The sequence below is a fragment of the Paracidovorax sp. genome (genome assembly GCF_057642795.1).
Genome location: NZ_JBXYZY010000037.1, coordinates 1 through 224,778 on the forward strand (window position 1 = coordinate 1; position 224,778 = coordinate 224,778).

Consider the following 224,778-nt stretch of genomic DNA (forward strand, 5'->3'; position numbering starts at 1 on the left):
CGATCGCATCAGCAATCAACCCCGTCCAGCGAAGCCTTGAATTCTACACCGATTTTTCAACCAGTCGCAACTCAAAACCAACCTTTTTTTCTCAACACCTCCAAAGCTCTTCAAGAGACATCGGCTGCGCCAAGCCCGCTAGTGTACACAAGAATCGGGGCCTGGCGTTGTTTCCTGCAATCTTTTTCCAACAACCTGCTTAGTGGATCTTCAGACCCGCCACTTCTCCAGAAGCTTCTCAGGCGTCAGGCTGTCATAGCCTTCGAAGGGTTGGTGGATCCAGGGGTTGGTCGGGAGAAACTCGACCGAGTAGTCCGGCACGAAGGTGGACAGGCCCTTGGTCCAGATCACTGCACTGCGCAACTCACTAATAGGAGAGTAGTTGCTCTTGAGCATCGAGATCACTGCGTTCAAGGTGTGACCCGAGTCCGCCAAATCATCGACTAGAAGCACGCGCCCAGCGATCTCGCCCTTGGGCGTGGTGATGAAGCGGGCGATATCGAGATGCCCACGCACCGTACCGGCTTCAGCGCGGTAAGAACTGGTGGACATGATGGCCAGGGGCTTGTCGAAGATGCGGCTCAGGATGTCACCCGGGCGCAGACCTCCTCTGGCCAGACACAGAATGGTGTCGAACTCCCAACCAGACTGATGCACCTTCAGGGCCAGCTTCTCGATAAGGCTGTGGTACTCGTCATAGCTCACATAGAGATGCTTGCCGTCTTCCGTCAACATGAAAACTCCTAAATTCATAGCACCTGGCGCCCGCACATAGGGCGCCAGGCGTCAAAAACATCAGCCAACCTGGTAGGGGTTGTGCATGAGGATGGTGTGATCCCGATCGGGACTGGTGGAAATCATGGCGATGGGCACGCCCGTGACTTCCTCGATGCGCTCGAGATACTTCCGTGCATTGACGGGGAGTTCGTCATAGCGCGTCACGCCCACGGTGGAATCGGTCCAGCCGGGCATGCTTTGATAGATGGGCACGCAGCGTGCGATCTCTTCAGCGCCCATGGGCAGCAGATCGACCTTGGCGCCATCGAGTTCATAGCCAACGCACAGCTTCAGCTCTTCCAGGCCGTCCAGTACATCCAGCTTGGTGATGCACAACCCGGTCAGGCCGTTCACCTGCGCGCTGCGTTTGAGCAAAGCGGCATCGAACCAGCCGCAGCGGCGGCTGCGGCCGGTGGTGACGCCCTTCTCGGCACCCACCGTGCTCATGTGATAGCCCGGCGTACCCTTCTTTTCCCACTCCAGCTCGGTAGGGAACGGGCCACCGCCCACGCGGGTGCAGTAGGCCTTGGTGATGCCCAGCACGTAGTGAAGCAGACTGGGGCCTACGCCAGCGCCTGCAGCGGCGTTGCCCGCCACGCAGTTGCTGGACGTGACATAGGGGTAGGTGCCGTGATCGACATCCAGCAGCGTGCCCTGGGCTCCTTCGAACAGCAGGTTATCGCCAGCCAGATGCGCCTCGTTCAGTTCACGCGACACGTCGGCCATCATCGGCTTGAGCAGTTCCGCGTGCTTCATCGCTTCGGAATAGACAGCGTCGAACTGCACCTCACCGTTGTGCAGGTAAGGGCGCAGCGCCTCCGGGAACACGAATTCACCCGAGCGCAGGAACGAGGTCAGCACATGGTTGTGCAGTTCCAGGAGTTCGCGCAGCTTGCCAGCGAAACGCTCCGGATACTTCAGGTCCTGCACGCGCAGCGCGCGGCGGGCAATCTTGTCTTCATATGCAGGGCCGATGCCGCGGCCGGTGGTCCCGATCTTTTCCACACCGCCATGCTCGCGCGCAGCTTCACGTGCCACGTCCAGTGCCGCATGGAAGGGCAGGATCAGCGGGCAGGCTTCGCTCACTCGCAGCCGGGAGCGCACATCCACGCCGGCACGCTCCAGCCCCTCGATTTCCTCGAAGAGCTTGGCCGCCGACAGCACGACTCCATTGCCGATGTAGCACTTGACCCCAGGGCGCATGATGCCGCTGGGGATCAGGTGCAAGGCGGTCTTGACGCCATTGATGACGAGCGTGTGGCCTGCGTTATGGCCCCCCTGGAAACGGACGACGCCCTGAGCACTCTCGGTGAGCCAATCCACCAGCTTGCCCTTGCCTTCGTCACCCCACTGGGTTCCGACCACGACGACGTTACGACCCTTGCTTGCTTTCATTTCAAACCCGATTCCATTGTTCAAATGCTTCAGATAGGACGAACGGTCCACTGCCCGTTCACGTGCGACAGCTCTCTGTCACAGAGGAATTCATCCACTTCGCTTTCGTGCCCCGGCAGGACACAGACGACCGTCTCACCCTGGCGACGAAGCGCAGAGATCATCGACTCGACTTCAGCGCCCTCTCCCCACGGCGCACGGACGGCGGCCCGGAGCGCTCGAGGCGAAACCACGCTCACCAGTTGTTTGATGTCCAGGCTGAAGCCCGCCGCCGGGCGGTTGCGCCCGAAGGCCGCACCCACCTCGTCGTAGCGGCCACCGCGCACCAGTGCGTCGCTGGCTCCCGGCGCATACATGGCGAAGCGTGCTCCGCTGTAATAGGCATAGCCGCGCAGATCAGCCAGATCCACCGTGACCTGGGCCGAGGAGAGGCGCGACGCGATAGTGCGCAACCCGGCCAGCACCGGCTTGATGCCGGGGAAATCACTCAGCAAGCGCTCGGCCTCGTCCAACACATCAATGCCACCGTACAACCGCAGCAGCGTCTGCAGGCCGTCGCGCGAGGCTGCAGGCAACTGCTTGGTCAAATCAGCCAGCTCGCTGGAATCCTTGACGGCCAGCGCGTTCTGGATGCGCGCGAGGTCGAAATCTTCCTTGGGCACGTGCTGCAAAAGGCTGCGCACGATCCGCACATCGGCAAGGTCGACGCTCACGTTCTCGACGTTGGCCACGGCCAGGCATTCCAGCGCCAGAAGCACGCTCTCTATGTCAGCCTCCAGCCCGGCATGGCCGTAGATTTCCGCGCCGAACTGAAGCGGCTCGCGCGTAGCATGCGGTTTGTCGGGACGGGTGTGCAGTACCGGGCCGCAGTAGCACAGCCGGCTGACCCCCTTGCGATTAAGGAGGTGAGCGTCAATACGCGCAGCCTGCTGCGTGGTGTCGGCACGCAAGCCCATGGAGCGGCCAGAGAGCTGGTCCACCAGTTTGAATGTCTGCAGATCAAGCGCTTCGCCTGCGCCCGTCAACAAGGACTCCAAATGCTCCAGCAGAGGAGGCATGACCAACTCATAGCCGTAGCTACAAGCCGTATCGAGCAACCCTCGGCGCAGTTCTTCGATATGCCGCGCCTCGGAAGGCAGCACATCAGCAATGTGATCCGGCAGGACCCAAGCAGACATGAGAAATGGGGGAGCTGTTAAAAACGCGATTCTACCGGGTACGGCTCGCAAAGGCCTCCCCGACGAGCGCTGGACACCCTCAAAGCGAAACAGCCGGGGACGTGAACGGGTCCGGCATCGCGCAACAAGGCCCGCACGGCCGGGGGGGGCCGTCGACCAGAACACCACCAATGGAGGGCTTACGAGCTGCGTGCCAGCGCAGTGGCAGAGCACGCAAGCCGGCCTCGCAGTCCGCCCACCGGAGGGGGCTCGTGCGGCGAGGCCAGCCGGCCGGCCGGCCGGCCGGCCGGCCGATTTCAGTTTCGCGGTGCCGCCGATGGCGTGCCGCGATAGGCCTTGAAGAATTCGGACGAAGACGGATCGACAATCACCACATCGCTCTTCTTGTTGAAGCTAGATTTGTACGCTTCGAGACTGCGATAGAACTGAGCGAACTGCGGATCGCGGCCAAAGGCGTCGGCATACACACGCGATGCTTCAGCGTCCCCCGCACCCTTGACCTTCTGCGCGTCGCGGTACGCATTGGCGATCGCGATCTCGCGCTGCCGGTCTGCGTCAGCGCGAATCTTTTCACCTTCTGCGGCGCCCGTGGATCGCAGTTCATTGGCCACCCGCTTGCGCTCGGCCTCCATCCGTCGATAGACGGACTCCGTGATAGCTTCAACGTAGTCGATGCGGGTGATGCGCACATCGACGACATCCACCCCCCAGGGCTTGCTGCCCCGCACCGTGTCGAGCACTTCGCGCTTGACTTCCGCCATCAGCTCTTCACGCTTGCCGGAGAGCAGATCCTTGACCGTCCGGCGGTTTACCTCCTCCTGAAAGGCATTGCGCACCACGCGGTTCAGCTGGATCGCACCGGCGTTCTCGTCCAGTCCCACATTGCGGATGTACTCCTGCGGGTCCGAAATGCGCCAACGCACGTACCAGTCGATGACGACGCGCTGCTTTTCGGCCGTAAGCATCGACTCGGTGTCGGTGCTATCCAAGGTCAGCAGCCGCTTGTCGATGTAACGCACATTCTGGAACGGCGGTGGCAGCTTGAAGTTCAGGCCCGGCTCGGTGATGACCTCCTTAATCTGGCCCAGTGCGTAGACCACGCCGAATTGACGTTGGTCGACGACGAAAAGCATGGAGCTCAGCAAGGCCAACGCCAGCAGCAATGTGGAAGCGATAAATCCGACTCTATTCACAACTCACTCCTAGCGGGCATCGCGCTCACGCGTGCGGCTGGTGTCACGCACGCGGGCATCATTCTGGAAGGCAGCCGACGACGGCGGCGTCGCGGGAGCGCTGGAACTGGTCGCAGGCGGCGCCTCGACGGCGCCACCGCTTCCGGTAGTGCCCGACACGTTCTGGGAAACGCTTTGCATGATCTTGTCCAGCGGAAGGTACAGGAGATTGGAGCCCTGGCGCGAATCCACCAAAACTTTGGTCACGTTGCTGTACATCTGCTGCATGGATTCGAGATACATGCGGTCGCGGGTCACCTGAGGGGCCTTCTGGTACTCCGTCAGCACCGAGCTGAAACGCTGCGCGTCGCCCTGCGCCTGCGCGACGATCCGGGCCTTGTAAGCAGCGGCCTCCTCATTCAGACGGGACGCAGCACCCACAGCGCGCGGGATCACGTCATTGGCATAGGCCTGGGCCTCGTTCTTGGCGCGCTCGCGCTCCTGCCCCGCTTTCAGCACATCGTCGAAGGCCGCTTGCACCTGCTCGGGAGGACGGACCCCGCCCTGCTGCAGGTTGATGCCCACCACTTCGACACCGATCTTGTAGCGATCCAGAATGGTCTGCATGAGCGTGCGCACGCGGGGGGCGATCTGATCGCGCTCGTCCGCCAGCGCTGCGTCCATGCGCATCTTGCCGACGACTTCACGCACAGCGGTTTCAGCGACTTGCACCACCGTGTCGGCAGGATTGCGGCTTTCGAACAACCAAGCGCGTGCATCGCTCAGCCGGTACTGGACCGCGAACTTGATTTCGACGATGTTCTCGTCTTCGGTCAGCATGGCGGACTCGCGCAGACCCGTGCTCTTGATCACGCTGTCACGTCCCACGTCGACGGAGCGAATCTGCGTGACGAACACCAGCTCGTGGCGCTGAATCGGGTACGGCAGGCGCCAGTTGAAGCCGGCGCCCACGGTGCCCTTGTACTTGCCGAACTGCGTGATGACCGCCTGCTGGCCTTCCTGGACGATGAAGAAGCCCGTGCCGAGCCAGATCAGTACGGCAACCCCTGCGATCAGGGCGACACCCACCCCTGCATTCTTCATGTCCGGCTGGAACCCGCCGCTACCGCCCCCGGTCGGGCCACGGCCACCACCATTCTTGCCGCCGAAGAGGCCGCCTAGCTTGCGATTCAGATCCCGCCAGAGTTCGTCAAGATCCGGTGGCTGTCCCGCATTGCCCGGGTCTTTAGCGCGCTGCCCTTGGGGACGCTGCGCTGGAGGGGGATCGGAATCCGGGCGACCGGCATCTTCGCTCTTGTCGTCGCCACGCCCCCAGCGGGGGTCGTTTAAGTTGAACATTCCCCGGATACGCTGGGGCAACAGGGCCCAACGGGGAGCGCGTCGATGCAGATTCATGCGGAAAGTCTCTGTTTCTCTAAGGACTGGAGCCGATCGGGCATTGTGCCCAATCAGCCATCGCTGCCCGTCAATTCAGCAGTATCGCCAGGGGTCATGCCGTCCGCTCGGGCCGCAATGCACGTCGCAGCCAGTTGCGTCCGCAACTGCGCCAGGCCTTCACCGGTGCGCGCGCTCACGAAGATGCGAGGAACCGGCATGCCGTCCAACTCGTAGCTATCCTGCCGCTGGCTCGCCTGGGCCTCGGGCGCCAGGGCGTCCACCTTGTTGAAAACCAGCAGTTGGGGAACATCCGATGCGCCGATTTCCGCGAGCACCTTCTGGACCTGCGCGATCTGTTCCGGAAAGCCGGGATTAGCGGCATCGACGACATGCAGCAGCAGATCCGCATCAACGGCTTCCTGCAGCGTGGCCTGAAAAGCATCCACCAGACCATGCGGCAGATCGCGAATGAAACCGACGGTATCGGAAAGGGATACCGACTGTTCGGCCTCTGCCAAATAAAGCTGCCGGGTCGTGGTGTCCAACGTGGCGAACAACTGATCGGCCGCATAGGCGCGAGCCTTCACCAGGGCGTTGAACAGGGTGGACTTTCCCGCATTGGTGTAACCCACCAATGAGATATTGAAGGTATCGCGCCGCTCACGCTGGCGACGCTGCGTGGAACGCTGGCGCTTGACCTTCTCGAGACGCTCACGCGTGCGTTTTATCGCCTCATTGATCATGCGGCGATCCAGTTCGATCTGCGTTTCACCCGGGCCGCCCCGGGTCCCGATACCACCGCGCTGCCGCTCAAGGTGGGACCATCGGCGCACAAGCCGCGTACTCAGGTAACGCAGCTTCGCCAACTCCACCTGCAGCTTGCCTTCATGGCTGCGAGCGCGTTGCGCAAATATCTCCAGGATGAGCAATGTACGGTCGTTGACCGGCATCTCGAGCTGGCGCTCGAGATTGCGCTGTTGTGCCGGGCTGAGCGCCTGATCGAACAGCACCTCTTTCGCACCGTGCAGCTGCGCGAGCATACGTATCTCGTCAGCCTTGCCACTACCGACGAATAAGGCCGCATCGGGCGCCTTGCGCTTGCAGGTCAACCGGGCCACGGGATCGAGGCCGGCCGTCTGCGCTAGCAGACCCAACTCTTCCAGTTCCCCGTCGAAATGGGGCAGCCCGAAATCAACGCCCACAAGAACTACGGGCGTGGCAGAAACCTCAGGAGTATCGGGAGAACTCAAGACAAGGCGGAGCTAGAAGGCAAGAAAGAGATAAGCCAATAGGACGAATTTGCCAACATCAGGCAGCAGCGTCGCTCTCGCTGGCTTCTGCCGTATTGAAGTTCACGGCGCGCCCCGGAACGATCGTGGAAATCGCGTGCTTGTAAACCATCTGCGTCACGGTATTGCGAAGCAGCACCACGTACTGATCGAACGACTCGATCTGCCCCTGGAGCTTGATCCCATTGACCAGATAGATGGACACCGGCACATGCTCACGACGCAGTGCGTTCAGAAACGGGTCTTGCAAGAGTTGGCCTTTATTGCTCACGATATTCTCCGTGTTCAACGAATGTTGTTGTAAAACTGCACCATACCACAGCCCTGCGGCCCGCCTGGCCGCAAAGCCTTAGGTTCCGATGGACTGCCGATCAGGCATCGTCCTTGTCCGCAAACGGATTGTGAGATGTCTTCATCTCGATGCGCAGAGGAGTTCCGACGAGATTGAATTCCTTCCGGAACCGCCCCTCAAGGAACCGCTTGTACGCATCCGTGACGTGCTCCAGCGAGTTGCCGTGGATGACGATCACTGGCGGATTCATGCCGCCCTGATGCGCGTAACGCAGCTTGGGGCGAAACATCCCCGAACGCTTGGGGCTCTGGAACTGCACAGCCTCCAGCAGCAGTCGGGTCAACACGGGCGTGGACATCTTGCAGGTGGCGGCCTTGTGGGCCTGCGCGATGGACGACCAGAGTGGCCCCAGGCCCTGCCGCTTTTTCGCGGAAATGAAGTGCAGCGAAGCGAACTTCAGGAACGAGAGGCGCGTCTCGATGGAGCGCTCGAGCATCTGCCGGCCGTAGTCATCGACCGCATCCCACTTGTTCACCGCCAAAACGACGGCTCGGCCGCTTTCCAGCACGTAGCCCGCGATGTGGGCATCCTGGTCGGTCACCCCCTGCGTTGCATCGAGCAGAAGCAACACCACGTTCGCCGATTCGATTGCCTGCAAAGTCTTGACGACAGAGAATTTCTCGATGGCCTCGAACACCCGGCCCTTGCGACGCAGTCCTGCGGTATCGATCAGCTCGAACTTCTGGCCTTGGCGCTCGAACGGCACCGAGATCGCATCGCGCGTGGTACCGGGCATATCGAAGGCGACGAGTCGCTCTTCGCCCAGCCAGGTATTGATCAGCGTGGACTTGCCCACATTGGGGCGGCCCGCCACGGCCAGGCGGATCACGCCAGCATCCGCTTCATCGGCGTCTTCGTCAGGATCGGGCAGGTGCAGCGGCGCGAGGGCGAGCTCCACCAGACTGCGAATGCCCTGGCCGTGCGCCGCGGAAACGGGGTGAACCTCGCCCAGGCCCAGTTCGTAGAACTCCGCCAGTTGCGCACCTTCGAGCATGCCTTCGGCCTTATTGCCGACGAGCACGCACGGTTTGCCCAGCTTGCGCAGGTAATTCGCGATGTCGTGATCCTGCGCCGACAAACCGGCGCGGGCATCGACCACAAACACGACGACGTCGGCCTCAGCCACGGCCTGCTGGGTCTGCTTGGCCATCTCGCGGTAGATACCGGCAGAGGCATCTGGCTCGAAGCCCCCGGTATCGATCACGATGTACTCGTGCTTGCCCTGCTTGCCATTGCCGTAATGCCGATCTCGGGTCAGGCCGGCGAAATCGGCGACGATCGCATCCCGCGACTTGGTGAGCCGATTGAACAGCGTGGATTTGCCCACATTGGGCCGCCCGACGAGGGCGATGACTGGCTTCATTCTTATGCTTGTTATTGAGGGCGGAAGCCGTAGATGCCACCGTTGCGGGTGACGACGACCAGGGTGTCGGCCGACGCGACGGGCCCGACAGACACGCCCGATCCATCGGTGGCCAGGCGGTTCAGAGCGGCCCCGTCTTCGCGAGACAGCAAATGCACCAAGCCGGAGTCGTCACCAATAACGACGGAGCGGCCGAGCACTAGGGGAGCGGACAACTTGCGGTATTGCAGACGCTCGGAAGTCCATGCCTTCGCGCCATCCTGGCGCTTCCATGCGATGACCGTGCCGTTGCTTTCAGTGCCGAAGACCAGTTGATCGTCTCCGTCCACGCCTTCGGCACCGTTGGCCGTCTGAGTCCAGAGCGTGCTGCCACGTAGCGCATTCACGCAGCCGACCGCGGCCTGGAAGGCGCGCGCACAGATCACGTCGCCCACCCGGCTCGTACGGCCGATGACCTCCACGAGGCGCTCGACATCGTTGGTGCCACGCGAGCTGGCCACCGGGGCCTCCCAGCGGACGGTGCCGTTGTCGGGGTTGAAGCCCACCAACCGTCCTCCGAGCCCCGCAACCAGGGTGTCACCCACCGCGATCAGCACGCCATGCTGGCGCAGGACGAGAGGATCGCCAGAACGCTGCTGACTCCAGAGCCGCTGGCCGGTCGCCGCATCGAACGCGGCAACGGAACGATTGGCCTCCAGAACGAAAACACGATTGCCCGCAACGAGAGGTGGCGTATAAGACTGCGCCTGCAGGGTCTGACGCCATAGTTCTCGCGCGTTCGCCAGCACGACGACGTCGTTCTTCTGCGTGACTACGGCCGTCCACTTGCCATCGCTACCCACGCCGGCGGACAGGGGCTCCCCCAGAGATACGCGCCAGATGTCGCCGCCCGTGCGCGCATCGATCGCCGCCACGGTTCCGTCGGCAGATGCCACAGTCACCGCATTGCCGTTGACGTGCACCTCGAGCGGCAGGCCAGCCGTCGGACCGATCTTGGCTGTCCACGCCTGGCGCACACCCAGAATCGGCACGTTGGGCCCCAGGTCTAAAGGCTTGGGCTTGGAAGAGCCACCCCACAGAGAGCAGCCGGTCAACAGCACAGCACCGGCCAACAGGAAGCCACCGACCAAAGGCCGCTTCATCGCCATCAGACGACCCATCATTGAACACCTCCGGATGACGTGGCGACTGCCACGGACTGCTGCGGCACCGATGCCCCGAGGGCATTCAGCTTCACCTCCACCAAGCGACGGTAATCCACACGATCTTCGAAGGCCTTGTAGGCACGCTGATACTCGGCCGTGGCATCAGCCTTCTTGCCCTGCAGTGCCAGTACGTCGCCCTTGCGATCGGCAAACGCCGCATCAAAACCTGCCGGCACCGAGCCGGACAGCTGCTTCATGGCTTCGTCGTAAGCCTTCTCGTCGATCAGCACCCCCGCCAGCCGCAGGCGGGCCAGGGCCTTGTAGCCCTCGTCGGATGCGTTTTGTGCCAACCAGGTCAACTCAGTCTTGGCGGAATCCAGCTTTCCGGCATCGACGAGCGCCTTGGCAGAGAGAAGCCCAGCCTGTGCGGCCTGGACCGTACCGCCATAGCGCGACTTCATGTCCGAAAAGACCTGCTCGATGCGGGCCGTATCGGCGGAGGCCACGGCCGAATCCATGGCGTCGGCGAGAGCCGCAGCCTGGGATGCCTGGCGGTTCTGCCAGTACTGATAGCCGTTCCAGGTGGCGATCGCACCGAACACCACGATCAGCACGCTGCTAATGAGGGTGCCCCAGGTGTTCCAGAAGTGCTTGATCTGGTCCAGCTGCTCTTGTTCTTCGAGGTCGAAATGGTTTGCCATGATGTGGTGTGTTCAGCGGATCGATTGTAGGGTGCCGGCCCATTCGGCCAGGCTGGACAGGGGGCGCTCGACCTGCGCGCCACTGCCATCGCGCAGCGACTTGACGAGGACAGCGCCGCGCGCCAGCTCATCGCCAGCGAACACCAGGGCATAGGGGCTGCCGCTCGCGTCCGCCTTCTTGAACTGGGACTTCAGACTCGCCATGCCCTCGGCCGCGGAAGGCTGCATCTGCACCCTCACGCCCAGCGCCCGCAGCTGCTGCAGAGTGGCCATCGCTGCAGGCATCGAGTCAACATCCTGCACGACCGCGTACACATCGGGAACTAGCTCACGGGGCGCGGTGCCCTGCTCTTTCAGCAATTCGAGCACGCGCTCCACTCCCAAGGCCCAGCCCACGGCCGGCGCGGGCTTGCCCCCCACCTGCTCGATCAGATAGTCGTAACGGCCGCCGCCGCAGATGGTGCCCTGCGAGCCCAGCCGGTCAGTGATGAACTCGAACACCGTGAGGTTGTAGTAGTCCATGCCGCGCACCAGGCGCGGATTGATGCGCCAAGCCACGCCGTTCGCATCCAGGATCGCCTTGACACGGTCCAGGTGAAGCAGTGAGTCGTCGCCGAGGAAGTCGATGAGCTTGGGTGCGGCCTCCACCAAGGCCTGCATCGCAGGGTTCTTGGTATCGAGAATGCGCAGAGGGTTGGTGTGCAGCCGCCGGCGCGCCTCCTCGTCCAGCTGGTCGGCATGCGCTTCCAGATAGGCGATCAGGGCGGCGCGGTGCGCTCTGCGCTCGTCGGGCTGACCCAGGCTGTTGAGTTCGAGCCGGACATCGGTGAGGCCCAGTTCCTTCCACAGGGCATCGGCCAGCAGAATGAGTTCCGCGTCCACCTCGGCGCCCGGAAAGCCCAGGGCTTCAGCGCCGATCTGGTGGAACTGGCGATAGCGTCCCCGCTGCGGTCGCTCGTGCCGGAACATCGGCCCCATGTAGTAGAGACGCTTGCCGCCTTCGTACAGCATGGAATGCTCCACCACCGCGCGCACCACGCCGGCAGTGGATTCGGGGCGCAGGGTCAATTGCTCGCCGTTGAGGCGGTCTTCGAAGGAATACATCTCCTTTTCGACGATGTCGGTCACCTCACCCAGCCCACGCACGAAGAGCGCCGTGGGCTCCACAATGGGCGTGCGAAGGTTGCGGTAGGCATAGCGCTCCATCAGGTTGCGCACCTTCTCTTCTAGCCATTCCCAGCGCGCGGATTCCGGCGGCAGGATGTCGTTCATGCCCTTGACCGCCACCAACTTCTGAGGCTTGGGCAATGCGGCTTCCTTGTTGTTCTCTTTGTTGTTGCTCACGGTATTTCTCGTTGAATGATTCGAACGGCTCGGGCCGGGCCTACCCCGCCTGAGCGGCGAAGGCGTGGTGCCGGCCAGCGCGTCAGGCGACGGACTCGGGCTGGCGTCCGCCGAATCGCTTGGCGATGTAGTCCTCGACCAGCTGATGGAACTCTTGCGCGATGTTGTCGCCGCGCAGCGTCAGAGCCTTTTCGCCGTCGATGAACACGGGAGCGGCAGGCGCTTCGCCTGTGCCGGGCAGGCTGATGCCAATGTCGGCATGCTTGCTCTCACCGGGGCCGTTGACGATACAGCCCATGACCGCGACCTTGAGCTTCTCGACGCCCGGGTAACGTACGCGCCACACCGGCATCTGCGAACGCAGGTGATCATCGATCTGCTTGGCCAGCTCCTGGAAGGTGGTACTGGTGGTGCGGCCGCAGCCGGGGCAGGCCGTCACGCTCGGCACATAGGCCCGCATGCCCAATGCCTGCAGCAGCTCGGAAGCCACCACCACCTCCTGCGTGCGGGCTTCGCCCGGCTGGGGCGTGAGCGACACACGGATGGTGTCGCCGATGCCCTCTTGCAGCAGCACGGACAGCGCCGCGGCCGAAGCCACCGTACCCTTGGTGCCCATGCCGGCCTCGGTCAGGCCCAGGTGCAGGGCGTAGTCGCTGCGCCGCGCTAGTTCGCGATAAACGGAGATCAGGTCCTGCACGCCGCTGACCTTGCACGAGAGGATGATCTGATTGCCGTCCAGACCCATGGCTTCGGCACGGCGGGCCGATTCGACGGCCGAGGTGATAAGAGCCTCGTACATTACCTGCCGTGCATCCCAGGGCACGGCGCGGCGACTGTTTTCGTCCATAAGTTGGGCCAGCAGTTCCTGGTCGAGGCTGCCCCAGTTGACGCCGATGCGCACGGCCTTGTCCCAGCGCATCGCGGCTTCGATCATCTGGCCGAACTGGCGGTCGCGCTTGTCGCCCTTGCCCACATTGCCGGGATTGATGCGGTATTTGGAGAGAGCTTGCGCGCAGTCGGGGTAGTCCGTCAGCAGGCGATGGCCGTTGTAATGGAAGTCACCGACCAGAGGTACGGTTTCACCCATGCGGTCAAGCTGCTCTCGGATGTAAGGCACCGCGGCGGCGGCCTCGGGCGTGTTGACCGTAATGCGCACGAACTCGGAACCCGCCTGGGCCAGTTCCTTGACCTGGATGGCGGTGCCGATGGCATCGACCGTGTCGGTGTTCGTCATGGACTGCACGCGCACAGGCGCATCGCCGCCGACGGTCACCACACGAGAGCCCCAGACGACGCGCGCCTGGCGTGTGCGCCGGGGCAGCGGAGATGCGATGGCGATGGGAGCGGCGGTTGTTTCGTGGTTCACTTATTTCACCTCGAACCGCGCGACGTTCTCGCGCGCAATGCTGGTCAGGTCCATGGGCTTGCCACGCACCGTCACGGTAGTGGCGTCGGCCTTGCCGATCACCACAGCCCATGGCGGCGAGCCCGGCGCCACCAGCTTGTCGCCAGCGGTCAATGTCTTTTGCGTGGTACCGCCCCCCGAAAGGCTGCGCACCTGCACCCAGGAGGTCCCGCTTGCAGTGATCACCAATGGGCCATCGTCAGCAGGCACCGTCGGCACGGACGAGAGCTGGCTGGATGCGGCCAGAGGCGACGAACCGGCGATAGGGGCGGCAGCCGCTACAGCCGGCACGGAAGCCGCGGTTGTGGTCGGGGTGGGCGTCGGGGCTGGGGCCGGCGCGACGACCGCAGTCTGAGGCAAAGGCGCAACCACGGCCGCCACGGAGCTGGAAGCGGCCTCGGCCGGCGCCGCAGCGGGGAGCTCCGAGACGGCACTCGCCTGCGTCGAGGCCGGCTTGCCCGCCGATGCGGACTGCTCCACCGCGCGCGGCACGAAGACCATGGCGAGGGCGGCCAGCAGCAAGACCAGCACCACGCCGATGACGGAACGGGAGATGGCGGAGCCACCGGCACCCAATGCGCGCGCGCTGCCGTCCTTGAAAGAGGCATTGATGCCGTGATCCACGGACAACCTAGGCGCCGAGCTCGTCGGCAACAGGGCCAGAACCGGGGCCGCATCCACCTTCAGCGTACGGCAAACGCTGGACGCGAGGGCCCGCAGGAACACCACGTCGGTGAACGTGTCGTAGCGGTCCTCCTCCAGCGCTTCCAGCTTGTGCGCCGGCACCTTGAGCGCCACCGCCAGCGCAGCCACATGCACGCCTGCAGCCTGCCTCGCTTGGCGCAGCAGCGCTCCGGCGGTGATGCCGCCCGCTACGGGCTGAGCGCCCAAGGAATTCATGTTTTCTGCTTCCACCATCTCACTCATCGAACGTGCCTCGCTCATATGCCAGCAACTCACGGGAATCGGGGAATCGCCTGCGCAGCTGATCGCCTAACTGGCGCATCGCCATCGGCTCCTTCAAAGCGCGCTCCACCTTGATGCCCAGCCAGAGCGACTCCGCGGTGGAGAACTCGCCATTGTTCACTCGCCGTACATAGAACTGGGCCTGCTTGATATCGCCCCTTCGGAACTTCAAGGCGGCGAGGTAGTAGCCTATGACCGGGTTGCCGGCATCCATTTCGTAGGCCTTGGAAAGCGCCTGCTCGGCACGCACCAGATCTCCGGCACGCTCCAGGCAGACGCCCTGCGACATCAGCGTGCGGCTGCGCGATGGGTATGTGGGGACGGCCAGCGCGCGTTCGAACCACTGTTCGGCATCGGCATAGCGTTGGCGCTGGCATTGAAGCCAGCCGTAGTTGTGCATGATGTCCGGGTCACCCGGCTTCAGGGATTGGGCACGCCGCAGGCTGTCTTCGGCCTGATCGAGGTTGCCCAGCCGCATGTACACCAAGGCCATCAAGTGTTGGGCGTCGGCAAAGGTCGGGTCGATGGCGACGGACTGCTTGACCTCGTCGAGCGCCACGGTGGTTTGGCCGCGCTGCAGATAACTGGCAGCCAGTTCGAGTCGGATGCGCGCGCGGCGGCGGGTTTCGGACTCGTCGGATGGCGTGACGATGGGATCGGATGCCGAGGAAGCGGACGCGGAAGCTGCCCCTGGTGCGTTGGCGCACCCGGCGAGCAGGTACGCGCAGACCAGATAGATGCCCGTTGCGGCACCCCAGCGGCGCCACAGCGCCCACGAAAACGTCATGCCCGCCCCCTTGATGTGAGATGCATTCCGACTAAGACACCGGCTTGAGCGCGATCACGCGCTGCTTGGCCATGCGCTCGGACGCGCGGGTGCGATCCTTGACGTCCCCGGCGAGCTGGCCGCACGCTGCATCGATGTCGTCCCCACGCGTCTTGCGCACGGTCGTGACGATACCCGCATCGCTCAGCAACTTGGCAAAAGCCGACACTTGCTGAGGGGGAGAGCGCAGCAGACCGGAAGCGGGAAAGGGGTTGAAGGGGATCAGGTTGAACTTGCACCACACGCCCTTGCCGGCATGCTGGCGCACCAGTTCGATCAGTTGCAGCGCATGCTCGGGCTGATCGTTCACCCCGTCGAGCATGCAGTATTCGAAAGTGATGAAGTCGCGCGGCGCGTGCTCCAGATAGCGGTTGCAGGTTTCCAGCAGCTCGCTGATCGGGTATTTGCGGTTCAGCGGGACCAGGTTGTCGCGCAGCGCATCGTTGGGGGCATGCAGCGATACCGCGAGGGCCACCGGGCAATCCTGGGCCAGGCGATCCATCATCGGAACGACGCCCGAGGTGGACACGGTCACGCGCCGGCGCGACAGGCCGTAGCCGTGATCGTCCAGCATCGCCCGCAGAGCGGGCACCAGGGCGCCGTAGTTCTGCAGGGGCTCGCCCATGCCCATCATCACGACATTGGAGATCACGCGCTCGGACGTACCCATGCGCGCTCGCAGCGCGTGCTCGGCGAACCAGAGCTGGGCGACGATCTCGCCGGTCGTCAGATTGCGGCTGAAACCTTGATGGCCGGTGGAACAGAACCGGCAGCCCACGGCGCAACCCGCCTGCGAAGAAACGCACAGGGTGCCACGGTCATCTTCAGGAATGAATACGGATTCGACGGCGTTGCCGTCGCCCACGTCGAAGAGCCACTTGACGGTGCCGTCAGCGGACACATGTTCGCTGATGACCGGCAGGCCCGTCACAACGGCCACGCCCTTGAGCTTTTCGCGCAGCGACTTCGCGAGGTCGCTCATCGCGTCGAACTCGCTGGCGCCGCGCTGATGGATCCAGCGAAAGAGCTGGGTGGCGCGGAAACGCTTCTCACCCAGCCGCTCGCAGAAAGCAGCCAGGCCGTCGAGGTCGAAATCGAGAAGGTTCGTGCTCATGGCGTGATCCAGGCTGATGGCCGCCGGAGCGCGCCATGCATCGCCGCCTGCCGGGGCCGAAGCGCAGGGGCTCCAGGCCTTGCCGGCGGCGTTGCCGCTTCAGCGGGAATAAACGTTCAGGCCGGGGAAGAAGAACGCGACTTCGACGGCGGCCGTTTCAGGAGCGTCGGAGCCGTGGACGGCGTTGGCGTCGATGCTGTCGGCGAAGTCAGCGCGGATGGTGCCGGCGTCGGCCTTCTTGGGGTCCGTGGCGCCCATAAGTTCACGGTTCTTCAGGATGGCGTTTTCGCCTTCCAGAGCCTGGATCATCACCGGGCCGGAGATCATGAATTCCACCAGGTCGTTGAAGAACGGGCGTTCCTTGTGAACCGCGTAGAACTGCTCGGCTTCGCGGCGCGAGAGGTGAGCCATGCGGGCGGCCACAACCTTCAGGCCGGCGGCTTCGAAGCGAGCGTAGATCTGGCCGATGACGTTCTTAGCAACGGCGTCGGGCTTGATGATGGAGAGGGTGCGTTCGATGGCCATGGTCTTGTTCCTGCTTGGAATGAAAATATTGCGTTCTTTGTTTGCCCCGAGGGGCAAAGCCCTTGATTCTAGCCCGTGGGCATGACCCTACCGGGTTCCCCGGCGAGGAGCCGCCCCAGTGCGCTTGCGGTCCTGGCGCTGGCGCTGCAGGCTGTCGCCGCCGATGTAGCCCACGGAGGTCTTCATCGGATCAGGCTGACCCGCGCCACCCTTGGGCGAAGCGCCACCGGCGCCCTTGCCCCGGGCGCCACCAACGGCACCGCGCTTGGGCGCGGCGGCCCGGCCACTTGCGCCGCCAGCGGAATTGCGCGACTGTGGGCCGCGCGCAGCGGCGGCACGCTCGCGCCGCACGGGCGCCTCGGCCGCGGCTTCGCCGCCAGCGGCACGTGGGCGGCCGGCACCGGCGCCGGCCGCATTCACCAGAGCACGGATATCGCGCTCGTCGAGCTCCATCCACGCGCCGCGCTTGAGGCCGCGCGGCAGCATCATCGCGCCGTAGCGAATGCGAATGAGCCGGCTGACTGCATGACCCACGGCTTCCAGCATGCGGCGCACTTCGCGGTTGCGCCCTTCCGAGATGGTCACGCGGTACCAGCAGTTGGAGCCTTCGCCGCCGCCATCTTCGATGGAGCCGAACGACGCCACGCCATCTTCCAGCTGAACGCCGTCGAGCAGGCGCTGCTTTTCCTCGTTGCTCAGGGCGCCCAGCACGCGCACGGCGTATTCGCGCTCCAGCCCGAAACGGGGGTGCATCAGCTGATTGGCCAGCTCGCCCGAGCTGGTCAGCAGCAGCAGGCCTTCGGTGTTGAGGTCGAGCCGCCCCACCGACTGCCACTTGCCCTGCATCAGGCGGGGCAGCTTGCGGAACACGGTGGGCCGGTTCTGCGGATCGTCATGGGTGACCACTTCGCCCACAGGCTTGTGATAGGCGATGACGCGTGGCGGCGGCGGGTCGATCCGGTAGCGGATGGGCTTGCCGTTGACCTTGACCTGGTCGCCGTGCTGCACGCGCTGGCCGACGTGCGCAGGCTCGTTGTTGACCGAGATGCGCCCTTCCAGAATGAGCTGCTCCATCTCCAGGCGCGAGCCCAGGCCGGCTTGGGCCAGCACCTTGTGCAGCTTGGGCGTTTCGACCTGGGGCTGCAGCACCCGCTTAGGCGTGGACAGATCGGCGCTGGCGTCGTCTTCGTCCAGCTGGCCCGACACCACGTCGGCAAAGCCGTAGCCCTGGTGCGGGGCCGCCGTCTTGCGTGCCGGGGCGCGTGCACCGGCTGTCTTGCGAGCGGGCGCGCGGCGCTTCGCGCCGGATGCGTCGTCCGGCGCGCCGGCCGGTTCGTCTTGTTGAGCGTCGTCGTTCATATCGGTTTTCCTGTTGCGTCCACGTCCGGGGACGTTGCCCCGCCGGCGTGATCCGGCGTTGTTTCTTCCATCGCGGCCTGCGGGGCCTGCGCCACTTCGGCGCGATCGTCCTGCTCGGCCGGATCGACCTGCTCGTCCGCAGGCGGCGGCTCCGGCGATTCCACCAGCCCCAGCGCATCGAACATGCTGGTCTGCACCGCGGAATCGTCCAGCACTGGCAGCTGGTCCAAAGACTGCAGCCCCAGGTCATCGAGGAACTGGCGGGTGGTGGCGAAAAGCGCGGGCCGGCCTACGGTTTCCCGGTGGCCGATCACCTCGACCCAGCCCCGGTCCTCCAACTGCTTGATGATCAGGCTGTTGACCGTCACGCCCCGCACGTCCTCGATGTCGCCCCGCGTCACCGGCTGGCGGTAGGCGATGATCGCCAGCGTCTCCAGCGCCGCACGGGTGTAGCGCGGCGGCTTTTCGGGGTGCAGCCGGTCCAGGTACTGGCGCATCTCGGGCCGGCTCTGGAAGCGCCAGCCGGATGCGACCTGCACCAGCTCGACACCGCGCTGCGTCCAGTCCTGCTGCAGCTCCATCAGAAGCGCCTTCAGCGTGTCGGCGCCCAAGGCGTCGTCGAACAAGCTGCGCAACTCGCGCACCGTCACGGGCTGGGGCGCACAGATCAGGGCGGTTTCAAGAACCCTTTTCGCATCCACCGTATTCATGATTTTCAGCAGTCCCGGAGAGATAGCGCAACGCGTCGCGGCATCACGCCAACGATAAGCACAACGGGGATCAAGAGAGGAGCGCTACGCAGCGATGGGCAACAAGCCATGCCGGAGCGGAAGTGGTGTCGGCACCAAGGGGCGCGGACTTAGGGCGGATTGTAGCGTAGCCCCCAGAAATCGAGCGCCGCGTGCATATCGGCCGGCAAGGGCGCATGCCATTGCATGGGTACACCCGTGACCGGATGGGTGAAAGCCAGCCGGAAGGCATGCAGCGCCTGACGCTGCAGACCCGCCCCCGGCGCGCCGCCATAAAGCGCATCGGCTACCAGCGGGTGATTCAGGGACGCCATGTGGACGCGGATCTGGTGCGTGCGGCCAGTGTGGAGCGTGCACCGCACGAGGCTAGCTTCGGCATTGCCGCCCAGCAGATCGATATCGGTCTGCGCGGGCTTGCCGGCCTGCGTGGCCAGATCGACCACCGCCATACGCAACCGGTTGCGCGGATCGCGGCCAATGGCGGCGCTTACACGGCGGTGCGGCGCATGGCGCCACGCGCCCCAGGCCAGGGCCAGATACTGCCGCGAGACCTCGCGCGCAGCGATCATGCGCACCAGCGCATCCATGGTGGCCCGGTCGCGCGCCACCACCATCAGGCCGCTGGTGTCCTTATCCAGACGGTGGACGATGCCCGCACGGGGCACCAGGCTGGCCTTGGGGTCCCGCCCCAGCAGGCCATTGAGCAGCGTGCCACTCCAGTTGCCCGGTGCGGGGTGTACCACCAGCCCTGCCGGCTTGTGGATGACCAGCAGGTGCTCATCTTCATGCACCACGTCGAGCGCCATGACCTCAGGCTTGAACGCCTGGCTTTGCTCGGTGGGATGGATCTCGACGGTGATGCGGTCGCCCGCCTTCACTTTGGCGGCCGGCTTGGAAGCCGTCTGCCCGTTGAGCTGCACGCAGCCTTGCGACAGCAATTGCTGCAAATAGCTGCGGGACAGCTCAGGCACCAGCTCGGCCAGCGCCTTGTCCAGGCGCGCGCCGTGGTGGGCGGCGCCTGCGGTCAGCTGCCGGGTCTCGCCGCCCGCCTCGTCGCCGGGCTCCTGCGCGTCCAGGCCGGTCAGCTCGGCGTCGTCGCCGGCTGCGGGCGCGTGGTTCGGTCCGCTCAACGCGAAGGCAGGTAGCGCTGCGGGTCCACCGGCTTGCCCTGGCGGCGGATCTCGAAATGCAGCTTGACGCGGTCGGCGTCGGTGCTGCCCATTTCGGCGATCTTCTGGCCGCGACGCACGTTCTGGTCTTCCTTGACCAGTAGCGTCTGGTTATGCGCGTAGGCCGTGAGGTAGGTGTTGTTGTGCTTGAGGATGATCAGGTTGCCGTAGCCGCGCAGACCTGCGCCGGCATAGACCACGCGCCCATCGGCCGCAGCCAGCACCGGGTCGCCCGCCTTGCCGCCGATGTCGTAGCCCTTGTTGCGGGCTTCGTCGAAGCCGGCCAGCAGGGGGCCGGACGAAGGCCAGATGAAGGGCATGTCGTCTTCCCCGCCGGTCGCAGCGTGTGACGGCGCAGAAGCAGCGGGTGCAGCCGCCTGGGCGGAGGACGCCGCGGGCTTGGCCGCGCTGGCGGCTGGCAATGGAGCCAAAGCCGACGAGGCCACGGGGCGAGTCACCACGCCCGACTCGGCGGACGCTACGGCCGTGGTGGGCGGCACCACGCGCAGCACCTGGCCGACCTCGATCAGGTTGGCGTTGTCCAGGCCGTTCCAGCGGGCAATGTCCTTCCAGGTCTGGCCGTGCTCCAGGCCGATGCGGATGAGGGTGTCACCGGGCTTGACGGTGTAGTAGCCGGGCTTGCCGGCATTCTCGGCACCAGGCAATGGCTTGACCGCCGGGGCGACGGTGGAGCTCGACGAAGCGGCCATGCCGGTGGCCGTGCCGCGGTCCTCGACTGGAGCCCTGTTGACACTGGTTCCACAACCCGCCAGCAGCACGCCGGCCAAAAGGGCAGGAACACAAGCAACAAGACCACGCGATACCAACATAAGCAATCCCTTCAGACAATCCCCGATTTTAGGGGGACAAAATTGACGGCCTCCAGAACGCTCTGCTGAAAGCCATGTGGGGTTCTGTCGATGACCAGCAGCACCTGCTGCCCGTTCGCCGCGACGGTGGGCGCCACCAGACGGCCACCGGGGGCCAATTGGTCGCACCACTGCTGCGGCACGGAGTCACCGCCCGCAGCGGAGATGATGGCGGCGTAAGGCGCCCCCTTGGCATAGCCCAGCATGCCATCTCCCAGCAGGAGGTGCACGTTGGCCAGCTTCATGGGGCGCAGGTTGTCACGCGCCTTCTCATGCAACGCGCGCAGGCGCTCCACGGTGTACACCTCGCGGGCCAGCCGGGCCAGCACCGCGGCCTGGTAGCCGCAGCCGGTGCCGATCTCCAGCACCCGCCCCAGGCTGCCACCGCGCGCACTCTCGGCACGCATCAGCAGTTCGACCATGCGCGCGACGACGCTGGGCTTGGAGATGGTCTGGCCCAGTCCGATGGGCAGGCTGGTGTCTTCATAGGCCTGGTTGACCAGAGCGCTGTCCACGAACCTATGGCGCTCCACCGCGCCCAGGGCTGCGAGCACGGCCTGGGACTGGATGCCCGATGCCGCCAGCCGCTGCACCATGCGGGCGCGGACGGCGGCGGAATCAAGGCCCAGTCCTTGCGGAGCGAGTGGTGGCGGTGGCGCAACGCGCTGCGGCAGACCGGCCGAGCGCGATTGCGGTACGGGCGCCTGCGGCCCGCCACCATCCAGCCGCGCGGGGAAACCGGGCCTGCGCTGCTGTGTCATGACGCGCCCTGCCCGGCCGGTGCCTGACCTGCGAACTCGTCCGGCACCAGTCGCGCGGCCGTCTGAGCCCAGTAGCCGAGGCCGTCGTGGTCGGTCAGGTCCACCTTCAGGGGCGTCATGGCGACGTGGCCCAGCGCGGTGGCGTGGAAGTCGGTGCCCTCGGCATCGTCCTTGGCTGGACCGGCGCCGCCGATCCAGTACATCAGCTCGCCGCGCGGGCTCTGCTGCTCGATCACGCGCTCGGCCGCATGACGGCGGCCCAGCCGGCAGAGCTTGATGGGCCGCAGCGCCTCGAAAGGCAGATTGGGAATATTCACGTTAAGCAGCCAGGGCGCCTCGCCCACCAGGCTCTGCCGCTCCATCTGCTCGACGATCTCGCGGGCCTTGCGGGCGGCTGATTCGATCTCGCCCCAGCCTTTGTCCACCTGCGAAAAGGCGATCGCCGGAATGCCGAAAAGGTAGCCCTCCATGGCAGCACCCACCGTACCCGAATAGATGGTGTCGTCGCCCATGTTGGCGCCGTTGTTGATGCCCGAGACCACCAGATCGGGCCGATAGCCCAGCAAGCCGGTGAGCGCGATATGGACGCAGTCGGCCGGCGTGCCGTTCACGTAGCGAAAGCCGTTGGCCGCGCGGTGCACGTAGAGGGGCGAGTGCAATGTGAGCGCGTTGGACTTGGCACTGTTGTTGTGCTCGGGGGCGACCACCTCGACATCGGCGATGGACTGCAGAGCGTCGTGCAGCGCGACGATGCCGGGGGCCTGGTAACCGTCGTCGTTGGAAATGAGTATCTTCATTGTTCAGTCTGGCGGAATGCGCCGGATTGTAGGTGGCGACTTGTGCGCCCTGCCAGCGGGCGGGCCCGAGCCGGCGCCGTCGCTCCAGAGACAAGGCCGCCGCAGGCCCGGCGCCTATGATGCGCCGCATCGATGACCGGAGACCTTCCATGCACGCTTGGCTTTGCACCGAACCCACTGGCGTTGACGCGCTGACCTGGACCGAACAACCCACGCCGTCACCCCGGGCTGGCGAGGTCCTCATCGAGATCAAGGCCGCCAGCCTGAACTTTCCCGATCTGCTGATTGTGCAGAACAAGTATCAGATGAAGCCGCCGCTGCCTTTCGTTCCCGGCTCCGAATACGCAGGCGTGGTCCAGGCTGTGGGCGAAGGCGTGACCCACCTGCATCCCGGCCAAAGCGTGGCCTGCCTGAGCGGCACCGGCGGATTCGCCACCCATGTGCTCGCCCCCGCGGCCCTGTGCATGCCGCTGCCGGACGGCTTTTCACACGTGGATGCGGCCGCCTTCATCATGATCTACGCCACCTCGCACCATGCGCTGATCGACCGCGCACAGCTCCAGGCCGGCGAGACGGTGCTGGTGCTGGGCGCAGCTGGCGGGGTGGGCACGGCAGCCATCCAGATCGCCAAGGCCCGCGGCGCGCGCGTCATCGCGGCGGCATCGACCGACGAGAAATGCTCCCTGTGCCTTTCGATCGGAGCCGATGCGGTCATCAACTACGCCCAGGAAAACCTGCGCGAGGCGCTCAAGGCGCTGACCGACGGGCGCGGGCCCGACGTGATCTATGACCCCGTGGGCGGCGAATATGCAGAGCCAGCCTTCCGCTCCATTGCCTGGCGCGGGCGCTATCTGGTGGTGGGCTTCGCTTCCGGGCCGATCCCCTCGCTGCCGCTGAATCTGCCGCTGCTCAAAGGGGCATCGCTGGTGGGCGTGTTCTGGGGAGACTTCGCCAAGCGCGAGCCGAAGGCCAACGCCGCCATGATGCAGGAGCTGGCAACCTGGTACGCCGAGGGCAAGGTCAAGCCGGTCATCGACCGCACCATGCCGATGTCGCAGCTGAAGGCGGCCTATGAGCACATGGGGTCGCGCGGAGTCATGGGCAAGCTGGTAATGGTGAACTGAGCGCCCCTTGGACGAACCTGTCGCTGCGCGAGCGGATGTGCGAGCGCCCGGTCCGTCTATTCAAGGCGGCGTGGCTCTGTCAAACTAGGAGTCCACTCCGACAGAAAACGCTCAAACGCGGCGCAGCCGATGGCAGAACGCAACCCTTCCGAACTCGCCCGCGAAACGCTCAAGCTGCTGGCCGCCCGTCGACTCCCACCCACCCCCGACAACTACCAGGCGCTCTACGACGAAATCGCCGGCACCCGCAGCGCGGTCGCTTTTCCTGAGGCGCAGCTGCGCCAGATCATGCGGGTGCTGCCCGGGCAGACGCCCGCCCAGAAGCGGCTGCTCGGTCTTTTCGATAGCGCGGTGTCTGCGGGTGACTGGTCGGCGCTGCAAGGCGTGCTGGTCGGCTATGCCAACCTGGGCCTGACGAACACGGCAGCCACCATGGCTGCAGCCGACAAGGCTGCCCCCTTCCCAGAAGCCCTGACCCACCTGCCGCCCGAGCTGGCGGAGCAGCTGGTGCGGCTGATCGAAACCCTCATGCCCGCGCTGGGCGAAGACGACGCCCGGGTGCATGAGCTGGCCGCGCAGCTGATTAACTTTCTGCGCCAGCCTTCGCCGTCCGTCTCCACCCTGCAGCTGATGCTCAACAACTTCAGCTACCGGCTCTCTTTCACGACCGAAGACCAGGCCGCCATCCGCAGCAATCTGTTGGCGCTGCTGCGCATGCTGTTCGAGAACATCGCCGCGCTGACGCTGGACGACCAGTGGCTGCACGGGCAGGTCGAGGCGCTGATCGCAGCCTCGACCCCGCCGCTGACGCTGCGCCGCCTGGACGACGTGCAGCGCCGGCTCAAGGACGTGATCTTCAAGCAGTCCCAGGCCAAGGACCGCCTGCTGGAGGCACAGGACCAGATGAAGGAGCTGCTGGCTGCCTTCATCGAGCGGCTGGCCTACATGGACGAATCCAGCAGCGCCTACCACGCCACGCTGGAAGGCTGCGCGGAACGCATCGGACAGGCCACGCAGTTGCAGCAGATCACGCCGCTGCTGCAGGAAGTGATGGCCGCCACGCGCGCCATTGCCCTGGAAAGCCGGGTGACGCGCGACGAGCTGCACGATCTGCGCCAACGCTCCGAGGCTGGCCACGCCCAGATCACCAAGCTGCAGCAGGCGCTGCACGAAGCCAGCGCCCAGGCGCGGCACGACCCGCTGACCGGCTCGCTCAACCGCAAAGGGCTGGACGAGGTGATGGAGCGCGAGATCGCCCGCGCGCGGCGCAACGAGTCCCCTCTGTGCGTGGCGCTGCTGGACCTGGACAACTTCAAGGCCATCAACGACCGGCTAGGGCATGCGAGCGGCGACCAGGCGCTGATTCACCTGGCGGCAGTGGCCCGCGAAGTGATGCGCCCGCAGGACATGCTGGCGCGCTACGGAGGCGAGGAGTTCGTGCTGGTGCTGCCCGACACCGCTCTGCCTCAGGGCGTGGAAGCCATGACGCGGCTGCAGCGCGAGCTGACCACTCGCTTTTTCATGCAGGGTCAGGACAAGGTACTCATCACCTTCAGCGCCGGAGTGGCGCAGATATCGAACGGCGAAAGCAGCGCCGACGCCATCCGCCGTGCGGACCAGGGCATGTATCTGGCCAAGCGGTCGGGCAAAAACCGGGTCATGCCCGCCTGAACTGCGCCCCCGCATCTGCACACCGGAAACACGCCACTCTTGCCTACAATGCCCCCTTCCTCGGAGCCGACGACAAGGTTTTTCCATGAACGCCACGGTTGACGAAGTCCACCGCGCCCTCGAGGCCTACCGCGCCCTGCTCGAGGCCACCGGCCCCGCGGGCCTGCATTTCCTGAACGCGCGGGTGCCGCACCGCTACACGGCCGTGTACCGGATCGAGAACGCCGTGCTGCACAACACCTACCTCTTCGACAAGCAGGGCATGGTCCGGCCCGACTATCTGGCCCAGGTGCCGCTCGAAGACAGCTTCTGCCAGTTCGTGATGCGCGATGGCCTCTTTTCCTCCACCGACACGGCCAGCGACCGACGAGTGGACGGGCACAAGTACCAGGGCGTGCTCGGCTCCTACCATGGCCTACCCCTCATGGACAACCACGGGCAGCTCTATGGCACGCTATGCCACTTCGACGTGGAACGCCACCCTTTGCCGGACGAGGAATTTGCACTCCTGCAGAAGGTCGCTCGACTGCTGCCGGCCTATCTGAACAAGCGCACGACCGTCTGAAGACGGCGCGCGCCGCCTCACCCGCCGAGCCCCCTGGCGCGGCACCCTCCGCAAACTTGACGACAATGCGACCCCCGTAACGGGCCTGCGCGCCCGCCCGGCCGCAGGGCCGGGACCGCATGTGACGAGCATTTGATTTGAAATACATGGAAAAGCCCGACGTCTCAGCCCATACGCCCATGATGCAGCAGTATCTGGGCTTGAAAGCCCAGCACCCCGATACGCTGGTCTTCTACCGCATGGGCGACTTCTACGAGCTGTTCTACGAAGACGCCGAAAAGGCCGCGCGGCTGTTGGACATCACGCTCACGCAGCGCGGCCAGTCCGGCGGGCAGCCGGTGGTGATGGCCGGCGTGCCCTTTCACGCCCTTGAAAGCTACCTGGGCCGGCTCATCCGCATGGGTGAATCGGTGGCCATCTGCGAGCAGGTGGGCGAAGTGGGCGCCACCAAGGGCCCGGTGGAGCGCAAAGTGGTGCGCGTGGTCACGCCCGGCACGCTCACCGACAGCGAACTGCTCTCCGACAAGACCGAATCTATGCTGCTGGCCGTCCAGCAAGGCGCACGGGCGCGCTGCGGCCTGGCCTGGATGTCGGTGACCCAGGGCATCGTCCATCTGGCCGAATGCGCGCACGACGAAGTCGGTGCCTGGCTGGCGCGCGTCTCGCCCAGCGAGGTGATCTACAGCGCCGGCACCACCGAGCGTTTCGAGCAGCAGATGCAGGCGCTGCGCCAGAACGGCACGCTCGCCTGCCCCTTGAGCCTGCGGCCGGACTGGCAGTTCGACGCCGCGCTGGGCGAGCGCAAACTGCTCGAATACCTCCAGGCCTCCAGCCTCGCGGCCTGGAACGCCGAAGCGCTGCCCCATGCCCACGCGGCGGCAGCGGCGCTGCTCTCGTATGCCGAACACACCCAGGGCCGCGCCCTGACGCACGTGCAGAGCGTGCGGGTGCAGCAGAGCGACGAACTCATCGCCCTGCCCCTGGCCACGCGGCGCAACCTGGAGCTGGTGCGCACGCTGCGCGGCGAAGAAGCCCCCACCCTTTTTTCGCTGCTGGACACCTGCATGACCGGCATGGGCAGCCGCCTGCTGAAAAGCTGGCTGCTCGAGCCCCGCCGCGACCGCACCGACGCCCGCCAGCGCCTGGCCGCCACCGCCGCACTGCGCGGCACGGGCGCGGGCGCAAGCCCCTGGCAAGTGCTGCGCGCCGAGCTGCGCGGCGTGAGCGACGTAGAGCGCATCACCGCCCGCATCGCGCTGCGCCAGGTGCGCCCGCGCGAGCTGGTGGGCCTCTGCAAGACGCTACAAAAAGCGGAGCTACTCGCCCAGACCAATCAAGCGCCCGACCCATTTTTGACCCGAATTTTCGATGAACTGCAGCCCCCGGTGGACTGCAGCACGCTGCTGCGCACGGCCATCGACGAGGAGCCCTCGGCCCTGGTGCGCGACGGCGGCGTGATCGCGGCCGGCTTCGATGCCGAGCTGGACGAGCTGCGCGGCATCCAGACGCACTGCGACGACTTCCTGCTGGACCTGGAAACCCGCGAGCGCGCCCGCACCGGCATTCCCAACCTGCGCGTGCAGTTCAACAAGGTGCATGGCTTCTACATCGAGGTCACCAGCAGCCACACCAGCCGCGTGCCCGAGGACTACCGCCGCCGCCAGACGCTGAAGAACGCCGAGCGCTTCATCACGCCCGAGCTGAAGGCCTTCGAGGACAAGGCCCTGTCGGCCCAGGAACGCGGCCTGGCGCGCGAGAAATGGCTCTACGAACAGGTGCTGGACCAACTGCAGCCGCACGTGCCGGCCCTCACCCGTCTGGCACGGGCCCTGGCCACGCTGGACGTGCTGTGCACGCTGGCCGAGCGCTCGCTCACGCTGAACTGGTGCGCTCCGCAGTTCGTGGCCGAGCCCTGCATCGACATCGAGGCCGGCCGCCACCCGGTGGTGGAAGCGCGCCTGGCAGAAACGTCGTCAGGCGCCTTCATCCCCAACCACACGCGGCTGAACGCCAACACGCGCATGCAAGTCATCACCGGCCCGAACATGGGCGGTAAATCGACCTACATGCGGCAGGTGGCGCTGATCGTGCTGCTGGCCAGCATGGGCAGCCACGTGCCGGCCACTGCCTGCCGGCTCGGGCCGATCGACGCCATCCACACCCGCATCGGCGCGGCCGACGACCTGGCCAACGCGCAATCCACCTTCATGCTGGAGATGACCGAGGCCGCGCAGATCCTGCATGCCGCCACGCCGCACAGCCTGGTGCTGATGGACGAGATCGGCCGCGGCACGAGCACCTTCGACGGCCTGGCGCTGGCCAGCGGCATCGCCACCCACCTGCACGACCGAACGCGCGCCTTCACGCTGTTCGCCACGCACTATTTCGAGCTGACCGAACTGTCGGCCCGCCACCAGCATGCGATGAACGTCCACGTGGGTGCGACCGAAACGGGCTCGTCCATCGCCTTCCTGCACGAGATCCAGCCCGGCCCGGCCAGCCGCAGCTACGGCATCCACGTCGCCAAGCTGGCAGGCGTTCCGGGGCCGGTGCTGAACCATGCGCGCCATACGCTGGCCGCACTGGAGGAGCGCGCGGGCGAGGGCCAGGCGCAGGTGGATCTTTTCGCTCCGCCGCCCGAAGACCCTGGCGCGGGCGTGAGCGCGGTCGAGGCGGCACTGGAAGCCATCCAGCCCGACGCACTGAGCCCGCGCGAGGCGCTGGATGCGCTCTATCAGCTCAAACGGCTGGCGCAAGGCGCGGTGTAGGAACCCGCTCGCGATCTCCCGAGGGGCCTGAAGCCCTTCATTTCCCAGGCCCTTCCGCTATCGAATAGATAGCACATCGGGACTGCTCAGGCCCAGTGCCGCAAGCTCGGGCGATACGCCCTGCCACGCCACATCGCAGCCGGGCCGCTGGCGTTCGGCCGGCGTGGCGCCAGAGCGCAGGGCCCAGCGCGTGCCCGCGATCACGCTGTCGATCACCGGCACCCTGACCTGGTCCTGCACGGCCGCGGCCATGCCGGCCAGGCCCGCACCGCCCAGGATGACGGCCTGCACGTCCAGCTGGCTGGCAGCCTCACGGCAAGCCTGCGCCAGCAGGGCGCGGGCGGCTGCGGGGTCCGCGGCCAGCTCGGCACCGGTCGGCGCCACGGTGCGTATGCCCGCCAGGGCCTGTGTGTGGCCCAGCGCCTGGGCCAGGCGCTGCAGCATCGGCCCCCAGCGCTCGCCGCCGGTGACGATGGCGAAGCGGCCATGGCGCGAAGCCTCGATGAACGAGGCCTCGGCCAGCCCCGTGACCGGCACCGGGCAGCTCTCGCGCAGCGCCAGCAGGCCCGGGTCGCCGAAGCAGCCGATCAGCACCGCATCGGGCGCCGGACTGCCGCCCTGCGCCAGCGCAGCGGCCCAGGCGTCGAGCGCGGCATGCGAAGCCACCGCGTAGCTGGCCTCGCAGGCGATGTAGGGCGCGCCGAAGCGCGCGGTGGCGGTGCGCACCGCCACCTGCAAGCCGGCGGCCGACTGCACATGGCTCTGCAGCAGCGCGCTGACGCTGGCGGAGGTGTTCGGGTTGACGACGAGCAGGTGGCGCATGGCGGGGGGTGCGGGCGGGGGGGGCGGGCGGGCTCAGGCCGCCGGCCTGAGCAGGCTGGCCAGGTCCGGTGCATTGGGAGGCGGCGGGGCCACTTCGAGCTGCGCTTCCAAGCGCTGCAGGTGATCGAGCATGCGGCGTGCGGCCTCGGGCGCATCGCGCAGGCGGATGGCGTCCAGCAGCGCCCGGTGTTCACGGCAGCCGCAGGCCGTGGCGTCGGCGCGCGCGCGGGTATGGCTGGGGCTGTAGGTCATGAGGACGAGCGAAGTGCGCGACACCAGTTCCCTCAGGATGCGGCCCAGCGTCGCGTGCCGTGCCGCCTGCGCGATATGCAGGTGGAAGTCGCCCGACAGCCGGATGGCCCGGCGCATGTCGCCGGCCGCGCGCGCGGCCTCTTCATCCTCGATGCAGGTGCGCAGCCGTGCCACCTCGGCCTCGCCGGCCGCGGCGATGAACAGGGCCACCAGGCGGGGCTCGATCAGGCGGCGCGCCTCGAACACTTCGCGGGCCTCCTGCACGGTGGGCTCGGCGATGACGGCGCCCCGATGAGGCGTGAGGGTGACCACCTGCTCGCTGGCCAGCCGCACCAGCACCGGCCGCACCCGGGTGCGCGACACGCCAAACGCGGCAGCCAGCTTGTCCTCCACCAGCTTGGTGCCCGGAGCCAGCCGGTGATCGAGGATGGCGGAGACCAGGCGCTCGTACATGTCGCCCTCGCTCGGCAAGGCGGCGGCCCGGGGACGCGCAGGCCGCAAGGCCCGGGTGGCTGCGCCATCGGTCATGCGGCCCGGCCCTTGCGCCTGCGGCCGAGCGCCCATGCCCAGGCCAGCGCGCAACCCATCACCAGGAAGGACACCAGCGTGGTCACCGTGCCCAGGGCGTAGATGGCCGGCGTGGTCACCGTGGTGGTCAGGCCCTGCAGCTCCAACGGCAGCGTATTGACATCGCCGATGGCCTGCGAGGTGCGGGCGATCTCGTCCCAGCTCAGCGTGAAGCCGAACATGCCTATGCCCACCACCGAGGGCCCGATGAGCGGCAGCACCACATGCCTGAAGCCCTGCCACGGCGTGGCGCCCAGGTCGCGCGCGGCCTCTTCATAGGCCGGATTGAAGCGGTTGAACACCGCGAACATGATGAGCAGGCCGAAGGGCAGCGTCCAGGTCAGGTGCGCGCCCAGCGCCGAGGTGAACAGGCCCAGCGAGGTGCCATAGCCCTCCTGCGCACTGTCCATGCCCAGCGCGCCCAATACGGCCTTGATGGCGGAGTCCAGCAACCGGAACTCCAGCCCGATGCCCAGCGACACGATGATCGACGGCATGATCAGGCTGGCCACCACCACGAAGAACAGCAGGTTCCCGCCCCGCAGCTTCTTTCGGAAGGCCAGCCCCGCCAGCACCGACAGCACCACGGTGCATGCCATCACCGCCAGCCCCAGGCCCAGCGAGCGCGACAGCGCCGCGCCGATGTCCACCACGCCCAGCCCTTCGGCCAGCTTGCGGAACCAGTGCAGCGACACGCCGCGCATGGGAAAGGTGAGCCCGCCTTCCGGCCCCTGGAAGCTCAGCACAAGGATGACGAGCATGGGTCCGTACATGAAGAGCACGAACAGGGCGAAGACGATGGCCAGCAGCCAGAAGCCGAGCGGACGGGGTTCGCGGGGACGCATCTCAGAGCTCCTTGCGGATGTCGACCAGCCGGGTCAGGGCCCAGATGATCATCAGCACGATGGCCAGCAGGATCACCGCATTGGCCGCCGCCAGCGGAAACTGCAGGTACGAGGTCTGCACCTGGATGATCTTGCCCACCGAGGCGATCTGCTGGCCGCCCATGACGCCGATGGTGACGAAGTCACCCATCACGATGGTGATGACGAAGATCGAGCCGATCAGGATGCCGGTGCGCGACAGGGGAACGATCACGTTCCACAGCGTCTGCCAGCCCGACGCGCCGGAGTCGCTCGCCGCCTCCAGCAGGCTGCGGTCGATGCGCATCATGCTGTTGAAGATCGGCACGATCATGAACATGGTGTAGAGATGCACGAAGGCCAACACCACGGAAAAATCGGAAAAGAGCAACCATTCGATGGGCTGGTCCACCAGGTGCAGTTCCATGAGCGTCTGGTTCACCAGCCCGTTGCGCCCCAGCAGCGGCACCCACGAAATCATGCGGATGACGTTGGAGGTCCAGAACGGCACGGTGCACAGCACGAAGAGCAGCGTCTGCATGCCGGCCGAGCGCACATGGAAGGCGAGAAAATACGCCACCGCGAAGCCCAGCACCAGCGTGATGCACCACACCAGCACGCTGAACTTGATGGTGGAGTAGTAGGTGCGCAGCGTGGTGCAGGGGTCCGACAGGCTGGCGCAGCCGTCGAAGATCGCCGCATAGTTCTTGAGCGTGAAGCCGGGCAGCAACTCGTATTCGTTGAAGTCCCAGAAGCTGACCATGGCGATCAGCGCCAGCGGAATCAGGAAGAACAGCACGAACACAGCCGTGAACGGGGCCGCCTGCCACCAGGCTGCGATGCTGCGGCCCGGCAGCGCCGCTGCGGTGGCAGTGGCAGGGGCGCCGGCGAGTTGAGAGGTCGAAGGTGTGCGCATGGCGTGCGGAGGTGTTCGGGATGGCGTCCGGAAGGCCGGGCGGCGTGGTGCGCCGCCCGGGGGGCATCGATCAAGCCGCCACGAACTCATTCCATTTCTGGACCATGTAGTTGTTCTCGTCCATCACCGCGTTCCAGCAGGCGATGGCACCCATGCGCGCTTCGTAGCTGCCACCGTCGCGCACCGCGCCGGCCTTGGCCAGCACCTCGCCGTTGGGGCTCTTGATGTCCTGGGCGGCGGGCTTGCCCTCCATCCAGTACGCCCATTCGTAGGGCTCCATCTTGGCCTTGGCCGTATCCAGCACGGCGCTGTAGTAGCCCTGGCGGTTGAGGTAGGCGCCGGCCCAGCCGTCGAGGAACCAGTTGATGAATTCGTAGGCTCCGTCGAGCTTGCGGCCCGACAGCGTGGCCGGCAGTCCGAAGCCCGCGGCCCAGGCGCGGTAGCCTTCCTTGAGCGGCTGGAAGTTGCAGGCCACGCCCTTGGTCCGCACGGCCGTGACGGCAGGGCTCCACATCGACTGGATGACGACCTCGCCGGAAGCCATCAGGTTGACCGATTCGTTGAAGTCCTTCCACAGCGCGCGGAACTGACCGGCGCGCTTGGCCTCGATCAGCGTCTTGATGGTGAGGTCGATCTCCTTCTTGGTCATGTTGCCCTTGTCGGGATACTTGTACAGGCCCATGGCCTCGACCACCATCGCCGCATCCATGATGCCGATGGAGGGAATGTTCAGAATCGCCGCCTTGCCCTTGAACTCGGGGTTCAGCAGTTCGGCCCAGGAGTTGATGGGGCGCTTGATGAGGTCGGGCCGGATCCCCAGCGTGTCGGCGTTGTAGACCGTGGGAATCAGGCTCATGAACTGCGTGGGGCTCTTGGCGAAGACCTTGCTTTTCTCGCCTTCGAGGTAGATCACCTTCTTGGGCGCCGTGCCCTGGTCGCCCACGGCCTTGCCGCCCACTTCGCCCTTGGTGAAGAGCGGCGTGATCTTGTCCGCGTTCTTGATGCGCTTGCTGTCGATGCCCTTGAGGTTGCCCGTGGGCACGATCTTCTTGAGCGAGAAGTACTCGGTGTCGATCAGATCGAAGCTGTTGGGCGCCGTCACCGCGCGCTTGGTCACGTCGTCGGTGGTCACGGCCACGTACTGGATCTCGATGCCGGTGTCGGCCTTGAACTTCTCGGCGATCGCCTTGTCCTGGTTCACCGCCGTGCCCAGATAGCGCAGCACGATCTTCTCCTGCGCATGGACGGCGGGGAAGACCCCCGCGGCCAGGATGCCCGCCGTGCCCTTGAGCAGGGAACGGCGCTGCATGCCGGAGACGTTGTGGGCGGCGGATTCTGCAAGCACATCGGACATGGTGAAAACTCCTTGATAAAAAGAGAGAGGACAGGAGGAGGCAGGGCTTCTTGCGAAGGCGAAGGGGACGGAGAAAAAGGGAAGACGATGGGGGAGCCAGCGGTTTTCAGGCCGCAGCCGCCTGCAGCGGATGCGCCCTGGATGGCTGCCAGTGCAGGAGCACGGGCTGGCCCACCGCGCAGGGCCGCGCCAGGTGGACCGCCTCGGGCACCATCACCGAATACTCCGCCGTGGCGTGGGCGGACAAGGCCGCGCCCGCGCGCTGCAGGCCTAGCAGCACATAAGGGCCCTGGTATTCCACGTCGGTGACGACGGCGGGCATGTGCATGGCGCCCTCGGGCGGTGCAGCCCCGTCGGGCAGCACGCCCAGGTGGTCGGTCCGCACGCCCACCTTGCCTTGCGGCGTCTCGATCACGTTGTGGCCGCCCATGAAGCGCGCCACGAACTCGCTGGCCGGGCGGTTGTAGACGTCGTAGGGCGTGCCCACCTGCTCGATCACGCCGCTGTTCATCACCACCATGGTGTCGGCCAGCGCCATGGCCTCCTCCTGGGAATGGGTGACGTGGATGAAGGTGAGGCCCAGTTCCTTCTGCCAGCGGCGCAGCTCGGCACGCATCTGGACGCGCAGGAAGGGGTCGAGCGCGGACAGCGGCTCGTCGAGCAGCAGCACCCGCGGCTGCGTGATGAGCGCACGGGCCAGCGCCACGCGCTGCTGCTGCCCGCCCGACAGCTCGGCCGGCTTGCGCTCCACCAGGTGGCCCATGGCCACGCGTTCGAGCAGCGCGGCGGCCCGGGCGCGGCGCTCAGCCTGGCCCACGCCTTTCATCTTCAGGCTGAAGGCGACATTGTCGAGCGCCGAGAGGTGCGGAAACAGCGCGAAGCTCTGGAACATCATGGCCGTACCGCGCGCCGCGGCGGGCAGCTGAGTGATGTTGCGGTTGTCCAGCAGCACGTCCCCGCTGGTGACCGTTTCATGCCCCGCGATCATGCGCAGCGTGGTGCTCTTGCCGCAGCCCGACGGGCCCAGCAGGCAGCAGTAGCTGCCGCTTGCGATCCGCAGATCGATGTTGTCCACCGCGGGCTTGCCCTGCGCATACCGCTTGGTCAGCGCAACGACTTCGATGGCGGCAGGAACCGGATGGAGGGATTTCGATTGCATGACCCACGGCCACGCAAACGGCGTGCCATGTTTGCATGCAATAGCCGGCACTTTTTGTACACAAAATGCACCGATTCCGTGCACACCCGCCACCGCGCCACGCACCATGAGGCGCCCACCTCCCGGCGCGCCCTCCCGGCGATACGCCCGGCCCAAGCGGAGAAGGAAGGCGGATCCGATCCGGCCCGCGCCGCAGCCCTGCAAAGGCGCCGCCGGAAGACACGCCCTACACTTGGGCCCTTTGCTCACGACCGCATTCAGCCCATGACGTACTGCGTCGCCATCAAACTCAACGCCGGACTGGTCTTCCTCTCCGACTCCCGCACCAATGCTGGCCTCGACCAGATCAGCTCCTTCCGCAAGATGATGATCTACGAGAAGACGGGCGACCGCTTCATGGTGCTGCTGTCGGCAGGCAACCTGAGCATCTCGCAGTCGGTGCGCGAGATCCTGCAGACCGAGCAGATCGCCAGCCGTGAGGAAGGCGGCGAGCCCATCACCATGTGGAACGCCACCAGCATGTTCGAGGTCGCGCGCGTGCTGGGCTCGGCCGTGCGCCGGGTCCACGAGCGCGACGGCGCCGCGCTCAAGCGATCGGGCGTGGACTTCAACGTGTCGCTGGTCCTGGGCGGGCAGATCCGGGGCGAGGGCATGCGCCTCTTCCAGGTCTATTCGGCCGGCAACTTCATCGAGGCCACCTCCGAAACGCCCTACTTCCAGGTGGGCGAATCCAAGTACGGCAAGCCCGTGCTCGACCGCGTGCTCACACCGGAGACCCCGCTGGCCGAAGCCGCCAAGTGCGCACTGGTGTCGATGGACAGCACGCTCAAGTCCAACCTGTCAGTGGGCCTGCCGCTCGATCTGGTGGTCTATGAGGCCGGCAGCTTCTCCGCCGACAAGATCGTCTGCATCGACGAGCACAACCCCTACTTCCGCATGCTGCACGACAGCTGGGGCCAGAAGCTGCGCCAGGTGTTCGACAGCATCGAGGACCCGGCCTGGAACGGCGGTGCGACCGAGGTGCCGATCCGCGTGGACAACGCCCGCAACAAGCCGCTGCGCAAGATCACCAATCCGCGCGACAAGCTGGTCTGAAACAACCCAGCCAGGGCATCCGCCCAACCCCAAGGCCGAAATCCATGCCCCGCATCGTCTTCTCCCACGCCAACAGCTTTCCGGCCAGCACCTACCGCGTGATGTTCGCCGAGCTGCAGCGGCGCGGCTTCGATGTCGCCGCCGTGCCGCAGTTCGGCCACGACGAGCGCTACCCCGTCACCAACAATTGGCCCCACCTGGTGCAGCAGCTGGCGGATTTCGCCCAGGCCCAGCAGCAGGCGAGCGGCGAGCCGGCCTTCCTGGTCGGCCACTCGCTGGGCGGTTTTCTCAGCGTGATGACGGCGGCACGCCATCCGCAGCTGGCGCGCGGCGTACTGCTGCTGGATTCGCCCCTGCTGAGCGGCTGGCGTGCCAGCGCCCTCGACGTGGCCAAGCGCACGCAACTGGTGGGCGCAGTCTCGCCCGGCAAAGTCAGCCGGGCGCGGCGCAACCATTGGACCAACACCGAAGAGGCACTGGAGCACTTCAGCCGCAAGAAAGCCTTCATGCACTGGGACCGGCAGGTGCTGCGCGACTACGTCACCCATGGCCTGCGCGACCACGAAGGCCAGCGCGTGCTGGCCTTCGACCGCGACGTGGAGACGGCCATCTACAACACGCTGCCCCACGACTTCGGGCGCATGCTGCGCCAGCATCCGCTGCGCTGCCCTGCCGCCTTCATCGGCGGGCTGGCATCGCAGGAGCTGCGCCAGGTGGGCATGGTGATGACCCAGCGCATCACCCAGGGACGCATCACCCTGGTGGACGGCAGCCACCTTTTCCCCATGGAAAAGCCCATCGCCACGGCTGCGGCCATCGAAGCCGCACTGCTGAATCTGGCCCACGCGCAAGGCAGCGACGGCTGAAACACCATCGCGGGGCGGCGACACGACTCTAAAAGTCACGCGCAAGCACTGCCCAAGAGTCCTTCGAGGACTTGGTCATCCCCTACACTGCAACCGCTTTGCAGGAAGGGGGATTACGCCCCCTGTCTTTATCCGTTGCCCTCTTTTTCCACGGCGCGTCATGAACAGCATGCCCGAACCCCGAGCCCCCAGGTCCGAAGCGATTGCACCTCACTGGCGGGCCGACCCGCTGGCAGACGACACCATTGCGCGCATCCTCGGGCTCTGGCCACAAGACGCGCTGCCGGGCGCGCAAGCGCTGCAGTGGCAGCGCATCGCCGCCGTCAACAAGGCCTTCGCCACCTGGACCGACAACGCCGCGATGGCTGAATGGCAAGCGCCGGACTCGGTGCCGCAGGATATCGCCGAGGCCCTGCAGGACTTCATCCGCGCAGCGCGAGATCTGCCGCCCTGGGCCGACCCGGCGCTCATCGGGCGCGCCGAACGGGCATTCATGGACCACGGCGTGCTTTCCTGCACGCTGCTGTTCTGCGCGAGCCTGCCCGAGTGCTACATCATTCCCGACCTGGCGAGCGTGCTGCATGCCACGGGCCAGCTCGAATACAACACCGAGCACCGCATCCGCAGCACCGCAGCGATGATCTTCCCCGTGATGATGCACGGCGGGCTGACGCGTCCACAGGGCTCAGGCGTCGCCCAGGTGCTCAAGGTCCGGCTGATCCACGCCACCATCCGCTACCTGATCCTGCGCGAAGAGCCGCAACCGGGCCGTGCCCACGTGCGCAATGTCGCGCCGCTGGAGCGCCCGGCCCAGCCCACCATCTATCAGGTCCTGGCCGCACTGGGCTGGAATACGGAGCGTGACGGGCTGCCCTGCAACCAGTCCGAACTGGCCTATACCCTACTCACCTTCGGCTATGTCTTCCTGCGGGGCATGCGGCGGCTGGGTATCGGCCTCTCCGAGGCCGACGAGCAAGCGTATCTGCACACCTGGAACGTGGTGGGCCACGTGCTGGGCATCGAAGGCGCACTGATGATCCACACCATGGACCAGGGCAAGGACTTGCTGCAACGCATGCAGACCGAAGGCCAGGCCCATCTGACCCCGCCGGATGTGAGGCCGGCCCTGGCGGGAGCGCTCATGTCCGCCATGGAACAGGTCATTCCCTGGCGCATTGCCCGCCCCTTCCCCCGGCTGATGACGCGCTATCTCTGCGACCGCGTGAACTTTGCGCAGCTGGGGCTCGATGACCAGCAGCCGCCCTTGCTGTCGTGGCTGGTGTTCTGGTTCCTGATGGGTACCGCACGGCTGGTGGATGCTGCAGCGCGGTGCTTCCTCCCACGTTTCTCGATCACCCGCATGCTGATGCGGGTGATGGGCTACCACCTGCTGGTGAAGCTGCTCATGAGTCAGACACGGCCGCTGCAGCTGCCCGAGGGACTGCTCGCTCAAATGAAGCGGACGGTAGCCAGTTGGAGCGACGACCCGAAAGCGCCCCGGTGGCTCAACCGGCTCGAAGACCGATTGACGATCACCGGGACCTGGAGCCCTGTACCCAGCCCCTCAGCCACCACGGCCAGTTGCGGGCCGCGGCCGGCGCACTGAGAGCGAGACAAGACTCTCCATGCCGGCATCCTCGCTTCCTGCCGTCGCACTGCCTGCCCCAGCACACCCCTGCGGCACAGGCAAGTGGACACGTTACATCTGCGCCCACGGTCGGTGGCTGTGGCTGCTGCTGGCTTGTTTTTGGGCTGGTCTGAGTGGGGCTGCGCCGGCGCGGGCGCAGCCGGTGCTGTGGCTGCAGACCGGTACGCCACCGACAAAGGCCTGGCCTTACGTGCATGTGCTTTCCGATCCGAGCCTCAAGCTCGGCATCGAGGAGGTGATGGGCCGGCCCGATGCGTTCGAGATACCCGACGTCAAACCCGGCTCCCTGGGCGTGCGTACCGATGCGGTCTGGCTGCGCGTGGAACTGCAGGCGCTGGGAAACCACCCCGTGGCTGCCGCGGTGAGCATCGACTACGCGCTGCTCAACGAGGTGGACGTGTATCTGGTCCACCGGGGCAATGTCGTGCAGCGCGCAGCAATCGGCAACATGCAGCCCATAGCCGCACGGCCACTGCTGTGGCGCACCCCGGCCATGAACCTGCCGGTCGCGCCCGGGGAGCGCTACGAGCTCTACATCCGAGTGCGCACCGGCGGTGGGATGATCGTGCCGCTCTTCATCGGCGAAAAGCGGCTCATCGCCCCGCGCATGCTGGGCGAACAGATGGTGCAGGGCATGTTCGCGGGGCTCGCCATCTGCCTGCTGGTGTACAGCCTGTGGCAATGGATCTCGTTGCGCCAGCGACTCTTTCTCTACTACGCGCTGCTGGTGCTGGGCAGCGGTGGCTTTTCCGTCCAGTTCTTCGGCATCGGCGGACAGTTTCTCTGGGGCGACAACCTCTGGATGGAGAAGCACATCGGCAGCCTGTGCGGCTTCCTCGGCGCCCTGGCCTCGTTCCTCTTCATGGGGCATGTGCTGGATGCCAGCCAGCCCACCCGGCGCTTCATTCGGATCATGCAGGGTTGCGCCCTGCTCACCGGCGTGCTGGGCCTGGCCTTCGCGCTCGACCTGATGTCGGTGCGCGTGGCCATGACGGTGCTGGGCCTGATCGGCCCCATGCCCTCCGTCCTCAGCGTGCCGCTGGCCCTGCGCCAGGCGCGGCGCGGCGACCCGCTGGGCCACACGCTGATGTATGCCTGGGCGGCTTATCTGCTCGCCGCCGTCACGCTGGGCCTGTTGGTGCATGGCAAGCTGCCCGCCGACGTCTGGACGCTGCACGCCTTCTAGGCCGGCGCCGTGCTGGACATGCTGCTCTTCATGCGCATGCTGGGTCTGCGCACCGCCGCCCTGCGATTGGAGGCCCAGCGGGCCAGCCGCGAGCGCGATGCCATGCAATCGCTGGCCCACACCGATCCGCTGACAGGCCTGCCCAACCGCCGTGGGCTGGACAAGGCCCTGGAGTCGGCCCTGCCCCGCTCGCGGCCAGGTGGCCTGCTGGCGCTCTACATGCTCGACCTGGACGACTTCAAGCCGGTGAACGACCGCTTCGGCCACGACGTGGGCGACCACCTGCTGGTGGCGGTCACCGCGCGGCTGCGCGAGCACCTGCGCAACTCGGACACCGTGGCGCGCGTGGGCGGCGACGAATTCGTGGTCATGGCCTGCGACCTGCACACCCCTGACCAGGCGCACGAGCTGGGCTGCACGCTGCTGGAGGCGTTCCGCACCCCGTTCCGCGTGGGCGCCTACGACCTGCGCGTGGGCCTGACCATCGGCTACGCGCTGGCCCCCACCGACGCCGCCGACGCGGCCACGCTCATCAAGCTGGCGGACGCAGCCATGTACAGCGGCAAGCACGGTGGGCGCTTCTGCCTGCGTCGCAATACCGGCGTGCCGACCCCCAGCGCAGCCTGAGCGCGCGCAGGGAAGGCCGTTGCAAGAAAAAAGGGTGCCCGGGCCGGCAGCCGGGGCACCCTGCATGGGCATTCCGCGACCGTGCGGGCAACCCGCACAGCGCGTTTCAGGACGGCAGAATCACTCCGCCCACGCCACCAGCCCCGACCAGGCCGTGACCAAGACGATCACGCCAAACACGATGCGGTAGTACGCGAAAGGCACGAAGCTGTGCGTGCTGATGTAGCGCAGCAGCCAGCGCACACAGATCAGGGCGCTCACGAAAGAGAACACCAGGCCCGTGGCGAAGAGCGGCAGGTCGGCCCAGGCCAGCAAGTGGCGTTCCTTGATGAGGCTGTACACGCCCGCGCCGATCAGCGTGGGGATGGCCAGGAAGAACGAGAAATCGGTCGCGGCCTTGCGCGACAGGCCCAGCAACATGCCACCGATGATGGTGGCGCCGCTGCGGCTGGTGCCGGGCACCATGGCCAGGCACTGCACCAGGCCCACCTTGAGCGCATCCATCACCGTCATGTCGTCCACCGACTCCACACGCACCGCGGTCGCCGTGCGCTTTTCGGCCCAGAGGATGATGAAGCCGCCAATGATGAAGGTGCTGGCGACCACGGTGGGCGTGAAAAGGTGCGCCTTGATGGCCTTGCCGAACAAGAGCGCCAGCACCACGGCGGGCAGGAAGCCCACGAACACGTTGAGCGCGAAGCGCTGCGCATTGCGCTGGGTGGGCAGGGCCACCAAGGTTTCGCGGATCTTCTGCCAATAGACCATGATGACGGCGAAGATGGCGCCGGTCTGGATGGCGATGTCGAAGACCTTGGCCTTCTCGTCGTCGAAACCCAGCAGCGCACCGGCCAGGATGAGGTGGCCCGTGGAGGAAACGGGCAGAAACTCGGTCAGGCCTTCGACCACGCCCATGATGGCGGCCTTGAGCAGCAAAAGAATGTCCACGGGAATTCGTCGTAAGTTGGAGGGAGTCGGGATTATGTGTCCTCGCCACCGCTCGCCAACGCGCACATCCGACCACCTGCACCCGCAAAGCTGCCGCTCGCACCCTGCGTCGGCCGCTTCGTCGCCAGGCGCTGGCACCTTTGCGGACTCTGGCCGACAGTCGCGCCATCGCCACACATCGCCAGGGAAACACACCATGCTGCTGGATCTGATCGTTCACCGACCGCAGGCCATCGCCGGGCTGCTGCGCGGCACCCTGAAGGGCGTGTGGCTGCTGCTGGCTGCGCTGGCGGCGCTAGGCCTGTCGCAATGCCGGCCGCGCAGTGCCGGCCTGGCCCGCACGGTGGCGCTGCCGCTGGCCATGGCGGCCCTGGGCGCCTGGGGCGTGCTGGCCGCCGCCCGGACGGCCGGCCTCGCGTGGGAACCGCTGACACTGTGGCTGGCTGCCGCACTGGCTACCGGCGCCCTGCTGTGGTGGCTCGCGCCGCAGGCCCCGGCCGGCACCCGCTACGACGCGCCTACGCGCCGCTTTCACCTGCCGGGCAGCCCCGTGCCGCTGCTCCTGATCCTGGCGGTGTTCTGCATCAAATACGCCGTGGGGATCGAGACAGCGCTGGACCCGGCGCACGCCGCCCGCTCCGGCTTCGCGCTGTCGGTGGCCGCCGTCTATGGGGTGGCGACCGGCTGCTTCCTGGCCCGCGTGGCGCGCCTGCTGCACCTGGCACGGCCCGCGCGATCTGCCGTGCCCGCCTGACCCTGGACCCCTCGCCCCATGAGCCGCCGCGTCGCCCCTGACCTCCTCCGCCACGGCCTGCTGGTCGCAGCCTTCTGCGTCGCCATCGCGGCGTCGCTCACCCTGGCGGGCAACGGCCGGCTGGACGACAACCTCGCGTATGCGCTGGGAATCGGCCTCTTCAGCTGGATCAGCATCGACCTGGGCCGGCTCTGGTTCTCGCGCCATCAAGAGGCTCCCTGGCCGCAGGGCTGGCACGGAGTCCAGGGCTGGTTGGTGGTGGCGGCCGGCTCGGCGTTCGGCTACGGCACCGGCATGGCGCTGGGCCACTGGTATAGCGGCCTGCCACTGCAGTTGCCGAGCTTCGCCTCACCCTTCGCGCTCAGTTCGCCCCTGGTCATCACCGTCGTCGCCAGCGTGGTGATCTCGTTCTTCTTCTACAGCCAGGGCAAATCGCGCTTTCTCACCGCCAGCGTGGCGCAGGCCCAGCGCGATGCAGCCGAGGCGCAGCTTGCGCTGCTGCAGTCGCAGCTCGAGCCGCACATGCTGTTCAACACGCTGGCCAACCTGCGCGTGCTGGTGGCGTGCGACCCCGAGCGGGCCCAGGCCATGCTGGACCACCTCATCGACTACCTGCGCGCCACGCTGGGCGCATCGCGCGCCACCCGGCACCCGCTGGCCGACGAGTTCGCACGCATCAACGACTACCTGGCGCTGATGGCCGTGCGCATGGGCCCCCGCCTGGCATTCACGCTGGATTTGCCCGCCGATCTGCAGGCCGCTCCGGTGCCGCCCCTGCTGCTGCAGCCACTGGTGGAGAACGCCATCCGCCACGGGCTGGAGCCTACGCTGGCCGGCGGCCACATCACCGTGCGGGCGCGGCGCCTGCCCGCCACGCCGGCCCAGCCCGAACGCCTGGAGCTGACGGTGGAAGACGATGGCGCCGGCCTGCCCCCGGGCAGCATGCCCACCGCAGCGCCGCAGGGCGCGAGCCGCTTCGGGCTGGTGCAGGTACGCGAGCGGCTCGCCGTATTGCACGGCGCGCAGGCCACTCTTGAATTGATAGCACCACGCCCAGGCATCACCTGCGCCCGAGCCGTATTTCCGTTGGATTCCACATCCGCATCGAGATCGACACCGCCATGCCCGCCCCCCGCGCCCTGATCGCCGAAGACGAACCCCTGCTGGCCGAGGCGCTGCGCCGCGAGTTGGCCCATGCCTGGCCCGAGCTGCAGCTGGCCGCCACCGTGGGCGACGGCCACTCCGCCGTGCGCGAGGCGCTGGCGCTGCGGCCCGAGGTGCTGTTCTTCGACATCCGCATGCCCGGCCTGGACGGGCTGGAGGCCGCGCACGAGCTGGCCGATGCCTGGCCGCAGGGCGCAGGAGCGCCGCCCGTTCCCGCGCTGGTCTTCATTACGGCCTACGACCAGTACGCGGTCCAGGCCTTCGAGGCGCAGGCGATCGACTATGTACTCAAGCCCGTGCAGCCGCAGCGGCTGGCGCGGACGGTGCAGCGGCTGCAGGAGCTGTTGGCGCGGCGCGCGGCGACGGCCGCTGCCGCCGCCAGCGCCGCAGGGCCCGATGCGGCGCTGCAGGCCATGCTGGAGCAGCTGCGTGCCCTCGTCGCCCTGCCGCTGGCCGCCGGGGTGGCGCAGCCGGACCCGGCCCCCCCGCTGCAGATGCTGCAGGCCGGCCTGGGCGCCCAGATCCACTTGGTGCCGGTGCAGGACGTGGTGTATCTGGAGGCCGCCGACAAGTACGTGCGGGTGCTGACGGCGCAGCACGAATACCTGGTGCGCACGCCGCTCAAGGAACTGGCCGCACAGCTCGACGCGCAGCAGTTCTGGCAGATCCACCGCGGCACCGTGGTGCGCGCCACGGCCATGGTCAGCGCCATGCGCGACGAGGCGGGCCGGCTGCACCTGCAGCTGCGCGAGCGGCCCGAACGGCTGGCGGTGAGCCGGCTCTACGCCCACCGCTTCAAGGCGATGTAGGCGAGGCCGGCCCTGAAGGGCTTCAGACCGGGTAGGTGCCCGGGATCAGGATGTTCCGGTCCACATTCTGGATGTTGATGTGTCCGCAGAAAGCCATGGTCACGTCCAGCTCCTTGTGGATGAGCTGCAATGCGCGGGTCACGCCGGCTTCGCCGTAGGCGCCCAGGCCATAGACCATGGCGCGGCCGATCATGGTGCCGCGCGCGCCCAGGGCCCACGCCTTGAGCACGTCCTGGCCGGAGCGGATTCCGCCGTCCATCCACACCTCGATCTGCGACCCCACCTCGGCCACGATGGCGGGCAGCGCGGCGATCGACGAAGGTGCGCCGTCCAGCTGACGGCCGCCGTGGTTGCTGACCACGATGGCGTCGGCGCCAGCGGCCACGGCCAGGTGCGCGTCCTCGGCATCCATGATGCCCTTCAGGATCAGCTTGCCGCCCCACTGTTCCTTGACCCAGGCGACGTCGGCCCACGACAGGCGCGGGTCGAACTGCTCGTTGGTCCAGGCCGAGAGCGAACGCATGTCGGTCACGCCCTTGACGTGGCCCACCAGGTTCCGGAAGGTGTGGCGGCGCGTGCCGGCCATGCCCAGGCACCAGTGCGGCTTGGTCATCAGGTTGACGATGTTCTTGAGCGTGGGGCGCGGTGGCGCCGACAGGCCGTTCTTGATGTCTTTGTGCCGCTGGCCGATCACCTGCAGGTCGAGCGTGAGCACCAGCGCGCTGCACTTGGCGGCGCGGGCGCGCTGGATCATGCGGGCCATGGCGTCGCGGTCGCGCATCATGTAGAGCTGGAACCAGAAGGGCGCGCTGGTGTGCTCGGCGATGTCCTCGATCGAGCAGATGCTCATGGTGGACAGCGTGAACGGAATGCCGAACTTCTCGGCAGCGCGCGCGGCGTGGATCTCGCCGTCGGCATGCTGCATGCCCGTGAGGCCCACCGGCGCGATGGCCACCGGCATGCGGGCCGGCGTGCCGACCATGCTCACGGCGGTGCTGCGGCCGTCCATGTTCACCGCCACGCGCTGGCGCAGCTTGATGCGCTGGAAGTCCTCGGAGTTGGCGCGGTAGGTGCCTTCGGTCCAGGAGCCCGAGTCGGCATAGTCGTAGAACATGCGCGGCACGCGGCGCTCGGCCACGGTGCGCAGGTCTTCGATGGTGGTGATTTTGGAAAGGTCAGGCACGGGAAAAATCTCCGAAAAGAGGCGGGCAATCGATGGACGATCGTAGCCCGCACCCGTGCGGCGGTGCGTGAAGGCTTTTGCCCGGCGCGTGAAATTTCTGCAGCCGGCACCGTGGGGCGGCCCTGCCGCAGCCTCAGCGGCGGCGCGCCAGCGCCACGCCCGCGATGGCCAATACGAAGCCCAGCAGCTGCACGGGCGAGAGCCTCTCGCCGAAGATCAGCCACGCCTGCAGGGCCGACAAGGGCGGCACACCCAGCAGCAGCGCGGTGGTGCGCGTGGCTTCGCCGCGGCGCATGAGCCAGATCAGCAGCGTGGCGCCGCCGATGGACAGCACCAGCACCGAATAGGCCAGATAGCCCCAGAGCAGCGGTGCATGGTCCCAGCGCGGCTCGCCCAGCCACAGCGCCATGGGCAGCAACGCCAGCACGGCGCCCAGATTCTGCAGCGCGCCGGCACTGCGCAGATCGCCCGCAGCCCAGGGCGACTTCTGCACCATCGAGCCGAGCGTGAGTGCCAGGATGCCGCCCGCGCCCACCAGCACCACGGGCAGCGAGAGGCCTGCCGCGCTGGTGTCCTGCAGGCGCGGCAGCAGCACCAGCGTCACCCCGCTGAAGCCCAGCGCCAGCCCCCACCAGGTGGCGCGCGACAGGCGCTTGCCCAGCACCGCGACAGCGATCAGCGCCGTGAGCAGCGGCTGCAGCGAACCGATGAGCGCCATGACGCCGGCCGGCAGCCCTTGTGCCATGGCCCACCAGCTGGGGCCCACGTAGAGCCCGTTCATCAGCGCACCGGCCAGCAGCTGCATGCCGATGCGCTTGGGGCCGCGCGGCCACGCCACGCGTGCCCACAGCGCCACGGCGATGAACACCAGCGCCACGCAGCCAAAGCGCATCGACAGGAACCAGAACGGATCGGCATGCGGTGCCACGCCGCGCCCCACCAGGAAACCGGTGGACCAGATGAACACGAAGAGCAGGGGGGCGGCGGTATGCATGAACAGAAAAGCGGCGCGGCGCGAAGCAAGGCGCAGGGGCGAGGATGAGACGGGGCTGCGGCAGCGCGTGCGGGCCAGCCCCGCCAGCGGGGCATGGAGTGTAGGCTGCGCGGCGGCAGCTCGGCGTCTCAGCGACGACTCTCCCGCACGCCTGCCCCGCGCACCTCGATCTGCACCTGGTCGAGCACCGCTCCGCGCGCGTCGAGCAGCTCCACCCGGTGCCTGCCCGGCCACGGCAGCCAGCCCCACTGCGTGCCCCGCCCCTGCACCTTGCCGTCGATGCGCCAGCGCAGCGGGCCGGCGCCGGCACCCACGTCGTTCGCTGCGAAGCGCAGGCGCTGGTGGTCCGGCGGAATGTCGGGGTCGAGCGCGATGATGGTGCCCGGCGCCGGCGCCAGGATGCGCGGGCGCGGCGCCTGCGGCTCCCCGCCATCGCCGCCGGCCGCTGCAGCCCCGGGAGCGCGGCCTTGCGTGCCGGAAGCGGCTGCAGCGCGCACGGCTGGTTCGCCTTCCGCTATTGAATCAATAGCAAACTGGCTTTGCTGGGTGCCCGCCAGAAACCATTCCTGCCGGGCACTTTCCAGCGGTGTGCCGCCTGCGCCCGGCTGTGGTCGGTAGCGCACTGCCGCCTGCACCAGGCCCGCGGGCGGCTGGGGCGCGCGGCTGGGCGAGGCACGGTGCAGCCAGCCCATCACCTCGGCCCAGATGGGCGCGGCGCCGCTGGTGCCGCTCACCTCGTGCATGGGCGCGCCGCTGGCGTTGCCCACCCACACGCCCACGGTGTAGCGCTGCGACCAGCCGATGGCCCAGTTGTCGCGCATGTCCTTGCTGGTGCCGGTCTTGACCGCCGTCCAGAAGCGCGTGCCCAGCACGCTGTCGGTGCCGAAGGTGCGGGTGCGGGCGTTGGCGTCGGAGAGGATGTCGCCCACGATGAAGGCGGCGCGCGCATCCAGCGCCTGCACGGGTGCCGGCGCGGCCGGCTCGCCGGGCACGCGCGGCAGCCAGCGCACCGGGCTGTAGCGCCCGCCCTGGGCCAGGGCGCGGTAGGCATTGGCCAGCTGCAGCAGCGGCACCTCGGCACTGCCCAGCGCCAGGCTGTAGCCGTAGTAGCCGCCCGATTCGCGCAGCGGCAGGCCCAGCGCCCGCAGCTGGGCGAAGAAGGCATCGGGCGTGACCATGACCAGCGTGCGCACGGCCGGCACGTTCAGGGAGGCGGCCAGCGCCGTGCGTGCCGACACCCAGCCCTTGAAGCGCCGGTCGTAGTTCTGCGGAATGTAGAGGCCGCCCGCCGTGGGGATGTGGGCCGGCGCGTCATCGACCAGCGATGCGGCCGTGAGCCGCCGCTCGGCAATGGCCTCACCATAGAGAAAGGGCTTGAGCGTGGAGCCGGGCTGGCGCAGCGCGAGCACACCGTCCACCTCGCCCGCGCGGCTGAGCGTGCCCGACGAGCCCACCCAGGCCAGCACCTCGCCGCTGGCGTTGTCCAGCACGACGATGGCGCCGTCCTCCACATTGCGGCCGCGCAGCTCGCGCAGGTGCTGCGTGAGCGACTGCAGGGCCATGCGCTGCAGCGGCGCGCTGAGCGTGGTGGCCACGCGTTCGGGGGGCGGGCTGGCGGCATCGCCCTGGCCGCGCAGCGCCTGACGGGCGAAATGCGGCGCGATGCCTTCGCTCGCATCGAAGGCGCGGCGCTGCAGCGCGGCGGTGGCGAAGAGGTCCAGCGCATCGCATTCGGCGGCAGCGCCGCCCTGGTCGCCATCCTTGCCGCGGCCCTCGCTCGGCTGCATGGCCTGCAGCACGCCGCAGGCACGCTGCGCCACCAGTGCGGCTCGGGCATTGGGCGCGCGCACCAGCGCGGCGGCTACCGCCGCCTCGCGCAGGTCGAGGCCGTGCGGCGCCTTGCCAAAGAGCGTGCGAGAAAGCGCGTCGATGCCGACGATTTCGCCGCGGAATGGCACCAGGTTCAGGTAGGCCTCCAGGATCTGGTCCTTGCGCCAGCGCCGGTCCAGCACCTGGGCCGCCACGGCCTGGCCGAGCTTCTGCGCCGCGCTGCGCCCGCCCGGTCCCTGGCGCCAGTCGCCGTCCAGCAGGCCGGCCAGCTGCATGGTGATGGTGCTGGCGCCGCGCGTGCGCTGGTTCCAGAGGTTGCCCCAGGCGGCGGCGGAAACGGCCGCCCAGTCCACTCCGCTGTGTTCGTAGAAGCGCTTGTCCTCGCTCAGCACCAGGGCCGTGCGCAGCGCGGGCGACACGTCCGCGAGCGGCACCCACTGTCCGCGCCGCACGGTGGCGTCGGTACGCACGCGCTGCAGCACCTCGCCCTCGCGCGAGAGCACCAGGGTGTCGGAGGAACGGAAGTCCGCGCGCACCTCGGCAGGCGTGGGCAGCGCCAGCGCGGACGGAGGGCCGAATGCCAGCAGCGCCACGGCCAGAGCGCCGATCCCGCTGCACCGCATTGCAGCGTGCCGCACCAGGCCATAGGAACGATGGAGCAGTTCGGAGCAGTTCATGGGGTTTGCAGGCTATCACCCCCGGAACCCGCCACCGCTGATGCGTTGGCGCGTCGGGGCCATAGCGGTCCGGCGAAACCGCCCACCGGCCGGGGCGCGGCTCGCCGTCCTGCGCGCTGCGGCCTGCAGCCGCGCCGGCAGCAAAGGAATGCGGCAGTCCGCAGGCGTGTCAGCGCGTGGAAGCCTCCACCTTCATGCGGGCGTTGGGGGTCTCGCCGAACATCTCTGGGGCGTACATCGCCTCGACACGGCTGGGCGGCAGGGCAAAGTCGCCCACGTTGTTGAGCCGCACGGTGTACTGCACGCTGGCCGTGCCCTTGGGCAGGTACTCGTAGTAGCTGCGGAAGGCCTCGAAGCTGCGTTCCTCGAAGGCCGTCCACGCGCCGCCCGAGCGCTTCTCGCCCTGCGTGGAGATCTCGGAATCACGGCCCAGCCCGCTGCCCAGGATGGTCGCGCCGCCCGGGACGGGATCGGTCAGCGCCACCCAGGTCATGTCGGCGCTGGAGGTGACCTCCAGCGTCACGCGCAGCACGTCGCCGCGCGTGTACTTGCCGGGTACGGCCTGCTCGACCGGGGTGATGGTCTTCTTGAGCGTGTAGCCCGCCGAGAACGGCGCCTTGAGCGCGATGGCGGCCACCGACTGCACCGTGAGCCAGGGCTTGCCCGTGCCCTGCTGCGTGACGGTGAGCGGCTGCTTGCCGGCCTTGTCGGGCCAGGGCAGGAACATGCCGTTGTTCTTCAGGTTGCCGGGCGCTGCGGGCGCGCCGAACCAGGTGGTCTGGTGGGCCGCGCCGGCATCGCCTGCGGCCTGCTGGCGCTCCACCTTGGCCCAGTCCACGCTGGCGGTGGCCGCGCCCAGCGCAGCGCGGGTGCTGCCAGCCACGGGCACGGCTTCGAACCGGGCGCTGAACTTCTCCAGCGCCAGGCCGCCCCAAAGATTGGCGGTGGTGGTGTGCCAGGCGCCGTTCTGCTGGCGGGCGATGAAGCCGTTCGCCAGCCGGCCCATGTCGTCCTTCCAGGCCGGGTCGTCCATCACGGCCAGCATCAGGCGGGCGGTGTTGACGTCGCCGTTCTGCATCAGCCACCACCAGTAGTCGTCCTGCTCGGTGGTGAAGAGCACCTTGGTGCCCTGGTAGGAGAGCCGGCCCTTGAGCACCTGCGTGGCCTCGGCCAGGCGCTGCTCGCGCTGGGGCACGTCCTGCACGCGCTTCAGGATGTTCAGCCAGTCGATCACCGCATGAGTGGGCCACTGGTTGGGCGCGATAGCGATGCTGCCCAGCATGCGGCCGCTGGCGCGGCCGTAGCGCGAAAGCGCCTCGATGGCGGCGAGCTTGCGCACGTCCAGGTCCTTGCGCGGGCTCCAGAAGTCGCGCTGGATGCGGCCTTCGACGAAGGCCGTGAGGCCGCGCTCCATGGCGGCGAGCGATTCATCGGGCAGCTTGAACTCGGGGTGCAGCGCGGCGGCCTCGTGCGTGGCGGCCAGCAGGTAGGCGGTGAGTGTGTCGCTGCCCCGGTCGGCACTGCCAGCCTGCGACGGGAAGTAGCTGGCAAGGCCGTCCGCATCGAGGTAGGAGGGCAGCTGCGCGGCCACGGTCTGCCAGAGCTTGCCGTCGCGCAGGCCCACGGCCTTGCTGGTCTTTTGCTCCAGGCAGACGAAGGGGTAATTGGCGAACCAGTCGCGCACGCCGGGCAGGCCTTCGGCCAGCGTCGGCACCAGCGACAGCTTCAGGCCGCCGCGCTTGGCGCCGGTGGCGGGCAACGCGTCGGCGGGCGGGGCCACGTCCATGGATAAGCTGCCGTCCAGTTGCACCAGGGTGGCCTGCTGCACCGTGAGCGGCACGGCCGGGATGATGCGCTGGCTGGCCTTGAGCGCGTCGCGGGCGCTGCCCAGGGTGTCACGCGCGTCGATGTCCCAGATCAGCGCCTGGGCCCGCGTCTGGCCCAGCTGCGCGGGCGCGGTGACGTTCCAGGCCACTTCGCGCGATTCGCCGGCCGGGATGTCCACGGTCTGCGGCTCCAGGCTCAGCAGCGTGGCGCGCGGCGTCACCTGCACCTTCATGGCCTTCTGCGTGGTGTTGCGCAGCGTGACCTGGGCGCGGAACTGGTCGTCCTCGCGCACCAGCGGCGGCAGGCCGCTGATGATCTGAAGGTCCTGCGTGGCGCGGATGCTGGCGGTGCCGGTGCCGAAGAGGCCCGTGCCGGCGTCGGCGACGGCGACGATCCTGAAGGTGGTGAGCGCGTCGTTGAGCGGCACCGTGAGCTTGGCCTGGCCGTTGGCGTCGAGCTGCACGGCGGGCTTCCAGAGCAGCAGCGTGTCCAGCAGCTCGCGCGTCTGCGCGCGGCCCCCGCCGCCGCCGGCGGGCACGGCCTTCTTGCCGTAGTGGCGGCGGCCGATGATCTCCATCTGCGCGGTGGAGGTCTCCACACCCCAGGGCCGGCGCTGCAGCATGGCGTCCAGCAGGTTCCAGCTGGTGTTGGGCATGAGTTCCAGCAGGGCCTGATCGACGGCGGCCACGGCCACCTCGGCGTTGGCCGCGGGCTTGCCGCCCGGCAAGGTGGCGGTGATGGTGACCTGTGCCTGGCCGCGCACGGCGTAGCTTGTCCGGTCGGTGGCGACCTTCACGTCGATGCGGTGGGCCTGCGCGCCGACCTTGATCTCGGCCATGCCCAGCCGGTAGGCGGGCTTGGACAGATCGACCATGGACGTGGGCGCCACGTATTCCTTGCCCTCGTACCAGAAGGCGTTCCACCATTCGCGCGGCGCCTTGAAGCCCCAGGTGAAGAAGCTGTACCAGGGCACCTCGCGCAGCCGCCCGCGCAGGGCCAGCACGCTGACATAGACGTTGGGGCCCCAGCCCTCTTCGACCTTGATCTGCACCGTCGGGTCCTGTCCATTGAGCTGCACCACGCGGGTGCTCAGGATGCCTTCGCGCTCCACCGCCACCAGCGCCGTGGCGTGGCGGAAGGGCATGCGCACCTGCAGGCGGGCGGTCTCGCCGGGCTGGTAGCTCTTCTTTTCGGGCAGCACGTCGATGCGGTCGTGGTCCTCGCCGCCGAACCACAGCTCGCCCTGCTTGGTGACCCAGACGGACGATGCCGCCTGCGCCTCGTTGCCGTCCTTGTCGCGCGCGGTGGCCACCAGCTCGACCTCGCCGGCCTCGTCCAGACGGGCTTCGCACAGCAGCAGGCCACGGCTGTCGGTCTGGCCCGAGCAGACCGTGCCCAGGTCCTTGGTCTCGGTCTTGTTGTCGTAGCTGTAGAAGCCGCCCACCATGCGCTTGCGGCTGCTGGTGGTGATGCGGGCGATGGCCTTGACGGTCATGGGCACGCCTTCGCGGGCGCGGCCGTCGATGCCCAGGGCCAGCGCCTGGAAGCGGATCTTCTGCGCGGCCGACACCCAGCCTTCGGTCTTGATGCCGGCCACCACGCCGGCGGGCCAGAGGGTCTGCACGCTGCGCAGGGTCTGCACCTCGCCGTTGGGGTCGGCGTAGGTGGCCTCCAGCACCATCTCCTGCGGCTGGCGGGCCTGGGGCACGTCGTCGATGGTGAGTTTGCCCGCGCCGTTGCGGTCCAGCGTGAGCGCGCGCTTGTCGGCGATCACGCGCGTGTCCTCGCTCGCGGCGGCCTCTTGCTCGCCGCCGCCTTCCCCGGCGGTGCTGCCGGCCGCGGCCTCCTGGGCCGGGCGCGGCGGGGTGAAACTGAAGGCATCGTAGTCGGGGTACTGCAGCGACTTGCCGCGCACCATGGCCGACACGCGCACCGGCAGGTTGGCCGCGCCACCGCCCGCAACGTAGTTGATCTGCACCTCGGTGGGCACCGAGCGCGCGCGCACCAGCGGCTTCTTGTCGATGGGCGCAATGCGGCCTTCGAGCACCGGCAGGCGGAATTCCTCCACCCGGAATTCGCCCGAGGTGAAGCTGCGGCCGTTCTCCCCGCCACCGCGCAGCTCGACGCTGTAGACGCCCAGCTTGGCGGCGGGCGGCACAGCGAAGGTGTTCTCGGCGCTCAGGCCGCCGGTGGCCGTCTTGCGCCAGGCGAGCGGCTGGGTGTATTGCTGGCCGCTGCCCACGTGGGTGATGACCAGCGTGGCAGGCTCGCTCTTCGGCAGGCCGAAGCCCTGGCGGGTCTCGCTGCGCAGCAGGTGCTTCATCGACACCGTCTCGCCGGCGCGCACCAGGGTGCGGTCGAAGAGAGTGTGCGCCACCTCGTCGGGCTGCGGGCTGCTGCTGGTGGGCACGTTGAAGCGCCAGGGCTCGATGCCGCGCTGCCAGTCGCTCCAGGTGAAGGCCATGTCAGGCACGCCGTCGGCCCCCTGGGCGCGGGCGCTGACGAAGTAGGCCTGGCTCCAGTCACCCCGGTCCTGGCAGGTCGGCGCCTGCGGCGAGAGGCCTTCGAAATGCGCCACGCCGTCGGCTTGGGTGGTGGCCGTAGCCAGCACGCGCCCGTCGCAGCCCGACACGCGCACCTGCGCGCCGGGCACGACCTGGCCCTTGTCCAGCGTGGTCACCCAGGCGGCGGCGTTCTCGCGCCCGAGCTTGAAATGCACGGCCAGGTTGGTCACCAGGGCCGAGGTGCGCACGTACATCGTGCGGCTCGCGCCGTAGCGCTCATCGAGCAGCGACTGGCCCAGCAGGGGCGAGGCGATCTCCACCACATGGAAGCCAGGCGTGAGCGGAATGCCCACCACCTCGAAGGGGCGGGGGTCGCCGTTCGCGGGCCGGGGCAGGTCCAGCGCCTTCACGCCGGGCAGGCCGCCCAGCAGCGACAGCATGCGGGTCTGCACCTCGCCGCGGCCCTGCTCCGGCAGCGCGGGGGGCAGCGCGCCCTTGACGTCGCGGCGCGCCTGGTCGCGGGCGATGCTGGGGCCGTCGTAGCGGCGCAGCTTGCGCATCCAGGCGATGATGTCCGCGTCGTTGTCGGCCCGCAGCGTGCTCACCTGGCCCTTGGCCGGCTCCTGGCCGGGCTGAAGGCCCTGCACGCGCAGCGCGGCCTCCACGTTGCGCAGCGTGACGGGCAGCAGCGCCGGGCCCTGCGGGCCTTCGGCGAAGCGCTCGACGATGCCGAAGGGCGAGGCCGCGAACTTGGCCAGCGGCGGCATGGCGCCCACAGCCACCGGCAGCGGGAAGCTCGCCGCATTGGCCAGCGTGCGGCCCGAGGCGTCCTTGAAATCCGCCGGAAGCTGCAGCGTGTACTTGCCGCCGGCCGCGAAAGGCGGCGCGAACGAAAGCTGCGTGACCACCGAATCGGCATCGCCTTCCTGCTCGATGCGGGGCTTGAGCGTCTCGCTGCCGGACTTGAGGCGAATGCCCTCGGCCAGCTTGCGCGGCACGGGCGCGTTGAACGACAGGCGCAGCGGGCGGATGGGCAGGCAGGCGGCCTGGGCGTTCTCGCGCTCGCAGGCGAAGTCGGCCGCGAAGGGCTCGCGCACCTTGTAGGTGTAGCGTTTTTCCCCCGTGCTGGCCACGCCGCTGGGCGTGGCCACCCCCGCCCCATACACCAGCTGCACCTGCGAGCCCGAGCTGAGCCGCCGGTTGCAGGCCAGCGTGGCATAGCGCAGCGGCTCCTTGGCGGCGGCTTTTTCCAGGCCCTGCGACTGCAGCAGCGCCTGGCGATCGCGGCCTTCGATGGCACGCACCGGAATGCGTTCGCCCACGCCGTCGGCCACGCACCAGACATGGGCCAGCAGGCTGGCCTGCGTGGCCGGGCCACTCAGCCGCAGCAGGAAGAACTGCTCTTCGTCGATCGGCTGGTAGGTGCCCGGCTGCACGCTCTGCACGAACGGCCCTCCGCTATTGAATTGGTAGCTTCTCGCCCCCGTCAATGGCGCGCCAGCGGCCGATTTGAAGCCCGACATCGGGCTGACCGTGCAGCGCACGCCGGGCGGCAGGTCGCCGGCGAAGTCATAGACCCACTCGCGGTCGCTGGTCCAGCGGGCCGTGCCCTGGCGGGCCGCGCCCTCGCTGCAATCCACGGTGAGGGGCGCAGGCGCCTTCGGGTCGCCGAAGGCCACGGCCGGGCCGTCGAACTTGGCCACCACCTGCCGCACGCGGGCTACCTCGCCCTGCGGCGACAGGCTGGCCACCGTGAGCGCCTGCGCCCCGCCGGCCAGCGCGGTCAGGAACAGGGCCATCCGCAGGCGGCGCAGGGGGTATGGGGAGGCGGTCTGGGCTGTCGTCATGGTCGGTCGGCGGTGGACTGGGGCAAGGCGAAGGGCGCCACGAAGGCAGGAGTGCCGCGAGCGTAGCCCATGGCGCGCCTGCGGCACACCCTCCGATCGGGGCAGTTGTCAACGACCTACAACGGGCCTGCGGCGGCCGTGCCACCATGGCGCACCGCCGGCCATGCACCCCGCACTCCGCACCCGGCCCTCACAGCCCATGCCGCCACCTCCGCCCGCCTCCGCCCCCTCCCAGCGCCGCTGGGAGATCGACGCCGTGCGCGGCCTGATGCTGGTGCTGATGACGGTCACCCACCTGCCCACGCGCATCTCGCTGCCGCAGGGCCAACCCTTCGGATACGTCTCGGCGGCCGAAGGCTTCGTGCTGCTGTCGGCCTACATGGCCGGCCTGGTCTATGGGCGCGTGGCCTTCCGCAAGGGCGTGCCGCAGATGCGCCGTGCCTTCTGGCGCCGGGCGCTCACGATCTACGGCTGCCAGGCGGCGGCGCTGCTCTTTCTCTTCACCGTGATCACCGTCATCGGCATCGACGAGCCGGCCATCAAGGGCCTGCTGGCCTTCTACTTCGCCCGGCCGGTGGATGCGCTCGTGGGCGGGCTGCTGCTGGTGCACGAGCCGCCGCTGCTGGACATCCTTCCGCTCTACGTGCTGTTCATGCTGCTCAGCCCCTGGGTATTGGCCTTCGCGCTGCGGCGCGGCTGGGTGCCGGTCATGGCCGTGAGCGTGCTGCTCTGGGTGCTGGCGCAGTTCGGCTTCGCGCAATGGTCCTACGGGCATTTCGCGCACGTGCTGCCGGTGTCGGTGCCGTTCACCGAAACCGGCTCCTTCGTCATGGGCGCCTGGCAGTTCCTCTGGGTGATGGGCCTCTGGATGGGCGCGAGCCGCAACGACCCGCAGGCGCCGCCCTTCGCATTCCCGCGCTGGACACTCTGGGCGGCGGGCGCCATCGCCCTCACCGGCTTCGTCTGGCGGCACGCCGTGGGACAGACGCCCTTTCCGCACATGCCGCAATGGAACGTGCTGCAGGACAAATGGCTGCTGGCGCCGCTGCGGCTGATCGACCTTTTCGCGCTTACGGTGCTGGCGATCCGCTTCGGGCCGCCGCTGCTCGCGCGCCTGCCCCGCATGCGCTGGCTGGAGACGCTGGGCTCGGCGTCGCTCGCCGTGTTCTGCGCGCACCTGGTCGTGGTGCTGCTCGTGCTGGGCCTGTTCGGCGCCCACTACGAGCGCCCCTGGCCGCTGGACATCGCCCTGCTCGCGGCCTGCTTCGGCACCCTTTACGCTGTGGCGCGCATCACGCTCTGGCTGGACCGGCAGCCCGGCGACGACGGCGATGCCCTGGCGCCGCCCGTGCCCTATGCGGAAAAGCCGCCGCCTCTGACCCACGACGACATGGCGCTGCCGCTGCAGAGCGAAACGTTGGCCCCCACCGCCAAGCCCCTGTGAGGGTGCGCTCGGGTGGCTAGCGCCCGCGGCCGGCCTGCGCCACCGGCGTGAGGGCCGGAGCGGGAGCAACTGCTGCGGCCTGCTGCACGGCGTCGCCCGCAGGGCGACCCGCCTTCAGGTGCGGTGCGATCACCGCCTGCCACAGGTCGTAGCCGGCTTCGTTCATGTGCAGGCGATCGGGCCCATACAGTTCGGCGCGCGGCTGGCCATCGGCGCCCAGCATGGGCGTGAAGATGTCGATGTAGTCGCTGTTGGGCACGCCCCGCACATAGCCGGCCAGCAGGGCATTGGCCTCGCGAACCTGCGGCAGCAGCGCGCTGCGCAGCGGGCTGGGCTTGATCGAGACATAGCTGATGCGGGTGTCAGGCAGCGCGTTGCGCACGGCGGCCACGAAGGCGCGGAAGCTCTCCAGCACCTGGTCCGGGCTGCGGCCTTCGGCCAGGTCGTTGTCGCCCGCGTACACAACCACGTGGCGCGGGCGGTACTGCACCACCAGCCGTCGCGCCAGGCCGTTGCAGTCGGCCATGGTGGAGCCGCCGAAACCCCGGTTGATGACCACGGGCTGATCGCGGAAGTCCTGGCGCAGGTCGGTCCACAGGCGGATGGTGGAGCTGCCCACGAACAGCACGCCGCCGGGCTCGGGCGCCCGCTCGCGGTCGGCGGCGGCGAAGGCGTCCAGGCTGGACTGCCAGCGCGCATAGGCGGGCGGCAACGATTCCTGTGCCACGCCAGCGGGCGCAGCCGGTGCGGCGGCCACGGCCATGCCGGCCAGCGCCCCCAGACTGAGGGCGACGGCGCAGCGGGCGCAAAAGGGGCGGACGAGGAACATGGGCGTTTTCCCGGTGGCAGGCGGCGTGGAAGGCAGTGCGAGGAATGCGAGGCCGGAAGATTCCCGCGCAGATACACTTTTTACAACTCCCGCCGCACTCCTGCGAGCGCGTTACCGCCGGTGCTGCCCGCAGCGGGGCCTGTGCGGCAGCCCCGCGACCCGGATCAGCCCAGCCGTGCGCGGTGGCGCGCCAGCTGCGCGCGCACCTGGGCCGGCGCGGTGCCGCCCAGGGTGTTGCGGGCATTGAGCGAGCCGCGCAGGCTCAGCGCGTCGAACACGTCCTTCTCGATCGCCGGGTGGAAGCCCTGCAGCACCGCCAGCGGCAGCTCCGAGAGATCCACGCCGTGGGAGGTGGCCGCCTTCACGGCGTGGGCCACAGTCTCGTGCGCGTCGCGGAAGGGCAGGCCCTTCTTGACGAGGTAATCGGCCAGGTCGGTGGCGGTGGCATAGCCCTTCTTGGCCGCCTGCTCCATGGCTTCGGGGTTGACGGTGATGCCGCCTTCCTTGCGGCCGGTGGCCGGGTCCAGCTGGCCGCCCACCATCTCGGCGAAGATGCGCAGCGTGTCCTTGAGCGTATCGACGGTGTCGAACAGCGGCTCCTTGTCTTCCTGGTTGTCCTTGTTGTAGGCCAGGGGCTGGCCCTTCATCAGCGTGATGAGGCCCATGAGGTGGCCGACCACGCGGCCGGTCTTGCCGCGTGCCAGCTCGGGCACGTCGGGGTTCTTCTTCTGCGGCATGATCGACGAGCCGGTGGTGAAGCGGTCGGCGATCCTGATGAAGCCGAAGTTCTGGCTCATCCAGATGATGAGTTCTTCGCTCAGGCGGCTCACGTGCACCATGCACAGGCTCGCGGCGGCGGTGAATTCGATGGCGAAGTCGCGGTCGCTCACGGCGTCCAGGCTGTTCTGGCAGACGCCGTCCATGCCCAGCGTGCGGGCCACGCGCTCGCGGTCCAGCGGATAGGTGGTGCCGGCGAGAGCCGCGCTGCCCAGCGGCAGCACGTTCACGCGGCGGCGCACGTCGTGCATGCGCTCGGCATCGCGGGCGAACATCTCCACATAGGCCAGCATGTGGTGGGCGAAGCTCACCGGCTGGGCCACCTGCAGGTGGGTGAAGCCGGGCAGGATCACGTCCACGTTGCGCTCGGCCACATCAACCAGCGAGCCCTGCAGTTCCTTGAGCAGATCGGAGATCAGGTCGATTTCGCCGCGCAGCCAGAGGCGCACGTCGGTGGCCACTTGGTCGTTGCGGCTGCGGCCCGTGTGCAGGCGCTTGCCGGCGTCGCCCACCAGCTGGGTCAGGCGGGCCTCGATGTTCAGGTGGACGTCTTCGAGGTCGAGCTTCCATTCGAAGGCGCCGGATTCGATCTCCTGCGTGATCTGCGCCATGCCGCGCTCGATGGATGCGTGGTCTTGAGCGCTGATGATGCCCTGCGCGGCCAGCATGCCGGCGTGGGCCAGGCTGCCGGCGATGTCGGCCTGCCAGAGGCGCTTGTCGAAGAACACGCTCGACGTGTAGCGCTTGACCAGGTCGCTCATGGGCTCGGAGAACAGCGCCGACCAGGCCTGGGCCTTGGTGTCGAGCTGGTTGTGGGACGGGGCGGACGCTGGTTGATTGGCAGACATGTGAGGACGCGATCTTCGAGGGGGCTGTGCAGGCAGCGCAGGCGGCGGGCGGCATCGCCCCCCGAGCGCAGGCAGGAAGCGAAGATTCTATCGACCTGGGCGGCGCCACGCCCGTGCATGCGCCTGCATGGGCGTGCGTGGGCGTTGTGACTGCTGTGCAGGCCCGCCCGGCATGACCATAATCCGAGCAGGCGGCGCGAACCCCACCCGCCGAAACATTACCTGCCGCCCCTTGCCGACCCAGCCGACCCGCACCACTGCCCCCCCGCCCCTGCCTGCGGCGCTGGTCTTTGACGCCTGCAACGTAGGCGTGGTGCTGCGCGCCGTGCTGTTTGTGCAGGCCGTGGTGGCAACGGCCTCGATGTTCGGCGCCGACTCACCCCTGCAGTGGCTGCAGGGCATGGCCCTGCTGACCGGCGCCTGCCTGCCCGGCACGCTGGTCTGGCTGGTGGCCGCCTGCCTGCTCAAGCACCCGCTGCAGCGGCTGCCCGCCTCCGGCCAGTACGCGGCCGGAGTGCTGCTGGGCATGGCGGCCGGGCTGTATGCCTGCGCCATGCTACACCTGGCCGGCGGCACCAGCGCCCCCTGGCTGGCCAGCGCCGTGTCCGGCGGACTGCTGGCAGCCCTGCTGGTCGCCGCCCTGGTGCTGCGCGCACGCGGCCTCGCACCCGCCGACACGCAGGCGCGGCTGGCCGAGCTGCAGTCGCGCATACGCCCGCATTTCCTGTTCAACACGCTCAACAGCGCCATCGCCCTGGTGCGCGCCGAGCCCGCCAAGGCCGAGGCCCTGCTGGAAGACCTCAGCGAGCTGTTCCGCTATGCGCTGGCCGAGCCGCACAGCACGACCACGCTGGCCGAGGAGATCGAGCTGGCCCAGCGCTACCTGGCCATCGAGCAGGTGCGCTTTGGCGAACGGCTGCAGGTGCGCTGGCAACTGGACCCTGCCGCCCACGGCGCACTGCTGCCGCCGCTGCTGCTGCAGCCGCTGGTGGAAAACGCCATACGCCATGGCGTGGAGCCCAGTGCACGCGGCGGCAAGCTGCAGGTGCGCACCGAGCGCCGTGGCGATCTGGTGGAGGTGCGCATCACCAACACCCTGCCCTCCGAGATCGACTCCGCAAGCGCAGCTGCCACGCGCGGCAACGGCATTGCGATGGCCAATGTGCGCGCGCGGCTGTCGCTGCTGCACGACCTGCAGGCCCACCTCACGGCGCGCAAGCTCAACGGGCATTTCGTGGTGCGCATCAGCCTGCCGCTGGCACCGCCTGCCAGCCAACCCACGAAGGCTATATCGGAGAAGAAGCACCATGCACATCCTCATCGTTGACGACGAAGCCCTGGCCCGCGCGCGGCTGCGCACCCTGCTGGCCGACGTGCAGGCATGCACGGGCAGCGACCCGCACCAGGTCAGCGAGGCGGCGGACGCCCGCCAGGCCATGGCCGTGCTGCAGGCGCCGGGCCCGCGCCCCGTGGAGCTGGCACTGCTGGACATCCACATGCCCGGCCAGGACGGCCTAGCCCTGGCCCATATGCTGCGCCGCCTGCCGCTGCCGCCTGCCGTGGTCTTCGTCACCGCCCATGCCGGCCACGCGGTCGAGGCCTTCGACCTGGATGCTGCCGACTACCTGACCAAGCCCGTACGTCGCGAACGCCTGCAGCAGGCCCTGGCCAAGGCCGCGCGCACGGCCGCGCACCAGACGGCCGAACGCGACGGCGGCCCCGTGCTGCTGATACAGGACCGGGGCGCCACCGTGCGCCTGCCCCTGTCCGAAGTGCTCTACCTCAAGGCCGAACAGAAATACGTGACCGTGCGTACCGTGGGCCGCAGCTACATCCTCGACGGTGCGCTGGCCGAACTGGAGGCCCGCCACGCCGACCACCTGCTGCGCGTGCACCGCAACGCCCTCGTGGCACGCAGCGCCCTACGCAGCCTGGAGCGCCATGACGACCCCACCGAAGGCGAAGGCTGGGCCCTGCGCCTGCACGGCATCCCCGAACTGCTCATGGTCTCGCGCCGCCAGCTCCCCCAGGTCCGCGCCGCCATCCGCGACGAAGGACAGCCCGACTGACGATGAAAGGCTGAGGACAGCGCTCTGCGCCCGAAAGCGCGCCCTCAAAACAAGTGCTGTCCACCTCAGAGACACCGAGGAAGGGCCGTCCCCCACCGAGGGTGCAGTCCCCCTCCGTGAGGCGAGAAGGAGGAAGCCGCTAAGCGGCTCAGGGGGTCAAGCCATCTTTCTAGACAGATCCCACATCGCATCCACCAGCAGATCGATGTCCCGCGCGTCATGCCACAGGTGCGTGGATACGCGCACGCCGTAGTGGTCTGCCGCCGCGCCGATCACGGGGAAGTTGGAGTTGCGGATCACGAAGCCCTGCGGATAGTCGCGGAGCATGCGCGCCACGAAGGTCGAGGACTTGGTCCCGTTCATCACGTCGTCCTTGTTCTGGAACGGGTTGAAGCACGTCAGCGCCGACAGCAGCTTGGGATCGTCCTTGGGCGAGTACAGCGCGTCCACGCCCCAGCGCTCGACGATCTTTTCCTTGAGGTAAGACGACAGCGTCAGGTCATAGGTCTCGATGTTCTTGCGGCCGATGCCGTCCCATTGCGTGCAGGCCTGGACCAGCGCCTGGAACATGGGCGTGTGCACGCTGCCGCAGGCGGTCACCGAGGCCGCGATGTCGTAGGTTTCCTTGGCCGTGGTCGTGCGCTCCAGCGCCGGGTAGCTGCTGGTATGCACGGGATACCACTTGGGCAGCGGCAGCGGGTTGGAGGCGCGGATCTTGTTGCGGATGATCAGGATGCCCGTGGAGCCCGGGCCGCACTGCCATTTGTGACCGGCGCCCGACATGAAGTCCATGCCCAGCTCCGCATAGTTGTAGGCCATCATGCCCGGCAGGTGGGCGCCGTCCACGATGCTGATCAGGCCATGGGCCTTGACCACCCCCATGAGGTCGGCGATGGGCAGCATGGTGCCGGTCTTGTAGGTCGGCGAGGACCACATCATGGCGCGCACGCGCTTGCCCTGGGCCTTGAGCGCTCGGATGCGCTCGTCGAACAGGCTCACATAGGTGGCGGCGGTCTGGTTGTTGCCCACGGGCAGCGCAATGCGCGAGACCTCGATGCCGTAGCGGTCCTGGGCGATCTTCAGGGGCGTGTCGCCGCCGCCATGCTCGTGGTTGGTGGTGACCACCACGTCGCCGCGCTGCCAGTCGATGCCCAGGATGGCATGGCACATGCCCGAGGAGGTGTTGGCCGAGAAGGCCAGCTCGTCGGCATCCACGCCGAAGCCCGGCGCCACCTGCCGGCGCAGGTCCAGCAGGTTGCTGTAGCCATTGCCCGAGTCGGCCGCCTTCTCGCGGTTTTTCGTGTCGAACACGTCCAGCACCAGCTTGGGCATGGAGCCGGCCGTGCCGATGTTCATGTAGGTCTTTTCGGGCTTGAGGATGAACATGTTCTGCACTTCCGTCCAGAAGGCCTCGTCGCGCATGAGCTGCGCACGCAGCGCCTCGGCCGTGGTCTGGGCATTGCTGCTGCCGCAGGCCGCCAGCAGCGGGCCCAGCGTGGCGGCACCCGTGCCATAGCTCAGCATGCGCAGGAAGTCGCGGCGCTTGGAAGTCCAGCGGGCCGGATGGCCGGGTTCGCTGCCGGCGGAGGACAGCGCAGCGCCGGGGTCGGCGATGTCGGTGCGGGGGACATTCATGGGAAGGCTCCTGGCGTTCAGCGGCGGCCGACGATGGCCGAGATTTCGATCTTCACGTCGCGCGGCAGGCGTGCGACCTCCACCGTGGCGCGTGCCGGCGCGGCGGTCTTGAAGTACTCGGCATAGACCTTGTTCATGGCGGCGAACTCGTTGAGGTCCTTCATGAATACCGAGGTCGACAGCACATCCTCATACGACAGCCCCTGGGACCTGAGCTGGGAGCCGATGTGCTCGAGCACGGTGCGGGTCTGCTCCTCGATGGTCGTGCCTTGGATGGCCGTGCCCTGGGCATTGAGCGGCAGCATGCCCGAGAAGTAGATGGTGCCGCCATGCGCCACCATCTGCGAGTAGGGACCGATGGCCGGCGGGACCTGCGTGGTGGACAGCACCTCGCGCTTGTTCGCGGCCGCGCAGCCCGCCAGCGTCGCTACCGCCGCCGCCACACCGCATGCCAGCGCCATGCGCCGCAGGTTCGATCGAATATCCATGGTATTGCCTTTCTGAAACAAGAATACAAACTGCCCCTTGCCGTGCCACACATTACTGCAACGGCGCCCCGGAAACACCTCGCCACCATTTAATTGGGCCATCAAAGGCGACATGAATCATTGACAAAAAAATGATTCGAATCAGTGATTTCACGGAGAAATTCTAGACAGGGATGTGGAGCATTCGATAATGAATTTCCCCCTACGCACCACTACGCAGGACCGCTTGCGCAGTGGTACGCAGCAGGATAAACCTCTTCTGAAAAAATGGCTTGGCACGGAACCTGCCTAACCATAGCCAGGCATGTCAGACAGATGAGGGGCAGCGCACCACAATACGGCAAAACCATTATTCAAGACCCAAAAATGGGGACGACTCACCAAGAAAATGCATATCAAACCCCATATGTCAATGGGGTATTATTTCGTGCGCGAATATATTATCCATAGCATTTCCCTTGGGATATTCAAATTCCTTTTCCCGCGCGAGTCCATATGCAGCGCACACAGGCCATTGGCAGATACGCCGCCCGCCATTCAAGGTCCGCTGCCGGGCCCCGGCGCCATGCACGCAAGCCCTGTTGACAAGGTCCGTGCACTGGGTGGAAAAGATCGTCGGTGCACCCCACACAGGCTCCCATGCAACTTCCGCTGAAACTTGCGCTTCTGTCGATTGCCGCCATCGCGCTGGCCCTGGGCCTGGTCGCGGTGACCGTGCAACACCAGACACTGGAGCTGGCCCGCCAGGAACGAGAGCTGGTGGAGACCGCCTACCTGCACAGCAAGGAGACCGAGTTGCGGCACTACGTGCAGCTGGCGACCACGGCGCTGGCGCGCATCCAGTCCAGCGGCGAGGAGCCATCCGTGCAGCGGCGCCAGGCACTGGATACGCTGGCGCGCATGCAGTTCGGCGAGGACGGCTACTTCTTTGTCTACGACGAACACGGCAACGTGCTGCTGGATGCGCGGCAGATGGGGCTGTCGGGCGTGGACCTGTGCGATCCCAACAGCCCGGGCGGCGCAGGACCCGCCAGGATCATCCTGGATGCCGCGCGCAGCGGCGGCGGCCTGGTGCGCTACCAGTGGCAAAGGCCGTCCTCGCTGCGTACCGAGGCCAAGCTCGCCTACGTGACCACGGTCCCCGAATGGGGCTGGTCGCTGGGCACGGGCCTGTACCTGGACGATGTGGAGCAGGCGCTGCGCCAAATCGACGAAAGCGCCCAGGCCAATATCGCAGCCACGCGATGGCGCATCTTCGGCATTGCGGCGCTGTGCATCGTGCTCATCGGTGTGGCGGGGCTAGCGTTCAATCTCAGCGACCACCGCGTGTCCAGCACCAAGCTGCAGCGCCTGGCCCAGCGCGTGGTGCATTCGCAGGAGGAAGAACGCACGCGCGTGGCGCGCGACCTGCATGACGGCGTGGTCCAGGTGCTGGTCTCGTCCAAGTTCCTGCTGGAGACGGCCCAGGCCCAGCTCAGGCGCCTGACCGCACAGGACCCGGCCCCAGCCCAGCGCATGGTGGACCAGGGGCTGGAACAGCTCAACCACGCGCTGGTGGAGATACGCCGCGTCTCCCACGGCCTGCGCCCCGCCCTGCTGGACGACCTGGGCCTGGCCCCGGCCCTGGCACTGATGAGCCAGCAGATGCAGGCCGAGGACGGCCTGCGCATGCAGTTCGGCTGCCGGGGCGAGACCCGCTTTCTGCCGCCCAGCCACGCCACGGCCCTGTTCCGCGTGGCACAGGAGGCCGTGACGAATGCGCAAAACCATGCGCAGGCCACGCGCATCGACGTCAGCCTGCACTTTCAGCGCCGCCGCGTGGTGCTGCAGGTCAGCGACGACGGCCAGGGCTTCGACATGCGCCGCGTGCAGCGCGACCGCCAGGGCGGCATCGGCCTGCGCAACATGCGCGAGCGCATCGAGGGCCTAGGCGGTCATCTGAGCATTAGCTCGGGCGCCCGGGGCACCCGGCTGGTCGCCGTGCTCTACCGCAGCGGCGGCATGCCGCTGTCTCCCTCACCGGAATTCGAACTCCCACAAGCCGCTGCATGAACCCCATGATCCGCATCCTCCTGGTGGACGACCACCCTCTTGTGTGCGACGGCGTTTCCATGCGCCTGCAGGCCACCGACCATATCCGTGTCGTGGGCGAGGCCGCCAGCGCGCACCAGGCCGTGCCGCTGGCGCGCGAGCTGTCGCCCGACCTGGTGGTGACCGACATCCGCATGCCGGGCGCCAGCGGCATCGACCTGGCCGCACTGTTCCGCGATCAATTCCCGCTGGTGCGCGTGCTGGTGCTGTCCATGCACGAGGACCCCGAGTACGTGCGGCGCGCCGTGGCACTGGGCGCACGCGGCTATGTGCTCAAGGATGCGCCTGCGCAGCAGCTCATCGAGGCCATCGATCGGGTCTACGCGGGCGGCCTGTACTTCAGCCCCGGCCTGCAGCCCGTGGTCGAGGACGACGGCGCCGGTGCCAGCCCCCGGCGCGCCCTTACGCCGCGCGAGGCCAGCGTGCTGCAGTGGATCTCGGAGGGTCGCTCCAACAAGGAAATCGCCACGCTCATGGGCACCTCGGTGCGCACCGTGGAAACCCACCGGCTGCACCTGCGCCGCAAGCTGCGCATCGACGGCCATGCAGCCTTCATCAAGTACGCCGTGGACTATGCCGACCTGCTGGGCAGCACGCCCGTGCAGGCCGGTGCGGGATAGGCTGAAACGCCGCCCGCTCAGTGCGCGTGGGCCGCGCGGCTGACCACGGTGACCAGCACGATGCCCAGCATCAGCCAGCCCACCTGGGCCACGGTCTCGCGCGCGCTCAGGCGCTTTTGCAGCTGGGGAATCAGGTCGGCCAGCGCCACGTAGATGAAGCTGCTGGAGGCCACGGCCAGGAAGTACGGCAGCAGCTCCTGCAGCTGGCCGACCAGCAAATAGCCGCCAAAGCCCCCCAGCGTGGTCACGGCCCCGGCCATGGACACCTTGACCAGGGCCACGCGCCGGTTGGAGCTGGACTGGCGCAGCACCACGATGTCGCCCATGTGGTGCGGCACCTCGTGGGCCAGCACCGACACCGCCGCGATCAGCCCCAGGCGCGTGTCGGCCATGAAGGCGGAGGCGATCAGCACGCCATCGCCGAAGCAGTGCACGCTGTCGCCGGTCAGCACCGCCCAGCCGCCGTGGCGGTGGCCATGATGGTGGTCATGAGAATGGTCATGGGCGTGGCCCTGGTGATCGTCATGCTCGTGGTGATCGCGCTCATGGGCCGGCGGCGCGCCATGCTCATGCCCGTGGTGCCACAGCTCGGCCTTGGAAAGCAGGAAAAAGAACACCAGACCCACCAGCAGTGTGACGAACAGGTCGTGCGCGCCGGCCTCGCTCTCGAAGGCTTCGGGCAAGAGGTGCATGAAGGCCGTGGCCAGCAGCGCGCCCGCCGCCAGGCTCAACAGCCGCTGCGGCATCATGCCCGGCGAGCGGTTGCCTCCCAACCCCATCAACAACGCGGCCACCCAGACGCTGCCAATACCGGCGGCCAGGGTGGCCAGAATGATTGCTACCAATGTCATAGCGATTTGTGCTTCAACCGTATGCCCTTGCAGGCGAAACCCCCGAATTCTCGCAGACAGACAGGCCCCATCGCGGCCGTGGCCTGCGATCCCATGAAGGAAGCAGGCCACGGTGTCGGGTGCCCTCGGTTTCAGCCTACAGAAGCTGTCAAGCCCCCCAAGCGCGAATAAAGTTGAAAGCTAGTCAGCAATACCTTAAAAACTGGCGCGTCCTCACGCCAGGGACACCGAGGAAGGGCCGCCCCGCACCGAGGGTGTCGTATCCCTCCCGCGAAGCGAGAGAGGGGGAAGCGGCGCAGCCGCTCAGGGGGTCACCCCATGCTTGTTGAACCAGGCCAGCATTTTTTGCCAACCGTCGCGCGCAGCCTGCTCGCGATAGCTGGGCCGGTAGTCGGCATGGAAGGCATGAGGAGCCTCGCGGTACACCACGAACTCCGAAGCCTTCGCCGCTGCGGAACCGTCCCGCAGTGCGTTTTGCATCTTAGCAATCGTGTCAAGCGGTATGCCGCTGTCCTGTCCGCCATAAAGGCCCAGCACAGGCGCCTTGAGGCTGGACGCGACATCCACCGGGTGCCGGGGCGTGAGCGCGCCCGGCTGCCCCACCAGCCGTCCGTACCACGCCACGCCCGCCTTGACCGGGCCCTGCGCGGCATACAGCCAGACGATGCGCCCGCCCCAGCAAAAGCCCGTGATGGCCACTTTCTTCAGGTGGCCTCCGTGGCGGCCGGCCCACTGGACGGTGGCGTCCAGGTCGGCCATCACCTGCGCGTCGGGCACCTTGGAGACCAGCTCGCTCTGCAGCTTGGCGATCTCGGTGTACTTCGACGGATCGCCCTGGCGGGCATAGAGCTCCGGCGCAATGGCCAGATAACCCGCGCGAGCCAGGCGCCGGCAGGTGTCTGCGATGTACTCATGCACGCCGAAGATCTCCTGGATCACCAGCACCACCGGCAGGCCGGTCTTGCCGGCCGGCGCCGCGCGGTAGGCCGGCACCTTGAAGCCGTCCACCTCGATCTCGACCTTGCCGGCCAGCAGCCCCTCCGCCGGCGTCTGGATGGCCGTCTGGGCCATCACCGGCATGGCCGCTGCCGCATAGCCCACGCCGAAGCCCGCGCCCAGCGCCACCCGCAAGGCGGTGCGGCGGCTGGCGCCGGCCTCGGTGGATTGGCCGGGCAAAAGCGCGTCGAAATCCTTCTTCAGATCGTCCTGCTGCATGAAATCGCTCCTGGTGCGGTGTAAACGGCTAGCGGCTGCATGCGGGCTGGGCACTGCCGCAAGCGCCATGTCATGGGAAAGGCAACGGGGCCCTGCGCGCCCGAAGCCGGCCGGGCGTCAACGCCGCGCTCCAGTCTAGGGCCTGCCGCACAGCAACGCTTGCCGGACAAAACCCCCTTTGTTTCGGCCTGCGCCTACTTTCCGCCGCGCAGATGCCGATTAACCTCTTCAGACGCTTGCAGCGGCCGGAAGCGCCCACCCCGCCCCCGCACTGCGGCAAGGCGCTCGTCCAGGAAAGGCTCCCCCCGCATGTTGAACATTCTTCTCACCGGTTCGACCGGATTCGTCGGCCGCCATGTGGCGCGCCGGCTGCGTGACGACGGCCACCGCGTGGTGGCGGGTCTCTCGCCCCAGCGCCATGCCATCGGGGCGGACCAGTGCGCCATGGACTTCGCCCAAGACCTCTCCCCCGGCGACTGGCTTGCGCGCCTCAAAGGCATCGACGCGGTGGTGAACACCGTGGGCGTGCTGCGCGACAGCCCGCGCCGGCCTATCGACGCACTGCATCGCGACACGCCCCGCGCCCTGTTCGACGCCTGCCTGCAGGCGGGAGTGCGCCGAGTGGTACAGATCTCCGCCTTGGGGGTGGACGCTAGCGACACGCGCTACGCACGCACCAAGCGTGCCGCCGACGAACATCTGCTGCGCCTCAGCGCACGCATTCCGCCGGCCGGCGGCACGGCGCTCTCGGCCTGCGTGGTGCGGCCCAGCGTCGTGTTCGGCCGGGGGGGCGCCAGCAGCGCCCTCTTCATGAACCTCGCCCGCCTGCCAGTGGTGCTGTTGCCCAGGCCGGTGCTCAAGGCCCGCGTACAGCCCGTGGCGGTGCAGGACCTGGCCGATGCCGTAGCGGCGCTGCTGGGCCGCGAAGCGGGCCGCCAGGGGGTGATCGAATGCGCCGGCCCCGAATCGTTGCCGATGGGCGACCTCATCGCCAGCTTGCGCGCGCAATGCGGTCGCAGCGCTGCCCACGTGCTGCCGCTGCCCGAACCCTTGACGCGCCTGAGTGCCCGGCTGGGCGACCTGGTGCCTGCATCGCCCTGGTGCAGCGAGAGCCTGGCCATGCTGGGCAGCGACAACACCGCCGATGCCGCCACGCTTCATGCGCTCCTGGGCCGCCCGGGCGTGCATTACCGCGATCTGGTGGCACGGGCCTGGAACAACGCCTGAGTCGAGAGCCGGGCACGGCCGCCCGGACCGAGCCTGCAGCCCGTCAAGCCTGGGGGCGATGGTCCCGGTACGCCTCGCGCGCCAGCGCGTCGGCCAGCACCTGCGCCGCATCCAGCAACCCTGCGCCCGCGGCCGCCTCGTCGAGCGCCAGGGGAATCTCGGTGCAGCCCATCACGATCACATCGGCTTCGGCCGCATCGCGCAGCGCCTGCGCCACCTCGCTGAAGCACCGGCGCGCCAGCGCCATGTCCCCCGCTTTGACGCCGTCGTAGATGCCCTGCATGAGGCGCTCGCGCCCGGCTGCGTCCGGCTCCAGACAGTGGATGCCTGCCTGCTCCAGCGCCACCCGGTAGAGGCCGCTGCGGTAGGTGCCCTGCGTCGCCAGCAGGCCCACGCGCTGGCGGCCCTGTGCGCGCAGCAAGGCTGCCACCTCCCGCGGCATGTGCAGCAGGGTGAGTTGCGGAAACCGCTCCTGCAGCAGGCCGTGCCAGGCGTGGGCGGTGTTGCAGGCCATGGCCACGGCCTGCACGCCCAGCGCGGCCAGGCGGCCCGTGGCCTGCAGCAGGGCTTCGCCCGGCTGGTGCGCGCCGGGCCGAGGGTCATCCAGCGCCGCCGTGCGGTCAGGCACGGGCAGTTGGGCCAGCCAGTGCTCCGGATAGGCCTGGTCGCAGACAGCCATGCCGAGCGCCTGCATACGTTTGCCGCAGGCTTCGACAAAGAGCCGCACGAAATCTGCGCCGGCCGCCGGCCCCATTCCGCCTAGCATGCCCACCATGCGCGGGCGTTCCGGCAGCCCGGCCCGCGGCTGCACGGGCGCCTGCGTCATACGGCCGGCTTGTCGCTCTGCGCGGTGAGGTTGTCGCGCAGCTCCTTGGACATCGGCAGGCCCAGGGACTGACCCTTCGGCGCGATGGGCGAGAGGAACCACTTGTTGTAGAGCTTCTCGAACGCGCCGGACTTCATCATGTCGCCGATCACACCGTTGACCAGCGCCTGGAACTGCGGGTCGTCCTTGCGCATCATGCAGCCGTAGGGTTCGACCTGCAGCGCATCGCCCACCACGTCCCATTCCGCCGGATTGGTCGCATTGGCCTTCAGGCCGAAGAGCAGGATGTCGTCCATGGCGAAGGCCTGGGCGCGGCCCGAGTCCACCAGCAGCATGGAATCGTTGTGATCCTTGCCCAGCACCAGGTCCATGTCGAGGTTGTTGTCGCGGTTGTACTTGCGGATCACCTGCGCGTTCGTGGTGCCGGTGGTGCTGGCCACGGTCTTCTTCGCCAGGTCGGCGTAGTTCTTGATGCCCGAGGCCTTTTTCACGAGCAGGCGCGTGCCGGTGTAGAAATAGTTGATGGCGAACTGCACGTCCTTGCCCCGCGCGCTGTTGTTGGTCGTGGAGCCGCACTCCAGGTCCACTGTGCCATTGGTCACCAGCGGGATGCGGTTCTGCGAGGTGACGGCCTGCAGCTCGACCTTGATGTCAGGCCGGTTCAGCTTCTTCTTCACGGCCTGCACTACCGCGTTGGAGATGTCCACTGCAAACCCGATGGGCTCGCCGGCGCCGGCCAGATAGCTGAAGGGCACCGACGATTCGCGGTACGCCAGCGTGATCTTTCCGCTGTCCGCGATCTTCTTGAGGGTGTCGGCCTGCGCGGCAGCGCCGGCGAGCAACCCGCAGGCCAACAGGGCGGCGGAGCAGAGGGTGGTCTTCATGGGTGATTCCTTGTCGAAGGGGATGAGCAGGTGGAGAGGAAAAGGCCGGCACGGCCCCCGCACAATCCGGCGGAACACGCACTGTAGGAAGGCGGCGACGCCTTGAACAATGCCTTCCGCGCGCCAGGCCATGCCTGAAAGTTATGGTGGGGAGCAGGCCATCCCCTCACCAAAGCAAGAGCCGCGCCCGCGCAACCCAAGCGGACCGCTTCGATCCGGTGCATAACCTGCCGGCATGGCCTGCCCTCCGATCGGCATTGTTCAAGCGGTGCGTGCGCTCCTACAGTGCCCACCGATGGAACGAATGGAAATCGGAATGGGCATGCATGCATGTGTGATGGGCGCCGGCATCGTGGGTCTGACCACGGCCTACGCGCTGGAGCGGCGGGGCTGGCAGGTCACGGTGATCGACCAGGGGCCCGTGGGCGGCGGCGCCAGCGGCGGCAACGGTGCGCAGCTGAGCTACAGCTACGTGCAGCCCCTCGCCGACGCCACGGTCTGGGGCCAGCTGCCCAAGCTGCTGCTCTCCCCGGATTCGCCGCTCAAGCTGCGCCCGCAATGGAGCCTGCGCCAATGGCGCTGGGGTGCAGCCTTTCTCGCGGCCTGCAATGCGGAGACTTCCCGGCGCACTACCGGCACGCTGCTGGCAATGGCGGCGCGCAGCCGGCAGGCCTTCGAGCAGTTGCGCGAGCGCGAGGGTCTGGACTGCGACTTCACTCGCACTGGCAAGCTGGTGGTGTACCGCACCCGCGAAGCACTGGCCGCCGGCGAGCGGCAGATGGCACTGCAACGCGCCTGGGGCTGCGAGCAGGAGTCGGTCTCCGCCGCCCGCTGCGTGGAGCTGGAACCCGCCCTGGCCCACGATGCGCAGCACATCGCGGGCGCCATCTACACGCCCGGCGAATGCGCGGCCGACTGCCAGAAAGTCTGTGACGACCTGCATGCGCTGCTGGCCGCACGCGGCGTGCGCTTCCTGTTAGGCGCGCAGGTGACGGGCTTCACGCGCATGGCGGACGGCACCCTCTCCGCCGTGCGCGTGAAGCCCGCCACGGGGGAGAAAGAGACCTCGGTGACCGCCGATCATTTCGTGATGGCCCTGGGCAGCGCGAGCGCGGAATGGGCGGCGCGACTCGGCCTGTACGTGCCGGTCTACCCGCTCAAGGGCTACAGCATCACGGTGGATGCGCCACCGGGCGCGGCCTGGGCGCCTCGCGTGAACGTGACCGACGCGGCCCGCAAGGTGGTCTTCGCCCGGCTGGGCGACCGCCTGCGCGTGGCCGGCATGGCCGAGCTGGTGGGCGACGACCGGAGCATTCCCGCAGACCGCATCGAGCGCCTGCGCGCCACCTTGGCAGCCGTTCTGGGCCGGGAGCTCGACCGCGACGCGCTCCAGCTCCACCCCTGGACCGGCATGCGCCCCGCCACGCCGACAGGCCTGCCCATCGTGGGCCGGCAGCCGGGCGGGCCAGGCAACCTGTGGCTGAACACCGGGCACGGCGCGCTGGGCTTCACCCTGTCGTTCGGCACGGCCGAGCAGCTGGCGCAGGCGATGGGGCAGTAACACCCGGCTCGCCCCGCACATGGGAGCGGGTGCGAATCAGTCGCTCACCGTCTCCAGAATCGCGTCGCGCATGCAGCGCACCATCGCATCGGCCAGCAGCGAAGCCGGCCGGTTCGGCATGCGCAGCGCCTTTACGGGCACCGCGATGCGCGGTTGCAGCTCCAGCACGTCCACCCGGGTCCGATCGGCGGAGGCCGCGGTGCAGGCATCCACCAGCGCCACGCCCAGGCCATGGTGTGCCAGCGCCAGCGCCGCATGGTAGGTCTGCACCGTGATCGTGGACTGCAGCCCGACCTCCGCCTCACGGCAGGCGTGGTTCAGCAGCGTGCCCAGCGGGTCGTTGAGCCCCAGCCGCACCACCGGCACCTGCGCCAGATCGGCCAGCTGCACCGCCCCCGCGGCCACCAGCGCCGCGTCGAGCAAGCCATGCGGCGCAGCGCAGACCATGTGGCCTTCGGCCAGGGTCTCTTGCTCCAGCGACGGGTGGGACAGCGCCGAGAACACGAAACCGACATCGGCCTCCTGCAGCACCAGGGCGGAAACGATCTGCGGCGAATGCAGCGACTCGATGGTCACGCGCACACCAGGATGCAGCGCGCGGAAAGCCCGCAGAGCGCGGGGCATCACTTCATGGCTCAGCGCCAGCACGCTGAGGATGTGCAGCTCGCCCTCGCGCTGCTGGCCGCGCAGGCTGCCCGCCAGGCGCTGCACCTCGTCGAGCTGGTTGAAGAGCCGCTCGATGTGTGGATAGAGCGTCTGCGCCTCGCGTGTGGGCACCAGCCGGCCCTTGTGGCGGAGGAAGAGCGCGAAGCCCAGCTGCAGTTCCGCGTGCGACAGGATGCGGCTGACCGCCGGCTGCGTGACGTTGATGAGGCGCGCCGCAGCGCTCACGCTGCCGGTGAGCATCACGGCGTTGAAGACTTCGATATGGCGCAGGCGCATGGAGGGGGCGATGCCGGCAGGCGGCGGAGACCGGATGCCCGATGGTATGCGCGGCGCGGCCATGGCAGGCACGGCAAGCCGCGCCCGACCTGGTCGCTCAATCCAGCTGGATGTTCAGGCTCTTGATGAGCGACTGCATCCGGCGAGCCTCCGACTGGATCACGCGGTCGAACTGCTCGGGTGTACCGGCCACCACTTCGGAGCCGATCTCCTGCCACTTGGCCTTGAAGGCCGGGTCCGCGAAGATGGCGTTCAGTTCCGCGTTGAGGCGGTTGATGACGGGCCGAGGCGTGCCGGCCGCCACCGAGATACCGTGCCAGGCGTAGTAGTCAAATTCGGGATAGCCCAGTTCGCTGATCGCGGGCACATCCGGCAGCAGCGGCGTGCGCGCTTTGGTGGTGACGGCCAGCGGCCGCAGCTTGCCCGACTTGATGTGCGGCAGCGAGCTGCCCAGGATGTCGAACATGCTGGTGATCTGCCCGCCCATCAGATCGACCAGCGCGGGGCCTGCGCCCTTGTAGGGCACGTGCGAGATGTCGATCTTGGCCTGGGCCTTGAACAGCTCCGCGCCCAGGTGCTGGGGCGAGCCGTTGCTGGCAGAGCCGAAAGTAGCGCGATTGGCCGGATCCTTGGCAAAGGCCACGTACTCCTGGAAGCTGCGGATGGGACTCTTCTCCGACACCTCCAGCACCAGCGGAAAGCGCGAGATCTGGATCACCGGCGCCAAGTCCTTGAGCGGGTCGAAGCCCAGCTTGGCATAGAGGAACTGGTTGGCCGCCAGGTTGCCGCTGGCCGCCAGCAGCAGCGTGTAGCCGTCGGGCTTGCCCTTGGCGACCTGGCCCGTGCCGATATTGCCGCCCGCGCCCGCCTTGTTGTCCACGATGACCGGCACCTTGAGCCGCTGGGCCAGCGGCGTGGCGATGAGCCGCGCCATCAGGTCGGTGGGCCCGCCGGGCGGATAGGGCACGACGAAGGTGATCGCCCGGCTGGGCCAGACATCGGACTGCGCCTGCACGGCAGCGGGCAGTGCCAGCGCCAGAGCGGCGGCGGCGAGGAAGGTGCGGGTGGTCATCATGGTGCTTGTCTCCTTTGTGGTTCGTTCTTTTAGGGCGTGCCCCGTGCATGCGCCAGGGCCCGCCTGTATCGGCGTCAGTGCGCGCGGGGGGCCGAATCGTGGTGCGCGTCGTCGCTGTGAATCTGCAGCGCTTCGAGAAAGCGCGAGACCATGTTGTAGGCCGCCACGGTGGCCGTGATCTCGACCACCTGCGGCGACTCGTAGAGCGCGGCGACGGCGGCGAAAACGGTATCGGGCACCTGCACCTGGCGCGTCATGGCATCGGTATAGGCCAGCACGGCGCGCTGGTCGGCACTGAAGAGTCCGCAGGCCTGCCAGTCGGCCAGCGCGTCGAGCTGGGCCTGGGTGATGCCTTCGCGCAGCGCGATGGGCGCATGCTGGTCGGCCTCGTAGGGCGCGTTGTTCAGCTGGGCCACGCGCATGATGATGAGCTCGCGCAGCGATCCGGGCAGCGAGCTCTTGTGGCGCACGGCCGTGAGGTAGTTCAGCCAGCCTTCGGCGAAGGGCGGGCTGTGCAGCAGCATCTGATAGAGGTGCAGGACGCTGCCGCGCTCGGCGGCGATGCGCTCGGCCAGGGGGCGCACGCCATCGGCGGTGCAGTCGGCATAGGGAATTCGGGCCACAGGGTTCACTCCAGTTGCATGGGACGCCTTGCCCTGGCGGGGCGGACAGGCGCCGTCGGTTCGTTGAGTCATCCTAGGCTGCTGCGATATATTTTTGAAATTCTTTGCATCTATCAATTTATCGAGCCAGAGAATGAATGTCTCACCCAAGCAGCTGCGCATGTTCCTGGCGCTGTCGGAATCGCTGAACTTCAGCAAGACGGCCGAAAAGCTCTTCATCACCCAGCCCTCGCTCAGCAAGGCGATCCAGGACCTGGAAGCCGAGCTGGGGCTTCCGCTCTTCGAGCGCACCACGCGCAGCGTGCGGCTGACGCCGGGCGGCGCGCGCATGGCGGTGCTGGCGCGCTCGGTGGTGGGCGAGCTGGATGCGGGCCTGCAGCGCATGCAGTCCTCCGCCGAGCGCGAGGCGCAGCAGCTCGCCATCGCCGCCTGGCCGTCGCTGGCCTATGCGGTCCTGCCCGAGGTCTGCGCCGCGCTGGAGCGGCAGTTCCGCTCCCCGCAGCTGAAGGTGCACGACTGCGCCAACAGCGCCTGCATCCAGCGCCTGCTGGACCATCAGGCCGACTTCGCGCTGGCCTCAGTCGCGCCATCGCACCCCGACCTGCATTACGAAGAGCTGCTGCGCGACCGCTTCGTGCTGCTGTCCAGCGGCAAGTGGCGCCGGCAGGTGGCAGCGCGCATCCGGCTCGAAGAGCTGCTGGCCCTGCCCCTCATCACGCTGACCGATGCCAGCACCGCCATGCGCTACATGAGCGCGGCCTACCTGCAGCGCGGCATCGAATACCGCCCGCGCATGCAGGTGGACCAGGTCGCCACCGTGGCGGGCCTGGTAAAGAAGGAAGTGGGCGTGGCCGTGCTGCCCTATCTGGGCGTGCTGCCCATCCTGGGCGGCATGCGCGGGGTGCAGATCTCGGAAATCACCGACGGCCCGCTGCGCTCGGTGGGCGTCGTCACGCGCCGGCTGGGCCAGCCCAGCGCGATCGCCGCCGCCGCCATGCAGGAGGTGGCGGCCGTGAGCCACGCCCTGATGGCCCAGCACCCCGAATGGCTGCTGCCGCCCTCGCCCAGGCGCAAAAAGGCCGACTGAAAGCCGGTCAGGCGACCGTGTCCGGTGCGCTGGCCGCCAGCTTGTCCTGCGTGCGGGTGTCGAAATCGCTGGCGTCGTGCCGCTCCAGCAGCTGGCTGGCGAGGTCGCCCCGCACCCGGTTGACCATACGCCCGCGCTGCACGGCGGGGCGCCGGCCCACCTGCTCGGCCCAGCGCAGCACATGGGTGTATTCCTGCACCTGCAGGAATTCGCCCGCGTCGTAGGCCTCGCCCTTGACCATCAGGCCATACCAGGGCCAGATCGCCATGTCGGCCACCGTGTACTCGTCGCCCGCCACGTACTCCGTCACGGCCAGGCGCTGGTTCAGCACATCCAGCTGGCGCTTGGCCTCCATCGCGTAGCGGTCGATGGCGTATTCGATCTTGACCGGCGCGTAGGCATAGAAGTGCCCGAAGCCGCCCCCCAGGAAGGGCGCGCTGCCCATCTGCCAGAACAGCCACGACAGGCACTCCGCACGCGCCGCGCCATCCTTGGGCAGGAAGGCGCCGAACTTCTCGGCCAGGTACATCAGGATGGCGCCGGACTCGAACACCCGCACAGGGTGGGCCGGGTCGGTGCGGTCCTGCAGCGCAGGAATCTTGGAGTTGGGGTTGATGCCCACGAACCCGCTGCTGAACTGGTCCCCATCGCCGATGCGGATCAGCCAGGCGTCGTACTCCGCCCCGCTGTGGCCCAGCGCCAGCAGCTCTTCCAGCATCACCGTCACCTTCACGCCATTGGGCGTGCCCATCGAGTAGAGCTGCAGCGGGTGCTTGCCCACCGGCAGCTCTTTATCGTGCGTGGCCCCGGCGACGGGCCGGTTGATGCTGGCGAACTGGCCGCCGTTTTCCTTGTGCCATTGCCAGATGGCGGGAGGGGTGTAGGGGGTGGAATCGGGCATGCGGTTTCTCGGCTAACAAAGGGGAATGCTGGCTCGCCAGCAGGTGCCGAATCAGTTTAGCGAGGCAACGCCATCGCCGCTGAGCGGGGTGCTTTCTGCGCGGCGAGCCAGCCCCCCGGAGGGGGCCTCGGGGCAGGCAGCCCCCTGGCTCAATGCGCCTTGTCCCAGTTGGGGCCGACGCCCACCTCGGCCAGCAGCGGCACCTTCAGCGCGGCCACCTCGGCCATGATGCGAGGCACTTCGGTGTGCACCCAGTTCTCGTGCTCGGCGGGCAGCTCGAACACCAGTTCATCGTGCACCTGCATGATCATCAGCACGTCGGGGCGCTGCGCGTCCAGCACGCGCTGCACCTCGACCATGGCCTTCTTGATCAGGTCGGCCGCCGTGCCCTGCATGGGCGCGTTGATGGCGGCGCGCTCGGCGGCGCTGCGGCGCGGGCCGTTGGGTGAATTGATCTCGGGCAGGTAGAGGCGCCGGCCGAAGACGGTTTCCACATAGCCCTGGGCCTTGGCGGCGGCCTTGGTGTCGTCCATGTACTGCTTCACGCCGGGGTAGCGCTGGAAGTAGCGGTCGATGTAGGCGGCGGCGGACTTGGTCTCGATGCCGAGGTTCTTGGCCAGGCCGAAGCTGCTCATGCCGTAGATCAGGCCGAAGTTGATGACCTTGGCATAGCGGCGCTGCTGGCTGCTCACCTGATCGACCTCGACGCCGAACACCTCGGCCGCCGTGGCGCGGTGCACGTCCAGCCCCTGGGTGAAGGCGTTCAGCAGCGACTCGTCGCCCGAGAGGTGGGCCATGATGCGCAGCTCGATCTGGCTGTAGTCGGCGCTGGCGATCAGGCGTCCCGGCGGCGCGACGAAGGCTTCGCGCACGCGGCGGCCTTCGGCCGTGCGGATCGGGATGTTCTGCAGGTTGGGGTCGTTGCTGGACAGCCGCCCCGTCACCGCCACGGCCTGCGCGTAGTGCGTATGCACGCGCCCGGTGCGCGGGTTGGCGAGCTGGCTGAGCTTGTCGGTGTAGGTGCCCTTCAACTTGGAGAGGCTGCGGTGCTCCAGGATCTTGGCGGGCAGCGGGTAGTCCTCGGCCAGCTTCTCCAGCACCTCTTCGTCGGTGCTGCGCGCGCCGGTGGCGGTCTTCTTGATCACAGGCAGGCCGAGCTTGTCGAAGAAGATCTCGCCCAGCTGCTTGGGGCTGCCCAGATTGAAGGGCTGGCCCGCGATCTCGTAGGCCTCCTGCTCCAGCTGCACGATGCGCTGGCCGAGCTCGTGGCTCTGCCCGGCGAGCGTGGGGGCGTCGATCAGCACGCCATTGCGCTCGATGCGGAACAGCGCCTCGCTGCTGGCCATCTCCAGCGCGTAGATGTCGAGCAGGCCGGCCTGGCCCTGCAGCAGCGGCCAGAGCACACGGTGCACGTCCAGCGTCTGGTCGGAGTCTTCGCAGGAATAGGCGGCGGCCTTGTCCACCGCCACCTGGGCGAACGGGATCTGGTGCACGCCCTTGCCGCACAGGTCTTCGTAGCTGATGCCGCTGCGGCCCAGGTGGCGTTCGGCCAGACTGGCCAGGCCGTGGGGCTTGTGCACTTCGAGCACGTAGCTCTGCAGCATGGTGTCGTGCGCATAGCCGCGCACGTCGATGCCGTGGTTGGCGAACACGTGCCGGTCGTATTTGACATGCTGGCCCAGCTTGGGGCGCGAGGCGTCCTCCAGCCAGGGCTTGAGGCGCGCCAGCACTTCGTCGATGGGCAACTGCTCGGGCGCATCGGGGCCTTCGTGGCGCAGCGGGATGTAGGCGGCAGCGCCCGGCTCCACGCTGAAGCTGATGCCGACGATCTCGGCACGCAACTCGTCGAGCGAGGTGGTTTCGGTGTCCAGCGCCACCAGCTCGGCCGCCTGGACGATGGCGAACCAGCGGTCGAAGGCCTCCCAGGTCAGCACGGTCTCGTAGGCCACCTCGCGGCCCTGCGCGGCTTCGGCCACGGCCGTGGCCTCTGGCGAGGCGAACAGGTCGCCGCTGGCGCCCCGTTCGGTGGTGGCGCCGGCGGCGGCCGCAGGAGCGGCGGCTTCCAGCGCGCGCGCCAGACCCTTGAAGCCGTATTGCTCGTAAAAACCGCGCAGTGCGCCCATATCTTCTGCGCCCATAGCTATCGAATCAATAGCAGGCAGTCCTTCGACATGGCCGATCAGGTCGCAGTCGGTCTTGATGGTCACCAGCTCGCGGCCCTTGGGCAGCCAGTCCAGCGCGCCGCGCAGGTTCTGCCCGGCCACGCCCTTGATCTCGTCGGCGCGGGCGATGAGCGCATCGAGCGAGCCGTATTCATTGAGCCACTTGGCGGCCGTCTTGGGGCCCACCTTGGGCACGCCGGGCACGTTGTCCACCGCGTCGCCCACCAGGGTCTGGTAATCGACCATCAGCGAGGGCGGTACGCCGAATTCGGACGTCACGCCCGCCACGTCGCGGCGCTTGCCGCTCATGGTGTCGATGATGGTGATGTGCTCGTTCACCAGTTGCGACAGGTCCTTGTCGCCGCTGGAGACGATCACCTCGAAGCCCTGGCGCGCCGCGCAGGAGGCCAGGGTACCGATCACGTCGTCAGCCTCCACGCCCGGCACGCACACCACGGGCCAGCCCAGCAGGCGCACGACTTCGTGGATGGGTTCGATCTGCGCACGCAGGTCGTCGGGCATGGGCGCACGATGCGCCTTGTATTCAGGGTAGAGCGCGTCGCGGAAAGTCGGGCCGCTGGCGTCGAACACGCACGCGGCGTAGCCGGCCGGCACCTCGCGCTTCAAGGCCTGCAGCATGTTGATCATCCCGCGGATGGCACCCGTGGCGGGGCTCGACGGGTCGCCGGGTACGGCCCGCAGGTCGGGCATGGCGTGGAAGGCGCGGTAGAGATAGCTGGAGCCGTCCACCAGCACCAGGGTCTTGGATTTGCTCATGGACGGATTGTGCCCGCCACGGCCCGACCCGCGCCGGGCGCAAGGCCTACAATCCGGCGATGCGCGCCGCTCACACCTCCCTGCTCCTGCTGGCCCTCGCCAGCGCCTCGGCCCTGGCTCAGTCCCAGGCTCCAGCCCCTGCGGCTGCTCCCGCCAAGGGCGGCGCCGTCCAGCGCGAACCGGTGGACGAGCGCGACCAGGCCGGCAACCGCTACAACCAGCGCGCCGAGCGCATCGTGGTGGAAGATGAAGGCAGCCGCGTGAACGAACTGCGCATCGGCGGCCAGACGCGCAGCATCACCGTGCAGCCCAAGACCGGCTCCATGCCCGAATACGAAGTGCAGCCGTCCGACGGCGCCCGCTCCAGCCCCGGCGGACGCAACGGCTCCGAGACCATCACCGGCCCGCGCGTCTGGAATCTCGGCAAGTTCTGATCAGCGCCGCAGCTCTGGCCACGCCAGAGCAGGCACACCCGAGCGGGGCCCGTTGGCCCCGCTTTTTAGCTTCTTCCCCGCCCCTTTTTTTCCTGTTGTTGTCCTGACCGATGGCCGTCTTCACCGAAGTCTCCCTCCCCGAGGCCAGCGATCTGCTGCGCCGCCTGAACCTGGGCTCGCTCATCGAGTTGCGCGGCATCGAGGGCGGGATCGAGAACACCAACTACTTCGCCACCACTGACCAGGGCGAATACGTGCTGACGCTGTTCGAGCGCCTGTCGGCCGAGCAGCTGCCCTTCTACCTGCACCTGATGAAGCATCTGGCGCATGCCGGCATTCCGGTGCCCGATCCTCAGGCGGATGCGGATGGCGACATCCTGCATCGCGTGGCCGGCAAGCCGGCCGCCGTGGTCAACAAGCTGCGCGGCAAGAGCCAGCTGGCGCCCCTGGCCGTGCACTGCGCGGCCCTGGGCACCATGCTGGCGCGCATGCATCTGGCCGGGCGCGACTATGACCGCCGCCAGCCCAACCTGCGCGGGCTGCCCTGGTGGAACGAGACGGTGCCGGTCGTGCTGCCCCACCTGGATGCGGCCCAGGCCGCGCTGCTGCAGGCCGAACTGGCCTACCAGAACCACATCGCCGCATCGTCGGCCTACACCGCCCTGCCCCGGGGCCCGGTGCATGCCGACCTGTTCCGCGACAACGCCATGTTCGAGGGCGAGACGCTCACCGGCTGCTTCGACTTCTACTTCGCGGGCGTCGATACCTTCCTGTTCGATCTGGCCGTGTGCCTGAACGACTGGTGCATCGACCTCGCCACGGGTACGCACCAGCCCGAACGCGCAGCGGCCCTGCTCTGCGCCTACCAGGCCGTGCGCCCGCTCACGGCCGAGGAACGCACGCTGCTGCCCGCCATGCTGCGTGCCGGGGCCCTGCGCTTCTGGATCTCCCGGCTCTGGGACTTCTACCTGCCGCGCGAAGCGGCCATGCTCAAACCCCACGACCCGACGCACTTCGAACGGGTGCTGCGCGAGCGGGTGGCGCACCCCGTGCTCGCCAGCGCGTTCTGAGTCACTGGCACCCCAGGCCCTGCGGCGCAGGGCCGGTGCGGCGTCCACGCAACGCATTGGCCGCCCGGAAGCGCCTGAAACCCCTTACGGGCTCGGAGATGCAAGGCTTTGCGACCTCCGTCCGCGCAGGGGCCTGACAATGGCGAAAACGTGTCCGCTCGCCGGCGCGCAGCCTTTTCCAGAACCCCTTTCCTGACTCTTTTTCAAGCAACAGCCCGGGCCTCGCGGCCCCGGCCCTGCTCGCGATCCACGCACACCGCCACGCCATGAAATTGCACATCGTCCCCGCCCGCGCCGGCCTGGAATGGGTCCGCCTCGGCATCCGCGTCTTCTGGCGCCAACCCATGGCGCTGGCCTCGCTGTTCTTCGTGACCATGGCCGCCATGTCGATCGCCACCCTGGTGCCGCTGATCGGACCCGCCTTGGCGCTGGCGCTGCTGCCGGCAGCCACGTTGGCCATGATGGTGGCCGCGGGCGACGCCACGCAGGGGCGCTACCCCACGCCCGCGCTGCTGCTGGTGGCCTTCCGCACCGGCCGCCAGCGCCTGCGCTCCATGCTCACGCTCGGTGCTCTCTACGCCATCGGCTTCCTGGCGGTGATGGCGCTCTCCGCGCTGCTGGACGACGGGCAGTTCGCCCGCGTCTATCTGGGTGGCGAGCCCATGACGCGTGAAATCGCCGAGCAACCCCAGTTCCAGGCGGCCATGTGGTTGGCGCTCATCCTCTACATCCCACTGTCGCTGCTGTTCTGGCATGCGCCCGGGCTCGTGCACTGGCACGGCGTGCCGCCCGTCAAGGCGCTGTTCTTCAGCATCGTGGCCTGCACGCGCAACTTCTGGGCCTTCACGGTCTATGGCCTGGCCTGGACGGGCGTCTTCCTGGGTGCTGGCATCGCCGCCAGCGTGGTTGCGGCCCTGCTGGCGGTAATGGGCCTGGGGGCGGGGATCATGGCGGGCATCATGGTGGGTACCGCCATGCTGCTGGCGGCCATGTTCTTCACCTCGGTGGTGTTCTCGTTCCGCGATTGCTTCGAGCCGCCCGAGCGCATGCCGCCGACCGCTAGCGACGCCTATTCCCCAACCACTTCAGTGGATTGATTCATCGCCCCGCCATATTTCAGCGCGGGGCGAGTCACCGCCCTGTCATCGTTCGTTCCTAGTATTCGCGGCGGATCAGCCCAGGAATAGCCTGGAGCCCCATCCCGTCCCGCCGCGCGAGGCCAGCCCGGATCGTTCCCACGCTCCTGCGCCGAGGCACTCGCGCCACCGCCCCACTGGAATAACGATGCACAACACTACCTCCATGCCTTCGCGCCGCAAGGCCCTGCAATTTCTGGCCGGCATGCCCATGCTGCCCCTGGGCGCCGGAGCCACCACCCTGAGCCTGCTGAGCGCCTGTGGTGGCGGCAACGACAACGACACCGGCACGGCCGGCGCGGGCGGCACTGGCGGCACCGCCACCACTGCCAGCTACGTCTCGTCCAGCTTCAGCTCGATGGCAGCGCCTTCGCTGTCGTCGCCCGCCGCCATGTCCACCACCACGGTGGGTTCCACCCTGAGCGTGAAGTTCAGCGACAACTCCACCCAGAGCTACCAGCTGGCCTACCAGCCTTTCTTCATCACCGGTGACCAGGTGCCCAGCACCGCCGGCGGCACCATCCTGGCTGGCGGCTATTTCGACATCAACAACAAGCCCATCATCGACGCCTCGGTGCCCGGCAAGGAACGCCCCTTCTTCTCCGATTGCCCGGACGGCACCTCGCTGCTGAAGCTGGACAAGGCCACCGTGACCGGCGTCAAGGGCAACACCGTGTTCGCCGTGGTGCAGTTCGAATACACCACCCGCAACCAGGCTCAGGCATCCATGTACGGCCAGCTGCCCTCGCCCATCGCCGTGCTGACGCTGGACCAGGACCCCGCCACCGGCAAGCTGAGCCTGGTCAAGTACCACAACGTGGACACCTCGGGCGTGAAGGGCCTCTGGATCACCTGCGGCGCCAGCCTCTCGCCCTGGAACACGCACCTGTCCAGCGAAGAGTACGAACCCGATGCCACCCTGGCCACCAACGCGCAGCTGCAGAGCTTCAGCAAGAACCTGTTCGGCGACGCCACGAAGGCCAACCCCTACGACTACGGCCACATGCCGGAAGTGACCGTGAACCCCGACGGCACCGGCAGCATCAAGAAGCACTACTGCATGGGCCGCATCTCGCATGAGCTGGTGCAGGTCATGCCCGACAACCGCACCGCGCTGATGGGTGACGACGCGACCAACGGCGGCCTGTTCATGTTCGTGGCCGACAAGGAAAAAGACCTGTCCGCCGGCACCCTGTACGTAGGCAAGTGGACGCAGACCTCCGGCACCGGCCCCGGCGCCGGCAACATCAGCTGGATCAACCTGGGCCATGCCACCAGCGCCGAGATCAAGGCTCTGGTGGACGGCGGCATCAAGGCCTCCGACATCATGGACGTGAAGACCAGCGACCCGGCCGACACCAGCTACACGCAGATTTTCTTCAACGGCAAGAAGAACTGGGTCAAGCTCAAGCCCGGCATGGAAAAGGCCGCGGCCTTCCTGGAAACCCACCGCTATGCCGCGCTCAAGGGCGCCTCGATGGGCTTCACCAAGATGGAAGGCACCACCGTCAACGTCAAGGACAAGAAGGCCTATTCCGCCATGTCCTACGTGCAGAGCAGCATGCTCAAGGGCAACGCCGCCAACCAGGGCGACATCCAGGTCGAAGGCCCGAAGGCGGGTGCGGTGTATGAACACGCCCTGATGGGCGGCCAGAAGGACACGTCCGGTTCCGCCATCAACAGCGAATGGGTGTCGGTCAGCATGCAGGCCCCCGCAGCGCTGATCGGCGAGGATCTCCCCAAGGCCGACGCACTGGGCAACCTGGCCAACGCCGACAAGATCGCCAACCCCGACAACATCAAGTTCGCGGAAAAGCTGCGCACCCTCTTCATCGGCGAAGACAGCGGCATGCACGTGAACAACTTCCTGTGGGCCTACAACGTCGATACCAAGCAGCTCAGCCGCGTGTTGTCGGTGCCCGCCGGCGCCGAATCCACCGGACTGCAGGCAGTGGACGAAATCAACGGCTGGACTTACGTGATGAGCAACTTCCAGCATCCCGGCGACTGGGAAAGCCCGCTGCACGACCTGGTCAAGCCGACGCTGGACCCGCTGGTGCGCGCCAACTACAAGGACCGCTTCGGTGCCTCGGTGGGTTATCTGACCGCCGTGCAGACGCAGATGTCGCTCAACAAGCCCAAGAACGGCTGACGCGCCAGCCCGCGCCGGCAGCTCGCTGCGGCCGGCCGGGCCATCCCCCTTCAAAAAAACGAGGCGCCAAGCCTCGTTTTTTCATGGTGCCGTGGCCGAGCCATAGAGCGGCGCGAGCCACGCAGCGCTCTGGACTACCGCAGGTTCCGCAGGTCGGCAAAGAGATGCAGAGCGGCGTACTGCAGCAGCATGATGGTCTTGGCGTCCCGTATCGTTCCGGCCTCGACCATCGCCAGCGCTTCGGCAATGCCGATTTCCAGCACCGCGATGTCTTCGCCCTCCGATTCGATGCCGCCACCTTCGGATCGCCGGTCGCCGGGTTCGTATGCACCGACAAAGCAGTGCAGGCGCTCCGTGACCGAGCCGGGGCTCATGAAAGCGTCGAAAACCTGGCGCACATCGCGCACGCGGAAGCCGGTTTCCTCTTCCACCTCCGCGCGGATGCGGACCTCGGGTTGGGCATCGTCAAGCAGCCCCGCAGGTGTTTCGATGAGCAAGTCGTCGTGGCCGTTGACGAAAGCCGGGTAGCGCAGCTGCCGGGTAAGGATCACGGTGCGGCGCTGCAGGTCGTACAGAAGGATCGTGGCCCCGTCGCCCCGGTCATAGGTCTCGCGCGATTGCCGTTGCCAGCGCCCATCGCTGCGCTGGAACGAGAAGGTGGTTTTCTTCAGGACGTACCAGTCGTCCGAAAGGGTCGTGACGTCTTCGATGCGGATACGGTGGGCAATGCTCAACGGGATCTCCAGGAACGGTTTCAGCGATGGCGGCCGATGCCGCCGCCAACGGCGGGCCGGCGGGTGGCCAGAGGCGGCGAGAGCCCGGACTCACCGGGCCCGCGCGACCGGCACCTCCCGCTCAATCCACCACCGTCAGCTTGGCCACGGAGAGCGCCAGCCACTTGGTGCCGTGGCGCGGGAAATTGACCTGGGCGCGGGCATCGTCACCGGAGCCTTCGAGCGCCAGGACCTTGCCTTCACCGAACTTGGTGTGGAACACGGCCAGGCCCACGCGCAGGCCGTGGGCGGGGGGCGTCTTCTGCACCGGCACAGGCGGGCTGGCGAAGGTCTCGGACTTGAAGCCAAAACCGCCGCCAGCGCTTGATCTGTAAGCACCTCCCGCTCCGCTATTAGGAGCATAGGTGCCGAAGCCCTGCTGCTTGGGCGTGATCCATTTCAGCGCGCCTTCCGGCAGTTCGTCGAAGAAGCGGCTCTTGATGTTGTAGCGCGTCTGACCGTGCAGCAGCCGGGTCTGCGAATGGCTCAGGTAGAGGCGCTTGCGCGCGCGGGTGATGGCCACGTACATCAGGCGGCGCTCTTCCTCCAGGCCCTCGCGGTCGTTCATGGAATTCTCGTGCGGGAAGAGGCCCTCTTCCATGCCGCCGATGAAGACGCCGTCGAACTCCAGCCCCTTGCTCGCATGCACCGTCATGAGCTGCACCGCGTCCTGCCCGGCCTGGGCCTGGTTGTCGCCGGCCTCCAGCGCGGCGTGGGTCAGGAAGGCAGCCAGCGGCGACAGGGTTTCGCCGGTGTCGGCATCGACGATGCCGGCCACCGGCGGCAGGGGCTCGTCGGTCTGCGGCAGGGCCGCATCCAGCCCCTGGCTGGCAGGGCTCTGCGTGAGGCCGGGCGCGGCGCGGCCGCCGTGCTCGTCCACCGGCAGGGCCACGGCGTCGCGGCCAAAGCCTTCCTGGGTGACGAAGCTCTCGGCAGCGTTGACGAGTTCGTCCAGGTTCTCCAGGCGGTCGGCGCCCTCCTTTTCGTTGCGGTAATGCTCCACCAGGCCGCTGGCTTCCAGCATCTGGCCGATGATGCCGCGCAGGTTCTGGCCCTGCGTCTGCTCGCGCATCACGTCAACCAGCGCGACGAAGGCGCCCAGGTTGGCGCCCGCCTTGCCGGGCACGGCGCTCACCGCGTCGTGCAGCGAGCAGCCGGCCTGCCGGGACGCGTCCTGTAGCACCTCGATCGTGCGCGCGCCGATGCCGCGCGGCGGGAAGTTCACCACGCGCAGGAAGCTTGTGTCGTCGTGCGGGTTCTCCAAAAGGCGCAGATACGCCAGCGCGTGCTTGATCTCGGCGCGCTCGAAGAAGCGCAGGCCACCATAGACGCGGTAAGGCACCGAGGCGTTGAAGAGCGCCGATTCGATCACCCGGCTCTGCGCATTGCTCCGGTAGAGCACGGCGATTTCCTTGCGCTCGAAGCCTTCGCTCCTCACCAGTTGCTTGATCTCGTCGACCATCCACTGCGCCTCGGCGAGGTCGGTGGTGGACTCGTACACGCGCACCGGCTCGCCGGGGCCTTGCGTGGTGCGCAGGTTCTTGCCCAGCCGCTTGCTGTTGTGGCTGATGAGGGCGTTGGCGGAGTCGAGGATGTTGCTGTAGCTGCGGTAGTTCTGCTCCAGCTTGATCTGGCGCTCGACGCCGAACTCGCGCACGAAGTCGGCCATGTTGCCCACGCGTGCACCGCGAAAGGCGTAGATGCTCTGGTCGTCGTCGCCCACGGCGATCACGCTGCCGTAGGTCTGCAGGCGCCCGCCCACCTGATCGCCAGCCAGTTGCTTGAGCCACGCGTACTGCAGCTTGTTGGTGTCCTGGAATTCGTCCACCAGGATGTGCGCGAAGCGCCGCTGGTAGTGCTGGCGCACCGGGTCGTTGTCGCGCAGCAGCTCGAAGCTGCGCAGCATCAGCTCGCCGAAATCGACCACACCTTCGCGCTGGCACTGCTCTTCGTAGAGCTGGTAGAGCTCCACTTTCTTGCGACTGTCGGCATCGCGCGCGTCCACATCGCCGGGGCGCAGGCCCTCTTCCTTGCAGCCGCTGATGAAGTAGGCCATCTGCTTGGGCGGAAAGCGCTCCTCGTCGATGTTGAACTGCTTGCACAGGCGCTTGACGGCCGAGAGCTGGTCCTGCGTGTCCAGGATCTGGAACGACTGCGGCAGCCCCGCCAGCTTGTAATGCGCCCGCAGCAGGCGGTTGCACAGGCCGTGGAAGGTGCCGATCCACATGCCGCGCACGCTCACCGGCAGCATGGCGCCCAGGCGGGCGACCATTTCCTTGGCCGCCTTGTTGGTGAAGGTGACGGCCAGGATGCCGCCGGGCGTGGCGTAGCCGTTTTGCAGCAGCCACGCGATGCGCGTGGTCAGCACGCGGGTCTTGCCCGATCCGGCTCCCGCGAGGATGAGCGCATGGCCCGCCGGCAACGTGACGGCGGCGAGTTGCTCGTCGTTCAGGTTTTGCAGCAGGGGCGAGGTCGCGGGATCGACGCGCGGCGCGGGGCCCGGCTCGCCAGCGCCGAAAGGCGCATCGTGCGCGCCGGAAAACAGGTCTTGAGAAGGCATCCCGCCATTGTAGGAACCCCGCTGCGCCCGCCGCCCGCAAGGGTCAAGCTCTATGCTTTCGATAGCAGAGGACGCAGCCCCCATGCGCGCCGCAGGGCCCTGGAGCCAAACACTCCGGCATCAGCCCAGCAAGCCGTCGAGCGCGTCGGATTCAAACTGCTGCCACAGCGCGTCGCGCCGCTCCAGCGCCTCCTGCACCGCGCCATGGCGCAGTTGGGCCACGGCGGACACCAGCGCGTTGCACAAAAAGAAGGCCGCGGTGTACGAATCGAACGGCGACGCATTGGCCGTGCGCGCCACCAGGGCGTGCTGCGCATGCCCCACGATGGGTGCGACCAGGCTGTCGGTGAGAGCCACCACCGTGGCGCCCTGAGCGCGGAAATGCTGCGCCGCCCGCAGGCTGCCGGCCGAATAGCGGCGGATGGTGAAGACCAGCAGCACGTCCTGTGGCTGCACCCACAGCAGCCGGTCCACCACGAACGAGGCGCCCGCGCCCAGGTCCTGCACGCCGGGGCGGCACAGGTGCAGGTGCGTGGCCAGGTGGCTGGCCACGGGCGCGCTGTTCTTCTCGGCCAGCACGAAAACGCGCCCCTCGGCGCGGCCCAGCAGGCGGGCGATCGCCTCGAAGGCGGGCATGTCGAGCCCGCTGCGCGTAGCGGCGAGGTTGTGCTGATCGTGCAGCAGCGCATCGTCCACGCATTCAGCGAGGCTGCGGCTGACGCCCAGCGTGGCCGGCGCGCGCTGCGCTGCGGTCTGCAGGCGCGAGGTGACTTCGGAGCGCGCCTCGCGCCGCACCTCGGCCAGGCTGTCGTAGCCCAGCTTGGCGAACATCCGCACCACCGTAGAGGCGCTGGTGCCCGTGCGCGCGGCGATGGCGCTGGCGGAATCCAGCAGCCCGTCGGGATAGTGCCGCAGCAGATCGTCGGCCAGCGCTCGCTCGCTGGCAGTCAGGGAGGCGGCGTGGGCGGCGAGCCGTTCGGGCAGGATCATCGTGGACAGGAAGGGAGGAGGCCAAACACGAGCGGGCGCCCGGATGCGCCGATTGTGCATGCCGGCCAGGGCCGGCAGTCTGCACGCATTGCAACAGGTGTTGCAACGAAATATGATGGCTGAAATTTTCATTTCAATCTTCATTCTTCACGCCACGGCCATGCACAGCACCTCTTTCCCCCTTGCGGACGCCGCTGCTTCCGCCCAGCCCCTGCTCGATTGGCTCGCCTCACAGGAACAGGCCATGGCGGAGCTGCTGGAACAAGTCGTGAACATCGACAGCGGCAGCGGCCACGAAGCGGGCGTGCGCCAGGTCGCGGCCCTGCTGCGCGGCCGCCTGGAGGCCGCCGGCATCACCGTGCACACCCTGCCCCAGCCGGGCTGGGGCGAGTGCATCCTGGCCAAGGTGCCGGGCCGCGACGCAGCCGCCTCGGGCCACTACCAGCTCATGGGCCACATGGACACCGTCTTCCCCCTGGGCACGGCGGCGCAGCGGCCCTGGCGCGTGGAAGCCGGCAAGGCCTACGGCCCGGGCGTGGCCGACATGAAGTCCGGCCTGGTGATGAACGTCTTCGTGGCCGAGGCGCTGGCGCGCTTCAAGGCCAACACCACGCCCGTGCATCTGCTCTTCACCTGCGACGAGGAAGTGGGTTCGCCCACCTGCCGCACCGTGATCCGCGAGCATGTGCAGGGCGCCCGCGCGGTGCTCAACGCCGAACCCGGCCGCATCAGCGGCAACGTGGTCAACGAGCGCAAGGGCTCCTACCACCTGCACTTCGAGGTGCAGGGCGTTGCGGCGCATGCGGGCGTCAATCCCACGCAGGGCGCGAGCGCCATCGACGCGCTGGCCCGCAAGATCCTGGCGCTGCATGCGCTCAACGGCTGCGAGCCCGGCATCACCGTGAACGTGGGCGTGGTGCAGGGCGGCATGGCCTCCAACGTGGTGGCCCCGCTCGCCACCGCGCACGTCGATCTGCGCTACACCGCCGAGAACGACCTGCAGGCCGTGCTGGCGCGCATCCAGGCCGTGATCGAGGAAGAATCCCTGCCGCGCACCCGCGGCCGCATCCTCGCCCAGACCGGCACGCTGCCCATGGCCCGCACGCCCGATGCGCTGTTGCAGACCTACCAGCGCTGCGCGGCGCAGGTCGGCTTCGCTGTCGATGGCGAGCCCACCGGCGGGGCGGCAGACAGTGGCATCACCTCGCAGATGGGCATTCCATCCCTGTGCGCCCTGGGGCCCGTGGGTGGCTACGCGCACAGTGAGCGCGAATTCTGCGATCTGACCACCTTCGTGCCGCGCGCCCAGGCGCTGGCGCTCACGCTGCTGGCGCTGGGCTGATCCGATCGCGCCCGCCCCACTTCACTGTCCCGTTTCCGTTTTTCGCTTTCGTTTCCTTGTTCGTTGACTTTCTGCAGATGCCCCCCATGAACCGCATGTCCTCTTTCGCCTCCCGCCGCCAGATCCTCGCCACCGGCCTGGGCCTGGCCGGCGCCGCCGCCCTGCCCGCCTTCGCTACGAGCGCAGCCAAGTACCCGAGCCGGCCGATCACCCTGGTCGTGCCCTTCCCGCCCGGCGGCTCCGTGGACATGATGGCCCGTCAGTACACCGAATCGCTGGGCCGCCTCCTGGGCGTGCCCATGGTGGTGGACAACAAGCCTGGCGCGGGCGGCTCCATCGGCACGCAGCTGGTCGCGCGCGCTCCGGCCGACGGCTACACGCTGGTCGTGTCCTCGCAAAGCAGCCACCTGGCCAACCCGCTGGTGCAGCCCAAGCTGGGCTATGACCCCATCAAGGACTTCGAGAACATCGCCATCCTGGGCCGCCAGCCCAACGTGCTGGTGGTGCATCCCAGCGTGCCTGCCAAAACATTCGCCGAGTTCGTTGCCTACCTCAAGGCCAACCCCGGCCAGGTCAACTTCGCCACGGCCGGCGCCGGCAGCATGGGCCAGATCAACGCCGAGGCCTTCCTGCTGGCCGTGGGCGCCAAGGGTGTTCACATCCCCTACCGCGGAGGCTCGCCGTACGTGACGGCCATCCTGGGCGGCGAAGTGCAGTTCGCGCTGGACAACCTGGTGGTGTTCCTGCAGCACATTCAGGCCGGCAAGCTGCGCGCCCTGGCCGTGGCTTCGGACACGCGCGTCGCGCAGCTGCCCGACGTGCCCACGTTCGCCGAACTGGGCCTGCCCGCGCTCAACCAGACCTCCTGGACCGGCATCGCCGCGCCCGCAGGCACGCCCGCCGAGGTGGTCAAGACCCTGCACCGGGCCATCCGCAAGGCGGCGACCGAGCCGGCCATGATCGAGAGCCTCAAGGCGCGCGGCGTGATCCCACCCGAAGAAATGTCGCCCGCAGGCTTCGAAAAGATGATGTCCGACCGCCTCGCCTCCTACGGCGAAGTGGTGCGCAAAGCCAACATCAAGCCCGAGTAAGCAGGCCGGGGTACAGCGGCCCTCCGGCGGGCACGCAGCACGGGCCAGGAGCTTGTGGGAACATGGCGAGGCCCCACCAGCCCCGAGCCCCTTGCCCACTGCCCCGCCCGCCATGCCCACACCCCACATCTCCGCTGCAGCCTTCGCCATCGCCCTCATTGGGGGGGCGCCGCTGCTGGCGCATTCGCAATCGCTCTGCTCCAGCGACGGGCAGGCCCAGCCCGTCGCCTTGGTCGAACGCTTCATCAACGCCGACTGCGGCGATTGCTGGACCCAGCCCCCGGCCGTGGAGCCCGCAGCCTCGGCCGTGGTGCTGGACTGGATCGTGCCCGGCAGCCAGTTGGGCGACGACGCCCCGCTGGCGGCAGCGGCCGTGCGCGAATCGCTGGAACGGCTAGAGCAGCTGCGCCGCCCAGTGCCGCAGGCCACGGACACCTCTGTCAGCGACATCGCCCCCGCCGCTACGGCAGCCGCCCCTGGCCGCCTCCGCGTGATGCTCGGCCCCGCTGTGAACGACTACCGGGCCGCCGGGATCAGCCTGCCGCGCGGCAAGGCACAGCAATCCGCCTACCGCTACACCCTGCTGCTGGCCGAGACGCTGCCAGCCGGCACCGAAGGCTCGCCGGTCGCCCGCCACCTTGTTCGCAACGTGCTGCAGGACACCTGGAGGCAGGGCACCTCGCTGCCGAAAAGCGCGCGCGACCTGCTCTGGAAGGAAACCCGCCCCATGCGCATTCCCGACGGTGCCAACCCTGACCGCATGAACGTGGTCGGCTGGCTCGAAGATGCCAGCGGGCGCATCGTGGCGGCCGCCCGTTCGCGCTGCGCCGCACCCTGACGCGGTCATGGCGCCCCGCGGGCAGGGTTTGCACCGCAGGGGTAGAATCAATCACCGGGCCCAAGTTTTTTGGCGTCCGGTTTTTTATGGTGCCTGCGCACAGCAGGGCTCGGCGACGCCGCACGGCGCGCCCTCCAGACCGGTCTCCAAGCCAAGCGCCCCATCGCGCAGGAAATTCTTTCTGCGCGACCTTTCACAGGAGCTTGGAATCTCATGGAAATCTTCGACTACGACAACGTTCTTCTACTGCCGCGCAAGTGCCGCGTGGAAAGCCGGTCCGAGTGCGACGCCAGCGTCACGTTGGGTCCACGCAGCTTCCGCCTGCCCGTGGTGCCAGCCAACATGAAGACCGTGGTGGACGAAAAGATCTGCCGCTGGCTGGCCGACAACGGGTACTTCTACGTCATGCACCGTTTCGATCTGGACAACGTGCAGTTCGTGCGCGACATGCACGCGGCAGGCACGTTCGCCTCCATCTCGCTGGGTGTGAAGCAGCCCGACTACGCCACCGTGGACACCCTGGCCGCCGAGGGCCTGGTGCCCGAATACGTCACCATCGACATCGCCCACGGCCATGCCGACAGCGTGAAGAACATGATCGGCTATCTGAAGGAGAAGCTGCCCGGCTCCTTCGTCATCGCCGGCAACGTCGCCACGCCCGAAGCCGTGATCGACCTGGAGAACTGGGGTGCGGACGCCACCAAAGTCGGGGTGGGCCCGGGCAAGGTGTGCATCACCAAGCTCAAGACTGGCTTCGGCACGGGCGGCTGGCAGCTCTCGGCGCTCAAGTGGTGCGCGCGTGTTGCCACCAAGCCCATCATCGCCGACGGTGGCATCCGCAGCCACGGCGACATCGCCAAGAGCGTCCGCTTCGGCGCCACCATGGTCATGATCGGCTCGCTCTTCGCCGGGCACGAGGAATCGCCCGGCAAGACCGTGGAAGTCGATGGCGAACGCTTCAAGGAGTACTACGGCTCGGCCAGCGACTTCAACAAGGGCGAATACAAGCACGTCGAAGGCAAGCGCATCCTCGAACCCATCAAGGGCACCCTGTCCAGTACTCTGATCGAGATGGAGCAGGACGTGCAGAGCTCCATCAGCTACGCGGGCGGCACGAAGCTGATGGACGTACGCAAGGTCAACTACGTGATCCTGGGCGGTGACAACGCGGGGGAACACCTGCTGATGTGAAGTACCGAGCGAGCCAGCGGGCCCTCTTTTTTTAAAATTTTTTTGCGGCACTTGCGCCAATCAAAAAAATTCGTGCATAATTCGAGGCTCTGCAGCAACGCAGACACGAATTAAAAAGTGGGTTCTTAGCTCAGTTGGTAGAGCAGCGGACTCTTAATCCGTAGGTCGAGTGTTCGAGTCACTCAGGACCCACCACTTACAAGCCGCAAGGCAAAAAAAGCCGAAGTTACCTCAGTGACTTCGGCTTTTTTCATTGGCGACGGTATGAGGCGTTTCATGTGATGCGTCTCGCATCCAGGTTGCAGACGCATGCAGGCTAGGCTTGCAGCGCGTACGGGCCGCAGGGTGACGCGCTGGATGCTGCGCCCGACGGCACGACAGCGCACCGCCGTCCGGACGGCTTGATATGTCCAAATCGCGATCGGCCGCGAGCCTCCCCGACAGCGATCAGCTCCAGCCCTTCCTCACTCCTCGCGCAAGGTCATCGACCGACTAGCCCGGCGCCTCGGCGGGACGGGCGGCGCACGCTCGATGCGTGCACCCTGCGCCAGCACGCTCGGCGCCCCAATGCCCCAAGAGCCAGATCCATCCGCAAACGGGCTGCGTACAAGGAACAGCCTTGCGCCACATCGCCCCGATGCCCCCCCCCCGCGGACCTGTCTGCCACCGAGCGACGCACGCAAGAACCCGGCAGGCAGGATGCCAGCCTCATTGAATGCGAGGGGCGTACCGCCGCTCGAATCCTGCCCAGCTGCAATCAAAAATATGATGAGAAATACCCAATACCCATGATCAATTCATCAGGCGATTCCATTCCGGCGCGCGTTGTCAGAAACCGATTTTTGCTGTCGAACACTGCCGTCACGGCCTTTTCCGGCATCGCACGGCGGCTGCACGCTGTATCGTTCTTGTTGATCGTCGCACTCGGTGCCGTGGCGCTGATGGCCTGGATGCAACTGAATCGCGTAGGAGAGCTGGGCGACGCGACAGGCAGAACCCGCGTTCCCCAGCTCACCCGGATCGCGAGTACGGAACTGAGCATCACCCAGATCTCCCTGCAGATCCGCCATGCCATGCTGGTGCGCACGCCCGAGGACCTGCAGATGACCTTGGCCGATATCGATACCAAGTACAAACGCATCGCGGAGAACGACGCGGCGTTCCTGGCGCAGGTGAACGACGCGGCGGCGCGGCAAGAGTTCGTGAATGTCTGGCAGAAACTACAGCAAGAGTTCAAGCCCATAGCGGACCGCAACCTCCAGTTGATCCTCCAAGGCCGCAAGGACGAAGCCTTCGACGTGCTGGTGAACGAAACCATCCCCATGCGAAACCGTCTGCTGGCCTGGCTGGCAAAAGAGCGCCAGCACCAGTCAGACCTGTTGCATTCAGAGCTGGCCGACATTCGCCAGGAAGCCATCAAGACCCGCACGCAGCTCGCACTGCTGGTGGTGGCGATTGCCCTGGGCTTGGTCGTTTTCTCCTGGTACATCGCTCGGGTGCTGCAGCATCGGGTCGCGCAGTCCCGCGCAGTGGCTGAACGGGTGCGCGACGGCGACCTCACCGTACCTGTGATCGACACGGCCCAAGACGAATTCAGTCCGCTGCTGAGCGCCCTCGCGGAAATGCAGCATGCACTCACGCAGGTGGTGTCTAGCGTGCGGCAAGGCTCGGAGAGCGTGGCTACGGCATCCGCAGAGATCGCACAGGGCAACCACGACCTGTCGGCACGCACCGAACACCAGGCCAGCGCGCTCGAAGAAACCGCTGCCTCCATGGATCAGCTGGGCGCCACGGTGCGCCAGAACGCCGACCACGCACAGCAGGCCAGTCAGTTGGCTCATGCAGCCTCCGAAGTGGCTGCGCGTGGAGGCACGGTCGTACGCCAGGTCGTGAACACCATGCGCGGCATCGACCAAAGCAGCGGCAAGATTGCAGAGATCATCGGCGTGATCGACGGCATCGCCTTCCAGACCAATATCCTGGCGCTGAACGCTGCAGTGGAAGCCGCTCGCGCTGGCGAACAGGGACGGGGATTTGCCGTAGTGGCGAGCGAGGTGCGCAACCTGGCGCAGCGCAGCGCCGGAGCGGCCAAGGAGATCAAGGAACTCATCACCGACAGCGTGGCCCAGGTGCGGAGCGGCTCGGCGCTGGCGGATCAGGCCGGGGCGACCATGACGGAGGTGGTGGACTCCATTCGCCGCGTAAACGATGTGGTGTCGGAGATCAGCACGGCCAGCCGCGAGCAGAGCGCGGGGGTCAGCCAGGTGGGAGAAGCCGTGACACAGATGGACCAGGTCACGCAACAAAACGCCGCACTGGTGGAGGAAAGCGCGGCAGCAGCCAATTCGTTGCGCCAGCAGGCGGAGAGCCTGGTAGCGGCGGTCGCCGTGTTCCGGCTGGGGGCGCCAACGCGCACCATGCCCGCGGGCCAGGCGCAAGAGAGGACGCTGCAGCACTCGTCGCGCAACGCAATGAGCTTGCTACCGCGCTGATCACCGTCGTCGCGCCTCATCTAATCGGCGCCCTGCCTTGGCATCGGCGATGCAAAGCGAGGGCGCGTGACGGGATCTCGAAGGCCAGGACCGCCCCTCTGCAGCCGGGTTCGACCTACAGGCAAACCACTGCCTCCACGCTAGCTTCGATGTTCCACCTCCACTTCATCGCCGCAAGGCCAGGAAAGCACATCATGAACGCAGCCAACACCGCAGCCGCACCCGACCGCATCGCAGCGAACGACCCGAAGTCGGTGGCCCACTGGGCCAGGAAGCTGGGCGTCAGCGAACAGCAGATCCAGGACGCCGTGGCCGCAGCGGGCGACCAGGCGTCCGACGTGGAGCTGCACCTGAAGGGTACGCGCAGCACCACGAACGACGACCGCATCGAACAGGCAGGCGCAGGAAACGCCTGACGGAATCGGAGCCGGCCGGGACACTTTCGCGCCCCGCGGTCGCCATAATGGTTGCCAAGCGACCTTCCCGCACCTTCCAGCGCCGAAGCCTCGCCCCCCCCCCCGCATGCCGCGAGGCTTGTTGCCGTAGACATTCCTGGCTGAAGGCAGGGCTGCGGCGCCAGCGAGCAGCTTCCATCCACCTCAGCCCATGCCACACCTCTTCTCCCGCATCACCCTCGGCACAGCCCTGATCGCCTGTTGCATTGGCGCCGCACAAGCCCAGCAAGTCACCGTGCAAGACGCCTGGGTCCGCGCGACGGTGCCACACCAAAAGGCGACGGGCGCATTCATGCGGCTGAAGTCCGGCAAGGACATGCGGCTGATGTCCGTCAGCACGCCCGCAGCGCCGATCGCCGAAGTACACGCAATGAAGATGGTGAACAACGTGATGAAGATGCGCGCCGTGCCGAGCCTGGACGTGCCCGCCGGCAAGATCGTAGAGCTGCAGCCGGGCGGCTACCATCTGATGCTGATGGACTTGCCGGCCCAGGTAAAGGCGGGCGATACCGTTGCGCTGATCCTGGTGTTCCAGGACAACGACGGCCAGCGCGAGACCGTACAGGTGCACGCCCAGGCGCGCGGCATGGCGACCACAGCGGCTCCTGCCGGCGGCGGCTCCGCCGGGCACGGCGAGCACGGCGGCATGCACCAGCATTGAGTCCTAGATCCATCGACATCCACCGCCGCCCCGCCACCTACCCCGTCACTCTGCGCCCATGAACCCACAAGCCCATGAACTCTGGCGCGCACCGCGCTGGGCGCTGGCCGCCCTGCTGGCCCTGCTCGGCATGCTGGGGCCGTTCTCGATCGACACCTACATCCCGGCGTTCTCCGGCATCGCCGCGGCCGTGGGCGCCACGCCGGTGGAGATGCAGCAGACGCTGTCGGCCTACCTGTTCGGCTTCGCCTTCATGACGCTGTTCCACGGCGCGCTGTCGGACAGCTTCGGCCGCCGGCCCGTGGTGCTCTGGGGCATCGCCGTGTTCACGCTCGCGTCGGCGGGCTGCGCGCTCTCGCAGAACATCGGCCAGCTGGTACTTTTCCGGGCGCTGCAGGGGCTGTCTGCAGGCGCCGGCATCGTGGTGTCACGCGCCGTGATCCGCGACATGTTCCCGCCGGCGCAGGCCCAGCAGGTGATGAGCCAAGTCACGATCTATTTCGGGGTCGCGCCGGCCATCGCACCCATCGTGGGCGGGTGGCTGTTCGTGCATTTGGGATGGCACAGCGTCTTCTGGTTTTTGACCGGCGTGGGCCTGCTGCTGTGGATCGCCAACTTCCGCCTGCTGCCCGAAACGCTGCATGCCAGCCAGCGCCAGCCCTTCAATGCACGGCACCTGCTGCAGGGCTATTGGCAACTGGGTTCGAGCCCACGCTTTCTGCTGCTGGCGCTGGCAAGCGGGGTGCCGTTCAACGGCATGTTCCTCTATGTGCTGGCGGCGCCCGCCTTCCTGGGCGACCACCTGCATCTGGCTCCCACGCATTTCTTCTGGTTCTTCGTCCTGACCATCTCCGGGATCATGGGCGGCGCCTGGCTCAGTGGCCGGCTGGCGGGCCGCATTCCGCCCAAGCGGCAGATACGGCACGGCTTCCTGATCATGTTCGCCATGGCGGCGCTCAACCTGACGGCCAATGCCCTGTTCACGGCACACGTGGCGTGGGCGCTGCTACCGATCGCCGCGTTCGCCTTCGGCTGGGCGCTGATGGTGCCAGTCGTCACGCTGCTGGTGCTCGACCTCTACCCGGAGCGGCGCGGCATGGCCTCATCGCTGCAGGCCTTCGTCGGCTCCACCGCCAACGGGGTGGTGGCCGGCGTGGTTGCGCCACTGGTGATGCATTCCACTCTGCTGCTGGCCTGCGCATCGGCGGGCATGACCTGCGTCGGACTGGTGGCCTGGGTGTACCTGCATCACCGTTGGCCTGACATCGGCCGCGTAGCCACCGCCGCCTGACGCGCCGCAGCCGCCCCAGCCCGACGACGAGCGACAGACGGCACCGCTTTCTTGCAGACCCGGCGCGACCAAAAGACCGCAGCCATACCCGTCAGCCTCGCCGGCGCTGCAGGCCGTTATCGGCGTAATACTGGGTTTTCTCCGCGTACATTGCCTCATCGGCACGATTGACCGCGCCCTCGATCTGGTCGCCCGACGCGGCGATCGCCACACCGATCGACAGACTCAGTACCGAACCTGGGTAAAACTGGTTGTTGAGATCCAGCAAGGACTGGATGCGATCGACCGCGGCCTGGGCACCGCGCTCGTCCACGCCCGGCAGCAGCAGCGAGAACTCATCACCACCGATGCGCGCCGCGCACGCCGGCGGATCCACGGCCTTACCCAACACCTCGCCCACGCGCCGCAGCATCGCGTCACCCGCCGCGTGGCCCGACTCGTCGTTAATGAACTTGAGCCCGTTCATGTCGATCACCACCACGCCCACCGGAAAGGGCCCTTTGCGCGTGAGCCGGTTCAGCTCTTCCACGTAGTAAGCGCGGTTGCGCAGCTGCGTGAGCACATCGTGCTTGCCCAGGTATTCCAGATAGGCCTCGGCCTTCTTGCGGGCGGTGATATCCACCAATGAGATCAGCACCATGGACCAGTCGTCCTGCCGTTCCTCCAGGATGGAGAACTGCATGTGAATGTGGACGGCCTCGCCGGAAAGGCTGTAGTTCACCACCTCGCGCTGCTGAAACAGCCGGCCTTCCCAAAGATCGAGCAACTGCTCAGCGAAGGACTCATGCATCTCACCGCGGAAGACTTTGACGATCTGCTTGAGCAAGGTGTCCTTGCTGTCCGCGCCGAACATCTGCAGCGTCTGCTCGTTCACGTCGATGACCCGGATTTCCTGAATGCAGCGATCCACGAATTCGGGGTGCACCTTCAGGAAGGTCTTGAAGTCACGGATGCCCTGGCGGCGAACATCATCGAGCAGGCGCTTGACCGCGCTGAAATCCTCGACCCAGAGCGATACAGGGGAATGCTCGAACAGCCCGCGCGCATATTCCTCGCTGCGCTGCAGGCGGGTACGGCTCTCGATCTGCTGGGTGTTGTCTTCCAGCGAAATGAGGACGCGGTCCCAACGGTCTTCATGGCCTGGCAGGATGCGGCCGCGAATGTGGACGTCGAGCCGGCGGCCATCGAGTGCGTAATTGACAGTCTGGTTCGAGAAATCCAGCGCACCGGACCACAGCTGGCGCAGCTCCGCGATGGCTTGCTGGTGCATGTCGCCCCGGAAGATGCTGTCGAGCGAAGCCAGCAGCGTCGCCTGGTCGGGCGCGGCGAACAACTCCAGCGTCCGCTGGTTCACCCGCAGCACTTTGATCGCGGCGCCATACGCCTGCATGCGGGACGGGTCCGCGCGCACATAGGCCTCGACATCGACCACGCCCTCGCTGCGCCAGGTGTCCAGCAAGGTCTTCAGTGCACTGAAATCCTCCAGCCAGAGCGACACGGGCGCGATGTCGAACATATGCTCGAAATCGTTTTCCGACGGGGAAGAAAGAGACATCCTGGGCCCTCCATGGTCATGACGCAGGCATGACAGCCGCGCTACGGCCCGCCCAGATCGAATTATCGACCGCCCCCGACCATGCGCCGCGAAGCTCGCGCCAAAGAAAAAGCCAGCCTCAAGGGCTGGCTTTTTCTTTCACTTACCGCACGGGTCAGCGTGCGCCTGTGGATCAGGCGTTAGCGGGCCGGACGAGCCGGGCGCTTGCGTGCGTCGTGCGGCACGAACGGCTTGCCACCGCCCGTGCCGGGCTTTGCAAATGCCGGCTTGCGTGCCGCAAAGTCGCCGCCACGGCCTGCGCCGTCAGGACGGCCGCCACCGAAGCCACCGCGAGGCTGGTCGCCGAAGCCAGGCTTGCGGCCGTAGCCTTCGCCATCGCGGCGGGGAGCGCCGCCGCCAAAGCCACGCTGGTCGTCACCCCGCGGAGCGAAATGGCCGCCACCTTGGTAGCCACCACCATCACGAGCAGCCGGAGCGCCGCGGCCGAAACGGTCGCCGCCGCGATCACGGTCGCCAAAGCCCCCGCCGAAGCCGCCACGGCCACCACCCGAAGGACGGCGATCGCCGCCACGGAAGCCGCCGCCTTCACGGCTGCCACGGCCACCGAATTCGGGGCGGGCCTGCGGCGCACGCTGCTGCGGCTCCAGGCCAGGAATGACTTCTGCCTTGAACTGCTGCTTGCTATAGCCTTCGATATCGAAGATCTTGCGGCGGTCGCGGAACTCCGCGAACGTCACGGCCAGGCCTTGGCGGCCTGCACGGCCGGTACGGCCGATACGGTGGGTGTAGTCCTCGGCCTTCATGGGCAGGCCGTAATTGAACACGTGCGTGATGGTCGGCACGTCGATACCACGAGCAGCCACGTCGGTAGCCACCAGCACCTGCACCTGGCCGCTGCGCAGCGCCATCAGGCGGCGGTTGCGCAGGCCCTGGCTCAGGGCGCCGTGCAGCGCCACAGCCGAGAAGCCTTCTTGCTGCAGGTCGTTAGCCAGGCCGTCGCACTCCACCTGGGTGCTGGCGAACACGATGGCCTGGTTGATGGAGGTGTCACGCAGCCAGTGGTCCAGCAGCTTGCGCTTGTGCTGAGCGTTGTCAGCCCAGAACAGGGTCTGCTTGATGTTGGCGTGCTTTTCCTGCGGGCTGTCGATCTGCACCTTCTGCACGTGCGAACCGCCATCGTGCATCACGCGCATGGCCAGCTGCTGGATGCGCGGCGCGAACGTGGCGCTGAACATCATGGTCTGCTGACGCTGGCTGGTCATCTGGTTGATGTCGGCCAGGTCGTCGGCGAAGCCCAGGTCCAGCATACGGTCGGCTTCATCGACCACCAGGAACTTCACCTGGTCGAGCTTGATCTGCATGGAGCGTTGCAGGTCCAGCAGACGGCCCGGCGTGGCGACCACGAGGTTGGCGTTCTGCAGCTTGGCAATTTGCAGTTGGTAGGGAATGCCACCCACCACGTTGGCCACGCGCAGGCCGCGGCAGTGCTTGACCAGTTCGATGGCGTCGTGCGCCACCTGCTGGGCCAGTTCACGCGTCGGGCACAGGATCAGCGCACCGGGCACGGCGGCCTTGAAGTTGCGGGCGTTGGTGGGGTCCTTGCGCTTGGCGCGCTTAGGAGCCGGTTCGCCACGGGCTGCGGCTTCAGCGACGGCACGGTCGAATTCGGCGCGGGCAGCGGCTTCGGCAGCGGCCTGCTCGCCGATCAGCGTGTGCAGCACGGGCAGCAGGAATGCTGCGGTCTTGCCGCTGCCGGTCTGGCTGGAGACCATCAGGTCGATGAAGCGGGCAGAAGCATCGCTCGGGCTCATCGCCAGAGGAATGGCTCGAGCCTGCACTTGCGTGGGCTGGGTGTAGCCCAGGTCGGCCACGGCCTGCACCAGTTCGGCAGCCAGGCCCAGCTGGACGAAGCCATTGGGTTCGGCCGTCACTTCGACGTCGTCGGCCTGCACGGCCACGGATTCAACAGCCAGGACTGCGTCTGCAGCGGCAATGGAGGTATCTGCAGGCGCGAATTCGCCCTGCACTTGGAGAGTGTCAGTCATATTTTTTCTCACACGAAGACAGCCGCAGGCGTGGCCTGCGGAGGCTTCGTCAATGGTTAAAAAACATCAACCATCAAACGAAACCAGAGCTGCGGGGAGCAGCGCGGGTGGGCATTTGTGCGAAGTTCCGCTGAAACGTGGATTTCAAGCGGCTTGCAGGCCCGGTGTGTGAAGGGAGATGCGCAATCTGCGTGAGCCGCAAAGGGCTAATGTGTCACGCAAGCCGGCGATTATGGCATGCCTGGGGTTTTCCCGCAATGCCTCTTTTGCGCCCTGCCCCATCTTTGTGCAGGGCAGCGAGCGCAGGAGCCTCACACCGCCAGCAGATGCGTGCGGTAGTGCGCCATCTCGTCGATGGACTCATGCACGTCGGCGAGCGCGGTATGCCGCTGCGCCTTCTTGAAGGACGAACACGCCTCGGGCTTCCAGCGCTTGGCCAGTTCCTTGAGCGTGCTCACGTCGATGTTGCGGTAGTGGAAGAAGGCTTCGAGCCGGGGCATGTAGCGCACCAGGAAGCGCCGGTCCTGGCCGATGCTGTTGCCGCACATGGGCGCCGAGCCCTTGGGCACGTAGCGCGCCAGGAACTCGATGATCTGCTGCTCGGCCTCGGCCTCGGTGATAGCCGAAGCCCGCACCTTGTCGATCAGGCCGCTGCGGCCGTGCGTGCCCTTGTTCCAGGCGTCCATGCCGTTCAGCAGTTCATCGGACTGGTGGATGGCGAACACCGGGCCCTCCACGCGGGGCTCCAGGTTCGGGCCGGTCACCACGACGGCGATCTCCAGCAGGCGGTCGGTTTCGGGGTTCAGGCCCGTCATTTCGCAATCGAGCCAGACCAGGTTCTGGTCGGACTTGGGCAAGGCAGGCACAGGGGTGGCAGCGGTTTCAGACATGGGGCAATTGTCGCCGATGGGTGCCACGCTCCGCACCGACGCAGGCATTCCCACTCGGGCATCTGGCGCCGTGGCAAAGCCCTACACTCCAACGCTCATGCCCCACTCTGCCTCCAATCCTCCCTTCTGGACGCCGTCGGTGCTGCTGACGCTGGCGTTCGCCGCCCTGCTGCTGGCCGGTCTCGCGCTGCGCTTCTGGCTGGCCACGCGCCAGGTCCGCCACGTGGCGCGCCACCGCAGCGCCGTCCCGGCCGCATTCGCTGGCCGCATCCCGCTGGCGGCCCATCAGAAAGCAGCTGACTACACCATCGCCAAGACCCGCTTCGGCCTGCTGGAGATGGCGATCTCGGCCGCCGTGACGCTGGGCTGGACCCTGCTGGGCGGCCTGGACCTGCTCAACCGGGCCCTGCTCGATTGGCTAGGCGGCGGAATGCTGCAGCAACTGGCGCTGCTGGGCACCTTCGCGGTGATCGGCGGGCTGATCGACCTGCCGACCACGATCTACACGACCTTCGTGATCGAGCAGCGTTTCGGCTTCAACAAGATGACGCCGCGCCTGTGGCTGGGCGACCTGCTCAAGTCCACGCTGATGGGCGCCATCGTGGGGCTGCCCATCGCCGCGCTCATCCTGTGGCTGATGAGTTCGGCGGGCCCAGCGTGGTGGCTCTGGGCCTGGGCCGTCTGGATGGGCTTCAACCTGCTGCTGATGGTGATCTACCCGCTCTTCATCGCGCCGCTCTTCAACAAGTTCCAGCCGCTGCAGGACGAATCGCTCAAGGCCCGCGTGACGGCGCTGATGCAGCGCTGCGGCTTCGCCGCCAAGGGCCTGTTCGTGATGGACGGCAGCCGCCGCAGCGCCCATGCCAACGCCTACTTCACCGGCTTTGGCGCGGCCAAGCGCGTGGTGTTCTACGACACGCTGCTGCGCCAGTTGAGCCCCGGCGAAGTCGAAGCCGTGCTGGCCCACGAGCTGGGCCACTTCAAGCACCGACACATCGTCAAGCGCATCGTGAGCCTGTTCGCGCTCAGCTTGGCGGGTTTCGCGCTGCTGGGCTGGCTGAGCACGCAGTTCTGGTTCTATACGGGCCTGGGCGTGGTGCCCAACCTGATGCTGCCGGGCCTGGCGCCCGCCGCGCCCAACGACGCGCTGGCGCTGCTACTCTTCCTGCTCGCCGCGCCCGTCTTCACGGTGTTCATCTCGCCGCTCTTTGCGCAGATCTCGCGCCGCCACGAATTCGAGGCGGACGCCTATGCCATGGCGCAGGCCAGCGGCAGCGACCTGGCCGCCGCGCTGCTCAAGCTCTACGAAGACAACGCCTCCACGCTCACGCCCGACCCGGTGTACGTGAAGTTCTACTACTCGCATCCGCCGGCCAGCGAACGCCTGGCCCGCATGCCCATCCCGAGCCCGATGCCATCATGAGCACTCCATCCATGTTCCCCCGCAAAGACTGGTCTCAGGAGCCCCGCCGGGCGCTGACGGCCACCGAAGTGGTCACCCGGCTGGCCGAGCTGAACGGCTGGGCACTGAGCGGTGACGGCGCGGCCGTGGCCATCGAGAAGACCTACCGCTTCGCCAACTACCACGAGACCATGGCCTTCGTGAACGCGGTGGCCTTCATCGCCCACGCGCAGGACCACCACCCCGACCTGTCGGTGCACTACAACCGCTGCGTGGTGCGCCTGAACACGCACGACGTGAGCGGCATCTCGGCCACCGACATCGACTGCGCGGCGCGTTTCGACGCCCTGCTGGCCGCATGATGCATTCCGCCCACTTGCCGCTGCGCAGCCATGGCTGAGCGCAGCGCCCTGTACGAAGGCCTGGTGGTGGCCAGCCACGGCCGCCACTGCCTGGTCGAATCGCCCGACGGCGCCCGCCGCATCTGCCACCCGCGCGGCAAGAAGAGCCAGGCCGTGGTGGGCGACCGCGTGCTCTGGCAAGCGCCACCGCCCGGCCAGGGCGAAGAAGGCACGATCGAGCGCGTGCAGGAACGCCGTAACCTCTTCTACCGGCAGGACGAGATCCGCACCAAGTCGTTCGCGGCCAACCTCGACCAAGTGCTGATCCTGATCGCAGCCGAACCGGTGTTCTCCGAAAGCCAGCTGGCGCGCGCGCTGATCGCGGCCGAGGCCGAGCGCATCCAGCCGCTGATCGCGCTTAACAAGAGCGACCTGGTCGAGCCCTTCGCCCGGGCCTGGGAGCGCCTGCTGCCCTACCGCCACATGGGTGGCGACGGCAGTGATGGCGGCCACACCGCCAGCCACCACTACCGCGTGCTGCCGCTCTCGCTCTCGGAATCGGCCGAGGTGGACCGCCAGGCGCTGCTGGAGCTCCTGCGCGGCAAGACCACACTGGTGCTCGGCCCCTCGGGGTCGGGCAAGAGCACGCTCATCAACCTGCTGGTGCCGGGCGCGACGGTGCTGACCGGCGAGATCTCGCAGGCGCTCAACTCCGGCAAGCACACCACCACGAGCACGACGCTTTACTGGGTGGACCCGCAGGAGCGCACCACCGCGCTCATCGACTCGCCGGGCTTTCAGGAATTCGGGCTGCACCATATCGGCCCGGCCGACCTGCCGCGCCTGATGCCCGACATCGGCCTGCATGCGGAGCACTGCCGCTTCTACAACTGCACCCACCTGCACGAGCCGGGCTGCGCGGTGATGGAACACGTGGACGGCCTGCAGGGCGAATCACGCACCGGGCCAGGCGCCATCAGCGCCAGCCGCTACCAGATCTACGCCAACCTGTTTGCGGAACTGAGCGAGACGCGGCGCTGGTGAGTTCTGGCCCGGATCAGGGCCAAAACGGGCTGCAGCGCTTGAAGAACAAGCGCCAGCAGCTATAAAAACAATAGCAATCAGCCCAGCAGGCGCGCGAAGGTCAGCAGCGCCAGCAGCAGCATCCACACCACCACCGAGCGCCAGACCAGGCCCACCACGCTACGCAGATGCCCGATCTCGGGCGTGCGGCCGGGCGTGCTGTCGCTGTCGGCATCGGCCTCTACGGCGTCGATCACCGCCGGGTCGATCGCGGCGACCTGCGGGTCGATGCGCGTGCGCAGGGCCTCGCCGCCCAGCCGCACGTTGATGGCGCCAGCCGTGGCCGCCAGCACCACGCCGTCGTTGTCGTTAGGGAAGCGCTGTGCGTGGAAACGCCAGCCGTCGATGGCCTCCTCGAAGCTGCCCACCACGGCGAAGCTCAGGGCCGTGAGGCGCGCGGGCAACCAGTCGATCGCCGTCCAGGCCCGGTCGGCAGCATGCAGCAGCGCCGCGCTGGGCGGGTGGTCGGAGATGCGCAGGCCTTGCTCCTTCCAGTGCCGCGCCACGAATTCGGCCATGCGGTAGAGCACCGCGCCGGCGGGCCCCAGGCCCAGCGCCGCCAGCAGCGAGAAGCAGGCCAGCACACCGAAGACATGGCGGTGCGCGGCGATCACCGAATACTCGATGACATGACGCACGATCTCGCTGCGTGGCAGGTCGCGCGCGTCGACCTGCTGCCACGCGGCCAGTTCCGCCCGCGCCCGGTTCTCGTCGCCCTCTTCCAGCGCGTCGCGAATGCCGGTGAAGTGGTGGCTGAACTGGCGAAAGCCCAGCGTGAGGTAGAGCACCGCCACGTTCCAGACCATGGCCACCGGCCAGCCGATCCAGTGCAGCAGCAGCCCATGCACCAGCAGCGCGAGGAAGGTAGGCACCAGCACCGCGAGGCTCAAGGCGGCCCAGCCCTGCGCGGAGCTACCAGCGTCGAAATTGCGGCGCACCGACAGCGCCCAGGCGCGCACCCCTGCATGGGCGGGATGGGTGCGTGCCAGCGGGCGGGCCTGCTCGATGAGCAAGGCGAACAAGATGGCGAAGAAACTCATGGAGGCCAATGATAGCGAGGCCCCTTTTCCGCGCTGCCTCCGGCCCGCCTGCGCCGCCACGGCAGGCGCAGCCCGGGTACCAGGGCCGCGTCAGGCCATGAGGAAGCGGTAGAAATTGCGCAGCATGCCGGCCGTGGCGCCCCAGATGTAGCGCTCCTTCGCGCCATCGGCATAGGGCATCGCGAACCATTCGCGCTCCAACCCCTGCCAGGCCATGCGCTGGCGGCGGTGGTTCGCGGGGTCCAGCAAAAAGTCGAGGGGCACCTCGAACACGTCAGCCACCTCGTACGGGTTGGGCCGCAGCACGCAGTCGGGCTGCACCAGGGCGACCACCGGCGTGATGATGAAGGCGCTGCCCGTCACATAGGTGGGCAGGGAGCCGAGTACCTCGACGAATCGGGTGTCGAGCCCGACCTCCTCCCAGGCCTCGCGCAAAGCCGTGGCTGCGGGGTCGGCATCTTCGGGATCGGTCCGCCCGCCGGGAAAGGCCACCTGACCGGAATGCTGCGACAAATGCGCCGTGCGCTCGGTGAGCAGCACCGTGGGCCGCTCGCGCAGCACGATGGGCATCAGCACCGCCGCCTGCGAGGGCGTGCGGTCGGAGAAGGCCCGCTCCAGCGCCACCTCGGGCTCCCACTGCGGCGCGTGCGCGAAACGCTGTCGCAGCGCCTCGGGCGTCTGCACAGCGCGCGGCACGGCCGGCAGATGAGCGTCCACGCCGGAGATGGGAACCGTGCGCGGGTCGAACGCCGGCAGACGGGCTGCGGGCGGGATGACGGAAGAGACCGGCACCACAGGCGGCTGCGTGGTGGACGCAAGGGGCGCGACGGGGGCACCAGCGGCGGGCGCCGGAACGGGAGGCACGGCGGAAGGCGGCAAGGTCATGCGGCGAGCACCCAAGAAAAAGCCGCTACGGCTTGCGCGGTAGCGGCGGGAGGCCAGAATTCTGGCGCAGGCCTGGACGGGAGATGCCAGGCCTGGAGGCGCATCAAGCGGCTGCTGCGGCCTTGTTGACGCGCGAGGGCAGCTTTTCCTTGATACGTGCCGACTTGCCGCTGCGGTCACGCAGGTAGTACAGCTTGGCACGGCGCACATCGCCGCGGCGCTTGACTTCAATGCTGGCGATCAGCGGGCTGTAGGTCTGGAACGTACGTTCCACGCCTTCGCCGCTGGAGATCTTGCGCACGGTGAAGCCGCTGTTGAGGCCACGGTTGCGCTTGGCGATCACCACGCCTTCGTAGGCCTGAACGCGCTTACGGGTACCTTCCACCACGTTCACGTTGACGATCACGGTGTCGCCAGGTGCGAATTCGGGGATGGTCTTGTTCAAGCGGGCGATTTCTTCCTGCTCGAGGGTCTGGATCAGATTCATGGTTACTTCCTACCGATCATGTCCGCGCCAGAAATTGGCATGGGCGCCCGGATTGGCGCCTCACATGCTGCACACGGCATGTGTTAGCAGCGGCCGGCCAGAGGATCGAAGAGCCCAAGATTATAGCAACTCGCCCAGCCGGGAGACAACCGCTTCGTCGGCGCGACTCAACAGGCCCTGCGCGCGGGCCGCTTCGATCAGGTCCGGACGGTGGCGCGCGGTGAGCGCCAGACGCTGGTCGCGGCGCCAGCGCTCAATCTGCGCATGGTGGCCCGAGAGCAGCGGCGCGGGCACAGCGCGGCCGGCCCACTCCTCGGGGCGGGTGTAGTGGGGGCAATCCAGCAGGCCGTCGAGCGCGGGGTTGAAGCTGTCGAGTTGGTGGCTGCCCTCGTCGTTCAGCACGCCAGGCTGCAGGCGGGCCACGGCGTCGATCAGGGCCATGGCCGGAATCTCGCCGCCCGAGAGCACGAAGTCGCCCAGGCTCAGCTGCACATCGACATGCGCGTCGATGAAGCGCTGGTCGATGCCCTCATAGCGCCCGCAGAGCAGGATCGCGCCCGGCCCCGCGGCCCAGCCGGCCACGCCGGCATGGTTGAGCGCCTGGCCGATGGGCGAGAACAGCACCACGGGCACGCTCGCGCCTTCGGGCGCGGCCAATGCGCGATCGGCGCGGATGGCGTTCAGGCAGCGCTCCAGCGGCTCGGCCATCATGACCATGCCCGGGCCGCCGCCGAAGGGGCGGTCATCGACGCGCCGGTAGTTACCCTCGGCATGGTCGCGCGGGTTCCAGAGCCGCACGTCCACCTGCCCGCCGGCATAGGCACGCCGCGTCACGCCACTCACGAGGAACGGCGCGAACATCTCGGGGAACAGGGTGATGACGTCGAAGCGCATGGTCTGCGGCGCGGCTCTCGCAGCGAAGAGTGTCAGTAGTCCGGCTGCCAGTCCACGAGGATGCGGCGCTCGGCCAGCTTGACCTCATCGACGAAGGCCGAAACGAAGGGAATCATGCGCTCGAGCGTCTTGCCCTCGTGCTCGTAGGCCAGCACCAGTGTGGTCTGCGGCCCGGTGGCCAGCAGGTCGCGCACCGTACCCAGCGCCACGCCCTCGCGGTTGACCACCTCCAGGCCGATCAGATCGACCCAGTAGAACTCGCCCTCTTGCGCCGCCGGAAAGCTCGAGCGCGACACAAAGATGCGCGCGCCGCGCAGGGCCTCGGCCGCATCGCGGTCGTCCACGCCCTCGGCCATGGCGACGATGGAATCGGAATGCTCGCGCGACTGGCGCACGGCCAGCGACACGGTGCCGCTGAAGAAGCTCTTGGCGCCCTTTTCGGCCGGCAGCAGGAACCAGTGCTTGGCCGACAGCAGGGCCTCGGGCGAGGCGCTGTAGGGCAACACCTTGAACCAGCCCTTCACCCCCCAGGCGTCGGCAATGCGGCCGACTTCCACCGCATCGGCGGGCAGGTCTGCGGGCTCTAGAACGGGCAGCTTGGACATGGCGGGCTCAGTGCAGGAAAGGAGGACAGGACAAAAAAGACAGGCAAAGAAAAAGGGCGGGGCCCGTCAGCAGAACCAACGGAGCCCGCCCCTAGCAGCGGAATACGCAGCGATCAGGCAGCTTGCTTGGCAGCAGCTTGCTTGATCAGGCGGTCCACGGTGGGAGATGCCTGGGCGCCCACGCTCTTCCAGTACGTCAGACGGTCTTGAGCAATGCGCAGACCTTCTTCGCTTTCCTTGGCCGTGGGGTTGTAGAAACCCAGGCGTTCGATGAAGCGGCCGTCGCGACGAACGCGCTTGTCGGCAACGACGATGTTGAAGAACGGACGGCCTTTAGAACCGCCGCGGGAGAGCCGAATCACGACCATAATGAATCCTTCGGGTGGTGCAGCCCATACGGAGGCTGCAGAAAGTTTTGCTGCGTTTGAGACACGCGACATGGCCACCCGGCCAGCGACACGCTGCAAAGTCCGCGATTATATCCCCATCTTGCCAATGCCCCTCATCCGTCCGAGCCGCGACGAAGACATCGCCGCCATTGCCGCCATCTATGCCCACCATGTCCTGCACGGCACGGGCACCTTCGAAACCACCCCGCCGACCGAAGCCGACATGGCCGCGCGCCGCGCCGACGTGCTGGGCCGCGGCCTGCCGTATCTGGTGGCGGAGCAGGACGGGCAGGTGCTGGGCTTCGCCTACTGCAACTGGTTCAAGCCGCGACCGGCCTACCGCTTCTCGGCCGAGGACTCCATCTACATCGCCGATGCGGCGCGCGGCATGGGACTGGGCCGCCAGTTGCTGGGTGCACTGTGCGACGCCGCCGAAGGCGCGGGCGTGCGCAAGCTGCTGGCGGTGATCGGCGATTCGGCCAACCTGGGCTCGATCGGAGTGCACCGCTCGGCGGGCTTCACGCAAATCGGCGTGATGCGCTCGGTGGGATGGAAGTTCGGTGCCTGGCGCGACGTGGTGCTGATGGAAAAGCCGCTGGGCGATGGGGACACCACCCCGCCCGAGCCCGTCGGCAGCGAAGCCGCCCACTGAACGCCCTTGCGCGCCCTATCTGCCCCGCCGCATGAAAAACAAGACCATCGCCACCTGGCTGGCCTTCGTGGGCGGGCCGCTCGGTCTGCATCGCTTCTATCTGCACGGCCTGGGCGACTGGCTGGGCTGGCTGCTGCCGATCCCCACGGCCCTGGGCGTCTACGGCATCCAGCGGGTGCAGGCGCTGGGCCAGGACGATCACCTGAGCTGGGTGCTGATTCCGCTGCTGGGCTTCACCATCGCGGGCTGTGCGCTCTGCGCCATCGCCTATGGGCTGATGCCGCCGGAGAAGTGGAACGCGCGCCACAACCCGGCCGCAGCGGTCGCCGACGCGGCGCCGGGGCACACGGGCTGGCTGACCATCGTCGCCGTCGCGCTGGCCCTGCTCGTTGGCACGGCCATTCTCATGGCCAGCCTGGCGTTCAGCTTCCAGCGCTACTTCGAATACCAGGTCGAGGAAGCCCGCAAGATTTCGCAGTAGCCGTTGTCGGCCCTCGGTGCGAAGGGCCGCGAAGCCGATTGCCCAGGCGCAGAGCCTGGATCGGGGCGCCTGGCCACCCGTACCGCCGTGAGGCCGATGCGAGCGGCAGGGGTGCCGCACACCAGCTTGCCCCCCTCGGCATGCCGGGAACCACGAGCCGAAAGCCGTTAGAACAGCCTCTCAGTCCGCCAGGAAGAGCTCCTGCAGATCGCTCAAGAAGTCGAAGCCGCGCTCGGTGGGGCGCACCAGCCCATCCGCGCGGCTCACCAGGCCCTTGCGCTCGGCCTCGTCCAGCCCCCGGGCGATGGCCGTGAGCGGCAGCCCGGTGCGTTCCATGAACTGCTGCGGCGTGAACCCGTCGCGCAACCGCAGCGCGTTCAGCATGTATTCGAAGGGCAGATCGGCCCGGCGCACGTCCGCGTCCTGTGCGATGGCGCGGCCGGCCAGGGCGCCCTCCATGTAGCGGCGCGGATCGCGCAGCCGCACCTGGCGCACGACGCGGTGCGCGAAGCTGAGCTTGCTGTGCGCGCCAGCGCCGATGCCCAGGTAGTCGCCGAACTGCCAGTAGTTGGTGTTGTGCACGCACTGGTGGCCGTCCCGCGCATAGGCCGAGACTTCATAGCGCCGCAGGCCGGCCGCTCCGGTCATCTCGGTGATGCGGTCGAGCATGGCGTAGGCCGTGTCGTCCTCCGGCACGGCGGGCGGATGCTTGGCGAAGTAGGTGTTGGGCTCGATGGTCAGGTGGTAGATCGAGATGTGCGGCGGCTCAAGCGCCAGCGCCGTGCGCATGTCCTGCTCCAGGTCGGCGATGGTCTGGCCCGGCAGCGCATACATGATGTCGAGGTTGAAGGTGCCGAAGGCGTCGCGCGCCTCCTCCACCGCCGCCAGCGCCTGGGCTCGGTCGTGGACCCGGCCCAGGGCCTGCAGGAAGCGGTCGTCGAAGCTCTGCACGCCCACCGACAGCCGCGTGACGCCCGCGGCGCGGTAGGCACGGAAGCGGTCTTTCTCGAACGTGCCGGGGTTGGCCTCCAGCGTGATCTCGCAATCCGGCTCCAGCCGCAGGCGGGCGCGCACGCCGCCCAGCAGGCGGTCGATGGACTGCGGCGCGAACAGGCTGGGCGTGCCGCCGCCGATGAAGATGCTGTGAACCGTACGGCCCCAGATCAGCGGCAGCGCGGCCTCCAGATCGGCCATCAGCGCGTCCAGGTAGCGCCCCTCGGGCAGTGCATCGGCGCCGGCACGCGCCTCGTGCGAGTTGAAGTCGCAGTAGGGGCACTTCTTCAGGCACCAGGGCAGATGGATGTAGAGCGACAGCGGCGGCAAGCTGGACAGCTGCAACAGGCCCGGGCGCATGTAGTGCTGCGGGTCCCGCAGGGCACCGCCCTCGGGCTGAGCCAGCTCGGCCGCAGGAACGATAGGGATGGACACGGGCAGTGCTCCGGCTTCGGGCGCCACGTCAGAACCAGCGTTCGCGCATCAGCGCCAGCATCTGCTGCGCAGCGCGGCCACGGTGGCTGTGGGCATTCTTCACGTCCACAGGCAGCTCGGCAAAGGTCTTGCCGAAGTCGGGCAGGAACATGACGGGGTCAAAGCCGAATCCGTTGCTGCCACGCCGCTCGCGCGCGATCTCGCCGGACACGCGGCCCACGGCGATGAGCGGCTCCGGGTCCTGCGGGCTGCGCACGGCCACCAGCGTGCTGACCATGGCGGCGCGGCGGTCGTCGATGCCGGCCATCTGTTCGAGCAGCGCCTGCACGTTGGTGTCGTCCCCCTTGGGGTAGCCGAACTGCGTGGCGTAGTAGGCCGTCTGCACACCCGGAAGGCCGCCGAACGCCTGCACGCACAGGCCGGCGTCGTCGGCCAGCGCCGGCAGGCCGGTGTCCTGCGCGGCAAAGCGCGCCTTGGCCAGAGCGTTCTCGACGAAGGTGTGGAAAGGCTCCTCGGCTTCGCCCACGCCCAGGTCGGCCTGGCGCACCAGCTCGACGCCCAGCGGTGCCAGCATGGCCTGCAGTTCGGCCAGCTTGCCGCGGTTGTTGGATGCAAGAACGAGTTTCATGGGGTTTTCGGCTCCTGGCCCAGGCAAAACCTGCGCATTTAGCTATTATTTTTGCAGCGATTGCTGCTGCAGCGCGGCCAGCTCGCCAATGCCCTTTTCGGCCAGCGCCAGCAGCTGGTCCATCTCCTGGCGCGTGAAGGCCGCGCCTTCTGCGGTGCCCTGCACTTCCACGTAGTGCGCCACACCCTGCGCGTTCACGGTCATCACCACATTCATGTCGGTGTCGCACGCCACGTCTTCGACGTATTCGAGATCCAGTACCGGCTGGCCCTGCACGATGCCCACCGAGATGGCCGCGAGCGGCGCAGTGATGGGCGAGGCCTGCAGCTTGCCGGCGGCGATCAGCGTGGCCACCGCGTCCTGCGCCGCCACCCAGGCGCCGGTGATGGCCGCCGTGCGCGTGCCGCCGTCAGCCTGGATCACGTCGCAATCGAGCTGAATCGTGCGCTCGCCCAGGGCCTTGAGGTCGAACACGGCGCGCAGGCTGCGGCCGATGAGGCGCTGGATCTCCTGCGTGCGGCCGTTCTGCTTGCCGCGCGCGGCCTCGCGGTCGCTGCGGGTGTGCGTGGAGCGCGGCAGCATGCCGTATTCAGCCGTCACCCAGCCTTCGCCGCTGCCGCGCTTGTGCGGCGGCACGCGCTCTTCGACCGAGGCGGTGCACAGCACCTTGGTGTTGCCGAATTCGATCAGCACCGAGCCTTCGGCGTGCATGGTGTAGTGGCGGGTCATGCGCACCGGACGCAGCTGGTCGGCAGCGCGGCCACCGGGGCGGGCAGCGGAAGATGGAGTCATGGAAGGAGTTCTCTGCAGCGGGGAATGGGACGCCCGGAAGCACCGGGCGAAAGAACAAAGGGGTGGGTGGACAGCAGGTGACGGCGCGATCGCGCCCCGTGGCGGCCAGCTTCGGCCCAGACGTCGATTCTCGCCTGCCTGACCGCCGGCAAGGCTAGAGCTTGCGCGCCGCCGAGCGGCGGATAGCCTCGTTGATCTCGGCGATGGAGCGCTCAATGGCCGCGTCATCCAGATCGTCCAGCAGCAGGCCATCGGGTGCAGCGCCCTGGATGGTGGAGGCGAAAGCATCGTCGCCCAGGCTTGCGGTGCTCACGCTGAACGTGGAGCCGAAGGCGTCGGGCGTTTCCCACTCCAGGGCCAGGGCGGTCACGTTGTCGCTGGCGGTGCCGGCCTTGCGCAGCGCATCCTCGACCAGATCCGGAACGGCCACGTCCACCGTCTGGCGCCCCAGCAGGCGCGCGATGTGGGGGTCGTCGAGCGTGCCCCAGAGGCCGTCAGAGCACAGCAGGATGCGGTCGCCCTGCTCCAGCAGCACCGGTCCGGCGCGGTCGTAGATCGGCTTGGCGGGCGAGCCCAGGCAGGTGAAGAGCACGTTGCGGTTGGTGATCGCCCGCTCGAACAGGGGCCGGGGCGCATCGCCCAGCTCCAGGTAGGAATGGTCGCGGGTGCGCGCCAGCACCGCGCCGTCCCGCACGAAATAGAGGCGCGAATCACCGCAATGCACCCAGCTGGCCCGCCCGGCCTGCACCACCGCAGCCACCAGCGTGGTGCGGGGCGAATCCGCCAGGCCACGCTCGCTCGCGTGCTTGAGGATGGCCTGGTGCGCCGCCAGCAGGGCCATAGCCAGAAAGGCCTGCGGATCGGCCAGCGCTGGCTGCGCCTCGCGCTGGAACAGGGCGGACACGGTCTGGATGGCGATCTGCGCGGCCACCTCGCCGTCGGGGTGCCCCCCCATGCCATCGGCAAGCACGAACAGGCCTGATGCCCGCGTATAGCAGTAGCCCATGCGATCTTCGTTCTTCTCGCGCCCGCCGCGCCGGCTGATCTGGAAGACCGAGAACTTCATTTCGTCTTCGCTCCGGCCGGTGTGATCTGGCTCGACCTGGCACCGCTGCGCCGGACATCGCCCACGAGCGAATCGATCTGCATGCGGACCTTCTCGCCCAGGCTGAGCCGGGTGTAGCGGCGCTCGCCCTCGCGGCTGAGCTCTTTTTGAAGCGCGAAGACGGACTGCGGCCGCGAAAGCGGGTCCAGCGCCATGCACCATTCGACCACCTCGATCAGGTTGTCCGAATAGATGCCGCGCAGCTTGGTAAGCGACTGCGTGAACCGGTCGGCATCATTGCGCTGCGGCGCCTCGGTGGGCGGAAAGCCCTGCATGCAGGCGTAGATGCAGGCGCCGATGGCGTAGATGTCGGTCCAGGGCCCCATCTGCGTATCGCGGCGGTACATCTCGGGCGCAGCGAATCCCGGCGTGTACATGGGGCGGATGAAGTTCCCCTCTTTCGAAAGCACTTCGCGCGCCGCGCCGAAGTCGATCAGCACGGCCTTGTTGTCGTCGGTGATGAAGACGTTGGCCGGCTTGATGTCCAGGTGCAGCATCTTGTGCTGATGCACGATGCGCAGACCGCGCAGCACCTCGTCGAACAGTGAACGAATGGTCGATTCGCGGAACACCTTCTTCGTGTTCAGGTCGCGCGCAGTGATGATGAAGTCCTGCAGGGTCGCGCCCTCCAGGTAGTTCATCACCATGTAGACGGTTTCGTTCTCACGGAAGAAATTCAGCACGCTGACAACGGAAGCATGCGAGATCTGCGCGAGCGAACGCCCTTCCTCGAAGAAACTCTTGAGCCCCAGGCGGTAGAGAGAGAGCTTTTCGGGCTGCACTTTCGGCAGCAGTTCACCCGGTTCACGGGTGGCGAGCGATGAGGGGAGGTATTCCTTGATGGCCACTTGCTGGCCGTCGGCATCGGTGGCCAGATAGACCACACCGAACCCTCCGGCGGACACCTTCCGGACCACGCGATAACCGCCGATGGAGGTGCCGGGAGGCAGGGGTGCCGGCTTGATCTTGGACATATTCTGCGATGAAGACTCGGGCACGAATCGGAACCGGGATAATCGCGCGTTTGCAGCAACCACCGAGAGTCCCATGGCAGTTTACAGCATGACCGGATACGCCAGCGTCCAGCACGGAGCGTCTGCCGCAGGCGCCGAAACCGACGCGCCGACGCGCCGCCTGGGTATCGAGATCCGATCGGTCAACAGCCGCTTTCTCGACCTGTCCTTCCGTCTTTCCGACGAGCTGCGGGCCCAGGAGCCCGCGCTGCGCACCCTGCTCACCGCCAAGCTCAAGCGAGGCAAGGTCGAGGTCCGCGCATTCATCGAAGACGAAGGCACCGGCGGCCTGCCCGACCCCGCCCCCCGGTTGCTGCAGCGGCTCAACGGAATGCAGGACGCCATCAAATCCTGGCTGCCCCAGGCCGCGCCCCTGAGCGTGGCCGATGCGCTGCGCCTGTGCGCCAGCTTCTCCGGCCCGGCGCAGGACTGGTCCGAAGCCCTGCCCTCACTGGCCGAGCAGGCACTCAAAGCCTTGATGACGGCCCGCGAGCGCGAGGGCAAGCGCCTGGCCGCCATGCTGCAGGACCGGCTGGACCAACTGCGTGCACTGGCCAAACAGGCCGTGCCGCTGGTGCCGCAGCTGGTCGAGCAGCACCGGCAGCGCTTCCTCGACCGCTGGAACGAAGCCCTGGCCCACGCCGACGGCAAGATCGCGGCCGAAGCCGCGCAGGACCGGGCCCTGACCGAAGCCACGGCGTTTGCCATCCGCATCGACGTGGCCGAGGAAGTCACACGACTGCAATCGCACCTCGATGAAATCGAGCGCCTGCTGAAAAAGGGTGGCGAGATCGGCAAGCGCCTGGACTTCCTCATCCAGGAGCTGCACCGCGAGGCCAACACCCTGGGCTCGAAGTCGGCAGCACTCGAACTCACGCGCATCAGCGTGGACATGAAGGTACTGATCGAGCAGATGCGCGAACAGGTCCAGAACATCGAGTGATGGATAATCCTGATTTGATAGCAGCTAGCGCAGACGCCGTATGGACTATCCCGGAAATCTCTTTGTAGTGGCGGCCCCCAGCGGGGCCGGCAAGTCAAGCCTGGTCAAGGCCCTGCGCGAGCTCGACTCGCACGTGCAGCCGTCGGTGTCGCACACCACGCGCCCGCCGCGCGGCCAGGAAAAGCACGGCCGCGAATACTTCTTCACGTCCGACCAGGAATTCGACGCCATGATCGCCGCCAACGGCTTCGTCGAGTGGGCACACGTGCATGGCCGTCGCTACGGAACCTCGCGCAAAGCCATCGAAGAGCGCGTGGCCCAGGGCGCCGACGTGCTGCTGGAGATCGACTTCCAGGGCGCGATCCAGATCAAGCAGGCCTTCGCCAACGCGGTGCTGATCTTCATCCTGCCGCCCAGCTGGGAAGAGCTGCGCTCGCGCCTGGAGAGGCGCGGCGAAGACGCGCCGGACGTCATCGAACTGCGGCTGGCCAACGCTGCCTCGGAAATGGCCCAGGCCCAGAAATTCGACTTCGTTATAATCAATGAATTGTTCGAGCGTGCGGTTTTCGACCTGAAGACCATCGTTCACGCCCAGCGCCTGAAGTACGCGGCCCAGCGCAGAGCCCGCGCCGACATCTTCGAGTCGCTCAACATCACCTGATTTCCACTTTTTCGAGAAACATCCATGGCCCGCATCACCGTCGAAGATTGCCTCGAGCAGATCCCCAACCGCTTCCAACTGGTGCTGGCGGCCACCTACCGTGCTCGCATGCTGAGCCAGGGCCATGCCCCCCGCATCGAGAGCCGCAACAAGCCCGCCGTCACGGCGCTGCGCGAAATTGCCGCAGGCAAGGTCGGCCTGGAAATGCTCAAGAAGGTACCCGGCTGATTGCCTTGAATTGCCGGCCCCTGCCGGGCTGAAGCCAAAGAGCACCGCATTGCGGTGCTTTTTTTTGCCTGGAAAGCCCAGCCCTTGATGGCAGGCTACATTAAAGGCATGACTGCGGTGTTGAACAAAACTTCTGTTTCCGATGGACTGCCGAGCGAAAGCCCGGGCAGCGCCAGCCCGTCCGCAGCGGCAGCCAACGCAGCGGCGGCCAGTTTCGCGGCTCTGGTGGACAGCCTCGACTACCTGGACACGGCCAGCATTGAGCAGGTTCGCCAAGCCTACCGGTTTGCCGACCAAGCGCACCTGGGTCAACTACGCAGCAGCGGCGAGCCCTACATCACCCACCCCATCGCGGTCACTGCACAGTGCGCCACCTGGAAGCTCGACGCCCAGGCGCTCATGGCAGCGCTGCTGCACGACTGCATGGAAGATTGCGGCGTCACCAAGGCCGATCTCATTGAGCGCTTCGGTGCACCGGTAGCGGAACTGGTGGACGGCCTGACCAAGCTGGACAAGCTGCAGTTCAACACCCGCGAAGAGAATCAGGCCGAATCGTTCCGCAAGATGCTGCTGGCCATGGCGCGCGACGTGCGCGTCATCCTCATCAAGCTGGCCGACAGGACGCACAACATGCGCACCCTGTCGGACATGCCGCGCAGCAAGTGGGGCCGCATCTCCTCCGAGACACTGGAGATTTACGCCCCCATCGCCCACCGCCTTGGCCTGAACCAGACCTACCGCGAGCTGCAGGACCTATCTTTCCGCCACCTGCACCCTTGGCGCTACGCAACCCTCTCCAAGGCCGTCAACAAGGCGCGCAACCGCCGCCGCGACATCGTCCAGAAGGTGCAGAACGAGGTCGATGCCGCTTTTGCCCGCATCCACATGAAGGTGCGCCTGGCCGGGCGAGAGAAAACGCTTTACGCCATCTACCAAAAGATGGACCTCAAGCACCTGAGCTTCGCGCAGGTGACTGACATTTACGGCTTCCGTGTGATCGTCCCCACGGTGACCGACTGCTATACCGCGCTGGGCGTTCTCCACCAGATGTACAAACCGGTGCCGGGGCGCTTCAAGGACCACATCGCCATCGCCAAGCTCAACGGCTACCAGTCGTTGCACACCACGCTGGTAGGCCCTTCGGGAGTGAACATCGAGTTCCAGATGCGCACCGAAGAAATGCATGTGGTGGCCGAAGCCGGGGTGGCCGCCCACTGGCTCTACAAGGCCCAGGACGACGAAGGCACGACCGCTGAACGCCTGGGCACCAAGTGGCTGCAATCCCTGCTCGACATCCAGAACGAGACCCGCGATGCGGCCGAGTTCTGGGACCACGTCAAAGTGGACCTGTTTCCCGACGCGGTCTATGTCTTTACGCCCAAGAGCCAGATCATGGCCCTGCCCCGCGGCGCGACGGTGGTGGACTTCGCATACGCCATCCACAGCAACGTCGGCGACCGCACAACGGCGGCCAAGATCAACAACGAACAGGTGCCCCTGCGCACGGAACTGAAGAACGGCGACGTGGTGGAGATCATCACCGCGCCGGTTTCCACGCCCAACCCGGCCTGGCTGGGCTTCGTGCGCACGGGCCGGGCTCGCTCGAAGATCCGCCACTATCTCAAGACACTGGCGCATACCGAATCCGCCAGTCTGGGCGAAAAGCTGCTGACCCAGGCCCTGCGAGCGGAAGGCCTGGAACAACTGCCTGACGACCAGGACAACCAGGCACTGTGGGAAAAGCTGCTGCGCTTCACCGGCAACCGGAACCGGGCCGAACTGATGACCGACATCGGCCTGGGCAAGCGCATCGCCGGCATCGTTGCCAAGCGGCTGGTCGTGCTGATGTCCGAGTACGGGCACCGGCCCGATGCCCTGCTGCTGACGCGCGAACGCTACAGTTCGCACGAGAACTTATCGCAAGGTGGGCTCACCCTGGACGGCAGCGAGAATGCCTCGGTTCAGTACGCCCACTGCTGCCGCCCCGTACCCGGCGACCCCATCGTCGGCTACCTGGGCAAGGGCGAAGGGCTGGTGGTGCACAACAGCGCCTGCAGCGTGGCCAAGAAGCTGCAGCACAAGGACAGCGAACGCTTCATCGAGGTGGATTGGGCTGACGAACCCACGCGCCTCTTCGAGACCGGCATCGTGGTAACGATCTCCAATGGCAAGGGAGTGCTCGCGCGCATTGCGGCAGAATTGGCCAGTTCCGAGGCCGACATCGTGCATGTGGAGATGGACGACACTGTGGCGATGGACACGACCGACCTGCGCCTCGTCGTCGCGGTGCGTGATCAAACGCACATAGAAACCGCTTTGCGCAATCTGCGTCGAATGCAGGCCGTGCTGCGCGCTTTCAGAATATTGCCCCAGGGCTGACCGCACCTCGGCAGCAAACCCTGAGGAGAACACTCAAGCCCCAGGCGCTGCCGGGTCGGGGTAGCGTACGGAGAGCACCTCCAGCGTGCGGGTTCCACCCGGCGTCTGCAGCGCTACGGCATCGCCTTCCCGAGCCTTGAGCAGGGCCCGCGCTACGGGCGAGATCCAGCTGACTTCCGCTCGCCCGTTGTCCGCCTCATCCACCCCCAGGATCGTGATGGTCCGTTCGGCACCTTCATCGTCTGCATACGTCACCGTCGCGCCGAAGAAAATCTGGTCGGACCCGGCATGCACGGATGGGTCCACCACCTCAGCGATTTCCAGCCGCTTGGTCAGAAAGCGGATGCGCCGGTCGATTTCACGCAGACGCTTCTTGCCATAGAGATAGTCGCCGTTCTCAGAACGGTCGCCATTACTCGCGGCCCAGTGGACAACCTCCACGATCCGCGGTCGCTCGTTGTCCATCAAATCCAGCAACTCGGAGCGCAGTCGGGCATAGCCAGCCGGCGTCATGTAGTTTCTGCTGCCCGCAGGCAAAGGTGCGACAGCAATTTCGTCGCCGTCATCCTCGACTGCCGCATCGTTCTCTTTGGTAAAAGCCTTGCTCATATCCATTGCCCTGCTTCAATAGCTGCGCCGATTTTCAAGGTGCGGGCTCCACGCGTCGAGGACGTCCGGTGACACGCGCCCCGATGACCGTCGACCCCAGAGTGCACAGGAACAGCATTTGTGCTCGCGGTCAGTGATGGGGAGGCGGATCCTGCACCGGCCGGTCTCCACCTGGGCTGGGCGGTGGATCATCCACCTCCGGCGAAGGCACCCACTGCGGAGAGGGAGGTATTTCGATGGGCGGAACCGGCTGGGGCTGGCCGCCAGAATGGGGCGTGGGGACCGACATATGGAATATGGACATGGCATCGCCTCGTTTCAGTGAAGCATCCAAGATAACCCCATCCGACGAGCGGGCCGTGCCAGCCAATGCCGCGATCTCGCCGGCAACCGCGCGACCGCGAGAGGCCGTGGGCAGCACAAAGACCCGGAACGGACATCAATCACATGGGAACACGGGACTGCTATGAACTGGGCAAGCGCCTGAAGATAGCTGTGCGCAAGCAATAGCAACGCACAACGGAAAAAGCCCTAGAACATTTCTGTTCTAGGGCTTACCGTTTGGTGCGGCTGGCAGGAATCGAACCCACGACCCCTTGGTTCGTAGTTTTGCAGTCGCGCTTAAGTAGTTGATTTTAAAAGCACATGAGCCGTCCGCTTCCAACGTCTCATGCTCTGTCGTGTACAGAAACTCAGATGTCAGTCCCCCAAAAATCCCCCAACTACCCCCCGGTCTTGGGCGCTAGAGCGCCCAAAGTTCCAGGCTGAGAAGTGCTCCCGCCCGCTCCGCCTCCGGCTGAAGACGAAGATGCCTGCGCCCCCCCAGAGCTCAAGGGGCCTTGTTGAGCTAAAGCGTGCATATTATTCAGGCTATTACCAGCAAGGTTTCCCATTCCCGCAAGGCTTCCTGGCGTGTAAACGAGACCCTTCAGCCCGTCAATACTGCGCTGAAATTCCTGCTCTTGCTGCGTCCATTTTTTTTCGTCACTCATCTATTTACCTCCAACACTGAAAATTCAGCGACTACTTAGATTTAGGGTTAGCCAGCGAACCCAGCGTACCAGGCTGCGCTTTCATCGTCTGAGTATCTGTTTGCCTCAAGGGGGAAGATGCCGGTTGAGCCATTTTATGGAGGCCATCGACACTGTCATAAATCTTTACACGACCCAAGTTATGCAATCCATTCGCACTGTGACGAGCTCGCGCCACCTCAATCAAATGTTCAGTTCTGTTCTTTTCAGTCATGAAAGCCTCAATCCAACTTATATCCAGAGATAAAAGACCACAAACCTACCGCCGTTAGAAGGACTGACGCACAGCCAAACGACCAAATGGCGGCCCCATCGCACCTCTTTAGCCAAGTGCCGTCCGGATTGGTTTTTAAAATTGTGGCTTCAATATATTTCTTATTGAGCTGAAATGCGAGCAGTGAACAAGTGATCGTGACTAAAAACATAAGAACACTTGCTACGTAAAGAAACAGCAGCAGATCTGATCCCTCTGCTGGCTTTGCTGCAGTAAACGAAAACACGATAGCTCCACTAGCGAGAGTTAGCAGACTCTTGTCCAACTCCATCGCTGACATTGCCCATGTGTTGACTGCCGCTCCGTAGAACGCGACGTCCTTCGCGTCAATGAGGTTGTCAGCCCGTCGCGCCGCATCTACAAGCTTTTGCTCTTTGCGTACCTTCGCAGCTTGCCTACGCTGTCGTCGAGCAGCGCTGGCAGTTTCCACATTGCGATCGTCCGTGGTAGCCATGGTGCCTTTGTACTCCTGTGGTCAAACCGTAACAAGATGGTAGCTCCGTCATCCGCAACTATATACTGTACGAATGAACAGTGATTTTAAGTTATCTGCGCCTGCCCACGGATGTGACACCATCTATCTTCCCCTGGCAGACGCAAGCGTGCGGGCTGGGTTTCCCTCGCCAGCAGCAGACTTCGGCGAATCGCGCATCGACTTGGTCGCCGAACTCATCAGGCATCCGCAGGCCACCTACCTGCTACGCGTGCGCGGCCTGTCCATGGTGGAGGCCGGCATCGATGACAACGACATCGTTGTGGTTGACCGTGCCCTGAAGCCCGCAACCGGAAACATCGTTGTGGCCGTGGTGGATGGCGATTTCACGGTCAAGTACCTGCAGCTGCGCGCCGGCCGGGTCAAGCTCAAAGCGGCCAATCCCACATTTCCCGACATCACGTTCAAGGACGGCCAGACCGTCGAGGTGTGGGGCGTGGTCACCAGCTGCATCAAGCAGTTCATCCGCTAGGGGCACGCATCAGTGCAGACCTATGTACGCCCTGGTCGATGGCAACAATTTCTACGTTTCGTGTGAACGGGTGTTCCGGCCGAGCCTGATCGGCCGGCCGGTGGTGGTGCTGAGCAACAACGACGGGTGCGCGATCGCGCGAAGCAATGAGGCCAAGGCGCTGGGCATCGCAATGGGCGCGCCGTGGTTCCAGATCCGCCACTTCGAGGAGACCGCGGGCCTGGTGGCGCTGTCGGCCAACTTCGTGCTGTACGGCGACATGAGCGACCGGATGATGAGCCTGGCGGCCGGCCTCGGCCCCACGCAGGAGATTTACAGCATCGACGAGTCGTTCGTGGGCCTGCACGGCGTGCGGGGCGATCTGGTGCAGCGCAGCCGTGCCGTGCGGGCGCGCATCCTGCAGTGGACAGGCATCCCCTGCGGCATCGGCATCGGCACCACCAAGACCCTGGCCAAGCTCGCCAACCACATCGCCAAGACGGCCGAGCGCAAGCCCGGCAGCTACCCGGCCGAGCTGGCCCAGGTGTGCAACCTCGCCGCCCTGCCCGCGCGTGCACTGGAGGAGGTGCTGCGCGGCACCCCCGTCACCGACGTGTGGGGCGTGGGCCGGCGCATCGGCGCGCAGCTGATCGAGGCAGGCGTGCTCAATGTGCTCGATCTCACGCAGTTGGACCCTGCCCTGGTGCGGCGCCGGTGGAACGTCGTGCTGGAGCGCACCGTGCGCGAGCTGCAGGGCATGCCTTGCGTGCAGCTGGAGGATGTGCCGCCACCGAAGAAACAGATCGCCTGCACTCGGTCGTTCGGACGGCCGGTAACCGACCTGGCGCCACTACTGGAAGCGGTGAGCGAATTCGCCAGCCGGGCCGGCGAGAAGCTGCGCGAACAGGGAAGCTTGGCGGCCCAGCTGCTGGTGTTCGCGCACACGTCGCCGCATCGTGAGGGACCTCGATTTTCCCGCTCGGTGGTGATGCCGCTGCGCCGGCCCACGGCCGATACCGGCCTGCTGGTGGGCGCGGCGGTCGCCGGCATCCGGCAGATCTACGAGCCCGGCTATCAGCTCATCAAGGCGGGCGTGATGCTGCTGGACCTGCAGCCCGGCACCACGCACCAGGGCGAATTGGAACTGGAGGTCGAGGGTGGCCGCGACAAGTCACGCCTCATGACTGCGCTGGACACGATCAATGCTCGATACGGCAAGGGTACGCTACATGTGGGCGCTACAGGCATCGAGGGACCGACGCGGGAATGGGGCATGCGGCAGGAACGCCGCACGCCCCGATACACCACCCGCCTCGACGAACTGGCCCTGGTGAGGGCGTAGTTCCGGCTGTCGGCTCAGCGGCCGGCACCGCCCACCACTCATAGCAATTGAGACTCGGAAAAGGCCGTATGCCGGCCTCTGTCGCTCAGACCATGATCCTCCCTGCAGCAGTTCGCTGCGCCACAGGAGTAAAAAGATGCGTGAGATGTACGAGTACGAGTTTGACAAAAAAACCGCAATCAAGCGCGGCGAAGAACTTTACCCTGGCGGGTTCGTCTTGGAAGAAGACCGGGCGAAGCCTTTCCCGCATGCATGCCAGATGGGGTCAGAGAACTTCGCCCAAGCCGCGACGCGGTGGCGCATCGTCCCCAAGAAGGGGGAGCATCCGGACGAGCAGGAGCGGTGAAAGCAGCGCGGGCGGCTTGCCCGCGCTGCTCGACCCTTAATACGGCCGCTGTTGACCCGGCAGGTTGATGACGAGGTCCGGCAGGCTCACCCTGCCGGAGGCGATGGCTTGAAGCTCCTCTGGGCCAAACACCTCAAGCAGCTTGGCGGCACGCCGGTCCAGCTCGTTCTGTGCCAGGCGAGTCCAGTCCGGGTAGGTTTCGATCAACTCTTTGCCGGCGGGGTTGTTGCGAACGAAGCCCGAGAGATAGTCCGTGATGTTTTCTGCTGTGCTGCTCATGTTGCGCTCCTGATGGTTGACTGAAATTTCGATGCGGCCTGAGGTGCGGCCCAGCGGCAGGGGCCGTTGCCGGCGCTGGCCTCTTGGTCCCAGCGGGCCAAGATTTGCTGATCGGTCCAGCCCTTGGCGGCAAGGTACGCGTGGTCGTTCGCGTCGTATTGGGGGTGGGTTTGAATTGCGTTCGGCATGGCTTCATTGACGCTCTGGTGGGCCATATCTCCAAGCGGCTCGGGAGTGCCCGACGGCGCCGTCGGACACTCCCGCGGCTTGACTCAGGCGGTCAGAAGAGGCCTGCGGGCTCGGCCTCGCGGTCCCAGCTATAGATCACCAGCTCGTTCCGCTCCACGCCCTTGCCGCCGCCGGCCACTTGGTACGTGATGGGCACCACATCCATCTGCAGCCCAGCGAAGCACGTGCGGACGTCCGGATGGTCGTTGATGCTCAGGATCGCCCTGCCCTTGAGCTGCCGCATGGTGGCAGCCATGGCCTCGTACTGCGGCCACTCGAATGGGACGCCGTAGCCCTCGGTTTGCCAGTAAGGCGGGTCCAAGTAAAAGAGCGTGTGCGGCCGGTCGTATCGCCGCATGCACTCCTGCCAGTCCAGCCGCTCGATGTAGGCGCTGGTGAGGCGCAGATGCGCAGCGCTGAGGTCTTCCTCCAGCCGCAGCAGGTTGACCGTGGGCGCAGCCACGGTGGTGGCCGTGCCCCACGTCTGGCCCTGCACTCGGCCGCCGAAGGCCTGGTGCTGGAGGTAATAAAAGCGAGCAGCCCGCTGGATGTCGGTGAGCGTTTCCGGCGGGGTGGACTGCACCCACTTGAAAACCTCCCGGCTGCTGAGCGCCCATTTGAATTGCCGCACGAACTCTTCGAGGTGCCGCTGCACGACCCGATACAGGTTGACGAGTTCGCCGTTGACGTCGTTGATGACTTCGACCTCTGCGGGCGGGCGCATGAAGTAGAGCGCGGCGCCGCCGGCAAAGACCTCGACGTAACAGGTGTGCGGAGGGAAGCGCGGGATGATGATGTCCGCGAGGCGGCGCTTGCCGCCGATCCACGGGATGATGGGGTTTGCCATAGTGGGCTCCAGGGGTTGATACACTGCCCCCGCCTGTACAGGTGGGCGGGGCCTTGGCTGGGCTCACAGGCTCGTTCTGTGGGTCTGGCGGTCGCCCGGGTGCTGCAACACCCTGACGGTCGCTCCGTTCTTTTTTTCCAACTCCATGCGCCGGGCGGCGCACGAAGCTCAGTCGATGCGCGGTGGCGGTTCGCTGTCGTTCCTCGGGGGCACTTCGCGCTCCGCTCGCTCATGGATCTCCTGCAGCCGCAACCGATGGTCGCGGCGCATGCGCTCCTCCAGCTGCCTGGCACGGCGTTGGCCGCCGGCACGCTGGGGTTGCGATGGCTGGGTGAGTCGATCAGGGTGCATCGCGACCCTCGATCGGTTTGCGGCAGTTGTCGAGGGCTGCGCGCAGCTGGCCTTCGTAGCCCTCGCGCCGCTCGATCTCGGCTTGCGCTGCCTGGGTGAATGCATCCACCGAGGCGCCGACCTGCAGCGCTTCGGTGGGCATGCTGGGCCGCTCGGGCGCCGGCTCTTTGCACTCGACCGGGATGGGCACCTTGACCTGCTGCACCTCGACGCGGGGGACGGGTGCAGCACAGCCGGCCAGCGCCAAGGCGGCCAGACAGATGAAGGAGCGGATCATGGTTGCGCCCTCCCCTTCAGCCAGACGTCGACACGCGCCTGGGCACTCGCGCAGGCATCGCCGGGCACCGCTGGCGGCGCTGCCAGGATCTGGTCCGCCCGCCGGGCGTAGCCTGCAGCGCGCGTGGCGGCCTCGCGGCGGGCAGCAGACGCCTCCAGCAGCCGCTTGTCAGCCAGATCGCTGAGCCGACCGACCTCCGTGCTGCAGGCCTGGGCCGCGCCGCGCACGCCGGCCAGCTCCTGCGACTTGGCCGATGCATCCGCCCGCGCAGCAATGGCGTCGTCGCGCTCGCCCAGGTAGCCCCAGGCCAGCAGCGCGTTTGCCATGGCGCTGGCCAGCAGCAGCGCTTGCAACGTGCTCACGACCAGCCCTCCCGGCGCACCTTGATGCGCTCCCACACGATGTAGCTGCAGAGCGCCACGATCACCAGCAGCACGATGGGCAGCAGCCAATCGCCCAGGCTGTCGGCGCTGCTCTTGATGTCGCTGAGAGTGCGCGCCGTCTCGGCGATCGTCGCCACCGCAGCAGTACCGCCGGCCGCGACGCTGGCGCGGTTGATGGTGCTCGCCGTCAGCGGTCGCTCGGCATCCACCGCCTGCGGCATGAGGGCCTGGACATCGTCCATGGCCGCTGCCGGGCTTGCGGCTGCGCCGGACGGCGCGGGGGCCGGCGTGAGGTACAGCTGCGACTCGGCCAGTCGGCGTGCCTCCAGGCCCGGCGACACTTCGCCGCCGGCCTTGTTCCACAGCCGGAAGGCCCGGGCCGCAGCGGCGGTGTCACCGCGGTTGTGGGCCTTGAGCACCGACGACTGCCGAAAGCCGTCCTTGGCGCCTTTCGGCTTGCTGCTGCCCGACCAGCCCAGGCCGATGTTGTAGGCCAGCACGACCATGGCCGCCAGCTGGTTCTCGGTGGGCGGCACCGTGCAGGCCGCGCGCACGGCGGTGGTGATCTTCTCCAGCTCGGCCGCCAGGCGCGCTTCGGCCTCCTGCAGCGTCATGCGGTCGCCTTCGCGCACGCCTTCGGTGAAGCCCCAGCCAATGGTCCAGGGCGCACCGCTCAGGCCGCTGACCGATGCCGGGATGGCGAAGGGCGCGGCCAGGTACTTGCGCCACAGTCCGGCGCCGCGCAGCGCCTTGCCGAGCGGCGAATACGGGTCCGGGTACGCGTGGCCGACGAAGGCCTCGCGGTCGTGCAGCAGCTTGATGCCTGCGGGGTTGATCGGGTAGGTCTGCATGGTCATGGGCTCCGTTCAAGGGACGAAAAAAAGCCCGCCGGGGTGACCACGGCGGGCGGGAAGAAACGGGGACGACGGTGGGTTCTACGGAGAGGGGGCGGCAGCGGGTGCCGTAGCGACTTGAGCCAGCTGTTGCAGCTGATCCAGCTGTTGCTCCACCTTTTCCAAGGCGGCGCGCAAGCCTGCGTTTTCGTCAAGCACAGAGGTCAGGCGCGCCTGCAGCTTGTCGGCCGACTCCGCCGCCGCAGCGGCTCGCTGCAGGGCGTCGGTGATCTGGCTTTGCTGGGATGCAACTTGCTCGCGCAAGCGCGTGTTGTCGCCGAGCGCTGCCGTCAGATCTGCGCCCAGCACCAGCGAGAGTGCTTCCCCCTCCACTGCAACCGGCGGATTGGTGGCTGCGCTGATCACGGCGCTATCGCGTAGCACCTCGCTGATGGTCACATGGTGGGCACCTATGCTTCCGTCGTCGTTGTGCCGGATCAGGGTTTCATAAGGGCGATTGCGTTCTGTGAGAGCCATGGCAGTGGTCTTTCTTCGAAGTCAAGAAACGGTGGTGTTGGTGTTGGCGATCTGCCAGGCGCTGCCGTTGCTGCGGCAGAGCTTCGGGCCGCCGGCGGCGTCCGTCACGGTGATGTAGTAGCCGCTGTAGGCTGATGCGCTTGGAAGAGTGGACAGCGTGTATTGGCCGAACCGCACGGCACCAGCAAACTGTGCCGCACCATTAAGACCAAAAACAATGCTGGGGCCGGTTCGGGCGTCCACTGCATTACCAAAGCCGATCTGCCCCCCACCCAGGATGATCATGGCATCGGTGTTGCCGCCCCCCCCGCTGAACATTGAAATTCTCGACGTAATCCCCGGCAGTGTCCCGAGGAAACCGTCGAAGATTTGCGACCCCGGCTCTCCGGTCTCAAAACTAAACAGCGCTTGCTTTCCAGCCGCTGCAGAACGTGCAAATGACACGGCTGCGCCATTGCCTGCATCTTTAGTCACGCGGAACTGCACTGCAGCCGCAGTCCCAGTGGTGCGCGAACTCTGGACGACAAAGTCATCAGTGAATATTTTTGCTCCCGCAATCGTTTGATTGCCGCTCGTCTTCACTGCATTTGCCAGCGCTGCCGCAGTTGCGGCGTTGATGGGCCATGATGCCGCCCAAGCCCGGAAGTTCGCCGCTGTGATCTTTCGCATCTGCAAGTCGTTCGCAGAGTCTCCGATTGACAGCACATCCGCATCGACCAGCACCGCCTTCTCGCCTACATTCGTCGCACTGCCGAACTGCACCCCCGTGTAGGTCCAGGAAGATGCTCCCCGCACCCAGAGCCTGTTGTTCGCCTCGACGTAGTACTCCCCCACCACGCCGGCCGCATCGCTGGGGGGGCCATCCCCAAAGGACCACTTCGTAGATAGCGCGCGCAAGACTTCGAGGGTGACCACGTCCTGCGGCTGACCGACGACGCCGAGGTTCTTCATGCGACCACCGCGACCCGATATTGGCCCGTCGTCGGCGCTACAGCGAACGTCAGCTGCACCGTGGCGTCGCTGTTTGCCACCCAGTCACACAGCACGCCGGCATTGGTGGCCGTCTCGCGCACGCTCAACTGCACGTCACGGGTGCCCAGGTTGTGCGCCACGGTGATGGTGGTGGCCGTGCCGTCCCCGATGGTGGCTGCTGCTTTGCGCGCGACTATGCCGGTATCGATTGCCACAACCGCGCCGTTGATCGTGATGCCAGCGCCTGCCGTGTAGCTCTTGCCGCCACCGAACTGGCCCCAGGCCAGCGCCGTGGTGCCGATGGTGATGGGGGCATCGGTGGTCATCTGCCACTGCTGGTTGCCCAGCGTCGCGCCCTCGGAAACGAAGACTGCCGCGCCCAGCACCTCGGCCGCGGCATCGAAGTCGGCCGTTCGACTCCAGGCGCCCGACCCGGCGCGGTAGATACCGTTGTCGGCAGCCGTGGACTGGTCTTTCACCAGTACACGATCGCCCGCGGCCAGGGCCACGCCGTCGATGGTCTGAAGGCCTGACAGCGTGATGTTGGCCGTGGTCGCCGCCCGCACCGGGTCTTTCCACTTCAGGCCCTGCACGGCAGCGTCGAGCTGGGCCTTGGTGACGGCATCCTGCGGGTTCTGCGCGTCGGCGAGGTTGATGATGCGGTTGCCGTTGGCGTCGAGGTTGTTGGTGATCTTCATGGTTGTGGGCTCCTAGGGGTCGGTCAGTTGCAGATCGCACGGCCGGCGAGCGGCACGCTGTGGGTGATGCGGGCGGTGGTGAGGTCGAGGTGCCGGACGTCCGGGCAGATCTCCGCGCCCAGGTGGTCCAGCACGGTGATGGCGGGGTAGCGGCCCAGGTTGTGAGCGACCGTCCAGACGGACGCGGCGCTGTCTTGCACGTGCGTGTAGCGGCTGCCGGCGCCCTCGCCTGCCGGGCCGGCGGGCCCTTGCTCCGCTGTCTCGATGACCAGCAGATCGGCCACCTCTTCGCGCAAGGCCTGGACGGGCTCCAGCACGTAGAGGTCGGCGCCGGCCTCGTCGCCGCAGTCCTGCAGCCAGTCGGGCGCCGTCATGGCAGCACCTGCACGATGCCGGCATCGACGGACAGATCGCCCTGCAGCACGCGACGGTTGATGCCGTCGGCACCGCGCACGACAAGCCCGAACACGGCCTTGCTCCAGCTGATGGCTGCGGCGTCCGCAGGGCTCACCGCGATGTCGATAGCCCCCGGCACCGCGCCCAGCGTGAGGCCGTTGCCCACGGTCAGCCGCAGGAAGAGCGTGCCGCCCGGCGCGCTGCGGATCTCCATGACCGCGTCGCTGCCGGTCAAGTCGGTCGGCACGAAGGCTGAGCGGGGCACCGGCAGGCCGGTCTCGGAGTGGACGATCGCGCCGTTGCGCAACTCGACGGGGCATGCGTAGGAGCCCAGGCGCAGGCGCTTGCGCATGCCCTCCGGCTTGGCGATGACCCAACTGGCCCCGCCGCCGATCATGATGGTTTGCTGCATGTTTTCTCTCTTGCAAATGACCGCGCCCGCCGGGCTGTGAGGCCGTGGCGGGCGCGGAAGGTGGAGGGTGGAAAGCTAGATCTCGATGCGCGTGACGGGCAGTTGCGGCGCGGTGCCGGTGATGGCTCCACCCTGCACGAATACGCTCTGGCCGGCGGCGATCTGCAGCGGGTTGCGCACACTCACAACGCCCGTGCCGGTGAGCTGCACGCGGGCCACAGCACTGTTGACCGACTGCACTACGCCGGTCTGCACCGGCGCCTCGGGCTGCAAGTCGAGCAGGCGCTTGTAGAGGTTGCTCGACGCGCTCCCTGCGCCCAGGCCCTTGGGCGCGGACGATGTGCGCTCCACGGCCAGTTGCTGGCGCACGGTGGGCATGTCGGCCGTGATGGTGATGCCGCGCACCAGGCCGCGCCAAGTCTCTGCCGGCTCCTGCACCTCGATCAGATAGCCGGGGAGGATGAGGCCAGGATTCGTGCCGCCGGTCAGCAGCGGCAGCGTGATGGGGTGCCGGTGCGTGATGGCGGCAGCGGCGATCACCGCGCTGCCGCGCTGGCGCGCCGCATCGACGTGCGTCACCAGCGCGTCGGTCACCTGGGGCGCCAGCACCTCGCCGGCCGTGCCGGCACGCACCACGTGGCCCAGCACCCCGGCGCCGGTTTCGCCGGAGATGTACACCGCGTCGTAGCGCGCGGCGCCCAGCGCTTGGAGCGTGTCTGCGGTGATGATCTGGCCCGGCATGCGCACCGTGGGTACCGCAGCAGCCCATTCCCACGGCATGACGGGATAGCGCGGCGCGATCTGCAACTGGGCTTCGGTGCGGTGGCTGCGCACCACGCCGCCTGCGGCTTCCGCGATGCGCTGCACCACGGACAGCGGTGAGCCCTGGTGGCTCCATGCGCCGGCAGGCACCAGCCAGTCCTGCATGGCCCAATCGAGCGACACGCCAGTCATGTCCAGCGCCTGCAGCGCGAGCTGGTGCGCGGTCATGTCGCCACTGTTGCTCCACACCGATGCCGGCATATGCGGAGCGCCCAGCAGAGAGGTGACGCTGGCGCCGCGCACCTGCACGCCGTGGTCGCCGAACTTGCGCGAGCGCTCCGGCGGATCGATGGCGAAGACCCAGGCGATGCCATTGACTGTGACCTGCACACGCGCAGGGAGACCTGCCGCAGGCGCCAGCTGATCGACAAGATGCACCGGGCCACGTGCGGACATCGACCAGCCGAAGCCGTCCTCGTCTGCAGTGATCGAGATGCCCTGCAGTTGCACGCGCTCCAGGCTCGGCAGGAGCACAGCATCGATGGTGTTGACGGACATGTAGACCCTTAGAAGAGGGATGACGAACTGCGGCTGCGGCCCGGGGCCGATATGTCGCTCGCAGACGAAGACCAAGCCCACCGGAGATTCCCCACTGCCAGCGAGCAGATCGAACAGCAGACGCACAGGCAACACGGGCACGTAACACGGGTCTGGCCGAGACGGCTCGACCTGCCCAGCCGCCATACCGGGCGGCGGCTTTCGGCCCTGCTCGAATGCCAGTTGCCAGTGCCTGCCCAGCAGATAACCGCGCCCGAAGCCGGAGCCTTGGAGCAGAGCCATCTGGCCCGCGCGCTCGAAGCGCTGGAGCACCTGGGCACGCATGCGGCCGGCCTGCTGGAAAGGCTGCAGGGCGCCCATGCGCAGCCTGGCAGCCTGCTCGAAGGCACCGTGCGCTGCCGCGCGCAGCTGCTCGGCCTGCTGCATGCGCTGCGATGCGGGCAAGCATGCAAGGCGGCGGGCCTGCTCGTCAGCAATGCGGGCAAGCCGGGCCCAACGCGCCGACTGCTGCCAGCGACCCTGAAGCGGGGCCTGCACGGCTTGTGCAGCCTGCGCAAGTACTGCCACGGCCGCATTCGCGCGGGCGGCCTGCTGCCAGCCCTGCAGCCCGCCGCCGAAGGCCTTTCTGCCCTGCTGCCACTTGCTGGCGACATCTCCCGCAACGGGGCGGTCCACGTTGATCCGATAGGCTGCATCGACACGCCCGCGCAGGCCTGTGATGAGCCCTGTGGCCGTGATGCGCGAGACGACGCGCAATGGCACGACGCCTCGCAGGCCGGTGATACGCCCCGTGCCCGCCAGTTGCACCGGAGGGCGGGTCGCGCCATCGCTGTCGTCGCCAAAGACAAGCCCCACCGGGCTGGCGGAGGGGGCCGCAGGCCGGCCGAAGCGCAGGTTCGTTGCGCCGTCGTCATTTGCCACACGCCATGCCCTCACGACAAGCTGGTGCCGCCGAGCACGACCAGGCCCCCGGCGTACAGAAGCGGCGATGTTTCGCCTGCAGGCGTCTGGCCGCCGGTGACGCGCCAGCATCCGTCGTGTGCCGTGTCAGTCACGTCGCCGCGTGCCAGCACGGCGCCGGCCGCGCTCACCCAGTCGCCCCAGCGCGGTAAGCCCTGCGACATGACCATGGAGCCGGCCTCATCCGCCGGGTGCATGACCAACACGCCATCAACGATGGAGGCGCAGGGCTTGGCGAGCACGATCTCCGCCTGCGGCACATCGGCATGCGAATCGGTGATCGCGCTTGGCCGCTCAGTCCGGTAGATACGGATGCGCGAGTTGCCCGAGCCGGAGTCGGCTGCAACGATGGTGGCCTGCAGTTGGGCCAGCGCAAGGGCCGCGCCGATCTCCCACACGCTGCTCACGTTGACGCCTCGTAGGAGTAGGTGGAAGGCATACGCAGCCTCAAATCACGGGTTGGGAAGGCGCGCGGTCGACGTCGCCACGCGCTGTGATCTCGAAAACGAAGTCAGTGCCCACGGCCTCGCTCGGCTGCGTGGTGCGAATCGCGGCGAACGGGTAGTAAGTGCCGACGGTGGGCAGGAAGAGCACGTTGCCTGGCGCCCAGCCAGCACCCCAGCCCAGCGGATCGAGGCGGAAGAAGGGAACGCCGGATACTGGATTGATCGGGGCAATCACCGAATCTCGGCTGAAGGTGCCCAGGTTGCCCACATGCTCGCCGATCACCTCCACGTTGGTGCCGCCGGACAGCACCCGCAGCGCGAAGCGCTCCGTCATCGCGCCGGCGTTGGTGACGATGACCGGGTAGGCGCCGTCGTTGTAGGTGGCCGATGCCGGGTTGCCGACTGTCGTATCGGCCCAGGTGATGCCGTCCCAGCTCTGCTGGTCGAACACGGGCAGCGCACGCGCACGCAGGTTGCCGGCCATGATCGCGGCCGACACGATGGAGCCCGCCGGGAAGACGTGCGACAGCTGTTTGGTCAGGCGCAGCGCGCCGTTGATCTGTACATCAGCCAGGCGCGCCATCTCTTCGATGCGGTGCTTGATCACCACCGGCTGCACCCAGCCCGTGACGTCGGTGATGGCCACGGTCCCGGCATCGAGGTTGACGGAGTAGCCCGAGCGGATGAGCTTGCCGTCAGCGCCCACCAGATACACCCGCGACAGGCGCGTGCGCGCACAGTCGATCGTCATGCCGGCGCTGTAGGTCGCGGCGGCGATGCGGCCCGTGTAGCTGATCACCACGTAGCTGCCCACGCGGAAAATGGGCACACGGCCATCGGGCGGCAGACGCACGGGATCAAGGCCCAGGATGTCGGCATCGAGGGGCAGGTACGCGTAGGAGACGCTGTTGTAGCGCAGCGTGGTGGGGTCCACCGGCCAGGGACGCCAGATCTTGCCGGACTGCACGGCCCCGACATCGGCGGCGCTATACCACCACTCTGCCTTCTGAGAATCTGTGAGCGTGGCGGCATCGATGAAGTCACCGAACTGCAACTCGCCCACGCCAGATTCGAAGTCCATCCGGCCCAGCATGTGGGTGCCCGCGAAGCTGCCGTCGAGGTTGGTTGTGGCGGTCAGCGCATTGCCAGACACATCGGTCAACGTCAGCACCAATCCCCCGGGCTTGAGCGGAGCGCTTTGCGTACGGAAGAAGATCGATGCGGTGGTCCAGGGAGCACGACGCGTCCACAGGCTCTGCAGAGACACCGAGCCGGGATTGAGACCGACGATCCAGTCGGTCATATTGACGCGCCCTGCTGCGTAGTCGATGGTGCCGCTTGCTTGCCCTGCAACGCTGTCCGTGCGGCCTCGATAGATCACACCCTCGAAGTCGTCGTAGGTCTGCCCCATCCAGACGAAACGCACACTGCCGGGCACGATGGAGTCCACAGTGAGGGGGCAAATGTCGATACTGACCGCCCCGCCGGCGAAAGACTCGGTCGCGGCGGTGGAGGCCAGCGGCGCGACCTTGTAGCGCACGATCACGTTGCCGGCCACCTGCTCGCCGACAGTGGTCGTGCCGTACTCACCGCCCTTCGATGACGCGCTCGACGACTCCGACGAACCCCCTCCGTACTGATCATCCGACGAAATGGACTTCTGGAAGGACTTCGCGTCTTCATGATCGGACTTGTAAGACTCTGTTGTCTTGGTCTGATCGACCAGCTTGAGCGTGATCGTCTTGGAGCTGTACAGCACCGCGCCCAGGTCCAGCGCAAAGCCTCCAGAGCCATCATCCGACGCTCGATGCGAGACGATGACTCGCCGCGAATTGCTGCTGTCACGCTGCACCTGCCGGGTCAACGTGGCCGACGTGCCTTCCTTCCTCGTGCGCCATCCGTGGTAACCGAATCCGTCGCTCCAGCCGACCCAGTAGCGCTTGCTCTCGTCGTTGGTCACGGCGGACAACGTCGTCAGGCTCCCGCCGCCGGTCTGCGTGACCTCCTGCGAGGTAGTCCACGAGACCTCGATCGAGCCTGCCACTGGCTGGCTTTGCAGCACCAGCGTGGCGCTGCCCGTGGCGTCAACGCCGGGAGAGGAAAAGAGCTGCTCGACCTGCGCGCCGAACGAATACTCGACCTGCCACTCGCCCCCGGCGTCGATCATGTAGGGCGTGCTGAGCAGGAGGCTGCTGCTGGGGTAGTCGATGGTGCCAGTGGCCTCGCCGGAGAATCGGCCCGCCCCGTCGTCTGTCACAGCGCGCAAGATGCCGCCCGAGGCCCAACGCACCGTCACCGTTGTCGGCGTGGCGCCCGGGTTCGCAAGCCTCAGCGCTGTCAGCGGTGCATTGATCGACGCGCCTTGCGTGGCACGATTGGTGAACGCCACACGCTCGGCCCACTGGATCACGATGCTGCTGGCATCGTCGGGCAGGGCCTGCAGCGTCATGTCCATGCTGCCGGTCGTGTAGATCACGCGGCCCGAGCCCGCCCCGGTGAGCAAGCCCTCGCCGTCATCAGCCAGCGTGTACCAGTTGCCCAACGCGCGGTAGCTGACGATGACGGTGCCCGGTTCCGGCAGCGGCTTGAGCAGCGCCACGAAGCTGAACCCCCGGTTGCTCTGGCCGATCTTGATGCGCCGCGTGTGTGCCGCAACAGGCACCTCCACGCGACGGGGCGCCGTCGCCAGCACGACGGTGCGCTCCGCCGCGGGCCGCTGGTCGAGGGCCGTGGTCTCCGTCCGGCTGCTCGGCACGAGCTGCGTATAGATGCTGGCGACGCGCAGTGTGCTGTCGCCCAGAGCGACGGCCGATGCAACGGGCGACGCGCCGTAATACGTTGCGGCGTCCGCGACCGTCGTGTCGCGGATGATGGTCTTGCCTGCGGCTGTCGAGTAGTCGCGCGAGGGCGGGCTTCCCGGGAACTCGTAGCGCAGCGCATCGGACAGATCGACTTTCGTGACGGCCCCTTGGAAGTCCACGAACTGTCCGTTCAGCGAGTAGGTGAACGTGCGTTGCTCTGTTTCAGTACGGGTGACGCGCACATACTGGATGCGCTCGGTCGAAGTGCCCTGCTGATACGCCAGCACCAAGGTGCGGCCGATGTCCGGCGCCGGCGTGCCAGGCCGGTGCAGGATCTGGATCGAGCGCATGCCGATCACGTGGTCTTCCAGCAGCACCCCGGACCACGTGGTGCCCTGGATCAGGTAGTTGGCGATCGACTGCGCAATGGCGCTGCGACGGGCGAAGAGCCCGCACTTCGCAAGCGTGACAGCCACGTTCGGATCGCTCGGCGGTTGCGAGAGGATGATGCTCGAGCCCATGAGCGGGTCGGTCGTGGCTGTCATCACCGCCGCGTGCAACTGCCGGATGCTGACGTTGCCGCCGGCACGGTCGGCCTCGGTGATGTCGGCAAAAACTGCATTGCTGGTGCCGTAGGGCACCTCGGTGCCCGTGGGGCCGCCGCCGCCTTCCGGCACATCGTCCATCACGCGGCTGGTGAGCAGCTTGATGTCGCCTTCTTGGATGGTCATGGGGTTTCGCTCGCTTCCAAAAATCGCAGCGTGAGGCTGCAGTAGTAGTCGGTGTCCAGCGGGTCTGCATAGTCGATGACCGCGCTCATGGCCAGCGCGCGGCCCTCTTCCGCGTCGCCATGGTCGAACACCACGGTGAAGGCCTGGCCGCGCACATCGAGCGCCAGGCGCAGGCCGGGGATGGAGGCCCAGGACCGCAGAGTGCGCAGCGCTGCGCGGCTGATCCATGCGCTGTCGCCATCGCCCTGGAGCGTGATGGGCCGGCCGCCGTTACGAGCCATGGCGTCGATGATCAACGTGCCGAAGATGCCGCGTTCGGTCTTCTGGGCCACAGGCGACCATGTCAGCTCATCGGTCCAGATGAGGTCTTGCGGCAGGGCCAGCGGGGTGCTGCCGTTGGTGAGGGTGATGGACATGGACTTCAGGCTCCTGCCAGGCGCTTTTGGTCTTCGAGGTAGGTCACGACAGCCCGGGCAAGCGCCTCGATGTTGGCTTGGCCTGTTCCGGTCGTGGGGACGCTGTAGACGGTCGGGCTGGAGCCGATGTAGACGTTGACGATGCGATCGACACGCGAACCCGCGTTCCCGCCATCGCTGGTGCCGGAGCCATCGAGGGACGGCTTGGGCAACGGCTGCGGAGTGGCCGGCGCGGTGGGGCGCTTGTCCTTGTTGCGCTCGTAGTCGAGCATTGCGGCGGCATCGGATTTGCCGGCGCCCAGGCGGTAGTACTCCGACATCTTGCCCAGCGCCTCGGCCAGGGTGGAGTACTTGCCGCCCCACTGGATCTGCGCGGCGCTGGCGGTGTTGGACACCGAGCCGTCGGGCTGGACGAACTGCTGCGAGAGGCGCTGAGCCAGCATCTCATCGAGCCCTGACTGCTTGAGGTACTCGATGATGGTGGACTGGGTCCACGCGAACTGCGTGGCACTGGCCGGCTTGTTCGTGATGCTGCTGGCCGAGACATCGGCCGAGCGCTGCGCAGCCGCTGCGGCCAGGATCTGACCCTGCGCGGCCAGAGCCTTCGCGCCCGCATCGGAATACGCAGCGCCCAGATCGCGCACCGCAGCGGCACCGGCAGCCGCCGCCCCCACGACGCCACGCATGGAGCCTGCAGACTTGTCCAGGGAGCTGGACAGAACCAGCGAGGACTTTCCGGCCTCATCGGTCACGACACGGTAGCCGCGCACTGCTGCCTCTGCCTGGACCCACGATGGGGCGATGCCCTTGTTCGCCGAGATGGCTGCCTCCGCGGTCTTCACGAAGGCCTCGCGCAGTTCGCGTGTGCTTGCAACGCCGGAGTCGCGGACTGCGTCGTAAGCCTCTTTCGCGTCGGCCGCGGTCTGCTTGAGCGTGGCGTCGGTCGTGAGCCCCAGCGCCGTCATGCCTTCGCGTAGCGAGTTGATGCCCGGCTTCGCCTTCTCCAGCGCGTCGCTCAACGCCAGGGCCTTCTCGCGAGCCTGATCGAGCAGGCCATCAGCCACCTTGTCGCCCAGCGTGTTGCGCAGTTGCTCGACACGCGCCCGCACATCGTCCACGGCCTTCTGGCTGTCCGCGGTGTTGAGCGCCTTCACGAAACTGGCCTCCAACACGCGACCCGCATCCACGCCCTGCGCCTTGAGCTTGTCGAGGCCGCCGATCACGATCTCCAGATCGTTGATGGCGCTGCGCGAGGCCTCGCCGATCCGACCCTGCAGCACGGTGAAGTCCAAGCCAGTTCGATCGACCGCCTCACGCAGCAGCACGTTCATCGTTTGCGCCACACGCTCAGCCTCGCGGTTCGCGGCGCTCAGCGCCCCCTCAAGCCGCAGTCGCAGGCCCCGCACCACCTCTTCGGAGGCACCCTGCTGGACAGCATCATTCAGTTGCTTCTGCAGCTTGGCGGCCTCGGCCGCCGCCGAGCCGAAGGCAACGCGGGCCATGGCCTCGAACCGTGCCAAGTCCTGGCCATCGAGGGCCTTCGCCCACGCGGCCTGAAACTCAGTCGCGGTGATCTTGCCGTCTGCTCGCAGCTTGTCCAGCGCAGCCGACATCGTGCGGATGCCGGCGGAGTTCGACACGTCGAAGTCCTTGCCGATCTTGCCGATGGCGTCCGCCGTCGACTCGCCGGCCTTGGTCAGCTTGTCGAATTCGGCGATCAGTCCCGTGGCCTGCTTGGTCAGGTCGAAGCTGCGGTTGCGCGCCTCTTCGTACATCGCAGACTGCCGCCGAAGCGTTTCGGCCTGGATCTTGCCAGCCTCATCGAGTGCGCGCAGTTTGCGCTCGGCCTCTTCCATCCGCTGACCCCAGCCCAGCATCTTGGCCGTCTGCTCACCCAGCGATCGCGTGAGGCCCAGGATCTCGGGCGTGAGCGCAGCGACCGCGATACCCCAGGGTCCGAAAAGGGCCGACACTCCGCGCCAGACGATGCCGGCGCGAGCCGCCCCCGCCGCGCCTTCGGCCAGGGCGGCGGTGTTGCGCTGCACTGCCGTCGTGGCGACGTCCTGCGCGGCGCCAGCCGCCCGCGTGAACGCACCGAGTTCGCTCCATGCCTTCGCGTTGTCAGCCCGGGCCGCGGTGTTGGCCCGGGTCGCCGCCGTGCTGGCAGCCTGCGCGGCGACGCCTTCGGCCTGCGCCGCAGCGCTGGCACGCTGCGCAGCCACGTTGGCAACAGTGGCGGTGGTGTTCGCCTCCAGCGCGGCGGTAGCCGCCGTGGTGGTGGTCACCCAGCGGGCGAAGTCGGCCACCAGCCCGGCGATCTTGATCGCCGCCCAGGCCTTCCCAGCGGCGGTGAGGGTGTTGACCAGCAGGTCGATGTTGCTGGCCAGGGCGTTGATCACCTTGGCCGCGTTGGCGCTGCTGATGAGGCCGTTGTCGGCCGCGCCGACGTACAGGGTCCACTGCGTGGAAAGGTTCTGCAGGGCACGGCCCACGGTGGGCGGCAGCTTGCTGAATTCGCCCGCGATCACATCCGCCTGGCCCTCCAGGCTCTTCATGACCGTCTCGGAGGTGAGTGCGCCCTGCTCGGCCAGCTTGCGCAGCTCGCCCGTCGTCACGCCCAGGCCCTGCGCCAGTGCTTGCGCCAGGCGGGGAGCCTGCTCCATCACTGAGTTGAACTCCTCGCCGCGCAGCACGCCGGACTGCAGGCCCTGGATGAGCTGCGTGATGGCGGCCTTGGCGCCTTCGGCCGACCCACCGGAGAGCTGGATGGACTGGTTGATGGTCTCTGTGAGTCGCAGCGCCCGCTGCTGGGCAAGCGTGGCGGCCATGCCGCCCTCTTCGGCCGCTTTGGCGAGGCGCGTGAAGAGGGTGCCGGTCTCATCGAGCGCGCTGTTGGTGCGCAGCGCGATCTGCTGCACGCCGACGAACGACTGCTGGAACTGTGGGCCCTGCCCCGTGGTCAGCTTGATGCGCGCCTCGAGGTTGCGGAACTCGTCTGCGGTGGCCGCCACGTCCTTCGCGAGCCCGCCGAAATACCCGCCGCCGACCGCGATGCTGGCGATGCTCTGGATGCGCTGCAGCTGGGTACTGATGGAGGTCATGCCCTCGCGCAGCGTGCGCTGGTTCTGTGCCTGCACCTGGGTGGATTGGGACGATGCCGCAGCCGCTGCCTGATACGCCGGAGCGAGCGTGGCAACCTCCGCGCGGACCTGGGCGACGGCGGCCTGCAGGTTGCGCTCTTGCTGCGCCAGGTTGGTGGTGGACACGCCCACCGACTGCAGCGATTCGCGGGCGCTGGAGAGCGCGGTGTTCTTGCTGCGTAGCTCGCCGGACAGGCGCTGCGCGCTGCCGATGGCGAGGTCGTATTCCTTGCGCAGCGCGGCCTCGGCGTTCTGGGCCTGGCCTGCGGCCTGGGCAGCGGTGCGCTGGGCCTGCTGCTGGGCCTTGACCTCCTCGGTCGCGGCCTTGATGGAGTCCTTCAGTCCGGCGACCGTGGCGCGGTACTCGTCGCTGCGGCGGGCCGTACCCGTGGTCTCTTCGCGCACCGCGGCCAGAGCCGCCCGCTTGCGCTGCAGGGCGGCCTGCGCATCAGCCACAGCGGCCGACGTGGTGCGCTCTGCGGCTGTGAGCGTCTGCGTCTTGACGGCTGCGTCCTGCACTTCGTTGCCGAGGCGGTCCACCACGCCGGTGGCTTGCTCGAGCTGCGTGGACAGGCCCTGCGTCTCGCGCTTGAGATCGCCGAAAGCGCTCAGCGCCCTCTGCTTGGCATTGAGCGCTTCCAGGGCCTGGGCCGCGTCCTGCGCGCTCTGCTTCAGGTCGCCTTCGAGCACGTCGCTGACGTCGTTGAGCGCCTTTGCGAGCTGCTCGGCATCGGCATCGCCCTTGACTGCGGCCTCGATGTCGTATTTGATCTTCGGTGCAGTCATCTGGAGGATCAAGCGATGAAAGGGTTGTTGTGGTGCATTGGCCTGGTGGGCACGGGCATTCCGCTGGCCCTGCTGGGCCTGCTGGTGGATTCACAGCGCCTCATGGCGCTGGGCGCCGGTGCCATCGCCACCGTGGTGGTGGGGTGGCCCGTGCTGGTGCTGATGGGCGCGGTGCAGACGTCCGCACCGCGCCGTTGAGGCGCTCGCAGCGGCAGCGCGTCAGGCGACGGCCGCGCCGGGCAGGCGGACTTCATACGGCTCGGTCTTCCCGACCGGCGTCACCAGCTTGCCGCTGAGCGTGATGCCCGAAAAGTCGGAGCCCAGGAAGTCGAAGCCGTTGTTGGAGCCGAGCGCGCACTCCCACACGTCCACTTCCATCGGGGAACCATCGACCATGTTGCGGCCGTCGAAGCGCGCCTGGCAGCGCACCTGGGTGACCCGGCCGCCCAGCACCTTCTTGCCGTCCACGGCACCGTAGCTGCCGGTGAGCTTGAGCACGTCGTTCTTTGCCGGTACACCCGCCGCGGCCGACTTGAAGCGCACTTCGCCGCGCAGCCAGTTGACTTCGTAGTGCGTGCCGAGGGCATAGGTCGTGGTGCCGGCCGCGTTCTTGAGGCTGAAGCCCTGGTCGCTGATGTTGCGCTTGCCCAGAGGCAGCCACTGATCGAGCGCCGACACGGTGAAATCGGCGTTGGCGAAGGCGCCCGAGGCCTGCTGGAGCGCCGCCACCATACCCTGGAACTGCATGGCCAGCGCCTCCACCGTGGCCGCCGCCAGTTCGATGGTGATCTCGGTCGGCTTGGGCAGCACAACCGAGGCGCGGGCCTGGCCGTAGTCGAGGTGGGAGCGCGATTCGCTAACCTTTTCTTCGAAGTTGGGCTTGATCTCGAACTTGTCGGCGTCGAGCGGGTCGCCGAAGCCGTTGTAGGCCTGCTTGGTCGGGTCCCACAGGTTGAGGGAGACGAGGCCAGCGGCCAGGACTGCACGTGCGGTCATGATGGTTTCCTTCTCTGCAAAGCAAAAGGCCCGCACGCGGCGGGCCTGGGTGAAACGAAAGATCGACTTCGGAGGTCAGTCCGGGTCGCGGTAGTCGAACGTGAACATGCCGAGCACCAGCCCGCCGCCCACGTCGATGTTTTCCAGGCGGAAGCGCACCTCGCCCTCGACCAGGCCGGAGCCTTCCGCGCGCACCAGCTGGTTGATGGCGGCCAGGCTGTCGCGCACGGCCAGCTTGGCGGCCCGGTAGTCGGCATGCGCGCCAGCGCGTGCCCGTTCGGTGCGATTGATGACGCCGAGCGAAAAGGCGTAGGTGCGCTTCTGGCGCTGGCCGGGCTGATCGCCGCGAGGCTTGTCGTGCTGATCTTCGAAGAAGACGATGCGCGGACCTACGGTCAGATCGCTGGCGCGAACGGGGTTGTCCAGCACCTCGGCGCCTTGCAGCGCTTCGGCGTTGCGCAGCGCATAGACGATGGCCGTGCCGATGGCGAAGGGCGCACCCTGGGGCAGCGTGTGGGCACGATCGCTCATGCCGGCACGCTGCCGAGCAGCGCCTCCATCTCCGCGCCGTCGTTGACACGGCGCGGTGCCTCCAGCACACGGAAGCGCGTGCCCACCTTGATGCCCTGCGAAGCGGCTTCGTCCAGGCATTCCAGCACGTCGTCAGCCCGCAGATCGCAATCTGCGGGGTAGCGCAGCGTGCGGGATGCGGCGAACACCCGGCCTTCGAGGGCTTCGTCATCCACGGTGCCAACGATGCCAACGACTTCGCGCGCCAGTTCCCCGGCCCGGTGCCGGCGGAAGCGGGCGGCGAAGTCGCTGCCGAAGAACACGGTACGCATGTCTTCTTCGAGATGGAGCATGGCGTCAGGCCTTCTTGGCTGCTGCCTGCTCGGCTGCTGCTTGCTCGGCTGCTGCCCGCTCGGCTGCTGCCCGCTCGGCTGCTGCCCGCTCGGCTGCTGCCTGCTCGGCTGCTGCCTGCTCGGCTGCTGCTTGCTCGGCTGCTGCCCGCTCGGCTGCTGCCTGCTCGGCTGTTGCTTGCTCGGCTGCTGCCCGCTCGGCTGCTGCCTGCTCGGCTGCTGCTTGCTCGGCTGCTGCCCGCTCGGCTGCTGCCTGCTCGGCTGCTGCCTTCTTGGCCGCTGCCTGCTCTTCGGCCGAGTCATCCACAGCCGAGATAGCACCCAGATCCTGCAGCCGCATCAGCTCTTCGGCAGGCAGGCGAGGAACAGGATCGCCCTCTACCAGATCCTTCGTCTTCGGCGCCCGGCCGATAACAATCGTGTGGTTGGCTACGAACTTCATGGCAGACCTTCAGCGCACGGACGCGCGGAACGTGCTGTTGGGCCGATACGGCACGAGCAGCGGGGCGCTCTGCAGCATCAGGTAGCGCACGCTGGGGTCTGGATTCACCCAGCTCTTCACGAAGTAAGCGCCGGCCACCAGGTTGTCTACGTCCTGGATGGAACCGAAGTGACGCACGCCCTCGAAGTACGCGTCAGCAATGCCCATCACGGTGCCGTCCGGCACCAGACGCACCGTGGAGCCGTCTTCGTTGGTGACGTTGATCTTGGGAATCACCCAGATGCGGAAGCCGTCGATCATGCCCATCAGCACCAGATCGCGGCTGGTCACCGCGTCGGGCTGCAGGGTGCTGGTGCCGCGCACCAGTTCCAGCCGCTTCCACGTGTCGGGGTGCTGGCGGAAGATGGTGTAGGCATCCGAGGTCATGTACCAGTCGCTGATGGGCGTTTCTGCAGCATCGGACCACTGGTGCAACTGCTCGATCGGGCTCACGCCGGAATCGCCCCACTTGTTGCCAGAGGTCAGCACCACGGTGTTGCCCGGATCTCGGCCGAAGTCCACAGTCGTAGTCGGATACTGATCGCCCTTCACGATGACCGCGCCGAAGTAGAGCGCCTGCACGGCCATCCACTCCAGCCGCCGTTCGAGTCGCAGCAGCTTGCTCGACAGTTCCGTAGCGACATCGAGCGCCAAGCGCTCTTCCGGCGTGAATTCGCCGCCGATCTTCTCGCCGAGACGACGGGTCAACGCCCGGGATGCGGTGAACGGGGTCTTGTCCTTGATGTAGGCCGGCCTGAAATTCTTCGTCGTGAAGCCCGTGCCCTCGACGATCTTGCCGGGTACGAGCGGCGAAACGAAGGGTGCCATGCGCAGGTCCGTGCCCTCGACGTCGAAGTGGATCTCGGCGTCGGTGGATTCCACCACCCGGGTGAAGTACTTAGCGGCGAAGCCCAGCTTGGGCTGGGGCAACGCACGCACCACGCCCTGCAGCGTGGCGATGTCGAACATGATGTCGGTTGCGGTCATGATCAGGCGGCTCCGTAAGGCTTGATGAGGGTGATACCCAGCGTGCGCAGGCCGGCGCGAACGCTGTCGGGGGTGTGGCCGGCGCCGAAGGTCATGGCGGCCTGGTTGAAGTCGCCACGCTCGTAGAAGAGCGTCTCGACGTCGCCGGTGCTTGCGTCGGTGTCGTGCGTGAGCACAGCCACAGGGGTCTGCGAGCCATCGGTGGCGGCTGCAGTCGACAGCACCAGCTTGCCGCTGGTGGTGATGCGGCCGAGGAGCGCGCCGCGGGCCAGCACTTGGCCGGAGAGCAGCACACCCTTGCGGGAAGTCAGCAGGCTGGAGTTGTCGGCGATCAGCTCCCGATAGACGGGCGAGGTGGCGGTGTTGACGCCGCCGGCGATGAAACGGTCGGTGATGGGCATGATTACTTGATCCCGTTGGCCTTGTTGAAGAGCGCCACAGCGGCTTCAGCTGCGGCGTTGGGGGTAGGCTTGTCGGCGCCGTCCTGCGGTGCAGCGCTGCCGTTGGCGGCCGGGGGTGCGTCAGCGCGGTGGGCGTCGATGGCTGCCTTACGCTGGCTCTTTTCGGCCGCCAGCACGGCGAGGCCGGCCTCGGCCGCAGACGTCTTGCCGTCGAAGGCCAGGCCCGCCAGCAGCTTTTCGTGGCCGGGCAGGCCTTCGCCCACAGCCAGCACGGCCTGGATACGGGTGCGCTCGCCAGCGGCGCCGGCAGCGGTGAATTCTTCGCGCAGTTGCGCGAAGAGCGGCGCGTGCTCTTGCTCGAAAGACGCACGCGTGATGAGCGACGTGGATGTCGCGTTGGGGTCAGCCATGGTTGGCTCCTTTTCTTCACGGGTTGAGGGCTTGTCGTCTTGGGGCGCAGCACCGGCGCTTGGGGACGGGAGGGCCGCCACGGCGAACACGGCCTTGCGGCGCGTGCTGTACCTGGCGGGGTCGGTGGCCATGCTTTCCACGAGTGCGTCGAGCGTGGAGACACCGTCCACGAGCCCTGCATCGATGGCCTGCTGGCCGCGGAACACACGGCCATCGGCCATGTGTTCCAGAACTTGTTCGGAAGTGACGCCACGGTTCGCCGCTACGGCGTCAACGAAGAGCGTGTAGACGTAGTCCACGTCGGCCTGCACGATGGCGCGGGCCTCTTCGCTGAGCGGTTCGTTGGCCTTTGAGATGCGCTTGTAGCGGCCGGCCGTGATGTGCTCTTGCTGCGTCGAGGAGTTGGGGTTGTAGGAGCGGTCCACCACCACGCCGATGCTGCCGGCCGTGACCACCGGACCGCTGATGTAGATGGCGTTGGCGGCGCTGCCGGCCCAGTAGCCGGCGCTTGCCAGCTGCTCGGACGAATGCACCACCAGCGGCTTCTCGGCGGCAAGTTCCGCGATGGCCTGGGCGAACTCCGGCACGCCGATGACGTTGCCGCCGGGCGTGTCCATCGCCAGCACGATGGAACGTACGCGGGGGTCGGCCGCAGCGCTTTCGAGTTGCTGTGTGGCGAGCTGGGTGCTGATGCCGCCCGAGACGCGCATGAAGAGATTCGCTTTTGGGGCCATCACGCCCGAGAGCTGCAGCACGGCCACGCCGCCGGGGTTTAGCGAGTACTCCTGCTGGTCGCTCGCCAGGGGGCGGTTGAGGCGGGCCTCAATGGCGGCGATGTCGATCTTCTCGCCGCGCATATGCGTGGCGTAGATGGCCTGGATCTCGCGCAGCTTGTCGGGCTCGATGGCCCACGGGCTCATGATGAGGTCGAGCAGGGTCATGGCTTGGCCACCTCTTGCGGCTTGGACTGCCGGCCGCCCACGATGAACTCGAGCAGCGTGAGCCGGTTGTCGTGCCGGTTGTCGCTGGACTGCAGTGCGCGCAGTTCGCCGAACGCCCAGCCCACCATGCCCAGCGATGACATGGCGACGATGCCGACCAGCTTCCACGTCCAGCTATGCACCTTGACGTCGGTGGTGAGGCGGTCGATAGCAGCACCGTGCTCATCTGCGAGCTGGAACAGACGCTTCTGCCCGGTATCGAGTTGCGATAGCTTCTCGCCGAGAACACCCAACGCGGTACTGAGTTGTCCCTGCTGGGTGCCGATGCCCAGGATGATTCCCTCCAGGCGCGCATAGCTGTTAAGTAGCGAATCCACGCGCTCAGCCAGCACTGCGACTTGCTCGGCGGATATGGTCTTGTCGGTCATGGTTATGAGCCTGTGTTGTCGGGTGCCGCAGGGGCAGGTGCCGGCGCGGGTGCCGCGGCGCCGGGCTTGGGCGCGGGCAGCATGCCGTCGGCGTCCAGGCGCTGGTGCTCAGCCAGCTTCTGCCCATAGGTGTCGTTCCAGTCGCTGCCCCACAGCTCCCACTCGGCGCGCTCGCGGGTCATGAGGCCCGCGTCGATGGCGCTGGTGTAGGCCGCCACTTCGTCTTTCGGGTTGATGGAGCCCATGCTGTCGCCGTGCCAGCCAGCGCGCGTGTATGCCCAGCGCAGCAGCGGGTCTGCGAAGAAGCCAGGCGCCGGCACCCGGCCCAGCGCCACGGCCTCGACCATCCACGTTTCGTACACGGGCTGGCAGAAGCTGAGCGCGAGCCAGTTGCGCACGCTGCGGAAGTAGACCCACGCATCCAGTAGCGCGGCCTTGCTGGCGCTGTAGCTGGCGTTGAACTGTTTGATGAGCAGTTCGTAGGGAATGCCCAGCGCCATGCCGATCTGCTTGACCACGGCGAGCACAAAGGGCTCGAAGTTCGGGCTGGGGCGGCCAGGTGTCGGAAATTCCACCTGCTCGCCGGGCCGCAGAGTGATCGCCGCACCGTGACTCAACAGGCTTTCGTAGCGGGATTCCTGGCTCGTGTCTGCTGTCGGCCGGGTTAGCGGATTGGTGCCACCAGCAGGCACCGTCACGAAGGCCGTTACGCAGGCCGAGATCACCGCTGCCATGATCTCGGACTCGGTGTAGCGTGCGAGCTGCTTGAGGCAGTCCACGATGGGCGCCAGGTAAGGGATGCCACGCGGCAGGCCCGGGCGCAGCTTGCTGAAGTGGTGCAGCATGCGGCGGCGCCCGCTGGGGCCGACGCGGTCGATCCACTGACCCTTGCCCAGCCCGGAAGTGGCGCCCCACCACACGCCGGAGCCGGGGTGCTGGTCGTAGAGGAAGTAAGCGGCCGGCGCGCCCTTTTCGTTGAAGCGCACACCCGCCGCCATCTGGGCTGTGTCCGAAATGCCGTTGGGGTTGCCCACCCGATCTGCTTCGATGACCTGGGTGCGCAGGCGGTACGGCATGTCGGGCGTGGCCTCGTCGGCATCGGGCAGCAGGGTGAAGCAATCGCCGCTCTCCAGCTTGGAGCGCAGCACCAGGGCCTGCTGCTGGTAGAAGGTGTGCGTCTCTTCCACGTCGCTGCGCGGGCTGTCGGCCCACAGGCTGAACTCAGGCTGCACGTGAGCGGCCTTCCATTCGGCGGCCTGCTCGGGCGTCCAGCCCAGCACCTTGAGGTGCGGTTGCGCGCTCAGCGCCAGGCCGGTGCCGACCACGCGATCCACGTTCGTGTTGATAGCCCCGCCGCCAATGGGCGAGGTGCGCGCCAGGTCGCGGCTCTGGCCGCGCTGCAGGGGCAAGCGGATGAGCGTGTCGCTGCGCGCGTCGCGCGGCGCGGGGCGCCAAGCGGGGTCTTTCTGCGGCGGCGCTTCCGCACCGAAGCTGCCGCCGCCCAGACTGCCGCTACCGCCGAAAGCCATCATGCCGCCCAACTGCGGCATCAGCTGGGCCATGAACTGGGCGCGGGCAGCGTCGATCGTCCGGGCTTCGATGCGGTTCTGCTGCCGCTGTGCCCGGGATATGCGTTTGCTCATGATGCGCCGATCAGTAGGGGCGGAGGTATGTGACGCGGGGCTCGGCTAGCGATTCCAGTCGCTGGATCTCGGCGCGCACTTCCTTGATGCCGGCCTGGACCGTTTCGAGGTCCGCACGCCGGTTGCGGCGGGCGGTGCCGCCGTTGCCGATCACGTACTCTTGTGACTCGAGGATGCGGACCTCGGCCGCCAGATAGGCCTGCAGCCGGGCCCGGGCCTGCTGCAGTTGATTGGCGGTGCATGCGGCGCTCATTGCCAGTTCCCCCGACCTGCCAGGCTTGCCACGGCCTTCTCGAATTCAGGGCGGAAGCGATCCAGCGCCACGCGCTGGACCACGCCGTCGAAGTCCAGGCGGCGGCTGTAGTCCGGTGCGCTCGACGTGAAGACGAACAGCGCGCGCAGGCGCTTGCCTTCTCGCCGCCAGATGCCTTCGGGGCGGTCGCCGCCAATGGGCTTGCCCACGAAGAGGTCGTTGGCGAGCTTGCGGCCACGGCCGGCGCGCTGGCCCTTGGCGCCCACACCGCCGCGGATGCCCTTGAGCGCGGCGAGGATGGTCTGCACCTCGGCCCCCTTCACGTTGCCCGCCGCATCCAGCGAGAGCGCCGGTCCTGGCATGGCGTACTGACCAGCGCTCAGAACGCCGGCATAGCGCATGGCGTTTTCGGCGCGCTTGTGCTTGCGGATGCCGCCTTCGACTTCGGGCTGCAGGTAGTTCTCAGGGGCCACGCCGCCCGCCTGGTTCTTCACCATGACGCGGGCTCGCAATGAGTCCTTCGTCGCCGGCTCAATGCGCAGCGCGTTCAGGGTGTAGGAGGTCGGGCTGACGAACACCTTGCGCATCTCTGCCGGCAACTCGATCTGCGCCGCGTATCGGGCCACGCGTGTGAGTGCCGTGGACGCGGCATAGGGCAGCATGCGTGCGGGCACGTCGCGAATCTCGGCGATCACCTGCGCGATCGTCGGTCCGCTGCGGCTCATGGTCAGCATGGGTTTCTGGCGCTCCAAAACAAAGCCCCCGGGGCCTTTCGGCCGCCGGGGGCGGTGGTCACAACAAGGGTTGCGAGGTATGTTTTTTCAGCTAGGCGGAATTTCTAGACCTAGCTGAATTGGGGCCAATTTTGGGGGAAAGTGTCTCATGCTGGCGAGCACTATTTTGTCTCATTGGATGAGACAATTTTCTGTTTGACGGATGCCGCAAGAGCCGCTAAAGCGATTAGCTATGGGTGGTGAAATTCAGTGTTCCAAGGTTGGGATCTGCATGAAATCCCACCTGCTTGCCCGCTATCTGCACCACCTCGCCCAAAGTCCGCGCCTGCGTAGGTCGCCCGTCGATCTGCACGCTCCAGAAGTTGGGGTCGAAGAAAACGAGACCTGATGGGTCACCACTGATGGGCCTGATATGTACAGTGAGCACTTCCGCTTGGGTGCCGACCTCCAGATAGCGAATCTCCCCCAGATCGAATTCCTTGCGATGCAACTCCGCGATGGCCTTCTTCCCGGCAATCATCACGGTGTGCCCACCAATCGGCAGGCTGCTGAAGTTGGTACTCATGGTGCTCCTATGGATGGTTGGTGCTGCGGTGCGGCAGTGCATTGCCCGCGGCGATATTCTCGGCTTCCACGATTTTCGCAGCTTGTGCGACGTGCTGGCGGAAGACAGAGAGCATCCGGTAGAACGTGGGGCGCGAGATGCCCAAGGCGTCCGCAGCGAGCTTGATGGGCCGCACGCGGAGGATGTAGTACGCGTCGAATGTACCCCGGGCCGTATCCTGCGGCTGGCTGCAGTAGGCAAGGTGGAACGCGGCCAGTTCGGTGCTGTTGAGCGCGTCCGGGCCGCCTGGCGTGCTGGGGCGTGAGCCACCGCTGCTGCCCGCGAGTTTACCCAGCACCGAGCCGGACGAAGGTGGCGGGCCGAACAGGCGCCGCGAGTTGCGCCAAGCGACGTAGCGCTCGCAGAGGTCATCAAGATCGCGCTGCGCATCGTCCAGCGCGGGCGCGATTTCCTCTTCTGCAGGGCTCACGGGCGCTGGCGCGGCGAGCCGGATGGCTGCGGGCGGGTGTGCGTTGTGGGCGGTCATGGTGGTCCTTCGGTGATGGCTTGTTTACAGGATGCGGCGGCCAAGGGGTAAGGGCCGACCGAGTGCGTTGTTGCCGGCGCCAACGGGCCCCACGGTGACGGATACCGAAGGGCGTACAGCCGGAGCTGGGGGCGGGGCAGAGATGGGTGCTGGTGCTGCTGCCGGCTCTTGCACGGCTGCGGCAGGGGGTGCGGACGTCCGCACCTCGACATCCACCGGAATCGCTGCAGGCGCGCTGGGCGCGGCTGGTGCCGGTGGTGGCTCCGGTGTTGCGGCTGGCTCATCGGACGGCGGCACCTGGGCCAGGGCCTGGACCGCAGCGTCTGCCGCGAAGAGATCGCCGTTGCGCTGCATCTTCTCGCGGTACATCTGCCAGTCCAGGGAAGTCCAGTTGTGCAGGCCGAGCTTGTGGGCCAGTGCCAGGTTGTAGACACTGACGTCCCAGGCCTCGTTCCGTGCACCGTTGGGCTTGCGCCATTCGCGGATGGGCCGGCCCTTGTGCCAGCGGGTGAAGGGCCGCTCCACCACCATCTGCTCGAACCAGTCGGTGTGCAGGCGGTCGTGGAAGTGCATCGCGCCCGGCCCTTCGGTGAGATGCATGCGGTTGCTCAGCCAGTCCTTCGCCACGTCGGTACCGACGGCCCAGAGTTCGGCACCGCCTGGCGTCTTCTGGCCGCCCCAGTCGATGTCCACCTTGTTCGGCGAGCTGCTGATGATGGGCTTGTTGGGGCGCGAATGGCCGTGCAGGACCACGCAGTCGAGGTGTCTGCGCTGGGAGCCGTAGTTGTACACGTCCTGCGTGTTGGCGCCGCCCGCGTCGATGGCGTAGGCGGTCATGTAGATCGGCACGCCAGAGGCATGCAGCAGCGGTGTGCGCCGGATCTCGTCCAGACGCTGCCAGACGCTGCCTGGCTCATCGGGTGGCAGGGATGGGTCGCCGCGCAGGATGATGTAGTCGAGCACCCAGTGCTGCAGGCCAGGGCCGAAGGCTTCGATCTGGACCTCCAAGCGATCAGGCTGGGTATCGGTTGACGCGAGGACGATCAACGCGGGATCGGGAACGATACGGGGGGTGTACTTCTCAGCGCGGTCGCGCAGTTCCTGCGCCGTGGTCACCTTGTCGCTGTTCTCGTAGCTGAGCGCCAGACGCGTGTTGTAGAACACCTGCATGGCGCCGTGGTCGCCGCGCTTGAGGCATTCCTTGGCATGGGCCAGTTGCCGTGCCAGGGCCAGCCAGGTGATGGCGCCGATGGGCATGTAGAACGCTGACAGCGTGAAGCTGATCGTTTCGCCATCGCCCTGCGAGGAGGCCACCCAGCGTGCCTGCCCACCGGCGGCCTCGTCGCGCAGCATGGCTGGCTTGTGGCGCTCCTCGATGTCTCCGCCGCAGTCCGGGCACGTGAACCACGCGCGATCCATGAAGCCCGTGACTTCGTCCCGGCGGTAGTGGAAGTTCTGCAGCACCAGTTCGTGCAGATGCCCGCAGTGCGGGCAAGGGACGTGGTAGCTTTCTTGCGTGCCCTTGTCGAAGAGGGTGTCGATCTTCGAGTAGCCCTTCACCGCCGGGCTGCTGGTGTAGAAGAACTTCGCGTCGTTGGCGTACTGCGTGGCTCGGGCCTCGGCCAGTTCGATAGGGTCACCCTCCCCGTCCACGTCGAGCACCAGCCGGTCGATCTCGTCCACGTAGATGTACGGCGCAGAGACCTCGGCCAGGTTGGCGGCCGAGCCGGCGGTGTTCATGTAGAGCGTGGCGTCGCCCAGAAAGTCCTTCGCCTGGACGGTGTTCCGCGAGTCCCGGCTCTTGGCCGCTGCCACGCGCTCTTTCAGCACGGGCGTGTTGCGGATCATGGTGGACACGCGGGCGGAGAACCGCTTGACCAGCGTGTCGGTGGGCTCCAGCGCCAGGATGTTGCGCGGCCGTCGGTGGACGAGCGAGCCGATCCAGTTCAGGGCCGTCTGCGTCTTGAACATCTGGGACGCAACGCGCGCTACGACGCGCTTGCACGGGTGGCCGGGCGACAGCACCTGATGCACGCGCCGCGCCGGGTAGCTGTGGTCGAAGCTGAATTTCCCGGGCTTGGCGTTGCTCTTGGGCAGCACCACGTACTCTTCCGCCCACTCGTCGCAGCGGAGTTCAGGGTCGGGGCGCAGCGCCTCGATGGCGGTGCGCACGACGAGGTCGTAGCCGTCGGCGAGGTTCATGGGCACCCCGCCTCAAGCAGTTGCTGGCGGTCTACTTCGACATCTTGCCGGTCTGCCCAGGCTTGCGCCCATACCGAGCGAGCAGTTCGGAATGCGCCTTCGCTGAGTCCCACTCCGCAGGGACGGCGATCCACAAATCGCTGCCACCCCAAGGCATAGGCGCGGTCACCAAGTGAACGCGGTAGCGCAGCACACGAAAGTGCCCTGCAGAACCGTCCTGGTCTGACACTTCGAACTCGTCCACGCCTTCCGCGACATGCTGGCTCTGGCCGTCCAGCGGACCACCGAGAAACTTGACTTCCCTCATTTCCACCTCCTGAAAGTGCTTCGATTCTGGCCGAAGCATGACGTCGCGTCAGCATGCGCCCCCCTCGGCGAACAAGCCGCCCATACCTACATGGAGCGCACGCACGCAAGCGGGATTGAGCCAGACCACCTCGGTGCGTGTCGTCGTTCCGCGACCACCGGATGCTCTCGCTTCCGTTGAGTGCATCTGCCACGTACTGAGCAGATCGGCATACAACTCGGACTGGTAGCCTGAAAGCACCACCATGCCCTGCAGCCCGGTGAGCACCTCGATCAGCTCTGCATGATCGTCGTCGCTCATCTCGTACCGATACCCGCTCTGCGAGCGGAGTTCTCGCGTGGAATGCACATAGGGCGGGTCCACAAAGTGGAGTGTTTCCGAGCTGTCATGCTGCTGCAGCACGTCGATGGCAGCGCGGTTGTCGATCAGCACCTGCTGGAAACGTTCAGCCACGTCGAGCAGGCCTGCGGGATACGAGGCCCAGTCCATCTGCGCGGTGCTGTAACGGCGCATCGTGTCGGTGCGCAGACCAGTGCTGCCCTTGACCGCCCCGGCCGAGCCGAAACCCATCTGCGCTCGGATGGCTACGCGACGGGCAATCTCCACGATGTCATCGGTGGGTTCCCATGCCAAGTCGAACTCAGCCCGCGCGTAGGGCGTCAGCGTGATGGCCTGCACAAGCCTGTCGCGCAGCTCGGGCGACTGCAGGACGCGGAAGAACGACACGATGTGACCGTCGAGATCGTTGTAGACCTCGCCGTGGCATCGAGGCTTCTGCAGGAGCACCCCCGCGGCGCCGCCGAAGACTTCGGTGTAGATCCGGTGCGCGGGGAAGAACCGCATGATCCAAGAGGCGAGGCGAAACTTGCCGCCGTGGTAGCGCAGAGCTGGGCGAGTCACTTCGGTCATGCAGCCCTCCGCATCGGAACGCGGCTGTCCCAGTTGGCCTTGATGACTGCCTTACCCAGCGGCGGCGGCACTGCGTTGCCGCACATGCGGACTTGGGTTGACTTGCTGAAGATGCGGCCATCGTGGCCCCGGTCGATGATGTAGGTGTTCGGGAAGCCGTTGGCGTTGTACAGCTCGCGCGGGGTGAGCATGCGCAGCTGGATGTCCACGATCACGTAGGGCGTACCGCGCAGCCAGACAGTCACCAGGGCGAGCCTGTCCTTGGTGGTACTGGTGGCCATCGGCTCGCGCAGGTCGCCCAGTTGCCCGCCTTGGCCGTAATACCGGATGAGGAAGGCGGCCACGCGCAGCGCACCTTCCTCGGCCTCGGGCGACAGCGTGTATTCGACCAGGGCGTGGTGTTCGCCGCCGGCCGTCATCGTCGGTACAGGCTCGCGCACGTCCTGCCCTGTACTGTGCTGGCGCAGCGTGGCAAGGTGAGCAGTGACCAGACGCTGCTGCGAGCCGCTGGCGGTGCTGGTGGACATGGGCGCTCGGGCATCGCGGCCCGGGATTTCGTTGAAGCCGCCGTTGGCCTGTTCTACGAAGGCCGTCACCGCAGCGAATTTCCCGGCACCGACTACCGTGCCCAATGGCTGCTGGGCGTCGAGTGCGCGGGGTGCCTGGCCGTCGCGCTCGCCGTAGCCCATCTGCACCAGCGAGCCTACCGCCACGGCCTGGCCGCCTCCGGAGGCGGTGACGGTGCCGACCGGATCACGCACCGAGGTATTCCCATGGCTCCAGCGCGGTGCCGCTGCGGTGCCCTGGCCGTGGCCGGCCTGGATCATGACGGGGGCCGCAAGCATCAGTTCCCCACGGTTCGCGGCAGTGATCGTGCGCGCTGGATCACGCATGTCATGCACACGCACGCTACCCTGGTGCGTCACGGGCACGATGAAGGGGTCGGCGCTGTCCAGCACGTACCGCTTCATGCCGTGCGCCACGCGGCGAAGGGTGGCGTCGGCCAGCGGCTTCTCGCGCTCGAAGATGCTGCGGCCCTGGATGCTCCAGTCGATGCATTCGGCCGCGCTGCGCCAGCGTTGCTGACCCTTCTTCGGGTGCTTGAAGTGGGTGGGCTCGGGCCAGACGATGGGAGCGCCATCACAGCGGGCCACCATGAACAAGCGGCTGCGAGTGGTCGGGGCGCCGTAGTCGGCTGCGCAGAGGATGCGGTGCTCGACCTCGTAGCCCTGGCGCTCCAGCGAGCGGACGAAGGCGCGCCAGGTCTGGCCGGCGCGCTTCGGGTCCGGCACCAGGTGCTGCTGATCGACCGGAACGCGCTCGCCGGGCTGGGCCACCGTGCCGTCCAGCTTGACCACGCGCTTCGTCTTCGGGCACCGCTTGGCGATCAGCGGCCCCCAGAGCAGGATCTGCTTGACGTTCTCGAGCGTGATGATGCGCGGGCGCTTGGTGCCGCCCCATCGCACCGCCCGCCATGCCAGCGCACGCAGGACGCGGGAGCGCGGCTGGCCGCCGCGCGCCTGGCTGTGGTGCGTGCAGTCGGGCGACAGGTGCAGCAGGCCGACGGCGCGGTCGCCGGTCACTACGCGGGGGCAGACCTCCTTCACATCCTTGCAGTAGTGGACCGTCTGCGGGTGGTTGGCCTCATGCATGCTGCAGGCGTCCGCATCGTGGTTGACGGCGATGTCCACGTGCCGGCCGATGGCCTGTTCGATGCCTTCGGACATGCCGCCGCCGCAGGCGAATTCGTCGGCGATGAGTTCGTCGGCCAGGCCGAGGAGGAATTGCGGGGATTGCATCAGGTGCTCCGTTTCGGTTGGGTGAGTTCGGTAAGCCGGATCTCGGCTGCGGCGAAGGCGGCGCGCAGCTCGTCGCTGATGACGCGCTCGATGTCGCGGGCCTCGGCCATGCCGATGACCTTCGCGGCGGCGCGCGGTGGGGTGCTCATGAGGGCGTCGCGCAGGGCGCGGAGAACGTCGAAGGTCGCGCGCTCGACGGCGTCGCGCTCCACCAGCCGCTGGGCTTCCTTGGCGTTCTCGCGCTCGGCGGCTTCGACCGCGGCGCGCTCGCGGCGGGTGCGCAGGCTTTGGTAGTCGTCGCCAGCTGCTGGAGCGTGGGCCGCAGGCCCGGCAGCGGGCAAATCCGGGCCGTTGGCCGCGGCTTCGATGGGGAGGGCAGGCGTGCCCCCAACCTGCGCAGAGGGCGCGGCTGCGCGCCCGCTGTCGCCCCGCGCGCGGGTGTTCCGCGCCCACTGGATATCCGCAACCTCGGGGTCGATCATTTCGCGCCCACCTGGCTGCGGTATCGCGGTGATTCGGCCTTCCTTGATCGCCTTGCGCACGGCCTTTTCGTCGCAGCCGCGGTGCCGGGCGTATTCGGACTTCGTCAAAAGTCGGACTGCCATCGGACTAGCCCCCGGCCTTCGGACTGTTTGCCGGACTTTTGTCCGCACCAGCCACTAACGTCCGCACGGGGGTCGAATTACCCTCTCGGCAGATCGTCGCGGGAGTACCTACAGGGGTGGGGGCTATCGAGCAACACGCGCACACAATGGCCGCGGCTGTCATGGCCGTCGTCGCCGCCGTGCTGAGTCGATCCATTTGCTTTTCCTTTTTCAAAAGAGTGAAGTGCAGTTACGCGGTTATGGGCGCGCGTAACCACGCAACCCGCGCCGCGCCTAGCGAGTTACACGGTTATGCGGTTACGCACCTCACGCACACACATACATGCACACACGCACACGCCCGCCTGCATGCCTGCACGCACACACAGGTGCGTGAGGCGCGTAACGGCATAACCGCGTAACAGGCCGCGCCGGCATTGGGTTTGGCGGTTATGCGTGCGCGTAACGGTGTAACGACTGGGGTTCAATTCGCACCTCCATCGCCATCGGGCGTATCGCCATCGTGGGAGGGGGAGCCCGAGCCATAGCCCAGGTACTTGCGCAGGGCCTCGCCGAAGTCCTTCACCGCGCCCGATGCCCACTCGGATTCCGTCAGCGCGGGGTCATCGTCCTTGGCATCGGGTGCGCGCAGCACAGGCTCTGCCACCAGCAGCACCCGCTCTGTCTTCTTCGCCGCGCCGGGCCGCGTCACGTTCATCGCCTTCACCCTGGCCGGCTTCCCCTGCCCCTCCGCAAAACGCAAGAGGGTCGGGGTGAACTGGCCCTGCTTGAACGGGTAGCGATCACCCGTTCGCTGGCACCACTTCAGGTACGCTGAATAGGCCTGCCCCACCGCGCAGGCCATGTAGGGCAGATCGAGTTCGCCGCCTGACCACTCTTCCCAGAAAAGCTCCGGCGACTTGCGGTTGATCGCAATCAGCGCCGACTTCGCTTCCGTCATGGGGGCCGGGGCGTAGGGGTGGAAGTCCTTGAGCGGATACTTGAGCAGGTAGTCGTAGAACGCCTCGGCGCCGCCGCTGTCCCGCCACTCGCCGAGCTTGCGGTAGTACTCGGGATCTTTCGCCCGGGGCGTGTACACCACCAGATAGCGCCGATCCGAGTTGTCCAGCGCCAGCGGCTGCAGCTCGTTCGAGAGGAACACGATGTTCATCTGGTTCTTCTCTTCACGCCGGCTCAGATTCTTCGGGTTGATCTGCACCGTGGGCGACGTGATGAGCGCCTTGAGCCGGTTCTTGTTGTGGACGAGTTCCGCCCTGCTGGACACCTCATCGCCCACGACGAACAGCTTGCAGCTGCGCCAGTCGTTGAACTTGTCCTCCAGCTCATCCTGGCCGACCAGGGCGCCATACTTGCCGTAGATCGCCACCATGATGTCGAAGAGGAAGTTCTTGCCCGCGCCCTCGTCGCCGTGCATCACGACCGCCGTGCGCAGCTTGGCGCCCGGGTGCTGCAGCGGGTATGCCAGCCAGCACAGCAGCCAGTGCATCACGTCGCCCGTGTCGGCTTCGTCGGCCGTGGCCCGGCTGGTCAGATAGCCGATCAGATCGAGGATGGGATCGACGTCGCCCGGCTTCGGCACCATGGCCATGCCGTCGTAGAGGTTCACGGTCGTTTCGGGGTCCGCCTTCATGGTCGGGTCGAAGACCACGTCATCCAGCCGCACGGTGCGGCGTCGTTCGCTCGCTTTCCACAGCCGCACCATGTCCGCCCCGTGGGCGTGGCCCATGTTGGCGATCTTCATGATCAGCCGCTCCGAGCCGTCCCAGACCGTGTCCGTGCCGTAGATCAGCACGAAGTGCTCGATGAGGTGATTGACCTTGCCCCAGTCGATCGTTTTCTCTTTCTTGCGGCCCTGCACCGGCTTTTCCGGCTTCTCGGCCGCATCGCCAGAATCGACCCCGGCGTCACCACCCCCATCCCCCGACTTGCGCGCAGCTGCGCTTACTTGGGGGGGCGGGGGGCCGGGCGGAATAGAGCCCGAGCCAGACGAAGATGCACTCGCGCCCTGCCCCGCGGCAGCGCCGAACGCGACGTGAACGACAGTGCTATCCAGCGGCGCTTGCGCGCCGATGGCAGGAATGGCACGCGCCTCTTCGGGCGCGTGCGGTGGGGGCGTTGGCGCCGCGCCCAATGGCCCGCTGTCCGGCGCGTCAGCCATAGTGCCTCGCCATCGCCGCGACCACGCCGTCCAGCTGCTTGCGGACTACGTCCAGCCCTTCACGGGCCTGGAGGTCGTTGAAGTCCGTGTCCTTCTCGGCCCGGGTCGCTGGCGCGAAAATGGGCCAGAGGATGTCGCATCCCTCCACCTGGCGCGCGACGGCCTTGGCCGCCTTGCGGCCCGGGTTGCTCGGCGCGCCGGACGCACGGTTCACCGTCATCCAGTCGTCGTCGGCCAGGATGAGGATGCGCGTGCGCGGGTAGAGCCGTCGCAGCAACGGCACCACGTGGGCCAGGTTGCCGGCGTCGAGGGCCACGAACACCGGCCAGCGCCGGTCGCACGCCATGCGGGCCGTCAGGCCCGTGGCAAAACCCTCCACCACCAGCAGGAGCGCCGTGGTCTCGCCATCGATGTCGCCCAGGCGCACGCTGCAACCCGGCTTGTCCATGCCTCGCTGGTAGACCTTGCCGCCATCGGGCTTGATGAACTGCAGGGCGCGCAGCGCCTGGTCGCGTGGCAGATCGAAGCGCAGCAGCGGCACCACCACCGTGCCGGCGGGCAGGCGAATGACCGTGTCCTCTTCGCCCATCTCGCCGGGCCAGCGCAGCACCATCGGCTGTAGCAGGTAGCGGCAGGTTTCGCCCTGGACACCCTTGCGATCGAGGTACGGCGACGCCCCCTCGCGCGAGGCCCTGCGCCACACGTAGATCGCCTCGGCTGCGGCGTTGGCGATCTCCACCCTCCGCTGCTCGGCCGCGGCCTCGCGCTGCTGGCGCAACTCTCGAGTCCTACGCTCGCGCTCTTCGGGGGACAGGGGCGCCCACTCGACGTCCACCTTCTGCGATGCGCCGCCACTGCGGTACGTGCCGAACGTGCCGACGATGTAGTCGCCGCCGCCCTTGTCCCGATCACGGCGGAACAGGTAGAACTTGTACCAGTCCTTCCCGCCCTTGCCGCAGGTCACGCTCTTGCGCGTGTCCAGCTTGAGAGGCAAGTCCTTCTCGCGCAGCTCGATGCCGAACTGCTGCATCTGCAGCAGCACCTGTTGGAGGTTATCCATCAGCCGCCCGCCCCGCTCACGCGGGCCAGCCGCTCCACCAGCCGCGATGCCTCGCCCATGATCGACTCCATGCGCCGCGTCAGCAGTTCCGCCTCGGTCTGCGGCTGAACCGGCACCGGGGGCGCATAGCCGGCCTCGCGCATGAAGTAGGCGGCCAGGCCGTGGAAACCATCCTCACGCGCCAGACGCATCAGCAGCAGCAGCTGCGAAGGGCTCAAGCGCTCGGCCCGATGGGGGTTCAGACAGTCGTGCAGGTAGCGCGCCGCCGTCTCGGGCGCCTTGTCGGGCCAGATCTGCGGCCCGACTTTCTTGGCGCCGCCCAGGTGCTGCACAGCAGCGCGAGCGGCGTCGAGTTCATCTTCATAGAGCAGGGTGTCAGTCAATTCATGGCTCCCAGGTCATGCTGCGCGCCGGGCCGTTCCGACAGGCTCCGACACTGTCGGAACCCGTCGGAAAGACGCGTACAGGCAAAAAAAAGAGACTCCAGGCCATGCACCACCGCAAGCCCGGAATCACTACAGAAGAAAAAGCCGCCGGCCGCCCCCGCCAAGGGAGGGAGAGGGAGGAAGGAACGCGAAGGCGAGCCACCGCTGCAAGCGGCCACGTGGCGGAAAATGCGCCCGGGGCCGCAAGAGCCCCAGGAACGAAAACGAAAGAGGAAGGAACAGCGAATGAGCCAGGAACCGCGCCATGCCACGCAGATCCCGCTGAATGCGGACACCGTGAATGCCATCGTCAACGCCCTCGGCGCGGTGGTGTTCGCCACCGTGCGACAACTGCCACCAGAGCGGCAAGCAGCGCTCGCCAACGACCTGGCGCGGTTGGCGAAGAACGAGGAGCTGCAGGGAGACGCGACCACCGAAACCATCCTGCTCGACCTGCACCGCGCAGCCGTGGCTGCGGCCAGCTGATCGCTGGGCCGAACACGACAAAGCGCTTCGACGCCTTCCATGCAACGAACGCATGTTCAAGCGAGGCTGACTCTCCCGTGCTATGCATGCATGGGCTCCCGCTGCTCGCTCGCGGCTTCGGCATCGACTGCGCTCTTCAACTCGGGCCAGATCACGTGCCAGTCTTCAGGACGCAAGTCCTGGCGCCTCACTGCGCGATGCGAGTGGAGTTCCAGCAGCGCGCACAGCTTCTCGCGCAGCGGCTGCTTCACAGAGCAGGCTTTGCGCAGGTAGCCGACCGTAGTGCCGCACTGCTTGGCATAGACCGCCTGCTCGGCGCGGTCCAGGCCGTTGAGATATGAGCGGAGCGTTTTCATACCCGCGAATATACCCGCAGGTAAACAACACCAGCAATACCCGCAGCACATTTACCAACGGGTATATCGACGCCTACAGTACTGCCATGGATTACAAGGAACACTGGCGACAGCGTCTGGCGGAGCTGCTGAAGCACACCGGCATGTCGCAGGCCGAGTTCGCAAACACGATCGACGTCCAGGCCGACTACATCTCGCGCCTGCTGTATGAGCCGGGTAAAAAGGGCAGGAAGAATCTCGGGCCGGCGACTGTCCAGAAGATCACCGCCGCATTCGGGCTGCCTCCCGGCTGGTTCGATCTCGCCCTGGGCTCAGCACTGCCCGAAGTCAAGCCGATCACCTACGCGAGCGAAAGCCTGCCCAACGAGACCCGAGGCGGCACATCGACCAAAATTGTCTGGCCCTTCAAGATCGTCACCTACTCACGCATAGAGCGGGTGCGCGAGCATTTCGCCCAGCCCGGCATGCCCTCTGCCATTGCCGAGATCGACCGGCACCTCGACATCCTCGTGAGTCGTTGGGAAGCCGAAATGACAGCAGTCAAAAGATCCGCGGCTTGAAGCCGCTGGCGCCAGGATCTACTACTTCCCAGAGCGAGCAGGCCACAGGAACTGATCTACCGATCAGCTTTCCACAGGGCACACCGCCGGCCACTGCTGAAACTCCGTCAGAGCCGAGTCCATCATCTCTACGCGCTGACCAATGAACGTGTCCAGCTCGGACGTGGACATGTCATTGCGCATGAACGCCATGATCCCCTCCAGGCCAAGATCCATCCCGCGCAGCAAGGCCTGCTGGTTGGATTTGAGGCACTTCGGCACCTCCATGACCTCCACGCCCTGCTTGATGCTCTGAAGCGTGCCCACGGGCCCGGCCAACGCAATACGTGAAGTACTTGTAGCCAAGCGCATTCCATCCATCCAGCGATCTTTCGCGACCATCAGGCTCTTGGTGGCCTGTGCCACAGCAGCTTCATGCACTGCCTTGGCCTGGCGCTTCTGGTATGCCGCCCAGCCGGCATAGCCACCCAGTGCTACCAGTAACACAAGAATCACACTCAGAACCGACACCCCACGAATACGACGCGCCTTCATCTCACTCCCCCTTCAAAGATGGGCCCATTGTTGCGGAAACGCGGGCGTTTTGATCACAGCGCCCGGCGCTGTGCTCTGGTACGTCGCCACCATTTACCCGCAGGTATTGACCTTAAGCATACCTACAGGTAAATTACCTCCACGCCCATCCCGGGCGATGGAGGCCCAATGTCCACACCCACCCTCGTAGCCCTGCGGCAGGCGCTACAAAAAGCCGAGCAGTTCATTGCCGGCTTCGAAGACGACGCGACCCGGCAATCCGCCGTCGCCCCCTTGCTCTCCGAGCTTCGCGCCCAGATTGGCCTGACGGCTCCGCTGCCCGAGGCAGCCCCGCCCGCCAAGCCCGGCCCGCAGTTGTCGGCCACCGGCCAGTTCCTGCGGGATCACTTCGCCCAGGTCAAGCTCCAGCGCCTGCTGCGGACGCTGAGCCACCTCAACGCAGGCGCCAACACCATCGGCGCCGGCATGCTGGCAACGATCAAGGCCGATGCGGAATACCTGCTGGAGCACGCCTCCGGCACGCGCCAAGCCGAAGCCGCCCAGCTGGACGCCACCAACGCGGCCAAGACCGCCATCCATCATCTGCTGCAGCGCATCCAGCGCGATCCCGCGATCGCATGGCACTTCGACCCGATCACGCGGAGCATGGAAGAACTGACCCGTGCGCACGCGCAGTTGCATGGGCTCGATGTCGAAGAGTTCCGGAAAGACTATTTCGCCACCCTCGACTTCCAGGAACCCCGCTGCGCGGGCTGCAGGAGCGCCGCATGACCGCCGCGGCCACGCTCACAAAGCCGGCGCCGCCGAAGTCGCGGCGCCCCACGCCGGCCCACTACCTTGCCAACGGCCGGCTGTACCGCGCCATCGTCAGCCTGCCCCAGCACATGTGCGACCGCGCCCGGCCGCTGCAGGAACGCTGGGTGTTCTTCGACTGCTGCAACAGCCGCCCGGCCGAGAAGCTGGAAATCTTGCTCGCCACTGTCTGGGGCACCGACACGCATGGCTGGGCCGATGCCGGCTTCATCTACAACGTGTTCGAGGCCAGCGAACTGATCGCCCAGAACGACGCCGACGACGACACCGCCCTCTTCGAGTGCGGTTGGGGCGGCGAGGGCACGCAGTACGTCTCTCCCGGCGACGTGGACTTCTTCGTCACGCCGACGGTGCGTGAGCTGCTGGAGGCTGCGCTGGCACGGGTCACGCCTGCCAAGCCGGTGGAAGGCGGTGCCGTATGAGCAACCGCCCGAACAACTACGCCCTCAGCGTGGAACTGGCTCGCTTTGCTGTCGAGCGCTTCGGCATATCTTCGCCGCAAGACATCGAAGTCCACCAGTTCGATGTACGCGACGTCACCCACACGGACCCGGCTTACACCACCGGCCCGATGGTCTGGCTCGGGTGCAGGGGCGAAGGTCGCTGGCTCTCCAACGAAGAAGCCCAGGAGGTGGGACGCGCCCTCCTGTTGGTCGCCGAGGCCCAGCTCAAGCGACTTGCGCAAGAAGGCGGTGCCGCATGACAGCCCGCAGCCTCTCCCCCGCCCAGGCCAATGTGCTGCGCGCAATCTGCCGCGGCTACTTCAACGGCGGCCGGCAGGTCTTGCGCAAGCACATCCAGACCCTGGAAGCACTCCGCAGCCGAGGGTTGATCGACGTGCACAACCAGCCGACCGACGCCGGCCGGCAGGTCTTTGCACCAACTCAGAACACAGAGGTGCGCCGCCCGGAAGTACCCCGCCTCGCCGCGCAGATCCAGGCCGCAAACCCACGGATGGGCGCGCTTGAGGCAGCAGTGCAAGCAAAGCACCTATACACAGCAAAAGCAAGGGGCACGCCATGCTGACATTCCTGATCAAGCCCCCCGGCCGCAAGCCCTACACCAAGTGCCTGCCCAGCAACGCGGCGGCCATGCAGGACGCGCAGCAGCGCTTCCCCGGCTCCGCGCCGGCGTCCGTCGTCAACCTGCGCATGACCAGCGGCCATATGGATTTCATCCCCAGCCGCACCACCGCCCGCCGCCTCGCCATCGCGGCGACGTTGACTCCCTGAACCACATAGGAATACTGAGATGACAGACCTCACCGTCAAATACTTCAGCAGCGGCATGGCCGATGCGCCCCAGATCACCAACAACTGGGGCGATCTGGTGGCGATGCTCGACGCCTGCCTCATCAACGGCTTCGGGCTCAAGGCCATCAACACGTTGACCAGGGTCGACGGCATCGCCACCGCCTCTATCGACGCTGGTCACACGTACCAGCCGAACCAGATCGTGCTGATCGCGGGTGCCGAGCAGTCGGAGTACAACGGGTCGTTCCGCATACTGGCGACGACTACCAGCACGTTCACCTTTGCGGTGACGGGAACTCCGGCGTCGCCTGCGACCACCAAGACCAACCTCACCGTGAAGGTTGCGCCGCTCGGTTGGGAAAAGCCGTTCAGCGGCACCAACAAAGGCGCATACCGCAGCAAGAACCCACAGTCGCCGCAGAACATCTTGCTTGTCGACAACGGGCTCAAGACGCCGGACTATGACACCGGCTGGGCAAAGTGGGCAAACGTCGGCATCGTGGAGGATCTCACCAGCATCGACAACATCGTCGGTGCGCAGGCCCCTTATGACCCGAACAACCCAAGGCGCAACTGGAAGCAAGTCCAGGCAAGCCAGTGGGGCTGGTACAAGTGGACCTACGCTCGCACCTCCGGCTACGAGAGCTACGGAGACAACGGCGGAGGCAACCGGAACTGGGTGCTTGTGGGAGACGACAGGCTCTTCTACCTGTTCATCACGAACGCAGCCGGTTTCAACTGGTACGGGCGTAACTGCTATTGCTTTGGCGACATCACCAGCTTCAAGCCGGGTGATGCCTATGCAACCGTGTTGTGCGCTGACGACCGCTACTTGGGCAACAGCGAATTCACAAGCTACCCGGGCCAGAACAATGGCTACGGCCTAGTGTCTTCGCTCGACTTCGCTGGCAAGCTACTGCTGCGCAATCACACCCAGTTGGGCAACCCGGTGCGCTTCGGGGTGACTTCCCTGAACACCAACAACAGCCAGCAGATCTGCGGCCGAGGCCCGATGCCGTTCCCTAACGGCCCGGACTACAGCCTATGGCTGCTGCCCACCTACGTCCGGCAAGAGGACGGCCACATGCGAGGGATGCTGCCCGGGATGCTGTGGATGCCGCAGGACCGGCCCTATCCCGATCAGACCATCATCGACAACGTCGTCGGTCAGGCGGGCAAGCGCTTCCTGCTGGTCACCACACAGTTCACCTCCGAGTTCGACGGCGCAAGGATCGCCTTCGACCTCACTGGCCCGTGGAGGTGACGATGAGCTACCCACTGTCCGAATCGTTCGCATCAGCTCCCGCACCCAGCTACACCACCGCTTTCGGCGGCATGAGCGCGACGCACAACAGCACGCAGCAATCCCTCGACATCTCGGCATCCGCCAGCCAGTCCATCCTCCGCTTCAACGAGCCTGCCCATGGCGATTTCTGGTTCGAAGCGGACCTTGAACTGCTGACAGATCCGAACGCCCGCAAACACATTGGCCTGTGGATGACCACCGGCAACGGCGCCGAGGGCTATCGATTCGCCCACCAAGACGGAGCATGGACCGTGTCGCGCTGGTTCTGGAACGGCAGCTTTGGTGACGGCGCCGCGATCTCGGCGAGCATCAACGACGGCAGCAAGCCCGTCGCAGGATCTGACGACGAGGCCCCGACCTTCAACGCTGGACAACGGATGGTTCTGCGCTGCGAAGTGATCGTCGGCGCGCTGGACGCCAACGGTGTGCCGTGGGCTCGGCTGATCCAGTTCAAGGCCGGCGGCGTAACGATTTTCCAGATCACCGATGCGACCTACCGAGGCAAGCTGATCCCCGGCGTGTTTCTCTACGACGGCACGGCGCGGGTGCATTCCATTGCCGGTGACACACCGTCCGGCCTACCGGCCTTCCCGGCAGCCATCAGCGTGACTGCCGCTGGAGACTTGAAGCGTCTCAACAGTCCCAACTCGGACTTGTGGGACAGGGCCGGCGGCTATGACTCGCACTTCCGGCCGATCCCAAACGCCCGCAGGAACATCCATTTCGGCGGCAACGGAACCATCTACGGAAGCGTCAAAGAGAAGGGGTCGCCAGACCAACCGCTCATCAGGCCTGTGCAGCTGATCAGCGAGAACACCCGCGTCCTCGTAGGAGAAACGTGGAGCGACGCCGCTGGCGCGTATCGCTTCGAGCTGCTCGACCCCGCCCAGAGCTACACCGTGATCACCTACGACTACATGAAGATGTACCGGGCCGTGATCGCGGACAACATCCGTCCGGAGATGACGCCATGAGAGCCCCGCCCATCTCCATCGATGGCCCCTACCGCAGCCGCCGTCGGCTACTGCGCGCACGCATCGCCCTGACGCTGGCCGCAGCCCTGCTGCTGGCACTTCCGTTCGCCGCCGCAGCGTTGGCGGCCTGGGCGCGAGGCTAGCCATGACCACCGCGCTGCAGCTGCGCATCCGCGGCACGGTCACCCAGGCCGTGTGCCGCACCACCACGGCCGGCCTGCCGCTGGTCGAGGTCCACCTGACCGACCCCAGCGGCCAGGAAGTGCGCGCGCGGCACACCTACCCCAGCGCCACGCCTGCCAGCCACTACGCCGCCAACGCCTTCGCACGGCGCCTGCGCGGCCAGGTGGCCGAGTTGGACGCCACAGACCCCAAGTTCCGCGCTCGCCGCATCGACTGCGAAGCCACCCACATCCGCCTGCCCTACGAGCCGGCCCCCACCCGCAAGGATCTCGAATGACCGCCCACCACCACCGCCCTTCCACGGTGACGATCACGCTCTGCGGCGATGCCCGCGGCAACGTCAGCGTACGCACCGATCTCGCCGCACCCGTCGCCGTCGGCCAGCACTTCTCCCCCGTCCAGTCCGTCGCGCTGGATCTCATCAACCAGTGCGGGCTCCGCGGCTTGCAGATCGTGCGCGGCGCAGAACACGTGCCCGCCCTGTCGTTGGCCCTGGACCTGATCAACCCCGACGTGTACGGCTGGCAGAGCACTGGCGAGATCCACGCTGCGGCCCGCAAGGTCGTGCTGCAGAGCCAGCACGCCACCGAGCCTCACACCCCGGAGTCCTCGCTGTGATCCGCAAGCCCACCCAAGAGCAGACCGATGCGCGACTGCGCCTCGCCACCATGCCGGTACGCAACAGCACCATGCGCGCGCCGTACACCGGCGCCGAGCTGCGCAGCACCAACCACCGTGCCGGCGCGCAAGACGCGGCCCGCCTGCCGAGCCGCACCTTCTACGGCATGCGCACACCAGGGGAGGCCTGACGCCATGGCCACCAAGAAGACCGACCCGCTCATCAAGCGGCACATCCGCATCAACGACGACGCCACCACGCCCAAAGGCCAACCGCTGCCCGAGGCGGGCCAGATGGGCAAGATCCTGGGCCGCACGCCAGGCGGCAAGCAGTACCAGGTTGAAGTCAACGACCGCATCGTCAACCTCACGCTCGATGCATTCACCGTCATACAGCGCGACCCCGACCCGCAGCCTGAAGAGCCCGTACCGAGCTACCCCACGATTGATCTCGATCGCATCGTGCCCAGCCAGAGCAACCGAAAGAACTTCGACGCCGAGGCGCTGCAGCTGCTTGCCGCTGGCATCAAGCTGGTGGGCGTGCTGCAGCCGCTGCTGCTGCGCCGCCTGCCGGCCTCGCGCCTGCAGGAGACCTATGAAGACCCGGCCACGCGCCACGCTACGCACGAGATCATCGCCGGGGAGCGCCGCTGGCGCGCTGCGGGCATGGCTGGACTGCGCGCTGTACCGTACCGCGAGGTCGGCGCAGATGACGCAACGGCGCTGGTCATGCAGATGCAGGAAAACATCCAGCGCGAAACCCTCACGCCGCTGGACGAGGCCCGCGGCATCGAGGAGCTGGTCAACAAGCACGGCTACACCCGCCAGGATGCCGCCGATGCCTTGGGCCTGAGCCGCACCCACGTCTACGAAGCCCAGCGCCTGCTGCAGCTTTGCCCGGAGGCCATCGCAGGCCTGCAAGCCGGCACACTTACCCGCAGCGTGGCCCTGCTGGTGGCCCAGCGCCCCACGCCCGCCCTGCAGACCGAATACACCCGGCGGGTACTCACCACCGGCCCAGATGGTGGACCGCTCAGCTACCGGAGCGCCAAAGACTTGGCCAACCGGCACTACCAGACCGACCTGGCGACCGCACCTTTCAGCCTCGCTGATGCCGAGTTGTCACCCAAGGCCGGCGCATGCCTGCAGTGCCCGCGCCGCACCGGCTTCGAGCCCGAGTTGTTCACCCAAGGCAGTGCGGACGTCTGCACCGACGTCGCTTGCTTCGGCGAGAAGAAAGAGGCCCACTTCGAGCGCCTGGCGGAACAGGCCCGCAAGAAAGGCCGCAAGGTCATCACCGGCCGCGAGGCCCGCGAGATCATGCCGACCGACGCCGGCACGCCCGATGGCTACATCCTCCTCGACAAGCCCCGCAAGGGCGACTCCGCGCCGCTGCGCCAGCTGCTGGGCAGCGACGTGCCCGAAGACAAGGTGGTGCTGATCGAGACGCCCAGCGGCAGCATGGTCGAAGCCATCTCCACACGCGCGGCCGGCGCAGCGCTGGAGAGCAAGGGCAAGGCCCCCGAGCCCGCCACCACACCCAAGGGCAAGACAGCGGCCAAGGCGGCGGAGAAGGGGCCGACGGCCGCCGAGTTGAGCGAGCAGTACCAGCGCCGCTGGCGGCGTGCCGCCATCGACCAGATCATCGAAGGCCTGCGCGTGGCGGCCGAACCTGAGGCGCTCGACGAACTGCCGCGCCAGGTCGCATACCGGGTGATCCTGACCATGGCGAACGAGACGGACGATGAAACCGTGCGCCGCGTGTTCCAGCTGTCGCCCGGCTTTTCGAGCGACACGCTGCAATCCGCCGTGGCATCGGTGGCCGAGCAGTCGCAGCGCATCCAGCACATGGTGCTGATGATGCTGGCCAGCGGCACCGACGACATGCCGCTGTACGAGCGCCCGGCCGATGAAGCCCTGCACATCGATGCCACCGCGCCCATTGCCCAGGTGGACGTCAAAGCCATCCAAGCCCAGGTGCAGTCCGACATGAAAGCGGAGGCGGCCGAGCGCGCCCAGGCCGCACAGCCGCAGGACAAAGCCAAGCCCACGCTCAAGGCGAAGGATGCGGACAAGCCGCCGAAGACGAGCAAGGCAGAGGCGCAGGCCGCCATCGCGCAGGCCATGGCCAGCGCAGAGACGGCCTCGCTGAACTCCTTCGAGCCTGGCCAGAAGGTGCGCATCAAGATCGACTTAAAGGGGCCGGCCAATGACTGGCCGCTACCCAAGCTGCTGCCCACCAAGGGCCGCACAGCCGTCATCCGCTCCAAGACCGGCGACCGCGCCTGGATGCTCGACCTGCCCGTCGATCCGAAAGCCGAGGAGACCGACATGGTGGAGCGCTGGTGCCTCATCGCCGACTACACCGAGTTGGAGGCCCTGTGATGCCCACGGCCCGCCACTCCTGCGCCAGTTGCCAGCACTGGAAACGCGAAGACCAGGCCCCCATGAACGCGCACGGGCTGCACCCGTGCGCGCACGGCCAGCCCTGGACGTACCGACCGCCCCAGCACAGCTGCCGCCAGTGGGCCAAGCGCACCACTGCCACTCAAGCCCCCACCGCATCGGAGACCCAGCCATGACCCACAAGATCTGCAATTACTGCGAAACCGTCCAGCACTGCAGCCAGCACGGCTGCATCCCCTCCGTGCCGGCCGCGACCGGAAAGATGGCCCGCGAGGCGATCGACCGCGCTGCGCATTACGCCATCGATTCCGACCTGCTCGCGCCTGCGGACTGGGAAGCCGCTGGTCTGTACGACTTCGCCCATGCCCTGACGGGCGGCATCAGCGTGGTGGACGATTTGCGCACGCTGGTGACCCGACTCGTCCGCGCGCTTCGCCAGGCCGCCCCGGGCAACGATCTTGCAGACAAGGCCACGGACTACTTGCGACGTCACGGTCTCGCAGGGTCGCCTTTCCGGGGTGACGCATCGCCGGCTCCGACTGGGCACATCACCCAGCCCTACACCGTGAGCGAGATCCAAGAGCGCATAGCAAGCGGCGACTACAACGCCGAGCTGCTTCTGCAGCACGCAATGGTGCATCTTGAGGCAGGAGCGGGCGCCCCCACGGGCGTGCAGTTGTCCTGCTCACGTGCTGGCCGCATCTACGTTGCCGGCCCGATGACCGGGTTTTCGGACTTCAATTTCCCCGTCTTCAATTCGGCTGCCGCAGAACTGCGCGGAAAGGGCCTGCAGGTCGTTAACCCAGCAGAACACGGGATCATCGACGGCGCCGAGTGGGCCGACTATCTCCACTACGATCTGGGCCGACTAGCTACGTGCTCCACGATCCACCTCCTCCCAGGCTGGAGCAAGTCACGGGGCGCGGCGCTGGAGGCCCTGTGCGCATACACGCTGGGCATGCGTTTCGACTACGCCCAAGGCGCCGAGCGTGTGCAGCTGGTGGATGCGCTACATGTCGTCCAGTCGTTGGCCAGCGGCGCACCTACTGGACTTGAGCGGGGCAAGCACGTCCCGACTGCAGCCGTCCGCGACGTGCTCATCGAGCGTCAGCGGCAGATCATCATCGAGGGCTGGACGCCTGACCACGACGACAAGCATGGCGGCGGAGAAATTGCGGCTGCCGCAGGTTGCTACGCCCTCTTCAGCGACACCCATCCCATCGCAGGCCAGTGCCCAGGCGAATGGCCTTGGAATGCCTCGTCGTGGAAGCCCACTCACTACCGCCGCGACCTAGTCAAGGCCGGTGCGCTGATCATCGCCGAGCTGGAGCGGCTCGACAGAGCTTCCGCATGTGACCGTGGTGCCATACCCGCGCGCAACGCCAACCCCGGCCCAACTGCTGGCATGAACATGGGCGAGCGCATTCTCTATGCCGGCGGACGCAACAACGCAGCCGGCAACGTGGAATTCGACGGCATTGAGGCAGTACAAGCACTGGTGGATCAGCTGTTGCGTGATCTACAGGACTGCACCGCAGTCGTGGTTGATCTGCCCTCCTCCGCCGCCCGGGGCCAGAAAGGCGGTGCATGATGGGCCTTCCTCGCTTCCGACCGCCGCCGCCCAGGCAGCACCAAACGCCCGCCATCGATCTGATGCGCAAGGCCCAGCTGCGCCACACGCGCATCACCGAGCACGAGATCCGCGAGACGATGGACTCCGTGCAGATCTGTGCCACACGCCTGCGTGAGGGCGTGGCCACCGAGCTGCAGGTGCAGGTGCTGCGCAGCACGATGGACATCGCGCTGGAGATCGAGAACCAGAAGTTCGTGCGCGGCATGCGCGGCCACTTCGAAGCAGCCATCGTCGCCCTGCTCAGCATCACCACCCGCGCCGAGGCCTCCGGCACTTGGCGACCGACCCCGCTGCACTGGTACGAGATGGACGCCATCACCAGCGCGATCGACCTGCACGACCACCAGCTGCGGCAACTCACCGCCGCCGAACTGCACAAGGCCACGCAGCGTGTCATCGCCCGAACCCAGAGCCAGGGCGGCGGCCATCTGCGCATCGTCACCCCTACCGACCTCACAGCAGGGAGCGCCACATGATCCCAGCCCTCAGCATCCGCCAGCCCTGGGCCTGGCTCATCGTCAACGGCCACAAGGACATCGAGAACCGCGACTGGCCCACGAACTTTCGGGGCCAGCTGCTGGTGCATGCCGGCGTCACGATGTCCCGCCGCTACTACGACAGCACCGTCGGCGAGTTGGAACTCTCGGGCCTTCTGCCCCGCGACATGCCGGCCTATGAAGACCTGCAGCGCGGCGGCTTCGTGGGCTGGACGCGCGTTGTGGACTGCGTGACGTCGCACCCCTCGCCCTGGAAGATGGAGAACCCTTTCGGCGACCCGATCTACGGCTTCGTGCTGCGCGACAGCCGCCCCATGCCCTTCGTGCCATGGAAGGGGCGGCTGGGCTTCTTCAACGTGCCCAAGGAGGCGATCCCATCATGAGCGCGAACAGCAAGATCGAATGGTGCGACCACACCTTCAACCCGTGGATCGGCTGCCAGAAAGTGTCGCCGGCCTGCCTGCGCTGCTACGCGGAGAAAAGCACGCCGGTACGCGTGCTGCGCGCCAAGGGCATGGAGACGTGGGGCGTGCATGCGCCACGCCACCGCACCAGTCCGGCCGCCTGGGGAGCCGTTAAGCGCTGGGACGCAGCGCACGAAGCGTTCTACGCCGAACATGGTCGCCGGCAGCGCGTGTTCTGCGCGTCCCTCGCCGACGTGTTCGACAACGCCGTGCCTGCGCAGTGGCGCCGCGATCTGTTCGACCTGATCCAGGCCACGCCCCACTTGGACTGGCTGCTGCTGACCAAGCGGATCGGGAACGCTCGCAGCATGTACGCGGACGCCTATCTTGATTCCGCTCGCCCCTGGCCGGCGAACGTCTGGATCGGCGCCACTGTCGTGAGCCAAGAGGAGGCCGACCGCGACGTCCCGAAGCTGCTGGCCGTGCCGGCCCGCGTGCGGTTCCTGTCCATGGAACCGCTTCTGGAATCCGTGATCATCTGGCGCTGGGCTGCGCAGCACTGCGAGCGCCATGCCGGGCCGCTGGATGCTGACGGCAAGTGCCCAGTGTGCGAGAGCCGCGGCATCTGGGGAATGCTTGGTGATCCCGGACTGGCCGAGCACGAGAAGGCGCCCATCCGCCGCGGCCTGGATTGGGTGATTGTTGGTGGAGAGAGCGGCCCCGGCGCGCGCCCCATGCATCCGGACTGGGCCCGCAGCCTCCGTGACCAGTGCGCTGCGGCCGGCGTGCCGTTCTTCTTCAAGCAGTGGGGCGAATGGCAGGAACTCGATACAGGCATGCAAACGCCGCTGGTAGCCAAGCATGGCGACGACGAGTTCTACGACGCTGCCATGGAACATGACGGATTTCTCAGCGCGGACGGCCACTTTGTGGATCACGTCGACCTGTTGCACGACGACGTACCGTATCGCGGCCTTGTTCGCAAAGGCAAGAAGGCCGCCGGCCGCGCGCTCGACGGCCGCACACACGACGAGTTCCCGTCATGAAACGCGGCCTCTCGCAGCAGGAAGCCATGGCCTACGTCGGGGTCAAGCGCCGCACGTGGGAGGCCCACTGGGCGCCGCGCCTCACGGGCATGCACCAGGGCGTGAGCCTGATCTACGACCGGCACGACCTCGATCGCCTGTTCGACGAAATGAAGACTGAGGCCGCTGGCCAGCACCTGCCAGCGCCCGCCGCCAACGATGGCCAGGCGCCGCAAGCGCAGAATGCGCCCTGGAACGGACGGCCCAGCAACAAGGAAGGAAGGAACACATGGGCCAAAAATCGACCGGCATCTACGCCGGCAAAAACGGAACCTGGGAAGTCGACAAGTGGTGGAAAGGCACTCGATTTCGCCAGCGCGGTCTCACAAGTTACGAAGAGGCAGAGCGCTGGCTCATCAAGCAGCTTGCGGACAAGCGCGAGGTAGTACTCCACGGGGTGCGCGCCGAGCGGTTGTTCGACGCTGCCGCCGCACACTACCTGATGACGCACCGGGACAAGGCCTCCATCGTCACCGAGGCGTACTTGCTGCAGTCCATCATGCCCTTCATCGGCCACCTCACCTTGCCGCAGATCCACGACGCGAGCCTTGCGCCCTACGTTGCTGCGCGCAAGGGCGAGGGCCGCGCGAACAAGACCATCAACCTCGCGCTCGGCGTGGTGCGCCGGATTCTTAATCTGGCCGCATCAGCCTGGCGCGATGAAGATGGCCGCACGTGGCTGCAGCACCCGCCGAAGATCACCATGCTGCCCCTGGTCGGCCACCAGCGCGAGCCGCGGCCCATCAGCTGGGCCGAGCAGCGCCAGCTGCTGCCGCAGTTGCCCGATCACCTGGCGCGCATGGCCCTGTTCATCTTGAACACGGGCGTGCGCGACGACGTGGTGTGCAGCCTGCTTTGGGATTGGGAGATCCCGGTGCCGGAGCTGGGCGTGTCGGTGTTCGACGTGCCCCGTGCCCACGTGAAAGGTCGGCGCAAGAACCGGCTGATCGTGTGCAACAGCGTGGCTCAATCGGTGATCGAGGCCGCGCGCGGCCAGCACCCCGAGTTCGTCTTCGTGTACCGCCGGGAGCGCGTGACCAAGCTGGATCAGGAGCCGGCCATGGCCTACCGCCCCATCGGCACGATGAACAACACGGGGTGGCAGAACGCGCGCAAGGCGGCGCGCCTGGGCGACCTGCACGTGCACGACCTGCGGCACACGGTGGGCATGCGCCTGCGCGAAGCCGGCGTGGCCGAGGGCACCGTGTCGGATGTGCTGTGGCACTCCACGAAGAACGTAACCCAGCACTACAGCATGGCGCAGATCGTGGAATTGCACGGCGCCCTGGAGAAGATCAAGGCGGACACGGGCGCGTGGAACAAGACGCTCACCACCTTACGCGCGGAGCACCAGGCGCGCCTGGCTGGTGCGACTCCCCCAAAAGTCCCCCAAGGGCTTCTGGAGCGGGTAGCGTGAAAGCGCTCCCCACAACGGAAAAAGCCCTGCAAGATCAAGATCTTGCAGGGCTTACCGTTTGGTGCGGCTGGCAGGAATCGAACCCACGACCCCTTGGTTCGTAGCCAAGTACTCTATCCAGCTGAGCTACAGCCGCTAAGCTTTGAATTATAGCATGAATTTTCTTGCTACTTCAAAAAATCGACTTTTTAACTTTTGCCTTTTAGGCAGCTGCTTTAAAGCCGATGCGTGATTGTAGCGCAACTTTGGGGCCCTCCGAAAAACTTTGCAGCCCCCATGCTTTTTCCCGGCTTGGAGGGATGAGAAGTGCTCGGCACATCGCTGGCTCATGGACCCGGGTACCCGCATCGCCGCGACACAGCGTGCCCAGAGTTCCGGCACCTGTCCGTAGGTTGGTTCCTGCAAGCGCTGCGGCTGCTAGGGGCGAGGATCAAAAAGTGGCGCGCCGACCGGGATCAGATCAGAAATGCGGTGGCCCGCACCCCAACGGATGCCGAAGCCGTCGCCCGAAAACCCCGCTGCCAGAACGCCCCCCCCGATCCCCGGCACGCCATCGGGTGTGCCGTCCCCATCCACGGCCCAGGTGCTGGCGATGCTGGCGTCATGCAAGGGGGGCAGCAGATCCATAGCAGGGCGAAGGGTTTCATTGACTACGGCCGCATCGGGCTTCGGATCGAGCATGCGCACTCGGTCCATGAGCGTCACCTTGTCCCGGCGCCAGCATGCAAGCTTGGGTGCCCGGAGCGCACCCCCTCTAGTCCACCAAGGACCACGTCGTGCCACCGCTGGGCGAACATGGAAATGAACAGGTAAGCGAAGCCCGGCAGTTGCGGCGTCGGACGGCCGCAGGCGCAGCCGACAACACTTCATCAAACGGAGACGAGCCCACCCGTAACATCTAACAGTGCGGCAGATGGGATGCCAGGGGGGACTGAAACCTGCGCTGGACATGGCTCCAGCGCAAACTCGATGGAGACCAAGAAAATGGTAGGGCGTGGCGGACTTGAACCGACGACCAAGGGATTATGAGTCCCCTGCTCTAACCAACTGAGCTAACGCCCCATGCGCCAGCGCCGCAGTCGGCCAGACACGCACGGATTGTATGTGTTTACTCCGCGCTTATTTGCGGTGGCTGAGTGCGTTCGTCACCAGACGCGACGTGATGTCCACGATCTGGATCATCTTGTCGTAGGCCATGCGGGTCGGGCCAATCACGCCCAGCGTGCCGACGATCTGGCCGTCGACCTCGTAGGGAGCGCTGACGACGGACAACTCCTCGAACGGAACGACGTGGCTTTCGCCGCCGATGAAGATGCGCACGCCCTCGGCCTTGCTGGAGATGTCCAGCAGCCGCAGGATCTGCGTCTTCTGCTCGAAAAGATCGAAGGCCCGGCGCAGGTGGCCCATGTCGCTGGAGAAATCGCTCACGGCCAGCAGGTTGCGCTCGCCGGAGAAGACCACCTCGTCCTGCGATTCGGTAAGCGCCTCGGTCCCGGCATTGACCGCCGCCTGCATCAGCTCGGCGATCTCGCCGCGCAGCTGATCGACCTCGGACTTGAGCCTCTCACGCACCTGCTCCATCGTGAGCCCGGTGTAGTGGGCGTTGAGGAAGTTGGCGGCCTCCACCAACTGCGACTGCGAATAGTCGGCGTCGGTGAAGATGACGCGGTTCTGCACGTCGCCGTCGGGCGAGACGATGATGACCAGGAAGCGCCGCTCGGAAAGCCGCAGGAATTCGATGTGCCGGAACACCGACGCCCGCCGGGGCGCCATGACCACGCCGACGAACTGCGACAGGCTGGAGAGCAGGTTGGCGGCGTTGGCGATGACCTTCTGCGGCTGCTCGGGCACCAGCTCGGGGGCCATCAGCTGCCCGCGCTGTACGGTGAGCATGGTGTCCACGAACAGACGGTAGCCCTTGGCGGTGGGAATGCGGCCGGCGGAGGTGTGCGGACTGGCGATCAGCCCCAGCTCTTCCAGATCGGCCATGACGTTGCGGATCGTCGCCGGAGACAGTTCCAGCCCCGAAGCCCGCGACAAGGTCCGCGAGCCCACGGGTTGGCCGTCGGCGATATAGCGCTCCACCAGCGCTTTCAGCAACAACTTGGCACGATCATCGAGCATTGACTCATTTTAATGATGTAATTTCTGCATGAAGTCTTCTTTCCGGCGCGTGGCGCTCATTGGCAAGTACCAGAGCCCCAGTGCAGCGGCGGCCTCCAACGACTCCCTCCAGGTGTTGGAGCGCATCGCCAGGTTCCTGTGGGACCGGGATTGCGAAGTGCTGCTGGAGGCGGAGACCGCCGCGAACACGGGGCTAGAGGGCTATACGGTGCTGGATGTGGATGCGATCGGACGCCAGTGCGACCTGGGCCTGGTGGTGGGCGGCGACGGCACCATGCTGGGCGTGGGCCGTCGGCTGGCGAGCTACGGCACGCCGCTGATCGGTATCAACCAGGGCCGGCTGGGCTTCATCACCGACATTCCGCTCGAGGGCTTCGAGGCGACGCTCACCCCGATGCTGGAGGGTGAGTACGAAGAAGACACGCGCCCGCTGATGCATGCGCGCGTGATGCGCGGCGGCGAATGCGTATTCGAGGCCCTGGCTCTGAACGACGTGGTGGTCAACCGCGGGGCGACATCGGGCATGGTGGAGCTGCGCGTGGAAGTGGACGGGCACTTCGTTGCCAACCAACGCGCGGACGGGCTCATCATCGCCTCGCCCACCGGCTCCACGGCGTATTCGCTGTCGGCTGGCGGGCCGATGCTGCACCCCTCCATTCCGGGCTGGGTGCTGGTCCCCATCGCGCCGCACACGCTGTCGAACCGGCCGATCGTGCTGTCCGACACGACGGAGGTGGCGGTGGAAGTCGTGGGCGGCCGCGACATCAGCGCCAATTTCGACATGCAGTCGCTCGCCTCGCTGCTGCATGGCGACCGCATCCTGGTGCGCAGGTCGCAGCACCGCGTGCGCTTCCTGCACCCCCGCGGATGGAATTACTTTGCGACCCTGCGCAAGAAGCTGCGCTGGAATGAAGGGGGCTCCTGAGCATGGCACTCAAGCGGATCGCGCTGCGCGATTTCGTCATCGTCGAAAGTCTTGAACTGGACCTGCAGACGGGCTTCACCGTACTGACCGGCGAAACCGGCGCCGGCAAATCCATCCTGATCGACGCGCTGCAGCTGCTGCTGGGCGGTCGCGCGGACACCGGCGTGATCCGCGAAGGCGCGGAGCGCACCGATATGGCCGCCGAATTCGATGCCCCGGCCGCGCTAGAGCCATGGCTTGACGAGGCCGGCATTCCGGGGGACGGCAGCAGCCTGCTGCTGCGCCGCACCATCGACCTGCAGGGCCGCAGCCGGGCCTGGATCAATGGGGTGCCGGTCACCGCGACGCAGATGCGGGCCGCGGGCGGGCATCTGCTCGACATCCATGGCCAGCACGCCTGGCAGAGCCTGACGCGGCAAGACGCCGTCCGCGGCCTGCTCGATGCCTATGCGGGCACTCAGCCTGGGCCGCTCTCCGGGCTGTGGACCACCTGGCGCGATGCGCGCAAGGCCCTCACCCAGGCCCGCAGCGCACAAGATACGCTGTTGCAGGAGCGCGAGCGTCTGCAGTGGCAGATCGGCGAAGTAGGCAAGCTGGCCCCGGGCAACGACGAATGGGATGAGCTGAATGCGCAGCACACGCGCCTGTCGAACGCGCAGGCCCTGCTGGACAGCGCACAGGGCGCCCTGTCCGCGCTAGAAGAGGAGGATAGCGGCGCGCTCTCGCGGCTGGCCCAGGCCCAGCATCTGCTGCAGGACTATGAGCAGATGGACGAGGCATTCCGGTCGATGAACGAGGTGCTCACCTCGTGCCTGGCGCAGGCCAGCGACGTGGCGCATTCGCTGCAGAGCTATCTGCGCCATACCGAACTGGACCCCGATCGCCTGCAGGAACTCGATGCGCGCCTGTCGCTATGGATGTCGCTCGCGCGGCGCTACAAGCGCACGCCGGCCGAACTGCCCACCCTGCTGCAGGGCTGGACGGACGATCTGAAGCGGCTCGACGCCGCCGCCGACCTGGCCGCGCTGGAAGCGGCCGAGCAGGCCGCAGCCGGTGCCTATGCCAAGGCGGCCCGCACGCTGTCACAGCGCCGCGCCAAGGCCGCGCCCCAGCTGGCGCAGGCCATCACCCAGGCCATGCAGGGCCTGGGCATGACGGGCGGCCGCTTCGAGGTGGTGGTGGAGCCCGCGCCCGAACCCGGCCCGCACGGCACCGACGCCATCAGCTTCCTGGTCAGCAGCCATCCGGGCATGGCGCCCAAGCCCATCGGCAAGGTGGCCTCGGGCGGCGAGCTTTCGCGCATCTCGCTCGCCATTTCGGTCACCACCAGCGAACTGGGCGAAGCGCCGACGCTGATCTTCGACGAGGTGGATTCCGGCGTGGGCGGCGCCGTGGCGGAGACGGTGGGCCGGCTGATGCAGCAGCTCGGCCGCGACCGGCAGGTGCTGGCCGTGACCCATCTGCCTCAGGTGGCCGCCTGCGCCGATCATCATCTGGTGGTGGCCAAGCACAAGCGCGCCGGCAACACCACCAGCTCCGTGCAGTCCGCAGCCGAAGACGCCCGAGTGAAGGAACTGGCACGCATGCTGGGCGGCGAACGCCTGTCGGCCACCACGCTGGCGCACGCGCGCGAAATGCTGGACGGCGCGCAGCAGCCCTCCGAAGCAAGGCATTGACGGACGCACCATGGCACTCGACATCGTTTTCATCACCGGCATGTCCGGCTCCGGCAAGTCCGTCGCGCTACATGCGCTGGAAGACGCAGGCTACTACTGCGTGGACAACCTCCCCCCCGAACTGCTGGCCGCCTTCGTCGCGCTGGAGCATGCGCACCACGGCCACCGCCTGGCGATCGCCATGGATGTGCGCAGCATGACCGCCCTGCCCCAGGTGCCCCAGCAACTCGAGCGCCTGCGCGCGCAAGGCACGAGGGTGCAAGCGCTGTTCCTCGACTCCACGACCGACACCCTGGTACGGCGCTTCTCCGAAACGCGCCGCCGCCACCCTTTGTCCAAGGACGATCTGCGTGACGGCCAGCGCGGGCTGGTGCAGACCATCGAGCTGGAGCGCGAGCTGCTGGCCGAGCTGCGCGAGCACTCTCATGTCATCGACACCAGTGCGATTCGCGCCTCGCAACTGCAAAGCTACGTCAAGAGCCTGATGAGCACCCCACCGGGCCAGCTGACCCTGGTGTTCCAGTCGTTCGCCTTCAAGCGCGGCGTGCCGGTGGATGCCGACTACGTCTTCGACGTGCGCATGCTGCCCAACCCGCACTACGAACCTCCACTGCGCGATCTGACGGGCAAGGACCAGCCGGTGATCGACTATCTGCTGCAGCAGCCTGCGGTGGACGCGATGCGGGCTCACATCGGCGGCTTCCTGCAGCACTGGCTGCCGGCCCTGGCACAGAACCACCGCAGCTATGTGACGGTGGCAGTCGGCTGCACGGGCGGGCAGCACCGCTCGGTCTATCTGGTGGAGACGCTCGCGCGGCAGTTCAGCCAGGACTGGACGACGCTGCGCCGGCACCGCGAGCTGGATGGGCGCTGAGCGCAAGCCCAGGCACATTCGCTATCAAAAAAATAGCTGGCAGCGCCCAGAGAGCAAGGGCTACAGGCATTTTTCGCCACAAACCGAATGGCGTGTGGCGCAGGCCTGCCACCGCTCTCCAGACCTGACATCCGCCCTGCTCACCGCGCGGCAGCCATCAAGCGGGTGGCAAGGCATCCAGCATCTTGCGGATGGGCGCAGGCAGGCCCAGCGCCTGCCACTGCGCGCGGTCGAACCAGCCGCTGCCCGAGCCTTGGCCCTCGCCCGCCATCCGGCCGCTCACCTCATCCTGGGCCACCAGCACCGGGTGCAGATGCAGGTCACGGTGCGTGAGCACATGCAGCGATGCGGGCATGTCGTGCAAGGCGCCGGCATTGCCTCCACCCGCGCGCACGGCGCCACAGAGCGCCGCGCGATCCTCGAATGCGGGCGGGCAGTAGAGCCCGGCCCAAATACCCGCCTGCGGGCGGCGCTCCAGCCAGACCCGGCCGCCCGCATCGCGCAGCAGCAGCAGCAGCCACCAGGCCTGAGAACTGCGGTTCAGCTTGCGGGTGCGCACCGGGTAATCCTCGGGGTGACCGTCCGCCCGCGCTACGCAAGCCGCATTCAACGGGCAGACGATGCAGGCCGGCTTGCGTGGAGAGCAAATGCTGGCACCCAGGTCCATCAGGCCCTGCGTGTAGCGCGGCATGCTGGTGGGCAGATCCCGCGTGGGCAGCAGCGCCTCGGCCTGCGCCCAGAGCTGGCGCTCGTTCTTCGCCACGGCCAGGTCGGCATCGAAGCCCATCACGCGCGTGAGCACGCGCCGCACGTTGGCATCCAGGATGGGCGCCCGCACGCCGAAGCAGAACGATGCGATCGCCCCCGCCGTGGAGCGGCCGATGCCCGGCAGCGCGGAGAGCTCTTCCACCGTGCGTGGGAAGGCGCCGCCGTGCCGCTCCATCACCTGCTGGGCACAGGCGTGCAGATTGCGTGCCCGGCTGTAGTAGCCCAGGCCCGCCCAGAGCGCGAGCACGTCGTCCTGCGGGGCCTCGGCCAGCGCGCGTACGTCGGGAAAGCGCGCCAGGAAGCGTGCGTAGTAATCGAGCACGGTGGCGACCTGGGTCTGCTGCAGCATCACCTCGGACAGCCAGACGCGGTAGGGATCTCTCGTGTTCTGCCAGGGCAGATGGTTGCGGCCATGGCTGGCCTGCCACCGCACGACCAGGGTGGCGATGTCTTCGTTCTGAACGCTCATGCGGGAAGGGTTTCTTTCGGAGGGGTGCTCTCGCCCGCCTCGGGCCGGGGCAACTCAAGCAGCTGCTGCGTGAGGCTCTGCAGCCGGGCATGCGTCTCCGTGAGCCGCTGTTCGGCCAGCTCGATGTCGGCGATGCGCTCGACCAGCCCGCTGGCGGCGTGGCGGATGCGATCCACCGCCTCGATGCGCCGCGCGAAGCTGCGCTTGCGCTCGCGCAGCTGGGCATCGAGTTGGGCCGTGGCCGACTTGCTCCACAGCTCCAGCTCGTTGGCCGCAGCCTCGAACACGGCCCGCAGCCGCGTGCCCAGCGCCCGCACCAGGCGCTCGGTGAATTCCGGCTGCACCAGCCGCAAGGTGTTGCCGACGCCCAGGTATTGCAGGTGGCGGTCCTCGATCTGCTGCAGCTCCTGCACCAGAGGTGCCAGCGACGGCGGCGCAGGCGCCTGCAGGGAGAAGCCGTACTCGGCATTGAGCTGGCGAAAGGTACCGCTCAGCATCGCATGGATCTCACTGCCGGAGCCCTGGGCGCTGCTCAACAGCTGGCGCAGGCGGCTGAAGGTGTCGATGTAGATCTTGCGTGCGCCCAGCTTGAGGCCGCGCGCCTGCAGAGCCTCTTCCAGCGCGGCCATTTCCGTCTTCAGCGAACGCGCGCCCAGCTGCTGGAAGATCTCGCGCAGCAGGCGCAGATGCACGGCGCGCACGGCCTGAATGCGCGCGGCACTGGCGTCGAATTCGCGCTGCTCCTGCTCGATCCGGCCGCGCATGTTGTCGATCACCTGGGCGTTCTTTCCGCGCAGGCTGCGCAGCTCCAGCATTTGGTCGTCCAGATCGCGCCGGCGGATGTGGATGGTGCGCTCGGCTTCTGCGCGCAGTTGTTCGACGCCGGAAGCCACGGTCGACCGCAGGATGGCCTGGCGACGGCCCATGATGCCCTGGGCCAGCGCGTCTTCGAGCTGCGGCAAGCCGCTCATGGCCAGCAAGCCCTCATCGTGCCGCATCTTGGCCAGCAAGCCCTTCTGCGCCGACACCGGCAGCACCTGCGCGAGGGGCATGCCCAGCATTTCGGCCGCGCTGCGGCACTGGCGGTCCAGCTGCGCATGCACCTGGGCGGGTGTGTTGATCGTGTCCCACAGGGTGTCGATCTTGTTCAGCACCACCAGCCGCGCGTCGGCGGCCTGGCCTGCAGGCGCCAGATGCTCGCGCCAGATGGCAAGGTCGGACTGGGTCACGCCCGTGTCCGCCCCCAGCATGAACAGCACTGCATGGGCCTGTGGAATGAGGTTGATGGTGAGCTCAGGTTCGGCGCCCACGGCATTGAGCCCGGGAGTGTCCAGAATCACCAGCCCCTGCTTGAGCAGCGGATGAGCAATGTTGATGAGCGCATGCCGCCAGCGCGGCACCTCGACCAGGCCATCGGCATCCGGCACGGGGTTGCCGGCGGCAGCGGTGGTCGCATCGACTTGCTGGACCTCATCGCGCCAGAACCCCAGTGCGCGGGCTTCTTCCACCGGAACGCGGCGCACTTCGGAGACTTTCTCGAAGGCTTGGGCCAGCTGCTCGGCGTTGTCCACATCCAGTTCAATCTGCACCCACTGCTCCGCCCGCAGGCGCCAGTCGGCCAGACTCTGAGGCGCCTGGCGGGTTTCGATGGGCAACAGACGCAAGCTGGGCGGAGTGGCCGGGTCGTAGGCCAGTTCGGTCGGGCACATGGTGGTGCGACCCGCGCTGGCCGGCATGATGCGGCGCCCGTAGGATGCGAAGAAAAGGGCGTTGATGAGCTCGGATTTGCCGCGCGAGAACTCCGCAACGAAAGCCACCATGACCTTGTCGCTGCGCACCTGCTCTTCCAGGCGATGCAGTCGCTCCTGCACGGCCGCGTCCATCAGCTCGCAAGATCCCATCCAATCGGCCAGCTGGCGCAACTGCTGCGCGAACGCGCGCCTCCAGGCACCATGCTGGTCGAACTGTTCGTTGAATGAAGGGCCCACGGTGCTCCCAGGATGGCGTGCGTCAACCAGCCCGAGCGGGCCGCAGAGAGTTGAAAATATAGCATCGCGCCACGGCCCACGCTGCCTGCGCGCCGGCGTCAGGCGCGCTGGCAGCGCGGGCAGTAGAAGGTACTGCGCTGGCCCTGTCGCAGCAGCTTGATCGGCGTGCCGCACGCCCGGCAAGGCTGCAGCTCTCGCCCATAGACATTGGCTTCCAGCTGGAAATGGCCGGCATTGCCGTCGGCACTGGAAAAGTCGCGCAAAGTGCTGCCACCCCGCTCCACCGCCCGCGCCAGCACTTGGCGGATCGCCGCATGCAGGCGGCGCGCCCGCAACGGGCCGATGCTGCTGGCCCGCGCCGTGGGACGGATGCCGGCAAGGAACAGCACTTCAGACGCGTAGATGTTGCCCACGCCGACGACGATCTTGCCGCTGAGCAGCAGCAGCTTGATAGGCACACGGCTGGCCTGCAGGCCCGCGTGGAATGCCTCGAACGTGAAACCGTCGTCCAGCGGCTCCGGGCCCAGGTTCTGCAGCAGCTTGCGCGCCACGGGGTCGTCCTCGTGGGCAGCCCAGACCACTGCGCCGAAGCGGCGCGGATCATGCAACCGCAAGGTGCCGCGATCGGTCACCATGTCGAAATGGTCGTGCGCGCCCGCCTCGGGCAGGTCGCCGGCGAAGCGCAGACTGCCCGACATGCCCAGATGCAGCAGCAGCAGGCTACCGTCGTCCAGATCGACCAGCAGGTACTTGCCCCGACGCCGCACCCCCAGCACCTGCCGGCCCGCCAGGCCGGACGGCTCGCGGCCCAGCGGCCAGCGCAGGGGTTTGCCCAACGTCACGGAGCGGATCTGCGCGCCGGCGATGCGGCTTTCGAAGCTGCGCCGGGTGACCTCGACTTCGGGTAACTCAGGCATCCGGGGTCTCGACGAAAAGGAGGAAAGGCATGGATTATTATGAGTCGATGATGCAATCATGTCGCTACAGGGCCATTGCGCTGGCCTGCCTTCTGGCCACAGGTTCCGCGATGGCCGCCACGCAGCAGTCCAAGCCGTCGCAGACCTCGCCCTCGCTGCCCAAGGCGGCTGCAGCGCATGCCGCCCCGTCGTCCGACGACGAAGCCGCGGCTCTCAACGCCGAGCTGTTCTACGAAATCCTGGTCAGCGAGATGACCGCCAGCAGCGGAGACCCCGGCACAGCCTATGCACTCATGCTGGAGGCCGCCCGCCGCAGCCGCGACGGCCAGCTCTATCGCCGGGCCACCGAGATCGCCCTGCAGGCGCGCTCGGGCCAGTCCGCGCTGATCGCGGCCCAGGCCTGGAAAGAGGCGTTGCCGCAGTCCCGGGAAGCCAACCGCTTCCTGCTGCAGATCCTGATCGCCCTCAACCGCATCGACGAGACCACCGACTTGTTGAAGCAGGAACTGGCCGCCTCCGCGCCGCGCACGCGCATCGCCACGATCCAGGCCCTGCCACAACTCTACGGGCGCGGCTCCGACAAGGCGCAGGCGACTGCAGTGGTCGAGAAGGCCCTGGCCAACGAGCTCAACAATCCAGCGGTGGCGCCCAGCGCCTGGATCACCATCGGACGGATGCGGCTGGCCTCTGGCGACAAGGCGGGCGCGCTCGAAGCTGCACGTCGTGCCAGCGAACTGGAGCCCACCAACGACGGCGCGGCGCTCCTGGCGCTGCTGCTCATGGAATCCGGCGTGAAAGATGCCGAAGCCTTGCTCAAGCCCTACTTCGCTGGCACGCCGATTCCCGAGATCCGCATGACCTACTCCCGTGTCCTGCTTGAAGGGCAGCGGTTCGCGGAAGCGCAGGCGCAGCTGGAAGCCGTCACCCGCGAAAGACCCGACATGGCCGAGGCCTGGCTGGTGGATGCCTCCCTGAACCTCCAGGCCAACCGGCTGCCCCAGGCCGAGGCGTCGCTCCAGAAGTTCCTGGCCCTCCTGGAGCCACTGCCGCCCAGCGAGACGCGCGCCAATGCACAGACCCAGGCCTACCTGCTGCTTTCACAGGTAGCTGAAAAACGCGGCGACTTCGCCCAGGCCGACGCGTGGCTGAACCGCATCGACAACCCCGCCGCCCTCATCAGCGCGCAGAGCCGCCGCGCGTCCTTGCTGGCCAAGCAGGGCAAGATCACGCAAGCGCGCGTTGTTCTGCGCGCCCTGCCCGCCAAGACGGCGGACGAGGAAAAGCAGAAGCTACTGGCCGAAGTGCAGCTGCTGCGCGAAGTGCAGGCATACGCCGCCGCCTACGAAGTGCAGAGCCAGGCGGTGGCCCGCTACCCCGACGACGTGGACCTGGCCTACGAACAGGCCATGCTGGCCGAGCGCCTGGGCAAACTCGACGTGATGGAGCGCCAGCTGCGCGCCATCATCGCGCGCCAGCCCGGCTACCAGCATGCCTACAACGCGCTGGGCTATTCCTTCGCCGAACGCGGCGTGAAGCTGCAGGAAGCCCGGGAGCTGATCGCCAAGGCGCTGCAGTTGGCCCCTGGCGACCCATTCATCACCGACAGCCTGGGCTGGGTGGAGTTCAAGCTCGGCCATCGCGAGGAGGCCGCGCGCTTGCTGCAGGAGGCCTTCAGGGCCCAGCCCGATGCCGAGATCGGCGCCCACCTGGGCGAAGTGCTTTGGAGCATGGGCCAGCAGGACCAGGCCAAGGCCGTATGGCGCCAAGGCCAGCAGCTCAACCCCGACAACGGCACGCTCAAGGACACGCTCAAGCGCCTGGGAGTGAGCCTGTGAGCCTGCTCAACCGCCGCCGTGGCCTGCTGGCCTCGCTGGCGCTCTGCGGCCTGCTGGCCGCCTGCGCCCAGCCCCCCGCCCCCGCGCCCGGCCCCGATCCGGCCAACGGCGCCTGGAGCGGCCGCCTGTCGCTGATGGTCGATGACCCCTCCGCCCAATCTTTCAATGCCGGGTTCGAGCTGACGGGCCGACCGGAGCGAGGGCAGCTCACGCTCCTCAACCCACTGGGCAACGTCATGGCGCGCCTCGAGTGGTCCCCCGGGCATGCCGTGCTGATGGACGGGCAGAAGCGGACGGAATCCGGCTCGCTCGAACAACTGGTGCAGACGCTCACCGGTAGCGCGCTGCCCGTGTCGGCCCTCTTCAGCTGGCTGAACGGCGAGGCCGTGCAGACGCCCGGCTGGCAGGTGGATTTGAGCGCGCTGCAGGAGCACGGAAGGCTGGTGGCCCAGCGCTTTTCACCCATGCCGCAGGCCACGCTGCGCGTCATCCTGAGCCGCTGAAGAGCCACGAATGCAATCGCTGTACGACGTGCCGGCTCCGGCCAAGCTCAACCTCTTTCTCCACATCACGGGCCAGCGCCCCGATGGCTATCACCTGCTGCAGTCCGTGTTCATGCTGATCGACTGGTGCGACACGCTGCATTTCGATCTGCGCACCGACGGCCACGTCACCCGCGAAGACCTGTCCATGGCACTGCCACCGGACGACCTCACGCTGCGCGCCGCGAAGGCGCTGCAGTCGGCCACGGGCTGCAGCCTGGGCGCGCACATCGGCGTGCACAAAAGCATTCCCGCTCAGGCCGGCATGGGCGGAGGCTCCTCGGATGCGGCTACCGCCCTGCTTGCGCTCAACCGACTGTGGAAGCTGGACCTGCCGCGCCACCAGCTCGAAGCCATCGGCCTGCGCCTGGGCGCCGACGTTCCGTTTTTTTTACGCGGCAGGAACGCTTGGGTGGAAGGAATTGGTGACATAATTCGGCCTCTCGAATTGATGCACGAATTGCCGCGAAGCTCTTTTGCGGTGGTCAAGCCAGAAGCCGGGTTGGATACGAAATCGATTTTTTCAAGTCCTTTCCTCAAACGCGATTCTGCATGTGCTACAATTCAAGGCTTTGCTGCAGCACACTATCAATTTGGTAGAAACGACTTGCAGCCAGTCGCTCAGGCACTCTGCCCCGAAATCGAAAAAGCCCTTCAGTGGCTGAATTCGAAAGGGTTGCAGGCTAGAATGACGGGCTCTGGAAGTGCAGTGTTTGCGACAATGCAACATGCGATCGATTTGAAGGATGCACCCAGCACCTGGCAAGTCAGAGCATGTGAAAATCTGGCGATCCATCCTCTCGAAGGGTGGGCAGCAGATGAAAGTTTCGGTTGATTGCCCGCGGCAATCGACCTGTGTAGGGGAGTCGCCAAGTTGGTTAAGGCACCGGATTTTGATTCCGGCATGCGAAGGTTCGAATCCTTCTTCCCCTGCCAAATTCTTATCTCACACCGACGTTTTCCTCTAGCCAGCTGGGTCGCTCATGCAAGCCAATCAACCTGATTTCATGGTTTTCACGGGCAACGCCAACCCGGGTATGGCGGCAGAGATTGCCAAGCACCTCGGCACCACGCTGGGCGCTGTCGATGTGGGTCGTTTCTCCGATGGTGAAGTCACCGTCGAGATCAAGCAGAACGTGCGTGCCCGCGACGTGTTCGTCGTGCAGTCCACGTGCGCGCCGACCAACGAAAACCTGATGGAACTGCTGATCATGGTCGATGCGCTCAAGCGCGCTTCGGCCGAACGCATCAGCGCCGTGATCCCCTACTTCGGCTACGCCCGCCAGGACCGTCGCCCGCGCTCCAGCCGCGTGCCGATCTCGGCCAAGGTGGTGGCGAACATGCTGCAAGCCGTGGGCGTGGCCCGCGTGCTGACCATGGACCTGCATGCCGACCAGATCCAGGGTTTCTTCGACATTCCGGTGGACAACATCTACGCCTCGCCCGTCCTGCTGGGTGACCTGCGCCAGAAGCAGTACGAAGACCTGATCGTGGTCTCGCCTGACGTCGGCGGCGTGGTGCGTGCCCGTGCGCTGGCCAAGCAGCTCAATTGCGACCTGGCCATCATCGACAAGCGTCGCCCCAAGGCCAACGTGTCCGAAGTGATGCACGTGATCGGCGAGATCGAAGGCCGCAACTGCGTGATCATGGACGACATGATCGACACCGCCGGCACGCTGGTGAAGGCAGCCGAAGTGCTCAAGGAGCGCGGCGCCAAGAAGGTGTACGCCTACTGCACGCACCCCATTTTCTCCGGTCCCGCCATCGAGCGCATCGCCAAGGGCGGCGCACTCGACGAAGTGGTCGTGACCAACACCATTCCTCTGAGCGACAACGCCAAGGAATGCACCAAGATTCGCCAACTCTCCGTGGCACCGCTGATCGCTGAGACGATCCAGCGTATCGCCAAGGGTGAGTCGGTGATGAGTCTGTTCTCGGACTGAGAAGTCTCCTCTGATGCGCAGCCACCCTGCCGGGGTGGCCAGCAACAAGCCAAGCCTCCTTCGGGAGGCTTGTGCGTTCGGGAACACAGCAGGCTGCGGCACCACGGAGGTGCTGCGGTCTTTTTCAACAGGGCCAGGCTGGTCGCGGCCGGCCCATCAGGAGCTAACTATGAACTTCGTCGCTTTTGAGCGCGCCAAGCAAGGTACGGGTGCGAGCCGCCGTCTGCGCAACACGGGCCGCACGCCCGGTATCGTCTATGGCGGTGCCGCCGAACCCCAACTGATCGAGATCGATCACAACGCCCTGTGGCATGCCCTGAAGAAGGAAGCATTCCACTCCAGCGTGCTGGACATGGAAGTTGCCGGCACCACCAGCAAGGTTCTGCTGCGTGACGTGCAATACCACCCCTACAAGCAGATGATCCTGCACATCGACTTCCAACGCGTCGATGCCAAGACCCGCCTGCACGTGAAGGTGCCCCTGCACTACAGCGGCTCTGAAGAGTCCGACGCCGTGAAGGTGGACAAGTGCCTGGTCAACCCCGTCGTGAACGAACTCGACGTGACCTGCATGCCTTCCGAGTTGCCCGAGTTCATCGCCGTGGACCTGAGCACGCTGAAGAAGGGTGCTTCGCTGCACCTGAAGGACATCAAGCTGCCCCGCGGCCTGCGTCCCGTGATTCGCGGCGGCCAGAACAACCCCGTTCTGGTGTCCGTGACCAACCCCGTGGTGGAAGAAGAAGCGCCGGCAGCCGGTGCAGCCCCCGCTGCCGAAGCCGCCAAGGGCAAGGGCAAGAAGAAGTAATCCATCGCACTCGCGACAAGGCAAGCCTGGGCGGCCCTCTGCCCCGGCTCCTTTGCAGACCGCCTCCGGGCGGGACTGCCCCGAACGGCCCACCTTCGCGTGGGCCGTTTCTTTTGGCGCGCACGGATAATCCCGCAGATCATGATCAAACTGTTTGTCGGCCTGGGCAACCCCGGCCCCGAGTACGAAGCGACCCGCCACAACGCCGGTTTCTGGTGGATCGACGCGCTGGCGCGCGAGTTGAAGGCCACGCTGGTGCCCGATCGCAGCTACTACGGCCTGGTCGCGCGGGTGAACGTGCAGGGCCAGAGCGTGTGGCTGCTGGAGCCACAGACCTTCATGAACGTGTCGGGCAAGTCGGTGGCAGCGCTGGCGCGCTTCTTCAAGATCCAGCCCGAGGAAATCCTGGTCGCGCACGACGAGCTCGACATCGTCCCGGGCCAGGTCAAGCTCAAGCGCGGCGGCAGCCACGCCGGCCACAACGGCCTGCGCGACATCCACGCCCAGCTGGGTTCTGCCGACTACTGGCGCCTGCGCATCGGCGTGGGCCACCCGGGCGTAAAGGCCGAGGTGGTGAACTGGGTGCTCAAGAAGCCCTCGCCCGAGCACCGCAATCTGATCGAGGACAGCATCGCGCACTCGCTCAAGGCCTATCCGGCCATGCTCACGGGCGACATGGAGAAAGCCACGCTACAGGTCCACACCACCAAGCCGCCCCGGCCGAAGCCGCCGCGCCCGGCTGCTGCGGCGACTCCCGCCGCAGACAAGCCAGCGGAAGGTGCAGCGGCCGGACCGGCGGATGCGGCCTGAGACACATCGCGCCCAGGCTTGCTACGTTTTCAATAGCTAAAGGCGATTGATCTACAAGGGCAGAGGCGGAGAAAGCCTCTCAGGCGCTGGCAGCCGCCTGCAGGCGCTCGAACTTCTGCCACAGCGTCTCACGGGTTTCGGTGTGATTCGGATCAACCGGGATGCAGGCCACCGGGCAGATCTGCACGCACTGGGGCTCGTCGAAGTGCCCCACGCACTCGGTGCATTTGGACGGCTCGATCTCGTAGATTTCCTCGCCCATGGAGATGGCGCCGTTCGGGCACTCGGGCTCGCAGACGTCGCAGTTGATGCACTCGGCCGTGATCATCAATGCCATGGCATGCTCCCACAGCGGGGCCGCACAGCGGCAGGATAACGGGGGAATCGGCAGGCGAGAGACATGGGCTGATTATCCGCCCCGGCCGCATGCCCCTGGCCGCAGCACGCCCATGCCCGCACGGCGCCCCCCGCCTGCGAGCGGGCGGTTGGTTTGCCGCTATGCTCCCCCCAACCCTCCGCAAGCCCCACCTGCCCCGTTCATCCCATCCCTTCGCCATCCGCATGGGCCTGTTCGTTCTTCGCCGCCTGCTGACCCTGGCCGCCACGCTGGCCGGCGCGTCCGCCGTCGTGTTCCTGGTGCTGGAGATCCTGCCCGGCAACGCGGCCCAGGTGCTGCTGGGCCCCGATGCGGCGCCCGAGGCGGTGGCGGCCCTCGCGACGCAACTGGGGCTGGACCAGCCCGCGCTGCACCGCTACCTGCACTGGGTGGCCGGCATGCTCACCGGCGACCTGGGCACGAGCTACGCCTACGGCACGCCCGTGGCCGAACTGGTCTGGGAGCGGCTGGCGCTGACCGTGCCGCTGGCCGTGATGGCAATGGCCATCGCCACCGTGCTGGCCATCGCGGCAGGCGTCTATGCCGCGTCGCGCCACAACCGCTGGGGCGACGTGGGCGTCATGGGCCTCGCGCAACTCGGCATCGCCATTCCCAATTTCTGGTTTGCCATCCTGCTGATCCTGCTCTTCTCGGTGAAGCTGCAGTGGTTCTCGGCCGGCGGCTTTCCCGGCTGGACGGAAGACGCGGGCGGCGGTGTGCTGCCAGCGCTGCAGGCGCTGCTGCTGCCCGCCATTGCCCTGGCGGTGGTGCAGGCGGCCATCCTGGCACGCATCACGCGCTCGGCCGTGCTCGACGTGCTGCGCGAGGACTTCGTGCGCACCGCCCGTGCCAAGGGCCTTTCGCGCCGCGCCGCGCTCTGGGGCCACGTGCTGCGCAACGCGATGATTCCGGTTGTCACCGTGATGGGCCTGCAGTTCGCCAACCTGCTGGCCGGCACCATCGTGGTGGAGAACGTGTTCTACCTGCCCGGCCTGGGCCGGCTCATCTTCCAGTCGATCGCCAACCGCGACCTGATCGTGGTGCGCAACTGCGTGATGCTGCTGGCGGCCATGGTGGTGGTGGTCAATGCCGTGGTCGATCTGCTCTATGCGGTGATCGACCCGCGCGTGAAGGCAGGCGCGGCATGAGCGGGCCGCACCAGCGCTGGCGCGTGCTGCGCCACCCCAGCTTCACGCTGGGCGCCGTGCTTACGGCCCTACTGGCCGCGGCCGCCCTGCTGTCGCTCTTCTGGACGCCCGCCTCGCCCTACGCCATGGACCTGGCCGCCAAGCTGCAGCCGCCCAGCGCGCAGCACTGGCTGGGCACCGACGCCTTCGGGCGCGACGTGGCCTCGCTGCTGCTGGTGGGCGCGCGCAGCTCGCTGCTGGTGGGCCTGGTGGCGGTGGGCATCGGCGCGGGCATCGGCGTGGCGCTGGGACTGCTGGCGGCGGCGCGGCGCGGCTGGGTCGAAGAGGTGGTGATGCGGCTGGCGGACTTCACCTTCGCCTTCCCCGCCCTGCTCTCGGCCATCATGCTGGCGGCGGTGTTCGGCGCGGGCATGGTCAACGCCGTCATCGCCATCGGCCTCTTCTACATCCCGACCTTCGCGCGGGTCACGCGGGCCTCGGCCAACGCCGTGTGGTCGCGCGACTTCGTGCTCGCGGCGCGGGCCTGCGGCAAGGGCCGCTGGCGCATCACGCGCGAGCATGTGCTGCCCAACATCCTGCCGGTGCTGATCGTGCAGGCCACCATCCACTTCGCGCTGGCGATCCTGGCCGAAGCGGCGCTCTCGTACCTCGGCCTGGGCACGCAGCCGCCGCAGCCCTCGTGGGGCCGCATGCTCAGCGAGGCGCAGACGCTGATGTTCCAGGCGCCGCTGCTGGCCGTGTGGCCGGGCGCGGCCATCGCCCTGGCGGTGCTGGGCCTCAATCTGCTGGGCGATGGCCTGCGCGATGCGCTGGACCCGCGCCTGGCCCGGCAACGCTGAGCGCCGCTGCTTCACCCCACATGACGACCACGCCACCCGCCACGCCCTCGCCGCTCCTGCAGGTCCAGGACCTGAGCGTGCGCCTGCCCACGTCGCGCGGCATGGCCACGGCCGTGCGGCAGATGGGCTTCACCCTGGCGCGCGGCCAGACGCTGGGCATCGTGGGCGAATCGGGCAGCGGCAAGTCGCTGACGGCGCTGGCGCTGATGGGCCTGCTGCCCGACGGCGCTGAAACATCGGGCAGCCTGCGCTTCGATGGCCAGGAACTGCTCGGCCTGCCCGATGCCACCCTGTGCCGGCTGCGCGGCCACCGCATCGGCATGGTGTTCCAGGAGCCGATGACGGCGCTCAACCCGGTCCACTCCATCGGCCGCCAGGTGGCCGAGCCGCTGCGCCTGCACCTGGGCCTGAGCGCCCGCGCCGCGCGCAGCGAAGCCATCGCCCTCCTGGAGCGCGTGGGCATCACCCAGGCGGTGCAGCGCTTCGATGCCTATCCGCACCAGTTCTCGGGGGGGCAGCGCCAGCGCATCACCATCGCCATGGCGCTGGCCTGCGGGCCCGACCTGCTGATCGCCGACGAGCCCACCACGGCGCTGGACGTGACGCTGCAGCAGCAGATCCTGGACCTCATCGCTGACCTGGTGGACGAGCGCGGCATGGCGCTGATCCTCATCTCGCACGACCTGGGCGTGATCTCGCAGAACGTGGACCGCATGCTGGTGATGTACGGCGGCAGTGTGGTGGAAAGCGGCGACACGGCCGCCGTGTTCGCCCGCCCCGCCCACCCCTACACGCGCGGCCTGCTCGCGGCCCGGCCGCAGTTGCGCCCGCTGGCTGGCCCCCGCGCCCGGCTGGCGACCATTCCCGGCACCGTGCCCGAGCTGGCCGACCTGCCGCCGGGCTGCCCCTTCGCCGGGCGCTGCGCCCTCACCGTGCCGGACTGCGATGCCGGCCTGCCCGCCGCCCAGGCGGTGCCGCCGCACACGAGCCACCGGGCACGCTGCATCCGGCTGGATGCAGTGGATGCGGCCATGCCGCAGGAGGCCGCCGCATGACGTCAATTGCTACCAATTCGATAGCTGATTATCCAGGTGAATCAAACGCTGAAGCCCCATTCGGCACTGAACACGGCGCAAAGGCCCCGCTTCTGCGCGTGACCGACCTGCAGCGCCGCTACACCCTGCCCCGCACCGGCCTCTTCGCCCCCCGGCCGCAGCACACCGCGCTGGCGGGCGTGAGCTTGCAGATCGACGCCGGCCGCAGCCTGGGCGTGGTGGGCGAATCGGGCTCGGGCAAATCCACCCTGGCGCGGCTGGTGATGGCGCTGGACGTGCCCGATGCCGGCCGCGTCGAATGGCAGGGCCGCGACCTGCACCGCCTGCCCGCCGCCGAGCTGCGCGCCGCACGCGCGGGCTTCCAGATGGTGTTTCAGGACCCTTACAGCTCGCTGGACCCGCGCCAGACCGTGGAGCGCATCGTGGCCGAGCCGCTCGACGCCCTGCCGCTGCCCGGCCAGGCGCGCCCCCTTGCCCGCACCGAGCAGCGCGAGCGCGTGCTGCAGGCGCTGGCCGACGTGGGCCTGCGCAGTGCCGACGCAGCCAAGTACCCGCACGAATTCTCAGGCGGCCAGCGCCAGCGCATTGCCATCGCCCGGGCGCTGGTCACGCGGCCGCGCCTGATCGTGGCCGACGAGCCGGTCAGCGCGCTCGACGTGTCAGTACAGGCCCAGGTGCTCAACCTGCTGCAGGACCTGCGCGAGCAGCACGGGGTCGCCTACCTGCTCATCAGCCACGACCTGGCCGTCGTCAACCAGGTCTGCGACGAGGTCGTGGTGCTGCACCAGGGCCGCATCGTGGAGCGCGGCGCCCCCGCGCAGCTCTTCGCCGCACCCCAGCATCCCTACACGCAAGCGCTGGTGGGCGCGGTGCCGCGCATCGCGCCCGGCGCGGCGCGGGCCCGCCGGGCCGGTGCGATGCGCACGCAGCATCGCGTGTAGTACAAACAGTGGTGGCGTTCGCACTGGCGGCCACGCCCCCGCATGCGCCCGCACCCGATCACAGGAGATTTCCCCATGCCCGACCGCCGCTTCGTCCTCGCCACTGGCGCCCTCGCGTCTGCCGCGCTCTGCGCCCCATTCGGCACGGCGCTGGCCCAGGGGCGCAAGGATGCGGTGACGCTGGGCATGACCCTGGAGCCGCCGGGGCTGGACCCGACGGCGGGCGCCGCCTCGGCCATCGGCGAGATCGTGCTCTACAACGTGCTGGAGCCGCTCACCAAGATCAACGCCGACGGCAGCGTCTCGCCGCTGCTCGCCGAAAGCTGGGAGGTCTCGCCCGACCTCAAGACCACCACCTTCCGGCTGCGCCGGGGCGTCAAGTTCCAGAACGGCGAGCCCTTCAACGCAGCGGCGGTCAAGTTCTCCTTCGACCGCGCGGGCAGCGACAAGAGCACCAACAAGGACAAGCGCACCTTCGCCACGCTGAGCACGCAGGTGGTGGACGATCACACGGTGGTCATCCTCAACCAGGACATCGAGCCAGACCTGCTCTTCCTGCTGGGCCAGGCCACGGCGGTCATCGTCGAGCCCAAGAGCGTGGCGACCAATGCCACGCGCCCGGTGGGCACCGGGCCCTATCAACTCGGCAACTGGAGCCGGGGCGCCTCCATCACCCTCACGGCTTGGCCGGGCTACCGTGCAGCGGGTGGCATCAAGATCCGCCGCGCCGTCTTCCGCTTCATTCCGGACGCGGCAGCGCAGGTCGCAGCGCTGCTGGCCGGCGACGTGGACGACTTCCCGCGCATCACGCCGCGCAGCGTGGCGCAGTTCAAGGGCAACCCGCGCTTCCAGGTGGTGGTGAGCGGCTCGCGCGCCAAGACCATCCTGGCCATGAACAATGAACGCAAGCCACTGCAGGACGTGCGCGTGCGCCGCGCCATCGCCGCAGCCATCGACCGCCGCGCCGTCATCGAAGGCGCCGCCGACGGGCTGGGCGTGCCCATCGGCAGCCACTACGTGCCGGGCGCCTTCGGCTACATCGACACCACGGGCGTCAACCCCTACGACCCCGAAAAAGCCCGCAAGCTCCTGGCCGAAGCAGGCGTGAAGACGCCGCTCACCCTCACCATGACGCTGCCGCCCACACCCTACGCCCGCCAGGGCGGCGAGGTCATCGCGGCACAACTGGCCCAGGTGGGCATCACCGCGCGGCTGCAGAACGTGGAATGGGCGCAGTGGCTCAGCGGCACCTACGGCAGCAAGAACTACGACCTGACGCTGATTTCGCACGTCGAGCCCTTCGACCTGGGCAACTTCGCCAAGCCGGACTACTACTGGGGCTACCGCTCGGCCAGGTTCGACGCGCTCTACGAGCGGATCAAGAACGCCTCGCGCCCCGCCGACCGCGCCCGCCTGCTGGGCGATGCGCAACGCCTGCTGGCCGAGGACAGCGTGCACGCCTTCCTCTATCAGCCGCAATGGGTGACCGTGGCGCAGAAAAACCTGCGCGGGCTTTGGAAGGACATGCCGATCTTCGTGAACGACCTGTCGGCACTCTCCTGGGCCTGAGGGCTGGAAAGATCCCGGGGGTATGGACCGCCCCGGGCACAATGCCTGCAGCACCGCCCACCGAACACGAGCGCCCGGGCGCCACGCCCTCTCCTTTTTCCCCTTTTCGCCGCTGCCCGCACCGGCTCCGAACCATGGACCTTCTTCTCCTCGTGCTGCTGCTGTCCGCCGGCGGCTACGTCGTCAACGCCCATCAGCAGCGCAAGCGCATCGCCCTGCTCGGCCACCACCTGGGCCACTACCAGATCGAGAAGCTGATGGAAACGCTCACCCAGGGCTACCTGCGAGCTCTGGGCGAAAGCGATGCGGAGCGGCGCGACCAGATCTGGACGCTGCTGCATATCAGCGAGGTGCAGCTCAGCGACCAGTTCAACCGCTTCGCCGCCGAGTTCGCACGCGTCGATGCGCAGGTCGCCCGCGTCAGCCGCCTGCCGGTGGGGCTGCCGTTCGCGCTGCAGCTCTTTCCGTCGGCCTCGTTCGACATGCGACAGGCGCTCGCCATCCATGCGCAGGGCATAGCCCGGGTGGTAACCAACGAAGCGGAGCGCGCGCCACGCGACAAGGCCTACATGCTGACCGCCGAGCTGTTTCTGATGCAGCACACCTGCCACTGGTTCTGCAAATCGCGAGCCATCGCGTCGGCGCGCATGGTGGCGCGGCACCAGACGCCGCATGCGCAGCTCGTGGCCTCGGTGTCTCCCGAAACGCGTGCGGCATACCAGGCGCTGGTCGGCAGTTGAAGACCTTTGCGCGGTGAGGGCTTGCGCCGCAGGTGCGCAGCCCCGCCCCACATCGCGCAGACTTCGAGATTCGGGCCTGTCCCCGCCTTGAGGGGTGGACGCACTTCCCCGCGTCGCGCCCGGCGTTCACCCGGCCGGTATGGAGCCGCCGGGATGACGTCCGTCAAGCCCCTGACTGCACCGTAGAGTTTTGGCGACAGTTCATCACTCCGACGCAATCAGGATGAACACCTGATTCAAGCCTTGGAACCTCCGCCACTAGAATGCCCAATTGGCTTTCGCTAACAAAATTTACCATTCATTTAACTGGGCTGATTCGTGTCGCCGCGCTCTCTGGAAGCTCTTGAATCCCGCACTTCGACGGGCCGGATAGACCCTCTCACCGCGTTGCGGCTGGCCACACAGGAGCAGCATGCGAGGTTGGATGCCCAGCTGCCCATCGCCCGACCCGACGCCCGCTTGCACGACTACATCTGCCATGCACGGGCGCTGAGCGCCTGGCTCACAGCGCTGGCGCCCGAACTTCAAGCCATCCGGGCCGCCACCCCCCATTTCCGCTTCGACGAACCGGCCCGCCTGGCCGCGCTCCATGCCGACTTGCGGGACGCCGGCGCGATCGACGCGCAGTCCGCCTTTCACCCGGGTGAGGCCACCCAGGCAGCCATCGCACAGGTCCGCCAGGAACACGAAGCGCACCTCATGGCCTGCCGCTGGGGCATGGCCTATGTGGTCGAAGGCTCTCAGCTGGGCGGTCAGGTGCTGTTCCGGCGGCTGGCCGAGGGGCTGGCGCCGCATCCGCTGCGCTACCTGCAAGGCCGCGGCGGCGATGGCACTGCGGCCCGCTGGCGCGCCTTCATCGAAGAGCTGCGGAGCCGGCTGTCCTCGCCCGCCGAGGTGAAGGCCGCCTGCGCAGGCGCCTGCGCAGCATTTGACGGCATGGCGCATGAGTTGCGCGCGGCGGGAGCGCCACTGTGAGCCCGCCCATCGCCACCCGCTACTTCCAGGCGCTCCAGCCTTCGGCCACGCTGGACAACTGCGACCGCGAACCGATCCATATTCCGGGCTCCATCCAGCACCACGGGGCCCTGCTGGCGCTCGATGCGGCCGGGCAGGTGCGCTATGCCAGCGCCAATACCGCAACGCTGCTGGGCCACCAGGTAATGCCAGGCGAGGTGCTGAGCTCCGCCAGCCTGGGCGGCGATGAGCGCCTCTGGGCCGCGATCAGCGAAGGGCTGGCGGCGCTGGACGGCAGCGCCGAGCTGCCGATGCCCATCGAGTGCCAGCTGGCAGGCCATACCTTCGACGTGGTGCTGCACGTCTCTCAGTCGCACCTGGTGATCGAGTTCGAGAACCGCAGGCACACGTCGGACGAGCTCGCCGGCTTTGCCGTGCAGGCCCACCGCGCCATGGAAAAGCTGCGCCGCCCCCACGCCATCAACGATCTGCTGCAGCGGGCCACCGAAGAGCTGCGCGCGCTGACCGGCTTCGACCGCGTGATGGGCTACCGCTTCCGCGAGGACGGCAGCGGGGACGTGGTGGCCGAAAGCTGCGTCGCCACGCTCGACCCTTATCTGGGCCGCCGCTACCCGGCCAGCGACATTCCCGCCCAGGCGCGGCGTCTGTACGTGAGCAACACGCTGCGCATGATCGCTGACGTGGCCTCCGCCCCGGTGCCGCTGCTGCAGCAGACGCCCAGCCAGCCGCCCCTGGATCTGAGCGCCGGCGTGCTGCGCAGCGTCTCTCCCATCCACATCGAATACCTGACCAACATGGGCGTGGGCGCGTCGATGAGCGTGTCCATCGTCATCAACGACCAGCTGTGGGGCCTGATCGCCTGCCACCACATGGCGCAGCGCCAGGTGCCCTACAGCGTGCGCATGGCCTGCGACGTGATCGGCCAGATGCTGGGCGCCAACATCCAGACCGCGCTGGCCCGCGCGCAGACGGACCGCCACCGGGAAGGGGCCGCTCTGCGCATGTCGGTGATGGAGAACGTGCTGCACTCCGACGACGAATTCGCCACCCTCTGCCAATACGCCGCGCCGCTGGCCCGCGCGCTGCGCGCCGATGCCGCGGTGGTGGCCGAAAGCGGCAAGCTGTGCCAGGAGGGCCCGATTTCCACGGAGGCCGCTCGCACGCTGGTGCAGTGGCTGAACGTGACGCAACCGGTGCAGGGCCACGACATCTACCACACGCACGCCCTGCCGCTTGAATCGCCCGCGCTGGCCGCAGCGCTCGCGCCTTGGTGCGGCGTGCTGGGCATGCCGCTCGATCGCGCCAACGGCAGCTGGATGATCTTCCTGCGCAAGGAGCAGATCGAGACCATCAACTGGGGCGGCAAGCCCGACAAGGTGCTGCGCACGGGGCCGCTGGGCCCGCGGCTCACGCCACGCGGCTCGTTCGAGCTGTGGAGGGAAACCGTGCGCTCCACCTCCGAACCCTGGAGCACCGAAGACTTGCAGATCGCCCAGCAGATGCTGGACGAACTGGTGCGCGCGCAAAACGGCCGCTACGCCGAGGTGAACCGCGCGCGCAACCAGCTCATGGCGGTGCTGGGGCACGACCTGCGCGACCCGCTGCATTCGATCAGCATGGCCGCGCGGGTGCTGGAGAAGACCGACGAGCCCGACAGCCGCACCGGCCGCATCGGCCAGCGCATCCAGTCATCCAGCGGCCGCATGCAGCGGCTGGTGAGCCAGGTCCTGGACATGTCCAGGCTGCAGAACCGGCTGGGGCTGGATATGCATCCGCGGCCCATCGATCTGGTGCCTCTGGTGGAAGACCTGCTGGACGAGGCCCGGACCGCGCACCCGCAGATGCGGGTGGAGTGGCAGGCGCCGCCATCACTGCATATCCACGCCGATCCGGACCGCATCGCCCAGGTCATTGCCAATCTGGTCAGCAATGCCCGCCACCATGGTGCGCTGGGCGAGCCGATCCACCTGCAGGTCCTGCGCCAGGACGAACGGGCGCTGCTGCGGGTGCGCAACGTCGCGCCCCGCATCCCTACCGAAGTCGCGGAAACCCTGTTCAAGCCCTTCAAGTCCACCTCGGTGAACAACCCCCGCAACCGCGGCAGCATGGGCCTGGGGCTCTATATCGCCCATCAGATTGTTACGGGGCACGGCGGAGAGCTGAGCTACCACTTCGACGAGCCGCACGTCGTTTTTTCCATGTCCCTGCCGAGCCAGCCCTCCTCGCCTGCAGACTCGGCAAGTTGAGAAGGCAGGGGCCGGCGAAGTCCATCAGCGCGTGACGCCTTCCCCCGCTGTCGGCTCCGTCCTACCCGCTCGGGGCTGCATGGGCCAGCTAATGGCGCCACAATCGGACACGGTTGCCGATAAGGTCTGCCCGCACGCGTTCTCCGCACGCAGGTCCTGCCCAGGGTTGCCGAAACCCCGTCACCGCCCTCGGTTCAGCTTCAACCCGAATGGACACGCGCCGGGTGATCCGCCTTTCCGTTGAACCCGTAACCTGCCAGTCCAACCTGCCCCACCGGCTCATGCAAACCGACATCCTCATCATCGACGACAACCTGGACGCGACCGAACTTCTGCGCGAACTGCTGGAGATGCAGGACTTTTCCGTGCGCACGGCACTCAGCGGCCAGGCCGCGCTGGCAGCCATGCGAGACAAGCCGGCACAACTGCTGCTGGTGGACCAGAACCTGCCGGACATGCAGGGCTCGGTGCTCGCGCCCCAGCTCAAGCAGATCGCTGCAGATGCCGGCAAGCCGTGCATTGCCATCTCGATCACCGGCATGGCCTCCGGCACCAACCCTGCCACGCCCGTCTTCGATCACGTGCTCGGAAAACCGCTCGACTTCGACGCTTTCGACGCCCTGATGGCGCAGTGCGTCGCCCGCTTGCAGTCGCAGGCCGCGCGTTGACGCATCCACACCCGACGCATTCGCTCTCTCGCCTCACGTTCCCCGCCCCATCGATTCGCGCCATGAATTGTTTCGACCAACCCAACGCACGACTCTGGATGGCTGCAGGAGTACAGCACGCGGTCTTGATGCGGGCATTGCCCGCGATGCGCCATGACCTGGCCAGCCCGCTGTCTGTCATGCGCATGGGCATGACAGTGCTCAAGCGCAGACTCGCCCCCGGAAACGACACGCCCGCCGAACAGGCGGTCGAACGCGTCGAGCAACTGGAAAGCCAGCTCACCACGCTGGGCGAGCATGTCCGCCGCCTGCGCAACTGGGACGTCCAGCTGACCGACCGCCAGCCGGTACGTGTCACCCTGCTGGAGGCCATCGAGCTGGCCCGCCCCCTGCTTGCGCTGCGCGGGGTGTTCATCCAGCCGCTGGCCGATGCGCAGCCAGGCGAAAGCGAAGCGCCTGCGGCACCGCACCACACGCTGCTCTACGTCACCCTCGCGGCCATCTACCATCTGGGCGAAGCGGCAGAAGTCCCCCCCGCGGAAGTGCATGTGACGTTCAACGCGCAAGGCATCCGCGTCGCAGCCCATGGAAGCATGTCACCCGATGCGCTGCCGCCCCTGGTGCCGGCGGGAGCGCAGAACACGCTGCCCATCGATGCCGGCGCACTCCAGTGCCTGGCGGACTACCTCCAGCTACAGGTATCGGTCACGCCCGAGTGCGTGGAAATCGGCCTGCCCCAAGGCTGAAGCGCCGCGCGCGCGCAGCGCCCAGCCAGTCCGCGCGGCACGTCATCCCCCCACCGGGCTATCGCATGGGTAGCACGAACACCCGTGGCCGGGGCTGGCAGCCGGGCCCGTCGAAGGGGCCGCCGTCTTGTATCCAGCCGGGGCCCGGCGAGGTCTGCGCACACACCCGCTGCCCGTCGATCTTGCTGCGCCACCAGTGCCAGGGCGCAGGAGCGGCCACAGCACTGGCCGCCCAGAGCCCCACGCACACCACCATCGCCGCGACGGCGCCAGCGCGGTGCGCCGAACGGCGAGCAGCAGACACAGCATGACGGAAAGCGGACATGGGTCGTATGGTGGCGCTGGCATGTGCCGCCGGATCACGCCGACCGTGGAGGCCACGGTGCCGTGACGATCCATCCTTCCAGCGGGTCCAGCCCGGCCGGCAGGCCGTAGAGCGCATCGCCCTCTGCATGGTGCTGGCTGGCCCAGGCGGCCTGGATGAGGCACAGCACGGCATCCAGACTGTCGCCGCTCGCGTCGGCCGCCAGCGCGTCACGCTGCGCGTGGGTGAGCTTGAGCCGCAGCCCCAGCCGCGTGGCGCCGCGCTCCAGCGCCTCCAGCAGATCGCGGCGGGCGATCAGGCGCTCGGGAGTCTGGCGCTGCCGGTCATCGCTCTTGTAGCTGCGGCGTCCGAGGACCTCGCGGGCGAGCAGGCCAGGGTAGGCCTCCAGCGCCACGCGCGCCGCATCGCCCTCATGCAGGCCCGGCAGATGCACGCCGGCATCGAGCAGCAGCGGCAGGCCCGCATGCAGCATGTAGGCCACGGGCGGATTCACCCACTTCATCGACGGGCTGGAACCGGCCGGAATGTCGGTGGCACGGTGGGCGAACTTGCCGCCCACGGGCCGGGCGTTGCAGAAGGCCGCGAAGGCATCGCGGATCTGGGGCCGGGTGAGGCCGCGGTAATGCCGCATGCTGGCCAGCCAGGTCATTGGCCAGCCCAATGATTCGAGCAGCGGGCGCGGCAGGCCAAAGGGCAGATCGAAGCCGCCGACCCAGGCCCGGGGTTCGGCAAGCCAGGCGCCGAAAGCCGCCAGCGTCGGAAAACGCTCCAGCCCCGAGAGCACCACCCGGCTGCCGGCCAGGTAGCCCAGCGCCAGCACGACAGGCTTGGCGCGGCTGGGACTGCTGGAGAAATCGCAGCCCACCAGCAGCGGGGCTGCGCCGGGCTGGGACGGCGTCAAGCGCGGCCGATGATGGAAGCGGTGGCGATCAGCTCTTCGAGCAGGGCGTAGGACACGCGGCCCGACACCGAATACGGGTCGAGTTCAGGCTTCTCGGAGTACTTGAGCACGATCGAGTGGTTGATGCGCGAGAGGTTCACCTGGCCCATGGTCCAGCCGCCGAATCGGCGCTCGTCGATTTCCTCGAAATGCAGGAGTTCGACATCTTTGTGGCGCGGGTCTTTCTGGATGTGCCCGTAAAGGGCGCTCACAGCCGAGCGCCCGCCCTCGATGGCCTGCAGGAACACCCCGCCGCCATAGCAGAGCACGCCGGTGATGCCGCTGAGCGGGTTGTGTTCGCGCGACTGGGTGAGGATGGCTTCGATCGCGGCAGGCGAGGTATCGACCGCGCGGCTGGCATAGAGCAGACGGACCAGCATGGGTTAGCTCCTTCCGGGAATGAGGGAAAGGAATTCGCGGCGCAGCGCCGGATCCTTGAGGAAGACGCCGCGCATGACGGAGTTGAGCATCTTGCTGTCCATCTCGCGCACGCCACGCCAGGACATGCAGAAATGGCTGGCTTCCATCACGATGGCCAGGCCGTCGGGCTGCGTCTTGTCCATGATCAGGTCGGCCAGCTGTACCACGGCCTCTTCCTGGATCTGCGGACGCCCCATCACCCAGTCCACCAGACGGGCGTACTTGGACAGGCCGATCACGTTGGTGTGCTCATTGGGCATCACGCCGATCCAGATCTTGCCGATCACGGGGCAGAGATGGTGGCTGCAGGCGCTGCGCACGGTAATGGGGCCGACGATCATCAGCTCGTTGAGGTGCTCAGCATTCGGGAATTCGGTGATCGCCGGCTGCGGCACGTAACGGCCCCGGAAGACCTCGGTCAGGTACATCTTGGCCACGCGGCGCGCGGTGTTCTGCGTGTTGTGGTCGGTCGCCGTGTCGATGACCATGCTGTCGAGCACGCCCTGCATCTTGACTTCCACTTCGTCAAGCAGCCGTTCGAGCTCCCCCGGCTCGATGAATTCGGAAATGTTGTCGTTGGCGTTGAAGCGCTTGCGGGCCGCCACCAGCCGCTCCCGGATCTTGACGGACACGGGCGTGCCCTCGGCGGACGAAGCGGCGCTGGCCGGGGCATCGGTAGCGATGAGTTCTTTCAGCATGGCGCGGATGGTACCAGCGAAGCCACGGATTCGCTTTACAGAGGTTTTCAGGCTCCAGCGCTCGCGAAATCTGCGCATACAGCTATCAATTAGATAGCGATCAGCGCATACCCATGGCCGTCAGTAGCGGTGGCCGGTCACCCAGAGCGCAGCCCGCATCAGGCCGAAAGCCAGGCGGTCGAGCAGACGCTGGCGCAGCGGGCGGCCCGCATAGCCGGCCGGGTCCAGCGGCTGCCCCGCGTGGGCCATGGCCTGCACGAGCCGGCGACGCAGGTCCTGGGCGAAGGCGGCGTCTTCCACCACCACGTTGGCCTCCCGCGCCAGCAGCATCGAGAGCGGATCGAGATTGGATGAACCCACCGTGGCCCAGGGCCGGCCGCCCTCGGCATCGACCACCGCCACCTTGGCGTGCAGAAAGCTGGGCGCGTACTCGTAGATCTCCACACCCGCCTCCAGCAGCACGCCATAGACGGGGCGGGCGGCGTGGTACTGCATGAAGTACTCGTAGCGCCCCTGCAGCAGCAGCTGCACGCGCACGCCGCGCCGCGCGGCCAGCACCAGCGCGCGGCGCAGCTTGCGGCCGGGCAGGAAGTAGGCATTGGCGATGATGACTTCGTGCCGCGCCGTGCCGATGGCGCGCAGGTAGGCCTGTTCGATGCGGCTGCGGTGGCGCAGGTTGTCGCGCAGCACCAGCATGGCGCGCATGCCCCGGGCGGCTCCTGGCTGCGGCGGATGGCCGGGCGCGAGCCGGGCGGCGCTGGCAGCCCGCAGATCGGCCAGCGCCTGCCCGAGCCGGCGCTCGCGCGCATCGTGCACGGCGCGCATGCGCCACCAGAGCTGCTCCATCGCGTCGCTGGCCTCGTCCACCAGACTGCCGACCACCCGCACCGCGAAGTCGAAGCGTGGCGCCCTCAGCGCTCCATGGTTGGGATCATGGAAGTCATCAAGCACATTGATGCCGCCGCAATACAGCACGCAGCCATCGATCACGCAGAGCTTGCGGTGCAGCCGCCGCCAGCGCGCGGGCCGCAGCAGGCCAAAGCGGCCCGGCGGCGAATAGACCTGCCACTGCACGCCGGCATCGGCCAGCCGCTGGGGCCAGGGCGCAGGCAGGCCACTCATGCAACCCACGCCATCGACGGCAATCTGCACCCGCACGCCGCGCTGCGCGGCGCGGATGAAGGCCTCGGCCACCTGCACCCCGGCACCGGTACAGTCGAAGATGTAAGTCTCGAACTGGATATCCGCCAGCGCCGCATCCATGTCGCGGATCAGCGCGGCAAAGAACTCCTGGGCCCCTTCGAGCAACGTGACGCGGTGATCGTCTGCGCAGACAGGGCGGGCCGCCGCTGCACGCCGGCCCAAGACGCCACGGCGAGGCCGCGCCGCAGCGGTCACAGGCGGAACTCCGCGATCAGCGGCAAGTGGTCGGACATGCGCCACCAGGCTCGCCCACGCGGAACATGCAGCCCGACCGGGGTGAGGCCCCGCGCATAGACATGGTCCAGCTGCGCCAGCGGCAGCCGGGCCGGGTAGGTGGGCACGGCCTTGGCACCTTCGTACTCGTGCAGGCCGAATCCCTCCAGCATGCGCTTGATCTGCAGGCCCCAGTCGTTGAAGTCGCCGGCCACCACCAGCGGCGCACCTGCGGGCACCTCGCGCTCGATGAATTTGTGCAACTGCAACACCTGCCGCAAGCGGCTGCCGGGGACCAGCCCCAGATGCACGACGATGGCATGCAGCCGCAGCCCGTCGATGTCCACCTCGACATGAAGCAGCCCGCGCTGCTCGAAGCGGTGGTCTGAGATGTCCTCATGCTGGTGGCCGATCACCGGCCAGCGCGAGAGCAGCGCATTGCCGTGCTCGCCGTGGCGCGTGACGGCATTGGTTCGATAGACCGCTTCGTAGCCTTCTGGCGCCAGATAGTCGGCCTGGGGCTGCTCCGGCCAGCCCGGAAACTGGTGCGGCCCGCGATGGTGCAGCTTGCGCACCTCCTGAAGGCAGACGATATCGGCATCGAGCTGCTCTACGGCCAGGCCCAGGTTATGGATCTCCAGGCGCCTTGCGGGGCCAATGCCCTGCACGCCCTTGTGGATGTTGTAGGTGGCGATGCGCAGCAGGCTGGATGAGGGCATGCCCGGCATTGTGGCCCAGCCGATGCGCACCGGGGCTGGCAGCTACCAGAGCGAGGCTTCCTTACAGCAGGAGAATGTGTCCAGAAGTTGCGCGATTGCCTACACTTGTCCGCTGGGCAATTTTTTGCATGTTTTCGCACGATTCGTACTGCGGCCCATACCCTCAATCACACGCGTCGCAACGCATCGCAGGCCCATGAGCTCCGTTCCCCCGTCCGCCAATCCGGCCAACACCACGCGCGCGTTGGTGATCGACAGCAATGCCACTTCGCGCAGCATCCTCGTGTCGCAGCTGCGCCAGTATGGCGTGACGCGGGTGATGCAGTGCAGCCGGCCGCAGGACGCACGGGCCCGGCTGGAGCACACGGTCTTCGACTACGTGCTGTGCGAACAGTACTTCAACACCGGCCAGTCAGGTCAGACCCTGCTCGACGACCTGCGGCGCGCGCAACTGCTGCCCTTCTCTACCGTGTTCTTCATGGTGACGGCCGAGGCATCCTATGCCGCCGTGGCCGAAGCCGCCGAGTCCGCCCTCGACGGCTATCTGCTCAAGCCCTTCACGCCCAGCGCCATGTTCGAGCGGCTCACCGCCGCGCGCATGCGCAAGACCCACCTCCAGTCGATCTTCAGCGCCATCGAGCGCGAAGACTTCGAAGGCGCGGCGGCGCTATGCCTGGAACAGTTCAAGCAGCGCAAGGCCTACTGGCTCTATGCCGCGCGCATCGGCTCCGAACTGCTGCTGCGCCTGGGCCGCCACGAACAGGCACGCACGCTGTTCGAAGCCGTGATCGAAGCCCGCGCCCTGCCATGGGCCCGCCTGGGCATCGCCCGGGCGCAAATGGAATCGGGGCAGGTGCCGCGCGCCATCAACACGCTGCAGGGGCTGCTGGGCGAGGACTCGAGCTTCGTCGACGCCTATGACGTACTGGGACGCGCGCAGGTAGAGACCGGTCATTTCACCGATGCCCTCAGCACCTACCGCCTGGCCAGCAGCCTGACACCAGACTCCGTCGCCCGCCTGCAGAAGCTGGGCATGATGGCCCACTACATGGGTGACAACGAAACCGCCTCCAAGGCGCTGTCGCGCGCGGCCATCCTGGGCATCGACTCGAAACTGTTCGACCACCAATCGCTGGTGCTGCTGGCCTTCCAGTATTTCGGAGACAACGACCGCAAGGGGCTGGAGCGGTGCATGGCCGACTTCGCCCGCCTGTTGGAGCGCCAGCCCGAAAGCAGGCGCTATCGGCGCTTCGAAGCCGTGGTGCGCTCGCTGCAGCTGATCCTCCAGCGGCAGGTGGTGCAGGCCGTGGCCAGCGTGCGCCTGCTGGGCCAGGACATCCCCGACAGCCAGTTCGACTTCGAGGCCGCCTGCAACATGGTGGGCCTGCTGTCCGTGCTGGGAGAGACATCCATCGAGCTGCCCGAAGGCCCTGAATGGGTGCTCGCCATCGGTCTGCGCTACACCAACACCAAGGCGTTGACCGAACTGCTGGCGAGCGCTGCCCACCGCTACCCCCTCAATGCCCAGGCCCTGCGCGACTGCCTCGGCCAGGTCAACAAGTCGGCCGAGGCCGCCGTGGCGCAGAGCCTGGGCGGCGACCCGCAAGGCGCCGTGGCGCAGCTGCTGACACGGGTGGACGCGACGCTCAACACCAAACTGCTGGACCTGGCCCAGCAGCTGCTCACCCGCCACGCAGCCCGCATCGGTGACGTGACCGAGACCCAGGCGGCCATCGATGCCCTGCGCGAGCGCTGCGGTCCGGCCACGGCGCGGGCCGCGATGGGCCACGAGGGCGAGCGCAAGCCCGGCGAACTGGTGCTGCGCACGCAGTCGGCCGAGGCCGCCGCGCAGCGCAAGGCCGCGATGGCGGCCCCGGCGCTCCCCGCCGAGCCCGTGCCCGACCTGGAACCGGTCGACCGCACGGACGCCTTCCGCCTGCGCCCCCTGGGCTGACTGCGCCGGTGCAGCCGGGCCGCTATGCCGCCGGACCGTGCCCGGAACGCGGTGGTACGAACCGCGGCAGCATCAGGCAGGCCTCCGCATTGGAGGGCGAGAAGCAAGCCAGCGCCGCCTGGCGCCAGGGGAGCCAGCGCCACTGCACGTGCTCGCGCGGATTGAGCTCGATGGGGTGGCCCGCTGGCACCTGCAGGCTGAAGAGACGCTCGCGGTTGCGCATCACGCCGGGCGCATAGCGGTACAGCCATTCAGGCCAGATGTCATAGACGTTCTCCAGCGCCCAGTCGACCAGCACGCAACCGGGTGCCCTGGCATCAATGCCCGTTTCCTCGCGTACCTCGCGCACGGCCGTGTCCTCGAAGGGCTCATCCAGCCCGTCCTTGCTGCCGGTCACCGACTGCCAGTGGTCCGCATCGCCCGTGCGGCGGATGAGCAGCACCTCCAGCGCGGGCGTGTGGATCACGACCAGCACGGATTCAGGGATCTTGAAGGGCTTCGCGCTCACGCAGAGGCCATCAGCAAGGCGTCCATATCCACCGGAGACATCTCAGCCGGCATGCCGCGGGCACACTGCTGCAGCCATTGCGCAGAGATGCGGCACAGCAGGGGCCGCGTGGCCCCTTCGCCAGCGCCCGGCACGGACACCACCGCGTCAATGAACGGCGTCTCCTGCGCCCCCTGTCCGATCGGATGCAGGGTCCGGCGGTCCAGCTCCAGGATCGGGCCCAGCGCATCGATGCGCAGCACGAAGTCCCGCGAGACCCCGTCGGCCTGAACGACACGCACCACCACCATCTGCCGGTGCGGGTCGGCCTTGCGCACGACGGGCTCGGAGCCCCCCGATACCACGCTGCGCAGATCCATCACGGGATAGACGGCAGCGCCTATGCGCGCCAGGCCCAGGAATGGCGCGCGGGCGCCGCCGGCATGCAGCACATCCGTATCAGGTGCGGCGGCCAGCACCTGCTCGGCCTCCAGCGCCAGCCAGTGGCGGCCCACCAGCAGGCTGGCCAGCTGCTGGCGGTGCTCCACCTCCACGCGCCCGCTCCGAACGCCCCCGGCAAAAATCGGCGCGACAGGCTCCGCAACCCGGTTTTCGCACAGCTGGCGCAGCGCCAGGCAGCTCATGCCATGGTCGTAGCCATCCACATTGCGGAACTCGCGGTAGCCGTCACCCCGATGCAATCCCAGGCCATAAAGGTAGCGGCCGGCAGGCACCACCCTGTTGCCGGCGCACTGGCAAGCCGACACGACATCGGCCGTCACCTCCGAGGCTCCACCGCCGCCCGCGCGCACCACGCTGCCGCGGGTGTCAATGAACGCCAGCGCATCGCCCGCACCCGCACCCTCAGAACAATCGTCCAGGATGGATTTCATCTGGCCGGCGGCATCCCACACGACGGCGATGCCGCCCAGCACCGGGGAGCCACTACCCTCGCCGCCCCGCACCGCAGCGGCGTAGACGAAGGTCGGCCCCGCCTCGTAGAAGCGGCTCGTCGTGTAGTCGCTCACCACGTAACCCTGGCTGTCCGTCAGGCGCTGGCAGCGCGCAACCCACTCCTCCTCATCCAGCTTCTGTCCCACGTGATGCGCCTGCCCAGGCTGCGAAACAGCCATGATCCGGCCTTCGCGGTCGAAAAGCACCAGGCAGGCATAGACGGTGTAGAGCGCATTGATGCCTTCCAACACCGCACGGGCCTGCTCACAGCCCGGCATACCTGCCGCGAGCGTGCGGGCGAACTGCGGCGTGAGGGCCCACCAACGGCAGTCGTTGGATCGCTCGTAGAGATTGCGGTCCAGGATCTGCATGGCCAGCGCAGCGCGCGAATGGGCGTCGCGCAGCAGAGAGCGCACGATGACGCCATACAGATCCTGCAGCGCGCTGGAGAACGTCTGCGCGGTCTTGTGTGCCAGGGCGCCGATCTCCGACAGCAGCGTCTTGGCGAAAAGCAGGTCGCGCGGAGACGCTTCATCCGGGCTTTCACCGCCGCCCAGTTGGTTGAGTTCGAGCAAGCCGTTCCAGATGGAGCGGTCCAGCGCTGCCTGCACCGCGGCAGAGCGCGCCGGTATCTCGCGCAGTTCGCGCGACAGCAGATCCGCCTGGCCGCCCAGCAGGGCGGGCAAGCCGCCCGCGTCTTCGGTCATGACATCCTCGAAAGCCAGGTCCAGAGGCAGCAGCACAAGCCCCCGCCAGCCCGGCCCGCGGTAGCCCTGGAAGCCCTGCGTATCGCGCACCGACATCAGATAGCGCCGACTGGCGTGCCGCACCAAATGGGTGCCGGCCGCTCCCGCCTCGGGCAGTCTCCAGCCGTCCGGCAATTGCAGGGAATCGCTGGAAGCCAGCACCCGCCCCATGGCATCCACGAGGGCGATCACCACATCGGATGATTGCCCATTCGCGCCGCCTGACTGCACCGACTGGAAGATGGCCAGCATTTCGTCCGACAGATTGAACTCCAGCGCCACCATGCCCAGCACCCGCCCTCCCTCAGACTCGACGCGGCAGGCATAGACCAGCGTCTGCCGGTCGGAGCCGGTGAAGCCATGCACCGCGTAGTGCTCCACATAGGGCGCGCGGCTTTGCAGCACACCCTCCACGAAGGCATCGTCGCACGTGCGCTGTGCCCCAGCGGCCACCGCCTCGACAGGCCGCAGGGCCGCGCAGAGCCCGCCCTGGGCGTCGAAGAGGAAGATGTTGGAATAGACCGTGTACTTCTTCGCATACTCGCGCAGGCGGGATTCGACGATCGGCCTCCCCCGGGGCTCAACATCCTCGAGATAGTTCGCCACGCCGACGTCGGTGGCCAAGAAGCCGATGTCGGCCGTCCGCTCGAACAGGTTGCGCACCAGCACATCGATACACACCTGGGCACGCGACTCCAGGTCTTCCGTTCGATTCTTGAGCGCTTCTTGCGCCAGCCCGCGCATCAGGTCGGCGGAGAGCGCGGAAAAGTTGTTACGGGCCTGCGCCAGATCGCTGCCCGCGGACGCCTTGGACGACAACAGCGACAGAGAGGACAACAGCGAGAGGTGGTCCCAGGCGTTCTCCACGAGGCGCAACTCCTGGCGCTGATGCAAAGCCGCAGGCATGTAGCGCAGCCACTGCTCGGAGGAGTTGACGAGGTTCTTCACGGGAGGCGTCCTTATGTGGTTGGCGCTTGTGAACTCTCACCCAGGACTTTCATTCGCGCACATTCTGCCTATCAAAAAGCGTACCCACGAGTCCAGACTCAATCAAGGCGCCGTCGGCCGCTCCCTGGCCGCATAGCCATCGCCCCGCACGCCCACCCAGCGAAAGGGCAAAAAAAACGGCGGGAGCCTCGATGCTCCCGCCGCTGTTCCCGAGCACCGCTCAAGGCGGCGCAGTATCAGGAGGCCTTCACCGCATCCGGGTTGCGCAGGCGGATGTGCAGCTCGCGCAGTTGCTTCTCGTCCACCGGGCCGGGGGCCTGGGTCAGCAGGTCCTGGGCGCGCTGGGTCTTGGGGAAGGCGATCACGTCGCGGATCGACTCGGCGCCGGTCATCAGCGTCACGATGCGATCCAGGCCGAAGGCCAGGCCGCCGTGCGGGGGCGCGCCGTATTGCAGCGCATCCAGCAGGTAGCCGAACTTGTTGCGGGCCTCTTCGGGCGTGATCTTCAGGGCGTCAAAGACCTTCTGCTGGACGTCGGCGCGGTGGATACGGACGGAGCCGCCCCCCATTTCCCATCCATTGAGCACCATGTCGTAGCCCTTGGAGATGCACTTCTCGGGCGCGGTCACCATCCAGTCTTCATGGCCGTCCTTGGGCGCCGTGAAGGGGTGGTGCACGGCCGTGTAGCGCTGGGCTTCGTCGTCGAACTCGAACATCGGGAAATCGACCACCCAGAGCGGTGCCCAGCGGTCTTCGAAGAGGCCGTTCTTCTTGCCGAATTCGCTGTGGCCGATCTTGATGCGCAGCGCGCCGATGGCGTCGTTGACGATCTTTTCCTTGTCGGCGCCGAAGAACAGCAGGTCGCCGTCCTGCGCGCCGGTGCGCTTCATGATCTCGGCGATGGCCGAATCATGGATGTTCTTGACGATGGGCGACTGCAGGCCGTCACGGCCCTTGGCCAGCTCGTTGACCTTGATGTAGGCCAGGCCCTTGGCGCCGTAGATCTTGACGAACTCGGTGTAGGCATCGATCTCGCCGCGCGAGAGACCGCCGGACTCGCGAGCGCCACCGGGCACGCGCAGGGCCACCACGCGGCCGCCCTTCATGTTGGCGGCGCCCGAGAACACCTTGAAGTCCACGTCCTTCATCACTTCGGTCAGCTCGGTGAATTCGAGCTTGACCCGCAGGTCGGGCTTGTCGGAGCCGTAGCGGTGGGCGGCCTCCTGGTACGTCATGACAGGGAACTCGCCCAGGTCCACGCCGATGGTGTTCTGGAACACCGTCTTGATCATGCCCTGGAAGATGTCGCGGATCTCTTCTTCCGTCAGGAACGAGGTTTCGATATCGATCTGCGTGAATTCAGGCTGGCGGTCGGCGCGCAGGTCTTCGTCGCGGAAGCACTTGGTGATCTGGTAGTAGCGATCGAAGCCCGAGACCATCAGCATCTGCTTGTAGAGCTGGGGCGACTGCGGCAAAGCGAAGAACTGGCCGTCGTGCACGCGGCTGGGCACCAGGTAGTCGCGCGCGCCTTCGGGCGTGGACTTGCCCAGCATGGGCGTTTCGATGTCGATGAAGCCGTTGGCGTCGAGGAACTTGCGCACCTCCATGGACACGCGGTAGCGCAGCATCAGGTTGCGCTGCATGTAGGGGCGGCGCAGGTCCAGCACGCGGTGCGTGAGGCGGGTCGTTTCCGACAGGTTCTCCTCGTCGATCTGGAAGGGAGGCGTGACCGACGGGTTGAGCACTTCCAGCTCGTGACAAAGCACCTCGATCTTGCCGCTCTTCAGAGTGTCGTTGGCCGTGCCTTCGGGGCGCTCGCGCACGAGGCCCTTGACCTGCACGCAGAACTCGTTGCGCACGCCTTCAGCCGTCTTGAACATGTCGGCGCGGTCGGGATCGCACACCACCTGCACGTAGCCTTCGCGATCGCGCAGGTCGATGAAGATCACGCCGCCATGGTCGCGGCGGCGGTTGACCCAGCCGGCCAGAGTGACGGTTTGCCCCAGAAGGGCTTCGGTGACGAGACCGCAGTAATGTGAACGCATGGCCATGGATGTCTTTCCAGTGCGCCCGCAAGGAGCGCCATTAGTTGCTTGACTGACTCGCGCCCACGAAGGGCGCGGCGGATGTGATGCCGGTGTTCGGCGGACTGCCGGCTAGTGCTGGGAATCGAGCTGCACGGGGTCGGGCGGCACCACCACCCCCATGGAGACGATGTACTTCAGCGCCGTGTCCACGCTCATGTCCAGCTCAACGCAATCGCTCTTGCGCATGATCACGAAGTAGCCGCCGGTCGGGTTGGGGGTGGTGGGCACGTAGACGCTCACGAACTCGTCGCGCAGGTAGGCCGCGACTTCACCGCTGGGCGCGCCGGTCACGAAGGCCACCGTCCATACGCCCTCGCGAGGCCACTGCACCAGCACGGCGGTGCGGAAGGCATTGCCGCTCTCGGAAAACAGTGTGTCCGACACCTGCTTGACGCTGGAATAGATCGAACGCACCACCGGGATGCGGCTGACCAGCGCATCGCCCCACTGCACCAGCTTGCGGCCTGCGAAGTTGCTCGCGAGCGCGCCCACGGCCAGCAGGATGCCCAGGGTCAGCAAGACCCCGAAGCCGGGGATGTGAAAGCCCAGCAGCCGGTCGGGCTGCCAGGACAGCGGCAGGATCTGCAGGGTCTGGTCGAGCGTGCTGACGATCCAGTGCAGCACCCAGGCCGTGATGACACCGGGCACGATGACCAGGAGGCCGGTGAGCAGCCATTTGCGCAAAGCGGACATTCGGGGCGGACGCAGTTGGTAAGACGAGGAAGGATAGGGAAGTCAGGCCGCAGCAGCGCCGGAAGGAGCGCTCGCTGGCACTGGCGCTGCCGCTGGTGCAGCAGCGGCCGGGGCTGCCGCCGCGCCGTCGGTGGGCGCCGGCTTGGCAGGGGCACTGCCGCTGTTCTTGAAGTCGGTGGCGTACCAGCCGGAGCCCTTGAGCTGGAAACCGGCCGCCGTCAGCTGTTTGGAAAACGCCTCCGCACCGCAGGCCGGGCAGACCGTGAGCGGCGCATCGGAGATCTTTTGCAGCACATCCTTGGCGTGGCCGCAGGAGCCGCATTTGTAGGCGTAAATAGGCATCGGAGGCTAAGGCGTAAGGGATGGGACAAAGCCGGCGATTATAGGTCGCCGGGCCGTAGAGCCCTTCGCGCCAGGCCTGCGGCCTGGCACACCGCTCAGGCAGGCCCCACCGTCAGCATGCGGTGCGGCGTGCGGGTGTCTGACACCCACTGCGGCAGCAGCGAGCCGGCCACCATGCCAAAGGCTGCAGCCAGCACACCAGCCAGCTGCGCGGGGAAGACCTCGCCCCAGGCCATGGACAGGCCCGCGATCCAGACGCCGATGCCCAGCACCACGGCGCACACGGCCCCCTGCGTGCTGGCCCGGCGCCAGTAGAGGCCCGCCACCAGTGGAACGAACGCTCCGACCAGCGGCACCTGGTAGGCGCCCGACACCAGTTCATAGATGGGCGTACCCTGCATGCGAATCGAATAGAGCAGCACAGCCAGGCTGAATACCAGCACGCTCACGCGCATGGTCAGCAGGTTCTCTCGGTCGCTGCTGCCCTTGCGGAACTGGCGCCAGATGTTCTCGGTGAAAGTGACGCTGGGCGCCAGCAGCGTGGCCGACGCGCAGGACTTGATCGCCGACAGCAAGGCGCCGAAGAACAGCACCTGCATGACGAAGGGCATCTTCTCCATCACCAGGGTGGGCAGCACCTTTTGCGGATCTTCGGCCAGCAACTGCTGGGCCCGCTCCGGCATGATGATCAGCGCGCTCACCACGAGGAACATGGGCACGAAGGCAAACAGAATGTAGGCCGTGCCGCCGATGACGGTACCGCGCGTGGCGGCCTTCATGGAGTTGGCCGACATCACGCGCTGGAACACGTCCTGCTGCGGGATGGAGCCCAGCATCATGGTGATGGCCGCGGCGAAGAAAAAGATCGTGTCGCGCAGCGTGGGCTCGGGCAGGAACTTGAAGAGGTCGCGACTGGATGCCAGTTCGATGACCTTGGCGGGTCCGCCGGCCATGTCGCCAGCGAAGAAGGCCAGCACCAGCAGGCCCACCACGAGGATGATCATCTGCAGGAAGTCCGTGACTGCCACCGACCACATGCCGCCGAAGAGCGTATAGGCCAGGATGGACACCACGCCGATCACCATGCCCATGGGAATGCTCACCGTCCCGCCGGACAGCAGGTTGAACACCAGCCCCAGCGCCGTCACCTGCGCCGAGACCCAGCCCAGGTAGCTCAGCATGATGATGAGCGAACAGGCCGTCTCGATCACGCGGCCGTAGCGCTCGCGGTAGTAGTCGCTGATGGTCAGCAGACTCATGCGGTACAGCTTGCCGGCGAAGAAGAGCCCCACCAGCACCAGGCACATCCCTGCGCCGAACGGATCCTCGATCACGTTGTGCAGGCCGCCCTCGATGAACTTGGCCGGCACGCCCAGCACGATCTCGGAGCCGAACCAGGTGGCGAATGTGGTCGTGATGATCATGAACATCGGCAGGTGTCGCCCGGCGATGGCGTAGTCCGTGGTGTTCCTGACCCGCCGTGCGGCCACGAGTCCGATGGCGATGGTGATCAACAGGTAGGCAATGACCAGGGTCAACAGCACGGCATGCTCCTCGATGTCGCGAAGTGGTGGGGAGAAGAAAAAGACAACAGGCGGAAAGGGGCGAGCGCAACGGGAACCGCGCCGGCCCCATCAGAAGATGCGCACACGCACCAGCAGCTGCATGGCCAAGAGACCCAATGCAAAACCCAGGCCACCATAGACCAGCCCCTGCAACAAGCGATTGGTCTGTTTCTGGGCCGCGATCAACTCCAGCAGTTCGCGCCGACTCTCGTTCGGGCGCTGCTGGAGGTAGCCGTGCAGCAGACGCGGCAGCTCGGGCAGCATCTTGGCGAAATGCGGTGCTTCGGCGCGCAGCTCGCGCAGCAGACGCTGGGGCCCCATCTGGTCGAGCATCCACTTTTCCAGGAAGGGCTTGGCGGTGCTCCAGAGGTCCAGCTCGGGGTCGAGCTGACGGCCCAGCCCCTCGATGTTGAGCAGGGTCTTTTGCAGCAGCACCAGCTGGGGCTGGATCTCGACCTGGAAGCGCCGCGAGGTCTGGAACAGGCGCATCAGCACCATGCCGAGCGAGATCTCCTTGAGCGGCCGGTCGAAGTACGGCTCGCACACTGCGCGGATGGCGCTTTCCAGCTCGTTGACGCGGGTGGTCGGGGGCACCCAACCGCTTTCGATGTGCAGCTCGGCCACGCGCTTGTAGTCGCGACGGAAGAAGGCCGTGAAGTTCTGAGCCAGATATTCCTTGTCGAACTCGGTCAGCGAGCCGACGATACCGAAGTCGAGCGAAATGTAGCGGCCGAAAGTTTCCGGCTCCAGGCTCACCTGGATGTTGCCGGGATGCATGTCGGCATGGAAGAAACCGTCGCGGAAGACCTGGGTGAAGAAGATCGTCACGCCGTCGCGGGCCAGCTGGGGAATGTCCACGCCAGCGGCACGTAGCCGCTCGATCTGGTTGATCGGCACGCCCTTCATGCGCTGCATCACCAGCACTTCGGAGTGGCAGTAGTCCCAAAAGATCTCGGGAATCTCGACCAGTTCCAGGCCTTGCATGTTGCGGCGCAGTTGGGCGGCATTGGCCGCCTCGCGCACCAGGTCCAGCTCGTCGTGCAGGTAGTTGTCAAACTCGGCCACCACCTGACGGGGCTTCAGGCGCTTGCCATCGGCCGACAGGCCCTCGACCCAGCCAGCCATCATGCGCATCAGCGCCAGATCGTTCTCGATCACCGGCAGCATGCCCGGGCGCAGCACCTTCACGGCCACTTCGCGCTCGCGGCCCTGGCGGTCCCGAATGACGGCGAAATGCACCTGAGCGATGGACGCGCTGGCGATGGGCTCGCGGTCGAACGACACGAAGACCTCGTCGACCGGGCGGCGGAAGGCGCGCTCGATGGTGGCGATGGCGATCTTGGGGTCGAACGGCGGCACGCGGTCCTGCAGCAGGGCCAGTTCGTCGGCGATGTCGGGCGGCATCAGGTCGCGGCGGGTGGAGAGCACCTGCCCGAACTTGACGAAGATGGGGCCCAGGCGCTCCAGCGCCTCGCGCAGGCGCTGGCCGCGCGGCGCGTCGAGGTCACGGCCCACCGAGATGATGCGCGCCAGCAGGCGCAGCCAGGGTTTCTGGAAGCTGGTGAGCACCAGCCCGTCCAGGCCGTAGCGCAACGCCACCCAGACGATGGTGCACCCGCGTAAAAAGCGGCTCATGGCGCCGTGGTGTCGCTGCTGGCAGCCATGGAGCCAGGTGCCGGCGCCGCACCCGCTGCGCCCATGCGGGAACCCACGAAGCTGCGCAGCGCCTGGGCCGCCTTGCGGGCCACGGAGCCGACGGCGTGCGCGGGCGCATCACCGATCACGCGGGCGAGGTCTTCCTCGACGTCCCAGCGGACGTGATCGACCAGCCAGTTGATTTCGGCGGCGAGCTGCACATCGCCCTCGATGCGGATGGAAGGCTTGTCGCCCCGCAGTGCCGCCTGGGCCAGGGCGAGCGGGGACGTGTCGGTGACTTCGAGGCGCAGATCGGGCTTCGCGTCAGCCTGGGCCAGGTCGAGCAGCCCGGCAGGGGTGATCTGCAGCGCGACCGAATACGCGCGCCACTGCACCTGCGCCACGCGTCCGCGCTGGCGGGCGAGACGTTCCGTGGCCTGGGGCTCCTGCATGAGCACGTGGTTCAGGAACAGGACCGCGCGATGCTGCACCTCATGGATGAGCCACTGCGGCGGCTGCGGACCACTGGCCAGGCGCTCGAAGAGACCGTCCAGGAACGAAAAAGGGGACTGTGTTGCCATAGTCCCCGATTATTCCCTGAACTGGGAGCGGCGCGCAGCGCCTTGCCCCTATACGCCGCCGGCCCGGATGCGCTGCACCGGACCGGGAGGGCGTGGGCAGATCACTGCAGCGCCTGCACCCCGGCCACGAGCCAGCCGGTGGAGCCGCTCTTGGGCTTGGTCATGTTCCACACTTCGCGGAACGGGCTGGGTCCGGCGGATGCCTCTTCGCGGATCATGCCGGAGAACTCGACGCTGGCCATGTAGCCGTCGCCCAGGTCTTCGATGCCGAGCAGCTGCGCTTCCAGCATCACCACTTCGGTGTGGTTGGGCTGGCTGGCGTCGCGGTGCAGTTCGCGTTCGTGCAGCTGGGCCCGGATCTCTTCCAGCATGCCGTCGGTCATCATCGAGCGCAGCACGTTGATGTTCGATGCATCCCAGGCGGCCTGCAGCGTGGTGAAGTTGCGCTTGGCGGCGCTCAGGAAGCCTTCGGCGTCGAAGCCCTCGGGCACGCCCCAATTCTGCGAGCCGGCCAAAGCGGAGCCGATGACCACGCCACCGGCCGTCGCGGCGCCGGCAGCCGGGCGGGCCGCTTCGAACGCAGTGGCACTGCGCTCCCAGGGGCGAGCCGAGGCGTCGTTGCCGACGTTGGCCGGGCTGTACTGGCGCGGGACCTGGGCTTCTGCGGGCGTCGCGGCGCCCTCGCCTGCTCCTGCGCCCTGGAATGCGAAGGGCGAGCGGGCCGGCGCGGCGGGCTTGCTGCGGGCCCGCATGATCATGCCGATCACCACGAAAGCCACCAGCACCAGCAGCGCGATCATCAGGAACTGGCCGAACTCGGCGCCCAGGCCCAGAGAGTGGGCCAGCCAGGCCAGGCCCAGGCCGGCGGCCAGGCCACCCAGCATGGCGCCCCAGGGCTTCTTGGGCGCGGCAGCAGCAGGGGCAGCGCCGGGTGTAGCCGGCTTGGCGGCGGCAGCGTTGCTGGGGGCCGCGTTCTGCACCGGCGCGCCAGGGGTTGCGGGCGGCGTGGCTGCGGATTCGCGTTGCGTCACCTGGCTGGACTGCTTGCCCACCGAACGGCCTCCGCCCAAGCGCTTGGCATCGGCGTCCACATGCGCCACCACCAACATCGCGGCCAGGACCACGGACCAGAATTTCATCATCGCTCTCTCCTACTTGTGCGTGTCTCTAATTTGGATCAGCACTTGATTCCAACATGCAGGGCCACGACACCGCCAGTCATATTGTGATAGTCCACATGTCCAAAGCCATTTTGCTGCATGAGGGATTTGAGTGACTCCTGGTCCGGATGCATGCGGATCGATTCGGCCAGATAGCGGTAGCTGGCGTCGTCGCCCGCCACCAGCTTGCCCAGGCGCGGCAGCACCGAGAACGAATACCAGTCGTAAACCTTCTCGAGCGGCTTGGCGACCTTGGAGAACTCCAGCACCAGCAGCTTGCCCCCCGGCTTGAGCACGCGGCACATCTCGGCGATGGCCACGTCCTTGTGGGTCATATTGCGCAGGCCGAAAGCGACGCTCACCACATCGAAATGGGCATCGGGAAAAGGCAGCGCCTCGGCGTCGCAGACCACGGTCGGCAGCACGATGCCCTCGTCGATCAAGCGGTCGCGGCCCACGCGCAGCATGGCCTCATTGATGTCGGTATGCACCACGCGGCCGGAGGCGCCCACCTTCTTGGAAAAGGCGCGGGCCAAGTCGCCCGTGCCGCCGGCGATGTCCAGCACCTGACTGCCTTCGCGCAGGTTGGCGACCATGACGGTGTAGGCCTTCCAGGCGCGGTGCAGCCCGCCGGACATCAGATCGTTCATCACGTCGTACTTGGAAGCGACGGAATCGAAGACGCCGCGCACATGGCGGGCCTTTTCCTGTTCGTCCACCGACTGGAATCCGAAATGCGTGGTGCTCATATCTTTGATGCTCAAGGTTGAACGGGGGTTTGTGTGGTGTGCTGGCGCGACGACGGCTTCAGTGCCCGCCGCACCCGTGGCCATGCCCGTGACCGCCGCCGGCAGCCTTGGCGGCCATGGGCGCGTCGCGATCCACGCCGGCCGCCTGCAGGCGGGCTTCGTAGTCGGCCCAGAGGGCCGCCTCTTCGCGGCCCAGCTGGTAAAGATAGTCCCACGAGAAGATGCCGCTGTCGTGCCCGTCGGAGAAGGTCGGCTTGACCGCGTAGTTGCCCACGGGTTCCAGCGACGCGAGCGTCACGGCGCGCTTGCCTGTCTGCAGCACTTCCTGGCCCGGGCCGTGGCCCTGCACTTCGGCCGAAGGCGAATAGACGCGCATCAGCTCGAACGGGATGCGGAACACCGCACCGTCGGAGAACGCCACTTCCAGCACGCGCGATGCGCCATGCACCGTGATGGATTGCGGAGTGGGCGCGCCTGCGGTCAAACCTGCCATGGGATGTTCACCTGTACTGTTGTCTGAGTGACGGGAAAAAGAAGCGGCCCGCATTGTCCCACTGCTGCGCGCCTGCCCGGCGCTCGACGATCGAGCCCCCCTCCGAGAGCGCGGCGATTGACCCCCTGCGCAGGGCCGGTTACCGTTGGATGCAAACATCGCATCACCTTTTTCATGACTGCAAACTCGGCTATCCCGGCGCAAAGCAAGCTCGCGCACAAGGCGTTCTGGATCATGTCACGACGCGTTACCGTGATGGCTGCCGGGGTCGATCTGGCCTTCCTGATCCTTTTCACGGTGCTGGGCTCACCCGTTCTGGCCTGGCTGAACCTGCTCAGTATCGCGCTCTACGCCGCGGCCTACGGGCTTTTGATCCGCCGCGCCAACGTGGCCGCGCTGCTGCTGATCTGGCTGGAGGTAACAGGCCACGCCGCGCTGGGCACGTGGCTCATCGGCTGGGACAGCGGCTTCCATTACTACCTGCTGATGTTCATTCCGGCCATCATCGTCAGCACCAGGCGACAGTTGCGCACCACCGTGCTGCTGCTGATGCTGTTCGTGTTCTACATGGGGCTGCACACGGTGTCGCGGCATGTCGGCCCCCTGACCCCGCTGAGCGCGCACGGACTGGCAGTGGTCCACGGCTTCAATGTAGCCGTGGTGTTCTGCATGGCGGCGTACACCGCCCGCTTCTATTACGACACGGTGCGCCGCGCCGAAGAGCAGCTGCAGGCGCAGGCCGCGACCGATCCGCTGACCGGCTTGTCCAACCGCCGCAACCTGATCGCGCGCGCGGAACGCACGCTGCCCGAAGCGCGCCTGGCAGGCCGCCCGACGGCTCTGGTGATCGCGGACATCGACCATTTCAAGCACATCAACGACCGCTACGGCCACGATGTGGGCGATCAGGTACTCGTCTCCATCGGCGCCCTGCTGCTGCGGGCCAGCCGTGCGCACGACGTGGTGGCGCGCTGGGGCGGAGAGGAGTTCCTGATCCTGCTGCCGGACACCTCCGCGGAAGCCGCACGGATCCTGGCGGAACGGGTGCGCAGCGCGGTGGCAGAAGCGCCGATGCACCACGCGAGCGGGCGCATCGGCGCCACCCTCTCCCTGGGCGTGTGCGAGGTGGGAGCGGACGAACCGCTCTCCAGTGCCATTGCCCGCGCCGACCGCGCGCTCTACCGCAGCAAGGATGCGGGACGCGACCGCGTAACCACCGCCTGCGGCGCGTTGTGAGCCGCCTTCAGCGGCTGCTGCCCAGACTGTCCAGCTCGCGACACATGGCCTGCTCGGCCGCCGGCAGCAGCGCTGCGACGCGCGCCTCCTCCCCTGGCACCCGTTCACGCAGCGCCGCAGCCCATACCGGCGCGGGGAAGTGGCTATCCCAGCCGAATCGGGCGATCACGTGCCAATGCAGGTGCGGCACCATGTTGCCCAGCGCCGCCAGGTTGATCTTGGCGGGCCGCAGGTCGGCGCGCAGCGCCCGCTCCACGGCACAGACGGCAGCCATGCAGTGCGCTCGGTCCTCCACAGACAGATCGGAGAACTCGGCCGCATGCGCGTGCCACACGACGCGATAGAAGGCGGGAAAGCCGGCCTCGTCGGCGCGGATCACGCGCAGCCGTTCGCCACGCCAGACCAGCGTGCCGCCATCGGCCTCGCAAAGCGGGCAGCCGGCGACAGCCAGCGGAGCGGTGGCGACAACAGCCGGGACAGCCATCAGACCAGGACCCGCTCGATGCCGCCCGCATTGGCGCGCTGCACGTATTCGGGCATCCAGTTCTCGCCCAGGATCTCGCGCGCCATCTCGACGACGATGTAGTCGGCTTCGAGCAGGCCGTTGTTCAGGTCGTCCTGGTAGCGGTTCAGGCCCTGCAGGCAGCTGGGGCAGCTGGTGAGGATCTTCACGTTCTCCTGCGGAGCGACAGCGCCGCTGGCGCGGAGCGCGGCCTCGCCCTTCTTGATCTCCTGCTCCTTGCGGAAGCGCACCTGGGTGGAGATGTCGGGCCGGGTCACGCCGAGGGTGCCGGATTCGCCGCAGCAGCGCTCGCTCTTGAGCACCTGATCGCCCACCAGCGCCTTGACGGTCTTCATCGAGTCCTGCTGCTTCATGGGGCTGTGGCAGGGCTCGTGGTACAGGTACGCGCCCTTGCCCTGCAGCTGGATACCCTTTTCGAGCAGGTATTCGTGGATGTCGATGATGCGGCAGCCCGGGAAGATCTTGTCGAACTGGTAGCCCTGCAGCTGGTCGTAGCAGGTGCCGCAGCTCACCACCACGGTCTTGATGTCCAGGTAGTTGAGCGTGTTGGCGACGCGGTGGAAGAGCACCCGGTTGTCGGTGATCATCTTCTCGGCCTTGTCGAACTGGCCGCTGCCGCGCTGCGGATAGCCGCAGCACAGGTACCCCGGCGGCAGCACGGTCTGAACGCCCGCATGCCAGAGCATGGCCTGGGTTGCCAGGCCGACTTGCGAGAACAGGCGCTCGGAACCGCAGCCGGGGAAGTAGAACACCGCCTCCGTCTCGGCCGTGGTGGCAGCCGGATTGCGGATGATGGGCACGTAGTCCTTGTCTTCGATGTCCAACAGCGCGCGCGCCGTCTTCTTGGGCAGGCCTCCGGGCAGCTTCTTGTTGATGAAGTGGATGACCTGTTCCTTCACCGGCGCCGAGCCCACCGTGGCGGGCGGGTGCGCGGTCTGCTTGCGGCCGAAGCTGCGCAGCAGATCGACGGCGATGCGCTGGGCCTTGAATCCCACGTCCACCATGGCCGTGCGCATCAGCTTGATGGTGTCGGGGTTGGTGGCATTGAGCATGCCCATGGCCAGCGCGTTCCCCGGACGGAAGGTCTTCTTGCCCATCTTGCGCAGCAGGTTGCGCATGTTCATGGTCACGTCGCCGAAGTCAATCTTGACCGGGCACGGCGTGTAGCACTTGTGGCAGACCGTGCAGTGGTCGGCCACGTCCTCGAACTCCTGCCAGTGCTTGATCGAGACGCCGCGGCGCGTCTGCTCTTCGTAGAGGAACGCCTCGACCAGCAGCGAGGTCGCCAGGATCTTGTTGCGCGGGCTGTAGAGCAGGCTGGCGCGCGGCACGTGGGTGGCGCACACCGGCTTGCACTTGCCGCAGCGCAGGCAATCCTTGACCGAATCCGCGATGGCGCCGATGTCGCTCTGCTGCATGATCAGCGACTCGTGCCCCATCAGGCCGAAGCTGGGCGTGTAGGCGTTGGTCAGGTCCGAGAACATCAGCGATTCGCGGGCCGAAACGGCCCCTGGCGCTTGCGCTGCCTGGGCAGAATGCTCCTGATTTCGCAGCAACTTACCCTTGTTGAAGCGGCCCTGCGGGTCCACGCGGCGCTTGTAGTCGGCGAAGGGGCGCAGTTCGTCGTCGGTCAGGAATTCGAGCTTGGTGATCCCGATGCCATGCTCGCCCGAGATCACCCCGTCCAGGCTGCGCGCCAGCACCATGATGCGCGCCACGGCCTCGTGGGCCGTCTGCAGCATCTGGTAGTCGTCGCTGTTGACGGGGATGTTGGTGTGGACGTTGCCGTCGCCCGCATGCATGTGCAGCGCGACCCACACACGCCCCTTGAGCACGCGCTGGTGGATGGCCTGCGCCTCGTCCATGATGGGCTTGAAGGCCGCACCGGGGAAGATCTTGGCGAGCGGCTCTCGGATCTGCGTCTTCCAGCTGGCGCGCAGGGTGTGGTCCTGCAGCTGGGGAAAGAGCGTCTCCACGTCCTGCAGCCAGCCGGACCAGAGGGCGCGCACCTCGCCCAGCAGCGCCACGGCCTGGGCCACGCGGTCTTCCAGCAGTTCGGCCGAGGGGATCTCGTGCGCGTCGTCCTGGCGGCCCAGCGGCAGGTTGCCGCGCAGGAAGAAATCCTGCAGCGCGTCGCACAGCTGCAGCTTGTTGCGCAGCGACAGTTCGATGTTGATGCGCTCGATGCCGTCGGTGTATTCGGCCATCCGAGGCAGTGGGATCACCACGTCTTCGTTGATCTTGAAGGCGTTGGTGTGCCGGCTGATGGCGGCCGTGCGCTTGCGGTCCAGCCAGAACTTCTTGCGCGCCTCGGGGCTGATGGCGATGAAGCCTTCGCCTGCGCGGGAGTTGGCGATGCGCACGACCTCGCTGGTCACGCGCGCCACGGCGTCGGCGTCATCGCCCGCGATGTCGCCGAACAGCACCATCTTGGGCAGTCCGCCGCCGTGCTTCTTGCTCTTGGTGGCGTAGCCCACGGCCTTGAGATACCGGTCGTCCAGATGCTCCAGGCCGGCCAGCAGCACGCCCGAACGCTTCTGTTCGGCGA

217 protein-coding genes and 4 tRNA genes (1 of these 221 only partly in view) are annotated in these 224,778 nt (G+C 67.0%); 88 read left to right on the forward strand and 133 right to left on the reverse strand.

Going from position 1 to position 224,778, the window contains the following annotated elements; translation table 11 throughout:
* Window positions 1-203 (forward strand): hypothetical protein (locus tag AC3A84_RS14555; RefSeq protein ID WP_487970611.1); only part of this gene is annotated, 203 nt, incomplete at its 5' end.
* Window positions 204-210: 7 nt separating this feature from the next.
* On the opposite strand, the gene AC3A84_RS14560 is transcribed toward AC3A84_RS14555, so the two are convergent.
* The 22 genes from AC3A84_RS14560 to surE all read right to left on the reverse strand — a co-directional run bounded on the left by AC3A84_RS14560 (window position 211) and on the right by surE (window position 22,654).
* On the reverse strand, window positions 211-735 hold the full coding sequence (locus AC3A84_RS14560; protein WP_092942271.1) for a phosphoribosyltransferase: 525 nt from the start codon (window positions 733-735) through the stop codon (window positions 211-213).
* A gap of 60 nt (window positions 736-795) precedes the next feature.
* Complete coding sequence (locus tag AC3A84_RS14565; RefSeq protein ID WP_487970613.1) at window positions 796-2,172, reverse strand: adenylosuccinate synthase; 1,377 nt, start codon at window positions 2,170-2,172, stop codon at window positions 796-798.
* 29 nt (window positions 2,173-2,201) lie between these two features.
* Window positions 2,202-3,350, reverse strand: coding sequence for an ATP phosphoribosyltransferase regulatory subunit (locus tag AC3A84_RS14570; protein ID WP_487970615.1), 1,149 nt, complete (start codon window positions 3,348-3,350; stop codon window positions 2,202-2,204).
* Window positions 3,351-3,646: 296 nt separating this feature from the next.
* Window positions 3,647-4,543, reverse strand: a complete 897-nt coding sequence (hflC, locus tag AC3A84_RS14575; protein WP_487970617.1) for a protease modulator HflC — start codon at window positions 4,541-4,543, stop codon at window positions 3,647-3,649.
* 9 nt (window positions 4,544-4,552) lie between these two features.
* A complete protein-coding gene (gene hflK, locus AC3A84_RS14580) occupies window positions 4,553-5,938 on the reverse strand; it encodes an FtsH protease activity modulator HflK (RefSeq protein WP_487970619.1) in 1,386 nt (461 codons plus the stop codon).
* Between the two features lie 53 nt (window positions 5,939-5,991).
* Window positions 5,992-7,170 (reverse strand): GTPase HflX, encoded by a 1,179-nt coding sequence (hflX, locus tag AC3A84_RS14585; RefSeq protein ID WP_487970621.1) that lies wholly within the window; start codon window positions 7,168-7,170, stop codon window positions 5,992-5,994.
* 58 nt (window positions 7,171-7,228) lie between these two features.
* Window positions 7,229-7,480 (reverse strand): RNA chaperone Hfq, encoded by a 252-nt coding sequence (gene hfq, locus AC3A84_RS14590; protein WP_487970623.1) that lies wholly within the window; start codon window positions 7,478-7,480, stop codon window positions 7,229-7,231.
* 100 nt (window positions 7,481-7,580) lie between these two features.
* On the reverse strand, window positions 7,581-8,924 hold the full coding sequence (der, locus tag AC3A84_RS14595) for a ribosome biogenesis GTPase Der (protein WP_487970625.1): 1,344 nt from the start codon (window positions 8,922-8,924) through the stop codon (window positions 7,581-7,583).
* Window positions 8,925-8,935: 11 nt separating this feature from the next.
* The gene (bamB, locus tag AC3A84_RS14600) at window positions 8,936-10,087 is read right to left on the reverse strand and encodes an outer membrane protein assembly factor BamB (RefSeq protein WP_487970627.1); all 1,152 of its coding nucleotides are present in this window, start codon (window positions 10,085-10,087) and stop codon (window positions 8,936-8,938) included.
* A complete protein-coding gene (locus tag AC3A84_RS14605) occupies window positions 10,084-10,770 on the reverse strand; it encodes a YfgM family protein (protein WP_487970629.1) in 687 nt (228 codons plus the stop codon). Before AC3A84_RS14605 ends, bamB begins: the two co-directional genes overlap by 4 nt.
* A 12-nt stretch (window positions 10,771-10,782) precedes the next feature.
* Window positions 10,783-12,042 (reverse strand): histidine--tRNA ligase, encoded by a 1,260-nt coding sequence (gene hisS, locus AC3A84_RS14610; RefSeq protein ID WP_487971050.1) that lies wholly within the window; start codon window positions 12,040-12,042, stop codon window positions 10,783-10,785.
* A 154-nt stretch (window positions 12,043-12,196) separates the two neighbouring features.
* Window positions 12,197-13,480, reverse strand: coding sequence for a flavodoxin-dependent (E)-4-hydroxy-3-methylbut-2-enyl-diphosphate synthase (gene ispG / locus AC3A84_RS14615; protein ID WP_487970631.1), 1,284 nt, complete (start codon window positions 13,478-13,480; stop codon window positions 12,197-12,199).
* Window positions 13,481-14,419 carry a helix-turn-helix domain-containing protein gene (locus AC3A84_RS14620; protein WP_487970633.1) on the reverse strand — a complete coding sequence of 313 codons (939 nt, stop codon included), beginning with the start codon at window positions 14,417-14,419 and terminating at the stop codon, window positions 13,481-13,483.
* Window positions 14,420-14,438: 19 nt separating this feature from the next.
* Window positions 14,439-15,272, reverse strand: coding sequence for a type IV pilus biogenesis/stability protein PilW (gene pilW, locus AC3A84_RS14625; RefSeq protein ID WP_487970635.1), 834 nt, complete (start codon window positions 15,270-15,272; stop codon window positions 14,439-14,441).
* 31 nt (window positions 15,273-15,303) lie between these two features.
* A complete protein-coding gene (rlmN, locus tag AC3A84_RS14630; protein ID WP_487970637.1) occupies window positions 15,304-16,425 on the reverse strand; it encodes a dual-specificity RNA methyltransferase RlmN in 1,122 nt (373 codons plus the stop codon).
* Window positions 16,426-16,524: 99 nt separating this feature from the next.
* Window positions 16,525-16,950, reverse strand: a complete 426-nt coding sequence (gene ndk / locus AC3A84_RS14635) for a nucleoside-diphosphate kinase (protein ID WP_092942234.1) — start codon at window positions 16,948-16,950, stop codon at window positions 16,525-16,527.
* Between the two features lie 87 nt (window positions 16,951-17,037).
* Window positions 17,038-18,309 carry a pseudouridine synthase gene (locus AC3A84_RS14640; protein WP_487970640.1) on the reverse strand — a complete coding sequence of 424 codons (1,272 nt, stop codon included), beginning with the start codon at window positions 18,307-18,309 and terminating at the stop codon, window positions 17,038-17,040.
* On the reverse strand, window positions 18,306-19,019 hold the full coding sequence (scpB, locus tag AC3A84_RS14645) for an SMC-Scp complex subunit ScpB (RefSeq protein WP_487970642.1): 714 nt from the start codon (window positions 19,017-19,019) through the stop codon (window positions 18,306-18,308). The genes AC3A84_RS14640 and scpB overlap by 4 nt, the downstream gene beginning before the upstream one ends.
* A gap of 149 nt (window positions 19,020-19,168) precedes the next feature.
* Window positions 19,169-20,188: an RluA family pseudouridine synthase gene (locus AC3A84_RS14650; protein ID WP_487970644.1), complete on the reverse strand. Its 1,020-nt coding sequence runs from the start codon at window positions 20,186-20,188 to the stop codon at window positions 19,169-19,171.
* A complete protein-coding gene (locus AC3A84_RS14655; RefSeq protein WP_487970646.1) occupies window positions 20,185-21,057 on the reverse strand; it encodes a peptidoglycan DD-metalloendopeptidase family protein in 873 nt (290 codons plus the stop codon). The genes AC3A84_RS14650 and AC3A84_RS14655 overlap by 4 nt, the downstream gene beginning before the upstream one ends.
* Before the next feature lie 11 nt (window positions 21,058-21,068).
* On the reverse strand, window positions 21,069-21,857 hold the full coding sequence (locus tag AC3A84_RS14660; protein ID WP_487970648.1) for a protein-L-isoaspartate(D-aspartate) O-methyltransferase: 789 nt from the start codon (window positions 21,855-21,857) through the stop codon (window positions 21,069-21,071).
* Entirely contained in the window at window positions 21,854-22,654 is an 801-nt protein-coding gene (gene surE, locus AC3A84_RS14665) for a 5'/3'-nucleotidase SurE (RefSeq protein ID WP_487970650.1), read from the reverse strand. The genes AC3A84_RS14660 and surE overlap by 4 nt, the downstream gene beginning before the upstream one ends.
* Before the next feature lie 149 nt (window positions 22,655-22,803).
* Between surE and AC3A84_RS14670 the strand changes: the two genes are divergently transcribed.
* The 4 genes from AC3A84_RS14670 to mutS all read left to right on the forward strand — a co-directional run bounded on the left by AC3A84_RS14670 (window position 22,804) and on the right by mutS (window position 28,782).
* Complete coding sequence (locus tag AC3A84_RS14670) at window positions 22,804-23,778, forward strand: NADPH:quinone oxidoreductase family protein (protein WP_487970652.1); 975 nt, start codon at window positions 22,804-22,806, stop codon at window positions 23,776-23,778.
* A gap of 129 nt (window positions 23,779-23,907) precedes the next feature.
* Entirely contained in the window at window positions 23,908-25,449 is a 1,542-nt protein-coding gene (locus AC3A84_RS14675) for a GGDEF domain-containing protein (RefSeq protein WP_487970654.1), read from the forward strand.
* Window positions 25,450-25,534: 85 nt separating this feature from the next.
* Window positions 25,535-26,014 (forward strand): GAF domain-containing protein, encoded by a 480-nt coding sequence (locus AC3A84_RS14680; protein WP_487970656.1) that lies wholly within the window; start codon window positions 25,535-25,537, stop codon window positions 26,012-26,014.
* Window positions 26,015-26,160: 146 nt separating this feature from the next.
* Window positions 26,161-28,782 (forward strand): DNA mismatch repair protein MutS, encoded by a 2,622-nt coding sequence (gene mutS, locus AC3A84_RS14685; RefSeq protein WP_487970658.1) that lies wholly within the window; start codon window positions 26,161-26,163, stop codon window positions 28,780-28,782.
* Window positions 28,783-28,839: 57 nt separating this feature from the next.
* Here mutS and AC3A84_RS14690 read toward each other — a convergent pair whose 3' ends face one another.
* The 6 genes from AC3A84_RS14690 to AC3A84_RS14715 form a co-directional block, all read right to left on the reverse strand.
* Window positions 28,840-29,604, reverse strand: coding sequence for an aspartate/glutamate racemase family protein (locus AC3A84_RS14690; protein ID WP_487970660.1), 765 nt, complete (start codon window positions 29,602-29,604; stop codon window positions 28,840-28,842).
* A gap of 33 nt (window positions 29,605-29,637) precedes the next feature.
* Window positions 29,638-30,384, reverse strand: coding sequence for a GntR family transcriptional regulator (locus tag AC3A84_RS14695; RefSeq protein WP_487970662.1), 747 nt, complete (start codon window positions 30,382-30,384; stop codon window positions 29,638-29,640).
* Window positions 30,381-31,268 carry an ABC transporter permease gene (locus AC3A84_RS14700; protein WP_487970664.1) on the reverse strand — a complete coding sequence of 296 codons (888 nt, stop codon included), beginning with the start codon at window positions 31,266-31,268 and terminating at the stop codon, window positions 30,381-30,383. The genes AC3A84_RS14695 and AC3A84_RS14700 overlap by 4 nt, the downstream gene beginning before the upstream one ends.
* A 1-nt stretch (window position 31,269) precedes the next feature.
* The gene (locus AC3A84_RS14705; RefSeq protein ID WP_487970666.1) at window positions 31,270-32,202 is read right to left on the reverse strand and encodes an ABC transporter permease; all 933 of its coding nucleotides are present in this window, start codon (window positions 32,200-32,202) and stop codon (window positions 31,270-31,272) included.
* Between the two features lie 70 nt (window positions 32,203-32,272).
* Window positions 32,273-33,556, reverse strand: coding sequence for an ABC transporter substrate-binding protein (locus AC3A84_RS14710; protein ID WP_487970668.1), 1,284 nt, complete (start codon window positions 33,554-33,556; stop codon window positions 32,273-32,275).
* Window positions 33,557-33,662: 106 nt separating this feature from the next.
* Window positions 33,663-34,715, reverse strand: coding sequence for an ABC transporter ATP-binding protein (locus AC3A84_RS14715; protein WP_487970670.1), 1,053 nt, complete (start codon window positions 34,713-34,715; stop codon window positions 33,663-33,665).
* Between the two features lie 264 nt (window positions 34,716-34,979).
* Here AC3A84_RS14715 and AC3A84_RS14720 point away from each other — a divergent pair, with 264 nt between their 5' ends.
* The 5 genes from AC3A84_RS14720 (at window position 34,980) to AC3A84_RS14740 (ending at window position 40,137) form a co-directional block, all read left to right on the forward strand.
* Entirely contained in the window at window positions 34,980-35,810 is an 831-nt protein-coding gene (locus AC3A84_RS14720) for a proteasome-type protease (RefSeq protein ID WP_487970672.1), read from the forward strand.
* Window positions 35,811-35,854: 44 nt separating this feature from the next.
* Window positions 35,855-36,676 carry an alpha/beta hydrolase gene (locus AC3A84_RS14725; RefSeq protein WP_487970674.1) on the forward strand — a complete coding sequence of 274 codons (822 nt, stop codon included), beginning with the start codon at window positions 35,855-35,857 and terminating at the stop codon, window positions 36,674-36,676.
* A gap of 169 nt (window positions 36,677-36,845) precedes the next feature.
* A complete protein-coding gene (locus AC3A84_RS14730) occupies window positions 36,846-38,282 on the forward strand; it encodes an oxygenase MpaB family protein (protein ID WP_487970676.1) in 1,437 nt (478 codons plus the stop codon).
* A gap of 232 nt (window positions 38,283-38,514) precedes the next feature.
* Complete coding sequence (locus tag AC3A84_RS14735) at window positions 38,515-39,510, forward strand: 7TMR-DISM family protein (RefSeq protein WP_487970678.1); 996 nt, start codon at window positions 38,515-38,517, stop codon at window positions 39,508-39,510.
* Between the two features lie 18 nt (window positions 39,511-39,528).
* On the forward strand, window positions 39,529-40,137 hold the full coding sequence (locus AC3A84_RS14740) for a diguanylate cyclase domain-containing protein (RefSeq protein ID WP_487971051.1): 609 nt from the start codon (window positions 39,529-39,531) through the stop codon (window positions 40,135-40,137).
* A gap of 120 nt (window positions 40,138-40,257) precedes the next feature.
* Here AC3A84_RS14740 and AC3A84_RS14745 read toward each other — a convergent pair whose 3' ends face one another.
* Window positions 40,258-41,082, reverse strand: a complete 825-nt coding sequence (locus tag AC3A84_RS14745; protein WP_487970680.1) for an undecaprenyl-diphosphate phosphatase — start codon at window positions 41,080-41,082, stop codon at window positions 40,258-40,260.
* 196 nt (window positions 41,083-41,278) lie between these two features.
* Here AC3A84_RS14745 and AC3A84_RS14750 point away from each other — a divergent pair, with 196 nt between their 5' ends.
* The 3 genes from AC3A84_RS14750 to AC3A84_RS14760 are packed head-to-tail and all read left to right on the forward strand — an operon-like array spanning window position 41,279 to window position 43,809.
* A complete protein-coding gene (locus AC3A84_RS14750) occupies window positions 41,279-41,836 on the forward strand; it encodes a DUF6622 family protein (RefSeq protein WP_487970682.1) in 558 nt (185 codons plus the stop codon).
* Window positions 41,837-41,854: 18 nt separating this feature from the next.
* The gene (locus AC3A84_RS14755) at window positions 41,855-42,979 is read left to right on the forward strand and encodes a sensor histidine kinase (RefSeq protein ID WP_487970684.1); all 1,125 of its coding nucleotides are present in this window, start codon (window positions 41,855-41,857) and stop codon (window positions 42,977-42,979) included.
* A complete protein-coding gene (locus AC3A84_RS14760; RefSeq protein WP_487970686.1) occupies window positions 42,958-43,809 on the forward strand; it encodes a LytR/AlgR family response regulator transcription factor in 852 nt (283 codons plus the stop codon). The genes AC3A84_RS14755 and AC3A84_RS14760 overlap by 22 nt, the downstream gene beginning before the upstream one ends.
* A 22-nt stretch (window positions 43,810-43,831) precedes the next feature.
* Here AC3A84_RS14760 and AC3A84_RS14765 read toward each other — a convergent pair whose 3' ends face one another.
* The 4 genes from AC3A84_RS14765 to AC3A84_RS14780 all read right to left on the reverse strand — a co-directional run bounded on the left by AC3A84_RS14765 (window position 43,832) and on the right by AC3A84_RS14780 (window position 54,623).
* On the reverse strand, window positions 43,832-44,992 hold the full coding sequence (locus tag AC3A84_RS14765; RefSeq protein ID WP_487970688.1) for an alpha-hydroxy acid oxidase: 1,161 nt from the start codon (window positions 44,990-44,992) through the stop codon (window positions 43,832-43,834).
* Window positions 44,993-45,125: 133 nt separating this feature from the next.
* Window positions 45,126-45,986 carry a DMT family transporter gene (locus AC3A84_RS14770; protein WP_487970690.1) on the reverse strand — a complete coding sequence of 287 codons (861 nt, stop codon included), beginning with the start codon at window positions 45,984-45,986 and terminating at the stop codon, window positions 45,126-45,128.
* A 128-nt stretch (window positions 45,987-46,114) separates the two neighbouring features.
* Window positions 46,115-48,439, reverse strand: a complete 2,325-nt coding sequence (pbpC, locus tag AC3A84_RS14775; RefSeq protein WP_487971052.1) for a penicillin-binding protein 1C — start codon at window positions 48,437-48,439, stop codon at window positions 46,115-46,117.
* Window positions 48,440-48,662: 223 nt separating this feature from the next.
* Window positions 48,663-54,623: an alpha-2-macroglobulin family protein gene (locus AC3A84_RS14780; protein WP_487971053.1), complete on the reverse strand. Its 5,961-nt coding sequence runs from the start codon at window positions 54,621-54,623 to the stop codon at window positions 48,663-48,665.
* A 247-nt stretch (window positions 54,624-54,870) separates the two neighbouring features.
* Between AC3A84_RS14780 and AC3A84_RS14785 the strand changes: the two genes are divergently transcribed.
* Window positions 54,871-56,115: an OpgC domain-containing protein gene (locus AC3A84_RS14785; RefSeq protein ID WP_487970692.1), complete on the forward strand. Its 1,245-nt coding sequence runs from the start codon at window positions 54,871-54,873 to the stop codon at window positions 56,113-56,115.
* Between the two features lie 16 nt (window positions 56,116-56,131).
* Here AC3A84_RS14785 and AC3A84_RS14790 read toward each other — a convergent pair whose 3' ends face one another.
* The gene (locus tag AC3A84_RS14790) at window positions 56,132-56,944 is read right to left on the reverse strand and encodes an SGNH/GDSL hydrolase family protein (protein ID WP_487970694.1); all 813 of its coding nucleotides are present in this window, start codon (window positions 56,942-56,944) and stop codon (window positions 56,132-56,134) included.
* 164 nt (window positions 56,945-57,108) lie between these two features.
* Window positions 57,109-58,569, reverse strand: coding sequence for an argininosuccinate lyase (gene argH, locus AC3A84_RS14795; RefSeq protein WP_487970696.1), 1,461 nt, complete (start codon window positions 58,567-58,569; stop codon window positions 57,109-57,111).
* Window positions 58,570-58,741: 172 nt separating this feature from the next.
* On the opposite strand from argH, the gene AC3A84_RS14800 reads away from it, so the two are divergent.
* Both AC3A84_RS14800 and AC3A84_RS14805 read left to right on the forward strand, forming a co-directional pair.
* Window positions 58,742-59,896 (forward strand): sensor histidine kinase, encoded by a 1,155-nt coding sequence (locus tag AC3A84_RS14800; protein WP_487970698.1) that lies wholly within the window; start codon window positions 58,742-58,744, stop codon window positions 59,894-59,896.
* Window positions 59,877-60,638 carry a LytR/AlgR family response regulator transcription factor gene (locus AC3A84_RS14805; RefSeq protein WP_487970700.1) on the forward strand — a complete coding sequence of 254 codons (762 nt, stop codon included), beginning with the start codon at window positions 59,877-59,879 and terminating at the stop codon, window positions 60,636-60,638. Before AC3A84_RS14800 ends, AC3A84_RS14805 begins: the two co-directional genes overlap by 20 nt.
* 156 nt (window positions 60,639-60,794) lie before the next feature.
* Here AC3A84_RS14805 and AC3A84_RS14810 read toward each other — a convergent pair whose 3' ends face one another.
* Together AC3A84_RS14810 and AC3A84_RS14815 are read right to left on the reverse strand one after the other, a co-directional pair.
* Window positions 60,795-62,273: an aminotransferase class V-fold PLP-dependent enzyme gene (locus tag AC3A84_RS14810; protein WP_487970702.1), complete on the reverse strand. Its 1,479-nt coding sequence runs from the start codon at window positions 62,271-62,273 to the stop codon at window positions 60,795-60,797.
* 17 nt (window positions 62,274-62,290) lie between these two features.
* Entirely contained in the window at window positions 62,291-62,761 is a 471-nt protein-coding gene (locus tag AC3A84_RS14815; protein WP_487970704.1) for a Rid family detoxifying hydrolase, read from the reverse strand.
* 639 nt (window positions 62,762-63,400) lie between these two features.
* On the opposite strand from AC3A84_RS14815, the gene AC3A84_RS14820 reads away from it, so the two are divergent.
* Window positions 63,401-64,813, forward strand: a complete 1,413-nt coding sequence (locus tag AC3A84_RS14820; RefSeq protein ID WP_487970706.1) for a cache domain-containing protein — start codon at window positions 63,401-63,403, stop codon at window positions 64,811-64,813.
* A complete protein-coding gene (locus AC3A84_RS14825) occupies window positions 64,810-65,472 on the forward strand; it encodes a response regulator (RefSeq protein ID WP_487970708.1) in 663 nt (220 codons plus the stop codon). The genes AC3A84_RS14820 and AC3A84_RS14825 overlap by 4 nt, the downstream gene beginning before the upstream one ends.
* A 17-nt stretch (window positions 65,473-65,489) precedes the next feature.
* Here AC3A84_RS14825 and AC3A84_RS14830 read toward each other — a convergent pair whose 3' ends face one another.
* Together AC3A84_RS14830 and AC3A84_RS14835 are read right to left on the reverse strand one after the other, a co-directional pair.
* Entirely contained in the window at window positions 65,490-66,323 is an 834-nt protein-coding gene (locus tag AC3A84_RS14830; protein ID WP_487970710.1) for a ZIP family metal transporter, read from the reverse strand.
* 303 nt (window positions 66,324-66,626) lie between these two features.
* A complete protein-coding gene (locus tag AC3A84_RS14835) occupies window positions 66,627-67,538 on the reverse strand; it encodes a dienelactone hydrolase family protein (protein WP_487970712.1) in 912 nt (303 codons plus the stop codon).
* A gap of 312 nt (window positions 67,539-67,850) precedes the next feature.
* Here AC3A84_RS14835 and AC3A84_RS14840 point away from each other — a divergent pair, with 312 nt between their 5' ends.
* Entirely contained in the window at window positions 67,851-68,765 is a 915-nt protein-coding gene (locus AC3A84_RS14840; RefSeq protein WP_487971054.1) for an NAD-dependent epimerase/dehydratase family protein, read from the forward strand.
* Between the two features lie 43 nt (window positions 68,766-68,808).
* Here AC3A84_RS14840 and AC3A84_RS14845 read toward each other — a convergent pair whose 3' ends face one another.
* Both AC3A84_RS14845 and AC3A84_RS14850 read right to left on the reverse strand, forming a co-directional pair.
* Entirely contained in the window at window positions 68,809-69,591 is a 783-nt protein-coding gene (locus AC3A84_RS14845; protein ID WP_487970714.1) for an aspartate/glutamate racemase family protein, read from the reverse strand.
* Window positions 69,588-70,475: an amino acid ABC transporter substrate-binding protein gene (locus tag AC3A84_RS14850; RefSeq protein ID WP_487970716.1), complete on the reverse strand. Its 888-nt coding sequence runs from the start codon at window positions 70,473-70,475 to the stop codon at window positions 69,588-69,590. The genes AC3A84_RS14845 and AC3A84_RS14850 overlap by 4 nt, the downstream gene beginning before the upstream one ends.
* A gap of 322 nt (window positions 70,476-70,797) precedes the next feature.
* Here AC3A84_RS14850 and AC3A84_RS14855 point away from each other — a divergent pair, with 322 nt between their 5' ends.
* Window positions 70,798-72,036 (forward strand): D-amino acid dehydrogenase, encoded by a 1,239-nt coding sequence (locus AC3A84_RS14855; RefSeq protein WP_487971055.1) that lies wholly within the window; start codon window positions 70,798-70,800, stop codon window positions 72,034-72,036.
* 36 nt (window positions 72,037-72,072) lie between these two features.
* On the opposite strand, the gene AC3A84_RS14860 is transcribed toward AC3A84_RS14855, so the two are convergent.
* From AC3A84_RS14860 to AC3A84_RS14870, 3 genes are all read right to left on the reverse strand, one after another.
* Window positions 72,073-72,978 (reverse strand): LysR substrate-binding domain-containing protein, encoded by a 906-nt coding sequence (locus tag AC3A84_RS14860; protein ID WP_487970718.1) that lies wholly within the window; start codon window positions 72,976-72,978, stop codon window positions 72,073-72,075.
* Between the two features lie 97 nt (window positions 72,979-73,075).
* Complete coding sequence (locus tag AC3A84_RS14865; RefSeq protein WP_487971056.1) at window positions 73,076-74,050, reverse strand: Bug family tripartite tricarboxylate transporter substrate binding protein; 975 nt, start codon at window positions 74,048-74,050, stop codon at window positions 73,076-73,078.
* 77 nt (window positions 74,051-74,127) lie between these two features.
* Window positions 74,128-74,676 carry a carboxymuconolactone decarboxylase family protein gene (locus AC3A84_RS14870; protein WP_487970720.1) on the reverse strand — a complete coding sequence of 183 codons (549 nt, stop codon included), beginning with the start codon at window positions 74,674-74,676 and terminating at the stop codon, window positions 74,128-74,130.
* A 133-nt stretch (window positions 74,677-74,809) separates the two neighbouring features.
* Here AC3A84_RS14870 and AC3A84_RS14875 point away from each other — a divergent pair, with 133 nt between their 5' ends.
* Window positions 74,810-75,763, forward strand: a complete 954-nt coding sequence (locus AC3A84_RS14875; RefSeq protein WP_487970722.1) for a LysR family transcriptional regulator — start codon at window positions 74,810-74,812, stop codon at window positions 75,761-75,763.
* 7 nt (window positions 75,764-75,770) lie between these two features.
* Here AC3A84_RS14875 and yghU read toward each other — a convergent pair whose 3' ends face one another.
* Window positions 75,771-76,664 carry a glutathione-dependent disulfide-bond oxidoreductase gene (gene yghU, locus AC3A84_RS14880; protein ID WP_487970724.1) on the reverse strand — a complete coding sequence of 298 codons (894 nt, stop codon included), beginning with the start codon at window positions 76,662-76,664 and terminating at the stop codon, window positions 75,771-75,773.
* A 149-nt stretch (window positions 76,665-76,813) separates the two neighbouring features.
* Window positions 76,814-79,603: a DNA polymerase I gene (gene polA / locus AC3A84_RS14885; RefSeq protein WP_487970726.1), complete on the reverse strand. Its 2,790-nt coding sequence runs from the start codon at window positions 79,601-79,603 to the stop codon at window positions 76,814-76,816.
* 59 nt (window positions 79,604-79,662) lie between these two features.
* On the opposite strand from polA, the gene AC3A84_RS14890 reads away from it, so the two are divergent.
* From AC3A84_RS14890 to AC3A84_RS14905, 4 genes are all read left to right on the forward strand, one after another.
* Entirely contained in the window at window positions 79,663-80,037 is a 375-nt protein-coding gene (locus AC3A84_RS14890; RefSeq protein WP_487970728.1) for a hypothetical protein, read from the forward strand.
* 110 nt (window positions 80,038-80,147) lie between these two features.
* Window positions 80,148-81,107: a homoserine kinase gene (locus tag AC3A84_RS14895; RefSeq protein ID WP_487970730.1), complete on the forward strand. Its 960-nt coding sequence runs from the start codon at window positions 80,148-80,150 to the stop codon at window positions 81,105-81,107.
* Between the two features lie 266 nt (window positions 81,108-81,373).
* Window positions 81,374-82,204 carry a BPSS1780 family membrane protein gene (locus AC3A84_RS14900; protein WP_487970732.1) on the forward strand — a complete coding sequence of 277 codons (831 nt, stop codon included), beginning with the start codon at window positions 81,374-81,376 and terminating at the stop codon, window positions 82,202-82,204.
* A gap of 187 nt (window positions 82,205-82,391) precedes the next feature.
* Window positions 82,392-84,395, forward strand: a complete 2,004-nt coding sequence (locus AC3A84_RS14905; RefSeq protein WP_487970734.1) for a PhoX family protein — start codon at window positions 82,392-82,394, stop codon at window positions 84,393-84,395.
* 134 nt (window positions 84,396-84,529) lie between these two features.
* Here the strand turns inward: AC3A84_RS14905 and AC3A84_RS14910 are convergent, their stop codons facing one another.
* From AC3A84_RS14910 to AC3A84_RS14920, 3 genes are all read right to left on the reverse strand, one after another.
* Entirely contained in the window at window positions 84,530-85,129 is a 600-nt protein-coding gene (locus AC3A84_RS14910; protein WP_487970736.1) for a GDP-mannose pyrophosphatase, read from the reverse strand.
* A gap of 121 nt (window positions 85,130-85,250) precedes the next feature.
* Window positions 85,251-87,728: a UvrD-helicase domain-containing protein gene (locus AC3A84_RS14915; RefSeq protein ID WP_487970738.1), complete on the reverse strand. Its 2,478-nt coding sequence runs from the start codon at window positions 87,726-87,728 to the stop codon at window positions 85,251-85,253.
* A gap of 120 nt (window positions 87,729-87,848) precedes the next feature.
* Complete coding sequence (locus AC3A84_RS14920) at window positions 87,849-88,718, reverse strand: MurR/RpiR family transcriptional regulator (RefSeq protein WP_487970740.1); 870 nt, start codon at window positions 88,716-88,718, stop codon at window positions 87,849-87,851.
* Window positions 88,719-88,878: 160 nt separating this feature from the next.
* Between AC3A84_RS14920 and AC3A84_RS14925 the strand changes: the two genes are divergently transcribed.
* The 9 genes from AC3A84_RS14925 to AC3A84_RS14965 all read left to right on the forward strand — a co-directional run bounded on the left by AC3A84_RS14925 (window position 88,879) and on the right by AC3A84_RS14965 (window position 98,079).
* The gene (locus AC3A84_RS14925; protein ID WP_487970742.1) at window positions 88,879-90,060 is read left to right on the forward strand and encodes a M20 family metallopeptidase; all 1,182 of its coding nucleotides are present in this window, start codon (window positions 88,879-88,881) and stop codon (window positions 90,058-90,060) included.
* An 86-nt stretch (window positions 90,061-90,146) separates the two neighbouring features.
* Window positions 90,147-91,151 (forward strand): tripartite tricarboxylate transporter substrate binding protein BugE, encoded by a 1,005-nt coding sequence (locus tag AC3A84_RS14930; protein WP_487970744.1) that lies wholly within the window; start codon window positions 90,147-90,149, stop codon window positions 91,149-91,151.
* Window positions 91,152-91,263: 112 nt separating this feature from the next.
* Entirely contained in the window at window positions 91,264-91,989 is a 726-nt protein-coding gene (locus tag AC3A84_RS14935) for a hypothetical protein (protein WP_487970746.1), read from the forward strand.
* Window positions 91,990-92,202: 213 nt separating this feature from the next.
* Window positions 92,203-93,180 carry a GMP reductase gene (locus AC3A84_RS14940; protein WP_487970748.1) on the forward strand — a complete coding sequence of 326 codons (978 nt, stop codon included), beginning with the start codon at window positions 92,203-92,205 and terminating at the stop codon, window positions 93,178-93,180.
* Between the two features lie 119 nt (window positions 93,181-93,299).
* Window positions 93,300-93,375: transfer RNA gene (locus AC3A84_RS14945), tRNA-Lys, on the forward strand.
* Window positions 93,376-94,022: 647 nt separating this feature from the next.
* Complete coding sequence (locus AC3A84_RS14950) at window positions 94,023-95,672, forward strand: methyl-accepting chemotaxis protein (protein WP_487970750.1); 1,650 nt, start codon at window positions 94,023-94,025, stop codon at window positions 95,670-95,672.
* 194 nt (window positions 95,673-95,866) lie between these two features.
* The gene (locus AC3A84_RS14955) at window positions 95,867-96,088 is read left to right on the forward strand and encodes a DUF3606 domain-containing protein (protein WP_487970752.1); all 222 of its coding nucleotides are present in this window, start codon (window positions 95,867-95,869) and stop codon (window positions 96,086-96,088) included.
* A gap of 190 nt (window positions 96,089-96,278) precedes the next feature.
* On the forward strand, window positions 96,279-96,788 hold the full coding sequence (locus AC3A84_RS14960; RefSeq protein WP_487970754.1) for a copper chaperone PCu(A)C: 510 nt from the start codon (window positions 96,279-96,281) through the stop codon (window positions 96,786-96,788).
* 58 nt (window positions 96,789-96,846) lie between these two features.
* Entirely contained in the window at window positions 96,847-98,079 is a 1,233-nt protein-coding gene (locus tag AC3A84_RS14965; RefSeq protein ID WP_487970756.1) for a multidrug effflux MFS transporter, read from the forward strand.
* A gap of 91 nt (window positions 98,080-98,170) precedes the next feature.
* Here the strand turns inward: AC3A84_RS14965 and AC3A84_RS14970 are convergent, their stop codons facing one another.
* From AC3A84_RS14970 to orn, 3 genes are all read right to left on the reverse strand, one after another.
* The gene (locus AC3A84_RS14970) at window positions 98,171-99,634 is read right to left on the reverse strand and encodes a sensor domain-containing diguanylate cyclase (protein ID WP_487970758.1); all 1,464 of its coding nucleotides are present in this window, start codon (window positions 99,632-99,634) and stop codon (window positions 98,171-98,173) included.
* Between the two features lie 179 nt (window positions 99,635-99,813).
* A complete protein-coding gene (locus AC3A84_RS14975; protein WP_487970760.1) occupies window positions 99,814-101,679 on the reverse strand; it encodes a DEAD/DEAH box helicase in 1,866 nt (621 codons plus the stop codon).
* Window positions 101,680-101,990: 311 nt separating this feature from the next.
* On the reverse strand, window positions 101,991-102,569 hold the full coding sequence (gene orn, locus AC3A84_RS14980) for an oligoribonuclease (RefSeq protein WP_487970762.1): 579 nt from the start codon (window positions 102,567-102,569) through the stop codon (window positions 101,991-101,993).
* Between the two features lie 97 nt (window positions 102,570-102,666).
* Here orn and AC3A84_RS14985 point away from each other — a divergent pair, with 97 nt between their 5' ends.
* From AC3A84_RS14985 to rsgA, 3 genes are read left to right on the forward strand one after another with little or no spacing between them, the layout of a single operon-like run.
* A complete protein-coding gene (locus AC3A84_RS14985; protein ID WP_487970764.1) occupies window positions 102,667-103,992 on the forward strand; it encodes a M48 family metallopeptidase in 1,326 nt (441 codons plus the stop codon).
* Window positions 103,989-104,333, forward strand: a complete 345-nt coding sequence (locus AC3A84_RS14990) for a 4a-hydroxytetrahydrobiopterin dehydratase (RefSeq protein WP_487970766.1) — start codon at window positions 103,989-103,991, stop codon at window positions 104,331-104,333. Before AC3A84_RS14985 ends, AC3A84_RS14990 begins: the two co-directional genes overlap by 4 nt.
* Window positions 104,334-104,363: 30 nt before the next feature.
* Complete coding sequence (rsgA, locus tag AC3A84_RS14995; protein WP_487970768.1) at window positions 104,364-105,356, forward strand: ribosome small subunit-dependent GTPase A; 993 nt, start codon at window positions 104,364-104,366, stop codon at window positions 105,354-105,356.
* Between the two features lie 77 nt (window positions 105,357-105,433).
* On the opposite strand, the gene AC3A84_RS15000 is transcribed toward rsgA, so the two are convergent.
* The 6 genes from AC3A84_RS15000 to rpsP form a co-directional block, all read right to left on the reverse strand.
* On the reverse strand, window positions 105,434-106,435 hold the full coding sequence (locus AC3A84_RS15000) for a CobD/CbiB family protein (RefSeq protein ID WP_487970770.1): 1,002 nt from the start codon (window positions 106,433-106,435) through the stop codon (window positions 105,434-105,436).
* A gap of 90 nt (window positions 106,436-106,525) precedes the next feature.
* A complete protein-coding gene (locus tag AC3A84_RS15005; RefSeq protein ID WP_487970772.1) occupies window positions 106,526-107,320 on the reverse strand; it encodes a CoA pyrophosphatase in 795 nt (264 codons plus the stop codon).
* A gap of 103 nt (window positions 107,321-107,423) precedes the next feature.
* Window positions 107,424-107,807, reverse strand: coding sequence for a 50S ribosomal protein L19 (gene rplS / locus AC3A84_RS15010; protein ID WP_092941954.1), 384 nt, complete (start codon window positions 107,805-107,807; stop codon window positions 107,424-107,426).
* A 120-nt stretch (window positions 107,808-107,927) separates the two neighbouring features.
* Window positions 107,928-108,701 carry a tRNA (guanosine(37)-N1)-methyltransferase TrmD gene (trmD, locus tag AC3A84_RS15015; RefSeq protein ID WP_487970775.1) on the reverse strand — a complete coding sequence of 258 codons (774 nt, stop codon included), beginning with the start codon at window positions 108,699-108,701 and terminating at the stop codon, window positions 107,928-107,930.
* 32 nt (window positions 108,702-108,733) lie between these two features.
* Window positions 108,734-109,306, reverse strand: a complete 573-nt coding sequence (gene rimM, locus AC3A84_RS15020; protein ID WP_487970777.1) for a ribosome maturation factor RimM — start codon at window positions 109,304-109,306, stop codon at window positions 108,734-108,736.
* 113 nt (window positions 109,307-109,419) lie between these two features.
* Complete coding sequence (rpsP, locus tag AC3A84_RS15025; RefSeq protein WP_056666976.1) at window positions 109,420-109,674, reverse strand: 30S ribosomal protein S16; 255 nt, start codon at window positions 109,672-109,674, stop codon at window positions 109,420-109,422.
* A gap of 127 nt (window positions 109,675-109,801) precedes the next feature.
* Between rpsP and AC3A84_RS15030 the strand changes: the two genes are divergently transcribed.
* Both AC3A84_RS15030 and AC3A84_RS15035 read left to right on the forward strand, forming a co-directional pair.
* Window positions 109,802-110,347, forward strand: coding sequence for an N-acetyltransferase family protein (locus tag AC3A84_RS15030; protein ID WP_487971057.1), 546 nt, complete (start codon window positions 109,802-109,804; stop codon window positions 110,345-110,347).
* Window positions 110,348-110,378: 31 nt separating this feature from the next.
* Complete coding sequence (locus AC3A84_RS15035) at window positions 110,379-110,828, forward strand: NINE protein (protein ID WP_487970780.1); 450 nt, start codon at window positions 110,379-110,381, stop codon at window positions 110,826-110,828.
* 180 nt (window positions 110,829-111,008) lie between these two features.
* Here AC3A84_RS15035 and hemW read toward each other — a convergent pair whose 3' ends face one another.
* The 5 genes from hemW to AC3A84_RS15060 form a co-directional block, all read right to left on the reverse strand.
* Window positions 111,009-112,256 carry a radical SAM family heme chaperone HemW gene (gene hemW / locus AC3A84_RS15040; protein WP_487970782.1) on the reverse strand — a complete coding sequence of 416 codons (1,248 nt, stop codon included), beginning with the start codon at window positions 112,254-112,256 and terminating at the stop codon, window positions 111,009-111,011.
* A gap of 28 nt (window positions 112,257-112,284) precedes the next feature.
* Window positions 112,285-112,884: an RdgB/HAM1 family non-canonical purine NTP pyrophosphatase gene (gene rdgB, locus AC3A84_RS15045; RefSeq protein ID WP_487970784.1), complete on the reverse strand. Its 600-nt coding sequence runs from the start codon at window positions 112,882-112,884 to the stop codon at window positions 112,285-112,287.
* A gap of 45 nt (window positions 112,885-112,929) precedes the next feature.
* Complete coding sequence (gene rph, locus AC3A84_RS15050; RefSeq protein WP_487970786.1) at window positions 112,930-113,676, reverse strand: ribonuclease PH; 747 nt, start codon at window positions 113,674-113,676, stop codon at window positions 112,930-112,932.
* A 154-nt stretch (window positions 113,677-113,830) separates the two neighbouring features.
* Complete coding sequence (locus tag AC3A84_RS15055; protein ID WP_487970788.1) at window positions 113,831-114,742, reverse strand: PP2C family protein-serine/threonine phosphatase; 912 nt, start codon at window positions 114,740-114,742, stop codon at window positions 113,831-113,833.
* On the reverse strand, window positions 114,739-115,755 hold the full coding sequence (locus tag AC3A84_RS15060; RefSeq protein WP_487970790.1) for a serine/threonine protein kinase: 1,017 nt from the start codon (window positions 115,753-115,755) through the stop codon (window positions 114,739-114,741). Before AC3A84_RS15060 ends, AC3A84_RS15055 begins: the two co-directional genes overlap by 4 nt.
* A 73-nt stretch (window positions 115,756-115,828) precedes the next feature.
* Here AC3A84_RS15060 and AC3A84_RS15065 point away from each other — a divergent pair, with 73 nt between their 5' ends.
* The 4 genes from AC3A84_RS15065 to AC3A84_RS15080 all read left to right on the forward strand — a co-directional run bounded on the left by AC3A84_RS15065 (window position 115,829) and on the right by AC3A84_RS15080 (window position 120,005).
* Window positions 115,829-116,737: a YicC/YloC family endoribonuclease gene (locus AC3A84_RS15065; protein WP_487970792.1), complete on the forward strand. Its 909-nt coding sequence runs from the start codon at window positions 115,829-115,831 to the stop codon at window positions 116,735-116,737.
* A gap of 40 nt (window positions 116,738-116,777) precedes the next feature.
* Window positions 116,778-117,398, forward strand: coding sequence for a guanylate kinase (gene gmk / locus AC3A84_RS15070; protein ID WP_487970794.1), 621 nt, complete (start codon window positions 116,778-116,780; stop codon window positions 117,396-117,398).
* Window positions 117,399-117,422: 24 nt separating this feature from the next.
* Window positions 117,423-117,626 carry a DNA-directed RNA polymerase subunit omega gene (gene rpoZ / locus AC3A84_RS15075; protein ID WP_313070992.1) on the forward strand — a complete coding sequence of 68 codons (204 nt, stop codon included), beginning with the start codon at window positions 117,423-117,425 and terminating at the stop codon, window positions 117,624-117,626.
* A 108-nt stretch (window positions 117,627-117,734) separates the two neighbouring features.
* Window positions 117,735-120,005, forward strand: a complete 2,271-nt coding sequence (locus AC3A84_RS15080; RefSeq protein ID WP_487970797.1) for a RelA/SpoT family protein — start codon at window positions 117,735-117,737, stop codon at window positions 120,003-120,005.
* A 33-nt stretch (window positions 120,006-120,038) separates the two neighbouring features.
* On the opposite strand, the gene greB is transcribed toward AC3A84_RS15080, so the two are convergent.
* The 3 genes from greB to AC3A84_RS15095 form a co-directional block, all read right to left on the reverse strand.
* The gene (gene greB, locus AC3A84_RS15085) at window positions 120,039-120,614 is read right to left on the reverse strand and encodes a transcription elongation factor GreB (RefSeq protein ID WP_487971058.1); all 576 of its coding nucleotides are present in this window, start codon (window positions 120,612-120,614) and stop codon (window positions 120,039-120,041) included.
* A gap of 1,023 nt (window positions 120,615-121,637) precedes the next feature.
* Complete coding sequence (locus AC3A84_RS15090) at window positions 121,638-121,859, reverse strand: hypothetical protein (RefSeq protein ID WP_487970799.1); 222 nt, start codon at window positions 121,857-121,859, stop codon at window positions 121,638-121,640.
* 7 nt (window positions 121,860-121,866) lie between these two features.
* The gene (locus AC3A84_RS15095; protein WP_487970801.1) at window positions 121,867-122,373 is read right to left on the reverse strand and encodes a hypothetical protein; all 507 of its coding nucleotides are present in this window, start codon (window positions 122,371-122,373) and stop codon (window positions 121,867-121,869) included.
* Between the two features lie 73 nt (window positions 122,374-122,446).
* Between AC3A84_RS15095 and AC3A84_RS15100 the strand changes: the two genes are divergently transcribed.
* From AC3A84_RS15100 to AC3A84_RS15110, 3 genes are all read left to right on the forward strand, one after another.
* On the forward strand, window positions 122,447-122,884 hold the full coding sequence (locus AC3A84_RS15100; RefSeq protein WP_487970803.1) for a LexA family protein: 438 nt from the start codon (window positions 122,447-122,449) through the stop codon (window positions 122,882-122,884).
* Window positions 122,885-122,906: 22 nt separating this feature from the next.
* The gene (locus AC3A84_RS15105; protein WP_487970805.1) at window positions 122,907-124,205 is read left to right on the forward strand and encodes a Y-family DNA polymerase; all 1,299 of its coding nucleotides are present in this window, start codon (window positions 122,907-122,909) and stop codon (window positions 124,203-124,205) included.
* Between the two features lie 136 nt (window positions 124,206-124,341).
* Window positions 124,342-124,551 (forward strand): hypothetical protein, encoded by a 210-nt coding sequence (locus tag AC3A84_RS15110; RefSeq protein ID WP_487970807.1) that lies wholly within the window; start codon window positions 124,342-124,344, stop codon window positions 124,549-124,551.
* A gap of 36 nt (window positions 124,552-124,587) precedes the next feature.
* Here AC3A84_RS15110 and AC3A84_RS15115 read toward each other — a convergent pair whose 3' ends face one another.
* The 17 genes from AC3A84_RS15115 to AC3A84_RS15195 all read right to left on the reverse strand — a co-directional run bounded on the left by AC3A84_RS15115 (window position 124,588) and on the right by AC3A84_RS15195 (window position 141,364).
* Window positions 124,588-124,830: a hypothetical protein gene (locus tag AC3A84_RS15115; protein WP_487970809.1), complete on the reverse strand. Its 243-nt coding sequence runs from the start codon at window positions 124,828-124,830 to the stop codon at window positions 124,588-124,590.
* The gene (locus AC3A84_RS15120; RefSeq protein WP_487970811.1) at window positions 124,827-125,045 is read right to left on the reverse strand and encodes a hypothetical protein; all 219 of its coding nucleotides are present in this window, start codon (window positions 125,043-125,045) and stop codon (window positions 124,827-124,829) included. The genes AC3A84_RS15115 and AC3A84_RS15120 overlap by 4 nt, the downstream gene beginning before the upstream one ends.
* 65 nt (window positions 125,046-125,110) lie before the next feature.
* A complete protein-coding gene (locus AC3A84_RS15125) occupies window positions 125,111-125,905 on the reverse strand; it encodes a DNA adenine methylase (RefSeq protein ID WP_487970813.1) in 795 nt (264 codons plus the stop codon).
* Window positions 125,906-126,073: 168 nt separating this feature from the next.
* On the reverse strand, window positions 126,074-126,256 hold the full coding sequence (locus AC3A84_RS15130; RefSeq protein WP_487970815.1) for a hypothetical protein: 183 nt from the start codon (window positions 126,254-126,256) through the stop codon (window positions 126,074-126,076).
* Entirely contained in the window at window positions 126,246-126,533 is a 288-nt protein-coding gene (locus AC3A84_RS15135) for a hypothetical protein (RefSeq protein WP_487970817.1), read from the reverse strand. Before AC3A84_RS15135 ends, AC3A84_RS15130 begins: the two co-directional genes overlap by 11 nt.
* A complete protein-coding gene (locus AC3A84_RS15140; protein WP_487970819.1) occupies window positions 126,530-126,895 on the reverse strand; it encodes a hypothetical protein in 366 nt (121 codons plus the stop codon). The genes AC3A84_RS15135 and AC3A84_RS15140 overlap by 4 nt, the downstream gene beginning before the upstream one ends.
* On the reverse strand, window positions 126,892-127,773 hold the full coding sequence (locus AC3A84_RS15145; protein ID WP_487970821.1) for a lysozyme: 882 nt from the start codon (window positions 127,771-127,773) through the stop codon (window positions 126,892-126,894). Before AC3A84_RS15145 ends, AC3A84_RS15140 begins: the two co-directional genes overlap by 4 nt.
* Window positions 127,774-127,851: 78 nt before the next feature.
* A complete protein-coding gene (locus AC3A84_RS15150; protein ID WP_487970823.1) occupies window positions 127,852-128,286 on the reverse strand; it encodes a hypothetical protein in 435 nt (144 codons plus the stop codon).
* Between the two features lie 21 nt (window positions 128,287-128,307).
* A complete protein-coding gene (locus AC3A84_RS15155) occupies window positions 128,308-129,237 on the reverse strand; it encodes a hypothetical protein (protein WP_487970825.1) in 930 nt (309 codons plus the stop codon).
* Window positions 129,234-129,956, reverse strand: coding sequence for a head decoration protein (locus AC3A84_RS15160; RefSeq protein ID WP_487970827.1), 723 nt, complete (start codon window positions 129,954-129,956; stop codon window positions 129,234-129,236). Before AC3A84_RS15160 ends, AC3A84_RS15155 begins: the two co-directional genes overlap by 4 nt.
* A 23-nt stretch (window positions 129,957-129,979) precedes the next feature.
* On the reverse strand, window positions 129,980-130,330 hold the full coding sequence (locus tag AC3A84_RS15165; protein ID WP_487970829.1) for a hypothetical protein: 351 nt from the start codon (window positions 130,328-130,330) through the stop codon (window positions 129,980-129,982).
* Window positions 130,327-130,764, reverse strand: a complete 438-nt coding sequence (locus AC3A84_RS15170) for a hypothetical protein (RefSeq protein WP_487970831.1) — start codon at window positions 130,762-130,764, stop codon at window positions 130,327-130,329. Before AC3A84_RS15170 ends, AC3A84_RS15165 begins: the two co-directional genes overlap by 4 nt.
* 75 nt (window positions 130,765-130,839) lie before the next feature.
* A complete protein-coding gene (locus AC3A84_RS15175) occupies window positions 130,840-133,005 on the reverse strand; it encodes a hypothetical protein (protein WP_487970833.1) in 2,166 nt (721 codons plus the stop codon).
* 11 nt (window positions 133,006-133,016) lie between these two features.
* Window positions 133,017-133,451 (reverse strand): hypothetical protein, encoded by a 435-nt coding sequence (locus AC3A84_RS15180; protein ID WP_487970835.1) that lies wholly within the window; start codon window positions 133,449-133,451, stop codon window positions 133,017-133,019.
* A 40-nt stretch (window positions 133,452-133,491) separates the two neighbouring features.
* Window positions 133,492-137,022 carry a hypothetical protein gene (locus AC3A84_RS15185; protein WP_487970837.1) on the reverse strand — a complete coding sequence of 1,177 codons (3,531 nt, stop codon included), beginning with the start codon at window positions 137,020-137,022 and terminating at the stop codon, window positions 133,492-133,494.
* Entirely contained in the window at window positions 137,019-137,438 is a 420-nt protein-coding gene (locus AC3A84_RS15190) for a hypothetical protein (protein WP_487970839.1), read from the reverse strand. The genes AC3A84_RS15185 and AC3A84_RS15190 overlap by 4 nt, the downstream gene beginning before the upstream one ends.
* A gap of 5 nt (window positions 137,439-137,443) precedes the next feature.
* Window positions 137,444-141,364, reverse strand: coding sequence for a tape measure protein (locus AC3A84_RS15195; protein ID WP_487970841.1), 3,921 nt, complete (start codon window positions 141,362-141,364; stop codon window positions 137,444-137,446).
* A 15-nt stretch (window positions 141,365-141,379) separates the two neighbouring features.
* Between AC3A84_RS15195 and AC3A84_RS15200 the strand changes: the two genes are divergently transcribed.
* Window positions 141,380-141,562, forward strand: coding sequence for a hypothetical protein (locus AC3A84_RS15200; protein WP_487970843.1), 183 nt, complete (start codon window positions 141,380-141,382; stop codon window positions 141,560-141,562).
* Window positions 141,563-141,583: 21 nt separating this feature from the next.
* Here the strand turns inward: AC3A84_RS15200 and AC3A84_RS15205 are convergent, their stop codons facing one another.
* The 21 genes from AC3A84_RS15205 to AC3A84_RS15305 all read right to left on the reverse strand — a co-directional run bounded on the left by AC3A84_RS15205 (window position 141,584) and on the right by AC3A84_RS15305 (window position 160,013).
* On the reverse strand, window positions 141,584-142,360 hold the full coding sequence (locus AC3A84_RS15205; protein WP_487970845.1) for a phage tail tube protein: 777 nt from the start codon (window positions 142,358-142,360) through the stop codon (window positions 141,584-141,586).
* A 75-nt stretch (window positions 142,361-142,435) separates the two neighbouring features.
* Window positions 142,436-142,891 (reverse strand): hypothetical protein, encoded by a 456-nt coding sequence (locus AC3A84_RS15210; RefSeq protein WP_487970847.1) that lies wholly within the window; start codon window positions 142,889-142,891, stop codon window positions 142,436-142,438.
* Complete coding sequence (locus AC3A84_RS15215; protein ID WP_487970849.1) at window positions 142,888-143,223, reverse strand: hypothetical protein; 336 nt, start codon at window positions 143,221-143,223, stop codon at window positions 142,888-142,890. The genes AC3A84_RS15210 and AC3A84_RS15215 overlap by 4 nt, the downstream gene beginning before the upstream one ends.
* Window positions 143,224-143,227: 4 nt before the next feature.
* A complete protein-coding gene (locus AC3A84_RS15220; RefSeq protein ID WP_487970851.1) occupies window positions 143,228-143,662 on the reverse strand; it encodes a hypothetical protein in 435 nt (144 codons plus the stop codon).
* 9 nt (window positions 143,663-143,671) lie between these two features.
* Window positions 143,672-144,688 carry a major capsid protein gene (locus AC3A84_RS15225; RefSeq protein WP_487970853.1) on the reverse strand — a complete coding sequence of 339 codons (1,017 nt, stop codon included), beginning with the start codon at window positions 144,686-144,688 and terminating at the stop codon, window positions 143,672-143,674.
* 2 nt (window positions 144,689-144,690) lie between these two features.
* Window positions 144,691-145,089: a head decoration protein gene (locus AC3A84_RS15230; protein WP_487970855.1), complete on the reverse strand. Its 399-nt coding sequence runs from the start codon at window positions 145,087-145,089 to the stop codon at window positions 144,691-144,693.
* A gap of 2 nt (window positions 145,090-145,091) precedes the next feature.
* The gene (locus tag AC3A84_RS15235; protein ID WP_487970857.1) at window positions 145,092-146,441 is read right to left on the reverse strand and encodes a S49 family peptidase; all 1,350 of its coding nucleotides are present in this window, start codon (window positions 146,439-146,441) and stop codon (window positions 145,092-145,094) included.
* Window positions 146,438-146,869: a hypothetical protein gene (locus AC3A84_RS15240; RefSeq protein WP_487970859.1), complete on the reverse strand. Its 432-nt coding sequence runs from the start codon at window positions 146,867-146,869 to the stop codon at window positions 146,438-146,440. Before AC3A84_RS15240 ends, AC3A84_RS15235 begins: the two co-directional genes overlap by 4 nt.
* 2 nt (window positions 146,870-146,871) lie before the next feature.
* Window positions 146,872-148,512: a phage portal protein gene (locus AC3A84_RS15245; protein WP_487970861.1), complete on the reverse strand. Its 1,641-nt coding sequence runs from the start codon at window positions 148,510-148,512 to the stop codon at window positions 146,872-146,874.
* A 10-nt stretch (window positions 148,513-148,522) separates the two neighbouring features.
* Window positions 148,523-148,765 carry a DUF6148 family protein gene (locus tag AC3A84_RS15250; protein WP_487970863.1) on the reverse strand — a complete coding sequence of 81 codons (243 nt, stop codon included), beginning with the start codon at window positions 148,763-148,765 and terminating at the stop codon, window positions 148,523-148,525.
* Complete coding sequence (locus AC3A84_RS15255) at window positions 148,762-149,499, reverse strand: hypothetical protein (RefSeq protein ID WP_487970865.1); 738 nt, start codon at window positions 149,497-149,499, stop codon at window positions 148,762-148,764. The genes AC3A84_RS15250 and AC3A84_RS15255 overlap by 4 nt, the downstream gene beginning before the upstream one ends.
* A 226-nt stretch (window positions 149,500-149,725) precedes the next feature.
* Window positions 149,726-150,064, reverse strand: coding sequence for a hypothetical protein (locus AC3A84_RS15260; protein WP_487970867.1), 339 nt, complete (start codon window positions 150,062-150,064; stop codon window positions 149,726-149,728).
* Window positions 150,065-150,071: 7 nt separating this feature from the next.
* On the reverse strand, window positions 150,072-150,590 hold the full coding sequence (locus AC3A84_RS15265; protein ID WP_487970869.1) for a hypothetical protein: 519 nt from the start codon (window positions 150,588-150,590) through the stop codon (window positions 150,072-150,074).
* A gap of 24 nt (window positions 150,591-150,614) precedes the next feature.
* Window positions 150,615-152,792, reverse strand: a complete 2,178-nt coding sequence (locus tag AC3A84_RS15270; RefSeq protein ID WP_487970871.1) for a phage terminase large subunit family protein — start codon at window positions 152,790-152,792, stop codon at window positions 150,615-150,617.
* Window positions 152,793-152,823: 31 nt separating this feature from the next.
* Window positions 152,824-153,099 carry a hypothetical protein gene (locus tag AC3A84_RS15275; protein ID WP_487970873.1) on the reverse strand — a complete coding sequence of 92 codons (276 nt, stop codon included), beginning with the start codon at window positions 153,097-153,099 and terminating at the stop codon, window positions 152,824-152,826.
* A gap of 48 nt (window positions 153,100-153,147) precedes the next feature.
* Window positions 153,148-154,008 (reverse strand): DNA adenine methylase, encoded by an 861-nt coding sequence (locus AC3A84_RS15280; RefSeq protein WP_487970875.1) that lies wholly within the window; start codon window positions 154,006-154,008, stop codon window positions 153,148-153,150.
* Window positions 154,005-155,807 (reverse strand): DNA cytosine methyltransferase, encoded by a 1,803-nt coding sequence (locus AC3A84_RS15285; protein WP_487970877.1) that lies wholly within the window; start codon window positions 155,805-155,807, stop codon window positions 154,005-154,007. Before AC3A84_RS15285 ends, AC3A84_RS15280 begins: the two co-directional genes overlap by 4 nt.
* On the reverse strand, window positions 155,807-156,397 hold the full coding sequence (locus tag AC3A84_RS15290; RefSeq protein ID WP_487970879.1) for a hypothetical protein: 591 nt from the start codon (window positions 156,395-156,397) through the stop codon (window positions 155,807-155,809). The genes AC3A84_RS15285 and AC3A84_RS15290 overlap by 1 nt, the downstream gene beginning before the upstream one ends.
* Before the next feature lie 478 nt (window positions 156,398-156,875).
* Entirely contained in the window at window positions 156,876-158,570 is a 1,695-nt protein-coding gene (locus AC3A84_RS15295; RefSeq protein WP_487970881.1) for a DUF5906 domain-containing protein, read from the reverse strand.
* Window positions 158,563-159,630 (reverse strand): toprim domain-containing protein, encoded by a 1,068-nt coding sequence (locus tag AC3A84_RS15300; RefSeq protein WP_487970883.1) that lies wholly within the window; start codon window positions 159,628-159,630, stop codon window positions 158,563-158,565. The genes AC3A84_RS15295 and AC3A84_RS15300 overlap by 8 nt, the downstream gene beginning before the upstream one ends.
* Window positions 159,630-160,013 carry a hypothetical protein gene (locus tag AC3A84_RS15305; RefSeq protein ID WP_487970885.1) on the reverse strand — a complete coding sequence of 128 codons (384 nt, stop codon included), beginning with the start codon at window positions 160,011-160,013 and terminating at the stop codon, window positions 159,630-159,632. Before AC3A84_RS15305 ends, AC3A84_RS15300 begins: the two co-directional genes overlap by 1 nt.
* A 288-nt stretch (window positions 160,014-160,301) precedes the next feature.
* Here AC3A84_RS15305 and AC3A84_RS15310 point away from each other — a divergent pair, with 288 nt between their 5' ends.
* Complete coding sequence (locus AC3A84_RS15310) at window positions 160,302-160,541, forward strand: hypothetical protein (RefSeq protein WP_487970887.1); 240 nt, start codon at window positions 160,302-160,304, stop codon at window positions 160,539-160,541.
* 80 nt (window positions 160,542-160,621) lie between these two features.
* Here AC3A84_RS15310 and AC3A84_RS15315 read toward each other — a convergent pair whose 3' ends face one another.
* Window positions 160,622-160,897 (reverse strand): Cro/Cl family transcriptional regulator, encoded by a 276-nt coding sequence (locus AC3A84_RS15315; RefSeq protein WP_487970889.1) that lies wholly within the window; start codon window positions 160,895-160,897, stop codon window positions 160,622-160,624.
* 86 nt (window positions 160,898-160,983) lie between these two features.
* Here AC3A84_RS15315 and AC3A84_RS15320 point away from each other — a divergent pair, with 86 nt between their 5' ends.
* The gene (locus tag AC3A84_RS15320; protein WP_487970891.1) at window positions 160,984-161,457 is read left to right on the forward strand and encodes a helix-turn-helix domain-containing protein; all 474 of its coding nucleotides are present in this window, start codon (window positions 160,984-160,986) and stop codon (window positions 161,455-161,457) included.
* Between the two features lie 63 nt (window positions 161,458-161,520).
* Here the strand turns inward: AC3A84_RS15320 and AC3A84_RS15325 are convergent, their stop codons facing one another.
* Complete coding sequence (locus tag AC3A84_RS15325) at window positions 161,521-161,991, reverse strand: hypothetical protein (protein ID WP_487970893.1); 471 nt, start codon at window positions 161,989-161,991, stop codon at window positions 161,521-161,523.
* A 168-nt stretch (window positions 161,992-162,159) separates the two neighbouring features.
* Between AC3A84_RS15325 and AC3A84_RS15330 the strand changes: the two genes are divergently transcribed.
* From AC3A84_RS15330 to AC3A84_RS15410, 17 genes are all read left to right on the forward strand, one after another.
* On the forward strand, window positions 162,160-162,762 hold the full coding sequence (locus AC3A84_RS15330; protein ID WP_487970894.1) for a hypothetical protein: 603 nt from the start codon (window positions 162,160-162,162) through the stop codon (window positions 162,760-162,762).
* Window positions 162,759-163,226 (forward strand): hypothetical protein, encoded by a 468-nt coding sequence (locus AC3A84_RS15335; protein ID WP_487970895.1) that lies wholly within the window; start codon window positions 162,759-162,761, stop codon window positions 163,224-163,226. The genes AC3A84_RS15330 and AC3A84_RS15335 overlap by 4 nt, the downstream gene beginning before the upstream one ends.
* On the forward strand, window positions 163,223-163,507 hold the full coding sequence (locus AC3A84_RS15340) for a hypothetical protein (protein WP_487970896.1): 285 nt from the start codon (window positions 163,223-163,225) through the stop codon (window positions 163,505-163,507). Before AC3A84_RS15335 ends, AC3A84_RS15340 begins: the two co-directional genes overlap by 4 nt.
* Window positions 163,504-163,830, forward strand: coding sequence for a hypothetical protein (locus AC3A84_RS15345; protein WP_487970897.1), 327 nt, complete (start codon window positions 163,504-163,506; stop codon window positions 163,828-163,830). Before AC3A84_RS15340 ends, AC3A84_RS15345 begins: the two co-directional genes overlap by 4 nt.
* Entirely contained in the window at window positions 163,824-164,036 is a 213-nt protein-coding gene (locus AC3A84_RS15350; RefSeq protein ID WP_487970898.1) for a hypothetical protein, read from the forward strand. The genes AC3A84_RS15345 and AC3A84_RS15350 overlap by 7 nt, the downstream gene beginning before the upstream one ends.
* Window positions 164,037-164,055: 19 nt before the next feature.
* Entirely contained in the window at window positions 164,056-165,321 is a 1,266-nt protein-coding gene (locus AC3A84_RS15355) for a hypothetical protein (RefSeq protein ID WP_487970899.1), read from the forward strand.
* A gap of 2 nt (window positions 165,322-165,323) precedes the next feature.
* Window positions 165,324-166,337: a hypothetical protein gene (locus tag AC3A84_RS15360; protein ID WP_487970900.1), complete on the forward strand. Its 1,014-nt coding sequence runs from the start codon at window positions 165,324-165,326 to the stop codon at window positions 166,335-166,337.
* Window positions 166,334-166,480, forward strand: a complete 147-nt coding sequence (locus tag AC3A84_RS15365) for a hypothetical protein (RefSeq protein ID WP_487970901.1) — start codon at window positions 166,334-166,336, stop codon at window positions 166,478-166,480. Before AC3A84_RS15360 ends, AC3A84_RS15365 begins: the two co-directional genes overlap by 4 nt.
* Before the next feature lie 2 nt (window positions 166,481-166,482).
* Window positions 166,483-166,797 (forward strand): hypothetical protein, encoded by a 315-nt coding sequence (locus AC3A84_RS15370; protein ID WP_487970902.1) that lies wholly within the window; start codon window positions 166,483-166,485, stop codon window positions 166,795-166,797.
* Complete coding sequence (locus tag AC3A84_RS15375; RefSeq protein WP_487970903.1) at window positions 166,794-167,138, forward strand: hypothetical protein; 345 nt, start codon at window positions 166,794-166,796, stop codon at window positions 167,136-167,138. The genes AC3A84_RS15370 and AC3A84_RS15375 overlap by 4 nt, the downstream gene beginning before the upstream one ends.
* Window positions 167,135-167,329 carry a hypothetical protein gene (locus tag AC3A84_RS15380; protein ID WP_487970904.1) on the forward strand — a complete coding sequence of 65 codons (195 nt, stop codon included), beginning with the start codon at window positions 167,135-167,137 and terminating at the stop codon, window positions 167,327-167,329. The genes AC3A84_RS15375 and AC3A84_RS15380 overlap by 4 nt, the downstream gene beginning before the upstream one ends.
* Window positions 167,330-167,333: 4 nt before the next feature.
* Window positions 167,334-169,523, forward strand: a complete 2,190-nt coding sequence (locus AC3A84_RS15385; protein ID WP_487970905.1) for a ParB/RepB/Spo0J family partition protein — start codon at window positions 167,334-167,336, stop codon at window positions 169,521-169,523.
* A 193-nt stretch (window positions 169,524-169,716) separates the two neighbouring features.
* Window positions 169,717-171,135, forward strand: a complete 1,419-nt coding sequence (locus AC3A84_RS15390) for a DUF4406 domain-containing protein (RefSeq protein WP_487970906.1) — start codon at window positions 169,717-169,719, stop codon at window positions 171,133-171,135.
* A complete protein-coding gene (locus tag AC3A84_RS15395) occupies window positions 171,132-171,653 on the forward strand; it encodes a hypothetical protein (protein WP_487970907.1) in 522 nt (173 codons plus the stop codon). The genes AC3A84_RS15390 and AC3A84_RS15395 overlap by 4 nt, the downstream gene beginning before the upstream one ends.
* The gene (locus AC3A84_RS15400) at window positions 171,650-172,057 is read left to right on the forward strand and encodes an ASCH domain-containing protein (RefSeq protein WP_487970908.1); all 408 of its coding nucleotides are present in this window, start codon (window positions 171,650-171,652) and stop codon (window positions 172,055-172,057) included. The genes AC3A84_RS15395 and AC3A84_RS15400 overlap by 4 nt, the downstream gene beginning before the upstream one ends.
* Window positions 172,054-173,124, forward strand: a complete 1,071-nt coding sequence (locus AC3A84_RS15405; protein ID WP_487970909.1) for a phage Gp37/Gp68 family protein — start codon at window positions 172,054-172,056, stop codon at window positions 173,122-173,124. Before AC3A84_RS15400 ends, AC3A84_RS15405 begins: the two co-directional genes overlap by 4 nt.
* A gap of 268 nt (window positions 173,125-173,392) precedes the next feature.
* The gene (locus AC3A84_RS15410) at window positions 173,393-174,580 is read left to right on the forward strand and encodes a tyrosine-type recombinase/integrase (RefSeq protein WP_487970910.1); all 1,188 of its coding nucleotides are present in this window, start codon (window positions 173,393-173,395) and stop codon (window positions 174,578-174,580) included.
* Between the two features lie 59 nt (window positions 174,581-174,639).
* On the opposite strand, the gene AC3A84_RS15415 is transcribed toward AC3A84_RS15410, so the two are convergent.
* From AC3A84_RS15415 to hrcA, 4 genes are all read right to left on the reverse strand, one after another.
* Window positions 174,640-174,716 (reverse strand) — tRNA-Arg (locus AC3A84_RS15415).
* Window positions 174,717-174,997: 281 nt separating this feature from the next.
* Window positions 174,998-175,261, reverse strand: coding sequence for a hypothetical protein (locus AC3A84_RS15420; RefSeq protein WP_487970911.1), 264 nt, complete (start codon window positions 175,259-175,261; stop codon window positions 174,998-175,000).
* Between the two features lie 304 nt (window positions 175,262-175,565).
* Window positions 175,566-175,642: transfer RNA gene (locus AC3A84_RS15425), tRNA-Ile, on the reverse strand.
* 57 nt (window positions 175,643-175,699) lie between these two features.
* Entirely contained in the window at window positions 175,700-176,704 is a 1,005-nt protein-coding gene (hrcA, locus tag AC3A84_RS15430; protein WP_487970912.1) for a heat-inducible transcriptional repressor HrcA, read from the reverse strand.
* Window positions 176,705-176,732: 28 nt separating this feature from the next.
* Between hrcA and AC3A84_RS15435 the strand changes: the two genes are divergently transcribed.
* From AC3A84_RS15435 to rapZ, 3 genes are read left to right on the forward strand one after another with little or no spacing between them, the layout of a single operon-like run.
* Window positions 176,733-177,629 carry an NAD kinase gene (locus AC3A84_RS15435; protein ID WP_487970913.1) on the forward strand — a complete coding sequence of 299 codons (897 nt, stop codon included), beginning with the start codon at window positions 176,733-176,735 and terminating at the stop codon, window positions 177,627-177,629.
* A 2-nt stretch (window positions 177,630-177,631) separates the two neighbouring features.
* Window positions 177,632-179,305 (forward strand): DNA repair protein RecN, encoded by a 1,674-nt coding sequence (recN, locus tag AC3A84_RS15440; RefSeq protein WP_487970914.1) that lies wholly within the window; start codon window positions 177,632-177,634, stop codon window positions 179,303-179,305.
* 10 nt (window positions 179,306-179,315) lie between these two features.
* Entirely contained in the window at window positions 179,316-180,179 is an 864-nt protein-coding gene (gene rapZ, locus AC3A84_RS15445; protein ID WP_487970915.1) for an RNase adapter RapZ, read from the forward strand.
* Window positions 180,180-180,336: 157 nt separating this feature from the next.
* Here the strand turns inward: rapZ and mutY are convergent, their stop codons facing one another.
* The 3 genes from mutY to mutM all read right to left on the reverse strand — a co-directional run bounded on the left by mutY (window position 180,337) and on the right by mutM (window position 184,321).
* Window positions 180,337-181,416, reverse strand: coding sequence for an A/G-specific adenine glycosylase (gene mutY, locus AC3A84_RS15450; protein ID WP_487970916.1), 1,080 nt, complete (start codon window positions 181,414-181,416; stop codon window positions 180,337-180,339).
* The gene (locus AC3A84_RS15455; RefSeq protein ID WP_487970917.1) at window positions 181,413-183,404 is read right to left on the reverse strand and encodes a dynamin family protein; all 1,992 of its coding nucleotides are present in this window, start codon (window positions 183,402-183,404) and stop codon (window positions 181,413-181,415) included. Before AC3A84_RS15455 ends, mutY begins: the two co-directional genes overlap by 4 nt.
* A 98-nt stretch (window positions 183,405-183,502) precedes the next feature.
* Entirely contained in the window at window positions 183,503-184,321 is an 819-nt protein-coding gene (gene mutM / locus AC3A84_RS15460; RefSeq protein ID WP_487970918.1) for a bifunctional DNA-formamidopyrimidine glycosylase/DNA-(apurinic or apyrimidinic site) lyase, read from the reverse strand.
* A 29-nt stretch (window positions 184,322-184,350) separates the two neighbouring features.
* On the opposite strand from mutM, the gene AC3A84_RS15465 reads away from it, so the two are divergent.
* From AC3A84_RS15465 to pth, 7 genes are all read left to right on the forward strand, one after another.
* Window positions 184,351-186,156 carry a tetratricopeptide repeat protein gene (locus tag AC3A84_RS15465; RefSeq protein ID WP_487970919.1) on the forward strand — a complete coding sequence of 602 codons (1,806 nt, stop codon included), beginning with the start codon at window positions 184,351-184,353 and terminating at the stop codon, window positions 186,154-186,156.
* Window positions 186,153-186,659 carry a lipoprotein insertase outer membrane protein LolB gene (locus AC3A84_RS15470; protein ID WP_487970920.1) on the forward strand — a complete coding sequence of 169 codons (507 nt, stop codon included), beginning with the start codon at window positions 186,153-186,155 and terminating at the stop codon, window positions 186,657-186,659. Before AC3A84_RS15465 ends, AC3A84_RS15470 begins: the two co-directional genes overlap by 4 nt.
* A 10-nt stretch (window positions 186,660-186,669) precedes the next feature.
* Window positions 186,670-187,533, forward strand: a complete 864-nt coding sequence (ispE, locus tag AC3A84_RS15475) for a 4-(cytidine 5'-diphospho)-2-C-methyl-D-erythritol kinase (protein WP_487970921.1) — start codon at window positions 186,670-186,672, stop codon at window positions 187,531-187,533.
* 24 nt (window positions 187,534-187,557) lie between these two features.
* Window positions 187,558-187,634: transfer RNA gene (locus AC3A84_RS15480), tRNA-Gln, on the forward strand.
* Window positions 187,635-187,681: 47 nt separating this feature from the next.
* On the forward strand, window positions 187,682-188,641 hold the full coding sequence (locus AC3A84_RS15485; protein WP_487970922.1) for a ribose-phosphate pyrophosphokinase: 960 nt from the start codon (window positions 187,682-187,684) through the stop codon (window positions 188,639-188,641).
* A 169-nt stretch (window positions 188,642-188,810) separates the two neighbouring features.
* Entirely contained in the window at window positions 188,811-189,446 is a 636-nt protein-coding gene (locus AC3A84_RS15490; RefSeq protein WP_487970923.1) for a 50S ribosomal protein L25/general stress protein Ctc, read from the forward strand.
* A 141-nt stretch (window positions 189,447-189,587) separates the two neighbouring features.
* The gene (gene pth, locus AC3A84_RS15495) at window positions 189,588-190,256 is read left to right on the forward strand and encodes an aminoacyl-tRNA hydrolase (protein WP_487970924.1); all 669 of its coding nucleotides are present in this window, start codon (window positions 189,588-189,590) and stop codon (window positions 190,254-190,256) included.
* A gap of 79 nt (window positions 190,257-190,335) precedes the next feature.
* On the opposite strand, the gene AC3A84_RS15500 is transcribed toward pth, so the two are convergent.
* The gene (locus AC3A84_RS15500) at window positions 190,336-190,593 is read right to left on the reverse strand and encodes a YfhL family 4Fe-4S dicluster ferredoxin (RefSeq protein WP_487970925.1); all 258 of its coding nucleotides are present in this window, start codon (window positions 190,591-190,593) and stop codon (window positions 190,336-190,338) included.
* A gap of 224 nt (window positions 190,594-190,817) precedes the next feature.
* Here AC3A84_RS15500 and AC3A84_RS15505 point away from each other — a divergent pair, with 224 nt between their 5' ends.
* The 10 genes from AC3A84_RS15505 (at window position 190,818) to AC3A84_RS15550 (ending at window position 201,559) form a co-directional block, all read left to right on the forward strand.
* A complete protein-coding gene (locus AC3A84_RS15505; RefSeq protein WP_487970926.1) occupies window positions 190,818-191,780 on the forward strand; it encodes an ABC transporter permease in 963 nt (320 codons plus the stop codon).
* Window positions 191,777-192,619 (forward strand): ABC transporter permease, encoded by an 843-nt coding sequence (locus tag AC3A84_RS15510; protein ID WP_487970927.1) that lies wholly within the window; start codon window positions 191,777-191,779, stop codon window positions 192,617-192,619. Before AC3A84_RS15505 ends, AC3A84_RS15510 begins: the two co-directional genes overlap by 4 nt.
* Before the next feature lie 20 nt (window positions 192,620-192,639).
* Window positions 192,640-193,674, forward strand: coding sequence for an ABC transporter ATP-binding protein (locus AC3A84_RS15515; RefSeq protein ID WP_487970928.1), 1,035 nt, complete (start codon window positions 192,640-192,642; stop codon window positions 193,672-193,674).
* A complete protein-coding gene (locus AC3A84_RS15520; RefSeq protein WP_487970929.1) occupies window positions 193,671-194,615 on the forward strand; it encodes an ATP-binding cassette domain-containing protein in 945 nt (314 codons plus the stop codon). The genes AC3A84_RS15515 and AC3A84_RS15520 overlap by 4 nt, the downstream gene beginning before the upstream one ends.
* A 75-nt stretch (window positions 194,616-194,690) precedes the next feature.
* Complete coding sequence (locus AC3A84_RS15525) at window positions 194,691-196,184, forward strand: ABC transporter substrate-binding protein (protein WP_487970930.1); 1,494 nt, start codon at window positions 194,691-194,693, stop codon at window positions 196,182-196,184.
* A gap of 134 nt (window positions 196,185-196,318) precedes the next feature.
* A complete protein-coding gene (locus AC3A84_RS15530; RefSeq protein ID WP_487970931.1) occupies window positions 196,319-196,924 on the forward strand; it encodes a hypothetical protein in 606 nt (201 codons plus the stop codon).
* 318 nt (window positions 196,925-197,242) lie between these two features.
* The gene (locus AC3A84_RS15535) at window positions 197,243-197,899 is read left to right on the forward strand and encodes a biliverdin-producing heme oxygenase (RefSeq protein WP_487970932.1); all 657 of its coding nucleotides are present in this window, start codon (window positions 197,243-197,245) and stop codon (window positions 197,897-197,899) included.
* A complete protein-coding gene (locus tag AC3A84_RS15540) occupies window positions 197,896-200,145 on the forward strand; it encodes an ATP-binding protein (protein ID WP_487970933.1) in 2,250 nt (749 codons plus the stop codon). The genes AC3A84_RS15535 and AC3A84_RS15540 overlap by 4 nt, the downstream gene beginning before the upstream one ends.
* Before the next feature lie 281 nt (window positions 200,146-200,426).
* Window positions 200,427-200,813, forward strand: a complete 387-nt coding sequence (locus AC3A84_RS15545) for a response regulator (protein WP_487970934.1) — start codon at window positions 200,427-200,429, stop codon at window positions 200,811-200,813.
* Window positions 200,814-200,875: 62 nt separating this feature from the next.
* Complete coding sequence (locus AC3A84_RS15550; protein ID WP_487970935.1) at window positions 200,876-201,559, forward strand: hypothetical protein; 684 nt, start codon at window positions 200,876-200,878, stop codon at window positions 201,557-201,559.
* Window positions 201,560-201,617: 58 nt separating this feature from the next.
* On the opposite strand, the gene AC3A84_RS15555 is transcribed toward AC3A84_RS15550, so the two are convergent.
* The 6 genes from AC3A84_RS15555 to AC3A84_RS15580 all read right to left on the reverse strand — a co-directional run bounded on the left by AC3A84_RS15555 (window position 201,618) and on the right by AC3A84_RS15580 (window position 206,077).
* Window positions 201,618-201,884, reverse strand: a complete 267-nt coding sequence (locus AC3A84_RS15555) for a hypothetical protein (protein ID WP_487970936.1) — start codon at window positions 201,882-201,884, stop codon at window positions 201,618-201,620.
* Between the two features lie 34 nt (window positions 201,885-201,918).
* A complete protein-coding gene (locus AC3A84_RS15560) occupies window positions 201,919-202,785 on the reverse strand; it encodes a DUF429 domain-containing protein (protein ID WP_487970937.1) in 867 nt (288 codons plus the stop codon).
* Window positions 202,782-203,204, reverse strand: coding sequence for a BLUF domain-containing protein (locus tag AC3A84_RS15565; RefSeq protein ID WP_487970938.1), 423 nt, complete (start codon window positions 203,202-203,204; stop codon window positions 202,782-202,784). Before AC3A84_RS15565 ends, AC3A84_RS15560 begins: the two co-directional genes overlap by 4 nt.
* 3 nt (window positions 203,205-203,207) lie before the next feature.
* Window positions 203,208-203,942, reverse strand: coding sequence for a GTP cyclohydrolase I (folE, locus tag AC3A84_RS15570; protein WP_487970939.1), 735 nt, complete (start codon window positions 203,940-203,942; stop codon window positions 203,208-203,210).
* A 120-nt stretch (window positions 203,943-204,062) separates the two neighbouring features.
* Window positions 204,063-205,307 (reverse strand): cardiolipin synthase ClsB, encoded by a 1,245-nt coding sequence (gene clsB / locus AC3A84_RS15575; RefSeq protein ID WP_487971059.1) that lies wholly within the window; start codon window positions 205,305-205,307, stop codon window positions 204,063-204,065.
* Between the two features lie 29 nt (window positions 205,308-205,336).
* Window positions 205,337-206,077, reverse strand: coding sequence for an endonuclease/exonuclease/phosphatase family protein (locus tag AC3A84_RS15580; RefSeq protein WP_487970940.1), 741 nt, complete (start codon window positions 206,075-206,077; stop codon window positions 205,337-205,339).
* Between the two features lie 196 nt (window positions 206,078-206,273).
* Here AC3A84_RS15580 and AC3A84_RS15585 point away from each other — a divergent pair, with 196 nt between their 5' ends.
* Window positions 206,274-208,031: a response regulator gene (locus AC3A84_RS15585; RefSeq protein ID WP_487970941.1), complete on the forward strand. Its 1,758-nt coding sequence runs from the start codon at window positions 206,274-206,276 to the stop codon at window positions 208,029-208,031.
* Window positions 208,032-208,053: 22 nt separating this feature from the next.
* Here AC3A84_RS15585 and nudB read toward each other — a convergent pair whose 3' ends face one another.
* The 11 genes from nudB to AC3A84_RS15640 all read right to left on the reverse strand — a co-directional run bounded on the left by nudB (window position 208,054) and on the right by AC3A84_RS15640 (window position 220,471).
* Window positions 208,054-208,539: a dihydroneopterin triphosphate diphosphatase gene (gene nudB / locus AC3A84_RS15590; protein ID WP_487970942.1), complete on the reverse strand. Its 486-nt coding sequence runs from the start codon at window positions 208,537-208,539 to the stop codon at window positions 208,054-208,056.
* Entirely contained in the window at window positions 208,536-211,166 is a 2,631-nt protein-coding gene (locus tag AC3A84_RS15595) for a cache domain-containing protein (RefSeq protein ID WP_487970943.1), read from the reverse strand. Before AC3A84_RS15595 ends, nudB begins: the two co-directional genes overlap by 4 nt.
* Before the next feature lie 236 nt (window positions 211,167-211,402).
* Window positions 211,403-213,217 (reverse strand): aspartate--tRNA ligase, encoded by a 1,815-nt coding sequence (aspS, locus tag AC3A84_RS15600; protein ID WP_487970944.1) that lies wholly within the window; start codon window positions 213,215-213,217, stop codon window positions 211,403-211,405.
* Window positions 213,218-213,322: 105 nt separating this feature from the next.
* Window positions 213,323-213,946, reverse strand: coding sequence for a DUF502 domain-containing protein (locus tag AC3A84_RS15605; protein WP_487970945.1), 624 nt, complete (start codon window positions 213,944-213,946; stop codon window positions 213,323-213,325).
* Between the two features lie 42 nt (window positions 213,947-213,988).
* Complete coding sequence (locus AC3A84_RS15610) at window positions 213,989-214,288, reverse strand: FmdB family zinc ribbon protein (protein WP_487970946.1); 300 nt, start codon at window positions 214,286-214,288, stop codon at window positions 213,989-213,991.
* Window positions 214,289-214,383: 95 nt separating this feature from the next.
* Window positions 214,384-215,832, reverse strand: a complete 1,449-nt coding sequence (locus tag AC3A84_RS15615) for a high affinity choline transporter 1 (protein WP_487970947.1) — start codon at window positions 215,830-215,832, stop codon at window positions 214,384-214,386.
* A 90-nt stretch (window positions 215,833-215,922) separates the two neighbouring features.
* A complete protein-coding gene (gene ubiB, locus AC3A84_RS15620; RefSeq protein WP_487970948.1) occupies window positions 215,923-217,488 on the reverse strand; it encodes a ubiquinone biosynthesis regulatory protein kinase UbiB in 1,566 nt (521 codons plus the stop codon).
* Entirely contained in the window at window positions 217,485-218,069 is a 585-nt protein-coding gene (locus AC3A84_RS15625) for a ubiquinone biosynthesis accessory factor UbiJ (RefSeq protein ID WP_487970949.1), read from the reverse strand. Before AC3A84_RS15625 ends, ubiB begins: the two co-directional genes overlap by 4 nt.
* Before the next feature lie 101 nt (window positions 218,070-218,170).
* Entirely contained in the window at window positions 218,171-219,211 is a 1,041-nt protein-coding gene (locus tag AC3A84_RS15630; protein WP_487970950.1) for a Tim44 domain-containing protein, read from the reverse strand.
* A 35-nt stretch (window positions 219,212-219,246) separates the two neighbouring features.
* Complete coding sequence (ubiE, locus tag AC3A84_RS15635) at window positions 219,247-219,978, reverse strand: bifunctional demethylmenaquinone methyltransferase/2-methoxy-6-polyprenyl-1,4-benzoquinol methylase UbiE (RefSeq protein ID WP_487970951.1); 732 nt, start codon at window positions 219,976-219,978, stop codon at window positions 219,247-219,249.
* A gap of 58 nt (window positions 219,979-220,036) precedes the next feature.
* On the reverse strand, window positions 220,037-220,471 hold the full coding sequence (locus tag AC3A84_RS15640) for a gamma-butyrobetaine hydroxylase family protein (RefSeq protein ID WP_487970952.1): 435 nt from the start codon (window positions 220,469-220,471) through the stop codon (window positions 220,037-220,039).
* A gap of 174 nt (window positions 220,472-220,645) precedes the next feature.
* Here AC3A84_RS15640 and AC3A84_RS15645 point away from each other — a divergent pair, with 174 nt between their 5' ends.
* Complete coding sequence (locus AC3A84_RS15645; RefSeq protein ID WP_487970953.1) at window positions 220,646-221,707, forward strand: GGDEF domain-containing protein; 1,062 nt, start codon at window positions 220,646-220,648, stop codon at window positions 221,705-221,707.
* Between the two features lie 7 nt (window positions 221,708-221,714).
* Here the strand turns inward: AC3A84_RS15645 and AC3A84_RS15650 are convergent, their stop codons facing one another.
* Together AC3A84_RS15650 and AC3A84_RS15655 are read right to left on the reverse strand one after the other, a co-directional pair.
* Window positions 221,715-222,191, reverse strand: coding sequence for an HIT family protein (locus AC3A84_RS15650; protein WP_487970954.1), 477 nt, complete (start codon window positions 222,189-222,191; stop codon window positions 221,715-221,717).
* On the reverse strand, window positions 222,191-224,778 hold the 3' portion of the coding sequence (locus AC3A84_RS15655; protein ID WP_487970955.1) for a DUF3683 domain-containing protein. The gene runs 1,327 nt beyond the window's last position; 2,588 of the gene's 3,915 nt are visible here — the last part of the coding sequence; its start codon lies beyond the right edge, outside the window; it ends in the stop codon at window positions 222,191-222,193. The genes AC3A84_RS15650 and AC3A84_RS15655 overlap by 1 nt, the downstream gene beginning before the upstream one ends.

Bases quoted from the DNA above. Each gene is read 5' to 3' on its own strand.
- AC3A84_RS14560 (WP_092942271.1), bottom strand. From the start codon at position 735: ATGTTGACGGAAGACGGCAAGCATCTCTATGTGAGCTATGACGAGTAC.
- AC3A84_RS14565 (WP_487970613.1), bottom strand. From the start codon at position 2,172: ATGAAAGCAAGCAAGGGTCGTAACGTCGTCGTGGTCGGAACCCAGTGG.
- AC3A84_RS14570 (WP_487970615.1), bottom strand. From the start codon at position 3,350: ATGTCTGCTTGGGTCCTGCCGGATCACATTGCTGATGTGCTGCCTTCC.
- hflK (WP_487970619.1), bottom strand. From the start codon at position 5,938: ATGAATCTGCATCGACGCGCTCCCCGTTGGGCCCTGTTGCCCCAGCGT.
- der (WP_487970625.1), bottom strand. From the start codon at position 8,924: ATGAAGCCAGTCATCGCCCTCGTCGGGCGGCCCAATGTGGGCAAATCC.
- bamB (WP_487970627.1), bottom strand. From the start codon at position 10,087: ATGATGGGTCGTCTGATGGCGATGAAGCGGCCTTTGGTCGGTGGCTTC.
- AC3A84_RS14605 (WP_487970629.1), bottom strand. From the start codon at position 10,770: ATGGCAAACCATTTCGACCTCGAAGAACAAGAGCAGCTGGACCAGATC.
- hisS (WP_487971050.1), bottom strand. From the start codon at position 12,042: ATGAACGACATCCTGCCGCCGGAATCCGCGCGCTGGGAATGGCTAGAA.
- AC3A84_RS14620 (WP_487970633.1), bottom strand. From the start codon at position 14,419: ATGAATTCCTTGGGCGCTCAGCCCGTAGCGGGCGGCATCACCGCCGGA.
- pilW (WP_487970635.1), bottom strand. From the start codon at position 15,272: ATGACGTTTTCGTGGGCGCTGTGGCGCCGCTGGGGTGCCGCAACGGGC.
- rlmN (WP_487970637.1), bottom strand. From the start codon at position 16,425: ATGAGCACGAACCTTCTCGATTTCGACCTCGACGGCCTGGCTGCTTTC.
- ndk (WP_092942234.1), bottom strand. From the start codon at position 16,950: ATGGCCATCGAACGCACCCTCTCCATCATCAAGCCCGACGCCGTTGCT.
- AC3A84_RS14640 (WP_487970640.1), bottom strand. From the start codon at position 18,309: ATGAACGACGACGCTCAACAAGACGAACCGGCCGGCGCGCCGGACGAC.
- scpB (WP_487970642.1), bottom strand. From the start codon at position 19,019: ATGAATACGGTGGATGCGAAAAGGGTTCTTGAAACCGCCCTGATCTGT.
- AC3A84_RS14655 (WP_487970646.1), bottom strand. From the start codon at position 21,057: ATGTTGGTATCGCGTGGTCTTGTTGCTTGTGTTCCTGCCCTTTTGGCC.
- AC3A84_RS14660 (WP_487970648.1), bottom strand. From the start codon at position 21,857: ATGACACAGCAGCGCAGGCCCGGTTTCCCCGCGCGGCTGGATGGTGGC.
- surE (WP_487970650.1), bottom strand. From the start codon at position 22,654: ATGAAGATACTCATTTCCAACGACGACGGTTACCAGGCCCCCGGCATC.
- AC3A84_RS14670 (WP_487970652.1), top strand. From the start codon at position 22,804: ATGCACGCTTGGCTTTGCACCGAACCCACTGGCGTTGACGCGCTGACC.
- AC3A84_RS14675 (WP_487970654.1), top strand. From the start codon at position 23,908: ATGGCAGAACGCAACCCTTCCGAACTCGCCCGCGAAACGCTCAAGCTG.
- AC3A84_RS14680 (WP_487970656.1), top strand. From the start codon at position 25,535: ATGAACGCCACGGTTGACGAAGTCCACCGCGCCCTCGAGGCCTACCGC.
- mutS (WP_487970658.1), top strand. From the start codon at position 26,161: ATGGAAAAGCCCGACGTCTCAGCCCATACGCCCATGATGCAGCAGTAT.
- AC3A84_RS14690 (WP_487970660.1), bottom strand. From the start codon at position 29,604: ATGCGCCACCTGCTCGTCGTCAACCCGAACACCTCCGCCAGCGTCAGC.
- AC3A84_RS14695 (WP_487970662.1), bottom strand. From the start codon at position 30,384: ATGACCGATGGCGCAGCCACCCGGGCCTTGCGGCCTGCGCGTCCCCGG.
- AC3A84_RS14700 (WP_487970664.1), bottom strand. From the start codon at position 31,268: ATGCGTCCCCGCGAACCCCGTCCGCTCGGCTTCTGGCTGCTGGCCATC.
- AC3A84_RS14705 (WP_487970666.1), bottom strand. From the start codon at position 32,202: ATGCGCACACCTTCGACCTCTCAACTCGCCGGCGCCCCTGCCACTGCC.
- AC3A84_RS14710 (WP_487970668.1), bottom strand. From the start codon at position 33,556: ATGTCCGATGTGCTTGCAGAATCCGCCGCCCACAACGTCTCCGGCATG.
- AC3A84_RS14715 (WP_487970670.1), bottom strand. From the start codon at position 34,715: ATGCAATCGAAATCCCTCCATCCGGTTCCTGCCGCCATCGAAGTCGTT.
- AC3A84_RS14720 (WP_487970672.1), top strand. From the start codon at position 34,980: ATGACGTACTGCGTCGCCATCAAACTCAACGCCGGACTGGTCTTCCTC.
- AC3A84_RS14725 (WP_487970674.1), top strand. From the start codon at position 35,855: ATGCCCCGCATCGTCTTCTCCCACGCCAACAGCTTTCCGGCCAGCACC.
- AC3A84_RS14730 (WP_487970676.1), top strand. From the start codon at position 36,846: ATGCCCGAACCCCGAGCCCCCAGGTCCGAAGCGATTGCACCTCACTGG.
- AC3A84_RS14740 (WP_487971051.1), top strand. From the start codon at position 39,529: ATGCTGCTCTTCATGCGCATGCTGGGTCTGCGCACCGCCGCCCTGCGA.
- AC3A84_RS14750 (WP_487970682.1), top strand. From the start codon at position 41,279: ATGCTGCTGGATCTGATCGTTCACCGACCGCAGGCCATCGCCGGGCTG.
- AC3A84_RS14755 (WP_487970684.1), top strand. From the start codon at position 41,855: ATGAGCCGCCGCGTCGCCCCTGACCTCCTCCGCCACGGCCTGCTGGTC.
- AC3A84_RS14760 (WP_487970686.1), top strand. From the start codon at position 42,958: ATGCCCGCCCCCCGCGCCCTGATCGCCGAAGACGAACCCCTGCTGGCC.
- AC3A84_RS14770 (WP_487970690.1), bottom strand. From the start codon at position 45,986: ATGCATACCGCCGCCCCCCTGCTCTTCGTGTTCATCTGGTCCACCGGT.
- pbpC (WP_487971052.1), bottom strand. From the start codon at position 48,439: ATGCGGTGCAGCGGGATCGGCGCTCTGGCCGTGGCGCTGCTGGCATTC.
- AC3A84_RS14780 (WP_487971053.1), bottom strand. From the start codon at position 54,623: ATGGCCCTGTTCCTGACCGCGCTGGCCGGCGGGGCGCAGGCGCTCACG.
- AC3A84_RS14785 (WP_487970692.1), top strand. From the start codon at position 54,871: ATGCCGCCACCTCCGCCCGCCTCCGCCCCCTCCCAGCGCCGCTGGGAG.
- AC3A84_RS14790 (WP_487970694.1), bottom strand. From the start codon at position 56,944: ATGTTCCTCGTCCGCCCCTTTTGCGCCCGCTGCGCCGTCGCCCTCAGT.
- argH (WP_487970696.1), bottom strand. From the start codon at position 58,569: ATGTCTGCCAATCAACCAGCGTCCGCCCCGTCCCACAACCAGCTCGAC.
- AC3A84_RS14800 (WP_487970698.1), top strand. From the start codon at position 58,742: ATGACCATAATCCGAGCAGGCGGCGCGAACCCCACCCGCCGAAACATT.
- AC3A84_RS14805 (WP_487970700.1), top strand. From the start codon at position 59,877: ATGCACATCCTCATCGTTGACGACGAAGCCCTGGCCCGCGCGCGGCTG.
- AC3A84_RS14810 (WP_487970702.1), bottom strand. From the start codon at position 62,273: ATGAATGTCCCCCGCACCGACATCGCCGACCCCGGCGCTGCGCTGTCC.
- AC3A84_RS14815 (WP_487970704.1), bottom strand. From the start codon at position 62,761: ATGGATATTCGATCGAACCTGCGGCGCATGGCGCTGGCATGCGGTGTG.
- AC3A84_RS14820 (WP_487970706.1), top strand. From the start codon at position 63,401: ATGCAACTTCCGCTGAAACTTGCGCTTCTGTCGATTGCCGCCATCGCG.
- AC3A84_RS14825 (WP_487970708.1), top strand. From the start codon at position 64,810: ATGAACCCCATGATCCGCATCCTCCTGGTGGACGACCACCCTCTTGTG.
- AC3A84_RS14830 (WP_487970710.1), bottom strand. From the start codon at position 66,323: ATGACATTGGTAGCAATCATTCTGGCCACCCTGGCCGCCGGTATTGGC.
- AC3A84_RS14835 (WP_487970712.1), bottom strand. From the start codon at position 67,538: ATGCAGCAGGACGATCTGAAGAAGGATTTCGACGCGCTTTTGCCCGGC.
- AC3A84_RS14845 (WP_487970714.1), bottom strand. From the start codon at position 69,591: ATGACGCAGGCGCCCGTGCAGCCGCGGGCCGGGCTGCCGGAACGCCCG.
- AC3A84_RS14850 (WP_487970716.1), bottom strand. From the start codon at position 70,475: ATGAAGACCACCCTCTGCTCCGCCGCCCTGTTGGCCTGCGGGTTGCTC.
- AC3A84_RS14855 (WP_487971055.1), top strand. From the start codon at position 70,798: ATGCATGCATGTGTGATGGGCGCCGGCATCGTGGGTCTGACCACGGCC.
- AC3A84_RS14860 (WP_487970718.1), bottom strand. From the start codon at position 72,978: ATGCGCCTGCGCCATATCGAAGTCTTCAACGCCGTGATGCTCACCGGC.
- AC3A84_RS14865 (WP_487971056.1), bottom strand. From the start codon at position 74,050: ATGACCACCCGCACCTTCCTCGCCGCCGCCGCTCTGGCGCTGGCACTG.
- AC3A84_RS14875 (WP_487970722.1), top strand. From the start codon at position 74,810: ATGAATGTCTCACCCAAGCAGCTGCGCATGTTCCTGGCGCTGTCGGAA.
- yghU (WP_487970724.1), bottom strand. From the start codon at position 76,664: ATGCCCGATTCCACCCCCTACACCCCTCCCGCCATCTGGCAATGGCAC.
- polA (WP_487970726.1), bottom strand. From the start codon at position 79,603: ATGAGCAAATCCAAGACCCTGGTGCTGGTGGACGGCTCCAGCTATCTC.
- AC3A84_RS14890 (WP_487970728.1), top strand. From the start codon at position 79,663: ATGCGCGCCGCTCACACCTCCCTGCTCCTGCTGGCCCTCGCCAGCGCC.
- AC3A84_RS14895 (WP_487970730.1), top strand. From the start codon at position 80,148: ATGGCCGTCTTCACCGAAGTCTCCCTCCCCGAGGCCAGCGATCTGCTG.
- AC3A84_RS14900 (WP_487970732.1), top strand. From the start codon at position 81,374: ATGAAATTGCACATCGTCCCCGCCCGCGCCGGCCTGGAATGGGTCCGC.
- AC3A84_RS14905 (WP_487970734.1), top strand. From the start codon at position 82,392: ATGCACAACACTACCTCCATGCCTTCGCGCCGCAAGGCCCTGCAATTT.
- AC3A84_RS14915 (WP_487970738.1), bottom strand. From the start codon at position 87,728: ATGCCTTCTCAAGACCTGTTTTCCGGCGCGCACGATGCGCCTTTCGGC.
- AC3A84_RS14920 (WP_487970740.1), bottom strand. From the start codon at position 88,718: ATGATCCTGCCCGAACGGCTCGCCGCCCACGCCGCCTCCCTGACTGCC.
- AC3A84_RS14925 (WP_487970742.1), top strand. From the start codon at position 88,879: ATGCACAGCACCTCTTTCCCCCTTGCGGACGCCGCTGCTTCCGCCCAG.
- AC3A84_RS14930 (WP_487970744.1), top strand. From the start codon at position 90,147: ATGAACCGCATGTCCTCTTTCGCCTCCCGCCGCCAGATCCTCGCCACC.
- AC3A84_RS14935 (WP_487970746.1), top strand. From the start codon at position 91,264: ATGCCCACACCCCACATCTCCGCTGCAGCCTTCGCCATCGCCCTCATT.
- AC3A84_RS14940 (WP_487970748.1), top strand. From the start codon at position 92,203: ATGGAAATCTTCGACTACGACAACGTTCTTCTACTGCCGCGCAAGTGC.
- AC3A84_RS14955 (WP_487970752.1), top strand. From the start codon at position 95,867: ATGAACGCAGCCAACACCGCAGCCGCACCCGACCGCATCGCAGCGAAC.
- AC3A84_RS14960 (WP_487970754.1), top strand. From the start codon at position 96,279: ATGCCACACCTCTTCTCCCGCATCACCCTCGGCACAGCCCTGATCGCC.
- AC3A84_RS14965 (WP_487970756.1), top strand. From the start codon at position 96,847: ATGAACCCACAAGCCCATGAACTCTGGCGCGCACCGCGCTGGGCGCTG.
- AC3A84_RS14970 (WP_487970758.1), bottom strand. From the start codon at position 99,634: ATGTCTCTTTCTTCCCCGTCGGAAAACGATTTCGAGCATATGTTCGAC.
- AC3A84_RS14975 (WP_487970760.1), bottom strand. From the start codon at position 101,679: ATGACTGACACTCTCCAAGTGCAGGGCGAATTCGCGCCTGCAGATACC.
- orn (WP_487970762.1), bottom strand. From the start codon at position 102,569: ATGTCTGAAACCGCTGCCACCCCTGTGCCTGCCTTGCCCAAGTCCGAC.
- AC3A84_RS14985 (WP_487970764.1), top strand. From the start codon at position 102,667: ATGCCCCACTCTGCCTCCAATCCTCCCTTCTGGACGCCGTCGGTGCTG.
- AC3A84_RS14990 (WP_487970766.1), top strand. From the start codon at position 103,989: ATGAGCACTCCATCCATGTTCCCCCGCAAAGACTGGTCTCAGGAGCCC.
- rsgA (WP_487970768.1), top strand. From the start codon at position 104,364: ATGGCTGAGCGCAGCGCCCTGTACGAAGGCCTGGTGGTGGCCAGCCAC.
- AC3A84_RS15000 (WP_487970770.1), bottom strand. From the start codon at position 106,435: ATGAGTTTCTTCGCCATCTTGTTCGCCTTGCTCATCGAGCAGGCCCGC.
- AC3A84_RS15005 (WP_487970772.1), bottom strand. From the start codon at position 107,320: ATGACCTTGCCGCCTTCCGCCGTGCCTCCCGTTCCGGCGCCCGCCGCT.
- rplS (WP_092941954.1), bottom strand. From the start codon at position 107,807: ATGAATCTGATCCAGACCCTCGAGCAGGAAGAAATCGCCCGCTTGAAC.
- trmD (WP_487970775.1), bottom strand. From the start codon at position 108,701: ATGCGCTTCGACGTCATCACCCTGTTCCCCGAGATGTTCGCGCCGTTC.
- rimM (WP_487970777.1), bottom strand. From the start codon at position 109,306: ATGTCCAAGCTGCCCGTTCTAGAGCCCGCAGACCTGCCCGCCGATGCG.
- rpsP (WP_056666976.1), bottom strand. From the start codon at position 109,674: ATGGTCGTGATTCGGCTCTCCCGCGGCGGTTCTAAAGGCCGTCCGTTC.
- AC3A84_RS15030 (WP_487971057.1), top strand. From the start codon at position 109,802: ATGCCCCTCATCCGTCCGAGCCGCGACGAAGACATCGCCGCCATTGCC.
- AC3A84_RS15035 (WP_487970780.1), top strand. From the start codon at position 110,379: ATGAAAAACAAGACCATCGCCACCTGGCTGGCCTTCGTGGGCGGGCCG.
- rdgB (WP_487970784.1), bottom strand. From the start codon at position 112,884: ATGAAACTCGTTCTTGCATCCAACAACCGCGGCAAGCTGGCCGAACTG.
- rph (WP_487970786.1), bottom strand. From the start codon at position 113,676: ATGACTCCATCTTCCGCTGCCCGCCCCGGTGGCCGCGCTGCCGACCAG.
- AC3A84_RS15055 (WP_487970788.1), bottom strand. From the start codon at position 114,742: ATGAAGTTCTCGGTCTTCCAGATCAGCCGGCGCGGCGGGCGCGAGAAG.
- AC3A84_RS15060 (WP_487970790.1), bottom strand. From the start codon at position 115,755: ATGTCCAAGATCAAGCCGGCACCCCTGCCTCCCGGCACCTCCATCGGC.
- AC3A84_RS15065 (WP_487970792.1), top strand. From the start codon at position 115,829: ATGGCAGTTTACAGCATGACCGGATACGCCAGCGTCCAGCACGGAGCG.
- gmk (WP_487970794.1), top strand. From the start codon at position 116,778: ATGGACTATCCCGGAAATCTCTTTGTAGTGGCGGCCCCCAGCGGGGCC.
- rpoZ (WP_313070992.1), top strand. From the start codon at position 117,423: ATGGCCCGCATCACCGTCGAAGATTGCCTCGAGCAGATCCCCAACCGC.
- AC3A84_RS15080 (WP_487970797.1), top strand. From the start codon at position 117,735: ATGACTGCGGTGTTGAACAAAACTTCTGTTTCCGATGGACTGCCGAGC.
- greB (WP_487971058.1), bottom strand. From the start codon at position 120,614: ATGAGCAAGGCTTTTACCAAAGAGAACGATGCGGCAGTCGAGGATGAC.
- AC3A84_RS15090 (WP_487970799.1), bottom strand. From the start codon at position 121,859: ATGACTGAAAAGAACAGAACTGAACATTTGATTGAGGTGGCGCGAGCT.
- AC3A84_RS15095 (WP_487970801.1), bottom strand. From the start codon at position 122,373: ATGGCTACCACGGACGATCGCAATGTGGAAACTGCCAGCGCTGCTCGA.
- AC3A84_RS15100 (WP_487970803.1), top strand. From the start codon at position 122,447: ATGAACAGTGATTTTAAGTTATCTGCGCCTGCCCACGGATGTGACACC.
- AC3A84_RS15105 (WP_487970805.1), top strand. From the start codon at position 122,907: ATGTACGCCCTGGTCGATGGCAACAATTTCTACGTTTCGTGTGAACGG.
- AC3A84_RS15110 (WP_487970807.1), top strand. From the start codon at position 124,342: ATGCGTGAGATGTACGAGTACGAGTTTGACAAAAAAACCGCAATCAAG.
- AC3A84_RS15115 (WP_487970809.1), bottom strand. From the start codon at position 124,830: ATGAGCAGCACAGCAGAAAACATCACGGACTATCTCTCGGGCTTCGTT.
- AC3A84_RS15120 (WP_487970811.1), bottom strand. From the start codon at position 125,045: ATGGCCCACCAGAGCGTCAATGAAGCCATGCCGAACGCAATTCAAACC.
- AC3A84_RS15125 (WP_487970813.1), bottom strand. From the start codon at position 125,905: ATGGCAAACCCCATCATCCCGTGGATCGGCGGCAAGCGCCGCCTCGCG.
- AC3A84_RS15130 (WP_487970815.1), bottom strand. From the start codon at position 126,256: ATGCACCCTGATCGACTCACCCAGCCATCGCAACCCCAGCGTGCCGGC.
- AC3A84_RS15135 (WP_487970817.1), bottom strand. From the start codon at position 126,533: ATGATCCGCTCCTTCATCTGTCTGGCCGCCTTGGCGCTGGCCGGCTGT.
- AC3A84_RS15145 (WP_487970821.1), bottom strand. From the start codon at position 127,773: ATGACCATGCAGACCTACCCGATCAACCCCGCAGGCATCAAGCTGCTG.
- AC3A84_RS15150 (WP_487970823.1), bottom strand. From the start codon at position 128,286: ATGGCTCTCACAGAACGCAATCGCCCTTATGAAACCCTGATCCGGCAC.
- AC3A84_RS15155 (WP_487970825.1), bottom strand. From the start codon at position 129,237: ATGAAGAACCTCGGCGTCGTCGGTCAGCCGCAGGACGTGGTCACCCTC.
- AC3A84_RS15160 (WP_487970827.1), bottom strand. From the start codon at position 129,956: ATGAAGATCACCAACAACCTCGACGCCAACGGCAACCGCATCATCAAC.
- AC3A84_RS15165 (WP_487970829.1), bottom strand. From the start codon at position 130,330: ATGACGGCGCCCGACTGGCTGCAGGACTGCGGCGACGAGGCCGGCGCC.
- AC3A84_RS15170 (WP_487970831.1), bottom strand. From the start codon at position 130,764: ATGCAGCAAACCATCATGATCGGCGGCGGGGCCAGTTGGGTCATCGCC.
- AC3A84_RS15185 (WP_487970837.1), bottom strand. From the start codon at position 137,022: ATGACCATCCAAGAAGGCGACATCAAGCTGCTCACCAGCCGCGTGATG.
- AC3A84_RS15190 (WP_487970839.1), bottom strand. From the start codon at position 137,438: ATGTCCATCACCCTCACCAACGGCAGCACCCCGCTGGCCCTGCCGCAA.
- AC3A84_RS15195 (WP_487970841.1), bottom strand. From the start codon at position 141,364: ATGACTGCACCGAAGATCAAATACGACATCGAGGCCGCAGTCAAGGGC.
- AC3A84_RS15200 (WP_487970843.1), top strand. From the start codon at position 141,380: ATGAAAGGGTTGTTGTGGTGCATTGGCCTGGTGGGCACGGGCATTCCG.
- AC3A84_RS15205 (WP_487970845.1), bottom strand. From the start codon at position 142,360: ATGACCGCACGTGCAGTCCTGGCCGCTGGCCTCGTCTCCCTCAACCTG.
- AC3A84_RS15210 (WP_487970847.1), bottom strand. From the start codon at position 142,891: ATGAGCGATCGTGCCCACACGCTGCCCCAGGGTGCGCCCTTCGCCATC.
- AC3A84_RS15215 (WP_487970849.1), bottom strand. From the start codon at position 143,223: ATGCTCCATCTCGAAGAAGACATGCGTACCGTGTTCTTCGGCAGCGAC.
- AC3A84_RS15220 (WP_487970851.1), bottom strand. From the start codon at position 143,662: ATGAAGTTCGTAGCCAACCACACGATTGTTATCGGCCGGGCGCCGAAG.
- AC3A84_RS15225 (WP_487970853.1), bottom strand. From the start codon at position 144,688: ATGACCGCAACCGACATCATGTTCGACATCGCCACGCTGCAGGGCGTG.
- AC3A84_RS15230 (WP_487970855.1), bottom strand. From the start codon at position 145,089: ATGCCCATCACCGACCGTTTCATCGCCGGCGGCGTCAACACCGCCACC.
- AC3A84_RS15235 (WP_487970857.1), bottom strand. From the start codon at position 146,441: ATGACCCTGCTCGACCTCATCATGAGCCCGTGGGCCATCGAGCCCGAC.
- AC3A84_RS15240 (WP_487970859.1), bottom strand. From the start codon at position 146,869: ATGACCGACAAGACCATATCCGCCGAGCAAGTCGCAGTGCTGGCTGAG.
- AC3A84_RS15245 (WP_487970861.1), bottom strand. From the start codon at position 148,512: ATGAGCAAACGCATATCCCGGGCACAGCGGCAGCAGAACCGCATCGAA.
- AC3A84_RS15250 (WP_487970863.1), bottom strand. From the start codon at position 148,765: ATGAGCGCCGCATGCACCGCCAATCAACTGCAGCAGGCCCGGGCCCGG.
- AC3A84_RS15255 (WP_487970865.1), bottom strand. From the start codon at position 149,499: ATGCTGACCATGAGCCGCAGCGGACCGACGATCGCGCAGGTGATCGCC.
- AC3A84_RS15260 (WP_487970867.1), bottom strand. From the start codon at position 150,064: ATGAGTACCAACTTCAGCAGCCTGCCGATTGGTGGGCACACCGTGATG.
- AC3A84_RS15265 (WP_487970869.1), bottom strand. From the start codon at position 150,590: ATGACCGCCCACAACGCACACCCGCCCGCAGCCATCCGGCTCGCCGCG.
- AC3A84_RS15270 (WP_487970871.1), bottom strand. From the start codon at position 152,792: ATGAACCTCGCCGACGGCTACGACCTCGTCGTGCGCACCGCCATCGAG.
- AC3A84_RS15275 (WP_487970873.1), bottom strand. From the start codon at position 153,099: ATGAGGGAAGTCAAGTTTCTCGGTGGTCCGCTGGACGGCCAGAGCCAG.
- AC3A84_RS15280 (WP_487970875.1), bottom strand. From the start codon at position 154,008: ATGACCGAAGTGACTCGCCCAGCTCTGCGCTACCACGGCGGCAAGTTT.
- AC3A84_RS15285 (WP_487970877.1), bottom strand. From the start codon at position 155,807: ATGCAATCCCCGCAATTCCTCCTCGGCCTGGCCGACGAACTCATCGCC.
- AC3A84_RS15295 (WP_487970881.1), bottom strand. From the start codon at position 158,570: ATGGCTGACGCGCCGGACAGCGGGCCATTGGGCGCGGCGCCAACGCCC.
- AC3A84_RS15300 (WP_487970883.1), bottom strand. From the start codon at position 159,630: ATGGATAACCTCCAACAGGTGCTGCTGCAGATGCAGCAGTTCGGCATC.
- AC3A84_RS15310 (WP_487970887.1), top strand. From the start codon at position 160,302: ATGAGCCAGGAACCGCGCCATGCCACGCAGATCCCGCTGAATGCGGAC.
- AC3A84_RS15315 (WP_487970889.1), bottom strand. From the start codon at position 160,897: ATGAAAACGCTCCGCTCATATCTCAACGGCCTGGACCGCGCCGAGCAG.
- AC3A84_RS15320 (WP_487970891.1), top strand. From the start codon at position 160,984: ATGGATTACAAGGAACACTGGCGACAGCGTCTGGCGGAGCTGCTGAAG.
- AC3A84_RS15325 (WP_487970893.1), bottom strand. From the start codon at position 161,991: ATGAAGGCGCGTCGTATTCGTGGGGTGTCGGTTCTGAGTGTGATTCTT.
- AC3A84_RS15330 (WP_487970894.1), top strand. From the start codon at position 162,160: ATGTCCACACCCACCCTCGTAGCCCTGCGGCAGGCGCTACAAAAAGCC.
- AC3A84_RS15335 (WP_487970895.1), top strand. From the start codon at position 162,759: ATGACCGCCGCGGCCACGCTCACAAAGCCGGCGCCGCCGAAGTCGCGG.
- AC3A84_RS15340 (WP_487970896.1), top strand. From the start codon at position 163,223: ATGAGCAACCGCCCGAACAACTACGCCCTCAGCGTGGAACTGGCTCGC.
- AC3A84_RS15345 (WP_487970897.1), top strand. From the start codon at position 163,504: ATGACAGCCCGCAGCCTCTCCCCCGCCCAGGCCAATGTGCTGCGCGCA.
- AC3A84_RS15350 (WP_487970898.1), top strand. From the start codon at position 163,824: ATGCTGACATTCCTGATCAAGCCCCCCGGCCGCAAGCCCTACACCAAG.
- AC3A84_RS15355 (WP_487970899.1), top strand. From the start codon at position 164,056: ATGACAGACCTCACCGTCAAATACTTCAGCAGCGGCATGGCCGATGCG.
- AC3A84_RS15360 (WP_487970900.1), top strand. From the start codon at position 165,324: ATGAGCTACCCACTGTCCGAATCGTTCGCATCAGCTCCCGCACCCAGC.
- AC3A84_RS15365 (WP_487970901.1), top strand. From the start codon at position 166,334: ATGAGAGCCCCGCCCATCTCCATCGATGGCCCCTACCGCAGCCGCCGT.
- AC3A84_RS15370 (WP_487970902.1), top strand. From the start codon at position 166,483: ATGACCACCGCGCTGCAGCTGCGCATCCGCGGCACGGTCACCCAGGCC.
- AC3A84_RS15375 (WP_487970903.1), top strand. From the start codon at position 166,794: ATGACCGCCCACCACCACCGCCCTTCCACGGTGACGATCACGCTCTGC.
- AC3A84_RS15385 (WP_487970905.1), top strand. From the start codon at position 167,334: ATGGCCACCAAGAAGACCGACCCGCTCATCAAGCGGCACATCCGCATC.
- AC3A84_RS15390 (WP_487970906.1), top strand. From the start codon at position 169,717: ATGACCCACAAGATCTGCAATTACTGCGAAACCGTCCAGCACTGCAGC.
- AC3A84_RS15395 (WP_487970907.1), top strand. From the start codon at position 171,132: ATGATGGGCCTTCCTCGCTTCCGACCGCCGCCGCCCAGGCAGCACCAA.
- AC3A84_RS15400 (WP_487970908.1), top strand. From the start codon at position 171,650: ATGATCCCAGCCCTCAGCATCCGCCAGCCCTGGGCCTGGCTCATCGTC.
- AC3A84_RS15405 (WP_487970909.1), top strand. From the start codon at position 172,054: ATGAGCGCGAACAGCAAGATCGAATGGTGCGACCACACCTTCAACCCG.
- AC3A84_RS15410 (WP_487970910.1), top strand. From the start codon at position 173,393: ATGGGCCAAAAATCGACCGGCATCTACGCCGGCAAAAACGGAACCTGG.
- AC3A84_RS15420 (WP_487970911.1), bottom strand. From the start codon at position 175,261: ATGCTCGATCCGAAGCCCGATGCGGCCGTAGTCAATGAAACCCTTCGC.
- hrcA (WP_487970912.1), bottom strand. From the start codon at position 176,704: ATGCTCGATGATCGTGCCAAGTTGTTGCTGAAAGCGCTGGTGGAGCGC.
- AC3A84_RS15435 (WP_487970913.1), top strand. From the start codon at position 176,733: ATGAAGTCTTCTTTCCGGCGCGTGGCGCTCATTGGCAAGTACCAGAGC.
- recN (WP_487970914.1), top strand. From the start codon at position 177,632: ATGGCACTCAAGCGGATCGCGCTGCGCGATTTCGTCATCGTCGAAAGT.
- rapZ (WP_487970915.1), top strand. From the start codon at position 179,316: ATGGCACTCGACATCGTTTTCATCACCGGCATGTCCGGCTCCGGCAAG.
- mutY (WP_487970916.1), bottom strand. From the start codon at position 181,416: ATGAGCGTTCAGAACGAAGACATCGCCACCCTGGTCGTGCGGTGGCAG.
- mutM (WP_487970918.1), bottom strand. From the start codon at position 184,321: ATGCCTGAGTTACCCGAAGTCGAGGTCACCCGGCGCAGCTTCGAAAGC.
- AC3A84_RS15465 (WP_487970919.1), top strand. From the start codon at position 184,351: ATGGATTATTATGAGTCGATGATGCAATCATGTCGCTACAGGGCCATT.
- ispE (WP_487970921.1), top strand. From the start codon at position 186,670: ATGCAATCGCTGTACGACGTGCCGGCTCCGGCCAAGCTCAACCTCTTT.
- AC3A84_RS15485 (WP_487970922.1), top strand. From the start codon at position 187,682: ATGCAAGCCAATCAACCTGATTTCATGGTTTTCACGGGCAACGCCAAC.
- AC3A84_RS15490 (WP_487970923.1), top strand. From the start codon at position 188,811: ATGAACTTCGTCGCTTTTGAGCGCGCCAAGCAAGGTACGGGTGCGAGC.
- pth (WP_487970924.1), top strand. From the start codon at position 189,588: ATGATCAAACTGTTTGTCGGCCTGGGCAACCCCGGCCCCGAGTACGAA.
- AC3A84_RS15500 (WP_487970925.1), bottom strand. From the start codon at position 190,593: ATGGCATTGATGATCACGGCCGAGTGCATCAACTGCGACGTCTGCGAG.
- AC3A84_RS15505 (WP_487970926.1), top strand. From the start codon at position 190,818: ATGGGCCTGTTCGTTCTTCGCCGCCTGCTGACCCTGGCCGCCACGCTG.
- AC3A84_RS15510 (WP_487970927.1), top strand. From the start codon at position 191,777: ATGAGCGGGCCGCACCAGCGCTGGCGCGTGCTGCGCCACCCCAGCTTC.
- AC3A84_RS15515 (WP_487970928.1), top strand. From the start codon at position 192,640: ATGACGACCACGCCACCCGCCACGCCCTCGCCGCTCCTGCAGGTCCAG.
- AC3A84_RS15520 (WP_487970929.1), top strand. From the start codon at position 193,671: ATGACGTCAATTGCTACCAATTCGATAGCTGATTATCCAGGTGAATCA.
- AC3A84_RS15525 (WP_487970930.1), top strand. From the start codon at position 194,691: ATGCCCGACCGCCGCTTCGTCCTCGCCACTGGCGCCCTCGCGTCTGCC.
- AC3A84_RS15530 (WP_487970931.1), top strand. From the start codon at position 196,319: ATGGACCTTCTTCTCCTCGTGCTGCTGCTGTCCGCCGGCGGCTACGTC.
- AC3A84_RS15545 (WP_487970934.1), top strand. From the start codon at position 200,427: ATGCAAACCGACATCCTCATCATCGACGACAACCTGGACGCGACCGAA.
- AC3A84_RS15550 (WP_487970935.1), top strand. From the start codon at position 200,876: ATGAATTGTTTCGACCAACCCAACGCACGACTCTGGATGGCTGCAGGA.
- AC3A84_RS15555 (WP_487970936.1), bottom strand. From the start codon at position 201,884: ATGTCCGCTTTCCGTCATGCTGTGTCTGCTGCTCGCCGTTCGGCGCAC.
- AC3A84_RS15565 (WP_487970938.1), bottom strand. From the start codon at position 203,204: ATGCTGGTCCGTCTGCTCTATGCCAGCCGCGCGGTCGATACCTCGCCT.
- folE (WP_487970939.1), bottom strand. From the start codon at position 203,942: ATGCTGAAAGAACTCATCGCTACCGATGCCCCGGCCAGCGCCGCTTCG.
- AC3A84_RS15580 (WP_487970940.1), bottom strand. From the start codon at position 206,077: ATGCCCTCATCCAGCCTGCTGCGCATCGCCACCTACAACATCCACAAG.
- AC3A84_RS15585 (WP_487970941.1), top strand. From the start codon at position 206,274: ATGAGCTCCGTTCCCCCGTCCGCCAATCCGGCCAACACCACGCGCGCG.
- aspS (WP_487970944.1), bottom strand. From the start codon at position 213,217: ATGGCCATGCGTTCACATTACTGCGGTCTCGTCACCGAAGCCCTTCTG.
- AC3A84_RS15605 (WP_487970945.1), bottom strand. From the start codon at position 213,946: ATGTCCGCTTTGCGCAAATGGCTGCTCACCGGCCTCCTGGTCATCGTG.
- AC3A84_RS15610 (WP_487970946.1), bottom strand. From the start codon at position 214,288: ATGCCTATTTACGCCTACAAATGCGGCTCCTGCGGCCACGCCAAGGAT.
- ubiB (WP_487970948.1), bottom strand. From the start codon at position 217,488: ATGAGCCGCTTTTTACGCGGGTGCACCATCGTCTGGGTGGCGTTGCGC.
- AC3A84_RS15625 (WP_487970949.1), bottom strand. From the start codon at position 218,069: ATGGCAACACAGTCCCCTTTTTCGTTCCTGGACGGTCTCTTCGAGCGC.
- AC3A84_RS15630 (WP_487970950.1), bottom strand. From the start codon at position 219,211: ATGATGAAATTCTGGTCCGTGGTCCTGGCCGCGATGTTGGTGGTGGCG.
- ubiE (WP_487970951.1), bottom strand. From the start codon at position 219,978: ATGAGCACCACGCATTTCGGATTCCAGTCGGTGGACGAACAGGAAAAG.
- AC3A84_RS15640 (WP_487970952.1), bottom strand. From the start codon at position 220,471: ATGGCAGGTTTGACCGCAGGCGCGCCCACTCCGCAATCCATCACGGTG.
- AC3A84_RS15645 (WP_487970953.1), top strand. From the start codon at position 220,646: ATGACTGCAAACTCGGCTATCCCGGCGCAAAGCAAGCTCGCGCACAAG.
- AC3A84_RS15650 (WP_487970954.1), bottom strand. From the start codon at position 222,191: ATGGCTGTCCCGGCTGTTGTCGCCACCGCTCCGCTGGCTGTCGCCGGC.